Source organism: Aeromonas sp. FDAARGOS 1409 (assembly GCF_019048705.1).
Lineage (GTDB): Bacteria > Pseudomonadota > Gammaproteobacteria > Enterobacterales > Aeromonadaceae > Aeromonas > Aeromonas sanarellii.
Window position 1 is genome coordinate 2,783,668 of the sequence record NZ_CP077395.1, and the last position, 226,120, is coordinate 3,009,787.

Here is a 226,120-nt window from a genome sequence, read left to right on the forward strand (position 1 = left end):
CGCGTCGGCCGTCGTACCAATTGTCGTGGCGCAGGCCGAAATTCTTGCCGGTCGCAGGAACGAACTGCCAAAGACCGACCGCATTGCTGCGGGAGCGGGCATTGGGATCGAACATGCTCTCGATCATGGGGATGGTAATAAGCTCCATTGGCAGCTCACGCCGTTCGATTTCCTCTACCATCAGATACAGGTAGGGCTCAGCCCGGCTGGCAATGGTCGCCATATGCTTATCATTGCGCAACAACCAATCACGCTGTTGCCGGACACGGGCGTTATCGTACGAGTCCAGCTGCATATCATCGCTGATACGCACCCACAGGTTATCAGTGTCATCCAGCTCTTCTATCTGTTCGTCGCCGAACAGCATGCGCGAAGAGTGTTTCTTGTACGTTTTCTTGCTGACTTGGGGGGATTTCATCGGCTCGATTGCCGTTACCGCCCGGTCATCCTGATGGCTCAGGTTTTGACAGCCGCTGAGAAACAGCGCCGCCAATAAGGCCGTTCGTAGCTTCATCTCGCTCAGGTCATCTATGGAAAAACAGCTCGCATCATAAGGGGCAATGCCCCCCTGATCAAGGTTTGTTCAAAAAACGTCCTTCCAGGCCCGCAGGACGGTGAAGGTATCCTCTGGATTTTCCAAGCATTTCAGGGCGTATTTTTCAGCAGAAAATTTCACTGAGTCCTGCTCGCAGCGCAGAAAAACATTGAAATGCCGCTCATCCCCCAGTCGGGAGGGGAGACTCGGCAGGCCCTGCTGGCGCAGCTTGCTGATCACCCCGATCTGCCGCTGGATCGCCGGGTTGTCCGGCTCGACCGCATGGGCGAAACGCAGGTTGGCGAGGGTGTATTCGTGGGCGCAATAAAGGAGGGTGTCGTCGGGCAGGGCCGCGAGCCGTTGCAGGGAGCCGTACATCTGGGCCGGGGTACCCTCGAACAGGCGGCCGCAACCGGCACTGAAGAGGGTATCGCCACAAAACAGCATGCCCTGGCCGTAATAGGCGATGTGGCCATGGGTGTGGCCGGGCAGGTGGAAGACGTCGAGACTCAGGCCATGCCAGTCGATCCTGTCACCGTCATCGAGCCACTGGCCGTGATGCTCCGGCATGGGGTCATGCTTGGGGCCATAGAGGCGGGCGTGCGGGAAATGGTGCAGCAGATCCGAGACGCCGCCGACGTGATCGCGATGGTGGTGGGTCAGCAGGATGGCGTCGAGCACCAACCCCAGGGCCTCCAGTCGCGCCAGCACCGGCGCGGCCTCGCCAGGATCGACGACCAGGCAGTGATTCTCGTGGCGGATCAACCAGATGTAGTTGTCGTTAAAGGCGGGAACTGTGATGACGGTATACATGGCTCGGCTTCTCTTTTGTGTTCTTTGGGGATGGGATCTTATATAACTGGATGGCATTCGCACCCCGGATTGGTTCCATTATGCAGCTGGCACGTACCGAACAACAGATCGCGATCCCGACCAGCTGGTCGGCACTGCCCATGGGGGACTGGGTGGCTGCCGAGCTTCAGGAGAGGCTCGACAACTGGTGCCCCCATCTGTTTGGCTATCACCTGCTGAAAATTGGCGCCCTGAGCGCCGAGCTCTCCTGCGGTTGTTCCACCATTCGTCACCAGATCGGGGTCGCCCCTGGCGGGCGGCTGCTGGACATCCTGGGTGATCCCCTTGCCCTGCCGGTGCGCTCCGGCAGCGTGGATGCCTGTCTGCTCGCCCACTGCCTCGACTTCTCGCCAGATCCCCATCAGGTGCTGCGCGAAGCCGAGCGGGTGCTGACCGACGATGGCTGGCTCATCGTCAGCGGTTACAACCCCCTCAGTCTGGTGGGGATTGGCCACTACCTGCCTTTCATGCGGCGCCATCTGCCCTGGTCCGCCCGCATGTTCACCCCCGCGCGGGTGACCGACTGGCTGCAACTGCTCGGGTGCGAGGTGATGTTTGACGAACGGTTCGGCTTCTCCTTCATGGGCAGGCAGAGCCGGATAGGCTGGTGGCGGGAGAGCCTGGGACGGGACTATTGCCGCTCCCTGGCGTCCGTCTACGTGATTGCCGCCCGCAAGCGGCGCTTCCCCGTCATCCCGGTGCGTCGCCGCTGGCGCCTGCCGGAGCCGATGGCGGCGCCGGGCATGGCGCGGCAGGGGGGTTAGCCTGCCTCAGGGCTGGTAGCCGCTGTCTTCGGCAAGCTGCTTGCCGCTGGCGGCTTCCCGTGCCAGCTCGTCGCAGCGTTCGTTCTCCGGGTGACCCGAGTGACCCTTGACCCAGAGCCATTCGATCTGGTGACGCGCCACTTCCGCATCCAGCGCCTGCCAGAGATCGACGTTCTTGACCGGCTGGCGGTTGGCGGTCATCCAGCCTTTCTTCTTCCAGCCGATGATCCACTGGGTGATGCCCTGGCGCACATACTGGCTGTCTGTGGTGAGCCGCACCCGGCAGGGTTCGTTCAGGGTGCGCAGCCCCATGATGGCAGCCATCAGCTCCATCCGGTTGTTGGTGGTCAATCGGAAACCGGCCGAGATCTCCTTGCGATGCTTGCCGTAGACCATGACGGCGCCGTAGCCGCCGGGCCCCGGGTTGCCGAGGCAGGAACCATCCGTGAATAAATCAATGTGTTTCAACATGAGTGATCAGTCTGTTTTAGCCAAAGGCTTGGGGTAAACTAGCGAGTAAAACCGAAGTTTGACATGGATTTGATCATGAGCACACCCCAACTGAACCGCCAGATCATTCTGGATACCGAAACCACCGGCATGAACACCGCGGGCGGTCCCGTCTACCTCGGGCACCGCATCGTCGAGATCGGCTGCGTGGAGGTGATCAACCGCAAACTGACCGGCAACCACTTCCACGTCTATATCAAGCCGGATCGGCTGGTGGACCCCGAGGCCGTCGCGGTACACGGCATCACGGATGCCTTCCTGGCTGACAAGCCCTCCTTCAGCCAGATAGCGGATGACTTCATCGAGTTCATCCGCGGTGCCGAGCTCATCGCCCACAACGCCCCCTTCGACGTGAGCTTCATGGACTATGAGTTCAGCAAGCTCGGCCTGAACTTCAAGACGGCGGATATCTGCGGCATCACGGATACCCTGGCGATGGCGCGGGATCTCTTCCCGGGCAAGCGCAACAACCTGGATGTGCTGTGCGATCGCTACGGCATCGACAATTCCCACCGCACCCTGCACGGCGCCTTGCTCGATGCGGAGATCCTGGCGGACGTCTACCTGCTGATGACGGGTGGCCAGACCAAGCTCAACCTGGCCAGCGAGAGCAACGAGAGCGACAGCAACCAGGACACCGGCATTCGCCGCCTGGAGGGCAACCGCGCGCCTCTCAGGGTGGTGCGGGCCAGCGAGGAGGTGGTGGCGACCCACGAGGCTAGGCTGGACCTGGTACAGAAGAAGGGAGGTGCCTGCCTGTGGCGGCAATGAGTTCGCTCTGGGGCGGCCTGTTGCTGCTGGCCTCCCTCTCGGCCTCGGCCAACGAGGTATTCGCACCCTCCGACATCCCCCTGCTCGACAACCGCTTTCGCATCGATTATGGCGTGAAGGAGATCACCTTCATCATCACCCGCAAGCCGGGTACCCCCTCGGTGATCCTGGTGCGGCCCGATGGCAGCAAGCTCTATGTGGGCAAGGTCAGGCCGCCTGAGGTGGGCTGGCTGGCCCTCAAGGATCAGGATCTCATCACGGTGCGCAACCCCATGCCGGGCCCCTGGCAGGCCATTGGCGAGGTGGACCCCGACAACCGGGTGCGCCTGCTCTCCGACATCCGGGTCGCAAGCGAGCCGCTGCCGGCCCGCCTCTATCAGGGGGAGCGGGTCAAGCTGCAATCCCGGCTGCTGATCGACGGTGCGTCGCCGGGGGCCGGCTACTACCTCTCGGATCTCGGCATGACGGTGAAGCTGCAGCAATTCAACGATGCGGCCCAGCGCGGGGAGCCCATCTTCGAGGAGACGCTCGGCCATTATCTGGACGATGGCAAGGGGCTTGACGAGGTGCCGGGAGACGGCGTGCTGACCGCCGAGGCCGTGCTGGACGTGCCGGCAGGCAAGTATCGCGCCCTCTACAGCACGGGCAACGAGGTGTTCTCCCGCGCGGAGTCACAGCAGGTGCTGCTCTATCCCTTGCCGGTGAGCTACACCTTGGATCCCCCCTCCGGTGACACCGGGGCCAGACTCTCCTTGCTCATCGATGTCGACGAACTGGATCCGGCCTCAGTGGTGATCCAGGGCAAGGCCATCCACAGCACTGGGGCCAGCATGGCCTTCAATGCGGTGGCAACCGAGCCCCGCCTCGGCGTCGATCTCTCCGCCCTCAAGGGGGCGGGCCAGTATCAGGTGGAGGCCACCCTGTTCGCCACGACCCGGCTCGGCCGTGAAGTGCGGCTGCAGCTGCCGGTCAAGTCGTTCACCATCATGCCGTCACCGGCCCCCATTCCCTCGGCGGCTTCTGCCACCTCGGCGGCCAAGCCGGCCAAGGCCAAGTTTGAGGAGCGTGAGAGTCCTGTCTGGCTGCCCTGGGCCCTGGGGGGCGGGGGCGTGCTGCTGCTCCTGCTGGGGGCGGGCGGCTTCATCCTGCTGCAGAAGCGCCGCACCCTGCGCAAGACGATGGCAGCGCAGAAGGCGCAGCACGCCGAGGTCGCCCCGGCGCCCAAGCTGGATCTCAATCTGCCGGAGCAATAGCCCCAGTGCATTGCGAAGAAGCCGCCCGATGGGCGGCTTCTTCATGATGGCGAGGTGGTGGCGCGGGGAACACAAAGATATCAGTGGGCGCCGACATAGATGTCCTTGTACTGCTCGCGGATGTCGAGGAACTTCTCCAGATTGGCCAGCATCAGATCCACCAGCTGGGGATCGAAGTGCTCACCCTTCTCCTCCTTGATCAGCGCCAGCACCTGTTCCAGCGGCCAGGCCCGTTTGTAGCAGCGATCCGAGCCCAGGGCATCGAACACGTCCGCCAGGGCGACGATGCGCCCCTCCAGGGGGATGGCATCACCCTTGAGCCCGCGGGGGTAGCCGGTGCCGTTCCACTTCTCGTGATGGTTGCCGGCGATGGTGGCACCTATCTGGAACAGCGCCAGATCACTGCCGGAGAGCATGTCCTGCCCCAGCTGGGCATGGGTCTTCATGATCTCCCACTCCTCCGGGGTGAGCTTGCCCGGCTTGTGCAGGATGGCGTCCGGGATCCCCACCTTGCCGATGTCGTGCAGGGGGGAGGCGCGCTTGATGAGTTCACACCTCTCCTCATTCATGCCGAGCAACTGGCAGAACAGCTCGGTGTAGAGGGCCACCCGCTTGACGTGCAGGCCGGACTCCTTGGAGCGGCTCTCCACCAGCTCGCCGATGCGGTAGATGATCTCGCGCTGGTTGTCGCCGATCACCTCGTTGAGCCGGATGTTCTCCAGCGCCACTATGATGTTCTCGGTGAACAGGCTCAGCAGGCCGGTGTCCATCTGGCTGAGAGGACGGGTGGTCTCGATGTGGAACAGCAGGTGGTGACGGGGGTTCTGGCAATAGAGCACCATCTGGTTGCCGTCGTAGACATTGGCCCCCCTGGTCATGGCGTGGCGCAGTATGGCCGGGGCATCGGAGAGCAGCAGGGCCGGGCCGTCGCTGAGCAGGGGCTCCAGTACCTGATCCCGCACCTCGTAGGCAAGGTGCTTCACGTCGTAGATCTGGGACTCTTCCAGGTTGAGCAGGGCGCTGAGCTGGGTCTGCGCCCCCTCGACGAACTGGCGCAGGGCGCGCTGCTCGAAGATCCCCTTGGAGGCTTCGATGACCTTCTCCAGTCCCTGGCGATTGCTCTCCAGGGTGCGGATGTCCCGGTAGGAGCGCAGGCTGGCGCGCAGCAGGGTGCGCAGCTTCTGGGAGGTGAGCTCCGTCTTGTCCTTGTAGTCGTTGATGTCGTAGTTGGTGACGACGTCATCTTCCGGGGCCTGACCGGGCTGGCCGGTTCGCAGCACGATGCGAACCATCTTGTTTTGCAGCTCGTCGCGGACGAACTTGACCACCTCGAGACCGGCGTGGTCGGCTTCCATGACGACGTCGAGCAGCAGCAGGGCGACATCCGGCGTGATGGCGAGCAGCGCCTTGGCCTCGGCGGCGGAATAGGCGTGCAGGAAATCAATGGGTTTGCCGTCGAACTCGAACTTGTTCAGGGTGATCTTGGTGATGCGGTGAACTTCGGGTTCGTCGTCCACTATCATCACCTTCCAGCCGACGGGGCGCTCTGCTGATGTGGGAAGATCGTCATCGTCAATAATCAGGATTTGATCATCCATTACGCAATCCTGTGTGTGATCCTGTGCTTACCTTAACCGCTTCATTCAAGATAAGAAACGGCTAGATATCCAAAATATGATCCCGCCGGTTTATCTCCCTTCTCTGGTCTCAATCGGGCAGAGCGCACCATGAAAAACGCCTCCCGGAGGGAGGCGTGTTGACATGCATCAATATCAGGCTGCCCTGTGATAGGCAGAAGCCTCAAACAGCGCCTTGTTGGCCACCAGATCGACAGGGTCGAAGTCATCGACGTTGATGGTGCGCAGGCGACTCTCTTCGGCGCGGCGCAACAGCTCGGCCTCGGTCGGGTTGATGACCCCGAGCGCCAGACCGGCCTCCGCCACCTTGTCGAGCTGGGTGAAGGGACGCTTGCTGCCTTCGGCCTTGCATACCTTGTCAAACAGCGGCTCGGCGGCCAACACGTCGTCGAGAGCCTGTTCCAGCAGACCGAAGGGGTTGCCCTCCTCGCGGGTGAGGTACTGCCCTTCGGCCAGGCGGCTGCGGGTCGCGCTCGGCGCCTGCAGCAGACGGGCCACCTGGCTGTCGAGCTTGTCGGAGGGGCGCTTCAGGTCGCGACCCAGCGGCAGCACGACGGCGCGCAGGGCCAGCCCAATCCAGCGGTTCGGGAAGTTGCGCAGCAGCTCGTCGATCGCCTCCTGTGCCTTGAACAGGGCATCTTGCAGCGCCCAGTGCAGCAGCGGCAGGTCGGCCTGCTGGCGTCCCTCGTCCTGATAGCGCTTGAGGGCGCTGGAGGCGAGGTAGAGCTGGCTCAGCACGTCCCCGAGGCGGGCGGAGACCCGCTCCTTGCGCTTGAGCTCGCCACCCAGGGTGCCCATCGCCATGTCGGAGAGGAACGCCAGGTTGGCGGAGAGGCGGGAGAGCTGCTGGTAGTAGCCCTTGGTCTGATCCTTGTAAGGGGCGGCGGCGAAGCGGGCGCCGGTCAACCCCAGCCAGAAGCTGCGCACCAGGTTGCTGATGGCGAAGCCCACGTGGCTGAATACCGCCTTGTCGAAGTCCTTGAGGGCCTGCTCCTTGTCCGGGTGGCTGGCGGCCAGCATCTCGGGCAACACATAGGGGTGGCAGCGGATGGCCCCCTGGCCGTAGATGATCATGCTGCGGGTCAGGATGTTGGCCCCCTCGACGGTGACCGCGATGGGCGCCCCCTGATAGCCGCGGGCCAGGTAGTTGTTGGGGCCCATGCAGATGGCCTTGCCGCCGTGGATGTCCATGGCGTCGATGATGCACTTCTGGGCGCGGTCGGTGAGGTGGTACTTGACGATGGCGGAGATGACAGAGGGCTTTTCACCCAGGTCGATGCCGGTCACCGTCAGCTTGGCGGCGGCGCCCATGATGTAGGCGTTGCCCCCCAGGCGGGCCAGCGGCTCTTCTATCCCTTCCATCTTGCCGATGGGCAGCTTGAACTGACGACGGATGCGGCTGTAGGCACCGGTGGCCAGGGCCAGCATCTTGACGCCGCCCGTGCTGTTGGAGGGCAGGGTGATGCCGCGACCGACCGAGAGGCACTCCACCAGCATGCGCCAGCCCTGGCCGGCCATGGCCGGACCGCCGATGATGAAGTCGAGCGGCACGAACACCTCCTTGCCGCGGGTCGGGCCGTTCTGGAACGGCACGTTGAGGGGGAAGTGGCGGCGGCCGATCTCGACGCCCTTGATGTGGGTCGGAATGAGGGCGCAGGTGATGCCGAGCTCTTCTTCCTCACCCAGCAGGTGGTCCGGGTCACGCAGCTTGAAGGCGAGGCCCAGCACGGTGGCGATGGGGGCGAGGGTGATGTAGCGCTTGTTCCAGGTCAGGCGCATGCCGAGCACCTCCTCCCCTTCCCACTCGCCCTTGCAGACGATGCCGAAGTCGGGGATGGAGCCGGCGTCCGAACCCGCTTCCGGGCTGGTCAGGGCGAAGCAGGGTATCTCCTTGCCTATGGCCAGGCGGGGCAGGTAGTGGTCTTTCTGCTCCTCGGTGCCGTAGTGCTGCAGCAGTTCCCCCGGGCCCAGGGAGTTGGGCACGCCGACGGTGGAAGCCAGCACGGCGCTGGCGCCGCACAGCTTCTGCAGCACGCAGGACTGGGCGTAGGCGGAGAACTCCAGGCCGCCGTATTTCTTCTTGATGATCATGGCGAAGAACTTGTTGTCCTTCAGGTACTGCCACACCTCGGGGGAGAGATCGGCCCGCTCGTGGGTCACCTCCCAGTCGTTGACCATGCGGCACACTTCTTCCACCGGGCCGTCCATGAAAGCCTGCTCTTCGGCTGACAGCGTGCTGACCGGAATGGCGTGCAGCTTCTTCCAGTCCGGATTGCCGGCGAACAGATCCGCTTCCCACCAGGTCGTCCCCGCCTCGATGGCTTCCTTCTCGGTACGGGACATCTCCGGCATGATGGACTTGTAGATCTTGAACAGGGGTTTGGTCAGCTGGTTGCGGCGAAACTCCACCAGGTTGAGGGGAATGGCGATTACGGCGAACAGCACCCACACCAGCAGGGGCACATGGCCATAGAGGGCGCCGGCGACCAGGGCGGCGGCCGTGGCAAGCGTGGCGGTGAACAGGGACGCCCGGTGGTAGGCCATGGCGCCAATCACCAGGATCACCCCGAGCAGAGTGAGGGTCGTCGTCATTTTTCGCTCCTTGCATGAATTGCCGAAGTTGGGTAACTGGGGTTAACTGATCCAGAGGTCTGACCTGTTGGATGTGGCCCTGTTGTAATTCATACGCACAAACTTATCAAGCTGTTTACAAGCTTGTTACCTTGGCGTTGTGATCGGCATAACGGGTCGTGCGCCGCATCTTGGCGGGCGGGGGGGCGACGATTGGGCTGGCTTGTGCGACAATGCGGCCACCCTATGTTGGACGACGAGATCTCAAAGACCATGTACCAAGAACTGATCCGCAACGAGTTGACCGAAGCTGCCAGCGTGCTCCAGGCGTTCCTGGCAGACGAGCAAAATCTGAAGAACATCGAAGCGGCGGCCAAGCTGCTCGCCGACTCCTTCAAGGAGGAAGGCAAGGTGCTCTCCTGTGGCAACGGCGGCTCTCACTGCGACGCCATGCACTTCGCCGAGGAGCTGACCGGTCGTTATCGCGAGAACCGCCCCGGTTACGCCGGCATCGCCATCTCCGACCCGAGCCACCTCTCCTGCGTTTCCAACGACTTTGGCTATGACCATGTGTTCTCCCGCTATGTGGAAGCGGTTGGCCGCCGTGGCGACGTGCTGCTCGGCATCTCCACCAGCGGTAACTCCGGCAACATCCTCAAGGCCATCGAGGCGGCCCGTGCCAAGGGCATGAAGGTGATCGCCCTGACCGGCAAGGATGGCGGCAAGATGGCGGGTCTGGCGGACGTCGAGATCCGGGTGCCGCACTTCGGCTACGCCGACCGCATCCAAGAAGTGCACATCAAGGTGATCCACATCCTGATCCAGCTGGTCGAGAAAGAGATGGCGAACTAATCAGACGGGGATGGCGAGACGCCGCGGCGTCTCGCCTAAGAGGATTCCCCGATTGAAGCAGAAAGAATCAAGTATTTCAGGGGGTTGACGGGATATGTGCGAACTGCTCGGCATGAGCGCCAATGTGCCGACCGACATCTGCTTCAGCTTTACCGGGCTGATGCTGAGGGGCGGCAAGACGGGCCCTCACAAGGATGGCTGGGGGATCACCTTCTACGAGGGGCGAGGCTTTCGCACCTTCAAGGATCCCGAGCCCAGCGCCCAGTCCCCCATCGCCAAGCTGGTGCAGGCGTTGCCGATCAAGAGCCGCGCCGTGGTCAGCCACATCCGGCAGGCCAACCGGGGCTGCGTGTCGCTGGAGAACACCCACCCCTTCACCCGCGAGCTGTGGGGACGCTACTGGACCTTTGCCCACAACGGTCAGCTGACCGGTTACAAGAAGCTGCCGACCGGGCGTCATCGTCCGGTCGGCGACACCGACAGCGAGCACGCCTTCTGCTGGCTGCTCGACAGGCTGGAGCACAAATACCCCAAGCGCCCGGCGAATTTCCCCGCCATGTTCCGCTACCTCGCGACCCTGTGCGACGAGCTGCGAGGGCTCGGGGTGTTCAACATGCTGCTGTCGGACGGGGAGTTCGTGATGACCTATTGCAGCAACAACCTCTACTGGCTGACGCGCAGGGCGCCCTTTGGCGAGGCCCGCCTGCTGGATGAGGACGTGGCCATCGACTTTCAGAGCGAAACCACCCCGAACGACGTGGTGACCCTGGTCGCCACCCGGCCGCTCACCGGCAATGAGAGCTGGGTGAAGATGGTGCCAGGGGAGTTCTGCCTGTTCCGGCTGGGGGAGCTGGAGTATGGCAATAACGCCGTACTGCCGAGCCAAACATAAAAAAATACCAGGGTAGAATCCTACCCTGGTTCTTCGCAGCAGCCATACAGGCAAAAAGGGATGAGAGAGGTGTTGCTGAGCCGCATCATTCTCATGGGGTGTATTGTTACGTCATTGTTAATTTTGTGACAACATTTATCTCTGGTCCCGCGAGCGTGTCGTACCGAGAGTTTGATGGCGCTCACATTATGGCCCAACCACTGCGGTCGGCGCGTGGTGGAAGGGTGGATGACAGCGGGTGTCCCAATCGGCTATATTGTGGTCTGTTTGAATACCATCATAGGGAAGAGAAGATGGAATGGCTGGATCAGAAGGTGCTGCGGCAACTGGCAGATGACATAGGTCACGAGATGATGCCCGTGGTCATCTCGGTGTTCGTCGAAGAGGTGGGGGAGCAGCTGGCCCAGCTGAGGCCTCTCTATGAACGGCGAGACTGGTCCGCACTGGCCCGCCTCGCCCACAGCATGAAATCCTCTTGTGGCAGCTATGGTGCCGAGCCCAGCTATCGGCAGGTCATGGCCCTTGAACTCGCCTGCCGGCGGGAAGATGCCCAGGAGGCTGGCCGACTGCTGGCCGAGCTGGAGCACTCCCTGCCCCAGGTCTTCTCCCACCTGTCCCAGTTTCACTGAGCCCCGGCGGCTCAGCCCGCCTTGTCATGCTCGATGTGCCAGTTGAGGATGATGCCATCCAGCGCCTGCCTGAGCTTGATGCGATCGTGGCGATGGGGCAGGGCGGCCTCACCCAGGTTGGCTTGGACGAGGCAAGGCTGCAGCTCGGGGCATCCCTGACTTTCGGGGGCCAGAATGGCATCGATCCGGCCCTTGCCTATCCGCTCTTCCAGCCAGCGATGCTGGTCCAGCAGTGTCAACTGACCCGCTGGTCCCGTCTCGGCCACCAGATTGCTGATGAAGACGACGATGGCACTGCTGCCGCGGATCGCCTCGGCGAGGTCGCGCAGCAGCAGAGGGGGCATGACGGAGGTGAGGAAGCTGCCCGGCCCCAGAATGATCATGTCGGCCTGGCTCAGGGCCAGGGCGGCCTCGCGGGTGGCCGGCACGACCGGATTCAGGCTGAGGGCCCGTGGCGGCGTGGTGAGCTGATCGATGGAGACTTCCCCCAGGATCTGGTCACCGCAGAGGGTGTGGGCGCAGAGATCCGTGGGCTGTTCTGACATGGGCAGCAGCTTTGGCTCGATTTCCAGCATGTCGCTGATGAGTCGGATGGCATCCAGGGGGCGGACACAGAGGTTGTCGAGGGCCAGCAGCATCAGGTTGCCGAGGTTGTGGCCCGCCAGCTCGCCGCGGCCGGTGAAGCGGTGCTCGAACAGCTGGCTGCCGATGCTGGGGGTGGTCACCAGCTGGTTGAGGCAGTTGCGCAGATCGCCCCAGGCGATGCACTCCTGGCTCTTGCGTAGCCGCCCGGTGGAGCCGCCGTCGTCTGTGGTGGTGACTATGCCCGTCAGCCGGGACCCCAAAAATGAAAGGGAGGAGAGCACGCGGCCCAGGCCGTGCCCACCGCCGATGGCGACGACCCGGTCGAAGTCATTGATATTGTTCTGCCACATGCAGTGATCCCGTGGGAGGCCAGTGAGCACCATTCTAGTCTCCGTGGCCAGGTAATTGTTTGATAAGGGTATGATTTTTGCTTAATGCCAGCATCCCATACCTCTAGGAGACGGTGTTGAACTTCCTGACGGCTCACTCTCTTGCCGAGACGACCCCGCTGGCCGCCCAACAGATAGCAGAGCGGTTGCTCGCTCAATCACCCCATTTCCCGTCGCTGTTGCTGGTCTATTTTACCCAAGCACACGATGCCGCGGTACTGCGTCATGCGCTCAAGGCCCGTTTTCCCGACACCCGGCTCATCGGTTGCAGCTCCTGCGGCGGCATCCTGACCCAGACCGGCCACCATGGCCGAAGGGGTTGGAGCCTTGCGGTCGCCGCCCTCTACGATGACAAAGGCGCCTACGGCGTGGCCGGCCAGCTGGGCGATGAGCCGGATGTTCGGGCATTGCTGCGCCGCGCCATCGCCGACGGCGGACGCCCCGGCGAGCTGCCCCAGCTGGTCTTGCTGCATGCCAGCCCGGGGTTGGAGGAGGCCATGCTGGCGGGCATCGACGCCGAGTTTGGCGCGACCGTTCCCGTCGTCGGCGGGTCGGCGGCGGACGACGGTGTCACCGGCGCATGGCAGCTGTGCTGGGACGAGGGGGAGGGGGGCCAGGGCTGCGTGCTGGCGGTGCTCTACCCCGACTGCCAGTTGGCCTTCCAGTTTCACTCAGGCTATGTGCCCACCGAGCGTCAGGGCATCATCACCGGGCTAGAGGGGCGCGAGGTGCTGACCATAGACCATGAACCGGCGGCCCGGGTCTATGGCCGCTGGACCGAGCGTGCGGCTCCCTGGCCGGTGGGCCCCATCCTCAGGGAGACGACGCTCTCCCCGCTGGCTCGCCAGGTCGGCATGCTCGACGAGATCCCCTACTACAAGCTCTCGCACCCCGAGGCGGTGACGGCGCGGGAGGGGCTGCGCCTCTTCACCGAAACCCGGTTGGGGGAGCGCCTGCAACTCATGTACAGCAGTCAGGAGGGGCTGTTGCAGCGCAGTCTGAACGCGGTGCGCATCGAGCCGGAGTACGGCATGGCGGGCAATGTGCAGCCCCTTGGCGCCCTGGTGGTGTTCTGTGCCGGTTGCCGTCTGGCGCTGGGGGAGAGGCTGGGCGACGTGGTGGCGCAATTCGGCCAGAGGTTGGGGGACATCCCCTTCATCACGCCGTTTACCTTCGGCGAGCAGGGGCGATTGCCCCACGGTGAGCTGGCTCATGGCAACCTCATGGTCTCGAGCGTAATCTTCCTCGAGAGCTGACAGCATGCTGGATTCAAGATGATAGGCAATAGCGAACTGGAAACCCTGGGCGACAAGCTGCAAACCACGCTGGTGGAGCTGATGCGCTGCCGGGAGCGGGAGGCCAGATACCGCGAGGAGTCTCAAGCCCTGCTGTGCGGGGTGGCGACCCTGGCCGAGGCCCAGAGCCTCGAGCAGGTACTGGAGAGCCTCATCCTTGCGCTCAAGCCCTTCATCGGATTCGAACAGGCGGACGTGATCGCCTGGGAGGCCGCGTGCGGCACCACCCATCTCAGCACCCAGCCGGAAGAGGTCGGCCGCACCTGGTCGCTGACCCCGCTCTTCTCCCGGGCCATCGATGGCGACACCCTGGTCATCTACGATCCGGCCCAGTTGCCTGAGCTGGCCCCCCTGGCGGGGCTGGCGGGCTGGGCCAGCGTCATGATGACGGGCCTGCAGGGGCCGGGGTTCTCCGGCGTGCTCATCTGCCGGCACGGCGCCGCGGGCACCTTCGATCTCAAGAGCAAGGCGGCGATGCAGCGTTGCCGCCCCCTCATCTCCCAGGCGCTGGTGAACATCGCCTATCGGGCCCGGCTGCAGGAGCAGGTGGATCTCAAGACCCTCGCCCTGCAGGCCAGCGAGCAGCGTTTTCGCAGTTTCGCCGCCATGGCCTCCGACTGGTTCTGGGAGACGGATCCCCTGCACAGGCTCAGCTATGTCTCCGCCCCCGGTTATCAGGGGGAGGTGCTGGCCGGTCAGGCCGGGCGCAGCCTCTACGATTTTGCCCACGACAAGCGGGATCCCGCCTGGTGCAACTACCGGCGTCTGATCGCCCGTCATCTGCCGGTTCGGGGGATCCGTGCCCAGGTGCAACTGGCAGGCGGCCCCTGCTGGATGGAGATCAATGCCGAGCCCTGCCACGATGCCCAAGGCACCTTCATCGGTTATCGGGGCACGGCGCGGGACATAGGCAGCCAGATCCGCCGGGAGCAGGAGCTGGCGCGGGCGCGGGACGATGCCGAGACGGCCAACCGTGCCAAGTCCCAATTCCTGGCCATGATGACCCACGAGATCCGCTCCCCCATGAACGCGGTGCTGGGGATGCTGGATCTGCTGCAGCACGGGCGACTCGATCCCCCTCAGCAGGCCCTGATCGGCCATGCCACCCACTCGGCTCATCTGCTGCAGACCATCATCGACGATGTGCTCGACTTCTCGAAGATAGAGTCGCACACCCTGGCGCTGCACTGCGAACCCTTCCAGCCCGCCGAGCTGTGCCGGGCGCTGGTGGCACCTCTGCAGGCACAGGCCGGTGCCAAGGGCATCAGGCTGCACTGGCACCTGGACGAGGCGGTGCCGGCGCAGCTGCAGGGGGATGCGGTGCGCCTCTCCCAGGTGATCGGCAACCTGCTCGGGAATGCGGTGAAGTTTACCGCCGTCGGCAGCGTGCGGCTTGCGCTGGCGTGGCAGGACGACAGGCTCAGGGTGTCGGTCAGCGACACCGGGATCGGCATCTCCCCCGAGGATCAGGTGCTGCTGTTCGAGCCCTTCTATCAGGTCGACAGCTCGGCCACCCGCCGTTTCTCCGGCTCCGGGCTTGGACTCGCCATCTGCAGGCGGCTGGTGCAGTTGATGGGCGGTGACATTCGCGTGCAGAGTACGCCGGGGCAGGGCAGCTGCTTCTGGTTCGAGTTGCCCGGGATGGCCACCCCCTGTGCCCCAGTGGCGGATCCCGCCGGCGAGGGCGGGATCATGCCGGCACTGGATGTGCTGGTGGTGGAGGACAGCCCGGTCAATCAGCTGGTGGTGTCGCTCATGCTGGAAAAACTGGCGTGCAGGGTGAGGCTGGCGGGCAACGGGCTGGAGGCGCTGGCACGGGTCGGCGAGCGGCGACCGGATCTCATCCTGATGGACATGAGGATGCCGCAGATGGATGGGCTGGAGGCGACGCGCCGCCTGCGCGACATGGGGTGCGAGGTGCCCATAGTCGCCCTGACGGCCAATGCGATGATGGAGGACAGGGCCCGCTGTCTGGCCCAGGGCATGGACGATTTTCTGGCCAAACCAATCAGCCTCGCGCGATTGCGCAGTTGCCTGCTCCGCCATTGCAGGAACCGTTGAGCCGATTCTGGGCAAAAAAAATGGTCAACCTGGTGGTTGACCAATTCTTCAGCAAATACTGAAGAGAGCACGGGATAAATCGGGTTGTACGGTCTTACATGAAAAAGTCGTGCCAACTTTTCATAACCTGTTATTTGCGGCTGGTAGCGGAGTTATGTGTTGTTTATCGCCACCGGCGATTGCAAATTGCGAGTTCACCCTTCTCATTGTAAGAATTTTCGGTCAGGATATTCGCGTTTTGCAAATCGCAATTTGACTCACTCTCTGACTCACTGTGCGATCAGCCGGCGCAGAAACTGGCGCGCCGCTTCACTGTTCTGTTTGGCAATCAACATCTGTTTTTCATAGATCGGCATGGGCAGGATCTCGAGCCAGCGCTGGCAGAGCCAGGCCGCGTCGTCGAACTGCTTGTCCGGGTAAAGTTCATCCAGTTCCGGATACTGTTCAAATACCTCCCTCAATCTGCTCACCAGCTGCTTGTCGCTGAAGTCGGAGTGGGTGCTCGGCCAGTTGGGCAGCATTTCGACCTGGGCGTGGCGCAAGCCAGAGTCATCGGTTTCCATCTCATGGATGCAAAAACGTTCCAGACCGAGCACGGTCACTCCGAGCAGGCCATCGTTGAGGGTATAGAAGTCCGTCACCTTGACCCGAGTACCGACCGGCAGGATCCGCCCGCAGGTGCCCGTGCTGGTTGCCTCCTCCATGACGATGCCAAAGCCTCGATCCTCAATGAAGGACGCCTTGAGCATCTGGAGGTGGCGTGGCTCGAACAACCGCAGGGGCAGTTTTCCGCCTGGCAGTATGTGAGAAGGCAAGGGGAACAGTGCCAGTTGTTGAAGTTTCATGTTCCATCCTCCGATAAGTTGCGTCTGAATATGACAATGCAGTGACCGTGCCAGAGGAGGGGGGCTGGCGGGCAATGCGGAGAGAATGAGGAAGGCGTTAGAAAATATCCATTTAAAATCAATCTATTGAAATATCCTCTGACGAGGATGGCGAGAATGGCATGAGCGGGATTCAGGTGAGGTTGCAGGGGCTCGAACATGGCCCGTCTGCAGAATGAGGCAGTTTTCGCATATTGCAAATAGCGATCACGCAAAATGCCTGTTTAAAGACCCGTCCAGATACCTTGCGCGGTCGATGAACACTGGCCTGGATCAGGCGATGGATTCGGAGTGCTGGCTCAAGCCTTCCTGCATCAGGGCGGCGATCTCGTCATACATCTGTGACCAGGCGTCGGCCAGCTCAGGAGTGAAGTTGCTTCCCAGGCGGCGCGCCAGCACCAGGGTCAGCGCCTGCTTCAGGAGGGCGAACTGGTGTGGTTGCACGTTGAATTTCTGATGCCGTCTGCCGAGATCCCGGATGATGAAGCCCAGGGCATCCAGCTGATCCAGGCTGGTGATGACGGTATTCAGAGTGTCGGAGACCTTGGTGACGGGCAGATCGGGGTGCTGGGGGAAGAGGGCCTGCAATTCCGGCGACAGCCGGAACAACTCCTCATATACCTCCTGAACATAGGTGTTGCTCAGGGCGGTCACCTTGCCCCAGGCCCGCTGTACCTGTTCAATCTGTCCGGAAGTCATGGGGTCTCTCCTCAGTGCGCTGTGCCATGCCCAGAAGATAATAATTCATTTTCTCAATAAGATGTGGCGAAGTTGCGCTGCCGGGGTTGAGAGAAGAGGGCACCAGCAAGGTTCGCACTGGGCTGCCTTGCTGGCTCGGGACGGAGAATTAGTTGCGCTGCTCCAGGTACATGACCGCCGCCTCCACGCGGCTCTGGGCTTCCAGCTTCTTGAGCAGGCTCTTGACGTGTACCTTGACGGTGCCTTCCGAGATGTGGAGCACGGAGGCCACCTGCTTGTTGGAGAGCCCCTTGGCAATTTCGCGCATGATCTGCATCTCGCGACGGGTCAGGCTCTCCAGCTTTTGTTGCAGGTGATCCAGCTCGTAGATGTTCTCGAGGTAGGGGCGCAGCGGCTCACTCAGGATCTGCTTGCCGGTCATGACATCCGCCAGCTGGGCCAGCAGCATGTCGGGCTCGGTGTCCTTGAGCAGATAGCCGTCGGCGCCAGCCTTGAGCAGGGCCACCACGTCCTGGCGGGCATCGGAGACGGTCAGGATCACCACGCGAGAGGTGATCTCCTCGGCCCGCAGGGCCTTCAGGGTATCGAGTCCCGACAGGCCCTTCATGTTGAGATCGAGCAGGATGAGGTCCGGTTCGGACTCCTTGGCCATGGCCACGGCATCGGTGCCGTTGGACGCCTCGCCGACCACGTCGATGTTATCTTCCAATTCCAGCAGTTGCACAATTCCCTTGCGCATCAGGGGGTGATCATCTACGACCAGAACACTGTATTTCATCTCGTCCATCAGGCATCTCTTGTTAGGCTGGTGGGAAAGGTCAGGTGTACGCGGGTGCCCCCGGAAGGCGGCTCACTGATGGTCAGCTGGCCGTGCAATTTGCTGGCGCGTTCATTCATGATGCTGAGACCGTAGTGATTGACCGCCGAGTTTGCGCCCCTTATTCCGACACCGTCGTCTGCAATCTGAACCTGGATGTTACCATCAGCCAGGGTCTCACAGCTAACGTCAATGCGCCGGGCATTGGCATGCTTGATGGCATTGAGCACTGCCTCACGGATCAGCTGCAGGATGTGAATGTGCTGTCCCGCCTCGAGATCGGTATCCGTCAGTCCGTACTGGAGCCCGATCTCGGCCCGGGTCTGGGGCTTGAGCTGTTCCAGCATGACGCCGATGGCTTCACCCAGGTTGGCGTCGCCGATGCTCAGGCGGAAGGTGCCGAGCAGTTCGCGCAACTGGGTGTAGGCGTTGCCGAGCCCCTCGTCGATCTGCTGCATGGCCGCTTCGGCTTTGACGGTATCCCCCTTGGCAAAGGAGCGCTTGAGCAGGGTGGACTGGATCTTCAGGTAGGAGAGCGCCTGGGCAAGGGAGTCGTGCAGCTCCCTGGCGATGACGGCCCGCTCTTCCATCAGCAGCAGGCGCTGGTGTTGCAGCAGGGTCTGATCCTTGTGCAGCACCTGGGCCAGCAGCATGGAGAAGTTCTTCATCAGCCGCTCGTCGACGGGATGGTCGCTTATCATGTCGAGCCGGCCGTACTCCTCCTCGTCCATCTGCAGGTAGAAGCTCACCACGGCCTCGAGATCGCCGGGCCACCCCTTGCGCCCCGTGATGTAGACCGGCATGGCATTGTGCTCGAAGCGGGTCAGCCGGATGTAGTCGATGTGCTGGTGGGCGGCAGCCCGCTCCAGCAGTTTTTGCAGGGTGCGGCGGCTGAGCGGCGCCGCGTGCAGTTTCTGGGCGGTGGAATAGAGGAAGGAGAGGGTGTCGTTGGCCTGTTGCAGCTTGGCGGTCTTCTCCTCCACCTTGCTCTCCAGCTCCCGGTAGAGCTTGCCGAGTTCCGCGGCCATGGTGGCAAACGCCCCCGACAGCTCCCCCAGTTCGTTTTCACAGTGGGGGGGCAGGGTCAGATCGAACTCCTGGCGCTGGATCTGGCGGGCGCAATAGACCAGCTGATTGAGCGGTGCCACCACCTGCTGGCGCGTGAAGCGCACCGTGCACCAGGCGATGGTGATGATGGCGAGCAGGCCGAGTCCCTCGGCCAGGGCCAGCATGCGCACCTTGAACTCCACGTGGTACTGCATCTGGTTGACGAAGTCGTCGATGGCGGCGACGAACTGCTCCGTGTTGTCGGTGTAGCGGCTGGGGGTGGCGTTCTCGATGTGCTCGCGCATCCTCTGCCATTGCAGCAGCACCTCGCCGTAGGTGCGGCGCAGGGAGGCGGGCGTGATCCAGCGCTGGGTCTCCTGCAGCTCGGGGGCATTGAGGGTCTGCTCGAACTGGGCGAGCCGGCCGAGCACGACCTGATCCTTCTCGATTTCATAGGCCATCCGGTAGGCCTGCATGCGCAATGAGCCCGACAGGTTGATGGCTTTGGCGTCCGGCACCGAATAGAAGAGGGTGACCATGGCCACCAGGGCGATCAGGCTGGCCATGAACAGGATCAGCACCATGGCGCGACCGATGGCGCTGCTGACCGACTGCACTCTGAACCATTTTCCCATGCCGACTGGCTCCCCTTACACCGATGAAGACCCCACAAAGTAGCATGGGAGTGTACTCCAAGTTGTGCTAGCATCGAAAAACTAGATGAACTCCGAGCGGTTTTGCCTAAGTCATTGAGATAGGGGGAGATCGCCGTCAGCCGATGTTCGAGCTGAAAGGGTCAGGAAAGAAATGCCCTGGCCTCCCGTATTTGGAAAGGTGTTTATGTTGCCACTTGAAGATGGTTTTTCCCGTCGCTTTTACTATTTGCGCCTGTCGGTCACCGACGTGTGCAATTTTCGTTGTACCTACTGCCTGCCGGACGGCTATCGCCCCTCGGAGGCGCGCAAGTCCTTTCTCTCCCTGGAGGAGATCCGCCGCGTCGTCTCCGGCTTTGCCGCCATGGGGACGCGCAAGGTGCGTCTGACCGGTGGCGAGCCCTCCCTGCGCCGCGACTTCACCGCCATCATAGAGACGGTCGCCAGTACGCCCGGCATCGAGAAGGTGGCCATGACCACCAACGGCTACCGCCTGAAGGAGCGGGCCCGGGAGTGGTTCGATGCGGGGCTGACCGCCCTCAACGTCAGCGTCGACAGCCTGGATCCCCGCCAGTTTCACCAGATCACCGGCGAGAACAAGCTGGCGGAGGTGATGGCGGGCATAGACGCTGCCCTGGCCGTCGGCTTCAAGTCGGTCAAGATCAATGCGGTCTTGCTCAAGGGGCTCAACGACCACCAGCTGGATGCCTTCCTGGCCTGGATCCGGGACAAACCCATCGAGCTGCGATTCATCGAGCTGATGCAGACCGGCGAGATGGACACCCTGTTTCGCGACCGCCACACCAGCGGGGATCTCATCAAGCAGCGCTTGCTGGAGACGGGCTGGGTACAGCAGCTGCGCGGCCCGGACGACGGCCCCGCCCAGGTGTTTATGCATCCTGAGTCAATGGGGGGAGTGGGGCTCATCATGCCCTACAGCAAGGACTTCTGCGCCGGCTGCAACCGGCTGCGGGTCTCCTCCGTGGGCAAGCTGCACCTGTGTCTCTTTGGTGACAACGGGGTGGAGTTGCGGGATCTGCTGACGGCCGACGACCAGCAGGAGGCGCTGCAGTGGCGGATCCGCCAGGCGCTGACCGGCAAGGCCGCCACCCACCGCCTGCACGACGGCAATGCGGGCATGACCCCCCACCTGGCCTCCATCGGCGGCTGACCCCGATCGCCAGGCCCAAATGGCCAGCGATTAATTAGCAATCCTCACATAGGGGTAATTTGCCTTGCCCCTGTCTTGCCTAATTGCGCCAAGGGTTTGATCCAGCGCAAGAATCCCCCCTGTTTATCCCCCAGGTGGTATATCACTGGACTTGTGAGAGTCGCAATATACACCCACGCTTATAATTGGTATTAAAAATGCCAGTCACGGGATCCGCGCAGGGGGTCTCCCCCTGTGAAGAGGAGTCGATATGGCCGATGGGATCAATCTGTCACGCCGCGGCCTGTTTCGAGGACGCCTGAGTACTCCCAAGCCCGGGGTACAACTGCCCTGGTCCGTCTCCTGGGACGAGTTCGTGGCCGACTGCACCCGCTGCGGCGACTGTCTGGCCGCTTGTCCGGAGCAGATCCTGGTGAAGGGGGACGGCGGCTTTCCCACGGTCGACTTTCTGCGTGGCGAATGCACCTTCTGCGCCGAGTGCGTCGACGTCTGCCAGGCGCCGGTGTTCCGACCGACGACCCAGACACCCTGGGAGTATGTGGCTCATATCGAGGCCGGTTGCCTGGCCAGTGCCCAGGTCTTCTGCCAGCGTTGCCAGGACAGCTGCGAGCAGCAGGCCATCCGTTTTTCCCCCCAGCTGGGGCGAGTGCCGACCCCCAGCGTCCATACCGAGTCGTGCAACGGCTGCGGTGCCTGCGTGGCGGATTGCCCGGTCGGCAGTATCAGGATGGGTCTCCCTCACGACGGGGGACCGAGATGACACAAGAGACGAGCCAGTTGGAAAGCAGCGAGATGAAGCGAGAAGAGTTCCACGTATCCAGCCTGGTGGTGCTGGCCCAGCCCTCCCGGCGTCACCAGCTTGCCGAGGAGATCGCGACCCTGGAGGGGGCCGAGATCCACGCCGTCAGCGAGGAGGGCAAGCTGGTGGTCACCCTGGAGGGGCCGAGCCAGCGTCCCATCATGGCGGCCATCGATGCCATCAATGGGATGCAGGGGGTGCTCTCTGCCTCCCTCATCTACCACCAGTTCGATGAAGCCGACGCCGAGGGCAGGGAATAGAGAGCCAGGAGGCCGGGGCTGCAAGGTTCACGAGGCCGATGAAAGCAATAAAAGCGCCATGGAGCTGAGCCAGCGCGGCTCGTCACAATGGCTGTCATTGATGTGATTAAGCAATGCGAGGATATGTCATGAAGCTGAGTCGACGCGACTTTATGAAGGCCAATGCGGTGGCGGCAGCCGCTGCCGTGGCCGGTGTCAGTGCCCCCACCCTGGCGGCGAACCTGATCACCAGTACTGACAAGACAGCCATCACCTGGGACAAGGCACCGTGCCGCTTCTGCGGGACCGGCTGCTCCGTGCTGGTGGGCTCCCAGGGAGGCCGTGTCGTCGCGACCCAGGGCGATCCCGATGCGCCGGTGAACCGCGGCCTCAACTGCATCAAGGGCTACTTTCTGTCCAAGATCATGTATGGCGAGGATCGCCTGACCCAGCCCATGCTGCGCATGACCAACGGCAAGTTTGACAAGAACGGCGACTTCGCCCCCATCAGCTGGGATCAGGCCTTCGACATCATGGCCGAGAAGTTCAAGGCGACCCTGAAAGAGAAGGGCCCGACCGCCGTCGGCATGTTCGGCTCCGGCCAGTGGACCGTCTGGGAAGGCTATGCCGCCGCCAAGCTGATGAAGGCGGGCCTGCGCTCCAACAACCTGGACCCCAACGCCCGTCACTGCATGGCCTCCGCCGTGGTCGGCTTCATGCGCACCTTCGGCATGGACGAACCTATGGGCTGCTACGACGACATCGAGCAGGCCGACGCCTTCGTGCTCTGGGGCTCCAACATGGCCGAGATGCACCCCATCCTCTGGTCACGCATCTCCGATCGCCGTTTGTCCCACCAAGATGTGCAGGTGCACGTGCTCTCCACCTTCGAGCACCGCAGCTTCGAGCTGGCGGACAACGGCATGGTGTTCACCCCGCAGACCGATCTCGCGATCCTCAACTACATCGCCAACTACATTATCCAGAACGACAAGGTGAACTGGGAGTTCGTCAACAAGCATACCCAGTTCCGCAAGGGGACCACGGACATCGGCTACGGCCTGCGTCCCACCAACCCGCTGCAGCAGAAGGCCAAGAACCCGGACAACGGCGACTCCACCCCCATGAGCTTCGACGACTTCGCGAAATTCGTGGCGGATTACGATCTGGAGTCCGTCTCCAAGCTCTCCGGCGTGCCCAAGGACAAGCTCGAGAAGCTGGCCCAGCTCTATGCCGACCCGAGCAAGAAGGTGGTCTCCTACTGGACCATGGGGTTCAACCAGCACACCCGCGGCGTCTGGGCGAACAACCTCTGCTACAACATCCACCTGCTGACCGGCAAGATCTCCCAGCCGGGCTCCGGTCCCTTCTCCCTGACCGGCCAGCCCTCCGCCTGCGGCACCGCCCGTGAGGTGGGCACCTTCGCCCACCGCCTGCCCGCCGACATGGTGGTGACGGATCCCAAACACCGCGCCATCGCCGAGAAGATCTGGAAGCTGCCGGAAGGCACCATCCCCGAGCAGGTGGGCTACCACGCCGTGCTGCAGAACCGCATGCTCAAAGACGGCAAGCTCAACGCCTACTGGGTGATGTGCAACAACAACATGCAGGCCGGCCCGAACATGAACGAGGAGGGGCTGCCCGGCTATCGCAACCCGGCCAACTTCATCGTGGTGTCCGACCCTTACCCGACCGTCACTGCCCAGGCGGCCGACCTCATCCTGCCCACCGCCATGTGGGTGGAAAAAGAGGGGGCTTACGGCAACGCCGAGCGCCGCACCCAGTTCTGGCACCAGCAGGTCAAGGCACCGGAAGGAGCCAAGTCCGACCTGTGGCAGCTGATGGAGTTCTCCAAGCGCTTCACCGTGGAAGAGGTGTGGCCGGCTGAGTTGATTGCCAAGATGCCGGAAGTGAAGGGCAAGACCCTGTTCGAGGTGCTCTACGCCAACGGCCAGGTCGACCAGTTCCCGAAAGCGCAGAGCAAGGGGGCGCTCAACGACGAGGCCGAGCACTTCGGCTTCTACGTCCAGAAGGGGCTGTTCGAGGAGTACGCCACCTTCGGTCGCGGCCACGGCCACGATCTGGCACCCTTCGATCAGTATCACGAGGCCCGCGGCCTGCGCTGGCCCGTGGTGGACGGCAAGGAGACCCTGTGGCGCTATCGCGAAGGGTTCGACCCTTACGTGAAGGCGGGCGAGGGGGTGCGTTTCTACGGCAAGCCCGACGGCAAGGCGGTGATCTTCGCGCTGCCCTACGAGCCTGCCGCCGAGTCGCCGGACAAGGAGTATGATCTCTGGCTCTCCACCGGCCGCGTGCTGGAACATTGGCACACCGGCACCATGACTCGCCGGGTGCCCGAGCTCTATCGCGCCTTCCCGGATGCGGTGCTCTTCATGCACCCGGAAGATGCCAAGGCCCGTGGCGTGCGCCGTGGCGAAGAGGTGATCGTCGCCTCCCGCCGTGGCGAGGTGAAGACCCGGGTCGAGACCCGCGGTCGCAACCGTCCGCCCAAGGGGCTGGTGTTCATGCCCTTCTTCGACGCGAGCCAGCTGGTCAACAAGCTGACCCTGGACGCGACGGATCCGCTCTCCAAGGAGACGGATTACAAGAAGTGCGCCGTCAAGGTCATGAAGGCCTAAGGCGGGGCTGGGGGGATGAGTCGCAGCCGTCGCCAGTTCCTGGCCGACCTCGCCAAGGGGGCCTGCAGCGTGGGCCTCCTCGGAGCGGGTCTGGGCACGGTGGCGCGCCAGCAGGCCCAGGCGGTGCCCGCCCAGGCGCTGCGCCCGCCGGCGGCCCTCGACGAAGCGGATTTCCTCGGCGCCTGCGTGCGCTGCGGGCTCTGCGTGGAGGCCTGCCCCTACGACACCCTCAAGCTTGCCCGGTTGCTGACCCCGGTGACCACGGGTACCCCCTACTTCGAGGCGCGCAGCGTCCCCTGCGAGATGTGTGACGACATCCCCTGCGTAGCAGCCTGCCCGAGCGGAGCCCTGGATCAGGGGATGACGGACATCGATCAGGCGCGGATGGGGGTGGCGGTGCTCATCGACCACGAGACCTGCCTCAACTACCTGGGGCTGCGCTGTGACGTCTGCTACCGGGTCTGCCCGCTCATCGACAAGGCGATCTCGCTCGAACTGGTACGCAACCCGCGCACCGGCAAGCACGCCATGTTCCTGCCCACGGTGCACAGCGAGGCCTGCACCGGCTGCGGCAAGTGCGAGCACGCCTGTGTGCTGGAGGAGGCGGCCATCAAGGTGGTGCCTCGCGGGCTCGCCAAGGGGGAGCTGGGCCATCACTACCGGCTCGGCTGGGAAGAGAAGGCCAAGGCGGGCAAGTCCCTCATCGGTGATCGCCTGACCCTGCCGACCCGCAAACCGGAGGGGCTATGAGTCGTTATCCAGGGGCCGAAGCCCGGGCACGGCTGGGCTGGTGGCGGTCGCATCGCTTCCTGCTGCTGCGCCGGCTCTGCCAGTTCGGCGTGCTCTCGCTCTTTCTGCTGGGACCGCTGGCGGGCATCTGGATCCTCAAGGGCAACCTCTCCAGCTCGCAGTTGCTGGAGACGGTGCCCCTCACGGATCCCCTGACCCTGCTGCAGTCGGTGGCGGCGGGCCATTGGCCCATCCCCACCCTGTGGCTCGGGGCCGAGCTGGTACTCGCGGGTTACTGGCTGGTGGGGGGGCGGGTGTTCTGCTCCTGGGTCTGCCCGGTCAACCTGGTCACGGATGCCGCCGCCTGGGCTCGGGCCCGGCTCGGTCTCAAGGGCAACGGCCAGTTCAACCGCCACACCCGCTACTGGCTGCTGGCCATGGTGCTGGTGGCCCCGGCCATCACAGGCGTGCTGGTGTGGGAGCTGGTCAACCCGGTGTCGCTCAGCCTGCGCGGCCTGCTGTTTGGCATGGGGGCGGGTTGGGGTCTGCTGGCGGCCCTGTTCCTGTTCGACCTCTTCGTGGTGGAGCGGGGCTGGTGTGGTCATCTCTGTCCGGTGGGGGCCTTCTATGCCCTGGTCAACCGGGTGGGGTTCGTCAAGATTGCAGCCAATGGGCGCGAGCGGTGCAGCAACTGCATGGATTGTTATGCGGTCTGCCCGGAGCGTCCCATACTGCGCGGCCCGGTTCACGGGGCCAAACGAGGTCACGGGCCCTTGATTGCGGCTCAGGAGTGCACCAACTGCGGCCGTTGCATCGATGTCTGCGCGGAGCAAGTTTTCGAAATCACTACAGGTTTTGCCGTCAAGGCAGAGAAAACGTCGGAGAACAAATAATGAAGAAGCTGATTGGAGCAATGCTGGCCTGCCTGATGGCGGGTTCCTTGATGGCGGCCGTCCCCGAGATCACCAACAGCACGGGGGGGATCAAGTCGGAGCGGGGGAGCACGGATCTGGTGACCGAGGCCGACGCGGCCCCACTCAAGAACTACCGCAAGGACGGCGACATCTATGATCGCCAGTACATGCATCAGCCCCCGCTGATCCCCCACGATACCCGCAACTACGAGGTGGACAACAAGGTCAACAAGTGCCTGGCCTGCCACAGCTTCAAGAACGCCAGCAAGATGAAGGCGCCCAAGATAAGCCCCACTCACTTCGAGACCCGCGATGGTCAGACCCTGGGTGAAGTCTCTCCCCGCCGCTACTTCTGCCTGCAGTGCCACGTGCCGCAAGCGGACGCCAAGCCGCTGGTGGAGAACACCTTCAAACCGGTCGAAGCACTGAACTAAGGAGTTTACCGATGACATCACTCAGCCTTGTCCCCAGTGTCTGGACCACCTTCAACACACCAGTGAACGAAGCACTGAACTGAGGAGCCATAGATGAAATTACCCGGCTTTGTCCAGCGTCTGTGGACCACCTTCAAGTCACCGTCGAAGGCGGCCCTCTGGGTCATCCTGCTGATGGGCTTCTTCGGCGGCGTCATCTTCTGGGGCGGCTTCAACACTGCCATGGAGGCGTCCAACACCGAGGCCTTCTGCACCGGTTGTCACGAGATGAAGGACAACGTGTTCGTGGAGTACCGCGACACCATCCACTATGCCAACCGCTCCGGCGTGCGGGCCAGCTGCCCGGATTGCCACGTGCCCCACGAGTGGACCTACAAGATCATCCGCAAGGTGCAGGCCTCCAAGGAGCTGTGGGGCATGATCACCGGCAAGGTGGACACTCGCGAGAAGTTTGAATCCCACCGCCGCGAGATGGCGGAGCGGGAGTGGAAGCGGATGAAGGACACGGATTCGCGCGAGTGCCGCAACTGTCACAACTTCGAGTACATGGACTTCTCCCTGCAAGGGCGGCGAGCGGCCCAGATGCACTCCACCAACCTGGCAAGCGGTCAGAGCACCTGCATCGACTGCCACAAGGGGATTGCGCACCAACTGCCTGACATGAAAGGCGTGCCAGGCTTCTGATACCCAGGCCACCGGATCCCGCCGATCCGGTGGCCTGTGATTTTCACCCCCTCTGCCAGACAACTTTTGATAGAATCCCGCCCGGTAGCGTGTCGTCCTGCATCCTCGACCAGGCCAGGCGGCGCCTTCATCCCATCCTCTCGTGGTCAATGATTGACAGGAATTGCCCCATGGCCCCCAAACACAGCGAATTCATCCCTCTCAAGATCGCCGTACTGACGGTCTCCGACAGCCGCAGCGCCGCCGACGACAGCTCGGGGGACTACCTGGTGTCCGCCCTGACCGAGAGCGGCCATGTGCTGGCCGACCGGGCACTCTGCCCCGACAACCTGTTTCGCATCCGGGCCCAGGTGAGCGACTGGATCGCCGATGAAGGGGTACAGGTGGTGCTCATCAACGGTGGCACCGGCTTCAACGAGCAGAACCGGGTGCCCGAGGCGGTCGGCGTGCTGTTCGAGCGCACCGTGCAGGGTTTTGGCGAGATGTTCCGCCAGCTCTCGTTTGCCGAGATCAAGGGCTCGGCCATGCAGAGCCGCGCGCTGGCGGGGCTCGCCAATCGCACCCTGATCTGCTGCCTGCCCGGCTCCACCGGCGCCTGCCGCCTCGGGTGGGAGCAGCTGATCCGGGATCAGCTCGACGCCCGCACCAGGCCGTGCAACTTCGTCGCCCATCTGTGAGGGGCTGCCATGAACCCGACCGATCCCAGGCAGACTCAACCCAACCTGACTCATCTCAACCAGAGCGGTGAGGCCCACATGGTGGATGTCACCGACAAGCAGGTGAGCGAACGGGAGGCCCGCGCCGAGGCCTTCGTGCGCATGGCGCCCGACACCCTGGCGCTCATCCTGAGTGGCCGGCACCACAAGGGCGATGTCTTCGCCACCGCCCGCATCGCCGGCATCATGGCGGCCAAGAAGACCGCCGATCTCATCCCCCTCTGCCACCCCCTGGCCCTGACCCGGGTGGAGGTAGAGATCCAGGCCCAGCCCGAGCACAATAGGATCCACATTCGCACCCTGTGCAAGCTCTCCGGCAAGACGGGGGTGGAGATGGAGGCGCTGACCGCGGCGTCGGTGGCGGCGCTGACCATCTACGACATGTGCAAGGCGGTGCAAAAGGACATGGTGATCGAGCAGGTCCGGCTGGTGGAGAAGAAGGGCGGCAAGTCCGGTCATTTCCAGCTGGATGCAAATGCAGGAGAGAACGCATGATCAAGGTACTGTTTTTTGCGCAAGTCAGGGAGCTGGTCGGCTGCGACGAGCTCAGCCTGTGCTGCGAGTATGCCAGTGCCGATGCCCTTCGCGCCGCCTTGAGCGAGCGGGGTGACAAGTGGGCGCTGGCGCTGGAAGCGGGCAAGCTGCTGGTGGCGGTGAACCAGACCCTGGTGCCCCTCGACACCCCCCTCAAAGACGGGGACGAGGTGGCCTTCTTCCCGCCGGTGACCGGAGGCTGACCATGAGCGAGATAATGACCGTGGATCGCACCACTGAGTTGTGCGGTGGCGACGAAGTGGCCTTCTTCCCGTTCCTTCCAGTGACGACCGGAGGCTGACCATGAGCGAGATAATGACCGTGGATCGCACCACTGAGTTGTGCGGCGGCGACGAAGTGGCCTTCTTCCCGCTCCTTCCAGTGACGACCGGAGGCTAATGATGAGCGAGGCAATCATGACCGATCGCATCCTGGTGCAGCGGGATGACTTCTCGCTGGCCGAGGAGTACGGGCGTCTCGCCACCCGCCCCGACAGCGGCGCCATCGTCACCTTCGTGGGCAAGGTGCGGGACTTCAATCAGGGGGAGCACGTGAAGGGGCTGGCCCTCGAGCACTACCCCGGCATGACCGAGAAGGCGCTGGCCGCCATCGTGCAGGAGGCGCGAGCGCGCTGGCCGCTGCAGGAGTGCACCCTGATCCACCGTATCGGCGAGCTGCTGCTCGGGGATCAGATCGTGCTGGTGGCGGTGAGCAGCGCCCACCGCGAGGCGGCCTTCGAGGCCTGCCACTTCATCATGGATTTTTTGAAGACCCGGGCGCCGTTCTGGAAAAAAGAGCTGACCGCCGACGGGGTACAACGCTGGGTCGAGGCCAAAGCGAGCGACGACGCCGCCGCCGCCCGCTGGCAACAAGGGGTGTGAATCCGCCGGGCCCCCCGCGGCAGGGCTGCAAACCGGCACAGGTTTCAACAGGAGTAAGGGAATGAAGAAGCTGTTATCCGTGGTGTTGCTGAGTGCTTGCGCCACCGCCGTGCAGGCCGACGAGGTCAAGGTGGCCGTGGCGGCCAACTTCAAGGGCACCATGGAGCGCATCGGCAAGGCGTTCACCGCCAAGACCGGCCACGGCGTCGTCATCAGCTCGGCAGCCACCGGCGTGCTCTATACCCAGATCAGCCACGGTGCCCCCTTCGATCTTTTCCTCTCCGCCGACGTGGCGACCCCTCAGAAACTGGAAGCCGAAGGCAAGGGGAGCGAGCGCTTCACCTACGCCATCGGCCAGCTGGGCCTGTGGCAGAAGGGAGGACCGGCCCCCGACGAGGCAAGCCTGCGCCACTGGCAGGGGGAGCTGGCCATCGCGAACCCCAAGACTGCCCCCTATGGCGCCGCCGCCATGGCGACCCTGGAACACCTCAAGATCGATCCCAGGCAGTACCGCCTGCTGACCGGCACCAACATCGGCCAGACCTGGCAGTTCGTCGACACCGGCAATGCGAAGCTCGGCTTCGTCGCCTGGGCCAACCTGGTGGAGGCGGGCAAGACAGGCGAAGCCTGGGTGGTGCCGAGCCAGTTCCATCCAGCCATCGAGCAGCAGGGCCTGGTCCTGAAGAAAGGGGAGGCGGTGGACGCCCTGGTGGCCTGGCTCAAGGGGCCTGGGCAGGCGCAGATCAAGGCCGCGGGTTATGTCCTGCCGCAGTGATGCCCGTGTGCTGAGAGGCCTCCTATGCCTGTCAGTCGGTATCCGGGAGGTGGGCGATGAGTGAGGGGGATCTGCTGGCGATCTGGCTCACCCTGAAGCTGGCCGCCGGCACCACCGGCATCCTGCTGCTGCTGTCGCCGCCGCTCGCCTGGTGGCTGTCTCGCAGCCAGCACCGACTGCGCCCCGTGGTGGAGGCCCTGGTGGCGCTCCCCCTGGTGCTGCCGCCGACCGTGCTCGGCTTCTACCTGCTGATCGCGTTCTCCCCCGAATACGGCATCGGCGCCTGGTGGCGGCAGACCTTCGGGACCCCGCTCGCCTTCAGCTTCCTCGGCCTGCTCATCGCCTCCGTCATCTACTCGCTCCCCTTCGTGGTGCAGCCCCTCACCTCCGCCTTCGTCAACATGGGCAGCAAGGAGATCGAGGCCGCCGCCACCCTGGGGCTGGGGCCCATCGAGCGCTTCTTTCGCATCATCCTGCCGATGACGCTGCCCAGCTTCGTGATGGCGGCGGCCCTGGGTTTTGCCCACACCCTGGGGGAGTTCGGCGTGGTGCTGATGATAGGGGGCAACATCCCTGGCGAGACCCAGGTGCTCTCCATCGCCCTCTTTGATCACGTGGAGACGATGGACTATCGCAGCGCCCACCTGCTGGCGGGCGGCCTGATGGGCTTCTCCCTGGTGATGCTGGTGCTGGTCTACGGCGTGTTGCAGCGCCGGCAACGGAGGCTGTTCGGATGACGCTGGAGATCTCCGTTCGTCGCTCCTTCGGCCCCTTCACCCTGGCGTGCGAGCTGTCGCTGCCCCCCTGCCGCATCCTCGGTCTGTTCGGCCCCTCTGGCTGTGGCAAGAGCACCCTGCTGCGCATCCTCGCCGGGCTGGATCGGGCCTCCTCGGACGCCCTGTACTGGCGCGGGCGCGAGCTCGCGGCCCTGCAACCCGAGGCGCGCCGCATCGGGCTGGTGTTTCAGGATGCCCGCCTCTTCCCCCATCTGAGCGTGCTCGGCAACCTGCAACTGGCGGCCAGCAAGGGCAGGGGGCGCTGGCAACCGGAGGCGCTGGCGATGCGGCTCGGCTTTGCCGAGCTGCTGGAGCAGCCCGCCCACGGCCTCTCCGGCGGTCAGCGTCAGCGGGTGGCCCTGGGTCGCGCCCTGCTGGCGGAGCCCGATCTGCTGCTGCTGGACGAGCCCTTCTCGGCGCTGGACAGGCGCAGCCGCATCCATCAGGCCCACGTGCTCAAGGGGTTGCAGCAGGAGAGCGGCATCCCCATGATCTTCGTCAGCCATGCCATGGAGGAGGTGAGCCTGCTCTGCGATCGGCTGGTGCTGCTGGCGGATGGCCGGGTGGAGGCCCAGGGCTCCCCCGAAGAGATCTTCGCCCGCACCGACCTGTCGCTCGCCAGTCGCGACGACGTCGGGGTCATGCTCTCGGCGACCCTGGCACACTATGACGAGCGCGAACAGATGGCGACCCTGCGGCTCGGGGAGCAGATCCTGATGGTGACCATGGAGCATGCCCCCGACGAGGCGGGCCCCCTGCAGATCAAGGTGGCGGCGCGGGACCTGGTGATCGCCACGGCGCCCATCGAGCACTCCAGCCTCTCCAACTGCCTGGAGACCCGGCTGCTGGGGGAGCGGGAGGTGCGGCCGGGGCAAACCCTGTTGCAGTTGGCCCTGGGGCAGCAGATACTGCTGGCCCGGATCACCAGCCGATCCGCCAGGCGCCTGGATCTGGCGCCCGGGCAGCGGCTCTATGCCTACGTCAAGGCGGTGAGCCTGGTGGGGGAAGGCTGAGGCCGATACGGGCAGGCGGCTATCGAAAGAAAAGGGAGAGGACGGGTGCGTCGCAACCAGGTAATGAAATCCCATGGATTGGCCCTGCGCAGCGCGGGGGAGGGGCCCCTGCTGGTGCTGCTGCACGGGCTGGGCTCCTCCAGTCTCGACTGGCAGGCCCAGATAGAGCACTTCAGCGAGCACTACCGGGTGGTGGCGCTGGACTTGCGTGGTCACGGCCAGAGCCTGCAGGAGGGGCCCTTCGACGTGCCCACCCTGGCGGCGGACGTGGCCCGCTGGCTCGACGAGCAGGCCGAGCCCGCCTGGGTGGTGGGGCTCTCCTTGGGGGCCATGGTGGCGCTGGAGCTGGCGCTGCGACTGCCGCACAAGGTGCAGGGGCTGGTGCTGGTCAACGGCTTCAGCGAATTCCTGCTGGAGACCCCCAAGGAGCAGGAGCGCTACGCCATGCGCCTCAAGTGGCTGCGCTGGTTCGGCATGCGACCGCTCGCCTGGTGGCTGGGGCGGGAACTCTTTCCCGGTCCCGAGCTCGCCCAGGTGCGCCACACCTTCCGGCTGCGCTTCGTGCGTAACAAGAAGAAAACCTACAAGGCGCTGCTGGAGGCGCTGCCCGGCTGGTCGGTGCGGGCCCGTCTCGGCACCATCTGGCAGCCGGTGGCCATCGTCTCCACCAGCCACGACTACCTGCCGCTCGCGAAGCGGGTGGAGCAGTTCGCCTCTCTGCCCAACGCCAGCATCCACACTCCCGAGGGCCATCACGCCTGGCCGGCGGAAGATCCCGCCGGGTTCAATCATTTGCTTCACCGGATTTTAGAAACTCATTAAACTTGTCGCCCCTTAGGCTTATCACCCGTGTATGGATTGGTCCGATCGCCTTGCCACTGGCACAAGGCAAGGCAATCGGACCCATTTTGCTCTATCAACAGGTATTTCCTCATGTCTGAAGTAATGAAAATGGCCATCGACGATGGTTCGACCAACGTCAAGGTGAGCTGGATCGACAACAAGGTGCTCAAGACCATCATCTCCCCCAACTCCTTTCGCAAGGATTGGAAGAGTGCCGCCTTGCGCAAGGACAAGAAGATCTACAACTACGAGATAGGCAATACCAAGTACACCTACGACGCCACCTCCGACAAGTCCCTGGCCACCACCCACGTGGAGTACCAGTACGACGATCTCAACCTGCTCTCCGTGCACCATGCCCTGCTGCAGACCGGGGTCACCCCCTGTGACGTGGCCATCACGGTCACCCTGCCCATCACCGAGTTCTACAACCCGGACGACTGCCAGCGCAACGAGGAGAAGATCGAGAAGAAGCGCCGCAACCTGATGCGGGCCATCAGCCTCAACAAGGGTGAGCTGTTCAACATCGTCAGCGTGGAGGTGATGCCGGAGAGCCTGCCTGCCGCCCTCTCCCGCCTGATCGGCTCCGGCTGCAACGAGTTCACCAAGACGCTAGTGATCGACTGCGGCGGCACCACCCTGGACATGGGGATCATCGTCGGCGAGTTTGACGACGTCTCCGACGTCTATGGCAACAACGAGATCGGCGTCTCCATGGTGACCGACGCGACCCGCAAGGCGCTGGCGGCGGCGGACAGCGACTCCAGCTATCTGGTGGCCAACGAGTTCATCAAGCGTCGCCACGACATGAGCTTCGTGCGGGACGTGGTCAACGACGAGAGCCAGATCCCCAAGATCCTCGAGAAGATGCAGAACAAGATCGACGAGCTGGGCTCCCAGGTGGCCCACGAGGCGAAGAAGTTCGCCAAGAACCCGAACCGGGTCTATCTGGTCGGCGGCGGGGCGTCGCTGATCTTTGATGCCATCAAGGCCGCCTACCCGACCCTGGGTGACAGGGTGGAGCTGCTGGACGACGCCCAGTCCGCCCTGGCGCGGGAGATCTGCCTCTACACCACGGAAGAGGAAGAGGTGTACCGGGAAGCGCCGGTGATGGCCGGGGTCGGCGATGAGTAGTCAACTCAAGCGCATGACCTTCTCCATCTTCATGGATCCGGGTGCGCTGAAGTCTGATCGCTACGCGGCCGGGATCTTGCAAAGCTGGTATCAGCGGGCGCGCAAGATCCAGGACGATGTGGAGGAGTTTGACTTCTCCAAGAGCCGTTTTCACAAGGACATCTACCTCTCCGGCATGTTCCTCTATGTGCTGGCCCCCAGCCTGTGCAAGGGGATGGCCAACGCCTTCGGCCCGGAGCAGGTGAACCTCGCGACCCTGCGCCACGTCTTCGCCGGTTGCGGCTTCGATCTGGGGGAGGGGGCGACCCCCGCCATGACCGACACCCTGATCGACGAGATAGTGGCCAGGCTGGCCCCCCGGCTCGAGCAGGGGGACTCGGCCTCCCTGGTGGAGGAGATAGTCCAGCGCCTGGGGCAGCCCCAGACCGCCGCCTCCCAGGTCCACCTGGTGGACGAGATAGTCCAGCGTCTGGGACAGTCACAAGGTGGCCTATCCCAGACTGACCTGGTGGACGAGATAGTGAGCCGCATCGGCGAGCAGCAGCCTGCCGGGCTCTGGGACGAGCTGAAGCAGGGGCTGCCGGCCCCGCTCGATCACGAGCTGCTGGCGGAAGCCATCGCGGGCAAGCTGCCCTCCGCGGCGGCGGAGCCGGATCTGGCGCCCCTGGCCGGCAGCATCCAGCAGCTCTCCCGCCAGCTGGAGGAGCAATCCAGGCTCATCCGCGAGCAGCATCTGCTGATCCAGCGGCTGGCCAGCCAGCCGGGCCGGCAGGTTGGAGGGAATGAGCCGGGTGCCGAGCCACTGATCGAGGATCTCTCGAGCCAGGTGGCGAGCATGAAGAGGGTCAAGGCGAAGGGGATCTTCTAGGGCCATGTCGACACTGCGATGCAAAAAAGCCGAACCCCGGGGTTCGGCTTTTTTGTGGGCGCCGATCAGGGCTTGGAGCAGACCGGGCAGTCGGGGCGTTTGGGAAGCTTCAGCTCGCGAAAGCTGCCACCCAGACCGTCGATCATCAGCAGGCGGCCGCTGTAGCTCTTGCCCATGCCGGCCAGCAGCTTGATGGCTTCGAGGGCCTGCAGGCTGCCCACCAGCCCCACCACGGGAGCCAGCACCCCGGCCTCGACGCAGGTGAGCGCCTGATCGCCAAAGAGGGCGCTCAGGCAGGCGTAACAGGGCTCGTCCTCCTGCCAGGTGAAGCTGCAGAGCTGCCCCTCCAGCCGGATGGCGGCGCCGGACACCAGGGGCACCCGGTGCGCGCGGGCGCGCCGGTTGAGCAGGTTGCGGATGGCGACGTTGTCGGTGCAGTCGAGCACCAGCTGGTGCTCTGGCAGCAGGGCATCGAGCAGCGCCTCGTCGGCGACGGCGGCGTGGGTATCAACCCTGAGCCAGGGATTGAGGGCCCGCAGCGTCTTGGCGGCGGAGTCCACCTTGTACATGCCGATGCGCTCGTCGGTGTGCAGCACCTGGCGCTGCAGATTGGAGAGCTCCACCCGATCGAAATCCACCAGGGTGAGGTGGCCGACCCCGGCCACGGCGAGGTACTGGGCGGCGGCGCAGCCCAGGCCCCCGGCACCGACGACCAGCACGCGGGCCTGCTTGAGCGCCTCCTGCCCCTCGAAGTCGAAGGATTTCAGGATGATCTGGCGGTTGTAGCGCAGGAGCTCGGCATCGCTCAGGATCTCGCTCACAGCAGCAGCCCCGAGAAGGGTTCGACGGTCACCGTCTCGCCGGCGGCCACCTTGCCCCGTTCCTGCTCGAGGACGATGTAGCAGTTGGCCCGGGACAGGGAGCTGAAGACCCCGGAGTCCTGGGAGCCGGTGCTGCGCACCTCGAGGCCGTTCGGGCCCGCGCTCAGAATGCCTCGCTGGAAGTCCAGGCGCCCCGGGCTCTTCTTGAGCGGCTCGGTGGCGGTGGCCTTGAGAGGGAGCGGGCGCTCGAACTGCTGGCCGGCCAGCCTGGCCAGCGCCGGTTGCACCAGCTGATCGAAGGTGACCATGGCGGAGACCGGGTTGCCCGGCAGGCCAAAGAACCAGGCGCTCGGCAGGCGGCCGAAGGCAAAGGGCTTGCCCGGCTTGATGGCGAGCTTCCAGAAGCCGATTTCGCCGAGCTCCTCAAGTAGCTGCTTGGTGAAGTCCGCCTCGCCCACCGAGACACCGCCCGTGGTGATCAGGGCGTCGGCCTCGCGGTCGGCCTGCAAGAAGGCGGCGCGCAGGGCGGCCGGATCGTCCGGGATGATGCCAAGGTCCAGGCAGTCTATGCCCATGCGGCTCAGCATGGCCTTGACACCGTAACGGTTGGAGTCGTAGATGTCCCCGTGCCGGAGCGGGGTACCCAGGGGCTTGAGCTCGTCCCCCGTGCTGAAGATGGCCACCTTCAGGGGGCGGCGCACCGAGACGCTCGCGATGCCGAGGGACGCCAGCAGCGGCAGCTCCCGGGGGCTCAGGCGCAGGCCGCTGGCGAGCACTCTGGCCCCCTGCGCCAGGTCCTCGCCGCGGCGGCGGATATTCTGGCCAGGCTGGGGATGAGTCAGAAAAGTGATCCCGTTGTCGTTCGCCTGCGTTTCTTCCTGCATGACGACCGCCTCCGTGCCCGCGGGCACCGGGGCCCCGGTCATTATGCGGATGCAGTGGCCGGCAGGCCATTCCCCCTCATAGGGCTGGCCCGCGAAGGCCTTGCCCGCCACGGGAAGCGGCGCCCCGGCGGCGAGATCCGCCAGGCGCACCGCATAGCCGTCCATGGCGGCGTTGTCGAAGGGGGGCACCGACAGGGGGGAACTGATCTCCTCGGCCAGGATCCGATCCAGCGCCTGGGGCAGGGGCAACCGCTCCGTCTCGCAGCAGCAGCTGAGTTGTTCCAGCATCCCTTGCAGGGCCTTGTTCAAGGGGAGGAGTGCACCGGTATCGAATCCCATCATCATGACCTCTCTGGTGTGTAGGGGGCGGATTATCCCAAAAATCCGCCCGAATGGGCAGGCCGAAGGTGCGGGAATGGGGGCAGGCCCCCCGGGGGTGGGGCGGCAGTCCTCTCGCACCACCAGGTGGGGGCGGGTCCGGGTTCAGCCTATGTCCCCGAACGGGGAGGTGGATAGAGAGCAAAACGGGGCGGTTTGACATAAAGTCGGGTGCCGGACTTGAGTTAGCCGGAATTATGACAATAATCGCCCTGTAAGATTGCGCCGCGGCACCATGTCGCAGGCCAGCACAGTCCCTGAGCGTGGGAGAGAAACAAGATGACGAGCTTAAGCCAGGAAGCCCTGTTGGTCAGGGCGGCGCTCGAGGCCCAGGGCCTCGAGACACCTCTGGTGGCCAATGCATTGAACGGCCAGCAGAAGAAGGAAAAAATCGAAGGTCATATGCGCGCCATCATGGAGACGCTGGGGCTGGATCTGGCCGACGACAGTCTGGCCGAGACGCCGCACCGCATCGCCAAGATGTACGTGAATGAGATCTTCTCCGGCCTCGACTATGCCACCTTCCCCAAGGTGACGGTGATCGAGAACAAGATGAAGGTGGATGAGATGATCATGGTGCGGGACATCAGCCTCACCAGCACCTGCGAACACCACTTCGTCACCATAGACGGCTTTGCCCACGTGGCCTACATCCCCCGCGGCAAGGTGATTGGCCTGTCGAAGATCAACCGCATCGTGCAGTTCTTCGCCCGCCGTCCCCAGGTGCAGGAGCGGCTCACCCAGCAGATCCTGCTGGCGCTGCAGACCCTGCTCGGCACCCAGGATGTGGCCATCAGCATCAAGGCGACCCATTTTTGCGTGAAGGCCCGTGGCGTGATGGACTCCACCTCCTACACCACCACCACCTCCCTGGGCGGCGTCTTCAAGACCCAGCCCGATACCCGCGCCGAGTTTCTCGGCGGCCTGAAGGGTTAGCAACAGGGGGCATGCTCCGGTATGCCCCGCCTGCCCGTTTTTTTCTGAAAAAATCCTAAAGCCCGGGCAATGCCGGCCGATATGGCTCTCCGTGTCGCCGGATGGCCGGTCTTTCAGTGCCGTGCGGCGCCCTCATCCCACGGTGCAACAGCGGTGCCAGCGCATGGCGTTGCCCTGGTGTACACCGACACGGATGAGACCCTATGTACTGCTAAGGATGGCGGTGATGGTGCTCGCGCCCTTGGGCCGACGCCGACCAATGCCCCTTGTTTTCCCCATGCAGGACATGCCATGAACACCATGACGATAGGCAAGAAACTTACCGCCGGCTTTGCCGTCCTCGGCCTGATGATGGCCTTTATCGGCGGGGCCTCGCTGTTTGAATTCAGCAAGATGAACCGGGCCGCCATCGGCTTCACCGACAGCATTCTGCCCGCGGTCGTGCGTACCAGCACCCTGGGCGAGACCATCAATGCCCTGCGCCGCTACGAGCTGGATGTCTTCCTGGTGGCGGACGATCCCCAGCAGAAGGCCCGCTATCGCGACGAGAGCGAGAAGAGCCTGCGGGACGCCGCGCAGCAGATAGCGGCCCACGATGCCACCATCTGGGCGGAAGATCTGGAGGAGCGGCGCACCTTCGACATCGTCAAGGCGGACTGGGAGAAGTACGTCGCCCTGCACCAGCGCATCCGTCAGATGCAGGACGCAGGCCAGATGGCCGAGGCCCAGCACCTCTTCATGGCCGAGGGGGTGATCCTCTACACCAACCTGAGCAAGTCGGTGGGGGATCTCATCCGCATCAATCACGGCTACTCCGTCAGCTCCCGTGCCGAGGTGGTCGCCGCCTTCGACAGCGCCAAGCTGAGCGTCACCCTGGCCCTGATCATCGGCCTGGCGCTGGTGATCGCCCTCTCCGTGGTACTGACCCGCCAGATCCGCGACCCGCTCATCATGCTGGCCCGCCAGGCCCAGCGCATCGCGAGCGGCGATCTCGGCAAGGGGGAGCTGCAGGAGTGGATCCGTGGCAACCGCTTCAACCGCGACGAGCTGGGTCAGCTGGGCTCGGCCATCGACCGGATGCAGGAGGCGCTGGCTAGCCTGGTGAGCGAGATCGCGGGTTCGGTGAGCCAGCTCAGCAGCGCGGTGGAGGAGGTGAGCGCCATCTCCGAGCAGTCCGCCAAGGGCATGGCCAGCCAGCAGAGCGAGGTCTCCCAGGTGGCCACCGCCATGAACGAGATGCAGTCCACTGTCAATGAGGTGGCCCGCAACACCACGGACGCCATGGGCGCGGCCAAGCAGGCTTCCCGTACCTCGGCCCAGGGCAACGAGGTGGTGCGTGGCGCCATTGGCAGCATAGAGCAGGTCTCCCGCCAGATAGAGCAGGCGGGGGCCGTGGTGCAGCAACTGGAGACCGACAGCGCCAGCATCAGCATGGTGCTTGACGTCATTCGCGGCATCGCCGAGCAGACCAATCTGCTGGCCCTCAACGCGGCCATCGAGGCGGCCCGGGCTGGCGAGCAGGGGCGAGGCTTTGCGGTCGTCGCGGACGAGGTGCGCAGTCTGGCCCAGCGCACCCAGGCGTCCACCGCCGAGATCAGCAAGATGATCGAGGTGCTGCAGGAGCGCACCGCCGAGGCGGGCAACGCCATGCAGCTGAGCCGCCAGCAGATGCAGGAGAGCGTCGAGCTGGCCCGGGAGGCGGGGGGCAGCATCGACAGCATCAACGGTGCCGTCACCCAGATCACCGACATGAACACCCTGATCGCCACCGCCACCGAACAGCAGAATGCGGTCACCGAGGAGCTCAACCGCAGCATCGTCAATATCCATGCCGCCGCCGACGAGAACGCCCTGGGGGCACAGCAGACCGCCCAGGCCTGCGTCGAGCTGAGCAAGCTGGCCACCTCGCTGCACCATATGACCCAGCGTTTTACCCTGTAAGCCTTGTTCGGCAGATAACAGAAGGCCCCGCCAATTGGCGGGGCCTTGTCGTTTCTGGCTGGTTTGTTGATCGTAGGGTCGATTAGTGCAGCGTAATCGGCCGGCGCCAGACTGTTTATCCGATCATTTAGCTCAATCCGACTATCTCACCGTCGTCGTCGATATCGATATGACGGTAGGCCGGCAGGCTGCCCAGGCCCGGCATGGTCATGACGGGGCCCGCCAGGGCATAGACGAAGCCGGCGCCGGCGCAGAGCCGCACCTCCTCGACGGGCACCTCGAAGTCCGTCGGCACGCCCTTGAGGGCGGGGTCATGGCTGATGGACAGCGGCGTCTTGGCCACGCAGACCGGCAGGTGATCCCAGCCATCGGCCGAGAGACTGGCCAGCTGCCGGCGCGCCTTGTCCGACAGTTGCACGCCGCGCCCGCCGTAACCGCACTCCACCAGGGTGGCGAGCTTGGCGGCGAGGCTCGCCTCGTCGGGGTAGAGCAGCCTGACCTCACTCGGCTGCTCGCAGGCCGTCACCACGGCGCGGGCCAGATCCGCGGCGCCCGCCCCCCCTTGGGTGAAGGCTTGGGAGAGGGCGACGTCGCAGGCCCCGGCGCGGCGCGCCTCCTCTGCCAGCAGGGCCAGCTCGGCGTCGCTGTCGCTCGGGAAGCGGTTGATGGCCACCACCACGGGCACCCCGTAGCGGCGGGCGTTCTGGATATGCCAGGCGAGGTTGGCGCAGCCCGCTTTCAGGGTGGGCAGATCTTCCCCCAGCAGGCTGGCTGGCAGGCACTGGCCCGGGCGGATGTCGAGCAGGCCGCTGTTGGCCTTGAGGCCGCGCACCGTGGCCACCAGCACCACGCAGGCGGGGGCGAGGCCGGACTGGCGATACTTGATGTTGAAGAACTTCTCCAGCCCCATGTCGGAGCCGAACCCCGCCTCGGTCACCACATAGTCGGCCAGGCCCAGGGCCATGCGATCGGCGATGACGGAGGAGTTGCCGTGGGCGATGTTGGCAAAGGGGCCGGCGTGGACCAGCACCGGGGTCTGCTCCGTGGTCTGCATCAGGGTGGGTTGCAGGGCGTCTTTGAGCAGCACCGTCATGGCCCCCGCCACTTCCAGCTGCTCGGCGGTCACGGGTTGGCCGCGAAGGTCGAGGGCGAGCTGGATGCGGCCGATGCGCGCGCGCAAGTCCTTGAGATCGCTCGCCAGGGCCAGAATGGCCATCAGCTCGGAGGCGGCGGTGATGACGAAGCGATCGGGGCGCTCGACACCGTCGGCGACGCCCCCCTGACCGAGGGTGAGGTGGCGCAGGGCCCTGTCATTCATGTCCAGGGCGCGCGGCCAGAGGATGTTGGCCGGGTCGATATCCAGGCGCGCCAGCCCGGTGTTGGGGGTGAACGCCTCCCCGAGTTTCTGCTCGTGGAACAGGCGGGCATCGAGGGCGGCTGCGGCCAGGTTGTGGGCGGCGGTGAGGGCGTGAAAATCCCCGGTGAGGTGGAGGTTCATCTCCTCCATCGGCACCACCTGGGCCATGCCACCCCCGGCGGCGCCTCCCTTGACCCCGAACACGGGGCCGAGGCTCGGCTGGCGTATGGTGGCGATGCCGGACTGGCCGATGTGGTTGAGCCCCATGGAGAGCCCGATCGTGGTGACCGTCTTGCCCTCCCCGAGGGGGGTCGGGGTGATGGCGCTCACCAGCACCAGCTTGCCGGGCTCGCGGGCGGGGGCGTGATCGAGCAGCGCGAGGTCGAGTTTGCCCTTGTAATGGCCGTGGGGGTGGAGATGGGCGGCCGCTATGCCGAGCTGTGCTGCCACCTCGGCGATGGGCAGGCGGGGGGACTGGCGGGAGATCTCGATATCGCTTAGCATCAGCACCTCGTTGGCATGTCGGGTCAAAGATGCGGCGAAGTCTAGAGGAATCAACAGGGTAATCCAATGAGCAATACTATTTTATCCGGCAGTCGTGAGCCCCATCAAAGCCCCATCCTGCTGGATCTCAACGCCCTCTATCACCCGCCCAAACGGCCCCTCACCGCCCTCGGCATCGTCAGCGCCTTCATCCCGCTCTTTGGCTACGGCTGGCAGGCGATGACCCAGGATCCCGAGACCCATTTTCGCCACGAGCTCGGCAAGCGCATCAACAGGCACAAGAGCGACGAGGCGAACCTCGCCCTGATCCTGCAACTGGCAGCCATGCTCGACTGCCACTGCCTGCACATCACCCTGCCCTATGCGCTGGGAGAGGCCGAGCTCGCCGCCTTGCGCCAGCGCCTGCCGCGCTGGCAGCTGACGATGACCGAACTCCTGTTGGTGGCCGAGCTGATGCCCACTCCCTGAGCCCGGGCTCAGGTCTCCCTGTCCCAGTAGTGGGGCGCCAGGTAGCGCTCCTGCACGAACTCGATGAAGCAGCGCACCTTGGCCGAGACGAAGCGGCGGTGCGGATAGAGGGCGTAGAGCCCCACCTGCCCCTTCTCCCACTCCGGCAGCAGGGGCACCAGCGCCCCCGAGCGCAGCGCGTCACCGACGATGAAGGTGGGCTGCAGTATGATGCCCTGGTGGTCGCAGGCGGCCCGGGTCAGGGCCACCCCGTTGTTGGCGCGAAGGGGCCCCTGGGGGCGAATGCTCTGTTGCTCCCCATCCCGTTTGAAGACCCAGTCCGGCTGGGTCAGGGTGTAGATGAGGCAGTCGTGCTGCTTGAGATCCTCCGGGGTCCTGGGGGTGCCCCGGCGGGCCAGGTAGTCGGGGCTGGCGCACACCACCATCTTCATCATGGCGAGCGGCTTGGCCACCAGGGAGGAGTCCGGCAGGTTGCCGATGCGCAGGGCCAGATCGAACCCCTCCTCCACCAGGGCCACCCGCCGGTCGCTGTACTCAATCTCGAGCTTCAAGTCCGGGTAGCGCTCGCGAAACAGCGGCAGGGCGGGGGAGAGGTGCAGGTAGCCGAAATCCATGGGCACCGAGAGCTTGAGGGTGCCCTGGGGCTGCTGGTTGTTGTGGGTGAGCTGGCTGTGGGTCTCCTCGAGCTCCGCCAGCAGGGCCAGGGAACGCTGGTAGTAGAACTGGCCCGCCTCTGTGGGGTTGACCTGGCGGGTGGTGCGCGACAGCAGCCGGGTCGACAGCGACTCCTCGAGCTGCTGCATCAGCTTGGACGTCATGGCGACCGAGATCCCGAGCTGGTGGGCGGCCTTGGTAAAGCTCTGGCACTCCACCACCTTGATGAAGGTGCGCATGGCGGCTATCTGATCCATATTCCACTCTCAGTTGATAATTATTTTAATAAATCGATGATTATCTATTGCTACGAGGAGGTTAGCATTTTGGACACAGATGTGAACCCCCAATGAAGGAACGATCGGAATGAAAATGACCAAGGCCCTGCTGGCCTCCTGCCTGTTTATGGCGGCTCCCCTGATGGCGGCCGATTACGATGTCGACGCGGCCCACACCACAGTCCAGTTCAAGGTGGGCCACCTCGGCTTCTCCGAACTAGTCGGCCGGTTCAACACCTTCAGCGGCACCTTCAGCATGGACGACGCCAACCCGGCGGCGGCCAAGGCGAGCTTCGAGATCGACGCCGCCAGCGTGGACTCCAACCACGAGGCCCGCGACAAGCACCTGCGCAGCCCCGACTTCCTGGACGTGAAGCAGTACCCCAAGATGACCTTCGTCAGCACCGGCTATGAAGGCACCAAGGAGAAGGGCGTGCTCAAGGGCACCCTGACCCTGCACGGCGTCGCCAAGGAAGTGGCCTTCGATCTGGTCCACATCGGCGAAGGCAAGGATCCCTGGGGTGGTTACCGCAGCGGCTTCAACGCCACCACCACCATCAAGCGCAGCGACTTTGGCGTGAACTACATGGTGCCGAACATCCCGGACGAGATGAACATCAGCCTGTTCGTCGAAGGCGTGCGCAAGTAATGGGCGCGGCACTCCTGCTGCAAACCCTGGCGGCCCCCTTGGGGGCCGCCTTGCTGTCGTGGCGCTGGCCACGGCTGGGGTATCCGGGGGGCGCCCTGGCGCTCTGGCTGGTGGGCTGCCTGCTGGGCGGTGCCTATGGCCTGCCGGTCAAGGCGTGGCAGTGGTTGCCGCTGTGCCTGCTGGTGCCCGCCCTGGCACAACAGGTCGGCAAGGGGGTCGCCCTGGTGCTGTTCGCCCTGCTCGGCGCCCTGGTGTGGTGGCAGGGGCTGGCCTCGGTGCTCGCCACAGAGCCGCGCATCTGGCTGGCCCTTCTGCCCGCCGTCGCCTGGTACGGCTGGACGAGCTGGCGCGGTGACAGCGAGGAGGGGCTCGGCTTCGCCCTCGCCTTCATCTGGCTGGCGCTGGTCATCGGCATCGACGGCAGCCTGCTGATCGCCCAGCTGGCGGGCGCCCTGGCCGCCTTCGCCGGGTTCCGTGCCCTGCTCGGCGCCTTTGCGGGGGTCAAGGTGGCCCCGGCCGCCCTGGGGCTGGCGCTCGCCTTCGTGCAGATGCTGGCCTGGCAATACGTGGAAGTGCCGCTCTTGGTGCTGCTGCCGGTCTGGTTGCTGCCACTCCTTGAGTGGATCCTGCGCAAGCGCCCCGAATTGTCCCGTTGGGGTCTGTTGATCCTGGTGGCGGTGATCGGTGCCGGTGTGAGTCTGTGGTGGGTATGGCCCCAGGCGTCACTTTACTGATTTCTGCATGAAAAACAGGCTATTACCTTAGAAATTGATGGGCTTGTCAAAGTCTGCACAGATAAAGATTGAGACCCATGGTGCTTTCGGATAAAAAGGATTTTCAATTATCTGGACACACACAGAACCCGGCTATGCCGGGTTCTGTTTGCCTGCTTTCTCGCGGCACGCTAAGGAGGCCACAGTTGCGCAGTCAGGGATCTGAGCATCTGTTTTTTCGCCATTTCACCGAGCAGGGACGCCTCGGGGATCTCTGCATCCTGCTGGTGACCCATCTGCTGCCCGACCGGCCCCACTTCATCCAGGTGCTCGATGGGGTGGGGCGCGTCGGCGCCATCCTGCCCAAACCCAAGTCCGTCCACGGGCCGACCCTGGCCTGGGCCCAGCAGCACTATCCCGTGCTGCCCCTCAATCGCCACTGGACCTCGGATCCCGAAGGGGTCATAGCCCAGATTGCCCCCCTGGTGCGGGAGCATGAGCGGCTCATCATCCTCGACATCGGCGGCTATTTTGCCAAGAGCCAGGCGGTCCTCGCCGAGCACTTCGGGGCGCGCTTTCTCGGGGTGGTGGAGATGACGGAGAACGGCCATCAGCGCTACGAGCAGGAGCACCTGGCCGCCCCCGTCATCTCGGTGGCCCGCAGCCCCCTCAAGCAGGCGGAGGACATCCAGATCGGCCTGAGCGTGGTCTACTCCGCCGAGTCCCTGGCGCGCACCCTGAGACGTACCTTCAACGTCTGCCAGGCCGCCCTGTTCGGCTATGGCAAGGTGGGGCGCAGCATCGCCCGCGAACTGCGCTGCCGCAACCTGCACCTGGAGCTGGTGGAGACGGACGCCCTGCGCCAGGTGGAGGCGCTCTCCCACGGCTTCAAGCTGGTGAACAAGGCCGAGGCCCTGGGGCGGGCCGAGCTGGTGATCTGCTGCACCGGCAACGGGGCGCTGGACATTGCCGACTTGCAGGCCCTGCGCCCCGGCGCCATGGTGGCGTCGGTCACTTCCGCCGACGACGAGTTCGCGTTCTGCCTCTCCCAGCTGCCCTGGCCGAGCGAGGAGGTGTGCCCTCACGTGCTGGCCCTCAGCCGCCCGGACGGCAGCACCATCTTCCTGCTCAACCGGGGGGAGGCGGTCAACTTCGTCCACGGCGCCGTCATCGGCGAATACGTCTACCTGGTGCTGGCGGAGATCATCGAGGGGGTGCACCAGCTGGCCAGGCAGGCATCGGCCTCCGGCCTGCACGAACTGCCCCAGGCCACCATGCAGCGCATCGCCCGCCACTGGTTAACCGATTTTCACGGAGTCACCCCATGACAGAGACACAAACCCAGATGAACAAGCCGCGGATCGAGATCCGCTACTGCACCCTCTGCCGCTGGATGCTGCGGGCCGCCTGGCTCGCCCAGGAGCTGCTCTCCACCTTCGACGGCGAGCTCGGCGAGGTGGCGCTGGTGCCCGCCAGCAAGGGGGAGTTCCGCATCCTGGTGGACGGGGTGCAGGTGTGGGATCGAGTGGCCGACGAGGGCTTCCCCGAGGCCAAGGAGATCAAGCAGCGGGTGCGGGACCTCATCGCCCCGGAGCGGGATCTCGGCCACGCGGATCGCAAGCCCGCAACCGAATGAGGCGTGAAGATGAAAGAGAAGAGGGAGGCATCAGCCTCCCTCTTCTTTTTGCGGTGATTTAGGCCCCCGCGTCCGTCTGGACGGGGACACCGATATAGCGCGCCCGCTTGTGGGGCTTGATGCGGCTCACGTCCACCCACACCAGGCCGTCGATGCAGTGGTTGAAGTCCGGGTCGATGCCAAAATCCATGAACTGCACGCCCCCCGGCTCGCACAGCTCGGCGTACTGCTTGTAGAGGGTGGGGATGGCGCAGCCCAGGTGGTCGAGCCCCGCCTTGAGCGCCTTGAGATCGGTCCCGTAGTCGCGCCCCTCGAACAGGGGCGGCGTCTCGGGGTAGGGGCGGCGTGACGGGGCGAGCGCCAGCTCGGGGGCAAAGTGCTGGCGGTAGAAGCCCACCAGCAGATCCTTGGCCGCCGGCGGCAGGCTGCCGGAGAGGCTCACGGGCCCGAACAGGTAGCGGTACTGGGGGTAGCGGGCCAGATAGGCGCCGATGCCGAACCAGAGGTAGTCCAGCCCCCGCTTGCCCCAGTAGGCGGGCTGGATGAAGCTGCGACCGAGCTCGATGGCCTGTTCCAGCCTCGGCAGCAGCTTCTCTTCAAAACCGAACAGGGTGTGGCTGTAGAGGCCATCCAGCCCCTGGCTCGCCAGCCGCTCGGCCACCGGGGCGAAGCGGTAGGCACCCACTATCTCGAGGCGGGCCGGATCCCAGAGGATCAGGTGGTGATAGTCGTCGTCGAAGGCGTCGAGATCCCGCCGTCTGCCGGAGCCTTCCCCCACGGCGCGAAAGGCGATCTCCCGCAGCCGTCCCAGCTCGCGCAGGATCACCGAGTGGCTCTGCTCGTGGCGGCGATAGAGCAGGATGCGCTGCCCATCCGGGGTCTGGCCGAGTGGCTCGCACCCGTCGACGGCCTGTTTCAGCAGACGGCGATCCTCCGGCAGGGCGATGGGGGCCTCGGTCTGCAGCCCCCCCTTCTTCCCCTTCCCGAGGCGATAGAGGTGGCTGCGCACCAGGGCGGCGGCGGTCTTGGGGGCGAGATCCCCGAGGCTCTGGGGCGGGATGCGCTCCCCCAGGGTGAGGGTGAGGCGGCGCCCCTGCTGGCGAAACAGCTGCTTGACCAGCAGCAGTCCCGCCCAGTCGTTGTTGAGCCAGGCGGCGAGGTAGAAGGAGAGGCCGTTGCGCCCGTCCAGGTGCACCGGCACCAGGGGTGTGCGGGTGCGCCTGGCCAGCTTGATGAAGCCGCTCTGCCAGGGGCCGTCCTTCACCCCCTTGGGGCCGAGGCGCGACACCTCGCCGGCGGGGAAGATGATGAGGGCCCCCTCCTCGGCCAGGTGCTCCCCCATGGCCAGGATGGCGCGCCTGTCCGTCTTGCCCCCCAGGTTGTCCACCGGCAGCAGCAGGGGCCGCAGGGGGGCGAGCTGAGCCAATATCTGGTTGGCCACTATCTTGACGTCCGGGCGAATGCGCCCGAGCAGGCGCAGCAGGGCCAGCCCGTCCAAAGAGCCGATGGGGTGGTTCGCGACCAGGATGACCCGGCCGCTGGCGGGAATGTTCTCGAGCTGCGCCTCGCTCACCCGGCAGTCGAAGTCGAGTTCGGTGAGCGCCTGCTCGACGAAGTCGAGGCCGCGCAGGTGGGGATGGCGCTTGGCGAAGCGGGTGAAGGCCTCCTCGTGCAGCAGCCAGCGCAGCCCCTGCCGGAGCAGGGGGCGGATGAGGGGTTGGCCGGCGAGGCGGGGCAGGTGCTGCCCCAGCAGGGTATCGACGTCGAACATGGGCAAGGCTCCGCTGAACTTTGCTCAAGCTTCTCCCCCCTGCGTTCCCGCCGTGTGGCAGCGCCGTGACGGTTTGATGACGGGGCGAACCCCGTCCTCAATCCCTTACTCTGCCCGCCAGGCCGAGGTGAGGCGCACCAGCGCCACCAGGGTGGCGACCGCCTTCTCCATGGATTGCAGCGGGATGAACTCGTGCTTGCCGTGGAAGTTGTGGCCCCCGGTGAACAGGTTGGGGCAGGGCAGTCCCATAAAGGAGAGGCGGGCGCCGTCGGTGCCGCCGCGAATGGGCTTGATCTTCACCGCCACGTCGGCGGCCTCCATGGCGGCTTTGGCCAGCTCGACGATGTGGGGATAGGGCGCTATCTGGCTGCGCATGTTGCGGTAGTTGTCCTCTATCTCCAGCGTGATGCGGGCCTTGGGATTGTCCAGCTGCAGGGAGGCGACCCGCTCCTTGAGCTGGGCCTTGCGGGCGGCGAAGCGGTCGTCGTCGAAGTCGCGGATGAGGTAGTGCAGGGTGCTCTCCTCCACGGTGCCCTCCATCCGGGCCAGGTGGAAGAAGCCTTCGTACCCTTCCGTGCACTCCGGGGTTTGCTCGGGGGGCATCTCGGCGTGGAAGCGGGCGGCCAGGGTCTGGCTGTTGATCATGCTGCCCTTGGCGGTGCCGGGGTGGACGTTGTTGCCTGTGATGCGCACCGTGGCGCTGGCGGCGTTGAAGTTCTCGTATTCGAGCTCGCCGAGCTCGCCGCCGTCCACCGTGTAGGCCCAGCGGGCCGGGAAGCGCGCCAGCGGGAAGCGATCCGCGCCTCGCCCTATCTCCTCGTCCGGGGTGAAACCTATCCAGAGATCGCCGCGGGGGATCTCCGGGTGGGCCTGCAGGTATTCGACGGCGGTGAGGATCTCGGCGATGCCCGCCTTGTCGTCGGCCCCGAGCAGGGTGGTGCCGTCCGTGGTGATGAGATCCTGGCCCAGGTAGTTCTTGAGGAAACGGTACTGGCGGATGGCCAGCACCTCGTCCCCCTTGCCAAGGCAGATGTCGCCCCCCTGGTAGTTCTCGACGATCTGGGGCACCACCCGCCCGGCCTCGTAGTCGGCGGTGTCCATGTGGGCAATCAGGCCGATGGCCGGCGCATCCGGCTGGTTGCCAGGCAGGCAGGCGGTGAGATAGCCGTTATCATCCAGTACCACCTGGCTCAGACCGAGTCCTTCGAGTTCTTCTTGCAGGGCGCGGGCGAAGACGAGCTGCCCCTCGCTGCTCGGGCAGGCGGGATTGGTGGCGTCGGAGCGGGTATGGAAGGTCAGGTAGTGGAGAAAGCGCGAAAGCAGGGTGTTCATGGACAAGCCTCGGGTCACGGAAGAGGTACCATTGTGGCCAAGACGGCCCGCGCGCTTATTGCGTCAGCGCAGTTTTTGATGGATTTGTCGGGAGCGGGGTGACGCGGGAGGCTGAGTGGCGGTCGTTCTTGCGGGATAAATGTGAATAAAAATTCCAAATAAAAAACTGATTAAGCATATGCGAAAAGGCTGAAATTCATCCCGGCCCAGCACTGGCAAGGGGTGGGGGAAAAAGGCCGGATCACCCGTTATTTTCAGGGTTGTTCCAGACCGGGCTCATCCCCCGCCACCCCAGAGCCCGCCTCGCTGGCAGCAAGATTTGCCCCCTCGATGAAAACCTGTTTTTTAACGCGATTTTTTATTGTCACTGGCGCCGGTAAGTGTGTACACTCCGCGCCGATCCGAGGGCAACCCTGAGCAGGCAGAGGCCGCCAGACACCCACAGGATCATACGCCTATAGGGCGAGGCACGCAGAAACGACAGACACTGCTGGGGAATGGTTTCTTTAATACCGGTTAGGCTCCGGTATCAGGGAGAACAACGGACTCTCATCTTTCAGCTGACCGAGTGAGCCAGCGGCTCATCATCTTCCCTTGTCATGGGTGGTCACTGGCGTTGAGCTGGCTGTGGCGGTTGTCGTCCATCAACACGCATGCGTGCTGAGGCCTTCCCTTCTCTTCCTTGAAACCCTCTCCTGTCCGTCGGGATCGCGGCCGAATGATGAACAAACGGCGTGGCTGATGCCGGTTGTCATCAAAGTACCGCGGCGCTCCGTTAAGGTGGCACCGCATACCGTTGAGCTTGATGTAAAGCCACCAGCCCCACATCAAGACTCGTTACTTCCCAAGATCCACCAGGCAGCCTTGGCTTGCCGCGATGTGCAACAGACGAACCGGGGTGGCCAGGCCACGGCGAGGCAACAGGCCCGCCAGGCGTGCCGCCACGCACCGGATCAGCAGGCCGCCTTGACGCGCCGCCCGTTGCCGTCGATGGTCTGGATGTGATTGAGGGTAACGAAGGCGGCCCACGGCCGCTCATTTGCGAGGCATAGCCCATGACTAACTGGTCCAGCAAGGACTCCTTGAAGGTCTACAACGTTCCCTACTGGGGTGCGGGTTTTTTCAATATCAATGACGCCGGTCATGTGACCGTTTCCCCCGACAAGTCTCGCCCCGAGGCGCAGATCGTGCTGTCCGAGGCCATCGAGCAACTGCGCCAGTCCGGGCTGACCACGCCGGTGTTGCTGCGTTTCCCCGACATCCTCAAGAGCCGGGTCGATGCGCTGTTCAACGCCTTCGGTCAGGCCATCGAGAAGTCAGGCTATCAAGGGGACTACCTGTGCGTTTACCCCATCAAGGTGAACCAGCAGCGTCGCGTCATCGAGACCATCAGTCAGTCCTACAGCGACAAGCCCCGGCTTGGGCTGGAAGCGGGCTCCAAGCCCGAGCTGCTGGCCGTGCTGTCCCATCACCATGCCCAGGGCTCGGTCATCGTCTGCAACGGTTACAAGGACCGCGAATACATCCGCCACGCCCTCCTCGGCAACCTGATGGGCCACAAGGTCTACATCGTGGTGGAAAAACCCTCCGAGCTGGAGATGGTGCTGGACGAGTCGGCTCGCCTCAACATCAAGCCCAACATCGGGGTGCGTGCCCGCCTCGCCTCCACCGGCTCCGGCATGTGGGAATCGAGCGGCGGCGCCATGTCCAAGTTCGGCCTCTCCGCCTCCCAGATCCTGGCGCTGGTGGAGCGTCTGCGCAGCCTCGGCAAGCTGGACTGCCTGCAACTGCTGCACTTCCACCTGGGCTCCCAGATCGCCAACATCCGCGACATCCAGGGCGGTATCCGCGAGTGCGGCCGCTTCTACGCCGAGCTGTGCCGTCTGGGCGCCAATGTCGAGGTGGTGGACGTGGGCGGCGGCCTCGGCGTGGACTATGAGGGCACCCGCTCCCAGAGCCACTGCTCCGCCAACTACAGCCTCTCCGAGTACGCCAACAACGTGGTGTGGGGCATAGGCGACGTGTGCCGCGAGTTCGACCTGCCGCACCCCACCATCATCAGCGAGTCCGGCCGTGCCCTGACCGCCCACCACGCCGTGCTGGTCACCAACATCATCGGTGCCGAAGGGGTGGAGGTGAATGACATCAGCGCGCCGGACGAAGACGCGCCCACCATCTTGCAGAACATGTGGAAAGGCTGGCTGGACCTGCGCGGAGAAGATCCGTCCCTGCTGGAGATCTTCCACGACTCGATGGCGGATCTGGCGGACGTCAACACCCAGTACACCATGGGGCTGTTGAACCTGGAGCAGCGCGCCTGGGCCGAGATGCTGCACCAGAACACCTGCCTGGCGCTCAAGGAGCTGCTCAACCCGGTCAACCGCAACCACCGCGCCCTGGCCGACGAGCTCTCCGAGAAGCTGGCGGACAAGTGCTTCGCGAACTTCTCCCTGTTCCAGTCCCTGCCGGATGCCTGGGGCATCGGCCAGGTGTTCCCGGTGATGCCGCTCGCCGGCCTCGAGCGTCCGCTCACCCGCCGCGGCATCCTGATGGACATCACCTGCGACTCCGACGGTCAGGTGGAGCACTATGTGGACGGCCTCGGCGTCGAGAAGACCCTGCCGATGCCGGAGTACGGTGCGAACGAAGAGTGCCACGTCGGCTTCTTCCTGGTAGGCGCCTATCAGGAGATCCTCGGCGATCTGCACAACCTGTTCGGTGATACCCACTGCGCGGAAGTGTGGCTGGACGAGGAGGGCAAGATGGACATCCGCAACGTGGTGCGCGGCGACACCGTCGACCAGCTGCTGCGTTACGTCAACATAGACCCGTCCGTCATCCGCGAGAACTACCAGCAGATCGTCTCCCACCCGGCGCTGGACGATGCGACCCGCAAGGCCCTGCTCGAAGAGCTGGAGCTGGGGTTGCAAGGCTACGCCTACCTGGAAGACGAATAAGCCCAGGCTTGTTCGCCCCGTCGCTGACAGCAAAAAGACGGAAATGCAAAACGGCGCCTTCGGGCGCCGTTTTTGTTGGCCGCGGGCTAGCCCCATGGAGGTGGTTTGCGATACGAGCGGCACCCATGATCCCGAAAGAGGGCCAGGCTCGTGCGCCCCCTTGATCCGAATCAAGTTTGGATCCGGCCGGTTACCTTAGGGTCGAACAGGATGTTGGTGGTATGTAACAGAAGGAGAGGTGTATGGAACTCAAAAGGGACCCGAGATGCTATACCGACGTCTGTATCGACGGTAAGTGGTATCACTACGATCATTGCAGTACCCAGGTTTATATGCTGATGGGCGGGGCGGCGCCTAGCCTGCAGCTCGCCTATGAACCGGCCAGCGAAGAGGAGCTGATCGCCATGCTCCGGCAACTTGCCTGCGGCTGAGTTGTGCAAGGCCATCGGCACAGTGCCGATGGCCTTGGTGCAGCCGATTCAGTGATGGCCCTTGCGGCCAAACAGCTTCCTGGCCATCTCCTGCATAAACACCGCCAGCCCGTAGCTGGCGTCCGACTTGCCCACCTCGTCCGCCACATAGAGGAAGTCGGACTTGTATTTTTCCACCGCCTCCCGGGGGCTGGCGGCATCGATGAAGTCCTCCTGCACCTCGAACCCCTGTGCCAGCAGCTCAGCCTTCTCCGTCAGAAAGCTGGGGGAGGCCATGTCGACATAGGTGTACTGCTGCCGGTTGGAGGCCGGAATGCTGAAAAACTGGTATCTGGCCATCTGTGATCCTCGCCTGTGCGGCGTTGTCGATCGGATAGGTGCTGGTCGAACTGTCCCTGCTTGCCCCAATACAGGGGTGGTGGGCGGCATTCGAGTCTTTAGTGGGGCAGCCTATCCCGAGTCAGCGAGAGACGCAATCGGGAATTTTTCCGGGGTATGGCAGGAGCCGGACATGGCAGGGCGCAAGGGATAGCCCCATGTTCGGGAGATACCGCGTCCGTGTCAGGCGGACTCGGCGAGCACGCCGTCCTGGGGCCGTTCACCGCAGTGGGCCAGCAGTTGATCCCCTGCCATGGGGCGCCCGAGCAGATAGCCCTGCAGGGTGTCGCAGCCCAGCTCGGTCAGCAGGGTGCGCTGGGCCTGGGTCTCCACCCCTTCGGCTACGATGCGCATGCCCAGGGCCTGACCCAGGGCGACGATGGCGGCGATGATGGTGGCATCGTCTCCCCCCTGCACCAGGGTAGTGACGAAGCCCCTGTCTATCTTGAGCTCGTTGGCGGGGAAGCGCTTGAGGTAGAGCAGGCTGGAGTAGCCGGTGCCGAAGTCGTCGATGGAGATGCCAAGCCCGAGCTCGGCCAGGCGATTGAGGATGGTCAGGCTCTCCTCGGCGTTCTCCATGGCGGTGGATTCGGTGATCTCCAGGGTCAGGTGACGGGCCTCGAGCCGGTGACGGGAGAGCGCCGCCTGCACCTCCTCCAGCAGGCCGGGGCTGGCCAGCTGTATGGTGGAGAGGTTGACCGCCACGCTCCAGTCGTGGTGCCCCGCCGCCCGCCAGCGGCTCATCTGGCGGCAGGCCTCGTCGAGCACCCAGTTGCCGATGGGGATGATGAGGCGGCTCTTCTCCGCCAGGGGCAGGAAGCGGACCGGGGAGATGGCACCATGCACCGGGTGCTGCCAGCGCAGCAGCGCCTCGGCGCCGACCACCTGACCGCCGCGGGCCGCGTATTTGGGCTGATAGTGCAGGGCCAGCTCCCCCCGCTCCAGGGCGTGTTGCAGCTCCCTTTGTAGCAGGAACTGCTGGTGGGCGTTGGCGTTCATGGCGCTGTCGAAGAAGTAGTAGTCGTTGCGCCCCCGCTCCTTGGCGTAGTACATGGCGGCGTCGGCGTTGAGGGTCAGCTCGTGCAGGCTGGTGCCGTCCTGGGGATAGACGGCGATGCCGATGCTGGCGGTGATGTGCAGGCTGTGATGTTCCCACTCGTAGGGCTGCGCCAGGGCGGCCAGCAGCCGCTCGGCGAAGGCCGTGGTCTGGCCCAGATCCCCCGGCGCCAGGGCCAGCACGAACTCGTCCCCCCCGAAGCGCGAGGCGGTGTCGCTCCCGCCGAGCAGCCCGCTGATCCGCTCGGCGACCTCGACCAGCAGCAGATCCCCGGTATGGTGGCCGTGGGCGTCGTTGATGATCTTGAAGCCGTCGAGATCGAGAAACAGCAGGGAGAAGCTGCGCTGGCTGTGCTGGCACTCCTGGATGCGCTGCTCCAGCCGGTCGGCGAACAGCAGCCGGTTGGGCAGCCGGGTCAGGCTGTCGTGGAGCGCCAGCTTGAGCAGCTCGTCGTGGGCCTGATGCAGGGAGGTGGAGAGCTTGGCGGCGTGGGCGTCCAGCATGGAGAGCACCAGGGCGATGGCGAACACCGCCAGGGTCACTATGATGACCACGGTCGCCAGCCACTGGGTATTGAGCCCGGTATAGAGGGCGCCGCACAGGCTGCCCTCGGGAAACTGGGCCGCCGCCATGCCGGTGTAGTGCATGCCGATGATGGCGCCCCCCATGACGAGGGAGGCGAGAGCCTTGCTGAAGAAGGCGCGCGGCGAGCTGTTGCGCAGGCGAAACGCTATCCAGAGCGCGGCGCCGGAGGCGAGCACGGCGATAAGGATGGAGAGGATGAAGAGCCCGGCCTGATAATGGATGCCGGGCTCTATCTTCATGGCGGCCATGCCGATGTAGTGCATGGTGGCGATGCCGGCCCCCATCAGCAGGGCCCCGAACACGACCTGATGCCAGGGAAGCCGGGGGCGGCTCACCAGCCAGAGCGCAAAGGCCGACGAGCCGATGGCTGCCACCAGAGAGAGGCCGGTGAGGGTCAGATCGTAACCCAGCGCGATGGGCAGGTTGAAGGCGAGCATGCCGATGAAGTGCATGGACCAGATGCCGAATCCCATGGCAAAGGCCCCCCCCGCGAGCCAGAAGGCGGCGGCCCGGCCCCGGTTCTGGCTCACCCGGCTCGTCATGTTCAGCGCCGTGTAGGAGGCGAGCACCGCCACCAGGATGGAGAAGAACACCAGATCCTGGCTGTAATAGCTGTCGAGCATGGGGTGGGTCGCGATCACGTTCATCTACTCTGGGATGGACAACGGCCTGAGCCTTGGCCGGGGCGCGGGGGAAATCGGGGTGGGGATTGTACACCAGGCCCCCCCGGGATGAGCCAGAGATACGTACCGAAATGGCCCCAGGATCAGAGTAAAAATGCTGAAATCATCCCTTTCGAGCTAGCCCTTTCCGCTCCCTGTCAAAAGAGGGGTTTCAAATTTTCCCGCTTTAAATTCAGGGGTATAGAAAATCTGGGGGACAGATCCGTTGAGAGTCTCTGCATATCCAATCCCGGAAAGTGACAATGCCAGAGGGGCTTGGTGGTGCTTGTGCACGAAGGTTTATCTGGGACTCTTGCCACACTGACGCGTTCACTATGACCATGGGGGAGACCAGGGTGCAACCCATGGTGTCAGGCCCCGTTTGCGCCTATGTCGGGCTCTTCTGTTATCATGCCCCTCCCGTTTTCGTTATCTCGTTGAACCTGCTGGAGAACCCATGTCTCGTACCCTCTACCTGCTGCGCCACGGCCAGACCCGTTACAACGCCGAATTGCGGTTGCAGGGGCGCTGCAACTCGGAGCTGACCCCCAGGGGAGAAGCCCAGGCCCTCGCCATGGGGAACCGGTTGAATGAATTGCTGGCAGAGCCCGCCAGCTGGACCCTCTATGCCAGCCCCCTCGGCCGGGCAAGGCAGACGGCGGAACTGGTGTGTCAGCGGCTTGGACTGGGGAGAGAGTGCATCATCTGGGACGAACGGCTGGTGGAGTTAGGGATGGGGGAGTGGGAGAGTCGCCGGGTCCCCGAACTGCTGGCGGCTCACCCCGAACTCGATCTGGAGGAGCCGGACTGGTATCTGCGGGCCCCGCATGGCGAGAGTTTTGAGAGCATTCAGCGCCGGGCCCGGCAATGGCTTGAGGACGAACACATTGCCGAGCAGGCCATCGTGGTTTCCCACGGCCTGTTCGGCGCCATGCTGCGCGGTGCCTATGCGGATCTGGGCTACGCCACCACCTGGCTGCAGGAGCTGCCGCAGGATGCCTTCTTCAAACTCAGCGGTGGCCGCATCGAGCGGATTGCCTGCTGACCACACGAAGGCGGCCCGCCGTGGGGGGCCTTGTTGTGATTGGTGCTCAGCCAACTGCCAGTTTGGCCGCTTCTTTCCACATAAAAGGCGGCATCGGAGTAGTGAGCAAAGCGTCTGCCGTCCCTACGAGCAAGATGTGCGGCGTTTCAGTCAGTGCACGGTCAAGGCGCAGGCACTGTTTGGCAAATTGTGCGATGACCTGACACGGCAAGACGACAGCAGTTGGCAGCTTCCCAAGTACCGCACCATGTACTGCGCGGCGGCTGTCGGTTATCGCCCCATGATTGCGGAAATCACCGACGCCAAGTAAAACCCGGTGAAGCTCGCGGAGCGGGCCTGTAATCAGGCCATTCTGGCTGCCATGGGCAGTGAAGACGAAGCCCTGCTGGCCCAGCGTGACAAGGCGTGCGCCGCCGTGCGCTAAGGTATTTCCCTAGTGAAAATAATTGGTTAGAAACACCCCTGTGCACCATTCCACAGTTTCCATTGTGGCGGGCGGCTATGATGGGGAGGCAATCACCACCACAGGGAGGAAGCATGATCAGCCATATCGACCATCTGGTATTGACGGTGAGCGACATCGAGCGGGCGGTGGCGTTTTACAGCGGCGCCTTCAAGATGGAGCCCATCACCTTCGGCGCGGGGCGCCGGGCGCTGCGCTTTGGCAACCAGAAGATCAATCTGCAGTTGCTGGGGGAGGAGGTGCGCAACCGGGCGCAGGTGGGGTCGGGGGATCTCTGCCTCATCACCCGCTGGCCGCTGGATCAGGTGATGGCCCAGCTGGCGAGCCAGGGGGTCGAGATAGTGGAGGGGCCGGTGACGAAAAGTGGCGCCTGCGGCCCCATCGAGTCAGTCTATTGCCTGGACCCGGATCGGAACCTTATCGAGATCAGCCGTTATCGCTAAGCCTCGCCGCCCAGAGCGCAGGTAAGAAGGGATAGGCCAGGCCAGTGACGGCTGAGTGCCTGACTCAGGATCACAGCAGACAACAACGGCAGCCTCTGGCTGCCGTTGTTGCGTTGATGCCGGGTATGGCGAGAACTAGCAGACCCCTTGCGCCAGCATGGCGTCGGCCACCTTGACGAAGCCGGCGATATTGGCGCCTGACTCGTAGTTCACATGGTCGTCATCATCCTGACCGTAACGGACACAGGTGGCGTGGATGCTGGTCATGATCCCCTTGAGGCGGGCGTCCACCTCCTCCCGGGGCCAGGAGAGGCGCTGGGCATTCTGGCTCATCTCGAGGCCCGAAGTGGCGACGCCCCCGGCGTTGGCCGCCTTGCCCGGGGCGAACAGTACCCGGGCGTCGTGGAAGAGGCGGATGGCGGCGGCGCTGGAGGGCATGTTGGCCCCCTCGGCCACCAGTTGCACGCCGTTGGCGATAAGCGTTGTGGCGTCCGATGCATCCAGCTCGTTCTGGGTGGCGCAGGGGAGGGCGACGTCGGTTGCCAGGTGCCAGGGCGTGCGGCCGCTGAAGAACTCGAGCCCCAGCTCGTGGGCATAATCCGCCACCCGCTTGCGCTGCTCGTTTTTAAGTTCCATCAGACGGGCCAGCTTCTCCGGGGTGAAGCCGTCCGGATCATAGACGGTGCCGCCGGAGTCGGAGGCGGTGATGACCCGGGCGCCGAGGGCCATCGCCTTCTCGATGGCGTACTGGGCCACGTTGCCCGAGCCCGATACCGAGACCCGCATTCCCGCCAGCGACTGGCCGCGATGGGCCAGCATGGCCTCCACGAAGTAGAGCAGGCCGTAGCCGGTGGCCTCAGGGCGAATGAGGCTGCCGCCAAAGGAGAGCCCCTTGCCGGTGAAGACGCACTCGGCGCTGTTGGTGAGCTTCTTCATCATGCCCGCCATGTAGCTCACCTCGCGCCCGCCCACCCCGATGTCGCCGGCCGGCACGTCGGTGTTGGCCCCGAGGTGGCGATAGAGCTCCAGCATCAGGGCCTGACAGAAGCGCATCACCTCCCCCTCGCTCTTGCCCTTGGGATCGAAATCGCTGCCCCCCTTGCCGCCGCCCATGGGCAGGGTGGTGAGGGCGTTCTTGAAGGTCTGCTCGAAGGCGAGGAACTTCAGCACCGAGAGATCCACCGAGGGGTGGAAGCGCATGCCGCCCTTGAAGGGGCCGATGGCGGAGCTGTGCTGCACCCGGTAGCCACGGTTCACCCGCACCTGACCCTGGTCATCCACCCAGCTCACCCGGAACTGCACGAGGCGCTCGGGCTCCACCAGCCGCTCCAGCAGACCGTGCTGCAGGTAGCGGGGATGGCGCTCGATAAAGGGCCAGATGGAGGCGACCACCTCGCTCACCGCCTGGATGAACTCGGGCTGGTGGGGGTTGCGGCTGGCCACCTGGGCCAGGAAGGCCTCCTGGGAGAGGGAATGGTGCATCTTTGACTCCTGTCGTGAACGATGAAAGTGGCGTCCTGCCAGAGAGGGAAGCGGTTCGTCAGCAGAGGCGGTGAGGGGAGGGGAAAAAGTCTCGCCCTGCGCCCCGGCGACCTGTCGTCTCCCGTCATCGGCGGGGCAGAGCAGATAATTCGCGATGACTAAAATCTTTTTATGCATTTTTGCTAGATAAATATCAAGTTTTAGTTCATCCCGCTCTTTGACGAGGACGAGACCGCCCTCTCTGGCGGCGGGGCGGTCAGGGCGCGCCATCCGGACATCGCCAGGGCCTGGTCGCATGCGTCAACCGGGGGTCATGACGGCAAGGGGCCGCACAGTGAGGGGGCAGATGGCCGAACAGGGGATGGGCGCCACAATCCGGCGACGGGGACCGGGCGCGGGAGGGGGCGATGTGCTACTGTAGCGGCGTTTTTTGCCGAACATGCAGGGCACGGGCCCTTTTTTCCATGGAGTTGTATGCAGACGAACCCGACCACACGCCGGCTGAGCCAGCCGACCATCCCGACAGCCCTCGCGACCCGGGAGGTGCCTCATGCTGGCCGATGAATCCATGCGCCTGAACAAATACATCAGCGAGAGCGGCATCTGCTCGCGCCGCGAGGCCGACCGCTTCATCGAGCAGGGCAACGTCTTCATCAACGGCAAGCGGGCCGGGATCGGCGATCAGGTGTTTGCCGGGGATCTGGTCAAGGTCAACGGCCAGGTGATCGAGCCGCGGGAAGCCGACAGCCTGGTCTTCATCGCCCTCAACAAGCCGGTGGGCATCGTCAGCACCACGGAGGCGGGGGAGAAGGACAACATCGTCGACTTCGTCAACCACAGCACCCGCATCTTCCCCATCGGCCGGCTCGACAAGGACTCCCAGGGACTCATCTTCCTCACCAACCACGGGGATCTGGTGAACAAGATCCTGCGGGCGGGCAACGATCACGAGAAAGAGTACCTGGTGACCGTGGACAAGCCGGTGACCGACGAGTTCGTCCGGGGCATGGCGGCCGGGGTGCCCATCCTCGGCGCCGTCACCAGGAAGTGCAAGGTGAAGAGAGAGGCGCCGTTCGTGTTTCGCATCACCCTGGTGCAGGGGCTCAACCGCCAGATCCGCCGCATGTGCGAGCACTTCGGCTTCGAGGTGACCAAGCTTGAGCGTATCCGCATCATGAACGTCAGCCTCAAGGGGCTGCCGGTGGGGGAGTGGCGCGATCTCACCGACGACGAGCTGATCGAGCTGTTCAAGCTGATCGAGGACTCCTCCTCCGAGGCCAAACCGGCCAAGGGGGCTCAGGTTGCCAAGCCCAAGGCGGCTGCGGCCGGCACGCCGGCCCAGGCCAAGAAGCCGCGGCGCAGCGACGATCACGAGATCGGCGGTCGCCCCAATGTGCCGGGCCCCGAGGCCTTCGAGAGGAAGAGCCCCTCAGGCAAAGGCGGCCAGGGCAAGGGTGCGCCCGGCAAGGGGGCCAAACCAGCCCAGGGCAAGCCGCGCACAGGGCAGGGCGGGCGCCAGAAGAAGGGGCGCTGAGCACTCCGACATCCCCCCATCCCCATTGAAGACACCGGCCCCTGGCCGGTGTCTTGTTTTGGGGCACAGTGACGTCAGGGCAAGGGGGTCGGATCAGGCTGGCGTGTTGTCGGGCGCCGGCATAGCCATTGTCTCCGCCTGGCTTCGAGGCAGGCGCATCGCGCCTGGGTAGTGGCGGGGATCGAGGCGCAGCACCAGCAGGCTCATCAGCACCAGGGCGCCGAGCTGCCACTGCCAGGCGGTGGCGAAGTCACCGCTCAAGTTGTGCAGCCGGGCCGCCACCCAGGGGCCGGTGGCCGCCACCATGAAGCCGACCCCCTGCATCAGGGCGCAGAGGGCGCCGGCGCGGCGCGGGTCCGGCAGGTGATCGAGCGCAATGACCATGATGAGGGAGAAGCTCCCCCCAAGCCCGGCGCCACACAGCAGGCACCAGAGAATGGGGGCGCTGGTCGGCGCCAGCCAGAGACCGCCAAAACCCGCCAGCTGCAAGGCGATGGCGAGTGCCATCCAGGGGCGTCTGTCCAGCCGACCGGCCGCCAGCAGGGGCAGGCCGAGGCCGCTCGCGGTCTGGGCCAGGGCGAGCCAGGCCACCAGCTCGCCCCCTTGCTGGGCGCTCCAGCCCGCCGCCATGTAGGCCGGGGCCAGCCAGGCCACGACGATGCCGTAGCCGCTGTTGATGATGCCAAAGCAGGCGATGAGCAGCCAGGTGCGGGGCAGGCTGATGAGGCGCTGCTCGCCGCCGCCGGATACCGCCACCGGCGCCGCAGGCAGCCGCACCCGCCAGGCGAGCCAGCCGAGGGCCAGCAGCACCGGCAGGCTCCAGAGCGCCAGCGCCCTGGACCAGTCCATATGCTCGGCGAGGCGCGGGGTGAGCACGGCCCCCAGCGCCCCGCCCCCCATCATGCAGGCGGAGAAGATCCCCATCACCAGGGGCACCTTGCGGGCGAAGCCCTGCTTGATGAGGCCGGGCAAGACCCCCTGCACCAGGGCCGAACCCAGGCCGCAGAGGGCGGCACTCGCGATGAGCAGGGCGCCGCTCGCCAGCTCGACGCGCAGGGCGCTGCCGAGGGCGAGGAGCAGCAGGGCCGCCCCGAGCAGGGGACGCGGTCCCGTGCGGCCAAGAAGCGCCGGGGTGAGCAGGACGCCGACCCCGATAAGCCAGAGTGGCAGCAGGGTGACCCAGGCCAGGGTGTCCATCCCGAGGGCGAGCCTGGCGTCTAGTTGGGGCGCCAGGGGGCCGATGGCGGTGAGGAAGGGACGCAGGTTGAGGGCGATCAGGATCACCAGCACCAGCAGGGCGCCGCTGCCAGGGGAGATGAAGCGCTTATTCATGGGGCAGGGGGCCGTAGAGGGCCTCGGCCGGAATGGGGCTCGCCAGCTTGACGAGGGGCAGGGGCGGCGGGCAGAGCGGCAGTCTCAGCCTGTCGTAGGCGGCGCCGCTGTCAAAGCCGAAGGGGGCGGCGTCCGCGTTGTCGAAGGCGTAGTAGACCGCCTGGATGCCGTTCATCACCAGGGCGGACAGACACATGGGGCAGGGGTGGCCGCTGGCATAGACGATGGCACCGGCCAGCGGCCCCTGGCGGCTCCCTTCCCGCAGCGCTTCCAGCTCCGCGTGGCGGGTGGGGTCGCCCGCCTCCAGCATGCGGTTGACGGCGCTCGCCACCAGCCGGTTGTCCCGCACCAGCAGGGCGGCGAAGGGACGGCCTCCCTGCTGGCGGTGGGTCAGGGCCAGGTGCAGGGCCTGCTCCAGCCACTCCTGATGGCTGGGGGACGAGAGGGCGGTGAGGGTGCGAAGGAGGCGGTCACCGGACTGGCTGGGGTGTGGCATGGGTCATCCTGGAAAAAGACAAGGGATGGACGCAGCCTAGAGGCTAGCCATGTCATTTGGAAATTAAATGATAAAATGACTTTCAGTGGTTTTATAAATGGAATGACCCATGGAGCGCCCCCTGCTGGATCCCCAACTGCTGCGCAGCTTCGTCGCCATCGTCGAGACCGGCAGCTTTACCCGCGCCGGCGAGCGGGTCCACCTGACCCAGTCCACCCTGAGCCAGCAGATGCGCCGCCTGGAGCAGCAGCTCGGCTGCACCCTGCTCGACCGCTCCGGTCGCCAGGTGGTGACCACGGCCCAGGGGGAGACCCTGCTCGGCCTGGCGCGCCGCATCCTGGGGCTGCTGGCCCGGGCGAGCGAGCGGGTGGGGGAGGCGAGCCTGCCCCTGCGCCTCGGGGTGCCTGAGGATTTCGCCGCGGGGGCCATGACCAGGGTGCTGGCCAGCTTTGCCCGTCAGCATCCCGAGGTGAGGCTGGAGGTGCACAGCGATCTCAGCCACGCCCTGTGGCAGGGGTTCGAGGCGGGGGAGCTGGATCTGGCCCTGATCAAGCAGGGGGGCGGGCAGGGGGAGCCCATCGCCCGCTGGCGCGAGCCGCTCGCCTGGGTCGACAGCCGGGAGTGGCCCGCCGCCGGGCGAGTGCCGCTGCCCCTGGCGGTGTTTCCGAGCGAGGGGCTCTACCGGCGCCAGATCACCGACACCCTGGATGCCGAGGGGATCCCCTGGCGCATCGCCTATGTGAGCGCCAGCCTCGCCAGCCTGCAGGGCGCGGTGAGCGCCGGGATAGGCGTCAGCCTGCTGCCCGCCCGCTTGCGGCAACCGGATCAGGTGGTGCTGACAGGCTGGCCCGAGGTGCGCCCGGTGGAGCTGGCCCTGCATCAGGGGCCTGGCACGAGCGAGCCCCTCGCCCGGCTGGGGGAGGCCCTGATGGCGCTCTGTGACGAGGTGATGGGACCGAGGTAGGCACAACCCCGGGCCCGATGGCTCAAGCCAGGGAGTGCCTCGGCACCACGGCGAGCCAGAGCTCCACCTCGCCGCTGCCGGTGGCGGCGTCAAAGTCGGCGCCGTAGCGTTCGAAGTCCGGCTTGTGGGCCGACTCCCAGCCGGAGCCGGCCAGCCAGTCGAGGGCTCCCTGCCAGGTCTGGGGCATGGTGGAGACATGGCCCAGATGGCGGAAGACCGCATAGGTCTGGGGCGTGATGCGCATCCGGCCGAGCCCGGGGGGCAGCACCTCCAGGGCGGCGACCTCCACCGCGCACATATATTCACAGGTCGTGGGGGTCACGCCGCAGATGACGCCGTAGGCGTGCTCCCCGAGCTGGCCAGGCAGGGGCGTGAAGGCGCCGAAGTCACGCCACTGGCCGCCGAAGTCGGCGTGCTGGAACTCGTGGTGGCGGCGCAGGCCGCCAAGCAGCATGGCGCTGCCGGTCTCAAAGCGGATGGGCTCTGACATGGCGTCTCCGGTGACAGGGTCAGTGATCCCGGCCCTCCCTCAGCTTGCGCTCATAGTCCTGACGGACGATGGCGAGCGCCGCCAGGGCGAGCTCGGGGGCTATCTGGTTGGTCTCAAGCAGCTCGATCAGATCGACGGCGAGCTGCACCTCGGCGGGGGCGGTTTCCAGTGACATTGTGTTCTCTCGTGGATGGGGGGCGCCATTATAGCGCCGGCGGCCCGTGAAACACGCCCCGGTTGCGGGCTTGCCCTCACAGATGCTGGCGCATCTCCTTGTCTATCTCCGCGCGCAGGGCCATCAGCTTCCTGGCGTACTGCTGCAACTGCAGATCGCCCTCGCTCACCGGTTGCCACTGGGGGACCCGGGTCGGGTTGCCCTGCTCGTCCATGGCCACGAAGATGATGATGCAGTGGGTGGTCTTGTGGCGCTCGGGGTCGGTGGGGTGGCGGCTGTAGACATCCACCGCCAGGTGCATGCTGGTGGTGCCCGTGTGGATCACCTTGGCGTGCACCTCCACCAGCTGGCCTATCTGGATGGGGCGCAGGAAGCGGATGCCCCCCACGTAGACGGTGACGGCATAGCCGCTGCACCAGCCGGCGGCGCAGGCATAGCCGGCCTGATCGATCCACTTCATCACCATGCCGCCGTGCACCTTGCCGCCGAAATTCACGTCGGCGGGCTCGGCCAGAAACTGCAGGGTCAGCTCGCGGGGTGGGGTCATGTGTTCTCCTCTGTGGGTTGTCCAGGCATCACTGCCGGTAACTCTTGCGGTAGGCCTCGGCCTGCTGGCAGGGGGGCAGATTCGAAAAGTCGGGGCGCTTGTTGCCCTCCCGCTGGCCAAAGCTGGCGAATTCCTGCTGGCAGCGGGTCACCTTGCCCCCCTCCTTGATGCAGGCGTCGATGCGCTGCTGCCTGCCCTGCACGATCAGCTGCTGCTGGGCGTTGAGGCAGGCGCGATCCAGTCCGGCCTGGTGGGTTTCCCTGTCCTGTTCGGCGGCGAGCAGGCCGCCCGACAGGCCGCAGGCGAAAAGCAGTATGACAATCTTCATGATGGTTTGTCTCCCGTTGGGGGGCGTCCCGCAATGACCAGAGCTATCCCCCCCAGGATGCCCAGCGATGACAGTGACAGCCGCCAGGACCAGGACTCATCCAGCAAGAGGAGGCCGGCCATGGCGGCGAGCAGTGGCACCAGCAGTTGCACGCTGGCGGCCAGGGTACGCCCCAGCTGGGGCAAGACCAGATACCAGAGCGCATAGCCAAGGCCTGAGGCCAGCGCCCCCGAGGCCAGGGCGTAGCCGATGGCGGTCGGGCTGGCCTCGAGTCGGCCCAGCAGCAAGTAGATCAGGGCCGCGGGCAGGCTGGCCCGCAGGAAGTGACCGGCGTTGGCGGCGAGGGCGTCGGCAAAGCGCGGCGCGCGCAGGGTATAGCAGGCCCAGGCGATGCCGGCGGCGATCATCAGGACGGCCCCCAGGGGGTCGGGGGCCGTGATGCCGGGCAGCAGCAGCAGGATCAGCCCGGCGGCGGCGATGAGCAGGCCTGTCCACTGGAGGGGAGGCAGTCGCTCCCCGCGCAGCAGGGGCGGGGCCAGCATGCTGAGCTGGACGGCGGCGAACAGCAGGAGGGCCCCGGTGCCTGCGGTCAGGGTCAGGTAGGCAAAGGAGAAGGCGGCGCCATAGGTGACGAGGGCCAGGGCGCCGCCCCAGTCCCCCTGGCGGGGCGGCTGGGGGCGGCGGGCCGAGCAGAGCAGGATCAGCACCAGGGCGCCGCTGGTCAGGCGCAGCAGGGTGAACAGCGCCGGATCCATGCGCTCTTCGAACAGCGCCAGACGGCAGAGAACCGAGTTGGCGGCGAACGCCACCAGGGTCAGCAGGGTCAGCAGCAACAGACGGGACGGCGGCATTTATTCACCTTGAGTTCAGTGGCGGCGAACCAGCATGAAACACTATGCAACGAGGAGGGGCTATGAAACAAATACTCGATCAACTGCTGAGCAGCGGCAAGGGCTGGCTCGACGACGGTGGTGACACGCGCAAGGCCCAGATGAAGGGCATGGCCCAGGGCGGGCTGGCCGCCGGGGCCATGGCGCTGCTGCTTGGCAACAAGAAGATGCGCAAGTACGGCACCAAGGTGGCGGCGGTGGGCGGCGCGGCGGCCCTGGGTGGCCTGGCCTACAAGCTCTATCAGGACTGGCAGGCCCAGCAGTCCGCCCCGGCTCAGCCCACCCATCCCCTCGACACCCTGCAGGGCAATGCGCTGGATGCCCGCGCCACCCTCCTGGTGCGCGCCATGGTGGCGGCGGCCCGGGCCGACGGCCACATCGACGCCGCCGAGCGCCAGAAGATCCAGGCGTACCTGACCGAGCAGGGGGAGCGGGATGCGGCTCGCTGGATCGACGCCGAGCTGGCCCGCCCCCTCGATCCCCACGTCCTGGCGCGGGAGGTGACCGACATGGAGCTGGCGACCGAGGTCTACCTCGCCTCCCTGCTCGCCATCGAGGTGGATCACTTCATGGAGCGCGGTTATCTGGACGAGCTGGCTAGGGCATTGAAGCTCGATGACAACCTCAAGGGCAGCATAGAGCGGCAGGTGGCCCAGCTGAACGGGCCGGGTTGAGCCGCGCCATCGTGTTGACGACCAGGCCCCATCGCGGGGCCTGGTCGTTTTCTTCGGGCGGCTTGCTGGTTGCCGGTGCAAGCCAGTAAGATGCGGGCTCAGGCCAAAGGGTGACGGATGAGACTCTATCATCCCCGCCGGCCCACCATGCAAGGAGCATCAGGTGAACATTCGCAAGGCCAATGAACAGGATATCGACGCCATCCTCGAGCTGAACCGGCAGATAGGAGAGATCCACTTCGAGCAGGCCCCACAGGTGTTTCGCCCCCCATCCCCCGAGGAGCGCACCTTCTTGCTCGATGCCATCGCCGCCGAAGGTCGGCTGTTTTGCGTGGCGGTGGTGGCGGGCAAGGTGGCGGGCTTTCTGACCGCGCGCATCGACATCAACGAGACCATCCCTTTTCTCAGCAAGCAGCCCATTTGCCGCATCAGTACAGTGGTGGTCGATGAGGGGCATCGCTCCCAAGGCATCGGCCGTGCGCTGATCGCCCATTGTGACGGCTGGGGCAAGGCCCGGGGCGCGAGTCAGCTGCGCCTGGAGGTGATGTCGTTCAACACGCGGGCCAAGGCACTTTACGAATCCTTGGGTTTTACCCGCCAGTCGGAGATTTACGCCCGATAAGCCGGTGAGCCGCGCGATGAACAAGGCCCCGTTATGGGGCCTTGTTGCTGTCGCAGGGACTGCGCTCGTGCTCAGCTCTCCGCCGGCCAGGGGCCGAGCTCGATGCAGTGGCCGCGATAGAGCGGGCGCTCGCTCCCCTTCGCCATCACCAGCAGCTCGCTGCTCGCCTTGAGCTGCTTCCATTCGGTCGGGCTCATCAATCGGCCCGCCATGACCTCCCCGAGGGGGGCCAAGGGCACCAGCTTGGCGGACTCTTTGTCGCGCATCCAGAGCATGGCGTCGGTGGGCAGGCTGAGCGGGCTCGCCTGGTTCTGTTGCAGGCGGATGCTGGACTGGCCCGGCCGCTTGCCCTGATAGGCCACCAGCACGAAGGGAGCCTCCTCGCCCGCGGAGGACATCATGGCCAGGTAGCGCACCGGCTGGATGGGGGCGGAGGGCCAGGGGAGCAGCGGCTGCAGCCACAACCCGAGCAGCAGGGAGGCGGCCATGGCGAGCGGCCACCACAGGCGATGGGGCCTGGGTTTGGGAGAGATCCCCTGCTCTATGTTGCGCCAGACGCTGCGGGGCAGGGGCGGGGCGGGCTGGGGTTGATGCAGCAGGGGTTGATGCAGCAGGGGATCCAGATGTTGTTGCCACTGCTCGATCCACTGCCACCAGTCGGGGTCGCGGGCCATCAGCCGGCTCATCCTGCCCTGCACCCGCGGGCTCAGGGTGCCCAGCACATATTCGCCGGCGAGCCGCTCGCGCAGGGCGGGATCCCGGTAGCGTTGGGGGGTCACTGGGTCAGACATAGCTTGAGCTCCTCCAGTCCGCGCCGGATCCAGGACTTGACTGTGCCAAGCGGGGTCTGGGTGTGGGTGACGATCTCCTGGTGGCTCAGGCCGTGGCGATAGGCGAGTACGATGGCGTTGCGCTTGTCGGCACAGAGCCGCCCGAGGCAGTGCTCGAGGGAGAAAGAGGGGGCAAGCCCCTCTGTGTCTCCTGGCCGGGTCTCCTGGCTGGTTCTCTCCTCCCAGGACTCCTCCAGCGGGGTCTCCCCGTGGCGCTTCTTCGCCCGCAGGGCGTCGATGGCCAGATTGCGCATGCACTGGCAGAGCCAGGCCCAGGGGTAGTCGACGGGATGGGCGCCCTGACCGTGCCAGATCTTCAAAAAGCCCTCCTGCAATATGTCCGCGGCCCATTGCCTGTCTTTCAGCAGGCCATAGAGCATGGCGTACAGGGGCTGGCCCGTCAGCTGGTAGAGGGCTTCAAACGCCTGCTTGTCCCTCTGCTTGCTGCGGGCGAGCAGGTGGGCGAGCTGCTGGTTGTCGATGTTCACTCAGACCTCATAGTTGGACGCGGTGCCAGACATGCTTCACGCCATCCCCGCGGCTCTGGCCGGGCTGCTCATCCTTGATCCAGCGATAGAGCGGCTGGCCACGGTAGCTCCACTGATAGCGGCCGTCGTCGCGCAGGACCAGGCCGATCCCGGCGTCTGCGGCCTTGCCGACCCCCGCCTTGACCTGCTCCGCGCTGGCCAATGCGGGCGGCCACTTCTCGGCGCACTCAGCATAACAGGTTGATTTTCCTTGGGCATCCTTGTCGAAGCGGTAGAGGCTGAAGCCCTTGGCATCGACCAGATAGGCCTTGCCGTTCTCCGTCATCCGGGCGATGGGCAGCTGCTCGGCGCCGCTCAGGGGCTGGGTGTCCAGGGCACAGGCCGAGGCGAGGGGCAGGCAGGCGAGGCTGATGAGGAACTTGTTCATGGCGTTCTCCTTGGGTTTGTTGGCGATGGTCTTTGGGTTATGGGAGGTCAGGGTTAACGGGTCCAACCATCCTGGGCGAAGAAGGGCTCGCCCTTGGGGCTGTCGATGAAGTCGAGGAAGCGCTGGGCGCCGGCATCCGCGCCCTGCGCCTTGCTGATCAGCAGGCCGCGATAGACGCGGCGCTCCGGCTCGATCTCGACGAAGTCGGCCTTGTCCTGGTGGTTCAGGGGCCAGTGCACCCAGGTGATCCAGGCATCGGCCTGCTGATTGGTGAAGGCCCGGAAACTGGCGCCGCTGCCCTGCTCGAAGGCGACGATGTTGCGCCGCAGCTTCTGCACATCGGCCAGCTTGCCCTTGCGGCCGGCCACGTCTTCCCAGAGGCCGGTGCCCGAGGTGTTGTAGTTGCCGAGCCCCTCGGTCACCACCACCTTGAGGGGGCGGTTGATCAGATCCTCCACCCCCGTGATCTGCGCCGGGTTGCCCTTCTGCACCGCGATGACGCTGCGGCGCAGGTAGTAGGCGTGGGCGCTCTGGGGGTCGAGGAAGGGGTAGCTTCGCAGGTAGGCGGACATGGATTGCTCGGCCCCGGCGAAGATGAGATCCGCATCCTTGACGGCCCTGTCGCGCCAGCCATGTTCGGGGCCGGCGGTGACCTCGACCGGGATCCCGGTCTCCTGCTGGAAGGCCGCGGCCGCCCGTTTCAGGGCGGTGTCCGGGCCACCGGGGCCATAGAGGCGGATCACGCCGTCGCCGGCCTGATGGACGGGGTCGGTCTGGGCAGACTGGGGGAGGGTAGCGGCCTGCAGCGGCTGGATAAGGGCCGAGCAGAGCAGGGCGAGCCAGAGGGGTTGGGATTTCATCGTCTCTCCTTGATTGAGGTTCAAGCAAGAGACGCGGGAGGAAGGCGATTGGATGCAGCCGAGCAGAAAAAAATCGGCGTCGTCGAGTCGGGGCCGCCTAAGTCGACGGCGAGCCCGCCTCGCAGGCGGGCTCAGAGGCAAAGTGGCTAGCCCTGGTCGGTGCCGAGCTGCTGGTGGATCAGCGCCGCCAGCCGGGCAAGGGCCGCCTCCAGCGCCGGGCTCCAGGGATGGGAGCTGTTCAGGCGCAGGCAGTGGTTGTGCTGGCCCTGGCTCGAGAACAGCGCCCCCGGCGCGAGTGAGAAGCCACAGGCCAACGCCTGTGTGTGCAGGGCCCGACCGTCGAGGCGGGGGTCGAACTCCAGCCAGAGGAAGTAGCCGCCATCCGGGGCGCTGATCCGCACCTCCTCCGGGAAGAGGCGCAGCAGGGCTGCCCGCATCTGCTGCTGGCGCTGGGCCAGGTTGTGGCGCAGGCGGCGAAAGTGGGCGTCCACCCCGCCCTGGCGCAGCATGTCGGCGAGCGCGAGCTGGCTCGGCACATTGGTGGAGAGGGTCGATATGAGCTGCAGCCGCTGGATGCGCTCGGCATGGGGCCCCGCCACCACCCAGCCGACCCGAAAGCCCGGCGCCAGGCATTTGGAAAACGAGCCGCACAGCAGGCTCTCTCCCCGCGCATCCCAGCACTTGATGGGGCGGGGGCGCTCGCGGCCAAAGTAGAGCTCGGCGTAGACGTCGTCCTCCACCAGGGGCACCCGGTGTGCGTTGAGCAACTGCATCAGCGCCTCCTTGTGGCCATCCGGCATGGTGTGGCCCAGGGGGTGCTGGACGTTGCCCATCAGCCAGCACGCCTTGATGGGGCGCTCGGCGAGCGCCTGGGCCAGCAGCGCGAGATCGATGCCGACCCCGGGGCGCACCGGGATCTCCACCACGTTGAGCTTGAGCCGCTCGATGGCCTGCAGGGCGCCGTAGAAGGTGGGTGACTCCACCACCACCCAGTCTCCCGGCTCGGTCAGCACCTGCAGGCTGAGGGAGAGCGCCTCCATGGCGCCGGTGGTGATGATGATCTCTTGGGGGTCGACCGCCAGGCCGTCGTCCGCGTAGCGGCGGGCGATGGCCCGGCGCAGGATCTCGTTGCCGGGGGGGAGGTCCGCCACCGTGCTGAAGGGATCGAGCCGGCGCATGCAGCTCCCCAGGGCCCGGCCGAGCTGGGGGTGGGGGAAGAGGGCGGGATCCGCCACCGCCATGCCCAGCGGCACCAGATCCCGGGACTTGCTCGCCTGCAGCACCTCGAACACCAGATCGTTGATGTCCACAGATCCGCTGTAGCGGGCCTGCCGGGGGGCGCTGATGCGCTGGGGGGAGGCGGCGGCCTTGACGTAGTAGCCGGACTGGGGCCGGGCCAGCACCAGGCCGCGGCTCTCCAGCAGCTGATAGGCCTGCAGCACCGTCATGGGGCTCAGGTTGTGGGTCTTGCAGCTCTGGCGGATGGAGGGGATGCGCTCCCCCGCTCGCCAGACGCCGCTCTCTATCTGTTGCTGCAGCTGATCTGCCAGTTGGCCGTAGCGGGACATGGTGGGCTCAAACTGTTATAGGTGGATTTCACTATAACTGCATCTGTTATAGGTGTCATGGCGCGTGTTGTACTGAACGGGCGAAAACCTGCCTGTTAAATGCAACATAGAGAGTCATGCATGATAAGCCTGGATGATGTGGTCAGCCTCTCCCGAATACAGTTCGGCGCGACGGCGATGTTCCACTTTCTGTTTGTGCCCCTCACCCTGGGGCTGTCCTGGATCCTGGTGATCGCCGAGTCGGCCTACGTGATGACCGGCAAGGTGATCTACAAGGACATCACCCGCTTCTGGGGCAAGCTGTTCGGCATCAACTTCGTGATGGGGGTGACCACGGGGATCACCCTGGAGTTCCAGTTCGGCACCAACTGGGCCTACTACTCCCACTACGTCGGCGACATCTTCGGCACCCCGCTGGCGGTGGAGGGGCTGATGGCCTTCTTCCTCGAATCCACCCTGGTGGGCCTCTTCTTCTTCGGCTGGGACAAGCTCTCCCGGGGTCAGCACCTGCTGGTGACCGCGCTGGTGGCGCTCGGTTCCAACCTCTCCGCGCTCTGGATCCTCATCGCCAACGGCTGGATGCAGAACCCGGTCGGCGCCGAGTTCAACCCCATGACGATGCGCATGGAGCTGACCGACGTGGCGGCGGTGATCTTCAACCCGGTGGCCCAGGTCAAGTTCGTGCACACGGTGGCGGCGGGCTACGTGGCCGCCTCCCTGTTCGTGATGGGGGTGAGCAGCTGGTATCTGCTGCGCCGCATGGAGGTGCGCTTCGCCCTGCGATCCTTCGCCATCGCCTCGGGCTTCGGCCTCGCCGCCATCCTCTCGGTCATCGTGCTCGGGGACGAGTCGGGCTATCGCACCGGCGAGGTGCAGAAGGTGAAGCTCGCCGCCATCGAGGCGGAGTGGCACACCGAGCCTGCCCCTGCCTCCTTCACCCTGTTCGGCCTGCCGGATCAGAGCGCCGAGACCACCCACGCCGCGGTCAAGATCCCCTATCTGATGGGCATCATCGCCACCCGCTCCCTGGATGAGCAGGTGACCGGCCTCAAGGATCTGAAAGCGCAGCACGAGAAACGCATCCGCAGCGGCATGCTGGCGTACGACGCCCTGGAGGCGCTGCGCTCAGACGGGAGCAATGCCGAGGCCAGGGCCACCTTCGAGCGCCACCGCGCCGATCTCGGCTACGGCCTGCTGCTGACCCCCCATACCAAGGAGATTGGCAAGGCGGACGAGGCGGCCATCGCCAAGGCTGTCGATGACTCCATTCCCCAGGTGGCGCCGCTGTTCTGGAGCTTCCGGCTGATGGTGGGCATAGGGGTGGTGTTGCTGGCGCTCTTTGCCGCCGCCTTCCTGCAACTGTGCCGGGGCCGGCTGGTGCAATCGACCCGACTGCTCAAGGCCTTGTTCTGGAGCATACCGCTGCCCTGGATTGCCATCGAGGCGGGCTGGTTCGTGGCCGAGTTCGGTCGCCAGCCCTGGACCATCAGCGAGGTGCTGCCGGTCTCGGCCTCCGTCTCCCTGCTGCGCCCGGGCCAGCTCTGGTTCAGCCTGATCGCCATCTTCCTCATCTACAGCACGCTGCTGGTGGTGGAGCTGTTCTTGTTGCGTCACGTGATCCGCAAAGGGCCCGCCAGCCTGCAGACGGGTCGTTATCAAGGTGAAGTGTTGAAAAACGGGAGTCCCGTCTGATGGATTACGAAATCCTGAAACTCGTCTGGTGGGGGCTGGTACTCTTCCTGCTCATCGGCTTCGTGGTGATGGATGGCTTCGATCTCGGGGTCGGCATGCTGTTGCCCGTGGTGGCCAAGGACGATGAGGAGCGGCGGGTGCTGCTCAACAGCGTGGGCCCGGTGTGGGAGGGCAACCAGGTGTGGCTCATCGCCGGTGCCGGCACCCTGTTCGCCGCCTGGCCCCTGGTCTATGCCGCCTCCTTCTCGGCGCTCTACGTGCCCTTCATGTTCCTGCTGTTCGGCCTCTTCCTGCGCCCGGTCGGTTTTGACTATCGCAGCAAGCTGCCGGATCCCCAGTGGCGCCGCTGGTGGGACCGTGCCCTGGTGGTTGGCGCCCTGCTGCCGACCCTGGTGTTTGGCGCGACCCTCGGCTTCTTGCTGCAGGGGCTGCCGTTTCGCTTCGACTCGGCTCTGCGCATCCACTACGGCGCCTTCGAGTTCCACTGGCCGCTGCTCCTGACCTGCATGGGCACGGCGCTGGCCCTGCTGATGCTGCACGGCTCCAGCTTCCTGCAGTGCAAGACTCAAGGGGTGATAGCGGCGCGCTGCGCCCGCCACAGCCGCTGGCTCGGCCCGCTGGCGAGCGGCCTGTTTGCCCTGGGCGGCTTCTGGCTCAGCCAGATGCGGGGCTACCGGATAGCCGAGATGGGGGATCCCAACGGCGCCCTGACGCCCCTGATGAAGCAGGTAACGACGGCACCGGATGGCTGGTTTGGCAACTTCGTGGCGCACCCCGGACTCTGGGCCGTGCCTGCCCTGGGCCTCTTGCTGCCGCTCTTGAGCACGCTGGCAAGCGCCCTTGGCTGGGCGCGGCTGGCCATCGTCGCCAGCGGCGGTGCCTGCGCCGCCATGATGTTGACCATCGCCATCGCCCTGTTCCCCTTCGTGCTGCCCTCGTCCCTGGATCCGTCGAGCAGCCTGACCCTGTGGGACGGCACCTCCAGCGAGCGTACCCTGCTTATCATGCTGGGCATCGTCGGCGTGCTGATGCCCATCAACATCGGTTACACCCTCTGGGTCTACTGGGTGGCGCGGGGCAAGATGAGCACCGAGCAGGTGCGCGAACACGGCCATAGCCTCTACTGACACGGGAATTGAGGAGTCTTCGATATGTGGTATTTCACCTGGATACTGGGGCTGGGGTTTGCGCTGCTGTGCGGCCTGGTCAATCTGCTCTGGCTGGAGGCGCGCTGGGCCGCGGATGAGGATCTCAAGGAGTCTTGAGCCGCGCCATCTTGCCAATGAAAAAGGCCGACACCCAGTGTCGGCCTTCTCGTTCTTTTGCGTGGCGGATCAGATTGCCGGCGCCAGTCTGGCTTCGCGCTTCTCGCTGGCATGGGTCAGACCATAGGCCAGCAGCACGATGAGGGCGCCGATCCAGGGGGTGTGCATCAACCCCAGGTGCTCCACCACGAAACCGCCCACCACGGAGCCGAGCGCTATGCCGACGTTGAAGGCGGCGATGTTGAGGCCGGAGGCCACGTCCACGGCGTTCGGGGTGTGCTGCTCGGCCTGTTTCACCACCAGCACCTGCAGGCCGGGCACGTTGCCGAACGCGAAGGCGCCCCACACCAGCACGGTGAGCACCGCCAGCACCGGATGGGGCGCGGTGAAGGTGAGCATCAGCAGCACCAGGGCGAGACCGGCAAACAGCAGCTTGAGGGCGGGCAGCGGGCCCATCTTGTCCGCGAGCTTGCCGCCCCAGATGTTGCCGACCGCCACGGAGACGCCGTAGACCAGCAGGATCAGGCTCACCGCGTTGGCATCGAAGCCGCTCACCTGCTGCAGGATGGGGGCGAGGAAGGTAAAGGCCGTGAAGGCACCGCCGTAACCCAGCGCCGTCTTGGCATAGACCAGCAGCAAGGGCTTCCTGGTCAGCACGGCGAGCTGCTCACCCAGGCTGGCGGAAGCCCCCTTGGGCAGGTTGCCCGGGATCAGCAGCAGGCTGCCGGCCATGGCGATGACCCCGAGTGCGCTCACCACCAGGAAGGTCTCGCGCCAGCCGAACTGCTGGCCAATCCAGGTGCCGAGCGGCACGCCGGTCACCAGGGCCACGGTCAGGCCGCTGAACATGATGGCGATGGCGCTCGCCGCCTTCTCCTTGGGCACCAGGCCGGTGGCTATGGTGCTGCCCACCGAGAAGAAGACCCCGTGGGCCAGACCGGTCAGCACCCGGGCGACGATCAGGCTCTCATAGCCGGGGGCCTGCCAGGCCAGCAGGTTGCCGGCGGTGAAGAGCGCCATCAGCCCCACCAGCAGCCACTTGCGCGGCAGCTTGCCGGTGAGCGCCGTGAGCACGGGGGCGCCGATGGCGACGCCCAAGGCATAGAGGCTGACCAGGAGGCCCGCCGAGGGCAGCGAGACGTGCAGTTGGTCGGCGATGGTGGGAATGAGCCCCACGATCACGAATTCGGTGGTGCCGATCGCAAAGGCACTGAGGGTGAGGGCAAACAACGCCAGTGGCATAACAACTCCTTGGATAGTGGCTCCCGACGGGAGAATGGCGCCAGTATGCCGATGGCGTTTGTTGGTAAAAATGACGGCGATATCAAATGACTTTTGCCAAATCAGCATCAATCAGAGGCGGCAGGCCATGGGGGATAAAGGGAGCGTGCCGGGGGACGGACGAAAAAAAGCGGGAGGCATTGTGCCTCCCGCTGGTGCCGAAGAATGTCATTGAGCCTTATTTGCTCCCTTCTCCCCTTGCGGGAGAAGGGTTGGGGATGAGGGGGATCAATCCCAATTCGGTGCAAAGTCCGGGTTGGCGCAGCGCTCGCCTCTGTCCAGTGTGGCGATGGCCGCCATCTCCTCGCTACTGAGTTGTACCTTGAGGGCGGCCAGGTTGGCAGCGAGGTTCTCCCGCTTGGTAGAGCTCGGGATCACCGTCATGCCCTGGGCCAGCAGCCAGGCCAGTGACACCTGAGCCGCCGAGACGCCGTGGCGCTTGCCGATCTCCATCAGGAGCGGTTCGCTCAGTACCTTGCCATAGGCGAGCGGCATATAGGCGGTGATGGCGATGCCCTGCTCCTGGCAGAATTTCACCACCTTGCGGTTTTGCAGCAGGGGGTGGATCTCCACCTGCTGGTGGGCGATGGCGCCCGGCCCCAGGATCTCGACAGCCTGCTTGAGCTGGGCCACGGTGAAGTTGGAGACCCCGATCTCCCGGGTCAGGCCTTGTGCCTTGGCCTCGGCGAGCTGCTCCAGATAGACCGCCATCGGCACCTCATCCTGGGGGGAGGGCCAGTGAATGAGCGCCAGGTCCAGATAGTCGGTGCGCAGTTTTTCCAGGCTCAGCTCCAGGCTCGGGATCACCTTGCCCGGACCGAACTCGCTGGTCCACACCTTGGTGGTCAGGTAGATATCCTGGCGGGGGACGCCGCTTTCGCTCATCAGCTGGCCCACTTCGGCCTCGTTGTCATAGATCTGGGCGGTATCGATATGGCGATAGCCGAGCGCCAGCCCCTGGAGCAGGGAGTCACGCAGGGGCTGATCTTTCAGGCGGAAGGTTCCAAGACCCAGGTTGGGCATCTTCATCATTATTCAATTCCTCAGGTTATTGTTTTTTACGCTCAATCTTGTGCCAACCCGGCCCGCTCCTATGGCGGACAGGGGAGGGGCCGCAGGGACATCAGACGCGCCGGTAGCGGCTCACGACCCGGCTGGCAAACCAGGGGGAGGCCAGGCTGGCAAAGGCGATAAAGTGGGGCTGCTGCTGGTGGGCGAGCAGGGCGGCCTCGCTCTCCCACTCCTCGTGCAGCATCCAGCCGTGGGGGCTCTCCAGGCTCTGGTGCAACTGGTAGCGCAGACATCCCGGCTCTTGCAGGGTAGCCGCAATCAAGGGGTCCAAGGCGGCGCGAAACCGGTCAGAAAATTCGGGTTTGGCGTCAAGCTGGGCAATCACGATCACGGGGAACGGCATCTGAACCTCCTTGCAATTTCGGGGGCCAGTATGCCCGCCGCAGACTGGGGGATACAGGGCAGCAGTTGCAAAACACTATTGAGGTGAGTGCAGCAATGGGAGAGAGAAGAGACCGGCGGGCAGCCGGCGCCGGGGAAAGGTTCATATGTAAAGCAGAGAGCAGGGTGGGCTGGGGTGCCCACCCCTCGCTATCAGGCCGCCGGTTCGGACCAGACCGCAAACTCATTGCCGCTGGGCTCGACAAAGTGGAAGCGGCGGCCGCCGGGGAAGTCGAACAGCGGGCGGTTGATGATGCCGCCATGGTGCTGCACCTTGGCCTGGGTTGCCTCTATGTCGGCGCTGTAGAACACCAGCAGGGCGCCCCCCTGATGGCTGTGACTGCACAGATCGGCGCGGTAGAAGCCACCGTCCAGCCCTTCTCCCTCGAAGGCGCAGTAGTCGGGGCCGTAGTCGGCGAACTGCCAGCCAAAGGCGGCGGTGAAGAAGGCCTGGGTGGCGGCGAGATCCCTGGCCGCAAACTCCACATAATTCAGTTTTTCATGGGCTTTCATAAGGTACCGCTCCCTGCTGATAAGTGAGGCCGGGTGTCATCTATCTGGGCTGCCAGCGTTTTTGCGTGCGGATCGTGGAGTGGGGCAAGGCGTCCCAGGGCGTCAGCTTGAGCTGCTTGCGCCGAAACCAGAGCCAGGTCGCCATCAGCAGACCGAACCCTATGCCGAACAGGGCGCTCTGGCGCAGGGCGAAGGTCGGGCTCACCTCATCCTGCCAGCCGAGGTACCACATCAACACCCCCCAGATGGCACCTGTCGGCAGACCAAAGGCAAGCAGGTTGACCATAAAACGTTCATAGTGGGGCGGTCTTAGCCGCAGGCCCAGCCTGCGCAGCAGTCTGAGCAAGGGGGGATTGTAGTTGGCGTGCCACACGCCTTTGCTTTCAAGCTCCTGGTGGGCTGCCCCCAACCGCTCTGCGAAGTTCATGATGTTCATCCTTGCGATGGTTTGGCGCCATACGATGCCAATTTTCGGCATTGTAACCACAAGGCCGGGAGCAAAACAGGCGGTTGCTCACGTTATGTGGACGGCAAGATCCGTCTCTGGTGACACCTGCCTTGCCAACTCCAGGCCATTTCGCCTATAAAGGCCCATTACTCTTGCCAGGATGACAACAATGAAGACCCATTCCGATGAACTGACCCTGTTTGTGGCCGTGGTGGAGGCGGGCAGCTTTCGCCAGGCGGCGGAGAACCTCGGCATGGACAATTCGGTGGTGAGCCGCGGCATCAAGCGCCTCGAAGAGAAGCTCGCCACCGTGCTGCTCAATCGCACTACCCGCCGGGTCAGCCTGACCGAGGAGGGGAGCTGGTTCTATCAGCGGGCGGTGAAGATCCTGGCCAAGATGAGCGAGGCGGAGGGGCTGCTGCTGATGCGCCGGGAGCAGCCGGAGGGGATCTTGCGGGTCGATGCCGCCACCCCCTTCATCCTGCATCGGCTGGTGCCCATCATCGGCGAGTTTCGCCGCCGTTACCCCGGTATCGAGCTGCAACTGCACAGCTCGGAGGGCTTTATCAACCTGATGGAGCGGCGGGTGGACATGGCCATTCGCATCGGCGAGCTGACCGACTCCTCCCTGCGGGCCCTGCCGCTCGGGCGTTCCAAGCTGCGGCTGCTGGCCTCGCCGGACTATCTGGCGGCGCGCGGCACCCCGCGCCAGCCGGCGGATCTGCTGGCGGGTCACGAGCTGCTCGGCTTTTTGCATCCCGATCACCTCAACCACTGGCCCCTGCTGAGTGCGGAGCAGGGGGACAGGTTCGCCATCACCCCGACCCTGCGGGCCAGCAGCGGCGAGACATTGCGTCAGCTGGCGCTGGCGGGGCAGGGGATCGTCTGCCTGTCGGACTTCATGACGGGGGATGATCGGGCGAGCGGCGCTCTGGTGGAGGTGCTTGCCCGCAGCAACAGCGGTGCCTCGCGCCCCATCAATGCGGTCTTCTATTCCGATGCCCAGCGGGACATCCGGCTGCGGGTCTGGCTCGATTTTCTGAAGGAGCAGCTCGGCGCCGAGGCGTTGTAGAGGGCATGCCGACAGTTCCAACCCCCTCCCGGCCTCCCCCTCCACGAGGGGGAGGGGTCATTTTCTCCCCCCCTTGGCAAGGGGAGGGAACCGAGGGGGCTTGCGAGCGCCAATAAAAAGAGGCCGACATCGCTGTCGGCCTCTTCAGTTTTTTCATCTCAAGGATGCACCGGTTGCCCGATCAATCCTCCTCGGCCCAGCGGCGTGAGCGTTCCACCGCCTTCTTCCAGCCGTTGTAACGCTTGGCGCGATCGTCCCTGTCCATCTGCGGGATGAACTCGCGGTCCACGCTGAACTTGTCTTCCAGCTCTTCCGAGCTCTTCCAGAAGCCGACGGCCAGGCCGGCCAGGAAGGCGGCGCCCATGGCGGTGGTCTCGATACGGGTCGGACGCACCACGGGGGTGTGCATCATGTCGGCCTGGAACTGCATCAGGAAGTCGTTGGCCACGGCGCCGCCGTCCACCTTGAGGGCCGCCAGCTTGATGCCGGAGTCCTGCTGCATGGCATCCAGCACGTCGCGGCTCTGGTAGGCGATGGATTCCAGCGCCGCACGGATGATGTGGTTGCGGTTCGCGCCCCGGGTCAGGCCGACCATGGTGCCGCGAGCATACGGATCCCAGTAGGGGGCACCCAGACCGACGAAGGCCGGTACCAGGTAGACGCCGTTGGTGTCGCCCACCTTGGAGGCGAAGTAGTCGGTGTCGCGGGCATCGTGGATGATCTTGAGCTCGTCACGCAGCCACTGGATGGTGGCGCCGCCCATAAACACGGCACCCTCGAGGGCATAATTCACTTCCCCTTTCGGACCGATGGCGACCGTGGTCAGCAGGCCGTTGCTGGAGCGCACCGGCTCGGTGCCGGTGTTCATCAGCATGAAGCAGCCGGTGCCGTAGGTGTTCTTGGCCATGCCCTTCTCGAAGCAGAGCTGACCGAACAGGGCAGACTGCTGGTCACCGGCGATGCCGGCGATGGGGATGCGGGCGCCGCCGCCACGGGTGGTGTAGCCATACACCTCGGAGGAGGGTTTGACTTCCGGCAGCATGGACATGGGGATGCCCAGCTCGTCCAGCATGCGCTGATCCCACTTCAGATCGCGGATGTTGTAGAGCATGGTGCGCGACGCGTTGGTCGGATCGGTGACGTGCACCTCGCCGTTGGTCATCTTCCACACCAGCCAAGTGTCGATGGTGCCGAACAAGAGCTCGCCGTTCATCGCCTTCTCGCGGGCCCCTTCCACGTTGTCCAGGATCCACTTCACCTTGGTGCCGGAGAAGTAGGCGTCCAGCACCAGACCGGTGTTCTCGCGCACATACTCTTCCAGGCCGCGGGCCTTGAGCTCCTCGCAGATGGCGGCGGTGCGGCGGCACTGCCATACGATGGCATTGTAGATGGGCTTGCCGGTGGCCTTTTCCCAGACGACTGTGGTCTCACGCTGGTTGGTGATGCCGATGGCGGCGATCTGCTCGCTGTGCAGGCCGCTCTTGGCCAGCACCTCGGTGAAGACGGAGGACTGGGTCGCCCAGATCTCCATGGGGTCGTGCTCAACCCAGCCCGCCTTGGGGTAGTGCTGGGTGAATTCGCGCTGGGAGGTCGCGACGATGTTGGCATCCTGATCGAAGACGATGGCACGGGAGGAGGTGGTTCCTTGATCCAGCGCGACGACATATTTCTTTTCAGCAGACATGATGTTCTCCACGTTCTTATTTTCCACGTTGGGGGGACCGCTCTCAGGCGGCGGCCTCTTCTTTATTGGACAGCTTGGCGGCTTCTTCGGTGGCGACGCGGTTGCCCGGGACGCAGGGAGCCAGCACTTTCACATACAGGGCGGTACCAAGCTGGGCGCCGACGATGGGGCCGAGGATGGGAACCCAGAAGTAGGGGTTGTCACGACCGCCGGTCAGGGCCACGTCACCCCAGCCTGCGACGAAGGCGAACAGCTTGGGACCAAAATCACGGGCCGGGTTCATGGCAAAGCCGGTCAAGGGGCCGAGGGAGGCGCCGATCACCGCGATCAGGATACCGATCAGCAGGGCGGCGGCGAAGCCCTTGGGGGCGCCGTTGTTGTTGTCACCCAGCGCCATGATGCCCAGCATCAGCACGGCGGTGATCACCAGCTCGACCGCGAACGCCTGCATGTTGGAGAGCAGGGCATTGGGGTAGGTGGAGAAGATGCCGGCGGTGCCGAGGCTCTCGACGCTGCCGCGCACCACGTTGTGGGTCAGCTCCCACTGGGTGAACAGGTTGCTGTAGAGGGCGTAGACCAGGGCGGCGGAGGCGAAGGCCCCGGCTATCTGGGCGATGATGAAGGGCACCACCTTGCGCTTGTCGAAGCCGCAGAAGGTCATCAGGGCCAGGGTCACGGCAGGGTTGAGGTGGGCACCGGAGATGCCACCGGTCACATAGATGGCGATGGCGACACCCAGGCCCCAGGTAATGGAGATTTCCCATTGCCCGAAGTTGGCGCCAGCCAGCACCAGGGCGGCCACGCAGCCGACGCCGAAGAAGATCAGCAGGCCGGTGCCGATAAACTCGGCGAGGCACTCGCCAAGCAGGGTATTGGGTCTTTGTATGCTCATAGTTGTTATTCCTTATATCCACCCACAGTAGGTTTGATGTTCCGTTTCGTTATCTTGCATTCCCATTTATTGCGTCCGAAAACGTTTCTTCTTGTTGTTTGAGTCTGCGCAAACGTTATGCTCGTTTGCGCTCGTTCTTGGACGAGTGAGAAAATAAACCTTCTGTGCCAATTCACCAGACCCCCGCCACCGGAAATGTGGGCAAGATCCCATTCATTGCTAAGAAAATGTGACGAAAAGCAACTCTCAGGGTCTTAAATACTCCTTAGTGGGTATCCTAAACCCTTGTTCCACGCGGTCTGGCCGTCGATGCGCGATCACTCACGGGGTGATTTATTTTGTAATAAAACTGCAATAATTCCGTCTGCATCACAGATTAAATGTTCACAAATGAGCACAATCAGCTCGCTTGCGAATCAGGACTCATCTGGTCGCCAGCTTGACCGGGGCACCCTCAACCGCCCATGACAACAATAAAAGGAAGCAGAACATGCTTAGTCTCTTCAGGCCTGCACCCCATATCGACAGGCTACCGGCCGACAAGATAGATCCCTTCTACAAGCGCCTGCGCTGGCAGGTGTTCTTCGGGATCTTCTTCGGCTATGCCGGCTACTACCTGGTACGGAAAAACTTCAGCCTAGCGATGCCCTACCTCATCGAGCAGGGTTTCTCCCGCGGCGATCTGGGTCTGGCCCTCTCCGGGGTCTCCATCGCCTACGGCCTCTCCAAGTTCCTGATGGGGAACGTGTCGGACAGATCCAACGCCCGTTACTTCCTCTCCGCCGGCCTGCTGCTGTCGGCCGGCATCATGTTTATGATGGGCACCATGCACTGGGCCACCTCCAGCATCGCCATCATGTTCGTGCTGCTGTTCCTGAACGGCTGGGCACAGGGCATGGGCTGGCCGCCCTGCGGCCGCACCATGGTGCACTGGTGGTCACAGAAGGAGCGGGGGGAGATCGTCTCGGTCTGGAACGTGGCCCACAACGTGGGCGGCGGCATGATAGGCCCGCTGTTCATCCTCGGCATGGGCTGGTTCAACGACTGGCGCAGCGCCTTCTACGTGCCGGCGGCGGCGGCGGCGGCCATCGCGGTGATCGCCTTCTTCGTGATGCGCGACACCCCGCAATCGGTCGGTCTACCCCCCATCGAGGAGTACAAGAACGACTATCCGAAGGATTACAACGAGAGCCACGAGCAGGAGTTCTCCGCCAAGGAGATCTTCATGAAGTACGTGCTGCACAACAAGCTGCTCTGGTACATCGCCATCGCCAATGCCTTCGTCTATCTCATCCGTTACGGCGTGCTGGACTGGGCGCCCACCTACCTGAAAGAGGCGAAGGATTTCAGCGTGGATCACTCCTCCTGGGCCTACTTCCTCTATGAGTGGGCGGGGATCCCGGGCACCCTGCTGTGCGGCTGGATCTCGGACAAGATGTTCAAGGGCCGCCGCGCCCCGGCCGGCATCCTGTTCATGGTGCTGGTGACCCTGGCGGTGCTGGTCTACTGGTTCAACCCGGCGGGCAACCCGACCATCGACATGATGGCCCTGGTCGCCATCGGCTTCCTCATCTACGGCCCCGTCATGCTGATCGGCCTCTACGCCCTGGAGCTTGCGCCGAAGAAGGCGGCCGGCACAGCGGCGGGTTTCACCGGGCTGTTCGGTTATCTGGGCGGCGCGGTCGCGGCCAACGCCATGCTGGGCTATACCGTCGACCACTTCGGCTGGGACGGTGGCTTCATGGTGCTGACCATCTCCTGCGTGCTCTCCATCGTGCTGCTGGCCATGACCCTCAAGCACGAGAACATCTCGATCGCGCACAAGGCCGCTGCCGATAAGGCATAAAACGTGATCCTGCCCTTATCGATTGGAAAAGGGATAGGGTACACTGCCAAAGGCCCCGCACCTGCCGGGGCCTTTTTTCGTCTCATCTGCGGAGTGCAAGCGTGAAGCAAACCCAACGACATCTGGAGATCCTGGACGTCCTGACCCGGCAGGGTTTCGTCTCGACCGACGATCTGGTGACCCATTTTGACGTCAGCCCCCAGACCATTCGCCGGGATCTGAACGATCTCGCCGAACAGAACAAGATCCGGCGCCATCACGGCGGGGCCTCATTGCATTCGAGCACCGTCAACACCGCCTACAGCGCCCGCAAGGTGATGCAGCTCAAGGAGAAGGAGCGCATCGCCCGGGAGGTGGCCGCCAACATCCCCGACGGTTCGTCCCTCTTCATCGACATCGGCACCACCACAGAGGCCATCGCCCGTGCCCTGCTGGATCACCGGGAGCTGCGCATCGTCACCAACAACCTGAACGTGGCCAGCATCCTCACCGCCAAGGATGACTTCACCGTCATCATCGCCGGGGGCGAGATCCGCAACCGGGATGGCGGCATCGTGGGGGAGGCGACCCGCGACTTCATCGGCCAGTTCCGCATGGACTACGGCGTCATCGGTATCTCGGGCATCGACAGCGACGGCTCATTGCTCGATTTCGACTACCACGAGGTGAAGATCGCCCAGGCCATCATCGCCCATTCCCGCCAGGTGTTCCTGGCCGCCGACCACACTAAGTTCGGCCGCAACGCCATGGTCAACCTCGGCAACCTCAGCCAGATCCACGCCCTGTTCACGGATCAGGAGCCGCCGGAGAAGCTGATGCGACTGATGTCTCAGCATCAGATCGCCTGCCATATCTGCTGATATTTCCACTGCTCTAGCATCAGGCCGCCCTGTGGCGGCCGCTTTTCTTTCTGCACACCCCCGGTCTGCGGCGTCTCCCTTGCGGCGCCAAAAAGGCCAGTTCCAGGCGCTGAATTCCATACCTTGAGCCCCTGGCTCTGCACCAGTACATCAGGAGCCAGTTCCCCCGCACCAGGCGCTTGCCCCAGACGCCCGGCGGCATGCCCCATGAGGGCTTTCACGCCATCGCGTCCATCGCCTCGTCTCGTGCACGTTCCCTCCCATCCGGGGCCCTTTGCCCGCCTCTCTGCCCGGGACTGGTGTTTCCGGCAGGCCGTAGCCTTGCCTGGCCGTCACCGACTGGCAGCATTTTTAGCATTGTGAAAACAATCGCGATCACATTTCTCTCACGAAATGTTCGTTTATTGTTTTTTCATGTTCTAATATGAGCGAAATCAAACATTGCTGTCATGGCAAACACAAAATAAGAAAGTAGGTGAACATGAGCGAACATTATGATCTGGTCGTCGTCGGCGGCGGCATCAACGGGGTCGGCATCGCGGCAGATGCGGCGGGGCGGGGGCTGAAGGTGGCGCTGTTCGAGGCGAGTGATCTCGCCTCTGCCACCTCGTCCAACTCCAGCAAGCTGATCCACGGCGGCCTGCGTTATCTCGAACATTACGAATTCCGGCTGGTGAAAGAGGCGCTGGCGGAGCGGGAGGTGCTGCTCGGCATGGCTCCCCACATCGCCCGTCCCATGCGTTTTCGCCTGCCGCACCGACCGCACCTGCGCCCGGCCTGGATGATCCGTGCCGGCCTCTTTCTCTATGACAACCTGGCCAAGCGCGACAAGCTCAAGGGGAGCTGCGGTCTGCGCTTCCTGCCGCAGGACGGTCTCAAGAGCGGTATCCACAAGGGCTTTGAATACTCGGACGCCTGGGTCGACGACGCCCGCCTGGTGGTGCTCAATGCCATGCTGGCGCGGGACAAGGGCGCCGACGTGCAGACCCGCACCCGCTGCATCAAGGCGGTGCGCGGCTCCAAGCACTGGACCCTGACGCTCGAGCGGGAAGGGGGCGAGCAGTTCACCGTCAGCTGCCGCGGTCTGGTCAATGCGGCGGGCCCCTGGGTCAAGACCTTCTATGACGAGAGCCTGCACGAGAAGTCCCCCCGCGGCATTCGCCTCATCAAGGGGAGCCACATGATAGTGCCGCGCATCCACGAGCGCGAAGAGGCCTACATACTGCAAAACGAGGACAACCGCATCGTCTTCGTCATCCCCTATCAGCAGGATTACTCCCTCATCGGCACCACGGACGTGGAGCACAAGGGGAGCCCGCGGGAGGCGAAGATCAGCAGCGCCGAGATCGACTACCTGTGCAAGGTGGTCAACGCCCACTTCACCAGGCAGATAAGCCCGGCGGACGTGGTCTGGACCTACGCCGGGGTGCGCCCCCTGTGTGACGACGAATCCGATTCGCCCCAGGCGGTGACCCGGGACTACACCCTCGAGCTCAGTGGCGAGTCCGACGGGGCGCCGCTCCTGTCGGTGTTTGGCGGCAAGCTCACCACCTACCGCAAGCTGGCCCAGGCCGCCTGCAACAAGCTCAAGCCCTGGTTCAGCCAGATGGGAGAGGACTGGACCGCCTCCTGCCGGTTGCCCGGTGGCGAGTTCGACTGCTCGGTGCGCGAACTGGCGCGCGCCTTTGCGCTGGAGTTCGACTGGCTCGATGATCGCAGCGCCCTGCGCATCGCCGAGGCCTATGGCGCTCATGCCCGCCTCTGGCTGAAGGAGGAGCGCGGTCAGCACTTTGGCGCCGGGCTGTATGAATCCGAAGTGCGCTATCTCATCGCGCGGGAGTGGGCCTGCAGCCTGGAAGACATCCTGTGGCGCCGCAGCAAGCTGGGGCTGCGCCTGTCCGAATCCGAACAGCAGCAGCTCGGCGCCTGGCTGCTCGAACACCACCACGCCCTGCCCAAGGCCAGCTGATGACCCACGGCGGGCGGCCTTTGCCGTCCGCCGTCAAACTGCAATAAACCTCTGCTATAACAATCACCTACACCAAATAAACAATAACAAAGAGAACCCTTGATGAAACAACCTCACCGTACCCTGGTGGCCCTTGGCCTCGGGGCCGCCCTGGCGCTGCCCGCGCTGGCCTCTGACGAAGGCAAAATCGTGATCGCCCACCGTGGCGCCTCCGGCTACCTGCCGGAACACACCCTGGAATCCAAGGCCCTGGCCTATGGCATGGGCGCCGACTATCTGGAGCAGGATCTGGTGATGACCAAGGATGACCAACTGGTGGTGATGCACGATCACTTCCTCGATGGCATCACGGATGTGGCCGAGCGCTTCCCCGGCCGGGCCCGCCCGGATGGTCGTTACTATGTGGTGGATTTCACCCTGGACGAGGTGCGCTCCCTGCGCATGACCGAGCCGTTCCAGCTGGTGGACGGCAAGCAGGTGCCGGTCTATCCGGCGCGCTTCCCGCTCTGGAAGTCCAGCTTCAGGATCCATACCTTCCAGGAAGAGATCGAGATGATCCAGGGGCTCAACAAGAGCACCGGCAAGAACATCGGTATCTACCCGGAGATAAAAGCCCCCTGGTTGTTCCGCCACGAGGGCAAGGACATCTCCAGGGCGGTGCTGAAGGTACTGAAGGAGTACGGCTACACCGGCAAGAACGACAAGGTCTATCTGCAGTGTTTCGATGCCAACGAGCTCAAGCGCATCAACGGCGAGCTGATGCCCGCCATGGGCATGGATCTCAAGCTGGTGCAGCTGATGGCCGAGACCGACTGGAACGAAACCATGGTCTACGACGCCAAGGGCAAGGCGACTCCCTACGACTACGACTGGATGTTCAAGCCGGGGGCCATGAAGACCATCGCTACCTATGCCGAGGGGATAGGTCCCTGGAAACCCATGGTGGTGACCGAGCCGGGTACTCCTGGCAAGCCTGTCTTCACCGGCATGGTGAAAGAGGCCCACGCGGCCGGCCTCAAGGTGCATCCTTATACATTCCGTCAGGATGAGGGGCAGATCCCTGCCTATGCGAAAGACTTCACCGATCTGCTCAACATCTTCCTCTACCAGGCCGATGTGGATGGCGTGTTCAGCGACTTCCCCGACAAGGCAGTCGAGGCTATCAAGGCCCACGGCAAATAATAAAAGAAGAGCAACACGGGAACGCAAGCGGGGCCAGGTGCCCCGCTTTTTTTGTGCCCGGTGTCATCGCCGGGATGAGGGACGGTGAGAGGGGGCAGAGAGGGAGAATGTTGAAAATGGATGGGTGTAATTAAATATTTACATTTTGGCGCTGCTCAGGCCCCGCTAGTCGCTACTTTCGAGTTGTCTCATCCTGCATTCTTGGTCATTTATCCATCTATTAGCGAATAAACCCACTTGTTTCACTTGATTGTTTGTTTTTAATTGGTAAGGTGAGGGCGGTTGCGTAACAAGGTGCTGACTCGTGTAAATGAAAATGAACGGTTGGCCCCCTTGGCTTGAAACAGTAGAGAGAATGAGAAGATGCAAAGAGATCCCCTGAACAACATCCATATCCAGTCCGAACAAGTGATGATCACGCCTGCCCAGCTCAAGGAGAAACTGCCCATCTCCGATCGCGCGCTGGCATTCGTGCAAGGGGCCCGCAACACCATCGCCGACATCATCCACCGTCGCGATCACCGCCTGCTGGTGATCTGTGGTCCTTGCTCCATCCACGACATGGACGCCGCCAAAGAGTACGCAACCAGACTCAAAGCGCTGCATGACGCCTATCAGGACTCTCTCTACATTGTCATGCGGGTCTACTTTGAGAAGCCGCGCACCACGGTCGGCTGGAAAGGCTTTATCAACGATCCGAACCTGGATGGCACCTTCGACGTGGAGCTGGGTCTGCACCGCGCCCGCGAGCTGCTCTGCTGGCTGGCCGAGCTGGAGCTGCCGCTGGCCACCGAGGCGCTCGACCCCATCAGCCCCCAATACCTGGCTGAGCTCTTCTCCTGGTCGGCCATAGGTGCCCGCACCACCGAATCCCAGACCCACAGGGAGATGGCCTCCGGCCTCTCCATGCCGGTCGGTTTCAAGAACGGCACCGACGGCAACCTGGGCACCGCCATCAATGCGCTGCAGGCGGCCTCCAGCCCCCACGCCTTCATGGGGATCAACCAGCAGGGCCAGGTCGCGCTGCTGCAGACCCAGGGCAATCCGGATGGTCATGTGATCCTGCGCGGCGGCAAGCACCCGAACTACGACTCGGTCAATGTGTCGCTGGCGGAAGAGGCGCTGGAGAAGGCGGGCCTGCTGCCCGGTCTGGTGGTGGATTGCAGCCACGGCAACTCCAGCAAGGATCACCGTCTGCAGCCCAAGGTGGCGGACAACGTGATCCACCAGATCCAGGAGGGCAACCGCTCCATCATAGGGGTGATGCTCGAATCCAACCTGTTCGAAGGCAACCAGTCCAGCGAGCAGCCCAAGTGCGAGATGCGCTACGGCGTCTCCATCACCGATGCCTGCATAGACTGGGAGACCACGGATGCGCTGCTGGCCCGCTGCCACAGCCAGCTGGCGGCACCACTTTTGGCCAGAACCAAGGCATAAGCCGTGGTATCTTGTCAGCACTGATTGAACAATCGAGGTGCCACCGGCCGAGGCGGTGACACCTCGTTGCCTCTTGAATCACAGGGCGTCGCTGCGGGCGGCGCCGCAGGGACCGGACATGGCTGAAGAGTTGAATGCCCTCAGGGACAAGATAGATGCGGTGGACAAGCAGCTGATTGATCTGCTGGCCGCCCGTCTCGCCCTGGTGGGGGAAGTGGGGGAAGTGAAGAGCCGACACGGCCTGCCCATCTACGCGCCGGATCGGGAGGCGAGCATGCTGGCCCGCCGCCGAGAGGAGGCGCAAGCCCTGGGGGTGCCCGGCGATCTCATCGAAGACGTGCTGCGCCGGGTGATGCGCGAGTCCTATATTCTGGAATCCGCCAGCGACAAGGAGCACCACTTCAAGTGCATGAAGCCGGAGCTTGGCAAGGTGGTGATCATCGGGGGTCAGGGCCAGCTCGGCCGCCTGTTCGGCAACCTGTTCAGCCTCTCGGGCTACCGGGTCGAGACCCTGGGTCAGGCGGACTGGCCGCGCGCAGACGAGATCCTGCACGGCGCCGGGCTGGTGATGGTGGCCGTGCCCATCGACGTCACCTGCGAGGTGATCGACCGGCTCGGCAACCTGCCGGCGGACTGCCTGCTGGTGGACGTGACCAGCGTGAAGGCGGCTCCGCTCGAGCACATGCTGGCGGTACACCAGGGGCCGGTCCTCGGGCTGCACCCCATGTTCGGGCCGGACGTGGCGAGCCTCGCCAAGCAGGTGATCGTCTGCTGTCAGGGGCGCGAGCCCGCCGCCAGCCAGTGGCTGCTGGATCAGATGACCATCTGGGGGGCACGGCTGCAGCAGGTGGAGGCCAGGGCCCACGACGAGGCGATGACCTTTATCCAGGCGCTGCGCCACTTTGCCACCTTCGCCTACGGCTGGCACCTCTCCCGCGAGCAGGCTAACATCGACCGCCTGCTGGCGTTGAGCTCCCCCATCTACCGGCTGGAGCTGGCCATGGTGGGACGGCTGTTCGCCCAGGATCCCCACCTCTACGCCGACATCATACTGTCGTCGCCGCAGAATCTGGCGATGATCCGCCGCTACTACCAGAACTTCGGCGAGGCGCTGGGGCTGCTGGAGCGGGGGGATCGGGAGGGCTTTATCGAGGCGTTCAGCCAGGTCTCCGGCTTCTTCGGCGAGCGGGCGGACGAGTTTTTGCGCGAGAGCCGCACCCTGTTGGCGCAGGCCAACGATCGTCGCCATCACGGCTGAGTGCGCTGCATATTATGCAAAAGGGGCCCTTGGGCCCCTTTTCTCATGCTGCTGGTAGCATATCCGGCATCCCATCAGACGGTGATGGCCGGCTCGGCGGCGGGCAGGCGCAGATCGGCGTCATCCCAGCCAAGCGGCAGGGTGAGCAGCTGATCGATGAGCTCCCGGCGATCGGATTTCTCCAGATAGGCGAGGTAGAGCGGGCGGCTCAGGGCCTGTCCTCCCTCCACCAGATGCAGCTTCCCCTGCTCCAGGAAGGGGCTCACCATGCGCCTTGGCAGGTAGGCGGCCCCGCCGTTGGCCAGCACGAACTGCAGCGCCATGCTGGCGGAGCTCGAGTGCAGCACCGGGGTCTTCTGCAGGCTCTGCAGCCGGCTCGACGGTGGCTCGAAGCTGGTGCCCCAGTCGAGGTGGATATGGGGCATCTGCATCAGGCTGTCGGCGCTGGCGGCCGGCTCCCGGCTCACCAGCTCGAACACCAGTTCACCGATGGGGTGCAGGGCGATCTCGTCGATCTTGGTCGGCTCGGAGAGCAGGGCGAGATCGAGGGAACGCTCCAGCAACTGGCGGCACAAATGCTCGCGGGAGGCGGTCTCGAGGCGCACCGCGAGGCCGGGGGCCAGGGCATAGACATGGTTGAGCCAGTCGTTGAAATCGAGCTCCCAGAAGATGGCGGGGGCACCGATGGCGAGCTGCTGGCTGAAACCGGGGGAGAGGGCCACGTCCTGCTTGGCGCGGCCCAGGGTATGCAAGATGGCGTCTGCATAGGGCAGCAGACGCTCACCGGAGGCGGTCAGGCGAATGTTGTTGCGGTGACGGGCAAACAGACTGACCCCGAGTTGCTGCTCTAGCTGGCGGATCCGAAAGCTCACTGCAGACTGGGTCAGGTAGAGATTCTCAGCCGCCCGGCCGAAGTGGCGGGTCTTGCTGACCTCGATGAAGGTCCGAAGCAGCTCGGTATCCATTAATCGAGGGACTCGTCGCTGCCGCCACCACCGCCCTCAAAGCTGCCGCCCGCATCTTCATTGGCGCCACCCGCGACTGTGCACAGACGGTGCACGCGCTTGGGACCAATGACCTTCAGGTACTTGAACCACACCTTGGCGTGGGGGTTGCTGCCGGCCGCGCCGGACTTGACCTGTTCGATGAAGGCACTTTCTACGTCATCACGCGGGGCCTGGTTGCCCTGATAGAGCGCCAGCATCACGGTGCCATATTTTTCCAGACTGTCCGCTTCGGCCACGGTGAATTCGCCACTGCGACGCAGGCCACGGGGAAAATGTTTGAAGTCGTTGAAACGCTTGTCTGATTCGAAGCTCATAGTGCTCTTGTTCTGGTTAGTTTGACCTTTGCGGGCAAGTATCATCAGGCCGTCGCAGAGTGCAAAATCAATTTTCTTACTATGTTAATAAATATCTTTTATCGAAAAGGGTTTGTCGCATCCCGAGTGGGCATTTTGCGGTGCGCTGCACAAAAAATCCTGAAAAATAGTGGAGTTATGTCAGTTTTTATACAGGAAAAAGCGGTTCTGACAGGGTGAAAACAGAAAAAATAAGGCGCCATACGGCGCCTTTTGTCTCTTCATGACGGAGCTGAACCTGAGTGCCCTGAACTCACTCAATCATGGCTGGCTGGGCCAGGTTGTCGGCACGCCACAGACGATAGCGCACCTCATACTCCTGGGGCACATAGATGACGAAGGGCAGTTTGGAGTTGTAGTTCACGAAGAAGCCCTGACCGTAGATCTGGACGAAGCTCTCCTTCTTCTGACCATCCGGGCAGGCCATCAGGGTGCTGACGGGGCCGGAGACCTGACCCAGGGTCAGGTAGTTGTAGCCCCAGCCCTTGACGCTGTGCTGTTCCAGGTTGCCGGCGAAGCGCGGCAGGTTGCAGTCGACCAGCATCTTCTTGCCGACTTGCAGTTCGACCATCATGTCGGCTTCGTTCTCGACTTCCGGCAGACGGATCACGACACGTTCCTGGTTCACTTCGGCGGCGGGGAACATGCTGATATCAAATTTTTTCGGTTCGGCGGCGAAGGCGTGGCCACCCAACAACAAGGCGCCCAGCAGGCTAAAACGCAACACGGTTTTCATCTGTACCTCATGGGATTGGTTCAACGCCGCTAGACTAACCGCTCTGCGGGTTTCATGCCAGCGCTCCGGGGTGCAAAACCTGTCTGAACCGGCATGCAGTGACGCAATTTGATGCTTTTTTGACGGCCAGGGTCATACCGTCGCCATCCGCCACCTATCCAGCTGGGATCTGAAAGAGCCCCAATCATGGATGTTTACCTCACCAGCAGGACTTGTTTGGCCCAAGCGCCGAGGGTGCGCAGGCCGACGGAGGCGCTAGTGATGTCGAGATAGGTCACCGTCTTGCCGGCGGGGAAGGGGGTGGACGACCCGAGATAGACGCAGCCGTCGTTCACCGCCTTGCCGTCCCCGGCCATGGCCGCGAGGGAAGATGATCTCGTTCAATGCGGGTTGTTAGCAGGTTGCCTTCGTCGCCACCGCGTGCTGGCAATAAAAAGCCCGCCAAAGGGGCGGGCTCGCTCAGGTGGCTTGCACCGGTCAGGGGGCGCGATAGAAGCGGTTCAGCTCGTTCATCACCTGGATCAGGGTGCCCATGTCCGGGGTACCGTGCTTGATGGGACGATAGGTGTCGCGGTCCAGCAGCTCGAAATCCCCCTGCTTGTTGAACTGGGTGATGGTGTTGCCCTGATAGATGGCGAAATCGTTCTGATCCCCCGCCAGCAGCCAGTTGCGCGGGCTGGCATCGAACAGGCTGCGCCCCGTGCTGTAGTCGCGGGGCGGATTGCGTACCCCCAGCATGCCCTTCATCAGGGTTGGCACCAGATCCAGGTGGCTGCTCGCCTGCTCCTGGATCTTGCTCTCGGTGCCCGGCCAGGCCAGCACCATGGGCACCTGCACCTGATAGGGGGAGTAGTTGCTGCCATAGCCCCAGCTGTTGCTCTGGGTCTCGTTGAACTCCTGACCGTGATTGGAGGTGACCACGACTATGGTCTGCTCGCCGAGCCCCTGCTGCTGCAGTTGCGAGAGCATCTGTTCGAGCAGCTGGTCGGTGTAGAACACCGCGTTCTTGTAGCGATTCTCCAGCTTCTGCAGATTCTCTGGCCTGTAGGCGGTGGCCGGGTTGAACCGGGTCAGCTCGGGCTGGAAGGGGCCCTTGATGCTGGCGGGCACCTGATAGTCCCCCGGGCTCGACAGATAGACCAGGGAGAACCAGGGTCTGTCCGCCGTGCGGTTGTGGAGCCACTGCTGCCAGTCGTCGATCAGCAGGCGGTCGTCGGTCTGGCGCGAGACGAAGACCTGCTTGCGCAGGCCGGCGAGCAGGCTCTGCTGATACTGCTTGGCATCTTCCAGCGCGCCGAACAGGCCGAACTGGTAGTCTTGGCGCAGCATCTCGTCGAACAGCACGGGCGGACGCTTGTCGGTGCGAATGTCGCCGTAATAGTGGCCGGGCAGGCCATAGAAGAGGCTGAACATCCCCATGGCCTCATCGTTGCCGCCGCTCATGTGGTTGCGGAAGCTGATGTGCTGATCCGCATAGCGCTGCAGATTGGGCATGTTGATGTTGTTGAGCATGTCCGCCCGCAGGGAATCGACCACCACCACCAGCAGGTTCTTGTGATCGCCCGGGGCGTTCACGCTGAGGGGGCGCAGCGGATAGAGCAGCCGGTGCTCCGCGCTCCCCTGATCCTCGGCCTTTTTCTCATACTGCTCGAGATCCAGCCAGCCATGCTTGGCCAGGAAGCTCCTGGCGGTCATGGGGTAGGAGAGGGGGAAGTTGGCCCGCTGCATGGTGATGGGCTGATACAGGGTGGCATCCGCCCAGCTGTTGACCAGGTGGGTCAGGATGAAGCAGACCAGCAGGGCCAGCCCCACCTGATTGCCGTACTGACGGCGCTTGCGCTTGTTGATCTTGCGCCATACATAGGCCGACAGCAGCAGTTGCAGCAGGAAGATGGTGGGCACGGAGACGAAGATGATGCTCCAGATAGAGCCCTCTTCGGTCTGCGCCTGATCCAGCAGCAGTTGCCACACCTGGCCGTTCAGGTGGAACTTGAACAGCTGGAACACCTGGGTGTCGATAAGCAGCAGCACCAGCGCCAGGGTGGCGATGATGGCCGAGATGAAGCGCAGCGGCTTCTCTCTTGGTAGGATGAAGCTCAAGGGGAAGATGGTCAGCAGATAGGTGACGAAGCTCAGGAACGAGAAATGGCCTATCCAGCTGATGATGAGATAGGTCACGCCGAGCGTGGTCGACGGCCAGCTGATGGAGCCCAGGTAGCGGGTCGCGATCAGCATGGCCAGGATGATGTTGAAGAAGGAGAACCAATGCCCCCAGGTGATCAGGCGAGAGACATTATCACGATAGGGGTTGCCGGTTTCGACCATAATGATCCATCTGCTTGAAAAACATCAAAGAATGCGAAGAAACTCAATGCGCATCGCGGCGATGGTCCACCGAGGCGGTGAGCGCCTGAACGAACTTCTCGGTGATCGCCTGGCGCTGGGCCGGAGCCATGCCGTTGATGATGTTGGTGGTCAGGTTGCCAAGCACCATCAGACTGAGATCCACCGGCGCCTTGTGTTTCTCCAGGGCGGTGATCAGGTCGTTCATCAGGGCGTCAAACTGCTCGTTATTGTACTTTGATACGATGGGCATAATCTTGGGTTCATCTCGGTTCAAAGCGCCTTATAATACTTCACCCTTTCGGCTAACACTATGGCTTTGTGACATGAGTCTCGATATCGACAAGATCATTCTTCACTCCCTGCGGCCCGGCAACGATGGCCAGCCCCACGCCGATACCCGCAGCCAGACCCTGCCTGCCGACGAGGCGGTGCAGGGGCTGATGGCTGAACTGCATCGCATCTACAACGGCAAGGGGGGCAAGGGCTTTGGCTTCTTCGTCGACCCCGAGGCCGCCGTCGCCGAGCTGGCCGAGGGCATCGATGCCCCCAAGCAGCCCTCTCCCGCCTTTCGCATCGCCCTGGAGCAGCTGCTGGCCGAGCAGACCGAGTTCGTTCCCTTCTCCGTCAACCTGACCCAGATGCTGGTCAAACAGCTGGTGGAGCACGCCCTGGACGAGCAGGGGGTGTTGCTCATCGCCAAATACAACTATGTGGGGGTCGACTATCTGATGGTGGCCCTGCTGGAGGGCAAGGAGAGCGTCACCGTCAGCGAGGCGCTGGAGCTGCGCCACATCCAGTATCTGGACATCGGCAAGCTCAACCTGGTGGCTCGCATCGACTTGACCGAATGGAAGACCCAGCCGGAGTCGCGTCGCTACATCACCTTCAGCAAGGGGCGGGTTGGCCGCAAACTGGGGGATTTCTTCATGGATCTGCTGGGTGCCCGAGAGGGCATGGATGCCAAGGTGCAGAATAAGGGCCTGCTGCAGGCGGTAGACGACTATTGCGACAGCCGCCAGCTCGAGCCGGCCGAGCGCAACGACTACAAGAAGCAGGTCTTCAAATATTGCACCGAGCAGGCCAGCGCCGGCGAAGAGATCGAGATCAGGGAGTTGTCGGCGGAGCTCTCCTCAAAAGAGGCGGGAGAGGGCGACCTCGATTTCTACAGCTTCATCGGCCAGGAATACGAGTTGGAGGAGCGCTTCCCGGCGGACAGGTCCACCCTGCGCGGGTTGACCAAGTTTGTCGGCTCCGGTGGCGGCCTGACCCTGAGCTTCGAGCAGAAATTGCTGAACAGCCGGATCTTCTACGATCCCCAGACAGATACCCTGACCATCAGGGGGGTGCCGCCCAACCTCAAGGATCAGCTGCTGCGCCAGTCGTAATGTGATCCACCCATCATTTTTTGCAAAAAGGCACCGGAGTCCGCTCCGGTGCCTTTTTATTTAAGGGGGTGATGAAGCTGGAAACCGTTGCAGTACTTTTGTTAACACATTAAACAAAATAATCGGGGTGAAAGGGTTTTCAGTGGGATGAAATCCCTTTCATTGGTGTAAATTTATTTCTTTTCGGTAATTTTATTTCCGTATCTTGGCAAAAATATGGGGGGAACTCTCGTTAAGTCGCTGAAATAAGAAAATGTTTTCATAACTTTCTGGAAGAAAATACGTAATTGCATTTCAAAAATGCGAGGCGTGTCATGTGAGGCATTGAACGCTTGGGATAATATTCATCTCGCACACAATGCTCTTACAGCGCGGAACTAATACAAGGAAAGGCTCATGAAAAAGAAATTGCTGTCATCCCTGATCGGTCTGGCTACCCTGGGCGTGGCTTGCTCTGCCACTGCTGCGATTGATGAAGGTCAGCTGACCATCTGGATCAACGGTGACAAGGGCTACAACGGCCTGGCCGAAGTCGGCAAGAAGTTCGAAGCCGAGACCGGCATCAAGGTGACCGTGGCTCACCCGGATCAGGTTGAAGTGAAATTCCAGCAAGCCGCCGCTACCGGCAACGGCCCGGACATCTTCTTCTGGGCTCACGACCGTTACGGTGAGTGGGTCAAGTCCGGTCTGCTGGTGCCCGTGACCCCGAACGCCGCCACCAAGGCCAAGTTCGAGCAGTTCGCCTGGGATGCCATGACCGTCGATGGCAAGACCTACGGCTATCCGGTCGCGGTCGAAGCCGTCAGCCTGATTTACAACAAGGATCTGTTGCCCAACCCGCCGAAGACCTTCGAAGAGATCGCCAAGATCGACGAAGAGCTGAAGAAAAATGGCAAGCGCGCCATCATGTGGGCCTATGACACCCCCTACTTCAGCTACCCCCTGGTGGCTGCCAACGGTGGTTATGCCTTCAAGAAGACCGCTACCGGTTATGACGTGAAAGACACCGGCGTGGCCAACGCGGGTGCCAAGGCCGGTGTCGGCTACATCTCCGAGATGATCAAGTCCGGTCACCTGGAGAAGGGCATCGACTACGGTGTCATGGATGCCAAGTTCAACAAGGGCGAAGTGGCCATGATGATCAACGGTCCCTGGGCCTGGAGCAACCTGGACAAGAGCGGCATCAAGTACGGCGTAGCGCCGCTGCCGACCCTGAAGGGTAACCCGGCCAAGGCCTTCGTCGGCGTACTGGGTGCCACCATCAACGCCGCCAGCCCGAACAAGGATCTGGCCATCGAGTTCCTGGAAAACTACCTGCTGACCGATGCCGGTCTGGCGCCGGTGAACGCCGACAAGCCGCTGGGTGCCGTGGCCCTGAAGTCCTTCCAGAAGACCCTGGAAGCGGACCCCAACATCAAGGCCACCATGCAGAACGCCCAGAACGGCGAGCCGATGCCGTCCGTGCCCGAGATGAGCCGTTTCTGGTCCTCCTTCGAAACAGCCCTCAAGAACGTCACCTCTGGTCGTCAGAGCGTTGACGAAGCCCTGGATACCGCTGCCAAGCGTATCGTCCAGTAAGCACGTATCAGGGAGGCCTTCGGGCCTCCCACTCTCTCCAATCTCTCTTGGCGCAATAAAGGTTAATTGGCATGGAAGTAGTACCTTCTATCGAATCCTATGCCGGTCCGAAGAAAGACAAGTACGTCTGGCTGAAGTGGACCATGGCGGCACTGATCGCAGTGCTTAATGGTTATGCGGCCGTGATGATGTATGCCAGCGGCGAGTGGGTCTTTGCCCTGCTCGATCTGGTGGTCGTTTCCGTCGGTCTCTATGTCTTCATGAACAAGAAGACCTATGCCCACCGCTATATTTTCCCCGGTGTGGCAGGCATGGTTGTTTTTATCATCTTCCCTCTTGCCTACACGATCGGCATCGCCTTCACCAACTATTCGGGATCCAACCTGCTCTCCCTCGAACAGGCTCGGGATTACCATCTGAAAAAGACCTATAAGGTGGCGGGCGGTGAATTCGATTTCACCCTCTTGGGTGGTGAGAACAATCAGTTTCAGCTGCTGCTGCAACAGGACGACCAATCCTTTATCAGTCAACCCCTTACTCTGTCGAACAACAAGGCACGTGAACTGGCTGTCCGCGAGGGCCGGGTTCATGACGAGCCACAGGTTGTTCAGTTGCAGCCCCTCAACGGGGAGGCCATCGACCAGGTGGCGCCCATCCGGGCCATCGTCGATCACCGCACTCACCTGAGTGCCCTGGATCTGGTGCTGCCCGATGGCAACATCCACCTGACCCTGAGCAGCCTGCGCAAGTTTGCCGCCCAGAAGCAGCTCTATACCCAGCTGGTGGACGGCGTCGTGCTCAAGTCCGGCGTCATGATCAAGGACAGCAACCTGCTGCGTGACAACCAGAGCGGCGAGCTGATGCTGCCCAACGGCGACACCGGCTTCTACCAGTACATAGACGCGGAAGGCCACTTCGTCGGCAAGGGCATAGCCCCGGGGTTCGTGGTGAGCGTGGGGTGGAAGAACTTCATGCGCATCATGACGGATCCGGGCATCCAGGGTCCCTTCATGCAGATCTTCGTCTGGACCGTGATCTTCTCCGCCTGCTCGGTCGCCTTCACCCTGGCCATCGGCATGGTGCTGGCGTGTCTGGTGCAGTGGGAGCAGCTCAAGGGCCGTGGCTTCTACCGGGTCATGTTGATCCTGCCCTATGCGATACCGGCGTTCATCTCCATCCTGGTGTTCAAGGGCCTGTTCAACCAGAACTTCGGCGAGATCAACCTGTTCCTGGAAGCGGCGTTCGGCATCAAGCCCGACTGGTACACCAACCCCTTCCTGGCCAAGGTGATGATCCTCATCGTCAACACCTGGCTCGGCTACCCCTACATGATGATCCTCTGCATGGGCCTGCTCAAGGCCATCCCGGAAGATCTCTATGAGGCGTCCGCCATGGACGGTGCAGGTCCGGTACAGAACTTCTTCAAGATCACGGTACCGCTGTTGATGAAGCCGCTGACACCCCTGCTGATCGCATCCTTTGCCTTCAACTTCAACAACTTCGTGCTTATCCAGTTGTTGACGAACGGGGCACCGGACATCATCGGGGCCACCACGCCGGCCGGGACCACCGACCTGCTGGTGAGCTACACCTACCGGATCGCGTTCCAGGGCTCGGGTGGTCAGGACTACGGTCTGGCCAGTGCCATCGCCACCGCCATCTTCCTCATCGTGGGTGCGCTGGCCTTGCTCAACCTGAAATTGTCCAAAGCCGACAAGCAACTGTAAGGAGGCTTCAACATGGCAATCGTACAACCCAAATCAGTGAAATACCGGGTGTGGGCAACCCACCTGGTGATGTGGGGCTTCCTGGCACTGATCATCTTCCCGCTGATCATGGTCATCGCCATCTCGTTCCGTAACGGCAACTTCTCGGTGGGGGAGATCATCCCCACCAATCCGACCCTGGATCACTGGAAGCTGGCGCTCGGCATGTCCATCACCAACGCCGACGGCAGCATCACGCCGCCGCCGTTCCCGGTGCTGACCTGGCTGTGGAACTCCATCAAGGTCGCAGGCATCACCGCCCTGATGATAGTGGTGCTCTCCACCACCTGTGCCTACGCCTTCGCCCGCCTGCGGTTCCGTGGCAAGTCCACCATCCTGCAGGGCATGCTGATCTTCCAGATGTTCCCGGCCGTGCTGGCCCTGGTGGCCATCTATGCCCTGTTCAACAAGATTGGTGACTACATTCCCTGGCTCGGGCTCAACACCCATGGTGGCCTGATCCTAGCCTACATGGGCGGCATAGCCCTCCACGTCTGGACCATCAAGGGCTACTTCGAGACCATCGACTCCTCCCTGGAGGAAGCGGCGGCCATCGACGGTGCCACCCCGTGGCAGGCGTTCAGGCTGATCCTGCTGCCCCTGTCGGTGCCCATCCTGGCGGTGGTGTTCATCCTGGCCTTCATCGGTTCCATTACCGAGGTGCCCATGGCCTCCATCCTGCTGCAGGATGTGAACAACCTGACCCTGGCGGTCGGTGCCCAGCAGTACCTCTATCCGCAGAACTACCTGTGGGGTGACTTCGCGGCGGCCGCCGTGCTGTCAGGCTTCCCCATCACAGTCGTGTTCCTGCTGGCGCAGCGCTGGTTAGTCGGTGGCCTCACCGCCGGTGGTGTGAAAGGTTAAGTGGCGCCACGCTGCCTGCACCAAGGTGTTCCTGCTGGTCTACCTCAGGGCTGGCTGGTGGGCGGTCTGACCGCAGGCGGTGTGAAAGGTTAACGGTTAATGGCCGGGGGAGCCGACTCCCCCCGCCGTCACGATTTGCAAAGATTCAAGAGCGGAGCTCGACATGGCTGAAGTAGTACTCAACAACGTTCGCAAAAATTACGACCCGGCTGTCCACAAGGACACCCTGCGCAGCATCAACCTCGACATCAAGGAAGGGGAGTTCATCGTCTTCGTCGGCCCGTCCGGCTGCGGCAAGTCCACCCTGCTGCGGATGATCGCGGGTCTGGAAGACATCACCAGCGGCGAGCTGACCATAGGCGGTCGCTACATGAACGACGTGCCGCCGGTGGAGCGCAACGTGGGCATGGTGTTCCAGTCTTACGCCCTCTACCCGCACATGAACATCTACGAGAACATGGCCTTCGGCCTCAAGCTCAAGAAGATGGACAAGGAGAGCATCCACAAGCGGGTGATGCGCGCCGCCGAGATCCTGGGGCTGGAGCCGCTCTTGGAGCGCAAGCCCAAGGCCCTCTCCGGCGGTCAGCGCCAGCGGGTCGCCATCGGCCGCAGCATAGTGCAGCAGCCCCAGGTGTTCCTGTTTGACGAACCGCTCTCCAACCTGGATGCGGCCCTGCGGGTCAAGATGCGCATCGAGATCGCCAAGCTGCACAAGGAGCTCAACTCCACCATCATCTACGTGACCCACGATCAGGTGGAGGCCATGACCCTGGCCAACCGCATCGTGGTGCTGAGCCCGCTCAAGGGCGAGGCGGCCACCAACCTGGAGCAGTTCGGCACCCCCCTTGAGCTCTACCACAACCCGGACAACAAGTTCGTGGCGGGCTTCATCGGCTCCCCCAAGATGAACTTCCTGGCGGGCGAGCTGGTGGAGATCGGCGAGCGGGAAGCCATGGTCAAGCTGACCACGGGTGACAGCGTGCGGGTGCGGGTGGATGCCCGCCGCGGCGCCGTGGGCGACAAGGTGGAGCTGGGCATTCGTCCCGAGCACCTGGTGCCGCTGGGCCATGCCCATGCCGACAGCCGGGTGAGCGGCGTGGTGCAGGTGGCCGAGCACCTGGGAGCGGAGTCCTTCGTCTACATGGACGTGGGTGGCCACGACTTCACCGTCAAGGCGAGTTCCGACGTGGACGTAGCCACCGGCCAGGAGTACAGCGTCGGCATTCCGGCCGAGGCCTGTTACCTGTTCGATGCCAGGGAACAGGCGTTCCCGCGCACCGCCAAATATATCCGCACCTGATCGCGGTCAGGATGCCGAGGTTTTCCTTTCTTCATGTTCAATGCCTTTTGCCGGTCGCAAGACCGGCTTTTTATTGCCTGCCGTTCGGGACTGGTGGGGGCAGGTCAGCGGGTTTGGCTGGCCTGGGCTGGAGAGAGGAGGGCGTTGATGCCCCTGATCTTGATGGGAAATGCCCAGGGGCTCGCCCGGCGGGTCGGGCGGCACCTGGTCACGCCTCCTTTCTCGCCTCTTTCCCGGCGTCGAACCCGGCGGTGACGTCAGGTACGAAGTGCTGGCTGGAGAGAGGGGGGCGTTCATAACCCTCGGTCTTGATGGGGGGCAGCTTGATGGGCTCGTAGTGGATCGCCTCGTAGGGCACCTTGCCGAGCAGGTGGGAGATGCAGTTGAGGCGGGCACGGCGCTTGTCGTCCGCCTCCACCACGAACTAGGGACTGTCTTGCGTGTCCGTGTAGGTGAACATGTCGTCCTTGGCGCGGGAGTACTCCACCCAGCGGGAGCGGGACTGCAGGTCCATGGGGCTGAACTTCCAGCGCTTGATGGGGGTGTTGATCCGCTCCTTGAAGCGCTTCTCCTGCTCCTCGTCGCTGACCGAGAACCAGTACTTGATGAGGGTGATGCCGGCTCGGATCAGCATCCGCTCGAATTCGGGGCAGGCGCGCAGGAATTCGCGGTACTCGTCGTCGCTGCAAAAGCCCATCACCCGCTCGACCCCGGCCCGGTTGTACCAGGAGCGGTCGAACAGCACCATCTCGCCGGCGGCGGGCAGGTGGGCCACGTAGCGCTGGAAATACCACTGGGTGCGCTCCCGATCCGATGGCGCGGGCAGGGCGGTGACCCGGCAGACCCGGGGGTTGAGGGGCTCGGTGATCGCCTTGATGACGCCCCCCTTGCCGGCGGCATCCCGCCCCTCGAACAGCACCACGACTTTCAGCCCCTCCTGCTTGACCCATTCCTGCAGCTTGACCAGCTCCTCCTGCAGGTGGGCGAGGTGGTGCTCGTAGCTCTTCTTGTCCAGACGGGGGCGCTTCTTGCTCTTCTCCTTGGCCATCGGCCTCTCCTTGGTGAGTCCTCTTGTGAGTCACTCCAGCTTGCACCAGGCCGGCCCCTCTGCCAAGGGAGGCGTGATACACTGCCGCCCCGTCAGCCGCTGGCAATAGAAAAACATGACGCCATTGATGGCGATTTGCACAGCCGTCTCATCATCTCAGTTGGCAACAGGAGAAAACATGAAGCAGTTTATGGAGGTAGCGGGTCGCCGGATGGCCTATCTGGACGAGGGGCAGGGCCCGGTGCTGCTGCTGGGCCACAGCTACCTGTGGGACAGCGCCATGTGGGCGCCGCAAGTGGAGGCCCTCAAGGGGCAGTATCGCTGCATCGTGCCCGAGCTCTGGGGCCATGGGGATTCCGATGCCACGCCGGACGGCCCCTGCACCCTGGCGACCCTGGCCAGGGATCATCTGGCCTTGCTCGACGCCCTCGGTGTCGACGACGTCGTGCTGGTAGGGCTCTCCATCGGCGGCATGTGGGGGGTGGAGCTGGCACGCATGGCGCCCGGGCGCATCAAGGGGCTGGTGCTGATGGACAGCTTCGTCGGTCTCGAGCCCCAGATCACCTGCGAGCGCTACCTCGCCATGCTGGCCGCCATCGAGCAGTTGGGGAGCATACCCGCCCCCATCGTCGAGCAGGTGGCGCCGCTCTTCTTTGCCCATCAACCCGATACCGCCCTGATGGGCGGCTTCAAGGGGCGGCTCACCGCCTGGCCGGTCGACAAGGTGGCGAGCCTGGTGGCGGTGGGGCGCGCCTTCGTGACCCGGGAGGATCGCATCGACTGGCTGGAGGAGATGGCGCTGCCCGCGCTGGTGATGACAGGCTGCGAGGACAAGGCCCGCCCTGTGCTGGAGGGTTACCTGATGGCCGAGGTGCTGGGCTGTTCCTTCAGGGAGATCCCGGCCGCCGGCCATATCTCGACCCTGGAGAACCCGGCGTTCGTCAACCGGGCGCTGGCCGAGTTTCTGGCCGCGACCGGAACGTGGTGACGGCCCGTCAATGACAAAGAAGGGAGCCTTGGGCTCCCTTCTTGTTGGTTGGCTTCGCCAGCCGAGCCGGGTTACCAGATATAGCCGATGCCGACGCCCGCGTAGAGCTCGCCATCGTGCTGGACTATGGGGCTGTTGGCGATGTCCTTGTCGTAGCGCTCGTAGTTGGCGGCAAACATGCCGATCCAGTGGGGGCTGAAACGGTAGCTGGTGATGATGGCGGCCATGGGGGAGAGGGTGGTGCCCGTGTCCCACTCGGCGCGCTGAGCCCTGGCCTCGCTGCCCGAGACGCCGCCGAAGTAGTAGTTCGCCATCTTGTCGCTGCGGATCATCACCCCCATGCCGGGCATGATGAGCAGCTTGTCGCGAATGATGGGAAAGTCGGCCCACAGCAGCCACTCCTGGCCGTTGCTGGTCCCGGTCACGTCCGTGCTGATGCGGGTGCTGAGCAGGGCGTAGGGGGTGATGAGGCTGGCGCCGACGCCCCCCTCCAGCTCCCACTCGCGCTCCTCCATGCCCGCGAGCTCGGGGGCATCGTCGGGATCCAGGTTGCCGAATCGCACCCGGCCATAGCCGTAGGCGGCGAAGTTCTCCTCCTTGTGGAAGTAGTAGCGGGCCCTGTCCCCGAGGAACATGAACCGATCGCCGAAGTAGACGGCGCCCGGCACCGCGAGGGCGGTGTCGTCCTGCCCCTGGTAGCGGGCATCCCCGCCGATGACGGCGCCGCCCAGCACCAGCCCCTTGGGCACCGGGCTGGTGGGGCTGTCCTGCACGAAGATGTCGAGGGAGCCGAGATCGATCTCGGCCCGGACGGGGACGGTGAACAGCAGGGCCAGCAGACAGCCGAGGGGCGCGTGGCGCAGGGCGCGAACAGGGGGCATGGAGAGATCCTTTGAATCTGGGCTGGAACGGGGCAGAGAATACTGCCGCGGATGCCGTCAGTGAAGCCTGTTTCCATTGTCAATTCAAGTTGATAGCAAAAAAATGACGCGGAGGTCCTGGGATGGCGCGAGGAGGCGCCCATTGACCCCGAGAGTCGTCCTGCGTGGCGGCAACCAAGGTGGCGAAGGGGAATAGAGAGGGGCCTGGATAAGAAAGAGAGGCTTGCGCCTCCCTCTGCATCAGGGGGTGGGACGGGGCTGATCGTCCCGCTTGGGCCAAGCGTTGAGCACGGCTTTCACCAGGGTGGCCAGGGGGATGGCGAAGAAGACTCCCCAGAAGCCCCACAGGCCGCCAAACACCAGCACGGCAACGATGATGGCCACCGGGTGCAGATTGACCGCCTCGGAGAAGAGCAGGGGCACCAGCAGGTTGCCGTCCAGGGCCTGAATGACCAGATAGGCCACCATCAGCCAGGCGAAGTCGGGGGTCAGGCCCCACTGGAACAGGGCCACCATGGCGACGGGCACGGTCACCGCCACCGCCCCTATGTAGGGGATGAGCACGGAGAAGCCGACCGCCACCGCCAGCAGCACCGAGTAGCGCAGCCCCATCAGGGCGAAGGGGATGTAAGTGGCCACCCCGACGATGAGGATCTCGATCACCTTGCCGCGAATGTAGTTGATGATCTGGTCATTCATCTCCACCCAGACCCGGTTGACCAGGGTGCGGTTGCGGGGCAGGAAGCGGCGCAGGCCGCCCATCAGCACCTGCTTGTCCTTGAGCATGAAGAACACCATCAGAGGCACCAGGATGGCGTAGATGAGGATGGCCACCACGTTGATGAGGGAGCTGAGGGAGGCGCTCACCAACTGCTCGCCCCCGGTCAGGATGCGCTGGCGGATGTTGTCGATGATGGTCTCGACCAGGCTGACGTCGATGATCTCGGGGTATTTTTCCGGCAGGGTGCGCACATAGTCCTGGGCATGGGCCAGCATGGACGGCGCCTCCTTGGCCAGGTTGACGCCCTGGCTCACCAGCGTGGGGATGAGGCCCAGCACCATCAGGGTGGTCACCGTGATGAACAGCAGCAGCACCAGACTGGTGGCCAGGGGGCGGGAGAGCCCGGTGCGCTGCAGGCGGCTGACCGGCCACTCCAGCAGGTAGGCCATCACCAGCGCCACCAGGAGCGGTGCCAGCAGATCGCCGAACAGCCAGAGCACCGCGAAGCAGAACACCAGCAGCAGGAAGAGGGTGACGGCATCCGGGTCGGAAAAACGGGTCTGATACCAGCGCTTCAATACATCTAACATCGAGGCTTCCTTGAATGACGGGTCATGGCAGGGAGGCGTCGCCCGATGCCGGTGGCGGCATCCCGGCGACCACGAGCAGCAGGGAGAGGCGGGTGGCGGACTCCTCCAGTGGCCGGACGTCGTGACCCTGGCGGCGCAGATAGGCAGGAATGTCTTGCCTTGAGCCGGGATCTCCCAGAAGAATGAGCAGGGATTGACCGGGCCGAGCCTGGCGCAGCCAGAGCTTGAGCCGAATGAGGGGCTCGGGACAACGCCAGGGGGTCAGGTCGAGCTGTTCCATGGGAATTCCATCGCGTGTGTGGCCGTCATTATGGCCGTGATGGCAGGATGAAACAACGCTTGTGGGCCTTGAATGGCAAGGGTATTCTGCCGATGCCCGGTAGGGTCTGATTGGAGATAGAGATAACGTGGCACGTTTTTCCCCCCTGATAGCATCACTTCCCCTGCTGGTCTCCCTGATGGGCGCCACCTTCCACGCCCAGGGGAGCAACCAGTTGCCCGACATCGGGACCGCCGGGGTCGCCGCCCTGCCCATCGAGCAGGAGGTGCGCTATGGCAACGCCTTCATGCGCTTCGCCCGGGCGGGCCTGCCCATCATCGACGATCCCGTGCTGAACGAATACATCGACGATCTGGGTCAGCGACTGCTCACCAACGCCGACGGGGTGCGTTTCCCCTTTACCTTCTTCCTCGTCAACGATCCCAGCATCAACGCGGCCGCCTTCCTCGGTGGCCGGGTCAAGGTGCACACCGGCCTCTTCCTCTACGCGGAGAGCGAGAGCGAGCTGGCCTCTGTCCTGGCCCACGAAATCACCCACGTCACCCAGCGCCACATCGCCCGCTACATGGAGGCCCAGGCGAGCAGCTCCGCCATGACCCTGGCCGGTCTGGTGGGCTCCATCGCGCTCGCGGTGATCAACCCCACCGCCGGCATCGCCGCCTTGCAGACCACCTTGGGCCTGTCGATGCAGTCGGCCATCAACTACACCCGGGACAACGAATACGAGGCGGATCGCATCGGCATGAAGACGCTGTATGACGCCGGGTTCGATCCCATGGGCATGGCGAACTTCTTCCAGAAGCTGGCGGCGGAGTACCGCTTCGCCAGCAAGCCGCCCGAGATGCTGCTGACCCACCCCCTGCCCGAGACCCGGATCAGCGAGGCCCGTGCCCGTGCCGGCAGCTATGGCCGCCGCGCCCTCGCCCCCAGCCTCGACTTCTGGCTGGCCAAGGTGCGCATCCAGGTGCGCTATGGCACCGAGACCCCCCAGGGGTTGCTCACCTACTTCGACAGCCGCCTGCAGAAGGGGGATTACCCCGTCAAAGACGCCGCCCTCTATGGCAAGGCGCTGGCCCTGCTGCAGCTCAAACGCACCGACGAGGCCGACGCCCTGATGCAGGAGCTGGCCACCCGCCATCCGGAGGATCTCTTCGTGGTGGACGCCCTGACCGACATCGATCTCGCCAAGGGGCGCAGCGCCCAGGCCATCGCCAGGCTGGAGCGCTTCCGCACCCGGATGCCGGACAACGAGGTGGTGGTGGTCAACCTCGGCAACGCCTATCTGGAGGGGGGGAACTATCAGAAGTCCATCGCCATCCTGGACCCCTATGCCCGGGAGCACGACGAGAACAGCCTGGCCTGGAGCCTGCTGTCGGATGCCTACCGCAAGGCGGGCAGGATGACGGACCTGCACATGGCGCGGGCGGAGACCCTCTCCCTGCGCGGGGACTACCAGGCGGCCATCGACGAGCTGATCGTGGCCCGCGGCACCACCAGCGACAAGTTGACCCTGGCCCGCATCGAGGCGCGCATCACCCAGCTGGAGCGGGCCAAGAAGGATCTGGACAGCCTCAAGGGGTAAATGCTCGTCCGCCATCCGTGAAACGGGGTGCCCCAGAGATGGGGCACCCCGTTTCGTTGCCGGGCTCGGCGCGCCGCTCAGGGAAGCGCCGCGACCCGCGCGGTGAGGGCGACCAGCCTGGCCTCGTCGAGTTCTCCCACCAGGGTCTCCAGCAGGCGCCCCTCGCCATCGAGCAGGTAGCTGGTGGGCAGCGCCCCCGGCCTTGGGAAGGGGAGGCGGGACTCGTCCTCGGGGATCAGCAGGGGCACGGCTATCCCGTGGCGCCGGGCCAGCGCGGTCAGCTCGGCGGGGGAGGCGGGATCATAGTTGATGGCGATCACCCCAATTTGCCCCTCCCGGTGCAAGGCCGCGAGCAGGGGCATCTCCCGCAGGCAGGGGGCGCACCAGGGGGCGAAGTAGTTGACCAGCAGCGGCTTGCCGGCAAAGTCGGACAGGCTCACGGCCTGCCCGGTGGCATCGGTGAAGCGCGGCGCCGGCGAGCAGGCCCCCAGCAAGGCCGCCACAATCAGCCAACAGATCCGTTTCATTTCCATATCCTTCCCGCTTACCCTGCCCATCGGTTTCCCCTACAATAGCGCCACTTGTCGTCCCATCTTGCAATATCAGGGAGTTACCATGAGCGAGACCCAAATCTATCACAATCCGCGCTGCTCCAAGAGCCGTGAAACCCTGGCGCTGCTGGAACAGCACGGGGTTGCCCCCGAGGTGGTGCTCTACCTGGAGCAGGCGCCGAGCGAGGATGAAATCCGCACCCTGCTGGGCCAGCTGGGCTTCACCGATCCCCGCCAGCTGATGCGCACCAAGGAAGATCTCTACAAGGAGCTGGGACTGGCCGAGCAAGCGGGTGATGCCCTGATCGCCGCCATGCACCAGCATCCCAAGCTCATCGAGCGCCCCATCGTCATCAGGAACGGCCAGGCCCGCATCGGCCGCCCGCCCGAGCAGGTGCTGGAGATCCTCAAGTGAGCACCCGCTTCGCCCGCCTGCTGACTCTGGTCGGTTACTTTGGCCTGCTGGCCTGGGTCCTGCTCTGGCACCTGTGGCTCTCGCCTCACCCTGGGCTCGCCCCCTGGCTGCTGCCGGTGATCTGGACCGTGCCGCTGCTCTTCCCCTTGAAGGGCATAGTGCAGGGCAACCCCTACACCCATGCCTGGGGCAACTTCGTGCTGATGCCCTACTTCCTCCACGCCCTGACGCTCATCACCACGGACGAGGGGGAGCGCTGGCTCGCGGTGGTGGAGCTGATCTTCACCACCCTGGCCTTCGTGGGCACCATCTATTATGCCCGGCTGCGGGGCCGGGAGCTGGGCCTCAGCATTCGCAAGAAGAAGGAGGAGCGCTGAGCCGCTCTACCGCTGGCCGTTCGGCAGCAAAAAAGGCCCCTGATGGGGCCTTTTCTGTCAAGAGGGGTCAGAGCGTATTCTTGTAGATCTTGCCGTCCTTCATGATCACCTTGAAGCGGTTGGCCGGATCGGCCACCAGGGCGAGATCCTTGAGCGGGTCACCGTCGATCAGCAGCAGATCGGCGAGCGCCCCGGTCTCCACTACCCCCAGCCTGCCCGGGTAGGGATTGCGCGGGCCCGAGAGGGCCAGCAGCTCGGCGTTGTCATGGGTGGCCATCTTCAACACCTCGGCCGGGGTATACCAGGTGCCCATCTTGGCCAGCATGGTGCCCTGATCGGCCGCGGCCTGGGCGCTGAACAGGGCGTCGGTACCGAATGCGGTCTTGATGCCGAACTTCTTGGCCATGGCATAGGCGTGGTCGGTGCCCTTGTACATCTCAAGCTGCTTCAGACGGTTGGCCGAGCCCTCCGGGAAGGGGGACTTGCGATCGTCGGTGAAGGGCTGCAGGCTCCACCAGACCCCCTTCTCGGCCATCAGCCTGGCGGTATCCTCGTCGAGCATCTGACCGTGGTCGATGCACTTGACGCCAGCCTCGATGGCCTGGCGCACCGCCTTCGGGGTATAGGCGTGCACGGTCACATAGGTGCCCCAGTTGTCGGCGGCCTCCACGGCGGCACGGATCTCCGGCACCGTGTACTGGGTCACGTCGATGGGATCATAGTTGGAGGCCACACCACCACCTGCCATCACCTTGATCTGGGAGGCGCCGAGGGCCAGCTGCTCGCGGGTGCGCTGGCGCACCGCATCAGGGCTGTCGGCGACCATGGCCGCGTTGGCCCGCTCGCCGAAGGAGTATTGTCCCGCCAGCGCCGGCAGCTCGTTGGGCAGACGGAAGTCGCCGTGGCCCCCCGACTGGGAGATCATGGCGCCGGCGGGCCAGATACGGGGGCCGTCGATGAACCCCATGTCTATCCCCTTCTTGAGGCCGAACACGGGGCCGCCGAGATCGCGGGCACTGGTGAAGCCGCGCATCAGCATGTCATGGGCGGCCCTGGTCGCCGCCACCGTGGTGAAGGTGACGTCGTTGGTCAGCACGGCGATCTGCGGCAGGGTGGCGAACATCAGGTGGGTATGGGCATCGATGAGGCCCGGCATCAGGGTCTTGCCCTGGCCATCGATGCGCTGCACCTCTCCCCCCACCTTGATGCCGCCCCGGCTGATCTGGGTGATCAGGTTGCCTTCCACCAGGACGGAGGAGGGGGCGCTCAGGGCGCCTCCCTTGCCATCGAATATGCGTACGTTGTCGAACAAAATGGCGGGGCGAGCCGCTTCGGCGGCGTGAACGGCGCCGCCGATCAGGAGGGCGCCGCACAGGGCGCTACGGAATAATCGCGATGACATGAAGAGGTCTCCTTGGGTCTTGAGGGCGCTGAGCCTGGCCCAGCCGTGCCCGCTCGGTCTGAGTCCGGGCGAAGCGGTATCGCCAGTCTCCTCCCTTTTGGGGTGTCATAAAAGACCCAATCTGATCCATCACCCGTTTCACTCCTCGTCCCGCCCGCGTCTTCGGCCACGGGGGCCGGGCTGCAACCTAGGGAACCTGGTGGTCCCCGGTGGTGCGGTGCGCGGCGATCTGCTCCTCGCAAAAGCGCATCAATTCGGGATAGAAGCGCAGGAAGGCGTGCTCCGCCTCGGCCCAGCGCGCCTGGTCCAGGGTCAGCAGCGCGTCCCCGAGCGGCATGGGGCGCCGTAGGCGGCGGCCTATGCCGTCGAGAGCCTGACCCAGCCCCGCCCTGTGCTGGTAGGAGGCGATCCAGTCCTGCTCGGCCATGCGCCTGAGGGTCGGCGGCAGTCCCTGTGGCAGGCGGTGATGGTCCGCCAGAAGTTGACCATAGCTCTGGTGCAGGAAGCGGGGCAGGGGCTGCGGGCTGAATTGCCGCCAGTGCAGGCTGAGCCAGTGGTCGTAGAGCATGTCCACCAGGATGCCGCCGAAACGGCGCCAGGGGGCCTCGAAGCCGGTGACGGCCGCCCGGTGGGCGGGGTGGGTGTCGGTGAAGGCATCTATCTTGCGGTGCAGCCAGATCCCCTCGTCGAAGGGGGCCGGCAGGCCCGATGGCAGCGGCCCCTTGACGAAGTCCCCCAGCAGGTTGCCGGTGAGGGAGCTCTGGGTATGGGCCGCCAGATGAAGATGGGCCAGAAAGTTCATGGGCTGCGGCTCGCGTGCCAGGGTGGAGTGGGTGATCCGAGCCTAACGGATGCCGGCCGGATTGACCATGGGCAGGATTTTTCATCGCGCCGTCAGCGCCCCCTTGCGGGGCAAATTTGGGGCGTGGTAAGGTGCATGTCATCTTTGTCACAGGACGCGACAAATCACCATGATGCGCAAAGCCAGAGGCTTTTTTCTGGCCTTCTACTTCAAGCCTTTCTATCTCTCCGAGTGGTTCGACGAATAAGTCGAGGCCCCGGAGCAGTTCATTGACGCCAGCCAATCGAATGATGCCCATGGCGGCGTAATCCTGCTCATCTGCAATTTGCCGTTTTTTGGCCGTCGCTTGCCCGCGCTTGCGATGCCTTGACCGCGCCTGTGCGCTTTCTATGTAATGGAGTACTCATGATGAAGACCACACTGACCCTGTCAGCCCTGTTTGCTGCCTGCCTGCTGGCCACCCCCGTCACCGCCAAGGAGTGGAAGACGGTGCGCTTCGGCGTGGAGGGGGCCTATCCTCCCTTCTCCTGGACCGACGCGTCGGGGGAGATAAAAGGCTTCGACATCGATCTGGCCAACGCCCTGTGCCAGCAGATGGCCGTCAAGTGCGAGCTGGTGGCCCAGGACTGGGACGGCATGATCCCGGCGCTGCTGTCGCGCAAATACGACGGGATCATCGCCGCCATGTCGATCACCGACGAGCGGCGCAAGAAGGTCGACTTCACCGAGAAATACGCCCGCATCCCGAACCGCTTCGTGGCGGCCAAGGGCACCGAGCTGACGCTGACGCCGGAGGGCATGGCGGGCAAGCGCATCGGGGTGCAGCGTGCCACCACCCACGACAAGTACCTGACCGACAACTTTGGCTCCAACGTCACCATAGTGCGCTATGGCAGTGCCGATGAGGCCTATCTCGATCTGAAGGCGGGTCGGGTGCTGGCCCTGCTGGCCGATGCATCGGCCATCGATCAGGGGCTGCTCAGCAAGGAGGGGGGCGACAAGTTCGAGTATGTGGGGCCGGCCCTGACCGATCGCCAGTGGTTTGGCGACGGCATGGGGATCGCGGTGCGCAAGGGGGATCAGGATCTCAGGGCCAAGCTGAACGAGGCGATCAAGGCCCTGCGAGCCAACGGCAAGTATCAGGAGATCAACCAGAAGTACTTCAAGTACGACATCTATGGCGGTTGATGGGTAACAGGCAGAGGGAGCTTGCTCCCTCTTTTTTCATGCAGCAAGGAGATACCCCATGTTGACACTGATCGAGGGGGCCGAGGTCTTCACTCCGGCCCCCCTCGGCCAGCAGGATCTGCTGGTGGCCGATGGTCGCATCGCCTGGATGGGCAAGGGGCTGACGGCCCCGGCCGACTGGCCGCTGGTGCGGGTCGACGGCCGTGGCCGCTATCTGGTGCCGGGGCTGGTGGACCCGCTCGCCCACATCACGGGGGGCGGCGGGGAGGGGGGCTTTGCATTTCGCACCCGGGAGCTTGCCGCCGACGAGGCCCTGGCAGCCGGGGTCACGACGCTGGTGGCGGCGCTCGGTACCGACAGTCTGACCCGCACCCCGGCCCAGGTGCTCGGCAAGGTGCGCGAGTTTCGCGCCGCCGGGGTGAGCGCCTACATGTATACCGGCTCCTACCACCTGCCGGTCAAGACCCTCACCGGATCGGTGGAGTCGGACATCATGCTGATCCCCGAGGTGCTGGGGGTGGGGGAGGTGGCCATCAGCGACCACAGATCCAGCGCCCCCACCCATGACGAGCTGGCGCGGCTGGCGAGCGAGGCGCGGGTGGCCGGGTTGCTCTCGGGCAAGAGCGGAGTGAGCTTCTTCCATCTGGGGGACGGTCGGGGTGCACTGGCGCCGCTGCGGGCCCTGCGGGACGCCACCGACATCCCGCTGCGCCAGCTCTACCCCACCCACTGCAACCGCAACCCCTGGCTCTTTGCCGAGGCCATCGACTGGGGTCGGGCCGGGGGCTGGGTGGATCTCACTGCCTCCAGCTTCCCCGACCTGCTGGACGATGGCGAGCAGCTGGCGGCGGATGCCCTGGTGGGGCTCCTGGCGGCCGGCGTGCCCTGGGATCGCATCAGTTTCAGCTCGGATGCCAACGCCAGCCTGCCGCGTTTCGACGGCGAGGGGCGCCTCATCGAGCTGCGCAGCGGCCAGATAGGGAGCCTGTGGCAGCAATGCATCCGGGCCTGTGCCCTCGGCGTGCCCCTTGCCAGCGCGCTGGCGGTGGTGACGGCCAACCCGGCCAGGGCGCTGGGGCTGGTCGGCAAGGGCTCCCTGGGGGTGGGGCAGGACGCGGATCTGCTGCTCATCGACCCCGAGACCCTCGCCATAGAAAGGGTCATGAGCGGCGGCCAGTGGCGAGCCTGAGTGGCGCATCAGCCGGATCTCTTCATCCCCGTTCACATACGAAAAACCCGGCATGGGTGCCGGGCTTCGTTTTTTGCGGTGTGTGTCCCGGTCAGATGGCCAGGAACCCCAGGATCAGGATGGGGCCGAGCAGGCTCAGAAGGAAGCCGGAGACGATGGCCACCGGCACCACCTGGATGCCGCCGGACTTCTGGATGACCGGCAGGGTGAAGTCCAGCGCCGTGGCGCCACCGTAGCCGATGGCGGCGGAGGGGTGGCGGCGCATCAGGATGGGAATGATCAGGATGGCGATCAGCTCGCGCCCCAGATCGTTGATGAAGGCGGCCGAACCCAGCACGGGGCCCAGCTTGTCCGCCACCAGGATGCCGGAGAGCGAGTACCAGCCGAAACTGGAGCTCATGGCCAGCCCGTGGGCAAAGGGCATGCCCAGCAGTTGGGCGGCCAGCAGGCTGCCGAGCCAGCTGCTGACGATGACGGTGGCGGCGATCTTCATGCCCCAGGGGTTGAGCAGGATCTGGCGCAGGTGCATGCCGGAGTTGCGCATCTGGATGCCGATGAGCAGCAGCAGCAGCATCAGGGCCCATTCGCTCAAGCGGTCGATGGGCAGGGCGCGCAGGTCCACCAGCAGCCCCAGCAGGACGCCCCCCAGCACCACGAAACAGAGCTGGAGGGATTCCCACAGGAGGTGAAGCTTGCTCGGCATCTTGCCATCGCTCGCCTCGTGGGTGGGCGGGCTGCGCCTGTCCAGCCACCAGAGGGCCAGCAGGTTGCACAGGGTAATGGCGGTCAGCATGATGCTGGCCACCTTGAAGATCACCGCCAGGTTGCTGCCCAGGTTCTCCACGTAGGCGAGCCCCAGCCCCATCAGGAACAGGATGAGATAGACCATCTTGCCCAGCGATTGGTTGACCAGCTTGACCAGCCGGGTGGAGGAGAGGGGGATCAGATAGCCGATCACGAGCGGCAGCAGGATCAGCAACACATTGAGCAACATCGGGGCCTCGGTCACAAAACTGGGAGAAACGGCACCTTATCACGACTTGTTGCGTCTGTGTCACATATCCCGGTGTTTGAGTGCCCCATACGGGCCTTTTTTATAACATTGTTATGTTTTTTTGAGGAGGGAGGGGAGGGGCAAGGTCCGGGGATGGGGGGCACATCGCCAGTAAAATCAATTCCATCCCCGTAAAATTGTGCGACGGCTGTGGCTATGCAGGATGAATAAAGTCATTTTGGGTGACATCCGGCGTGGATGGTGGAATATTCTTGCCACCAGTGCGTTGCGAGTATAAAAGGTCGGTATGGCACCGGTGACAAAAATTGCATTTTATGCAGACAAAGTGCTGAAAAATACCGGTCAGGCCAATAAAAATACAGATAAACCACCAAATACCTCGGTTCTGTATTGTTTTTTAACTACCTGAATGATATTTTCGCTGAAGGTTGCCATCGGTTAACGTTTTGTTAAATGTTCCGGTGGTGGTGTCACGCCGAAGCGGCGTCTAGGGACAGACAAGGTTGTAATGGATGAGCGACGTTGCCGCACTGGAAGTTCGTGATCTGCACAAGTATTTTGGCACCCACGAAGTGCTCAAGGGCATCGATATGACGGCCCACAAGGGGGATGTGATCTCCCTCATCGGCTCCTCGGGTTCGGGGAAGTCGACCTTTCTACGCTGTATCAATCTGCTTGAAACCCCTTCGTCGGGCAGCGTCTCCCTGCATGGGGAGCTGATCCGGATGAAGACCAGTCGTTCCGGCGAGCGGCTGCCGGAGGACATGCGCCAGGTGGAGCGTATCCGCAGCCGGCTGGCCATGGTGTTTCAGAGCTTCAATCTCTGGTCGCACATGACCATCATGCAGAACATCATCGAAGTGCCCATCCAGGTGCTCAAGGTGCCCCGTGCCGAGGCCATCGCCAAGGCGGAGCATCTGCTGAACCGGGTCGGGCTCTGGGAGCGACGCGACTACTACCCCGGCCATCTCTCAGGTGGCCAGCAGCAGCGGGCGGCCATCGCCCGTGCGCTGGCGGTGGAGCCGGAAGTGATGCTGTTCGACGAGCCGACCTCGGCCCTCGACCCCGAGCTGGTGGGCGAGGTGCTCGGCCTGATGCGCGAGCTGGCGGAAGAGGGGCGCACCATGATGGTGGTGACCCACGAGATGTCCTTTGCCCGCGACGTGTCGAACAAGGTCATGTTCCTGCATCAGGGGCGGGTGGAGGAGGAGGGCAATCCCAAGGAGATCTTCGCTCATCCCAAGTCGGAGCGATTCAAGCAATTCATCTCCTCCATCTATTGATGGACGGGATGCTACTTCCGTACTTTCAACGATCGACGTGTTTATCAAGGAGAGATACATGAACAAGCTGATGCTGGCGACTGCCGTGATGACGGCCCTGTGTTCCGGTAGCCTGATGGCCAAGGAGTGGAAAGAGGTGCGGATCGGGGTGGAAGGGGCCTATCCTCCCTTCTCCTGGACCGAGCCGAGCGGCGAGGTGAAAGGCTTCGACATCGACATCGCCAACGCCCTGTGCGAGGAGATGAAGGTGAAGTGCACCCTGATCAAGCAGGACTGGGACGGCATCATCCCGGCGCTGCTGTCGCGCAAGTATGACGCCATCATCGCCACCATGGACATCACCGAAGAGCGCAAGAAGAAGGTGGACTTCACCCAGAAGTACCAGCACATTCCGGCCCGCTTCGCCGCCAAGAAGGGCACCGAGATCCAGCTGGACAAGGCCTTCATGGATGGCAAGACCATCGCCGTGCAGCGTGCCACCTCCATGGACACCTACATCACCGACAACTTCCCCAATGCCACCATCAAGCGCTACGGCACCGCGGATGAGGCCTATCTCGACCTGAAGTCCGGCCGCGTCGATTACGTGATGGCCGACTCCGCCGCCATCAGCGACGGCCTGCTGAAGAAAGAGGGCGGTGATGCCTTCGAGTTCATCGGCCCGAAACTGACCGATCCCAAGTGGTTTGGCGAGGGTGCCGGCATCGCGGTGCGCAAGGCGGACAAGGATCTGAAAGAGAAATTCAATGCCGCCATCCTGGCCCTGCGCGCCAACGGCAAGTACAAGGAAATCAACGACAAGTACTTCGACTTCGACGTGTACGGCGAATAAGTCAACGTCAGGCGAACAACGACAGGTTGATCCCGTCAGTAGTCATCGGGCCCGTTGCCTTCCGCTGGGAGTGACGGGCCCGATTGCGATGGAGCTGCATTGCATATGTTTGATTTGAAAGGATACGAAACCTCCCTGCTGGAGGGGGCCTGGATCACCCTGGAGGTGGCGATCGCCTCCCTGCTGCTGGCCCTGGTGCTCGGCATGCTGGGGGCCCTGGCCAAGCTTTCCCCTTACAAGTGGGCGCGCGGCATCGCGGCGGCCTACACCACCGTCATTCGCGGCATCCCGGATCTGGTGCTGATGATGCTGCTGTTCTTCGGCGGTCAGGTCCTCATCAACGGGATCTGCACCTGGGTCAACGAGGCGTACAACAACTACCTGCTCGAGAGCAATCCGAACCAGGAGTGGGTCTCGTTGCTGCCGGATTACATCGACATCAGCCCGTTTGCGGCCGGGGTGGCCACCATCGGCTTCATCTTCGGCGCCTACATGACCGAGACCTTCCGCGGCGCCATCCTGGCGGTGGACAAGGGAGAGCTCGAGGCCGCGCGCGCCTTTGGCATGCGGGCGAGCCAGGTGTTTGTGCGGATCCTCTTCCCCCAGATGATGCGCCACGCCCTGCCGGGGTTTGGCAACAACTGGCTGGTACTGCTCAAGACCACGGCCCTGGTCTCCATCATCGGGCTCGATGACATGGTGCGCAAGGCGTCGCTCGCGGCGGGCTCGACCCAGCAGCCGTTCACCTTCTACATGGCGGTGGCGCTGATCTTCCTGATCTTCACCGCAGTTTCTACCTCGGCGCTCAAGTGGGCCGAGCGTCACTACGCGATCAAGACGAGGTAAGCCATGGATTTCTCGATCATTCTCACGGAGTGGCCCACCTACTGGGAGGGCTTCTACACCACCATCTGGCTGGTGGCGGCCTCCCTCATGCTGGGGCTCCTGCTGGCGGTGCCCATGGGCATATTGCGCAACAGCCGCAACTGGCTGATCAAGGGACCGATCTGGGCCTATATCTACTTCTTCCGCGGCACCCCGCTGCTGGTGCAGCTCTTCATCATCTACTACGGCGCCGCCCAGTGGGAGTGGCTGAAGAACAGCGCGGCCTGGTCCCTCTTCTCCGAGGCCTGGTTCTGCGCCCTGCTGGCGTTCACCCTCAACACCGGTGCCTACACCGCCGAGATAGTGCGGGGCGCCGTGATGAACATGCCCAAGGGGCAGATAGAGGCGGCGAGCGCCTTCGGCATGACCCGCTGGCAGACCCTCACCCGCATCATACTGCCCAACTCGTTTCGCCGTGCGCTGCCCGCCTACAGCAACGAGGTGATCTTCATGCTGCAGGGCTCGGCGGTGGCGGGCATCATCACCATAGTCGACCTGACGGGGGCGGCGCGGATCATCAACTCCCGCTACTACAGCCCGTTCGAGGCGTTCCTGACCGCCGGCCTGCTCTACATGCTGCTCACCTTCGCCATCGTCTGGCTGTTCAAGAAGTGGGAGGCCCGCTGGCACGCCCACCTGCGCCCCCGCAGCGTGTGACCGCCACCTGCAAAAAAGCCCGCATCCGCGGGCTTTTTCCTGCTCGGTATGAGTCAGAGCATGGTCATCGGTGTCAGCATCTCCTCGGTCAAAAGGCAAAATGCGCTCAAGATGGTCATGCTCAAGGCCCCGACAACGCCGGAAGAGAGGGTTTGGCGTTTGCTCTTCTGGACAGAAGCCGATTGCTCATTGTGTTGGTCTATCTTGTTCACCACGGCCATGGCACCCATGTCCAGATGACGGTAGAAGCTGGCATTGAGCTGGGTCAGATGCAGCAATGACTGACGCATCCGTTCGAAGGTCTCGCTGCAAACCGGGCTCTGCTTGTGCCAGAACTTCGCCAGCGTGCCCCGGGTGGTGAGCCCTGGCAGGTCGTAGAGGGCCCTCCCCATGCAGTAGGTGGGTACCTGGTGCAGCAGCGCGGAGAGGCCAACCGTGCTGTTGATGGTGATGACCCCCTTGAGCAGCGGATAGAGGGTGGGCAGTGGCAGTTCATAACCATAGAACACCCGTCCTTCCAGCCCGAGCAGCGTGATAAGCCGGTTGATCTGGGGTTGATAGCTGACATAGCCCCGATCCATGGGGTGGTGTTTGAACAGCAGTACATCCTCGCGGCGGGCGTGCTCGGCGAAGGAGTTCATCACCTGGGCGATCATCTCTTCCACCCCGCTCAAATCCGAATGTTCACGGATCTGAAAGTCTTCGGTGACCTGCAGGGGCACGAAGAAGATGTGCCCCTGATGCCGGGGCAGGGCCTTGAGCAGGGAGTGGTCGCTCCATCTGTGCTTCCACTTCACCAGGCCCCCCGCCACCCAGCCCCTGGCCTCCTGATAGAGGCTCCAGGGTCTGTGATTGACGAAATGGGGATAGCGCCAGCGTAAAAGACTCTTGTTGATGTGGTAGCGGCTGGCATACCAGGCCCGGCGGGCGAAGGTTTTGCCCACCTTCAGCCGCGCCTCGTAAGGGGTTGGCCAGGTCATCTCGGCCAGGGAGTCACGTTTGGCATAGAGAGGGCTGAAGGCGTTGACGCCTCCTTGCTCCAGCGTCACAAAGTCGGGACGCAGATAGCCCTCCTCCATGGCCCAGACGCGGATTTTTTTCAGCTTGCAAATACGGATGGCCTGCTGGTGGTAATAACGGCAATCACCGTAACAGATGAGGCTGTCGATGCCATGGCGCTTGATAAAGCGGCGAAAGAAGGTGTTCCAGGTCTCCGGCTTGCCGGTGAAGCGTTCGTTATGGCCTACGCAGCGCCAGCACTCATCCCCCCCGTTGAAATGGATCTTGTAGACCTCGTGACCGGCGTCGGAAAGCGCCTGGCTGAGGCTCTGAAAGAAGGGGCCCAGCGGTCCTTGCAGCAGCAAAATCTTCATGTACGACTCATCTCATCAACTGGGGAAAGGAAGGGCGTTGCAGCAGGGCTTGCGCCAGATAGCTCAGCTTGACTTGCCAGCGTTGCCAGCGGCTCGACTTGTGGCCGGAGGATTGACCTTGCGCGGCCAGTTGGCGGATCAACTGCTCCGGGCTTATCCAGAGTCCGCTCTGCCAATCGATATAGAGCGGATAGGCCACCAGCGTCAGATAGACCAGTGCCGCCAGGGGGAGCTTGCGCTGGCGCCGGGCCGGGGGATGGGCATCCGTGGTCAACCCCCAGCCACTGTAGAAGGGCTGACCCCAGGTCGTCACCTTGACCCCTTGTACCAGCGCCTCGAAGCCGCTCAGGGAGGTCATGGTGTGCAGTTCATCCACGTGGGGGTAGAGGCTGGTGAGGCCGATATCCAGCACCTGGCTGTCCACGCACTCCGCCAGACAGGCTGCAGAAATGGCGCCGGCCCGATTGCCCGCCACCACATCCGGGTGGGGTTTGTAGAGGATGTGGGCCTCTGGCTTGGCGGCGCGCACCGCCCAGAGCAACTGCTCGTTGCTGCGAATGGTCGGGCTGCCGGTCAGGATGGAGGCATCCCCATCCACCTGACCCACCACCAGCACCAGGGGACGGCCATCGGCGGGGGGCGTGAAGTGCGTCGGCGCGCCGACATTATACTTGCTCACCTTGTTTTGGCGCAGCAGAGTGAGCAGTTGCTCACCCCGGTCGAGCTGTGACTGGGTCAGCTCCTGGTAATTGAGCAACTGTTCAAGCCCGCTGGGGCTGCGGCTGTCGAAATAGATCCCGACCGGATCCAGCGACAGGGAAGAGGGGCGACACAGGTTGGAGCCCAGCCCCTTGGAACGGATAAAGCCATCCTCCACCCGGATGGCCGAGGTGAGCTCTGGGTAACGACTGCCCCATACCAGCACCTGCTCGTCACCGGTCAGCCGTTTTGGCGGCTTGCGCACAAAGCAGAGCTCTTCGGCCAAGGGCTGGCAGAAGGCCTGCATAAAGGCGCGCTTCCACAAAGAGAACCCCACCAGATAGAGCCTGCGCCAACGGGGGGCTGTCTTCTGCTGGCGGGCGATGATGGCGATCACCTCTTCCACCTCGCAGCGTTGGCCAATCACGGGATCCAGATAGCGGGGATAGCAGATCAGCGCCGCCGCCACTAGCTGGGGCAGTGACACCTGAACGGTGCGGCGTTCACACTGTTTGCTGTCCTGGGTCAGACCCCACCCCGCATAAAACGGCATGCCGAAGCAATACACGGGTTTGCCCAGCAGGAGCGCCTCGAAGCCGAGCTGGGATGACACTGTGTATACGGCGTCCACCAGATTGAGCAGGGCATGGGGATGACAATGGTCGGCAACGATCTCTACATCGCTCGGTCTCAGTCTGGCCAGCACGCCACTCTTCTTGCCAAAGCGGGTGTCCGGGTGGGTGCGCAGCAAGAGGCGAGCATCGGGATGATTGCGCCGTGCCGTTTCCACCATGGCGATAAAGTCCGCCTCGCTGGCCAGGGCGCCGGGAATGGAGAGGTCCCCGGCCACCTGATCCACCAGCAAGACTCTGGGCCTGCCGTCTTGCCGCAGGCGCTGGGCCAGCGCCGCGGGCAGCCCGGCGACATCCTTCACCATCAGGCTGGGTGACGAATAACTTGAGAGAGAGGTGGGTCGCTCGGCATAGCAGTTGTATTTGGTGACCCCAAGGCGCACCAGCTCGTGGACAAGCCGTTCGGCTCGCGCCAGCATGGCGGCGTCATTGGGGGTGGCGATCAGCTGTTCGAGCCGGCTGGGCTGGCGGGCATCGTAATAGATGCCGACCGGATCGGCGATAAGGGATACCGCCTTGCCGCCATTGGCAGGATGGCCGATATAGCCGATAAAGCCATCTTCCAGGTGCCAATAGGGCAGGCCCAGATCTTGCGCCTGCTGCTTGATCTGGCGGGCATTGGCCTTCTGGCCCCAGCCAATCAGCGCATCCCCCGGCTGGGGGGAATCAGGGGAAACAAGGCGCGCCAACGGCTGGTCAAGGCAGGCGCTGATCTGGGCGCTGCGGGCCATAATGCCGCCAGATTGAGTCCATAGAGTCATGCAAAATACTCAGATAAAAAGAGTTCAGCGAGACGCGGGCTTGAACATGTCTTTGAAAAAAGCCCGTGGGTTGAGGTACAGCTTGCGAACTTTGCGCCACAGCGGGCGCTTGAGCGTGATCCCATCCTGCCAACGTAACAGTCCCGGGTAATCACTGACGGGATACCCCGCCTCTTCCTGCAGGTGGATCATCCACTCCCGAAAGTCCGGCAGCTCGCCATTGAGGTCATTGCAGGGCACCACGGGCCCCTTAAGAGGGCCTCGCTCAGCCTCGCTGCGTGACAACATCTGTTCCAGCATGGCGTCGTTGCCTGCACGGCGACGATGATAGGGATGGGTCAATGGACGCGGGTGCCACTGATGCACCAGGAAGCGACCGGCAAACAGGTGGGGGAGGGCATAGTAGCTGAAATAGCGACGAAAGCCCTGATAGTCCCCTGGATGCTGCGCCTTGATATTGAGGGCATAGTCATCCGGCCGCGGCCCAATGGGATAGTGACGGGTAAGCCGGTCGATAAGCTCCAGATCCTCGCCCCCATGGCCCACAAAGCGCTCGTCAAAGCCGCCCAGTTGCAAGAACCACTCGCGGTTCATCAGCAGGCAGCTGCTGGCCAGGGCGATCCCCTCCACCCTGTGATTCTCCCCGCGCAAGAAGGACTCCAGACAGCCCTGAAAATCGCCGTCAAAGCGCTCGGTCTCTTCCTTGGTCAGATAGAGGCAGGGGTACATCTCAAAGGCGGGTTGCCCTTCGTAAGCACACAATCGGCTGCGAGCGGGAAGCTGCTCGGCCAATTGCTGTGAGCAGAGAAGGTCCGCATCCAGGATGAAGAGCGAACGTGTGGTACTGCGCTCAATGCCATGACAGCGAGCCAGCCCCGGCGAGTAGATAGGAAGGGGCTGTGAGTCTTCCAATATCCGGGCATCAAGCCGCCCTGTTAGCAGATGGTGTTGGTTGGTCGGAATCAAAATATCCAGATCACCTGCGATAAAAAGAGACTGGAGGCATGCCTCCAGTCTCTTTACCGCGGAATCCAGACTACCCCGCCCATTCTGCTGAAAGTGGAACGGTGTAATAACGCTGAGATCTCGCGACATGGTGCCCTACGTTCAGTGTGCCAGCAGTTCTTCGAGATAGGCTCGCAGCGTGTCCGACAACTCGGGATGGCGCAGGCCATATTCAATGTTGGCTTTCATATGGCCCAGTTTGCTGCCGCAGTCGTAGCGGATACCGTCAAACTCGTAAGCCATGACCTCTTGCTCCTTGAGCAAATCGGCTATGGCATCGGTCAACTGGATCTCACCACCGGCCCCGCGCTGGGTCTGCTCAAGCAGCTCAAAAATGCGTGGCTGCAGTACATAACGTCCGACGATGGAGAGGTTGGATGGCGCCTCCTCACGGGGCGGTTTCTCCACGACGCCATTGAGTTTATACAGGCGTTCGCTCACCGCTTGCGGCGCAATGACACCATACTGGCTGACTTTTTCCATCGGTACGGCTTCTACAGCCACGGCCGAGCAATGGCTCTCGCCAGCAAGGCCAATCATGGTGTCGAGGCAGGGAGTCTTGTCACAGTGGATCATGTCGTCAGCCAGCAACACGGCAAACGGCTCGTTACCGACGATCTGCTTGGCACACAGTACGGCGTGGCCCAGCCCCAGGGCTTCAGTTTGACGAACATAGAAGCAGTTGACGCCGGCGGGAATGATGTTCTTGACGGTATCGAGCAACGCCTTTTTACCGGCTTGCTCGAGCTTGTACTCAAGCTCGAAGTTGCTATCGAAGTGATCCTCGATGGCACGCTTGGTCCAGGATGTAACAAAGATCAGGTCGGTTATACCGGCGGCAATAGCCTCCTCAACTGCATACTGGATCAGTGGTTTATCCACGACGGGTAGCATTTCTTTCGGACATGCCTTGGTCGCGGGCAGGAAGCGGGTACCCATACCCGCGACAGGAAATACCGCTTTTTTTATTTTCATACCACGCCCTGAAATAGGTGTTAAGTTAACAGTAGGTAATAGCTATCAATTAAATGCTTAGTGATCTAAATATATGTTGGCTAATTGTCGGCTTGACATGCCGCGCTCAATAAATAATCACCCGCATGGAAAGGTAATAATTTTTGATATATATTAATGTAACTCGTGTTTTTACTAAGGTACTAAGTTATTTTAAATTAACGTTTAAAATAGATATTATTCGTCGATTTTTAAATCTTTTTTTAAACTTAGACATATTATCTCACTTATTTTAAGAAGTTGTTCTTTCGATAATCCAGAGAGGCTTTTTTCAATAAAGTTGGAATGCGTACCATTTCTAAGGGCTGGCTCGAATCTTGACTGAAACTTTGCCAGATAGTCCTCCCATGGTAGAAATGGATGGTAGATATGATTGGCTTTTTTAATGGCTGTGTTGATCAACGGGATGGTGGTACTGAAGCAAGAAAAGTTCAATCCTGAGATTGCAGATAAATCAAAGCATTTTAATTTGCTTTTAATAGCAATGGTGGAGACAAATGTTTCATCGTTTGGACATTGTGTTTGTGATTTGGAACTAAAAGACTTAATTCGATAATCTTCACAAATTAAAATTGCTGCTTTGCTCATCCTAGTAATGGGGAACGAACATGAGTATACATCATCTGATATAGATAAACCTGTCTTAGTCCAATACCCGCTTGGATTGGCAGGGCCAAATCTTGGTGCTAAAAAGTCCATATCATTATTATTTAGGTCTAAAAAAAAGTTTTTACAATTGTTCCCGAAATCGATATCTGGCTCCAATAGCCAATACATCGCTCTATCCACGTGCTCCTTGAATGCATAGTAAAATAAATCACCACATAACCAGCCGAATCTATTAGGTAAGATTAGGTTTTTTTTATTGGTGTAGTCACTTAATGACACAATGTTTTCGTAATTTTCATAGCACTTGTCTGAGGTGGAGTCGTCAACTATAAAAAAGATGTCATCTTCATTTATGCCGAAGTCATTCTGTAAGCAATTATATACTCTCAATTCTTCACTTGAAATCTTATGGCACCTGATCCCAATTGCAAATTTTTTATTTAACATCGCTTCCCATCTCAATAAGTAATTTATATGCAGCGTGTGAATCACCAATTATAGACTTCATGCTAACTTCTTTAAGTTTACTTAATTCACTATTTTCTTCACATAAGGCCCAAACCTTTGCACCAGAGCCAATGTAATCGCTGATTTTTGATGGCAGATAGGGATTTATCCCTTTTTCTTTAGAGACTTCAGCATCATTGACTATCAAGCAATCAAACTCCTTGATTACTTTAAGGAAGTCAAGATAGTCAAGATAGCCATTGATCTTAATCATGTCAGAAAGGCCATTAGCATTTACGAAATGAGATGCATCATCTTTTTGTTCTGTGAAAACATGTAGAAGAATATTATCATGACCATGTTCTTTGTATTTTTTTAAAGCATGGACAATATCATCAAGATTTCGCTTTGAATAAAATGCGCCAAAGTAGCCAATATTTTTTATCTTTTTATTTAGTGGGTACGTTGAATTCCCTAGGTTATAGTAAAAATTTTCTAGTGTAGGATGTTGAGAGATTCTTGATTTATTGAGTGCAAGGTTCTTGATTTCCAAGTCTTTTATCATTGAAAGCATGTAATCACGTTGATTAGCGCAAGTAAAAATTATTTCGTCAGCAAAAAGGTAGGGGAGAAGTTCACACCACAAGTAGAGATTATCATTATCTTTATATTTAAATAGAAGGGTGTCAATTATTATTGACTTACCAAGCACATTCTCCTTGATGAAGTTGAGGTCGAGCTTGGAATATCTTTCTTGCGATTTTATATCCCACAAAATTGGGTCGGAAAACTCGGCTATCCATTTAATCGCAGGATCTTCTTTTTTTACAAGGAATGCAGCAAAATGGGATGCGGGCCACATAGCTCGACTGTAAACATCTTCATAGCTAGATTGTTTTCTTGTTGCCCACTTCAGTGTTTCAATCGCAAAACCGTAAATGCCTGACCAGTTAGCAAAAGTGGATGGGGTGTTAACTACCTTACGCTGCTCTATCAAATCGTTAACAAGGAGGTTGAGATCGTTAGAAGTATTTCTCACCTTGCTCATATTGTTATGCACAACATCGACAATTTTCCCATCAGCTCTAAGTCGCTTGGCCATAACGCAAGCACTTGTATCGACATAGGGTGGAAAACAATAAGAGATGATGAGAGACTTAGCCTTCCCTCTATTGATTACTTCATATGAGAAGTCTTCGAGCGATAAAGATTTGAGCTCAAGGATTAACTCTTCCTTATACTCTGGCGACTCATTTATAAAATCCCTTATGAAAGTAGACTGTGCATTTATTTTAGATTGAATAAATCCAAACTGCTCTTTATCGTCAGATTTGTCCTGTAATGACTTCAGCTCCTTTATTACCTGTAGTCGTTGGCGGATACAAAAATCAAAAGTCGATTTCTGTCTTGAAACAGAGTTTTGCGTAATCCTTCTAATATAGAATGCATTATCTGATTCTGGTACTGCAGTGATTTTTGGTTTGAATTTAGATATGTAGTCACAGAAGAATACAACGTCTTCACCACTGCGTAGATGTGGTACAAAACTAATTTTCTTAAGGTTATGAGTCGGAAGAAGTTTGCATGCAATCATAGTCGTGATTGCCGTCACGTCATTATATGAAATCGATGTTTTTATTGACGCTAGTAAATACTGGTTATTGGCACTGTTATCTTTGATTATATCGCCACGTTCATTGATGTCATGAATTCCACTGATAGTAATACTATTTGGTGATCTTTTATTATACAGAGACTGGATATAGTTCTCTGTGATCATGTCATCATTATCTAAGAACAATGTGTATTTGCGATTTGCATAGCCAATAGCAACATTTCTCGCATTAGATGCGCTAGGCATTACATCATGATATATAACTACATCTATATCATTATTTTTTATTTTGAAATCTTCATATAAAGGAATCGAACTTGTGTCATCGCCATTAACAATAATCACAAGTTGTATCAGTGACTTCGGAAATGTTTGCTGGAGAATTGAATGAAGCATATCCGGAATTGTGTTATTGCCTTTGTAACTTGGAATGATAATGCTTACACCATCCAGCAAAGACATGAAATCTGTATCATCATGAAGTAAGTCGATTTCTTTTTCGACACCGCGATGATTAAAGCTGTTTGTAATCCTAATACTGTCTTTGGAATTCCATATTTGGAGTCCAACTAGAATCGATACAGCTGAAGATGGAGGAGTGAATTTTAGCTCAACAAAATCTTCATTCTTGAATATATCAAGGTAAATATATCTACCGACGGTAGACGAAATATATGTTCCAGGAATAGAGCCATTAATTTCATTGCCGTCATCATTTAGGTAAATGATTCTAGCAAGAAGATCTTTATAATTTATTTTTTCAGGTGAGTGTGGGTAAAAACGAAAAATTAATTCGGTGGTTCCTATTGGTGTGAAGCTAAACCAAGTAGGTGTCTTATCAAGGGGTATGTATTCATTCTCACCGAGATTTGTAAATAATTTCAGCTTTGATTGGTAGTATTCCTGAGTGAAATTTTTCTGCGCTTTAAAGGGCCGAGAGGATTGAGTTATGACTTTGTTAGTATTGCGCCGTTCTTTTGCTATTTTATTGATTTTAGTTAATTTTATGAACAATGAAAGCAAACTCTCGTTATTCTTGCGATACATTATCAATGTATTTCCTAGCAAGAAGGAAAGAGAGTTTTTTGCTTTGAAAGTACGTTCCTTTTCTTTCTCAATCTCTACCTGTAATTCATGATTTTTTATTTCTAATGTATACACATGCTCTTTTAGAGCATTAAAGATAGTTTTGTTTATTCCATCCCTTTCAGCCGAAATAGCAAGTTGTTGATTTTCGGCAATAAGAGGTTTCAAATAATCATGTTGCTTTTTTTGCAATATTTTAGAAATTAGGAGAAAATGCTCTTTCTGACTCATTATCTCATTATGTAGCTGCGCTAGTTCTTCTTTGAATAGTATTAAGTTTTTTTCGTCTGATACCTTAGGCTGTTGAACTAATAAATCACTTTCGCTAGAAAGTTGCTGGTTATTTACAGGTGCTACAATGTTCTTTTTTATAAATTTCTTTTTTTGCCGTGCTTTCATAGTAAAATAGTGGACATTAATGCCCACTTTTCCTTATAAAGTTGTTTTTATGCGTTAACAAAATTCAGTTGCTTTGCATTTTTTATATCGGATGCATTGATGCCAATGAATTGTTTGTGCTTGACAAGAATAAGGACTAAATCTGCATTGTTTAACGCATCAGAAATCGATACCAACGTGACATTATTACGATTTTCCAGCACCGGCGGCAGGGTCTCGATATTGGGTTCAACGGCCAGGATCTGGTAGGCCGGGTTGCTCGCCAGGGTCTTGGTGATATCCAACGCCGGGCTCTCACGCAGATCGTCGATGTCCGGCTTGAAGGCCAGGCCGAGGCAGGCGATCTTCGGGTTGGCCAGACCGGCGATGGCTTGCTCGACCTTTTCGACCACATAGTGGGGCTTGTAGTCGTTGATCAGGCGCGCCTGGTGGATGATCTTGGCGGTATCCGGGTTCTGGTTGACGATAAACCAGGGGTCGACCGCGATGCAGTGACCGCCTACGCCGCAGCCCGGCTGCAGAATGTTGACACGCGGGTGGCGGTTGGCCAGCGAGATCAGCTCCCACACATCGATGCCCTGCTTATCACAGATCAGCGACAGTTCGTTGGCAAAGGCGATGTTGACGTCGCGGAAGGCGTTCTCGGTCAGCTTGCTCATCTCGGCGGTGCGCGCTTCGGTAGCGATGCACTCACCCTTCTTCACAAACATCTTGTACACCTGGGTGGCCGCCTGGGTACTGGCTGCATCCATGCCACCGATGATGCGATCGTTCTCGACCAGCTCACGGATCACCTGACCAGGCAGCACGCGCTCGGGGCAGTGCGCCACAAAGATGTCAGGGGTCTGGCCTTTCGCGACGGTGTGCGGGAAGGTCAGATCGCTGCGTTCTTCCGCCAGCCACTTGGCCATCTGTTCGGTGGCGCCAACCGGCGAGGTGGATTCCAGCACCACCAGGTTTCCCTTCTCGAGGATTGGGGCCAGGGCACGCGAGGCGCTCTCGATGTATTTAAGATCCGGCTCGTGTTGGTCGCCTTTAAACGGGGTGGGCACGGCGATCAGGAATGCATCGGCCTTCTGCGGGGCGGAGTGTGCGCTCAGGTGACCATCGGCGACCGCTTGCTTGACCAACTCTTCCAGACCTGGCTCAACGATATGGATCTTGCCCTGGTTGATGGTATCTACCGCATGCTGGTTGACATCGACCCCGATGACGCGAATGCCGTTGCTGGCGATGACGGCGGCGGTCGGCAGACCGATATAACCCAGACCGATGACGGAGATAGTCTCAAATTTCATGATGTATGTGCTCTCAACATATTGGAGGGGCTACCCACCCCTCGTGTGGTTTTTAATATTGTTTATCAGGCAACTTGCAGGCTGCTGTCGATCTGCTGACCCAGGGCGCCACCCAGGCCAAGTACGGCATCCACAATACGTTGGCTGGTCTTGCCATCCCCGTAAGGGTTATTGGCATGACTCATGACTTGATAGGCCAGTTCGTCATCGAGCAGGCGAGTGGTCTCTGCCACTATGGTCGCATCGCAGGTGCCCACCAGACGCACCGTACCGGCCTTGACGGCCGCCGGTCGCTCTGTGGTGTCGCGCATGCACAGCACCGGCTTGCCCAGGGTTGGCGCCTCTTCCTGAATACCGCCCGAGTCGGTCAGGATGAGGTAGCTGCGCTTCATCAGGTAGACGAATGGCAGGTAGTCCTGAGGTTCAATCAGGTGCACGTTGTCAAACCCGGTCAGGTTGCGCTTGACCGGCTCCTGCACGTTGGGGTTGAGGTGCACCGGATAGACGATCTGCACATCATCGCGCTTGGCCAGTTCAGCCAGCGCCTTGCAGATGCGCTCGAAGCCTTCGCCGTGGTTCTCACGGCGGTGACCGGTGACCAGTACCATCTTCTTGCTGGCGTCGAGGAAGGGGAAGCGGGCGGCCAAGTCGCCGTTGAGGGCGGCGTCGCCATCGATCTTCGCCGAGACATCCAGCAGGGCATCGATCACCGAGTTGCCGGTGATAAAGATGGTCTCGGGGGCGATGTTCTCCATGATGAGGTTCTTCAGGGAGCTGACGGTCGGGGTGTAGTGCTGGTCGGCGATGCCGCCGGTGAGACGGCGCATTCCCTCTTCGGGCCAGGGGGAGTAGATATTGCCGGTGCGAAGACCAGCCTCGACGTGGCCAACGGCAACCCTGTGATAGTAGGCAGACTGGGTGGCGGCGAAGGAGGTGGCGGTGTCGCCGTGAACCAGGATGCGATCCGGCTTGAACTCGGCAAATACCGGTTTCAATCCCTGCAAGATGGCCGTAGTGACATCGGTCAGATCCTGGCCTGGCTTCATGATGTTGAGGTCATAGTCAGGCTTGATTTCAAACAGATTGAGTACCTGATCCAGCATCTCTCTGTGTTGTCCGGTGACACAGACCCGCACGTCAATCTTGCGATTGGCCTGGAAGGCCTTGACTATCGGGGCCATCTTGATGGCTTCGGGTCTGGTCCCGAACACCATCAATACCCGCAGCATTTTCGTTGGCATAATATTCACTCCCGTGTGAAATAATTAAGTTTCGTTTTGTTCCAAACTACTTAATAAAGGCTGAGCTCATGATTGAGCTGTGTCAGCCGGTGCTGCCAGGTGTGCTGTGCCAGCACTATATCCCTGGCTTGCTTGCCGAGTTCGCTTCTCTGTCGAACATCGTTCTGCAATCGTACACTCCACTCTCGCGCCGCTTCTCCATCCGGCACCGCGATAATGCTCTTGCCAAAAATATTATCCATGGCCAGCGAAGGGGTGCTGATCACAGAGCAACCCGCCGCCGCCAACTCGAATACCCGACGTGACAACATCGTCGGTGACTGGCTGATGGTATTGATATTCAAATAAAGCTGGTATTGCCGATAAGCCTTGGCTACCAAGGCTGGTGAAATAGCCTGTTTGCAGTAGGGCTGCAATGTATTCGGATAACTGCAACCATTATTTTTCTGCCAGAAGCGATCGAAAATAATCAGCCCCTGGTCTCGCAGCGCATACAGTAATTCTTCCTGAGCCCGACTGCGCTCGGCCAGCTCATTGCCATAATAGCCACCCAAAAAGGCGATACCCGGCCCTCGCTCTCCTGCATCGGCTGGTTGATACCAGTGCGGTTGGGCGGCAAACATCAGCACGCCGATATGTTGAAAGCTCTGATGAGGCAAAGCCCGGTAACGATCCAGTGAGTCGGCATCCGTGGTGTAGACCACATCAAACAGAGCTGCGGCATCAGCAAAACGTTCGAAATGGAAGGGATCTTCCTTGTTCCAGAATATGGTGATGATCTTTCGCTTGCGACAAAACTCTACCAACCTGCTCAGCTCCGGTTTATTGGGGGAACTGTGAGCATAACTGGCTATTTTCCCTTTCCAGCTGTCTTTGTAGCCTCGCCAGGCAGATTCAACAAATAAAAAATCGGGCTTATAGAACCTTAATTTCCATTGCCAATCCAATGGCGTGATATGAATCAGGTCTGCATCGGGTGTCAGGCTGAATGTCGTGAATTGGTCCGCCACTAGCGCAATGCGCGGACGTTTATTTTTATACAAAAGAGTTGACTCACAGCTTAAATAACGTTGGGCTCACGACATTCACACGCAGATATGACAGGGGCATGAATTCTTTCGCCAATATGGCGCCTTGATCAGGCGCCTCGGTAATATTTTTGCTAGTTTCCGGCCATCAGAGATGAAGGCGATGCTCGAAAACCGGTGGCGATTCAGTCGCTCTATCAGTCTTGGTGCTCACGCAGGGTGGCGAGGCCCATTACGATCAACCCATAGAAGAGGAACAACAGTACACCGACGGTGGCCAGGTTGTAGAGACGGCGAGGGTATTCCGCATCTTGGGCCAGGCTCGGGTGACTGATGACCAGCAGGTGTTTGAGCTTGCGATATGCCTCGACCCTGGCCTGCTCCAGGCTGATAAGACCCGTCTTGTAGAGGTCTGCCGCCAGAGTTGCCTGGGTCTGTACATCCAGATAGCCGGCGGTGACTTCATTCATGGCGTTCTTGTCCTGGCCGGTCAGCTTGGCCCGCTCCTGCTCAAGTTGTCTGGTTAGGGCATCGACCCGGCTCTGCACAGAGATGACTGCAGGGGCGCTCTCTTTCATATAGCTGCGCAGTTGTTTGAGCTGTGCCTGCTGGTTTACCAGCTCGGCCTCGATCTGGCTGACTACTCCGAGACGTGCGCTGCTGGTGGATTCGGGGCTGATAAGCTGGTGGCTGTTTTGAAACGCCAGTACCTTGGCCTTTTCATCCTGTAGCCGTTGATAGGCGCGATTGACCTCTTTCTCGACGAAGGCCAACTGATCCAGTGCCACCTGGTGCCCCAGCTTGTTGATAAAACGCTCGGACTCCTTGAGCATCATACCCACCACCTGCTGGCCATATTCGGGATCAAACGCCTGCAACTCGATGGTGAGCACACCCGATAGTTCGTCCAGGCGCAGCGTCAGGTGATCGCGGTAATATTCGATAAAATCTTCCCGGCTGACATCCTGGGGGAGACGGGAGAAATAGTCGGCTTGGCCGCTCTGGTAATGGGCCTTGAGATCAAGTTCTTTGTCCAGTTTGGCCAGCAGATCCCATGAGTTCAGGTAATCCTGGATCAGCAGCACATCCTGATGATTGCTGCCACCTATACCCAGCATCGACAGGGCATCGGGCAGCATCTTGATCTGGTCCGCCTGCTTGATGATGATCTCCGCCCGGCTCACATAACGGTCAGAGGCGATCACCCCGAGATAGAGTGCCGCGATGGTAAAACAGGCCAGCACCCAGAGAAAACTGCCGAGCTTGAGGCTCTGCTGCCAGGAGCGGTGGGCAATTTGGAAGCCGCTGGAGTCGATAAAGAACTGCTTAGGCTCATTGCCGAGCTTGCGCAGTTTGCGCATCAGGCGTGAGGGTCTTTCCGGTCTGATTGGTTGAGTCATGTTAGTTGTTGCTTGTTATAGATTCTGGTAGATGCGGATGGCGTCATCGATATTGTCGAAGATTTCCAATGTGCTGTTGCGCAGCAAGATGCCCATGTCACACTGTTGACGCAGGTTTTTCATATCGTGGGACACCATGATCAGGCTCGCCGTCTCGCGCTTTTGATTGAAGGTATCGATGCATTTTTGCTTGAAGCGAGCATCCCCCACCGAGGTGATTTCATCGGTCAGATAAATATCAAAATCGAAGGCCATGCTGACGGCAAAGGAAAACTTGGACTTCATGCCGCTGGAGTAGGTTTTGATCGGCAGTTCGAAGTGCTGGCCTATTTCGGAGAACTCCTTGACCCACTCCTCCACTGACTGGGTGTCGCGCACGCCGTGGATACGGCAGACGAAACGGGTGTTCTCCCGTCCCGTCATGCTGCCTTGAAAGCCACCGCTGAGTGCCAGGGGCCAGGAGACACGACACAAGCGGGTGACTTTGCCCTGATTGGGCGTATCCATCCCTCCCAGCAGACGCAAGAGGGTGGATTTTCCTGCCCCGTTAACCCCCAGAATGCCGATATTGCGATCTCGCGGCAGCTCGATGCTCACATCCCGCAACACATAGTTGCGACCAAATTTGGTGGGGTAGTACTTGGATACATTGTCAAGAATGATCATGTAATTTCACTTTAGCTGGCGATCAGCCGGCGATGGCTCAGGCGATAGCAGCTCATGGCAAAGGTCAGCAGCAGCAAGGTCATGCCGGACAAATATGCCCAACTAACGTTGGGGCTGGCGTAGCCTGCAATCCAGCCACTGCGTATGAGCTCGAGGGCATGCACCAGCGGGTTCCACAAAAACCAGTGTTGGTACTGAGCGGGTATGGCCGCCAGCGGATACATCACGCAGGAGATAAACATCAGTGGCATCATCAACAGATCGAGGAATTTATTCGCCTCTTGAAACAGATTACAGAGCACGCAAAAGACGATACCGAGGGAAAACGAGAAGATCATCAGCAGGAAATAACCGAGAATAATCTGCAAGGGATCGGCCGGTATGGCATCGAACCCGAACCAGAGCAGCCCCAGGATCAGGATGATGCCCACTATCATGCCTACCATCATCTCGAGCATAAAACGGGCAACAAAGGTGGCAAAGGGGGTGACTTGGCGGTAGCAGAACAACCCCATGTTGGCACTGACTGCCGATTGCAGTTTGCTCACGACATTCTTGAAAAAAATAAAAGGCAGATAGCCGGCGGTGATAAACAAGGGGGCCGGCGCCCCACCAAATCCACTGTGACCGCGCAGCCCGAAGATCAGGCTAAATGCACCGATGATCAGCAAGGGATCGAGCAAGGCCCAGGCATAACCGAGTCGATAGCTGCCGAAGCGGGTCTTCAGCTCGCGGATAAGCAGACCAAAGGTCACATCGCGCAGCACCTGCAAGGGTGTGCGAGGTGTTTGATTGAGAATGGGTTTATGCATTGGGTCATTTACCCTATGACAGACTCGCCATCGGACGAGTCTGTTGTTTATCCGGGAGGTTAGTTACCCAGTACGACGTCCGCCGCCACGGCGATCTGATAGATGATCTGGGTGATGTCTTTGACGGATTGCATGGTTTTGCTATCAACCTTGGGCAAGACCAGGATCTGGTCTCCAGGCTGGACACTACCCTGGCCCTTGAACTCCACCAATCCGTTGGCATGGACCACGGCGATGCGCTTGTCGTTGGCACGCTCGGTAAATCCACCTGCCCACGCGACATAGTCGTCGAGGTCCGCATTGGCGTTATAGACCACGGCTTGCGGCATCAGCACCTCTCCACCCACCTGGATAAGGTCTGTCTTGTTCGGGATGACGATTTGGTCGCCCTGCTCCAGCTGGATATTGGCGATGATGCCTTTATCCGATACCACGACCTTACCGAGTGGCTGGATCTTGCGGGCCTTGTCCACAAACTGCATGACCAGTTCGGCCTCTTTGGCGCGGATGGCAGCCTCCCCGTCCGAACTGGCGGGAGCGGTGAACACGCTGCGTTCCAGTCGGTTGAGCGACTCATCCAGCATCTCTTTTTGTCTGGCTGCCACGCTCTTTCGCATCAGGTAGATGGATTGGTAGTCCGCCAGTTTGGGGTCGATGGGAATGTGGTTGAGCAGGTCGTGCAGCTTGGTCTCTTTGCGGACGGTGAAATAAGAGGGGCCCATATAACTGCCAGTGACCTGCACATCGTACACCTGCGCATGCATGTCATCGTTGAACAGGACTTTGTCCCCATCTTTAAGCTGCACCTGTGCAAAATCTTTGTAAGGAAGATAAATGGAGAAAGGGCCGTTTGGACGATCACCTATGATCCCGACGTGACTCACCTTGGCGAGGGGGAGGGCATAATTGACCAGCTCGGAGCCCAAGGTGTTGCGCTCTTTCAACTCGAAGCGGAACGGATTGCGCACCTTGCCAGCCACATTGATCATCGGTCCCTGGGGTTCCACCAGGATCACATCCTGATCCTTCAGCGAAAACTTGGGCATTCTGCCTTGCTGCATGAATTCATACAGATCGATCTGCTGGATGACTTGATTTTGGCGTAACACCTTGATCTGACGATAGCTGCCCCGTTCAGAGTCGATGCCACCCGCACGCTTGAGGAAGTAGAGCACGCTGTCGGAAGATTGCCCGGCATATTGGCCTGGGCGGATCACCGGACCGGTGACGAAGACGCTGACGGGAGTGGTGGTCAATAAGTTGACATAGATATTGACGTTGTTGGTAAACACATCCCCAATCTTGCTGGTGACCAGGTTATTCACTTGGTTGGCGGGCACGTTCTTGACGTTGATAGGCCCTACATCGGGAATAAAGATATTGCCCTGATTATCGACAGTCACGACGTTGGAGAAGTTGACGGCACCCCAGATCCAGATATTCAGTTTGTCACCCGGCGCTATCAGGTAATTGTCGTTCAGGCCGTCACTGCGCTCTGTTTCATATCCGCCCGCAAAGAGATTGGCGCCGTAGGGGGGAGGGAGTCCAGCCTCGGCCTGTGGCAGCAGTTTGCGCACATCAGATTCGCCCGGCAATAACATTCCTTGTCGGTTTTGCTGGGTGAAGCTGCCTGTCGTCGAGTTAGTGTTGGCCTGGGCGCTAAAGGCCGATTGGCCACCGAGTTGGGGGCCTGTGCTCCCCGAGAGGCTATAGCCAAATGACTGTCCGCTGAGTTGTGCCTGGTCAGGTGCTGCGGCAGACATGGTAGGGCAAGAAGTGCTGATGAGAAACAGGAGGGTACTCAGTTGACGAATGTTCATTGTCTTCAAAACGTTTACCTTCAAGTTTATTAGTCAGCCAACAGGTTGCCGATAGATGCCTGTTCCAATTGGGGCACTAAGTACCATAGACCTTCTTCACTCTTGCATACGGCACTTCTCTGTGAGTGACCTTGAATGTTGTTGAGAAATAGCTCAGCACACTCACGTCCTAGAGCAGATACATAGCGTTGACCAAGGGTGAATGTAGTGCTGTTTGTGTTGAGCGTCGCCCCTTGAGGCAAGGTGTTGAGGGCCTGCTGCATCTCTGCTGCCATAGGCTGATGCTCGTTGGAAGCCGATGAATTAACAAGGGGTCGAGACGCTTGGACTTGCTTTGGCTCATATGCGCAGCCAGCTATTTGCAGTGCCAGCGTTAACGCTAGGAAATGGGTCGTATAACTCATATGTCAATATTTTCCACGAAGTAGAAATCTGAAGCCTGAGGGATAAACTGGGGCGCCGTTATGTTGTAAGAGTGCTTTGTCATTATCTTGGTGAGGATGGCGCCGTTGAGCTGAAAAATGGTAAAGCTACCGCACGGAAATGTCATAGCTCCGGACGAAAAGCAGAAAAATACAGACGTAACGATGCGGCAGGTAATTAATGATTACCCGCGCTATCGATATATATTATTTCGCACCTATGATGTGACATGGTGGCCAAATATGCGTCGCGCATACTACCATTGAGGTTTCGTATGGGTCAACACAAACATGTATCTCTTTGAGACCCCATGACCATAACACATTGTATTGCCATGGCAGAGAGTCCTAGTTGTCTAATACAATGTATTTGATTTTTATTAAGTTTTGGTTCAGCTTCTCCTCAGGGATTGGGGGGCATGATAGCCATCTGCCTGTACATTAACTGTACTGTTTCGTTCTGGAAGTTATCCTGACTACCACTCTTGTCATCATCTTCCATCGATGAAGATGGTAATGGTTGAGCCACCTTATTCAGGGGGCTGTCCCCGAGACGTTTTGGTCGGCCCTATTATGCTTATTTCAGGTATTGAGGGTGGGGGGCACCATGGACAACGGCACCTTCTTCGCACTGCTTCGCTCTTTTGCACAGCTCAGCCCATGCAACTGGTGCGGGCTCAAGAGCAACTTCATGACCACCTAAAACGTAACCTGCTGCACTAGGCCCTCGCTGACCACTACAATGCGTTCTTTATCAGATTATCTTGGTTGCGCTTGATGGATAAATGAAACTGAAACAGTGAATTAATCTGTATTTTTCTTTCAGGTACTACATATGTAGACCAGTCTACTTAAACGGTGTGATTTTTTAGTTTTAATATCCATTGGACAACCCCCCTTCTGACTGACTATGCCTGAAGTGTGCTTGGGCGCTTAAGCATAAAAACAGGATAGGAGGGGAACATGGACGTGAAGGCTCTCTTAGTTGTTGGATGGATTGGTTTGTGGGCGAACTATTCGAGTGTTCATGCCGATGACAACATCATGGCTTTGCAGCTGGGAACACCAGCCGAAAGCGAGAAACTCGACATATTTACTGTCGATGTGAAATATCATCATATGTTCTGGCAATGGGATGAAACGGATTGCCAGCTTGGTTTGGGGGGGCGTGGCGGCCTGTTGGATGTGGGTCATGAAGAAGGGGCAAGACTGGGGGTTGGGGCTCGCGCCGAATGTCTATTGGGCAATTGGGTCGTATGGATGCCGTTTGAAGTGCTGTGGCTAAGCAAATATGAGTTTGGGCACAGGGGAAATGGCTTCAAGGACTATGGGGGGCCTGTCCAGCTATCGACAGGGTTGGGACTGGGTTATGCCTTTCATAAGAACTGGATGGTAGGCTACCAATATGAGCACATGTCCAACGGCAAAATGTATGATTCTAACCCCTCGCTTGATAGTCATACTCTTCATATAGAATATAGATTCTAGGTTGACAGGCTTGGTACGGTATGGCGGTGGTTATTACTCCCTATGCCGCTTATGTGAAGCAATTTATCAGCGCCCCAGATACTCCCGATCGAAGAAGGTGTTGACCCAGTGGGGGCGATAGACGGCGAGCAGTGTCATGGTCATGCCGTTGAGCAGGGCCTCGGGGAAGAGCAGCAGGGGCCAGATGGAGAGGTAGTCGGCGCCGATGGTGTGCCAGGGGTAGGTGCCGCTCATCCCCATCAGCAGGGCGCTGGCGATCACCTTGACCGAGATGCTGAGCGCGCCGCCGAGAAAGGCGGCCACGAACAGGTAGACGAAGAGGTGGCGGGGCAGCCAGGCCCAGCTCGCCAGAAACAGCAGCCAGCTGGTGGCCACCGGCAGGGTGACGCCGATCAGGGCCTGCCAGCCGATGTCCGCGAGTTCGGTGACATCGAAGGCCGCGAGGATCAGCAGGGTGAGGCAGGGTGCGAGCAGGGCGAGGCGCCAGCCCAGCAGCAGGGTCAGGCTGGTGAGGCCGAGAAAGTGGATCTCCAGCCCCTCGTGCAGCCCGGCCCGCAAGGTCCAGAGCGGCACCAGGACGATGGCGCTCCCCAGGCAGAGGTGCTGGTAGAGCGGGTTGGCGTGGAGGGTGCGCAGCAGGGAGGCGTTCAGGCTGAAGGCGAGCAGCACCAGCCAGAGCAGGAGGGCGGCGACTTGTCCTTCACTCATGACCTGTTCCCTCGGATGTCACTGTCGGGTGATAACGCCCTGATGGGCGCTGGCGGCGCAATGAAAAGAGGCCGCCCTCTGCCGGGCGGCCTCCTGTCTCAATACTTCACGTTGGGGTGATACTTGCCGAGGATGCCCTGGATCCTGTCCATGGTCTCCTTGCTGGGGGGCTTGATCCCGACCAGATCGTAAGTGTCTCCCAGCACGTCCCACTTGTGCTTGCCGAGTTCGTGGTAGGGCAGCAGCTCCACCTTCTCGACGCACTCCCCCAGTTCGGCGATGAACTGGCCGAGCCCTTCGGCACTCTCGTCATCGTCGGACCAGGTGGGCACCACCACGTAGCGGATCCACATGGTCTGGCCGCGGGACGCCAGATAGCGCGCGAACTCCAGGGTGTACTTGTTGCTGACGTGGGTAAGCGGGATGTGCTTCTCGTCGTTGATCTGCTTGATGTCGAGCAGCACCAGATCGGTGTTGTCGAGCACCCGATCGAGCAGCTCGTCGTAGTGACGCACGAAACCGTTGGTATCCAGGCAGGTGTGGATCCCCTGCGCCTTGCAGGCGGCGAACAGCTCGGCGATGAACTCCTGCTGCAGCATGGCTTCGCCACCGGAGGCGGTGACGCCGCCGCCCGAGGCATTCATGAAGTGGCGATAGCTGGTGAGATCCTTCATCAGCTCGGGCACGGTGACCTCGCGGCCGCCCTGGGTGTCCCAGGTATCCCGGTTGTGGCAGTACTTGCAGCGCATCAGGCAGCCCTGCATGAACACGATGAAGCGAATGCCGGGGCCGTCGACGGTGCCGCAGGTCTCGACGGAGTGGATCCTGCCAATCACTTCGGTACTGCTGGCGTCGCCGGCTTCAACGGCGGGGATCCGCTGTGCGCCGTGGTCGGCAGGCCCCTTGGTTTCAACGACAGGGTTCCGGTTAATGACTGACATAGACGACTCCAATGGTTCGGACAGGGTACTAGCGGTCGTTATTTTATGACAGAAAGCCCTATAAATCCTACATGTTTAGCCTGGCCGGGCACCGCCAAGCAGATGCTCCAGCGCCTTGACGGGGAGCGGCCTGCTGGTGAGGAAGCCCTGATAATGCTGGCATCCCAGGGCCTTGAGCACGGCGAGCTGCTCCTCTTCCTCCACCCCTTCGGCGGTCACGGTGAAGCGAAAGACCTTGGCCAAGTCCAGGATGGCCTTGACGATGGCCTTGTCCTGCTCGCTGTGCACCAGCGTCTGGATGAAGCTTCTATCCAGTTTGACCTCATCGGCGGGCAGATCGCGCAGATAGGCCAGTGAGGAGTAGCCGGTGCCGAAATCGTCGATGGAGATGAGCAGGCCCAGGGCCTTGAGCTGGCGGATCCTGGCGATGCTTTCCAGCCGGTTTTCCAGCACCACGGATTCGGTGACCTCCAGCAGCAGGCGCGACGGGGGCACGCCGGTGTCCCGCAGTATGTACTCCACCTGCTGTACGAAGCCGGCGGTGTGGAACTGGCGGGCGCTGACGTTGACCGACAGGTGGGGGATGACCAGGCCGTTGTTGAGCCAGAAGCTGTACTGGGCGCAGGCGGTCTTCATCACCCAGTAACCTATCTCCTGGATGAGGGTGGTCTCTTCGGCGATGGGGATGAACTCGCCGGGGGGCACCATGGTGCCATCGGCCTTCTGCCAGCGCAGCAGCGCCTCCACGCCGGAGAGGCTGCCGTTGTCGACCCTGTACTGGGGCTGGTAGTGCAACACCAGCTCGTTGTTGCGCAGGGCATCGCGCAACTGGTTATTGAGGGAGAGCTTGCTCTTCTCCCTCTCCGCCATGGCCTCGCTGAAGAAGATGTGGTTGCCCTGACCGGCGCGCTTGGCCATGTGGACGGCGGTATCGGCCTGCTGCATCAGGATCAGGTGATCCTTGTCGTCATCGCTGAACAGGCTGATCCCCACCGAGGCGCTGCAGTGCAGCTTGTGATCGCCGATGTCGAAGGGGTGGCGGAAGATCGCCATCAGCTCCCGGGCGAAGTGCTCCGCCAGGATCTTGGCGGTGACATAGCCCTGGCCCAGGGCGGTAAACAGCAGGGCGAACTCGTCCCCCGAGGTGCGGGCCAGCACCAGGTTCTCCTGGGGCAGGGACTTGAGGCGCACCACCACGGCCTGGAGCAGCAGGTCGCCGCAGGCGTGGCCGAGGGAGTCGTTGATCGACTTGAAGTTGTCCAGATCCAGCAGCAGCAGGGCCCCCCACTGACCGCTCGGGGTCTGCAGGGTGCGTTGCATGATGTCGTTCAGGCTGCGCCTGTTGTAGAGATCGCACAGGTCGTCGTAATAGGCGAGGCGCTCGATGTGGCGGGCCGTCTCCTTCTCCTGGGTGATGTCGTGGAAGCTGCTGACGAAGTGGCTGAGCTCCCCCAGATCATCCCTGACGCCGCTCACCATGAGCCGCACCGGGAAGAGATGCCCCGCCTTGTGCAGGCACTGCTCCTCCCCGCTCCAGTACCCCTGCCTGTTGACGGCGGCGACCACCTCCTCTTTCAGGCTGTCGCCGTAGTAGGTGGGCCTCAGGGTGTCGATGTGCTGGCCTATCATCTCCTCGCCAGCAAAGCCGGTGATGCGGCTGAAGGAGGCGTTGACCTTGAGGATGATGCCGCCGTGATCCATCACCAGCAGGCCGTCGTGGGTGTTGAAGGCCACCTCGGCCAGGCGCAGGGCATCGTCATTGGCGATGCGCTGCAGCTCGACGGCGGCCCGCTCACGCTGCTCGTAGAGGGCGTCGAGCAGGGGCATGGGGTCGGCAAGCGGCCCGGCGAGCAGCAGGGTGAGCTGACCCAGGGGGAGGCCGTTTGCGCCCTGGAAGGGGATGCCGATGTAGCTCCTGGCATTGAGGGCCAGCAGCTGGCTGGCCTGGGGGTAGCGCAGGGGCAGGTCTTCCACGTAGAGGCTCTGGCCGTGCTGGTAGATCTCCCGGCCCGGGCCCACCTCCATGCGCATGGGCTTGACGGCGGAGAAGGTATCCCCTTCCAGCACGCAGCGCGGAATGAGCCAGAGATCCTGGCCGCGAGGCTGAAACTCGCCGATCCAGCCGATGGTGGCGCCGCTGGCGTCCATGGCCCATCGCACCAGGGCGCGGCAGTAATCGCTGCCGGTCTTGTTGGCCAGTCCGTCGGGAGAGGGGATGAGCGGAGACTCCGTCGCCACGGGCTCCGGTTGCCAGTGGCCCAGCAACTGGGCGCAGTGACGCACCAGTTGCAGCGTCTCGTCGCCGATCAGGGTGGTTTCGGCATACTCGAGGCTGAGCACGCCGACGAGCTTCTCCTGCTCCAGCAGGGCGCCGTCCAGGCGGGAGCTGACGCTGGCATCGGCCAGGTAATAGTGCTGGCTCAGCATGGGCTGGTGCGCCGCCTCCGAGAAGCTCAGGGCGCCCCGGGTGCGCAGGGCGCGGATATAGCGGCTGTCGCCGCGAATGGCGCCAACAGATTCCACCCCCAGGGTGAAGACCGGGGTCAGCTGTTCGCTGCCGAGGGGGCCATTGGCCTGGTAGTGCCAGAGGATCAGGCGATCGGCGCCCAGGCACTCCTTGAGGCTCTCCAGCATGGGGGCGTACTGCCGCTGGCTGGCCATCTGGCTCAGGCGCGGCAGTTGCAGCGACAGGTTGGCCGCACTCTCCTGAGGCTGGGTCTGCAGGCAGATGAGCCAGAAGGCGTCCTGCTCGCGAGAGAGGGAGACATGCCACAGCAGGGAGTCAAAGCGCAGCAGGAGCTTGCCCCCCTTGCCGCTGGCGAGGCGCTGCTCGATGGGCTGGCGCAGGGCTTCCGGCAACTGGGCCGGCCAGGCGCTGCGGGGTTCGTCGAGCCAGTGGAGCGGGGTCTGCATCACATCGGTCAGGGCGACCAGCCGTTGACTACGGGTATCCAGGCGAAAGAACAGCGGGGCCTGGCTGGCGGTCGGGAGATGGCTGAGCGCGGTAGACGACATGAACTGACACTATCCTGTTGAGCAATTGTCGGAGGCCAAGAATACTGCAAAACCGTAGCAAACAAAATTTCATTGATATCTAAATTAGAAATACCTAATCTACTGGTCATCTCATGTTGAGCGGAGTCTTGCAGATGAAACGGATCCTGATTGTGGGTGGTGTAGCCGGGGGGGCGTCGGCGGCGGCCCGCGCCCGTCGTTTGAACGAAGAGGCCGAGATAGTGGTGTTCGAGCGGGGCGAGTTCGTCAGCTTCGCCAACTGTGGGCTGCCCTATCACATCGGGGGGGACATTCCCGACCGGGATGCCTTGCTGCTGCAGACGCCGCAAAGCTTCAAGCGCCGCTTCAACGTGGATGTGCGGGTCTTTCACGACGTCATCGAGATAGACAAGGCCGGCAAGACCCTGCTGGTGCGCAACCTGCAGACCGGTGAGGAGCGGCGCGAGCCCTATGACAGACTGCTGCTGAGCCCGGGCGCCGCCCCCATACGGCCGCCTTTCCCCGGCATCGACAGCCCGGGAGTGCATACCCTGCGGAGCATTCCCGACATGGACCGCATCCTGGCGGCGCTGGCGCACGACAAGCCGCGCCATGTCACCGTGGTAGGGGGCGGCTTCATCGGGCTGGAGATGATGGAGGCGCTGCACCTGCGCAAGCTCGAAGTCACCCTGCTGGAGCTCTCCGATCAGGTGATGGCGCCCGTGGACAGGGAGATGGCCAACCTGCTGCACGCCCGCATCCGGGAGGAGGGGATCGATCTTCGCCTGCGCACCGGCCTCAGTGCCATCGAGAGCCTGGCGGTGCCGGCAGAGAAGACTTCGGCGGTGGCGAGCGCCCAAGGGGGCGGCCTGCGGCTGACCCTGAGCGATGGCAGCCGGCTCGACACCGGCCTGCTGATCCTCGCCATCGGCGTCAAGCCGGAGACCCTGCTGGCGTCCAAGGCCGGGCTGGAGCTGGGACCCCGTGGCGGCATCAAGGTGGATGCCGGGATGCGCACCTCGGATCCCTTCATCTATGCGGTGGGGGACGCGGTGGAGGAGACCGACTTCGTCACCGGCGAGCCGGTGCTGATCCCGCTGGCGGGGCCCGCCAACCGCCAGGGACGCATCGCCGCCGACAACATGCTGGGTCGAAGCGAGACCTACAAGAAGACGCAAGGCACCGCCATCTGCAAGCTGTTCGATCTGGCGGTGGCGAGCACTGGGCTGAACGAGAAGCGGCTGGTGCAGCTGGGCTTGCCGTTCGAGAAGGCCTATGTGCACCCGGGCAGCCACGCCGGCTACTACCCCGGCGCCCACCCGATCAGCCTCAAGCTGCTGTTTGCGCCGGACGGCAAGATCTATGGTGCCCAGGCCATCGGCAAGGACGGGGTCGACAAGCGCATCGACGTGCTGGCGGTGGCCCAGCGCGCCGGTCTCACCGTGTTCGATCTGCAGGATCTGGAGCTCACCTATGCGCCCCCCTTCGGCTCGGCCAAGGACGCGATCAACATGGCGGGCTTCGTGGCGAGCAACCATCTGAAGGGGGATACCCTGCTCTGTCACGCCGCCGAGGTGCAGGCCCGCCACCCTCATCAACAGGTGCTGGATGTGCGCAGCGGCCCCGAGCTCGACAAGCTGGGCCGCATTCCGGGGGCGCTGCACATCCCTCTGGATGAGCTGCGCAGTCGCCTCCATGAACTGCCCAAGGATAAAGAGCTGCTCATCAGCTGTCAGGTGGGGCTGCGCGGCCACGTGGCCTGCCGCCTGCTGAGCCAGCACGGCTTTCGGGTGAAGAACCTCTCCGGCGGCTTCAAGACCTGGCAGATGGCGTGCGCCGAGTAGGGATGGACTGGCGCTAAGGGGCCGGTGAGCCGACTCCTGAGAGAGAAGGGCCACTCCATGGAGTGGCCCTTCTCTCTCGCATCAAGGTCGCTCACCGTTCCGGTGAGGGGGCGTCGTCGAGCTGCTTGCGGATATGGTGCTGAAGTACCGCCAGCATGCAGGCGCCGGAGAGGCCTATCATCAGGGCGCCGTTGACCGCCTCCAGCGGGCCCAGCAACTTCCACTGCGCGCTCATGACGATGTCGCCATAGCCCAGGGTGGCGAAGTTGACCCCGGAGTGGTAGACGGCCTCCTGCAGGGTGTCGAACTCCCCGAGCCACAGGAAGAGCGCTCCCCAGACGCCAATCTGGGCCAGGTTGCCGAGCATCACCAGGGTGATGATGCCAAACAGGGCCAGCATGCCGGCCAGGGCCCCCTCGCGGCGATGGAACCGCTTGACATAGAAGCGGATGCACCAGACGGAGACCAGGGATTGCAACAGCATGTTGACCAGGATCACCGGGATGCCGACCAGAAAAATCGTAAACATATCACTCTCCTAGCTTGGCTTCTGCCAGTGGGCGGCCGACCGGCCACCACTGTTCGAGCAGCAAGATACAGAGCCAGCCATAGCCGGCTACCACCAGATAGAGGCCGCAGCGCATGGCGGCCGCCAGCCACACATCCTTGCCGGTGGCGCTGTCCTCGATGGCGGGCCCGAGCAGGATGAGGGCCGTGATCCAGGCGTTGCTCCAGAACGAGGGCGGGAAGCGGCTGGCTACCAGTGGCACCAGCCGCCGCGCCAGCCAGAGGGTCATCAGGGTCAGCATCAGCACCAGCATCAGCAGGGAGGGCCAGAGGCTGAGCCCCATCCAGAGCGCGAACGCCAGCAGGGCGCCCGCCAGGGTCGAGAGCACCAGCTCCTGGCCCGCCTGCCTGGCATTGAGGGAGGTGCTCTGCTGGGCCAGGGCCACCGTCTTCATGACGGCGGGGATGTAGAACGCCGGATTGCCGAGGGCCAGCAGCCACACCGGCAATACGATGGCCACGGCCCGCAGCGCCAGCCGCTCGGGATGCTCGGGGGGCGGTGGGGCCGGTCTGGCGACCGTGCCCGTCGCTGGCGGGGGAGGGAAGAGGGCGTGCGCCAGCCGGTTGACCAGGGTGCCCACCAGGATCCCCACGGCCATCATCTGGGCGATGGCGATGGCAAGGGACTGCTCGATGAGCCCGGCCACCGGGATCACCGTGATGGCCATGATGAGCAGCATGGCGGCCCCCCCCTTGCCGGCCATCCCCAGCTGCATCAACAGATGGAGCGACAGGGCGATCAGCAGCACGCCGGCCAGGGCATAGTGGGTCAGCAGTGGCACCAGCAGCACGCCGGAGACCATGATCCCCAGCAACAGGAGCCCGCCGACCAGCCCCTTCTTCAGCGCCAGGGGCTCGCCGGGTCGGCACAGCACCACCCAGGCCATGATGACGCCGAGGTGGGGCATGGGCAGGGCCAGGCCGTAACAGATCCCCGTTGCGAGCCCGATGCCCGTGCCAATGCGCAGTACCGTCTGGTCAGCCTGTTCCATGAGGCGCCTCAATAGAGGAAGGAGAAGAGGCTCATCAGCCGGATGTAGAGCCCCCCCAGCCAGTGCATCGGCCCGCGCTCGCCGGTGTAGACCAGCACGTCGGCCTGACCGCCGACCCGCAGCGCCTCGACCGGGGGGAAGTCGTCGGCCTTGAAGGCGATCTTGACCGGGAAGCGCTGGGCCTGGCGCAGCCAGTCGCGGTTGTTGTCCACGGTCGGCAGCGTGCCGGCCGGCTGGCTCTTGCCGTCGCCCACCCCGTAGCCGATGCTGCGCACCTCGCCTTCGTACAGGCGGCCCGGCAGGCTGTCCAGCAGGATGGAAACCCTGTCTCCCGACCGGATGTTGCCGAGGTTGTTCTCCGTCAGATCGGCCGATACCCAGACGTCGTGGATGGCGATCAGGGTCATGACCGGGGCGCCAGCCCCGATAAACTGGCCCGCATCCGTGCTCAAGTCGGTGACAAGGCCGCGGCCCGGCGCCACCACGCGGGTGTTCTGGCGATCCAGCTCGGCCTTGTGCACCGCCGAGCGGGCGCTGAGCAGCTGGGAGTTGTCCTCGCCGCTCGCCCCGGCCGCCTCGATGGCGCGCCGGACGTCGGCCTCGGCCGCCGCCACCTGGCTTTTGGCCGTCTCGCGGCTGGCCTGGGCCACCTCGAGGCGGCGCACCGAGATGGCCCCCGGATCCTCGCGATAGAGCCGCTCCTGGCGTTCGGCATCCTTGGCCGCGTTGTCATAGGCGGCGCGCATGGCCATCAGGGCCGCCTCGGCCGCCTTGACCCCTTCGTTGTTCGCCTTGACGCCGCTCAGTACCGTCTGGTAGTCGGATCTGGCCTTGGCCAGGGCGATGTCATAGGGCTCGGGATCGATCTCGAACAGGGGGGCGCCGGCCTCCACATCCTGATTGTCGCGCACATGGACCTTCTGGATCTGGCCGGACACCTCGGCGGCGATAGGGACCACGAAGGCCTGCACGCGGGCCTGGGAGCTGTAGGGGGTCAGCCGGTCGGCCAGCAGATACCAGCCGAGCAGCAGGAGAATGAGTCCCAGCAGTCCTAGGGTGGCCCGGCGGCTGGCCTGGCCGGGAGAGGCGGTGTTGTCAGTCATGGGCACTTGCCTTCTGTGTCATGGGGCGGGCGGCGTCGAGCAGGGGAGCCCAGTCGGCGCGTTGACGCAGCTGGGCCTCCACCTCCGGGGTGACCAGGGGGCGGGAGCGCCCCTGTTCCCAGCCGCCGCCGAGAGCCTTGTAGAGCGTGATGAGGTCGCGCATCCGGGCGCCGCGGCTGTTGACCAGTCGCTCCTGCTGGCTGAACAGGGCGCGCTGGGAGTCGAGGACCCGCTGAAAATCCGCCATCCCCTCGCGATACTGGGTGTTGGCGATCGCCAGGGCGCGGCGGGCGGCCTCGCCGGTCTGGGTCAGCAGGGCGATCTCCTCCTGGCCGTTGGCATAGGCCACGGCCGCGTCATCCACCTCGCGGGCGGCCTTGAACACGCTGTCGCGGTAGCGTTCGTGAAGCTGCTGGAAGCGGGCGTCCTGTACCAGGATCTGGTTGCCGAGCCGTCCCTGATCCAGCAGGTTCCAGCTGAGCGACGGCCCGACGGCCCAGGAGAAGGTGCCACTCTCCCCGCCGCTGGCATTGACTCCCAGGGTGCCGAGCAGGGTGATGGAGGGATAGAGCTCGCTCTCGGCCACCCCGATGAGGGCCGACTGGGCGGCCAGCTGACGCTCCGCCACCCGCACGTCGGGACGACGGCGCAGCAGATCCGCGGGCATCTCGGTGACCAGGGCCAGCTCCCCTTCGGGAATGGCCCCCGTGCCCTGCGCCATCTCGGGCAGGGGACCCGGGGATCGGGCGAGCAGGGTGGAGAGGGCGTTCTGGCTCTGGCGCAGGCTGGTCTCGAGCTGGGGAATGCCGGAGAGGGTGCCCAGGTACTGAGTCCTGGCCTGCTGCACGTCCAGCTCGGCGCTGTTGCCGCTCTTGAACAGTCGCTCGGTGATCTCCAGGCTGCGCCGCTGGATGCGGGCATTCTCCCGGGCGATGTGCAGCCTGGCCTCCAGGGTACGGATGCTCACATAGAGCTGGGCCACCTGGGCCGCCATCAACACCTGGATGTCGTCATACTGGGCCAGTGTCGCGAAATAGCTGGCATCCGCCGCCTCGACTCCGCGCTGGAACTTGCCCCAGAAGTCGAGCTCCCAGCCGAGGTTGAAGCCGGCGCCGTAGCTGCTGCCCGCGCTGCTGTGGCCGTTGCGGGTCTGACCTGCCTGGAGGAATTCCGCCGTCCCCACCGTCGCCTGGGGGCCGAGCAGGCTCTCGGCAATGCCGAGCTGGGCCTGGGCCTCGAGGATCCGCAGGCCGGCGATCCGCACGTCCGGGTTCTTGAGGAAGGCCTCCTCCACCAGGGCGCTCAGCACGGGATCGTGCAAGCTGTCCCACCATCGGCGGTAGTCGGTCGCCGTCACTGCCTGCTGACCCTCGGTGGCGCTGTGCCAGTTGGCCATCTCCTCGACGCCGGGGGCCTGATAGTCGGGCCCGAGCAGGGTACAGGCGCCGAGCAGCAGGCAGGCGCCCCCTGCAAGCAGGGGGCGAAGGAGAGGAAGTGCGTCGGCCATGGGGTTATTTTTCCGCGTTGGCCAGACCGTCGTTGACCCAGGCCATGAAGATGCGATAGCCGATGGAGAGCAGGGTGGCACCGATGAACATACCGAGGATGCCATTGGTGGCCATGCCGCCCAGGGCCCCCAGCAGCACTACCGGCATGGGCGCATCGACGCCACGTCCCAGCAGCAGCGGCTTGAGCACGTTGTCGGCCATGCCGGCCACGACCAGCAGCACTGAGTAGATGACGTTGAGCAGGGTGCCGTGATCCCCCGACATCCACATGTAGGCGATGGCCGGACCCGTGACCAGGATGACGGGGACCTGGGCAATCCCCAGGATCAGCGCCAGGACGAAGAAGATGCCGACCGCCGGGATCCCGGCGAGGGACATGATGACGCCGGCCAGCAGGGCCTGGATGAAGGCCACCCCGATGACCCCCTGGGCCACGGCCCGGATGGTGCTGGTGCACAGCTTGGTCAGGGCGAGGCCCTTGCGCTCATCGGTGATGCGCATGGCGATGCGCTCGGCGCTGATGGCACCCGGCGCCCCCCAGGCCATGATGATGCCGGCCACGATGAAGGAGGCGACGAAGCCCAGCAGGCCGCCGCCCATGCTGGCGAGCATGCCGACGACCTGTTTGGCTATATCCCCGAGCTGCGGCTTGTAGCTGATGATGAGGCTCGGCAGATCCACCGAGGCCTTGGTCCAGAAGGCGTGCAGCTTGGCACCGATCAGCGGGATGCTGGCGACCTCGGCGGAAGGCGCCGGGATCACCAGGGTGTTGTTGTTCACCTTGTCGACCAGGGCGCTGACGCTGTCACCCAGGGAGCCGAGCATGGCGACGGTGGGGGCCACGATCAGCAGGATGCCCAGCAGGACCAGCAGGGTGGACGCCTTGCCCTGTTTCCCCCCCAGTCGGGCGGCGAAGCGCTGGTGGAGGGGATAGAGGGTGACCGCCAGGATCAGGGCCCACAGCATCATGTTCATGAAGGGGGAGAACACGGTGAAGCAGAACGAGCCCAGCGCCAGGATCAGGCCGAACTTGATGAACATATCCAGGAATCTGGCAACCAATCTCTTTTCGACAATGGACAGATCGTTATTTTCCATTCTGGTATGACTCCAACGGGGGATGGATGCACGACCATGCTGACCCGACATGAACCCAGGGTCAGCAAGCATGGAGTGCGCAGTAATAAATAAAACCATTGCCAACGTGTGGGGGACACATTGAACTCACCTGCACGATATTTACGGCACAGATGTTGAATGTTTAAAAAATATTTAACTACTTGATATTTGGTTGATTGGCGCGCCGAGAGTGGCTAGGCCAGAGAATAATTTATGTCCCCGAGACGCACAAGCTAACAATGGTTACCAGTTTAGCCTGCGTTCAGAAAACCAGGACGAGTTCGCATATATAAAATATCAATCAGAATCCTAACCCCGAATGAATCTTATGGCTACCCTGCCGGCGAACAATATATGTGACGGGAGGGAAGACATCCGCCAGCAGGTTCGGCGTGACAAGGCATTTGGTGTTCCCGGGAGTGACGCTTTATCCTATTGGCTCCTGCGCCGCACTGGCGGCGATTCAACCCGGGATGGAACCTATGCGCCCCTTCAAGCCCTGCCCTGTCACTCGTTTCGCCTGGTTGTTGGCCGGGTTGGTCGCTCTGCTGCTGGCCGGTTGCGGTCCCGACAAGCCTGCCAGCCAGGTGCCGACGACAGAACCGATGGCCCGGCAGGAGGCGGGGGCGCCCGCCTCCGTGGTGCAGGCCAATGCTCGCCAATACCGCGATGCCCCGGCGCTGGCGCTGGTCTTCTCCGGCCCCCTGGCGCCCAAGGCAAACTGGCAGAGCTGGCTTTCGGTCAGCGAGGGGGGCAAGCAGGTGCAGGGGGAGTGGATCCTCGCCGAAGATGGTCGCACCCTCTATTTCCCGAACGTGCAACCCGATAAAAGCTACGAGGTGAGCCTCAAGGCGGGGCTGGGCCCATCCCCCCAGCGCTGGACCCTCAAGACCCGGCCACTGGAGGCGGGAGCCTCCTTTACCGCCAGTGGCATGGTATTGCCGCTGCGCGACGAGCTGCGCCTGCCCATCAGCGCGGTCAATGTGGATGAGGTCAATATCGACTTCTTCCGGGTCGATGCCGAATATCTACCCCGCTTCCTGGCGGAATATCGCCCCGGTGCCGGCATGGGCAACTGGGAGCTTGAACAGATCACCCAGCGGGCCAAGCGGGTGTTTAGCGGCCGCTATGCGCTGGAGCTCGATGCCAACCGACGCGAGACCCGCCTCATCAATGTGAAGGAGCCGCAGCTGGCCGAGGCTGGCGTCTACTTTGCGGTGATGTCGCCCCTTGGCAACTACGACTGGCGCAAGGAGACCACCTACTTCGCGGTGAGCGACATGGGGCTCAGTGCCCGCCGTTACCGCGATCAGCTGGAGGTGTTCGTGAGCTCCCTGGCAAGCGCCGACCCGCTCAAGGATGTGCAGCTCTCTCTGCTCGACGAGAAGGGCAACCGGCTGCAGGTGCAAACCACCGATCCGCAAGGCCATCGTCACTTCGATCAGGTGCAGGGGACCCGCCTGCTGCTGGCCGAGCAGGGCAAGCATCTGGCGGTGCTGCGCCTCGATGGGGCGGCGCTCGATCTCTCCACCTTCGATCTCGGCACCCAGCCCTGGCAGGCCCAGCAGCTCTATCTGTTCAGCGGGCGCGACCTCTATCGCCCCGGCGAGCGACTCGACAGCGAGATCCTGCTCAAGGGGCAGGATGGCCAGCTGCTGCCGGGCATGGCGGTGGAGCTGGAGGTGAAGCAGCCGGACGGCCAACTGCTCGAACAAAAGCGGCTGCTGCCGGACAATTTGGGCGCGGCCCACTACGGTCTGCGCCTGCCGGACGATGCGCCGCTTGGGCGCTGGACCATCAATCTCAAGACCGCTGCTGGCAGCCGCTTCGAGTGGCCTTTTCTGGTGGAGGAGTTTCTGCCGGAGCGGCTGAAACTGCAGCTTGGCAAGGGGCCGGATGGCGAAGTGACGAGTCTGGACGCCGCCCTGACTCTGCCGCTGCAAGGGGACTATCTCTACGGTGCGCCAGCTAGTGCCACCAAGGCCAAGGCGGAGGTGAAGTTAAGCCGCGCCACCATGCCCTTTACCCAGTGGCAGGAGTTCACCCTGGGTGACGTGCTGCTCGCCGAGCAGGCCAGGGATCTTGAGCCACTCAATCTCACCCTCGATGCGCAGGGGCAGGGGACCTTTTCGCTGGCTGATGAACTCGATGGGGTGCGCGCGCTCGGGCCGCTGGAGGTGGCCTATCGGGTCTCCCTTTCCGAGCCTGGTGGCCGCGCCGTCAATCGCAGCCGCACCCAGTATGGCTGGCCCGCGGGCAGCCAGTGGCCGGCGCTCAAGGCCGACTTCGTGGCGGATCGGGTCGAAGGGGGCAAGCCGCTCCCCTTCCAGATCCTCAATCTGGATGACAAGGGGCAGCCGGTGGCGGGGGCGGTGAAGGTGCGCCTCATCAACGAGTACCGCGACTACTACTGGCACTACGCCGATGGCGAGGGGTGGAAGTACGAGTTCAACAGCCAGCCCTATCTGGAGCAGGAGCAGACCCTGCAGCTGGATGACAAGGGGCCGACCCCGCTCACTTTGCAGCTGGCGGCGGGCTGGTATCGGCTGGAGGTGGAGAACAGTCAGGGCCATCAATCGAGCCTGCGGGTGGAGATCGGCAGTTACGCCTGGGGCGGTGGTGGCGAGCAGGCGCGGCCTGACAAGATTGCCATCACCCTCGACAAGCGCGCCTATCAGGCGGGCGACAAGGCCAAGGTGACGCTGGTGGCGCCGCGCCCCGGCAAGGGGTTGCTGATGGTGGAGGATGGTGACGGCCTGCGCTGGTGGCAGCGTATCGAGCTCAAGGGCGCCGGTGGCGATGCCAAGGATGCCCGCGGCGAGTTCGAGATCCCGGTCAGCCCCGAGTGGCAGCGTCATGATCTGCATATCTCGGCCCAGATCGCCGCGCCAGACAGCGCGTCCAAACCGGCTGGCAAGCAGCAGGGGCAGAGCCTGCGCTCGGTCGGGCTGGTGCCGCTCACCCTGGATCGGGAAGCGCGCCGTCTGCCGCTCACCCTGAGCGCGCCGGATAAAGCGGTGCCACTCACCCGGCTGGAGGTGACCGCCACCTCCACCCCCAACAGTCAGGGGCGGGTGGTGCTGGCGGCGGTGGATCGGGGCGTGCTCAATATCAGCGATTATCAACCCCTCGACCCGTTCGAGATCTTCTTTGGCCGCAAGCGCTTCGCCCAAGATTTGTTCGACAACTACGGTCAGGTGATCCCGCCGCAGGATGGCAAGCTGGCCCGCCTCAACTATGGGGGTGACCGGGCTCCGCTGAAAAAGGGGGGCGCGCTGGAGAGCCGGGTCGAGATCGCCGCGCTCTGGAGCGGCGAGGTGAGCTTTGATGAGAGCGGCAAGGCGGTGATCCCGCTCGAACTGCCCAACTTCAACGGTGAGCTGGCACTGATGGCGCTGACCTGGAACGAACAGCAAGTCGGGGAGGCCGAGCGCGCCGTCAAGGTAGTGGCGCCCTTGGTGGCCGAGATCGGCTGGCCGCGCTTTGGCGCCAGAGGGGATGAGACCCGGGCGCTGGTGCAGCTGCGCAACATGAGTGGCGAGGATCAGACCCTCTCCCTTGCCTGGACCCTGACCGGTGGGCTCAAGGCAAACGGCGAGCTGCCCAGCACCTTGTCCCTTAAAAACGGCGAGGAGCAGTGGCTGACCCTGCCGCTCACCGTGACCGGAGCGAGCGGTGTGGCAAGCTTGCAATTGGCGGCCAGCGGCAAGGATTTTGCCATCAGTCGCGACTGGACTTTGCCGCTGCGCTCCCCCTGGCCGGCCGAGACTCGCCAACGTTACCAGATGCTGGCTCCCGGCCAGCAGATGAGCTTTGCGCCAGCTGAGCTGGCCGGGCTGGATCGCGCCAACCTGCAGGGGCTGCTCAGCCTTTCCGGCACCCCGCCCTGGGATCCGGCAGCCCAGTGGCAGGCGCTGGCCGACTACCCCTACGCCTGTCTGGAGCAGACCCTGTCCCGTGCCTGGCCTTACTTGCTGACCACGGCCGATGAGCGCACCGCCTGGAGCAAACCCGCAGAAGGCAAGAAAGCGGCGAACGAGGCGGATGTGCAACGCGCCCTGCTGCAACGGCTGCAGCGGTTGCAACTGCCAAGCGGCGGCTTTGGCCTCTGGGATGGCCGCTCCGACGAGGAGCAGTGGCTCACCGCCTATGCCGCCGATTACCTGCTGGCGCGCAAGGAGGCGGGCGACGCCGTGCCGGAGGCCATGCTCAATCAGGCGCTGAACCGGCTGCAAAGCTATCTCACCGACAGCCAGTACGGCGAGCGCTGGAGCAGTGCCCCCGAGCACAGCCGGCTGGCCTATCAGGCCTACAGCGCCTATGTGCTGGCCCGGGTGGGCAAGGCACCGCTCGCTACCTTGCGCCTTATCTGGGAGCAGCAGGCCGATCACGCCCGTTCCGGTTTGCCGCTGCTCCACCTCTCGCTGGCCCTCTCGGCCATGGGGGATGAGCAGAACGCCGCCAAGGCCCTTGCCCGGGCGCAGGCGACCGAGCGCGGTGACGACTACTTGGGGGATTACGGCTCACCGCTGCGCGATCAGGCCCTTGAGCTCTCCTTGCTGCGCCAGCACAAGCTGGCTGCGGATCGCTGGCCGGCTCTCAGTGCCAAGGTGGCCGATACCCTGGCTCACCGTCAGTGGCTCAGCACTCAGGAGCGGCTCGCCCTGCTGCGACTCGCCCGCTTCGATCCGGCCGTCGACTGGCAGGCCAAGGTGACCTCCTCTCTTGGCAGTGGATCCCTGAGCGGTTCGGCCCCGTTGCAGTTGGGGATCCCCGAGGCGCTGGCGGCGAGCGCCGTCACCAACGAGGGCAAGGGATCCCTCTATGTGCAGCGCACTCTGGTAGGTTATCCCGAACAAGCCCCTACCCGGTTGAGTCAGGGGATAAGCGTGACCCGCAGCTGGTTCAACAGCGATGGTCAGCGGTTCGATCCCGCCAAGGTAAAGGTGGGGGATCTGGTGGTGGTGCGACTCAACGTCAGCAGCGAATCGGCGGTGCCCGATGCCCTGCTGGTGGAGATGGTGCCCGCTGGCTTCGAGCTGGAGAACCCCGCCCTTGGCAACAGCATCAAGCTCGAAGAGCTCTCCATCGAGGGGAAACCAGCGTGGCAGAGCGAATGGAACGATTATCTCAAGCATCAGGAGTTTCGCGATGACCGCTACACGGCGGCGCTGGATCTGAGCGAGGGGAGCAACCAGCAGCTGGTTTACCTGATGAGGGCGGTGACGCCGGGTCGCTATCAGGTGCCGCCGACCCAGGTGGAAGATATGTACCGGCCCGAGCTCAGGGCTGTGGGTGAGGATATCCATGAGGTGATCATCTCTGAGTAACGTTCCCTCCCTTGAGCGGGTTCGCACGCTCACTTTCTGGCGGCGCGGCTGGCTGCGACTGTGTCACGGTGGCCGCATTTGCCGCCACCGACTGAGCCGTCTGCCACGCTGGCTGCGCTTCTCGGTGCTGGGGGCTGCCGCCCTGTTTCTGTCGCTGCTGGTGCTGGATCGGATTTTCCCGCCGCCACCGCTCGACCCCGCCTATGCGCGGGTGGTGCTCGACATGAAGGGGCGGCCGCTGCGCGCCTTTGCCGATACCAGCGGCGTGTGGCGCTACCCCGTGACCCTGGAGCAGGTCTCCCCCCGCTATACCGAGGCGCTGCTGGGCTACGAGGATCGCCATTTCTGGCGTCATCCCGGGGTCAATCCGGTGGCCATGGTGCGCGGGGTCTGGCAGTGGCTGCGCTATGGGCGTGCCGTGTCGGGCGGCTCGACCCTCACCATGCAGGTGGCGCGCCTTATCGAGCCCTACCACAGGAGCGTGCCCGGCAAGCTGCGCCAGATGGCGCGCGCGCTGCAGCTGGAGTGGCACTATGACAAGCGCACCCTGCTCACCGTCTACCTCAACCGGGCTCCCTTTGGCGGCAACCTGGAGGGGGTGCAGGCAGCAAGTTTTGCCTATCTCGGCAAGAGCGCGGCCAAGCTCACCTATGCCGAGGCGGCGCTGTTGGCGGTGCTGCCGCAGGCCCCCAGCCGCAACCGGCCGGATCGCCACCCCGAGCGGGCCCGCGCAGCCCGCGACAAGGTGATGCAGCGGCTGGTAGCGCAGGGTGTCTGGCCCGAGCCGGTGTGGTTGGAGGGACGCATCGAGCCGGTGCTGGCTCGCGGTCACTTCACGCCGATGGAGGCGCCGCTCTTTGCCCGTCTCGCCGCCGACAATCAGGCGGGAGCGCTGGTGCATACCACCATAAACGGGGATCTGCAGCGCTGGCTGGAGGGGCGGGTGGCGAGCTATATCCGCCGCTTCCCGGAGCAGACCTCAGCGGCGTTGCTCTTGGTCGACAACCAAACCATGGCGGTGCGCGCCTATGTGGGCAGCGCCGAATATGGCAACCTGCGCCGCCACGGTTACCTCGACATGGTGCAGGCGATCCGCTCTCCCGGCTCCACCCTCAAGCCCTTTATCTACGGTCTGGCGATGGACGAGGGGCTGGTGCATTCGGCCTCCCTGCTTTCCGACGCGCCAAGGCTGGGCTCGGATTATCGCCCCGCCAACTTTTCCGGTGCCTTTCAGGGGCCGGTGACGCTCGCTCAGGCGCTGCAGCAATCCCTCAACGTACCGGCGGTGCAGGTGCTGGAGGCGCTCGGGCCCGACAAGCTGGTCAGCCGCCTCGACAACGCCGGGGTGCGGCTGGCGCTCTCCGACAAACCCAATCCGGCCATAGCGCTGGGGGCGGCGGGTATTCGGCTCGAGCAGCTTGTGGCGCTCTACAGCTCGCTGACCCGGCAGGGGCAGGTGGCCATGCCGGTCTGGCTGGCGGGGCAGCGAGCGGTGTCGCGCCCCTTGCTGAGTCCGGGGGCGGCCTGGATCATCTGGCAGATATTGAGCGCGCAGGGGCGGGCTGATCAGCCCTTTGCCAGTGAAGCGACCGGCAGGGTCAACCGACTGGCCTGGAAGACCGGCACCAGCTACGGCTATCGCGACAGCTGGGCGATGGGGGTCTCCGGTCGCTGGACCATAGGCGTCTGGCTTGGGCGCCCCGACGGCACCCCCATGCCCGGTTTTTACGGCCAGAGCGCGGCGGTGCCGCTGCTGCTCTCGGTTTACTCGCGATTGGCTGACAACAGCCCTCTGCCGATGCAGCCCAACACGGTCAGCGAAGCGGAGATCTGCTGGCCGCTGGGGCGCAGGGTGAGCGCGACCCTGCCTGAGACCTGTTTGCAGCGCCAGAGCGCCTGGTTGCTGGAAGGGCGCGATCCCCCCACCTTGCCAGATCCCATGGACTGGCCCTCGCCGCTGCGCCAGGTCGCACTGACCGTTGCGGGCAAGCCGACGCTGACACGTTGCCAGGATGCGGCGCAATCCGGTTTTCGGGCCCTGTGGCCGCTGTCGCTGGAGCCGTGGCGCACGCCCGGCGAGCGGCGTCAGGCGCTGCTTGCCAGCGGCTGCGCGGGGGAGGGGCAGAGCGCCGAGCTGCAGGCCCCCATCCGCATCCTGGCGCTGGGGGAGGGCAATCTTATCCGCAGCCAGCGCTACCGGCTGCAGCCCAGGGTGCTGGGGGGCGTCGGCAAGCCGGCCTGGTTTCTCAACGGCCAGCGGCTGCGCTGGGACGGGGATCAGGTGTTGAGTGAGGCGGGTCGCTACCAGCTGGTGGTGGTGGACGAGGCGGGCAACAGCGATCGCATCGAGTTTCGGCTGGAAAATCCCTCCTGAGGGGGCTCCATGGCAGGCGCCAGAATATTGACGACATCGGGGATGGCTCCGATGCCAGGGGTTATCCACCTTCGGCTGGGCGCCGACCGGCTCAGGGCTTGACCTGGCCCAGTCGGGTGAAGAAGTGCTGACTCTTGCGCTGGTGGAAGTGGCTCTTCTTGATGGGGTGAAACACCAGGGGGCTGTCCGGGTGGCTCGCCTTGAGGCGGTGGATCATCGCCATGGCGGGCAGGCTGGTGCTGATCAGGGTGGTGAGCGGCAGGCTGACCGTCTCGGGCCCCAGCAGCGGGTTGAGCCCCTGCTGTGCCTGCTCGAAACGGGTCAGCACGGCGGGCTCGGCGTAGCCGCTGCCCAGCATGGCGAGCAGGGCGTCGAGGGCCTGATGGAACTCGGCCAGCTGTTGGCGAAAACCGCTGCGCCCGCGCAGGGCAATAAGCTCTGCAATGGGGATCTCGCTTAAGTTGGCGGGCACTCGCAGCGGGATCTCGAGGTGGAAGCAATCCTGACCGCCGCGGTTGTGATAGCGCGATTCGAGCAGGTGCAGCAGCCGGTCCAGATAGTCGTGATCCGTAATCAAGGCCCCCTCATTGGCGAGTGCCCACTCGCGGGCGAGGCGCATTGAGAGCAGGTTGGCAAAGCGGCGCGCCATCCTGAACCCGCCCTCTTCCAGACTGGCAAAACCGTGAGCCAGACAAAAGCCGTGCAGCCGCTCCAGCCCCGCCTGGGCCGGACAGAAGCAGTCGTGGTTGGCCGGCGTGCGCCAGCGACCGATCAACTCCTTGTTGCCAAACACCTTGTGGCGGACGAAGTCGGGGGCAACCAGGCCGGCAATCTGGTTCTCGATCTGGGGCGTGATGGCGGCGAAGAAGGCGGGTGCTGGCGGTTCGGCCAGCAGATCGGTCTGCCGGCGCAGGGTCTCGAGCAGGGCGGTGAGGCCGCTCTTTTCACTGACGGTGAAGACGAAGGCGAGCCGCTCCAGATAGAGCAGGGCAAACTTGAGCCAGAGTTCATCCCGCACTTCCATGCCGGGGTAGTAGATATGGGTTTTCATGGGTGCCGTGTTGCCGGGGCGCAGGCTGGGGAATATACGCAAGATGGCCAGGGTGCGGCAAACATTGCGTGGGGGAATGTGAGCGGCCGCTCATCCAGTAGGCGCTGGCCACAAAGTTCTGATATAATTCGCGCCCTTAAATCGAGGCCACCCGAGTCAATACCATGAAGTTCATTATCAAGCTGTTCCCGGAAATCACCATCAAGAGCAAGTCGGTTCGCCAGCGCTTCATCAAGATACTGCAGGGCAACATCCGCAATGTCCTGCGCCGCTTCGACGACGATGCCCGGGTGCGGATGGACTGGGACAAGCTGATCGTGAGCTCCCGTAACGACCAGTTCCGCGAGCAGGCCATCGAAGCGCTCGCCTGCATCCCCGGCATCCAGGCCTTCCTCGAGGTGCAGGCCAGCAAGTTTACCGACCTGCACGACATCTTCGAGCAGGTGAAAGCCGTCTGGGGTGACCAGCTCGAAGGCAAGACCTTCTGCGTGCGCGCCAAGCGCCACGGGAAGCACGAGTTCTCTTCGCTGGAGATCGAGCGCTACGTGGGTGGCGGCCTGAACCAGCACTGCGTGAGCAACGGCGTGCGCCTCAAGAACCCGGACGTGAAGATCAACCTCGAGATCGACGGTGAGGAGCTCTTCATCGTCAGCGCCATCCACCAGGGCCTGAGCGGCATGCCCATCGCCACCCAGGAAGATGTGCTGAGCCTGCTCTCCGGCGGCTTTGACTCCGGTGTTGCGTCGTTCCAGTTCATCAAGCGCGGTTGTCGCGTGCACTACTGCTTCTTCAATCTGGGCGGTGCCGCCCACGAGATCGGCGTCAAGCAGGTGGCCTATCACCTGTGGAACCGTTTCGGCTCCTCCCACCGGGTACGTTTCACCGCGGTGGACTTCGAGCCGGTAGTCGCCGAGATCCTCGAGAAGATCGACAACGGTCAGATGGGCGTGGTGCTCAAGCGGATGATGATGCGTGCCGCCGCCAAGGTGGCCGACGAGTTCCAGATCCCGGCCCTGGTGACCGGCGAGTGCGTGGGCCAGGTCTCCAGCCAGACCCTGACCAACCTGAACGTCATCGACCGGGTGACCGACAAGGTGATCCTGCGCCCCCTCATCACCTGGGACAAGCCGGACATCATCAGCGAAGCCCGTCGCATCGGCACACTGGAGTTCGCCGAGACCATGCCGGAGTATTGCGGTGTCATCTCCAAGAAACCGACCGTGAAGGCCGAGCTCTCCCGCATCGAGGCGGAAGAGGCCAACTTCGACTTCGCCATTCTGGACAAGGTGGTGGCCGAGGCCCGTTACCTCGATATCCGCCGCATCGGTGAGGAGACCGCCGCCGAGGTGCAGGAGGTGGAGACCACGGCCGCGACCGGTGATGACGAGGTGATCCTGGATATCCGCTCCGTGGAGGAGCACGACGAGAAGCCGCTGGTGGTGGAAGGGCGCGAGGTGCTGCACATCCCCTTCTTCAAGCTGGCCACCGCCTTTGGCGATCTGCCGCAAGAGAAGACCTACCTGCTCTACTGCGATCGCGGCGTGATGAGCAAGTTGCAGGCGCTTTACCTCAAGGAGAAGGGCTTTGCCAACGTCAAGGTCTATCGTCCCTGAGCGGTTGACCCTCGCCCATAAAAAATCCGGCCAAGGCGCCGGATTTTTTATTTCACTTCCATGGATGCAGAGGGTCAGGGACAGGGAACCGGGGTAAAGGTCTCCTGGCCCTGGCAGCGCCAGCCCATCTCCGCCTGACGCATCTGCCACAGGTTGTTGCTGCGAAACAGGGTCAGGATATAGAGCATGTCGTTCCGCTGGCCATCGAGAGCCACCGACAGCACGAGATCGTTGTCCAGCTGCTGGGCATGGATGCGGGTGGGGACGTCTTCATGGCCCACGAAGCGGCGAGCCACCTCGCGATAGTCGTTGACCCAGCCTTGCTGATTGCTGCTCGCCTGACGGATCTGCTGGTTGAACTGCTGCACCGGGGTGGATGCCAGACGCCCGAACAGGGTCTGTGCCCCCGCATGAGCCGCCACCATCATCAGCGTCAGCGTGGTAATGAGCCCAAGTTTTTGCATGAGGTATTCCGGCTTGAAACGACCCCTGTATGACAACAGAAAAGCCGACTTGGTTCAATCTTGTCCCTGTCGGGATGGGATCTCGCCCACTCCGGCGTCCCTCAGTTGCGCTGCAGCGAGAAGGTGGGCAGGGAGAGATGCCAGTAGATGGCCGCCACCCGAAGGCCGAATACCCCCAGCATGCTGATGAGCATGGCGCTCACCCTGTCCACTCCGACTTCCAGCGACAGGGTATAGAGGATGCCCCCCAGGATGCAGGCGGTGGCGTAGATCTCCTTTTGCAGCACCATGGGCACCTCCCGGGCCAGCACGTCCCGGATCATGCCGCCCGCGACGCCGGTCATGGTCCCCATGATCACCGCAATGAGCCCGGGTGTGCCGAAATTGAGCGCCTTCTGGGCGCCGATCACGGTAAAGAGTGCGAGACCGAAGGCGTCCGCCACCGGCAGCACATACCAGGGCATGCGGCGAGGCAACTTGACCATCCACATGCCGACGAGGGCCGTGGCGATCACTACCCAGATGTAGAGGGGGTCGCGAACCCAGAACACCGGGGTCGCCCCCAGGATCATGTCGCGGATGGTGCCACCACCGATGGCAGTCACCGCGGCCAGCACCATGACGCCAAAGCCGTCCATTCGAAGGCGCCCTGCCACCAATACTCCCGAAAACGCGAATACCGCAGTACCAAACATGTCGCTGATGTAAACGATCTGCTCAACCAGAGTCTGCATGGAGAACAACTCACGTCCAATAGATGATGGGGCGGCGATTTTAGGGGCAAGCCGTGGGGATGAGCAATGCGGGAGTGCAAAAGTGGGAGCCAGCGCCGGTTTCTGAATAAGGGGTTGAGGTAGGCAAGTGGGCAGCATCAGGCCGCAATACGGCCATGGTGGGATTCAGTACAGATTTATCCTCTTGGAGGCAAAAAATGTTCTAAAGCATCGGGCTGTGGTGCCGTTACTAAGGGGGAAGCAAATGGAAGGGTGTCAGGAAGTCCAACTTTTTGCAGTGCTGCGGATCTGGTCATCACCACGTTGAATCAGGTCTGCCTCAGTCACCGGCAGCGGATTGGCCCTGCGGACTGACGATGGATCTCAATCGCAACGCGCCCTGGGATCCGCAGTTTTAGACTCATCAGGAGAATTCAATATGTCCATGTACATCAACACCAACGTCTCGTCCCTCAACGCCCAGCGCAACTTGATGAACTCTAGCAAGTCGCTGGACACTTCCTATACCCGCCTCGCTTCCGGCCTGCGTATCAACAGCGCCAAGGACGATGCGGCCGGCCTGCAGATCTCCAACCGTCTGACCTCCCAGATCAACGGCCTGGATCAGGGCAACCGCAACGCCAACGACGGTATCTCCCTGGCGCAGACTGCGGAAGGGGCCATGGACGAAGTGACCGGTATGCTGCAGCGTATCCGTACCCTGGCCCAACAGTCAGCCAACGGCTCCAACTCCGATGACGATCGTGCCGCCCTGCAAAAAGAGGTCAATCAACTGGGTAGCGAGATAGATCGTATCTCCAAGGACACCACCTTTGCGGGCACCAAGCTGCTCGATGGCAATTATACTGGCACTTTCCAAGTGGGGGCTGATGCTCACCAGACCATTGGTTTTGACATGACCAAAGCAGGTGCGGCTGGTGTCGATATTTCGGCAGAAGGATTCAGTATTAAAGGAATCGCTTTGGCAGCAGGAACAGTTAACGACGATGGTGATGATGGTACTACTGCCGAAGTAGACGTAAGTACTATTTTCAAGGGCGGTGCTGCGGGGGAAATTAATATATCCACAGCAGCAGAGGCACAAAAAGTACTTGCAGCGGCCGATGCAATGATAGGTGTGGTGGACGATAAGCGCGCCGAACTGGGTGCGGTGCAAAACCGGCTGGACTCTACCATTCGCAACCAGTCCAATATCTCCGAGAACGTCAGCGCCGCCCGTTCCCGCATCCGCGACGCGGACTTCGCCACCGAAACCGCCAATATGACCAAGCAGAACATTCTGCAGCAGGCGGCCTCCAGCATCCTGGCCCAGGCCAACCAGCGTCCGCAGTCGGCTCTGTCGCTGCTGGGTCGCTAAGACGGTCCTGATCAACCTTTGAATTAAGGAGCGGCAGATGGCCAATGAACCCATCGTCATGGCTTCTACCTCGACGCTCACTTCCCATGGCGGCCTTCGGGCCGCCATGCCTGTTTCTGCGCCATCGGCCTCTGCTGAGGAGCAAACCGTCGAGCAGGGAAGCGCCGACTTGGCAAACAAGACTGCGAAGGAAGAGCCTTCGAAGGCCACAGCGTCATCATCCAAGAATAATGATGAAACTGAAAAGCAGGCCCAAGAATTGCAGGAGAAATTGGCCAGCTTGGGCAAACTGAAGGGGTGGGCCATCCATTTCAGCCTAGTGCCCGAGTTTGATCGACCGGTGATCAAGGTGATCGATGCCGAGACCAAGCAGGTGATCCGGCAAATCCCGAGTGAGGAGATCCTCCAGATGAACAAGCGGCTACAGGAGATGGGGCAGCATCAGGGCGATGGCTCCGGCCTCTCCGGCCTCTCCGGCCTCTCCGGGCTGCTATTCGACGGTCAGGTATAGGTTTTTAACGAGATAAGAGGAGCATATTATGGCGATTACCTCCGCCGGGGCGGGGTCTGGCATCGATCTCGAGAGCGTGATCTCGGCGAGCGTGGCCGCCAGGAAGGCACAGTTGCAGCAGCCCATCACCATCAAGCAGAACAGCACCAATATCACCTTGTCTGGCATAGGCCAGCTCAAGTCCTCCCTCTCTGCCTTCACCGATATCCTGGATACGCTGAGCAAGCCCGGCGCCTTCAACAAGCGAGCCATCAATATCACCCAGAACAAGGATGATCCTGTACTGGCAGTGGAGAGCAAGAGTGGCACCTCCAACGGTCAGTACAATATCACCGTCAACAAGTTGGCAACCACCAGCCGCCAGGAGGGCATCTTTGATAGTTCGACGACCGCGGTTGTCACCCAGGACGGTCAGCTGACCTTCAAGGCGGGGGAGAAGGAGTTCACGGTCGATGTCAAGGCGGGGGATACCCTGCAAACTATCCGCAAGCGCATCAACAATGATGGCGACAACTTCGGGCTTAGTGCCAACATCGTCAATACCGCCGATGGCAAGGCGAAGCTTGTCATCGATTCTGGGGTCTCGGGAGATGGCAAGGATCTGGTCATCTCGGGCAGCACGACCGAGTTGCAGAATGAGTTCACGAATAAGATGGCAGAGACGCAACAGGCGTCCAGCGCCAAGATCCTGGTGGATGGCAATGAGCTCAAGAGCGATACCAATGTCTTCGATGACGTCATCCAGGATCTGAAGATCACCGTGCTGCGGGTCTCCGATACCGACAGCAATGGCGATCTCAAGTCCAACAAGGTGGATATCACTACCGACAAGACCTCTGTCCAGGAGACGGTACAGAAGTTTATCGATGGCTATAACGCCCTGCAGAGCAAGTTAACAAGCCTTGGCAAACGCAACAGCATCGTCGGCGGGGTGAGTCAGGACGATGGCGGTGCGCTGGCGGGGGACTCCACCACGCGGGCCATCAGCAACTTCATGTCCAATTTAATTACCACCCCCTCTGATACCAGTACCATCTACTCCACCATCTTCGAGATGGGCATCAAGATGGATAACAAGGGTCAGCTCTCCCTGGACAAAGAGAAATTTGGCGAGGTGGTCGACAAGAACTTCGACCAGGTGGCGGGCCTGTTTGGTGGTGAGGATGGTCTGGCTGCCAAGTTGACGAATGGTTTGAAGGAATATACCAAGACCGGTGGCCTGCTGGCACAACGGACCGATACCCTTAATGCGGATCTGCGCAGTCTGAGCCAGAAGCAGGCCACCACCAATGAACAGCTGGTTAAATATGAGGCGGCCCTGCGCGCCCAATACGGCAGTCTGGATGCTCTGCTTGTGAAAATGAATAATTCAGCGGCAGCACTCTCTGCATTGCAAATAAGCAGTGATTGAGCGTGACGTTTTTTCGGGAATTGATGATATGTACCACAGAAATCTGAAAGCCTATAAGGCAACCAGTATTGAAGCAGACCTCGCGGTTGCGGATCCCCATCGCGTCATTCAACTGATGATGCAAGGGCTACTGGAGAGCCTTGCACAGGCGAAGGGAGCCATAGAGCGCAAGGACATGGAGGAAAAGGCCAGGACCATCTCCAAGGCACAGGGGTTGGTGCATGGCCTTCAGGATGGGCTGGACATGACGCAGGGGCAGATCGCAGAGGATCTGTTTGCGCTCTATGCCTACATGGATGAGCGTATCTGGGAGGCCAGCGTGCGACGTGACATCCAGCCTCTCGACGAGGTCATGACACTGATGGTGACGATCAAATCGGCTTGGGATCAAATCACCGACGCGGATAAGCAGCAGGGGTTCCAGCTAAGACAAGCCTCAGGGAGTGTGTAGTGGATGAGCTAAATGCTTATGGTGATGCCCTGACCAATAATATCGCGACACTGCAGCGATTGTTGGCGGGCCATCAATATGAAAAGGCCTTAACTTGTATGGATGAGCGCCTGGCGATCATCGCGGCACTGACAGCATTGTCCCAGCAGAAGAAGATGGCGTCAGCGGACATGGCTACCTTGGTCAGAGACCAACTAGCAAAAGAAGAGAGGCTGAGAAGTCTGGCTGAGACGTTCAAGAATGAGATCGCCATGCAGATAGTGTCCCTCGGCAGGGCCAGCAAGGCAAAGTCTACCTATCATGGGAATAGGTGAGATCTAGATAGCCAAGGTTGCTTGTCGCTTGGTGTGATAGGAGTCACGAGCGGCAGTGATGGATTATATCTCTTGTTACATTGTCGAGCGTTCAGTTTGCTTTCCTGACATAAAGTGAACATGAGTCGTATGCAATCGCTTAGGTCGTTATATGCCTTCATTTATCGTTGAGTTCTGGTCGAATATCTTTGGCGTACTGGCAAAAGTTTCAGTATTTACCCTGGTAAGGAAGCTGTTTCCCTCAGCCATCACTGCTCGATTTGTCGATTGCTGGGTGCTGAGTCACCTCCTTCTATCCATGGTGGCAGTCGTGGTCGCTGTTTACTCACCCTATCCTGTGATGGGATATATCTTCATGGGGTATGGTTTTCTTCGAACCTTTGAGATCGTCGTATACCAGACGAATGTCTTGTTGTTCGATGAGTATCGGGTCGTAAAAGCAGGGGGGGAATACAGATTAGAGGGTTACCGTCGTATCGTATTGTTGCTACTGCACAATTACTTCGAAATCATACTTTGGTTGGCGTGCACCTATACGGTGATGGCCGCTGACTTTGATCACAAATGGCAGCCGGGAACGGGAACTGTCTTTGGTGGTATTTATAGCAGTTTTATCACGATGACATCATTTGGTGATTTCGACTTATTGCCAAAAAGCACTATGGCTGCCTCTGTACTGCTTTTTCACGCGACCGTCGGTCTTTTCATGACACTGCTAAGTCTGGCCAGATTTATTAGCCTGATACCTGCACCGAAGACACGTGATCTCGTAGAAATGAAACAAATGGAAAGTTCCAACGATAACCAGTAACTAAGGGGGGAGTCAATAATAATGTTAGCTCTGCCCTAATAACCATTAGGTGATGATGACCTGCTATGTAGGCATGCTCTTTGCCTTTTAATAAAACCTACGTTCTTGAAAGGGGTAGGTGAATCCGGATTATTTTCTTGAGGACACCGTCATGGCCCATACCCTATTAACCCCCAGGTACTACACGGATTTTCACTGTATTGGCGATCAATGTGAGGACAATTGCTGCCATGGATGGACGATATCCATCGACAAGAAGACCTATCGTCATTATGTCAGTCACCCGGATCAGCTGATTCAAAGCACGGCCAGGCAACATATTGAGAAGGTGAAAAACTCAGACGCTCACTGGGGGACTATCCGTATGGACGAGTCTGGCGCCTGTCCTTTTCTGGACGGTGTCGGATTATGCAATGTACATAAGAAGATGGGGGCCGAGGCACTGAGTCACACCTGTAAGAGCTACCCCAGGCAGTTGCGGCAATTTGGTACCCAGCACAGGCGAAGCCTGGTGCTCTCCTGCCCGGAAGTGAACCGACAGGTGCTCTTGAATCCAGATGCCATGATGGTTGAAGTCACCCCCTTCAAGGGACAGGCCAAGACCTCCCCTGTCTCCAGTTCCCTCGACACGCTGCATTCATTGAGCATCGACGTGCTGCTTGCCGATGGTATGACGATAGAAGACAAGCTGTGGCTGATCGGTATGCTGGTACACAGGGATGAAGGCAAGGGGTCCCATCAGGCATTTATTGAACAATTGGCTCCCATGATCAATGATGGTCAGTTGAGCGCGGCTTTCTCTCAAATTCCTTTCATTGGTAAAGTTCAGTGGTGGGCATTGCGTACTCTGACTCATCTGTTAATACAAAATCAGCAGCGTCGAGGGAGAGCAATCATGGTCCGCTGTCTGAATAAGATCAATCAGGTGTTAGAGGGAGAGTTTAATGAGGACAAGCTGCTGCTGATACACCAAAGCTGGCACCAGAAAGTAGTGCCATTTTTAACGGAACGCCCCCATATTCAACAGAACTATCTGCTTTATCATGTCTACCATAATCAGTTTCCATCAGAATCTGGTACTCCTCAAATAGCGTATCAGCTTCTTATTGCAGATTATTTCCTGCTACGCAGTTATTTGTCCTTGATTGCGATGGATGAGGCGCCACTCACCGAGCGGGATATCACGGATCTGTTTTATAGCTACCATACACTCCGCCAGCATAACGCGAAATTTGCGACTGTATTGGAGCAAGGGTTGCAGCAGTCGGGTCTGGCGAGTGATATCACCCTGTATGCCCTCTTGAAAACGGGCCGTGAGCAAGGTTGACACCGCTGGATATATGGCCTGATGCGGGTTTTTCTGAGTAATCCGGTTGCGATTGTGTGCAAGGGGGATGTTACCCTCCGCTGCGGCTCTTGATCGCGCTAGCCAGGATCGCCTCGCATACCTGCTCCACCGCGTTGAGGGCGCGGGGGGTGAAGCGGTGCAGCTCATCGGCGTTGATGAGGGCGAGCCGCCGCTGCTTGACGGCGTCCAGCATGGGCCACTGTTGCCAGTGCGCCAGCACCTCAGGGTCCTGGCTGCCGGCCAGGATGAGATCCGGGTCGGCCTTGATCACCTGCTCCAGCCCGACCTGGGGATAGGGGGTCGCCGCCTTGGCCATGATGTTGCGGCCGCCGCACAGGGCGATGGCCTGGCCGGGCCAGGTCGAATCATTGACGCTGGTCAGCGGCGGATACCAGAGCTGGTAGAAGACGGAGACAGACTTGGGCTTGCCATAGCGCGCCGCCAAGGCATTGAGTCTGGCCAGATAGGCGTCGGCTCTGGCGTCGGCTTGTTGTTCGACGCCGAGCAGGCGCCCCAGGCTGCGCATCTCGGTGGCCAGCGAGGCAAAGTCGGTGGGCTCCGAGTAGAAGACGGGGATACCGAGCTTCTCGACGGGGGCCAGCATGCGGGCCTGGGCCGAGCGCCAGGCCACCACCAGATCCGGCTTCTGGGCCAGCAGGGCTTCGAGGTTGATGCTGCGATAGTTGGCGACCCGCGGCAGGGGCGCCACCTCGGGGGGATAATCGGAGGCGTCGTCGGTGGCGACGATGCGATCCCCGGCTCCGATGTCATACAACAGCTCGGTCAGATGGGGAGTGAGGGTGATGATGCGCTGTGGCGCCGGAGGCGTTGCGGCCAGCAGGGGGGCGCTCAGCAGGCAGAGCAGCAGGCAGAGGGCCCGCCAGTGCAAGGGATTAGCCATGGTGCAGTACCAGCAGGGTCAGGAGCAATGCCACGGTCAGCCAGCCCCAGCCGATCAGCAGCAGGCGGTGCAGCAGGCGCCGGGGCAGGAGGGCATCGGGCTCTTCCCCCTCGCCCAGCACAGGGAAGCGCACCAGCTGGCCCCGATAGTAGCGCGGGCCGCCGAGCCGGCTGCCCGTGGTCAGGGCCAGCAGGGCGAGCAGGCAGCCCATGGCCGGATAGGGCCAGTGCAGGGCGGGGCGCAGCCTGCCGCCGAGGCGGCGCAGCCGGGTCAGGCACAGGGGGAGCGCCAGCAGCAGGATGGCGGGGGCGCAGAGTCCCTGGTACAGCGCCGCGGCGGGGCGGCCGAAGTGGACGAACTCGGCCTGCTTCGGGCTCCAGGCCTGGTTCATCAGCTGGGCGAGGCGCCAGAGCAGGGCACCCTGCACCCCGGCGAGGGCAAAGCCCAGCAGGGGGCCGGCCCACTGGCCCACGAGGCGCAGCACGCAGGTCTCGCTCACCGCCTTGTTCAGCCCCATCACCGACAGCTTCCCCGTCTCGCGCCTGAGCCAGGGCGCCGCCTGCAGCCTCGCCACCACCAGGGTTTCCTGGGTGGCCAGGGCGCGGCTCCCCTGGGCGAGTTCGCGCAGTGGCCGGGATTCCAGCATCAGCAACAGAAACAGCAGGTCGAACAGGGGCTCCGACAGGGCGAGATTGCGCACCGCCCAGAGGCCGGCGGCGCAGGGCACCCAGACCACCAGCAGGGCCAGGAGCCCGGCCTGGCCCTGCTGGCGGGGCGTACCGTCGGGGCGATAGACTTTCTGGCCGAGGCGGGTCAGCAGCGGCACGACGGCGCCGGGTCGAAAGCGGGCCGGCCAGGGCAGCATGGCCTCCAGCAGGGCCGCGCCCACCATGATGGCCGCCGTCGTCGAGGCGAGGACGGTCACCAGGGCGTCCCAGGAGAGGGTATCGATCACAATTTACCGAGCAGCGCGATGATCACCTCGGCGGAGTGTTGACCCGCCACCTCGATGAAGGCATCGAAGGATTCCACCTGCTCCTTGCCGGCGATGTCGGACATGGCGCGCACCACCAGGTAGGGCACCTTGAACATGTGGCACACCTGGCCGATGGCGGCCCCTTCCATCTCCACCGCCAGCATCTGCGGGAAGTCGGCACGCGCCTTGGTTATGGCGTCCGGCTTGCACATAAACTGGTCACCGGTACAGATGAGGCCGACCTTGGTCTGGTGCTTGCCTTGCTCGGCGATGCAGGTCTGGGCCAGGGCGATGAGCTTGTCATCGCAGGGGAAGGCGGCGGGCTGCTGGGCCATCTGGCCCATCTCGTAACCGAAGGCGGTCACGTCCACGTCGTGGAAGCGCATCTCGCTCGCGATGACCACGTCACCGATGTGCAGATCCTGGGCGAAACCGCCGGCGGAGCCGGTGTTGATGACGCAGTCGGGGGCGAATTTTTCCAGCAGCAGGCTGGTGGCGACGCTGGCGGCGACCTTGCCGATGCCGGAGCGGGTCAGGATCACCTCTTTACCGGCCAGGCGGCCCTGATAAAACTCGCAGCCGCCCAGTTGCAGGGTGGTGGGTTCGCTCAGCTGGCTGCGCAGCAGGGCCACTTCCTGCTCCATGGCGCCGATAATACCTACTTTCATCATCTACCTCGTCTCGATGGCCGCTGGGCCGAAAAAGTTGGCGGGGATGATAACAAAACTTGGCGATGGCGCCGAGCATTCCTATGGGGCTGGCGGGGCATCTCCTGCGTCAGTGGGAGAGCTGGACAAGGGCGGCCGGCTCGCCGCGCTCTGCAAGCCGTTACAGTGTGCTGGCGAACAGGGCCAGCCGCTCGGGAAGCGCTTTGTGGAAGACTACGGAGTGTACGGGGTGCCGACGCGTTATCCCAGCGCGGTATCCAGGGTCATCATCAGGGCAAAGCCGACCATGAGGCCCAGGGTGGCGTGGGTCTGGTGGCCGTTGCGGTGGGTCTCGGGGATCACCTCGTGGGAGACCACGAACAGCATGGCGCCGGCGGCGAGCCCCAGGCCAATGGGGTAGGCGATGGCCATGCCGCTGGCGAGCCCCACCCCGAGCAGGGCCCCGAGCGGTTCCAGCAGACCGCTGGCGATGGCCACCAGCACGGCCAGCGGGGGACGAAAACCGGCGGCGCACATGGCGAGCGCCACCGCCAGCCCCTCGGGAATGTCCTGCAGGGCGATGGCGGTGGTGAGCGGCAGACCGACGGCCATGTCACCCTGGGAGAAGCTGACCCCGATGGCCATGCCCTCCGGCAGGTTGTGCAGGGCGATGGCGAACACGAACAGCCAGACCCGGGAGCAGCTCTCGTGGCCGGGACCGCAGGGCCCCGTCTTGTCGTGCTCGTGGGGTGTGAACTGATCCAGCCCCAGCATCAGCAGGACGCCGAGAGCCATGCCCGTCACCACCACGGCGGCGGCGAGGAAGCCGTCGCCTGTGATCCCCTCCGCGGCCTCAAGGCCCGGCAGCAACAGGGAGAAGGCGCTGGCGGCCAGCATCATGCCGGCGGCAAAACCCAGCATGGCGTCTTCCACCCGTTGAGGAACGGCCTGCAGGAACAGGGCCGGCAGGGCGCCGAGCGCCGTGGCGGCAAAGCCGGCGGCACCGCCGATGAGGCCATAGCGCATGCCGGCGGTGATGTCACCGGCCGCCAGCACGACCAGACTCTGCAACAGGAGCAGCAGGACGGCGGCCAGGGCGAGCAGCAGCCCCAGGGCGACGAGGGGGCGAGCCTGGATCTGCTCGCGCAGTTGGACGGACCAGGAGGGGGAGAGTGTCGACGCGTTTTCCATGGAGCCTCGGGCGCTGTGATCAAGAGACGAGGGTGCCATTACATAACCTGGCCCCCCGTTTGTCCATGGCGCCGGGGCGATTGCGACAATCGGTTCAAGTTTGGCGCCCGGGTGGTCGCTCTGTAGCGGGCTCCCGGGCCGAGCGACATAGGCCCGGGGTGGCGAGGGGAGGGGAAAGGCCCCGTCCTTGCTCGCGCGTCGTCATTTCCCGTCAGGAGTCTCGGGTCACCGCTTACATGGATGTGATCATTGTGTCACTGCGTCTTCGCAGTCGAGGATCACCAGCCAACATGTCTTACAAGCATCTCTCCATCGGCAAGAAGATTGCCGCCGTTTTCTCGGTCATCGCCGTCATCAACATACTGTTCGGGCTGTTTCTCGCCAGCGAACTGCGCGGCGTGCGGGACCGGGTGCTGAATTTCACCGACTCCACCCTGCCGAGCGTCATCTCGGTGGAAAACCTGCTCTACGACGTCTCCTATGTGCGGCGCGCCCAGTTTGCCCTGCTGATGGTGGAGGATGTCGTCGACAGGCAGGTCCGCCGCGGTCGTATCCAGGAGAGCCTGGGCAAGGTGGAGCAGGCGCTCGGCGCCTATGAGGCCACAGTGGGGGCCGAGCACGAACGCCGGGCGTTCAACCGGGTCAGGCAGCACTGGCTGCAGTATCTGGGGGCGGTCAACCGGGTCGATCAGCTGTTCTCTCTGGGGGACAGGGAGCAGGCCAGGGACGTGCTGTTCGGCTCCAATGCCGCCTATAGCGAACTGGAGCAGTCGGTGAACGCCCTGGTGGAGGTGAACCTGGGCTTCGTGCGGGAGAACCGCGGCAGCCTGCTTGGCAGTGTCAACAGGGTGACGCTCTTCGCCTCGGCGAGCATAGGCGCCCTGCTGCTGTTCATGGGGGTCATGACCTGGTTCCTGACCCGCCAGATCTGCCTGCCGCTGCAGGCCGTGGTCGCCCAGGCCAACGCCATCGCCCAGGGGGATCTGACCCACGATCTGGATCGCCGGCACATCGGACAGGATGAGCTCGGGATGCTGGCCAGGGCCTCCCTCAAGATGCAGGACAACCTGAGGGGCCTCATCGAGGAGGTCATCGCCGCCGTGACCCAGCTGGGCGCCGCCATCGAGGAGGTGAGCACCGTCTCCGAGCAGTCGGCCCAGGGGATCCAGAGCCAGCAACAGGAGATCGCCCAGGTGGCGACCGCCATGGCCCAGATGAAGGCGACGGTGGCGGATGTGGCGGGCAACACCGAGGTCGCCTCCGAGTCCGCGAGCTCCGCCAATGCCCTGGCTCGTCGTGGCAGTCAGGATGTGCAGGGGGCCCTGGATGCCATCACCCGGGTGGCCGGTGAGATGGAGCAGGCGGGCAACCTGGTGAGTGAACTGGAGAAAGAGTCCGCCCAGATCAACCTGGTGGTGGATGTCATTCGCGGCATTGCCGACCAGACCAACCTGCTGGCACTCAATGCCGCCATCGAGGCGGCCCGTGCCGGTGAGCAGGGCCGCGGCTTTGCGGTGGTGGCCGACGAGGTGCGCACCCTGGCGGGGCGTACCCAGGCCTCCACCGGCGAAATCGTCGCCATCATCGAGACCCTGCAGGCCCGTGCCAATCGGGCGAAGTCGGTGACCGGCCAGAGTTGCGAGATGATCCGCCAGTGCGTGAGCCAGAGTGAACGCACCAGTGCGGGCATTCTTCAGATTGAAGAGGCGGTGGCCCAGATAGCCGACATGGCGATCCAGATTGCCAGTGCCTGTGGCGAGCAGGATGCGGTCTCCGATGAACTGGGCCGCAACGTGGCGCGCATCAACGATTCCGCCAACGAGGTCGCGACCGGCGCGGATCACACCGCCAAAGCCTGTCTGGAGCTGAGCCAGCTGGCGGCGGGTCTGCGCCAGAGCATGGGGCGCTTCCGCCTGGCCTGACGGTGGTTGCAGCCAATAAAAATGGGGCCCTGGGCCCCGTTGTTTTTCTCACCGCCAGGCGGCGTGGGTTCAGGCGCCCAGGCCGTTACCGGCGTCTTTCTTGGCAATCAGCTCAATCTTGTAACCGTCCGGGTCTTCCACGAAGGCGATGACGGTGGTGCCGCCCTTCACCGGGCCCGGCTCGCGGGTGATCTTGGCGCCGGCGGCGCGCAGCGCCTCGCAGGTGGCATAGATGTCGTCCGCTTCCAGGGCGATATGACCATAGGCGGAACCAAGCTCGTACTCGCTCACCCCCCAGTTGTACGTGAGCTCGATGACGGCTTCATCCTTCTCGTCGCCGTAGCCGACGAAGGCCAGGGTGTACTTGTATTCGCTGTTCTCGCTCTTGCGCAGCAGTGTCATGCCCAGCACTCGGGTGTAGAAGTCGATGGAACGTTGCAGATCGCCGACGCGCAACATGGTATGCAGAATTCTCATTGCTCAATTCTCCGGGTTGGTGGATTGGTACTGCCTTGAATCCATGGCCCGAGACCGGATCCGCAGAGGCCTGCAGATCAACTCTCGGGATAGACCTTCTCTTTGTATTCGCACAAATCTTCGATGATGCAGGAGCCGCAGCGGGGCTTGCGGGCGAGACAGGTGTAGCGCCCGTGCAGGATGAGCCAGTGGTGCACGTCCAGCTTGAACTCGGCGGGGACCACCTTGAGCAGCTTCTCCTCCACCTGATCCACGTTCTTGCCCACGGCAAAGCCGGTGCGGTTGGAGACCCGGAAGATATGGGTGTCGACGGCGATGGTGGGCCAGCCGAAGGCGGTGTTGAGCACCACGTTGGCCGTCTTGCGGCCGACGCCGGGCAGGGCCTCGAGGGCCTCGCGATTCTCCGGCACCTCGCCGCCGTGGCGCTCCAGCAGAATGGCGCAGGTCTTGATGACGTTCTCGGCCTTGGTGTTGAACAGGCCAATGGTCTTGATGTACTCCTTGACCCCGTCCACCCCCAGTTCCAGTATGGCCTGGGGGGTGTTGGCCACCGGATAGAGCTTGTCGGTGGCCTTGTTGACGCTGACATCCGTGGCCTGGGCCGAGAGCAGCACGGCGATGAGCAGCTCGAAGGGCGTGGTGAAGTTGAGCTCTGTGGTGGGGTGGGGGTTGTCATCGCGCAACCGCTCCAGGATCAGCCTGCGTTTCTGGTTGTTCATGGCTCTCTCTTGTCTCAGAGCTGGGTAGTGCGGGCGCCCGCCGCCGGCACGGTGCAGTGGGCCTTCTCGGCACTCTGCTTGCGGCCCATCCAGTCGTTGATGGCGTTTTTGCCGGCGATCATCAAACCGAGGCCGATGAAGCCGCCTGGGGGCAGGATCGCCAGCAGCAGGCTGGCGTCGGCGTGGAACAGCTCGACGCGCAATGACTTGGCCCAGTCACCCAGCAGCAGCTCGGCACCGTCGAACAGGGTGCCCATGCCGATGATCTCGCGAAGGCCCCCCAGTACCAGCAGCACCAGGGTAAAGCCCAGCCCCATCATGAAGCCGTCGAGGGCGGCAAGCAGGGGCGGGTTCTTGGAGGCATAGGCTTCGGCGCGGCCGATGATGACGCAGTTGGTGACGATGAGGGCGATGAAGATGCCGAGCGCCTGATAGAGGCCGTAGGTGTAGGCGTTCATCAACAGCTGCACGCTGGTCACCAGGGCCGCGATGATCATCACGTAGACCGGGATGCGGATATCCTTGGGCACCCAGTTGCGCACCAGGGAGACGGCGAGGTTGGAGCAGACCAGTACCACCATGGTGGCAAGGCCGAGCCCCAGCGCATTGGTAAAGGTGGAGGAGACCGCCAGGGTGGGGCAGAGCCCCAGCACCTGCACCAGGGAGGGGTTGTTCTTCCACAGTCCCTGCAGCATCAGCTCCTTGAGCTCTTCGCGGCGGCCACTTTCCCCGGCGGGTTGGCTGGCCGTGTCAATCACGTCGACTTGTTCCATTGCGTGTGCTCCGGCGTTAGGGGTTGGTATGGCAGGAGGGGGCATCGTGCAGCAGTTCGGGGTGCTCCTGTTGCAGCCTCAGCAAATTTTTCACCGCCTTGACCACGGCCCGCGGGGTGATGGTGGCGCCGGTGAAGGCGTCGAATTCGCCGCCATCCTTCTTCACCGCCCAGGTGGCGTCGTTGTCGGCCGTGAGGGACTTGCCGGTGAAGCTGTCGATCCAGCTGGATTTCTTCAGCTCTATCTTGTCACCAAGCCCCGGGGTTTCCTTGTGGGCCAGCACCCTGACCGCGCTGACGGCCCCCTTTGCATCGGTGCCGACCACCATGCGAATGGCCCCACTGTAACCATCGGGGGCCACGGTTTCCAGCGCGTAGCCGGTGTGCTCTCCCTTGAGGGTGGCGGTATAGAGCGGCATCGGCTGATCGCTGCCCAGGTATTCCCGGCTCCTGACCAGCTTGCAACTGGCCACCAGATCGTTGTCATAGCTTCCCTCCGGCAGCAGGGCTCCGAGGGTGCGCAACTGCTCCAGCTGCTGCTGGTGGGCGATGCGATCCCGGGTCAGCTCGTTGGTCAGCACCACCATGGCGGTGCAACCCAGGGCGAACAGGGCCAGGGTCAGGCCGTTCTTGCGCATGCTCTTCAACATGGGAGGCTCTCCGTCTCGCGTGTCCGGCAATTCAGATATGGGTTCATTTGCGACGGGCTCCATAGACCTTGGGGCGGGTCAGGCTGTCAATCAGCGGCACGCACAGGTTGGCCAGCAGCACCGCGAAGGCGAAGGCGTCCGGGTAGCCGCCAAAGCGGCGAATGAGATAGACCAGCACCCCGATGAGGGCACCGTAGACCAGGCGCCCCTTCGCCGTGGTGCTCGCGCTCACCGGATCGGTGGCGATGAAGAAGGCGCCCAGCATGGTGGCGCCGCTGAACAGGTGCAGCATGGGGGTGGCGGTGGCATCCGGCGTCGCCAGATAGCCCAAGGTGGATGCCAGCAGCAGTGAGCCCAGCACGGCGGCCGGAATGCGCCAGTTGATCACCTTCTGCTGCAACAGGAAGAGGCCCCCCAGCAGGTAGCCGAGGTTGACCCAGCTCCAGCCGATGCCGCCCCAGCCCTCGAACACCTTGTGGGTCATCACCTCGCTAGCGGTGAGTCCCTGGGTCAGCCCGGTCTTGAGGGTATCGAGCGGCGTGGCCATGGTCAGGCCATCCACCCCCTGCTTGAGCTGCAGCATGCTGTAGCCGTCCAGGCTGAAGCCGGTGAAGATCACCGAGGCCGCATCGCCGAAGCCGATGTCATAGGCGGCGATGCTGGAGGGGGGAAGCCAGCTGGTCATCTGGACCGGGAAGGAGACCAGCAGCAGCACATAGGCCACCATGGCGGGGTTGAACAGGTTCTGACCGAGCCCCCCGTAGAGGTGCTTGGCGATAATGATGGCAAAGGCGGTGCCGATCACCAGCATCCACCAGGGCAGCAGGGGGGGCAAGGCGAGGCCGATCAGCACGGCGGTGAGGGCCGCGCTGCCATCCAGCAGCGCCGGTTTGACGGGGCGCCCGCGCAGGCGAAGGACGAAGGCCTCACAGCCCAGTGCCGTGACCAGCGCCAGCAGGATCTGGATCAGGGTCCCCCAGCCGAAGAACCAGGTCTGGGCCAGAAAACCCGGCAGGCAGGCCAGGATCACCAGCACCATCATGGTCTGGGTCTGCCTGCGGTTGTGGGCAAAGGGCGCACTCGCGATATTGAACATGGGTCAGTGGCTCTTGTCGGTCGAAGAGGAAGGGGAAGAGGCTGCAGCCTCGGCGGCCAGCTTCCTGGCCTTGGCGCGGGCGATGGCGGCGGCCACGGCGGCCTTCTTGGGATCGGCGTCGGCGGGCTCGGCCAGGACCGATGCGGGGGGGGCCTCGTCCCGGTGCTCCCGCGGGGGTTCGCTCACGGCGTCGCCACCGGCAGCCTGGGCTGCCTTCCTGGCCTTGGCGCGGGCGATGGCGGCGGCCACGGCGGCCTTCTTGGGATCGGCGTCGGCAGGCTCGGCCAGGGTCGATGCGGGTGATGCCTCGTCCCGGTGCTCTTGCGCGGTCTCGCTCACGGCGTCGTCACCCGCAGCCTGGGCGGCTTTCCTGGCCTTGGCGCGGGCGATGGCGGCGGCCACGGCGGCCTTCTTGGGATCGGCGTCGGCGGACTCGGCCAGGGTCGATGCGGGTGATGCCTCGTCCCGGTGCTCTTGCTCGGTCTCGCTCACGGCGTCGTCACCCGCAGCCTGGGCGGCTTTCCTGGCCTTGGCGCGGGCGATGGCGGCGGCCACGGCGGCCTTCTTGGGATCGGCGTCGGCGGACTCGGTCAGGATCGATGCGGGGGGGGCCTCGTCCCGGTGCCCCTGCGTAGTCTCGCTCACGGCGTCGCCACCGACAGCCTGGGCGGCTTTTTTGGCCTTGGCGCGGGCGAGGGCGGCAGCCACGGCCGCCTTCTTGGGATCGACCTCTACGGCGCCGCTCTCTACGCCATCAGCGGCCTCAGCCGCCTTGGCGGCGCGACGTGCCAGCGCCTCCTGCTTGCGCGCCTCTCTGGCGGCAATCATGGCGCCGTTGTCCGGTGCTGGCTCGCTGGTGCCTGCCTGGGTGGTCTCCTGCTTGGCCTTGAGGCGGGCCAGGGCAGCGGCGACGGGATCTTCTCCCCCCGCGGCCGTCATGGCCTGACGGCGCTGGGCCGCCGCCTCGGCATGGCGTGCCTCCCGCGCGGCCTTGTCCCGCTCGAAACGGGCCTGCTTGGCCTCGAAGCGCTGCTTGGCCCGCTCGGCCTTCTCGTGCTCGGCACGGGCCTCGCGGATGTCGTCCTTGGCGATCTTGTAGTACTGCACCAGGGGGATCTCGCTCGGGCAGACCCAGGCGCAGGCCCCGCACTCGATGCAGTCGAACAGGTTGAGCTTCTCGGCCTTGTCGTACTCCTTGACCCGGCTATACCAGTAGAGCTCCTGGGGCAGCAGGGTGGCCGGGCAGGCGTCGGCGCAGGCGCTGCAGCGGATGCAGGCCTGTTCGGGGCCGGGCGGCGGCAGCTCTGCCCGGGTGGGAGAGAGCAGGCAGTTGGTGGCCTTGACCACGGGCACCATGGCGTGGGGCAGGGTGAAGCCCATCATGGGTCCCCCCATGATGACCCGCTGATCCGCCTCCGGTTGCAGCTCGAAGCGTTGCAACAGCCAGCGAACCGGGGTGCCGAGGCGCACCCAGGCATTGCCGGGCTTCTTGAAGGCGTCGCCGGTGAGGGTGACGATGCGCTCGATGAGCGGCTCGCCGTCGATGATGGCGCGCTTGATGGCGAACACGGTGGCGACGTTGAGCACCATGATGCCCATGTCCACCGCACGGCCGCCCTTGGCGACCTGGCGTCCGGTGAGCAGCTCTATGGTCTGCTTGGCACCGCCCGAGGGGTACTTGGTCGGCACCGACTTGACCAGCACATCCGGGTCTGTGGCATGGCGGTTGAGGGATTCGATGGCCGCGGGCTTGTTGTCCTCCACACCGATCAGGGTGAGCTTGGGTTTGAGCAGGTGCTTGAGGACCCGGATGCCGTCCATGATCTCGTCGGCATACTCCTGCATCAGCCTGTCGTCGGTGGTGATGTAGGGCTCGCACTCCAGGCCGTTGACGATCAGGATCTCGGTGAGCTGGCCGCGGCCGTCGAGCTTGCTGTGGGTCGGGAAGACGGCGCCGCCGAGGCCGGCGATCCCCGCCTGCTGAATGCGCGCGAGCAGCTCGCCCCGCTCCAGGTTCCAGTAGTCCGGTTGGGGTTTGCGCTCGCCCCAGGCATCCTCTCCGTCCGGGGTGAGGATGACGCAGAGATCGTCGAGGCCGGAGGGGTGCGCCACCGTGTGCTGTTCGATGGCGGTGACGGTGCCCGAGGTGGAGGCGTGCACCGGCACGATGCGCCCCTTGTCAAAGCCGGTCAGCGGCTGGCCCTTCTTGACCCTGTCCCCCACCCGCACCAGCAGTTCGCCGGCGGGGCCGGCATGCTGGCGCACCGGGATGATGAGCTGGGGGGGGAGGCCCGCGTCAACGACGGGGATCAGGCTGGACTGGTGCTTGTTCTCGGGGGGATGAATGCCGCCGTGAAAATCCCACAGAGTGCCGGCTTTGATGCGTTCGAGCAGATGCTGCATGGTTACTCCGCTGTTTATTCCACTATCTTGACCGGAATGGCGACCTTGGCCAGATCCCATTTCCAGTTGTCGACCGTGGTCGGCACCGGGATCATTTCGATACAGTCGGTCGGGCAGGGGTCGACGCAGAGGTCGCACCCCGTGCACTCGGCCGCGATGACGGTGTGCATCGCCTTGGTGGCGCCGAGGATGGCATCGACCGGGCAGGCCTGGATGCATTTGGTGCAACCTATGCACATGTCCTCGTGAATGAAGGCCACCTTCTTGACCGGGGTTGCCGCCTCCTCGCCCCCGTCCAGCGGCTGGGGATCGACCCCCATCAGGTCCGCTATCTTGCGCATGGTGGCGTCGCCACCTGGCACGCACTTGTTGATCTTGTCGCCATTGGCCAGGGCTTCGGCGTAGGGCTTGCAGCCCGGGTAGCCACACTGGCCGCACTGGGTCTGGGGCAGCAGGGCGTCGAGCTGATCGACGATGGGATCGGCCTCTACGTGAAACTTGACGGCGGCAAAGCCCAGAATGATGCCGAAGGCCAGGGCAAGCAGGGCCAGCACCAGAATGGCAAAGAGTATGTGAGTCATAGCGCTATATCTTGATGAGGCCGGTAAAGCCCATGAAGGCCAGCGACATCAGGCCGGCGGTGACCATGGCGATGGAAACGCCACGGAAGGGGGCCGGCACGTCGGCGGCCACCAGGCGCTCCCGCATGGCGGCAAACAGGATCAGCACCAGGGAGAAGCCGGCGGCGGCACCGAAGCCGTAGATGATGCTCTGGATGAAGTTGTGGCGCTCGTTGATGCTGAGCAGCGCCACGCCGAGCACGGCGCAGTTGGTGGTGATGAGCGGCAGGAAGATGCCGAGCAGGCGATACAGGGTCGGGCTGCTCTTGCGGATCACCATCTCGGTGAACTGTACCACCACGGCGATCACCAGGATGAAGCCCAGGGTGCGCAGGTAGGCGATGTCCAGCGGGATCAGGATGTAGTGCTCCATCAGGTAAGAGCAGGCGCTGGCGAGCGTCATCACGAAGGTGGTGGCCAGTCCCATGCCGATGGCGGTTTCCAGCTTGCCCGAGACGCCCATGAAGGGGCAGAGGCCGAGAAACTTCACCAGCACGAAGTTGTTGATCAGCACGGTGCCGACCAGTAAAAGCAGGTACTCAGTCATTGACGATGGGTTATCCGGTATGAAGGCGGCGGTATTATCTGATGTTAGGTGCCTTTAGACAACCGCAAGGCCGCATGGTTATTATTCGACTGGCCAATTCATGGAGGCATAGTGCGCCCTTTACCCATCCTGACCCTGACCCTGGCCATGCTGCTCTGGTCCAGCTCCTTCATCGCCCTCAAACATGTGCTGGAGGTCTGGTCTTTCGGCCAGGTGCTCTTCATGCGGATGGGGGTGGCCTCGGGCTGCTGGCTGCTGTGCTACCGCCGGCTCGGCAATTTTCACTATCGACAGGGGGACTGGCGCTGGCTGGCCCTGATGGGGGCGCTCGAGCCCTGCCTCTACTTCCTGCTGGAGGTGAACGCCCTGCGTTACACCAGCGCCGGTCAGGCGGGCATGGTCTGCGCCCTGCTGCCCCTGATGGTAGCCCTGGTGGCCTTCGTGCTGCTCAGGGAGCGGGTGAGCCGCCGCCAGCTGCTCGGCTTTGCCATCGCCATCGCCGGCATCGCCCTGCTGGGACTGGGAGAGGGGGCCGACGAGTTTGCCCCCAACGCCCTGCTCGGCAACAGTCTGGAGATGGGGGCCATGCTCTGCGCCGCCACCTATTCCGTGGTGTTCAAGAGGCTCTCCAGCCGCTACGGCGTGATGACCCTGACGGCCCTGCAGGCCTTTGTCGGCACCCTCTTCTTCGCGCCTTTTGCCTTTTCTTCCCCCTGGCCTGCCGCCTGGGCCTGGCAGGACATGGCGGTCATCGTCTTCCTCGGCGCCTTCGTGACGCTCGGCGCCTACCTGCTCTACAACTGGTCGGTGACCCAGGTCAAGGTGACCCTGGCGGCGGCCTATGTGAACCTCATCCCGGTGTTTACCCTGCTGCTCGCCTATCTGCTGCTGGGGGAGACCCTCAGTCCCTTGCAATGGCTTGCCTGCGCCGCCGTGCTGGCCGGCATCGGGGTGGGCCAGCTGCCCTCGGGCAAGCCGCGGCCACAGGCCATCACCACGGGGGGATGAGTCGCCGCCGTTGGGCTACAGTCTGGACAGGGGAGCATCCCGGCCATGAAGGAGCCACACCATGAGCGACATGATCTTGCTGGCCGAGGCCAAGGCACTGCTGAGCCACCACCCTTTTACCCTGGCCGATGCCAGGGCGCTGGAGGCGCTGGAGGAGGAGGCCGTGGGGGAGGAGGGGCTCTGCATCGCCGAGCTGTGGGAGGCGGCCCTCGGTCAGGCCGACGAGGAGGCCAGGCACTATCTGCTTGGGGAGGAGTGATCCGTACCCGAGGGGCTTTATGACCCATAAAAGCGCGGGGCTCTTGGCCCCGCGCTTTTATGGGGGGCATCACACTAGATGGAGAGGCTCTTGACGGTGTCCGAGACGGAGTTGGCGTCCTCGATGATCTCCTTGATGACGTCGGCGATGATGTTGGCCTGATCCTGCCCGGCCACCGCCTTGTCGGAGACGACGGAGACGGTCTGGGTGATCTGGGAGGTGATCTCCGAGTTGTGCTTGATGACGGAGACGATCTCGCTGGTGGAGGTCGACGTCCTGGCGGCAAGCTGTCTCACCTCGTCCGCCACCACCGCGAATCCCCGTCCCTGCTCGCCGGCCCTGGCCGCCTCTATGGCGGCGTTGAGGGCCAGCAGGTTGGTCTGATCCGCGATGCCGCTGATGGTGGAGATGATGGACTCTATGCTCCTGGATTGCTGATTGAGCTGCTCTATCTGCCTGCTGACCGCGTTGACCGAGTGGTTGATGTGGGAGGAGGTCTCCAGCACCCGATCGATCACCTCCCGCCCCTTGGCGGCACTGGCGACGGTTTCGCTCGCGATGGCGCACGCCTTCTGGGCCGCTTCCCGGGTGGAGATGGATTTTTCTACCCGCTCGGTGATGTCGCTCGCCAGCTTGATGATTTTGACCACCTTGCCCTCGTGGTTGAAGATGGGGTTGTAGGTGGCTTCCAGCCAGATCTTCTCGCCACGGTGGCCCAGGCGCATGAAGAGGCCGGACTTGATGTCCCCCGAACCGAGATCGTGCCAGAAGTTGGGATTTTTCTGGTAGAACTCGGGGTCGCAGAAGAGGCGATGATGTTTGCCGACCACCTCTTCCAGCCGATAGCCGAAGCAGTGAAGGAAGTTCTGGTTGGCGTTGAGCACTGTGCCATCGGGCTGGAAGTCGATGACCGCCAGGGACTTGTCCAGCGCAGCCAGCAGGGCCTGGGTGCGCTCCAGGGTGGATTGCTGCTGGGTCACGTCCGAGGCGACCTTGGCGATCCGCACCACCTTGCCGTCGATGACGATGGGGAAATAGGTGGCTTCCAGCCACACGGCCTTGCCCGATTTCGACTGGCGGATGAAGCGGCCGCTGCGGGAGACGCCGCCGCGCAGATCCTGCCACAACCCCTCGTAATCGTGTGTCTTGACGTCTTCCGGGAAGCAAAGGGCGCTGTGATGCTTGCCGATCACCTCTTCACGTTCAAATCCCACGATCTTGAGAAACAGCTCGTTGGCGAAGGTGACCACTCCCGCCGGGGTAAACTGGACGAAGGGCACCTGGGACTGGATGGCCCGCTCGAACGCGTCCAGCTCCACCATCCTTTCCGCTTGCTCACTGGCTTCCTTGCTTGTTTTTTGATTCCAGAACATGACAGAGCTCCTCCATGAGACCCTTGAATGACAGACCGTGCTTAATCTGAGTGAATTAACAATAGCATTGCTCTTTGATGAATCATCATCGGACCTGAGTTAACTTTTTAATTTTCAATGCTGATTTTATGATTGCTGGATAATAAGGTCTCGAATAAGGCTCTTTTATATTGTTACCCTTCTCTGGCTGCATCTGATATTGGCATGACGGTGTCTCTTTTGACACTTGATATTGTCGTCTCTACATTGGAGGTTTTATTTCATCGCTTCGGCTGTCGATGAATATCGACCGACGTCGGTGAGGGCTGCATGGCATTGAGGCGCCGGGATATCGGTTGGTGGATTAGCGGCCGGCAGGGTGGCTGAAACAGACGATGAATCGGTATTGATTGTATGGGAAATAACCCCATGCACATGCCAGTGATCCCCCGATAACCCTTTTACACAGGCGAAGCGCAATATTCCCGGCTCGGCAGCATCTTTATGAATCCGGATGAAACGGGGAGAGCGCTTATTTTGCCTTGAGGGTGGAGAGCCGCTTGTTCAGCGCCTCCATCTCGTCCTGATATGGACGTGTCACGGCCTGCACATCCAAGCGCCGGGTGTCGCCGGTCTCGGTGGTGATGGTGTCTGACTGGCCCTCGTTGAACCTGGTCATCTCGCGGTTCATCTTCTGATCCTTGGCATCCAGTTCAGTGCGCATGGCCTCAAGCTGGCGCTGCTTCCGACCGCTGGCCAGGTTCTCTTCGATATCCCGGGTTCGCTTGTTCGCCCGCTCGACCTCCTCGGCCGAGGGGGTGAAGATGTTCATCCTCACCGGCTCGCTGTCACCGGTACAGGGGATGTCGCTGAAGGTGATGCTGCCGTTGACGGTGCATTTGTAGACCTCGGCAGAGAGCGGGGTGGCCGCCGCCAGCAGGGCGAGGCAGATGACCAGGGTGCGTGACATAGACTCCTCCTTGAATCCTCCCCTTGCACACTAGTACATGGTGCCGGGTCAGACAATTACTCCCGTCATCCGCGATGAAAGCGAGGGATTGCCCGTGTCGCCGCGTCCTCTTTACCTGCGAACGGGGTGGCATATCCTGCACACAGGGTGCCCAGTTGCCGTGCGAAACGGCGGATCTCTACCGGTTTTCCCCGCCGTTCAACACATCAGAGCACCATAACGGGCCACAATGAGGTATCTTATGCCCCGATTTCATCCATTAAACGGATCCGAGACCCCATATGATCATCAAACCCAAGGTTCGCGGTTTTATCTGCACCACCACCCACCCGGTCGGTTGTGAAGCCAATGTTCGTCGTCAGATCGCTTATACGAAGGCCAAGGGCGCCATCGAGAATGGCCCCAAGAAGGTGCTGGTGATCGGCGCTTCCACCGGTTATGGCCTGGCCTCCCGCATTGCCGCCGCCTTTGGTAGCGGCGCCGCCACCCTCGGCGTCTTCTTCGAAAAAGCGGGCAGCGAGACCAAGACCGCCACTGCCGGCTGGTACAACTCCGCCGCCTTCGACAAGGCCGCCAAAGAGGCCGGCCTCTACGCCAAGAGTGTCAACGGCGATGCCTTCTCCCACGAGTGCCGCGCCAAGGTGATCGAGCTCATCAAGCAGGATCTGGGGCAGATCGATCTGGTGGTCTACTCCCTGGCCTCCCCGGTGCGCAGGCTGCCGGACACCGGCGAAGTGGTGCGCTCCGCCCTCAAGCCCATCGGTGAGGTCTACACCTCCACCGCCATCGATACCAACAAGGATCAGATCATCACCGCCACCGTCGAGCCGGCGAACGAGGAAGAGATCCAGAGCACCATCACCGTCATGGGCGGCCAGGACTGGGAGCTGTGGATGGCGGCCCTGCGCGATGCGGGCGTGCTGGCTGACGGCGCCAAGTCCGTGGCCTACTCCTACATCGGTACCGACCTGACCTGGCCCATCTACTGGCATGGCACCCTGGGCCGCGCCAAGGAAGATCTGGATCGCGCCGCCGCCGCCATCCGTGGCGATCTGGCCGCCAAGGGCGGCACCGCCCACGTGGCCGTGCTCAAATCCGTGGTGACCCAGGCCTCCAGCGCCATTCCCGTGATGCCGCTCTACATCTCCATGGCCTTCAAGATCATGAAGGAGAAGGGCATTCACGAGGGCTGCATGGAGCAGGTGGATCGCATGATGCGCACCCGCCTGTACGGCGCCGATCTGGCGCTGGACGAGCAGGCCCGTATCCGCATGGATGACTGGGAACTGCGTGAAGACGTGCAGCAGACCTGCCGGGATCTCTGGCCCTCCATCACCACAGAGAACCTCTGTGAGCTCACCGATTATGCCGGCTACAAGCAGGAGTTCCTGCGTCTGTTCGGTTTCGGCCTGGACGAGGTGGACTACGAGGCGGACGTGAATCCGGACGTGACTTTCGACGTGGTCGAGCTCTGAGTCTGACTCAAGTGAAAACAGGGCCCTGCGGGGCCCTGTTTTTTTGGCAAGAATTCCGTCAGACTGCGGAATTTTATTATCCACGATCACCTTTTCCCCATATCAAACCCGCTAGGCTTGCGCTGTCTGGATCACATGACGGCATTGCCGAGGTACGGAAGCTATGACCACTCCACATGAAGCGCCCAAAAAGCGCCAACTCCCCACTGTCTATACCCTGCTTTTCATCATCATCGCCCTGATGGCGGCCCTGACCTGGGTGCTGCCGGCGGGCAAATACAACTACGTGACGGCCAAGACCCAGCAGCCGATTGCGGCGGCGGCCGTGGCCGACTACGGCGGCGACGAGCGGCTGTTGCCGGTGCCCGGCAGCTACACCGAGCTCCCCTCCCAACCGCAGGGGGTATTCGATGTGCTCAAGGCGCCGATCCAGGGCTTTCACAAGGCAGCCGACGTGGCGCTGTTCGTGCTCATCATCGGTGGTTTTCTGGCGGTGACCATGCAGAGCGGCGCGCTGGATGCCGGGGTGGGGGCCATAGTGCGCGGCTTTGCCGGCCGAGAGCAGTTGCTGATCCCCGTGCTGATCGCCCTGTTTGCCCTCGGCGGCTCCACCTTCGGCATGGCGGAGGAGACGGTGGCCTTCTGGGCACTGATCGTGCCGGTAATGATGGCGGCGGGCTTCGATCGCATGGTGGCGGCAGGGATCATCCTGCTCGGCTCCGGGGTCGGGGTGCTCGCCTCCACCGTCAACCCGTTTGCCACCGGCATCGCCTCCGGTTTTGCCGGTATCCCCATCGGTGAGGGGATTGGCCTTAGGGTTGTGCAGTGGCTGCTGCTGGTAATCTTCGCCTCCTGGTTCGTGATGCGCTACGCCAAACGGGTGCAGCAGGACAGGTCCCGCTCCGTGCTGGCCGACATCGCCTATGACGACGAGTTCTCCCAGATGAAGAGCGGCAACCTCGCCTTCAGCGGCAAGCAGAAGCTCACCATGCTGGTCTTCTTCGGCACCTTCCTGCTGATGATCTATGCGGTGGTGCCCTGGTCGGATCTGGGCATCGATCTGCTGCCCACCTTGGGCTGGTGGTTCGACGAGCTATCCACCCTGTTCTTCAGCGCCTCCATCCTGATCGCGCTGATCAACCGGATGCCCGAGTCCAACTACGTGGCGACCTTCCTCAACGGGGCGCGGGATCTCATCGGGGTGGCCCTGGTGGTGGCGGTGGCGCGGGGCATCTATGTGGTGATGGAGCACGGCGTCATCATCGACACCATATTGCACTGGGCCGAGGGGCTGGTGAGCGGGCTGTCGTCATCGGTGTTTATCCTGATGGCCTATCTGGTGCACATCATCCTGAGCTTCTTCATCCCCTCCACCTCGGGGCTGGCGACCGTTTCCATGCCGCTGATGGGGCCGTTGGCAGACTTCTCCGGCATCTCCCGGGATCTGGTGATCACCGCCTATCAGTCCGCCTCCGGCTGGATCAACCTGTTCGCCCCCACCGCCGCTCATCTGGTAGCGGGGCTGGCGCTGGCCAGGATCCCCTACGATCGCTTCGTGCGCTGGGTGCTGCCCTTCATCATCGGGGTGGCTCTCATCACCATGGGGGTGCTGGTGGCCGGGGCCCTGCTGCACGGCTGATGGGACGTCACACGACAGACAATAAAAAGGCTCCCGAAGGAGCCTTTTTCATGAGCCTTGCTTACTGCTTGTAGCCCTTGAGGAAGCGGGCGAGGCGGCCGATGGCCTCCTCCAGCTCCTCTTCCCGGGGCAGGAACACCAGGCGGAAGTGATCCGGTGCGGGCCAGTTGAAGCCGGTTCCCTGCACCAGCAGGAGCTTCTCTTGCTGCAGCAGGTCGAACACCATCTTCTGGTCGTCGCGGATGTCGTACACCTTGGGGTCGAGGCGCGGGAACATGTAGAGCGCCCCCTTGGGCTTGACGCAGGAGACCCCGGGGATCTCGTTCAAAAGCTCCCAGGCCTTGTCGCGCTGGCGGCGCAGGCGACCGCCCGGCAGGATCAGCTCGTTGATGCTCTGGTAACCCCCGAGAGCTGTCTGGATGGCGTGCTGCATGGGCACGTTGGCACAGAGGCGCATGGAGGCCAGCATCTCCAGCCCTTCGATGTAGCCCTTGGCACGGCCCTTGGGCCCGGTGATGACCATCCAGCCCTGGCGGAAGCCACAGGCGCGGTAGGCCTTGGAGAGGCCGTTGAAGGTCACCACCATGACGTCGTCACACAGGGTGCAGACGCTGGTGTGGGAGATGTCGTCGTAGAGGATCTTGTCGTAGATCTCGTCGGCGAAGATGATGAGGTTGTGCTGGCGGGCGATCTCGATCACCTCCAGCAGGAACTCGCTGCCGTAGACGGCGCCGGTCGGGTTGTTCGGGTTGATCAGCACCAGGCCGCGGGTGCGCGGGGTAATGCGGGCGCGGATGTCGTCGAGATCCGGATACCAGTCGGCCCCTTCATCGCAGCGATAGTGCACCGCATGACCACCGGAGAGGGTCACGGCCGCAGTCCAGAGCGGATAGTCGGGGGAGGGGACCAGCATCTCGTCGCCGTTGTTGAGCAGCGCCTGCATCGCCATCACGATGAGCTCGCTGGCGCCGTTGCCGATGTAGATGTCGTCGATGTCGACCTTGCGCATCCCCTTCTGCTGGTAATACTGCATCACCGCCTTGCGGGCGGAGAAGAGCCCCTTGGAGTCGCAGTAGCCCTGGCTCTGGGGCATGTTGAGGATCACATCCTTGATGATCTCCTCCGGCGCTTCGAAGCCAAACGGGGCCGGGTTGCCGATGTTGAGCTTGATGATGCGGTGACCTTCGTCTTCGAGACGGCGAGCTTCCTTATGCACCGGGCCGCGGATGTCATAGCAGACATCGTCGAGCTTGTGCGACTTGTCGATAGTGAACATGGTGAGCGTGATTCCTTCCCCGTGGGGCGCGTTGGCAGAAAAGCGGTTTTTAGTATCAAATTTCTCTGCCCCTATTCTTCACAGAATTGAATGCTAGAACAATCTAATTTATGGAATAAATCCCTGATATTTACCCCTAAAACAGGGTTGCTGAGGTGTTAAATTCAGCAGGATCTTTTGCCTGTTTCGCGAGAAACCAGTGAAAGATGAGGGGTGATCCCATAATGCCACCGGAGTGTATTGAAATCTCCACACCATCTGGCACGATTGGCTGGGCCGAAAAACGTCGCCAGACCCTTTCGGCCAAGCCCGTTTCCCGTCGGACTGGCTCTCATCAACCCATGGAGGCACTGCCATGCAAGCACCCCAACCCGGTCGCTATCGTCACTTCAAGGGGGGCCACTACCGGGTGCTCACCCTGGCCCTGCATACCGAGACCGGGGAATCCCTGGTCGTCTATCAATCGGAGCAGGACGGTCAGGTCTATGCCCGTCCCGTCGCCATGTTCATGGAGTGGATTGAACATCAGGGACAGGTGGTGAGCCGCTTCACGCCGGTGGCCTGAGGCAGGCTTGGCGACATGAAAAAAGGCGCCAGAGGCGCCTTTTTTCATGGTGTCGGGGCTTAAAGACCCAGATTGGCTCTGGCATAGGCCTCAAAATCGGTGCAGCCGCCGATGTGCTGCTCATCCAGGAAGATCTGCGGCACAGTGGTGACCGGCTTGCCCGCCTTGGCGGCGAGATCGTCCTTGGTCAGCCCGGCCACGTTGATATCCACGTAGCGGAACTCGAAGTCATCGCGCTCCTCGGTCAGCTGCTCGGCAATCTGCTTGGCGCGCACGCAATAGGGGCAACCGGGACGACCAAAAATCTCTACAAACATCTTTTCTCTCCATTAAACAGGCCGTTGAAGAAGGCCATTGAGACGAGGCTGGGCACAGCATAGCCCCGCCGCCGTGCCAGTCAAAGCCGAAAATAGCGATGCGTCCGTTCGCCAACCCCGATTGCGCCCATTGCTGATGAAGGCTCCAGAGCCCCTGTCTCGCGCCAAGGTCGGGGAATGGGGCAGCCTTGCTGGCAAGGCCACCCATATCGTTCATCACTGCTCGGCGATCTGAATGGGCTGCTGCTGGTAGATGCTCTCCAGCACGCCTTTTTCGAAGACGGTCCAGGGCCAGGGGGCCTTGCTGGCGCGATAGCGCTCGTGGGTGGCGGGGTCTTGCGACAGGCCGCGCTGGAACATCACGAAGGCCTTGCGCTGACCACTTGCGGTGTCGATGAAGCCGGCTAGGTTCGACGTGCCTGTGATGGTGCCCGTCTTGGCGTGCACCTTGTTCTTCATCATGGGGGCGGTGACGCTGCGCCGCCAAGCCAGGGTGCCGTCTACCTGGGAGCTCGGCAGCAGCTTGATGAAGTCGAGCTCGGCGTCGTTTTGCTGGATGAAGCTCAGCACCGACAGCATCTGGCGCGCGCTGATGAGATTGTGGGCGGAGAGGCCGGAGCCGTCGGCCAGGGTGGCGTTGCCCAGATCGATGCCGTGCTTGGTCAGGATGGCGCGCACCGCCATGGTGCCGCTGCGATAGCTGCCCGGCTTGTTGTAGTAGTGGCGGCCCACCGTCTTCAAGAAGGTGTCGGCGTAGAGGTTGTCCGACTTCTTCAGCATCTTGGCGAGCATCACCGGCAGGGAGACGGAGTAGTGGGTGGCCAGGGTTTCGGCGCCCACCGGCGCCTGGTGGGTGACCCGCAGCAGGCCGTCGTGGCGGATACCGGCGCGGTTCATGGCCCAGCGGATGTTGTCCCAGCCCCAGGCTTCCACATCGTGAATGGCGAAGCGCAGCCCCTGTGGCTCCTTGTTCGGGGTGATGCAGCCCTTGAGCTCGTAGAAGTTGCCCTTGGCCATGTCCACTTCCAGGGCGCAGAACTGGCGCGCCATGTCGCCATAGCTCATCACCTCCACGTTGTCGGCGCCGATGCCGATGGGCACGCCGGTGGCCACGTTGCCCACCGCCGGTCTGCCGATCTGGGTGGCGGTGACGGTGCCATAGGCACAGTTCTTGTCGATGATGACGGAGGAGACGGGGGCGGCGAAGCAGAGGGTCTGATCCCCCCAGGACCAGCCATTGCCGCGCTCATAGCCGTTGTAGGCGCCGGTGTTGACGTAGACGTTGCCCTGGATGCGGGAGACCCCGAGCTGCTTGAACAGGGCCACCAGATCCATGCGCGACAGGGTGGGGTCGCCCACGAAGTTGATCCAGATGTCGCCGTTGATGGTATCCCCCTGCTTGGCGCCGGACTGGGCCTGGATATCGGTGGCGAAGCGAAAATCGGCGCCGAGCTCGAGGCGGGCCGCCAGGGCGGTCAGCACCTTCATGGTGGAGGCGGGCGCTATCATGTCGTCCGCGTTGCGGGAAAACTCGATGCCGTTGTTGCCCTGGACGATGACGGCATACTGGCCCCCCTTGGGCGGGGTCAGCGGGGTGGCCTGGGCCACCAGGGAAAAGAGAGCACAAAAACCAATCAACAGCCGCTGCATAACATCCTCTAACGTGACGAAGGGGCGCGGCAGTGGTGCCGGCCCTGACCATTCAACCTTGTGTCACCAGCCGATGCGGGCTCGGCCGTGACGAAGCCATTCATGATGCCGGTCACCCCTTGCCGCTACGTCGAGGCGTTGGCGGTGCGGTAGCGGCCGTCATAATCAAAAATCTTCTCCTTTATCTGCCAGAAGCGGCCCGATTTGCGGGCGATGACGAAATCGGGGTGGCGAAACTGGCGCTCCAACGCCAGTACGCTCGCCAGGGTGGCAAATTCGGGCTCCAGGCCCGGGGCGGGCCAATGATGACGCACAAAGCGCTGTTGAAACAAGCGTCGCGCGCCCTCGGAGTGAAAACCGAAGTACTCGCTCAGGGTGAGACCGTCCTCGTCGTGGTAGGTCACCTCCAGCCGCTCCCCCTGTTTGCCACGCCCGGCACTCAGCGTCAGGCCGGCGCAGCGGATCACCATGCAGTCCTTGAGATTGAGCGCCTCCTTGAGTTTGTCGTCAGGGTCCACCAGCAGCTGATCGCAGTGCTGGCAGCGGCGGGCGGCGATATCGTTCTCCGCCCCGCAAGCCGGGCAGATCTTGGCGCGAAAGCGGTAGTCACACTCCTCGCGATGGCCCTCGTCATCTTCAAACAGTCCCTGACAGCGACGGCCGTAGTGCTCGATCACCTTGCCATCCTCGTCGGTCTTGCCCCAGAAGGTGTTGGCAAAGCCGCAGGCGGGGCAGGGCACCAGCACCGGCTCGGTGCCGGCGTGGGGCCTGGGCTCCCCCACCTCGGGGGTAAACAGGTTGAAGTTGTTGCCGGCATAGTCGAGCACCAGACAGTCGATCTTGCCCGGCGACAGGCGCAGGCCGCGCCCCACGATCTGCTGATAGAGAGACACCGACTCGGTGGGCCTCAGCATCACGATGAGATCCACGTGGGGGGCGTCAAACCCCGTGGTCAGCACCGCCACGTTGACCAGAAACTTGAGCTCGCGGACCTTGAAGGCATGGATCAGGGCATCGCGCTCCGGACCCGGGGTCTCTCCGGTGATCAGGGCGGCCTGTTCCCCGCGCGCGCCCAGCAGGCCGTGGATTTCCCGGGCATGCTCGACGGTGGCGGCGAAGATCATCACCCCCTGGCGCTCGCGGGCATACTCCAGCACCTGGCTCAGGATATGGGGGGTGACCCGCTCCTGGCGTTTGAGCTCGCCGTTGAGCTCCGACTCACTGAACAGGCCGTTCTCGCGCGGCACCAGCCGGCTGAAGTCGTAGTGGACTATGGGGGCATCCACCAGGCGCGGCGGCGTCAGGTAGCCGTTTTTGACCATGAAGCGCAGGGGCAGCTCGAACACGCAGTCGCCGAACAGCCGCTCCCCGTGGCTCTTGACCATGCCGTGGTAATGGCGCCGATAAATCCAGCCGAGGCCGAGACGATAGGGGGTGGCGGTGAGACCCAGGATCTTGAGGGCCGGATTGGCGGTCTTGAGATGGGCGATCACCTGATGGTACTGGCTGTCGTCATCGAGCGAAACCCGATGACACTCGTCGATGATGAGCAGGGAAAAGGCCCCGTCAAACGCGGCCAGATTGCGTGCCACCGACTGCACCGAGCCGAACACCACCTGGGCGCTCGCCTCCTTGCGCGCGAGGCCGGCGGCGAAGATGTCGGCCTTGAGCCCCCAGGCCTCGTACTTGGCGTGGTTCTGCTCCACCAGCTCCTTGACGTGGGCCAGCACCAGCACCCGGCCACGGGCCTTGCGCGCCAGCTCGGCGATCACCAGGCTCTTGCCGGCGCCGGTGGGCAGCACCACCACGGCGGGATCCGGGTGCTTGCGAAAGTGGCGGATCACGGCGTTGACGGCGTCGGTTTGATAGGGTCTGAGAACGAACATGGGGAACGGTTGTGGCGCAAGGTGGCGCCATTATAGGGATCTTGCGGCGAAAATGCAGCGAGGGGAGGGGGCGGTGCCCCAGACGAAAACGGGCCGGCATGATGCCGGCCCGCAGACACTGGCGAGTGCTTAGTGGAAGGGGAACAGGTAGTTGAGCCAGCTGCCCATGCGCATCAGGATCTTGCGCATGATGGCCACGTGGTGGAAGTGCTCTGTGTAGATGGCGGCCTGGCCGCTGGAGCCGGCAATCACCTGGTACTTCGCCCACTCGGGATCGGTGATCTCGAGGATGATGGGCAGGCGGCCCGGTACCTGGGCGGAGGTTTGATCGATGAGCCCTGCCTGGGCCTGGATGTTGCCCGGCGCCATGGCGGGGATCACGGACTGCACCCTGGCCTTGAAGATCCGGCCGGGGATACCGTCCAGCACCACCTCGGCCTCATCGCCATCCTTCAGCCGCTGCATGCTGTTTTGCCAGAACCAGCCGACGTAGGCGTTTTCATCTTCATGGATGAAGGTCATCACGGGACGGTACATGAAGGGGGCGGCGATCATGCCGGGACGCAGCGCCAGCTGCACCACATGGCCGTCGCTCGGGGCATAGACCACGGTCTGATCCAGCTCGTACTTGGCGATGTTGAGCTGGGCGCTCAGGTCATCCAGCGACGCCTTCTGTTGGTCAATCTGGGCGACGATGTCGTCCACGTTGGCCTGGGTCACGTCGAGATCACGCTGCTTGCCGATGCCGCGACGCATCAGCTCCTGGGCGCGATCCCGGTCCAGACTGGCGGAGCGCAGTCTGGCATCGAGGGCTTTGAGGAAATCCTTGTTGGAGGCGAGCCGCGCCGTCAGGCTGGCGACTTTCTCCTGGAAGGGCACAGCATCCAGGCGAAACAGCACATCACCCTGCTTGACCGGCTGGTTGGCCTTGACCGGTACCTCGGTGACCCGCCCCTTGACCAAGGGAACGACGGGGGTGGAGACGTAGTAATTGCGGGCCAGCTCCGAATAGGGGTGGTTGTAGTTCATCAGCGTGATGAGCGCCCCGATAATGAAGACACCCCCGAGCACGGCCGTGGGCACACTCCACTTGTTGAGCGGGATCTTGAAGATCTTGAAAATACCTACGCAGAGGGCCGTATAGGTGAGAATAAGTAGCAGGTCCATGTAGGGTCACCTATTTATCTGTTATCTGTCTGTTCGAGCGTGGTCATGCGGGCTTGCAGTGTGGCCAGCTCTTGCTTGAGCGCGCTGATCTCGTCTTCGTCTTTTTGCAGCCGTTGATTGAAACCCCAACCGCGATCGGGGCGATAAATCGTGGCCCAGATCCAGAGGAAGGGCCAGAGCACATGCAGGGTGAACAGGCTGACCCAGCCTGCCACGTGAATGGCGTCCTGGTGAGGGTGCTGACGATGCTTGGCAATCTCGTACGGAATATCGTGAATGACGATAACGCCATAGAACATGACCAAGACGACAAACACCAGTATTCCCAGGGCAATGTAGTCAAGTACCATCGATTTCTCCCATCTTAGTCGCGAGGTAATGCCTTGTTTCGTCTAGACAAGGCATCCGGCCATGATGACAGCATATTAGCTGAGTGCAAGAGTGCAACCGGGGAGTTGATATTCCGGTACAGGCCCGGTTAACCGGTTGGCTATTTATCGCCCATCCTTCATTTCCTTCTGTAAAATCAAACGGGAACGAGATTCGTCTGTCTCATGGCTAAAGGACGGGAGACGCGATGGAAAGGGGATGCAGGATGGGCCGCCGGTGGGTGGCACTGTTATTGTTCGTTGCCGTGCAAAGCGGCAGCACCAGGGCCGCAGAACCCAGGATGGAACCGACCGAGCAGGAGAGGGCCCAGACCCTGATCCTGCTCCATGAGCCCATCGTCATGTTGCAGGCGACCTTCGGCAGCCTGGACGGGGCGGCCCGGGTGAGGTTGACCCATGAGCGGATCCAGCGCCTGGACCCAGCGGATCTGAACCATCCCATCACTGTGGTCAAGGGTCGCCGGCAAGGGCAGGAGAGCCGGGAGTTTCTGGTCAATGGCAAGCGGATCCTAGTGCTGATGGAAGGAGATCTGGAGACCCTAGACGAACTCAGCCTGGAGCAGGCGAGCGAGCGCGTGCGGGGGCGGCTCGACAAGGTGCGCCTCAAGTACCTCGAACTGCACTCGCGCCCCTATCTGATCAAGGCAGGCGGCAAGGCGGTGGCGGCCAGCCTGCTCTTCTTCGCCGTCATCTGGCAGCTGCAGCGGGGCCACAAACGAATTAGAAGGTGGCTCGCCAATCGCCTGCTGCAGCAGAAGGGGTTGATCCCGCACCAGTGGCGCCAGGTGGCGGGCAACGTGGAGGTGCGCCTGCTTGGCCTGGTGACCCTGTTGCTGCTCTTCATGCTCACCTATGGCTGGCTCACCTATGTGCTTGGCCTCTTCCCCCAGACCCGGGCCTGGAGCGAACGGCTGGGGGATTCCCTGTTCGCCCTGTGCGGCGACATGCTGGAGGGCATGATAGCCGCCATGCCGGGGCTGGTGACCGTGCTGCTGATCGTGTTCATCACCCGCTTCTTCATCCGGGTGCTGGCCATCCTCTTCGATCGCATCGAGCGCGGTCAGTTGCGGGTGCAGGGGGTGCATGCGGAGACCATAGGGGCGACCCGGCGCTTGCTCTCCGTGGTGATCTGGCTGTTTGCCCTGACCGTGGCCTACCCCTACCTGCCCGGTGCCGACTCCGACGCCTTCAAGGGGATCAGCGTCTTCTTCGGTCTGATGGTGACCTTGGGGTCGGCCGGCATCATGAACCACGCCATGAGCGGCCTGGTGCTCATCTATTCCCGCGCGCTGAGGCCCGGGGATCTGGTGCAGATTGGCGAGGTGGAGGGGATGGTGAGCGAGCTCAATGCCCTCTCCACCAAGCTGGTGACGCGCCAGGATCACGAGGTCACCCTGCCCAATGCGGTGGTGGTGGGAGGCAAGGTGGTCAACCTGACGCGGCTGGCGGGGGAGAAGGGGGTGGCGCTCCTGACCAGGGTGACCATAGGCTACGATGCCCCCTGGCGTCAGGTGCACGCCATGCTGGAGCTGGCGGCCAGACGTTGTACCCTGCTCAACCAGGACGAACCGCCCCTGGTGCGGCAGTTGAACCTGCAGGACTGGTATGTGGAATATGAGCTGCAGGTGCGGATGAAGGGGGATCTGCTGCCCGCCGTGGTCAAGACGGAGCTGCACGGTCATATCCAGGATGTCTTCAACGAGTTCGGGGTGCAGATCATGTCCCCCAACTTCATCGCCCAGCCGGAGCAGGCGGTGCTGGTGGCCAGGGATCACTGGTATCAGTCGCCCGCGCAGCCTCCAGAGGTTCCCGCCGGCAGTGAGCCCCCACCCAAGACATGACCCCAAAAAGAGGAGGCCCGGCAGCAATGCCGGGCCTCTTGTCATGGGGCAGCGTCAGTCTCGCGACTCAGCTCTCCTTGGCTTCCCGCAACTGGGAGGGTCTGAACTTCACCAGGAAGGCCAGGGTGATGAGGGCGGTGCTCACCAGACCGATGAGGGTGGAGACGTTCATCGCGAGACCAAAGCCGATGGGGGCGTTGGCCAGGTAGGTGATCACCACGGCGGTCATGAAGATGGCGGGAATGGTGCAGACCCAGTGCAGCTTGCCCTCCTTGATGAGGTAGGCGGCGGCGGCCCACAGCATGATGACGGCCGTGGTCTGGTTGGCCCAGCCGAAGTAGCGCCAGATCACCCCGAACTCGGCCTTGGAGATAATGAAACCAAGGATGAACATCGGTATGGCGATCAGCAGTCGCTTGGCCATGGGCTTCTGGGTCAGCTTCAGGAAGTCCGCGATGATGAGGCGGGCGCTGCGAAACGCGGTGTCACCCGAGGTGATGGGCAGGATCACCACGCCGAGGATGGCCAGGATGCCGCCGACGGTGCCGAGCAGGCTGGTGGAGACCTCGTGTACCACGGCGGAGGGGCCACCGCTCGCCAGGGTGGCGTTGAGCGCCTCGGTGCTGTCGTAGAAGGAGAGACCCAGGGTGCACCAGATGAGGGCGATGATGCCTTCCCCTATCATAGCGCCGTAGAAGATGAAGCGGCCGGAGCTTTCGTTCTGCATGCAGCGCGCCATCAGCGGCGACTGGGTGGCGTGGAAGCCCGACACGGCGCCGCAGGCGATGGTGATGAACAAGAGCGGCCAGAGCGGCAGTTCGGTCGGGTGCAGGTTGGAGAAGTCCATCCCTGTGTTGTAGAAGCCCTTGCCCGAGACCATGAGGCCGATGATGAGGCCGACCGACATGAACACCAGCAGAGCGCCGAAGATGGGGTAGAAGCGACCGATGATCTTGTCGATGGGGACTATGGTGGCCAGGATGTAGTAGGCGAAGATGGCCGCAATCCAGTAGACCAGATCGGTGGAGGTGAGGTTGGCGAGCAGGCCCGCCGGGCTCAGCACGAACACTACGCCCACCAGCATCAGCAGCACCACGGCGAACAGGTTCATGAAGTGCTTGGCGGCGTTGCCGAGGTGCTCGCCGACCACGGTCGGCACCGAGGCGCCCCTGGCGCGCACCGACAGCATGCCGGAGAAGTAGTCGTGCACCGCGCCGGCGAAGATGCAGCCGAAGACGATCCAGAGCATGGCGACCGGGCCGTAGAGGGCACCGAGTATGGGACCGAAGATGGGGCCGACGCCGGCGATGTTGAGCAGCTGCACCAGATAGACCTTCTTGTCCGACATGGGGACATAGTCCACCCCGTCCGCCATGGTGATGGCGGGGGTTTTCAGCTCGGGTTTGGGGCCGAATATCCGTTCGATGAATTTGCCGTAGAGGAAGTAGCCGGCTACGAGCAAGCCGACACAGAGGAAGAACCAGATCATTGTTACGCTCCTGCCTTGTTATTGTTGGGTGTGCGCGACCAGTCTAGATGTGCGCCCCTGTTAACGGCAGGTAAAGAAGATGAGCGGTCATATGGCGACCCGAGCGGTCGGTGCTCGTGATCCGGCTCACATCGTGGGGCTTATTCCAGCCCCAGTTCGTCCTTCAGTTCCTTCAGGTAGCGGCGGCTGACCGGTACCCGGGCACCGCTCGGTGTCACTATCTCCGCCAGTTGGTTCTCCAGCAGCCGGATCTCGAAGATGGCTTCGGGGGCGATGAGATACTGGCGGTGGCAGCGCAGCAGCGGGGTCTTCTCCTCCAGGGACTTGAGGGTGAGCTGGGTGTGAAACAGCTCGCCCCGGCTGGCGACGTGCACCCCGCCGAGATCGGAGAAGGCGTACTCCACCTGTTCGATGGGCAGCAGCCGCACCCGGTTGTGCAGGTAGCCGGGGATATGGCGGATGGTCGGGGCCAGGTTTCCGACCGGTTGCGGGGTGATGTCCTGCCTGAGTCGCCCAAGCGTCTTGGCGAGGCGCGCCGGCTCCACCGGCTTGAGCAGGTAGTCGAAGGCGTTCTTCTCGAATGCCTGGATGGCGTAGTCGTCGAAGGCGGTGACGAAGACGATGCGGGGCAGGGGATCCAGCATGGCCACCAGCTCCATGCCGCTCAGCTTGGGCATCTGGATGTCGAGAAATACCACGTCGGGCTTGAGCCGCTGAATAAGCGGCAGCGCCTCGATGGCGTTGGCGGCCGCCCCCAGCAGTTCGATATCGGGCTCGGCGGCCAGGTGCTGCATCAGCTCCTCGCGGGCATAAAGCTCGTCATCGACGATCAGGGTGCGGATCATGGGGTCTCCTAGGTGACTGGGGGCAAAGATGGTGTGTTGCGGGGGCCGGGTCATGACGCCTCCCTGGGCAGGGTGACGGAGACCCGGGTCCAGCAGTCGGGCACGCAGCTGACGCTCAGGCCATAGCGGTTGCCGAAGGCGCTCTTGAGGCGCCTGTCCACCAGGGTCATGCCGAGGCCGTCGCCGACCGGTTTCTCCTGCCAGGTGCCAGCGTTGTCCTCCACGTGGAGGGTGACCTGTTCCGCCGTTTCCTCGGCGTAGAGGCGAATGCGCCCCTGCTCCAGCAGGGTGGAGATGCCGTGCTTGATGGCATTCTCGATGAGAGGCTGCAGGGTGAAGCTCGGCAGCTTGAGGCCGGCGAGGGCGGGCGGGATCTCGTTTTGCACCGTCAGCCTGTCGCCAAAGCGGGCCAGCTCGATCTCCAGATAGGACTGGCAGTGCTCCTGCTCCTCCTGCAGGGTGGCTAGGCCGCTCTGGCGCTTGAGGTTCTTGCGAAAGAACAGGGAGAGGTGCAGCAGCAGCTGGCGCGCCCGCTCGGGCTCGCGCCGGGTGATGGCGCTGATGGTGTTGAGGGTGTTGAACAGGAAGTGGGGATTGATCTGGGCCTGCACCAGCTTGAGCTCGGACTGCACCAGCAGCCGCTGCTGCTGCTCCAACCGGCCGGTCAGCAGCTGCTGGGAGAGCAGGTTGGCGATCCCTTCCCCCAGGGTGTGGTTGATCTTGAGAAACAGCCGCTTCTTGGGTTCGTAGAGCTTGATGGTGCCGATCACCCCCTGATCCCCCTGCAACGGGATCACCAGCACAGAGCCGAGCTGACACTGGGGGGAGATGCTGCAGCGGTAAGGCTGGCTGTTGCCGTCGGCAAACAGCACCTTGTTGCGGGCGATGGCCTGCAGGGTGATGGCCGAGGTGATGGGGGTACCAGGCTGGTGGTGCTCCTCGCCGATGCCGATGAAGGCGAGGATCTTGTCGGTATCCGTGATGGCGACGGCCCCGACGCCAGTTTCCTCCTGGATGATGCTGGCGATCTTGTGGCTGGCCTCGGGGGTGAAGCCCTGGCTCATGATGCCGACGGTGCGGTTGGCGATATTGAGCGCCTTGGCGGAGAAGACCCGGGAGAACTTCTCGTACATCTGCTGCTGATCGCGGATCATGCTGATGAAGAGCGCGGCGCCGCAGGAGTTGGCCAGGATCATGGGGGTGGCGATGGTGCGCACCAGCAGCAGGGATTTATCGAATGGCGTGGCCACCAGCAGGATGATCACCATCTGCATGATCTCGGCGTAGAGGGTGGTGAAGAAGGCGATGCGCGGCTCGAACAGCGCATCCATCTTGCCCGCCCGCATCAGCCGCCAGTGCACCAGCCCGCCCAGCAGCCCCTCGCAGGTGGTGGAGATGGCGCAGGCGAGATCGGTGAACCCCCCCAGGGTATAGCGGTGCAGGCCGCCGGTCAGCCCCACCAGGAAGCCCACCAGCGGGCCCCCCAGCAGCCCGCCCAGCACGGCGCCGACGGCGCGGGTATTGGCGATGGCGTCGTCGATGTCCAGCCCCACATAGGTACCCAGGATGCAGAAGCTGGAGAAGATGAGGTAGATGAGCACCTTGTGGGGAAGTCTGACCGAGTAGTTGGCCAGGGGGCGCAGCAGCGGACTCTTGGAAAAGAGGTAGGCGATGACCAGGCTGACGCTCATCTGCTGGAGCAGGGAGAGAACTAACTGCATAAAAAACCTTCTTCAAGAATCATGCCGAGCCCGTGAGTCACCCTGGCGTATTGTGAGCCAGATCTCGTCCTGGTGCATGCCGCGCCCCTGTTGCGGAGGCAGTTTGCCAGAATGGAAAAATAAAACCATATAAAATCAGAGTGTTAAATTGATATTTGTGTAATCTGCCAGCGCTTGGTATTGCTGGAGAGAGCATGAATGTATCCGCCGGATACACCACACGGAGGTGGCATGCTCCGCCCGGCCTTCGGCTGGGCGTTTTTTATCCGGTGCCAATGGCGGACGATTTCGAGGGGGCTTGAGCAATTATTCAGGTTTGTCCAATGAGTTATCCCCAGCTTCTGGGGATAACTCAGAAGGCGAAATAGTAGCAGACCCGCCGACCCAGGCCGAAGAAGGCCCGCTGCCCCTCATCCAGCTCCTCCAGCCTGAGGGTGGCCACAATGCTTCGCGCATCTTCCCGCAGATCGATCATGGCCACCCCCTCCGGGCGCTGCCCCTTGATGTAGGGCTGTACCTTGGGTTTGAGGGGCAGAGTGGGCTCGGTCGACAGCACCAGGGCCACCGAGTCGTCGTCGAGGCGCACCAGGGAACCGGGCGGATAGACCCCGAGCACCTTTATCAGCAACCTGACCAGATCCTGATCGAACTTCTTCTGTGACAGCTTGAAGAGCTGGCCTATGACCTGGCTCGGCCCCGCGGGCTGTAGGCCGCTGCGGGGGTGAAGGGACTCGTCGTAGTGATCCACCAGGCCGATGAGGCGGGCGAGGGGAGGGATCCTGTCGCCCTGAAGGCAGAGGGGAAAGCCGCTGCCATCGAGGCGCTCGTGATGCAGATGGGCCACCTCGCGGATCCTGGGCTCGAAGGCCTGCAACTGGTTGAGCATCTCCAGCCCGTACTGGGGATGCATGTTGAGGAAGTTCTGCTCTGCCTTGTTGAGCTCGCCCCGTTTCTGGGTGATCTGGCTCGGGATCCTGAGCTCACCGATGTCGTGCAGCAGGCCGGCCAGCCCCGCCTCCTCGATCTCGACCGGGTTCATGCCGAGTTCTCGCGCCATCAGCATGGCGATGAAGGCCACGCTCAGGCTGTGCTGCAGCAGGGTATCCGTGTGCTGGCTGCGGATGAGGTGCAGACCGAGCGGCCCCTGATGCTCTGCCAGACGGGCGGCGGTGTTGCGCACTAGCTGGGCGGTATTGGCCAGGCCTTCGTCGGGCTTGAGGTTGAGGGCGCCGAGTGCATCGCGCAGATCCGACAGGGATTGGCCAAAGGCCTTGTCGGCGGCGCGCAGGGAGCGTCTGAATGCCTTCTCGTCGAAGGTGGGGGTCATGGGGGTCAAGGGGGCGTGTTGCACCATGTCCGGCCCGGGTGCGGTGGCCGGTTCGGCACTCAGCAGGGGGGTGACGGGCAGATCGCTCTTGTCGGGATCCACCATCAGCAGGGTGAGTTCGAGGTGGCGGAGGATCTCCAGCTGCTGCTGGTCGCGGATCTTGAAGGCGTTGAACAGGAAAGGGTGACTGGTCCATCCCGTGGGAAGATGGATGTAGTGGCCGACTCTCAACTGCTCGATGGAGGCCTGGATCAGCGCCATATGCTAGCTCTTGTGTCGTGTTTGCCTACCAACAAGCTAGCAAAATTAAGCAGATAGACAAATAAAAAGCCCGCGCAACTGCGCGGGCTTTGTCATCCTGGCCGATTATCAGGCCTTGGATTTCTTCTTGCTGTCTACCTTGGCCTCGACCTTGGCTTCAACCTTGGTCGCTACCTGAGCTTCCTCGACGAAGGGACGACCGTAGTAGGTGTCCATCAGGATGGCTTTGAGCTCGGTGATCAGCGGGTAGCGTGGGTTGGCGCCGGTGCACTGGTCATCGAAGGCTTCCAGGGCCAGCTGGTCAACCTTGGCCAGGAAGTCCGCCTCGTTCACACCGGCTTCACGGATGGAGGCCGGGATGCCCAGGGTGGCTTTCAGCTCGTCCAGCCAGGCCAGCAGCTTCTCGATCTTGGCCGCGGTGCGGTCACCGGCTGAGGTCAGACCCAGGTGGTCAGCGACTTCGGCGTAGCGACGGCGAGCCTGCGGACGGTCGTACTGGGAGAACGCGGTCTGCTTGGTCGGGTTGTCGTTCGCGTTGTAGCGGATGACGTTGCTGATCAGCAGGGCGTTGGCCAGACCGTGGGGAATGTGGAACTCTGCACCCAGCTTGTGGGCCATGGAGTGACACACGCCCAGGAAGGCGTTGGCAAACGCGATACCGGCGATGGTGGCGGCGTTGTGCACTTTCTCGCGGGCAACCGGGTCGTTGGCGCCGTTCAGGTAGCTGGAGGGCAGGTATTCCTTCAGCAGTTTCAGGGCTTGCAGCGCCTGACCGTCGGAGTACTCGTTGGCCAGCACGGAGACATAGGCTTCCATGGCGTGGGTCACGGCGTCGATACCGCCGAAGGCACACAGGGATCTGGGCATGCCCATGACCAGGTTGGCATCCACGATGGCCATGTTCGGGGTCAGCTCGTAGTCGGCCAGCGGGTACTTCATGCCGGTGGCGTCGTCGGTCACGACCGCAAACGGGGTCACTTCAGAACCTGTACCGGAAGTGGTGGTGATGCAGACCAGTTCGGCCTTCACGCCCATTTTCGGGAACTTGTAGATACGCTTGCGGATGTCCATGAAGCGCATGGCCAGGTCTTCGAACGCGGTGTCCGGGTGCTCGTACATGACCCACATGATCTTGGCGGCATCCATGGGGGAACCACCACCCAGGGCGACGATCACGTCCGGCTTGAAGGAGTTCGCCATCTCGGCGCCCTTGCGTACCACGGACAGGGTGGGGTCGGCTTCCACTTCGTAGAAGATCTCCACTTCCATGTTCATTTTCTTGAGCAGGCGGACCACTTCATCGGCATAGCCGTTGTTGAACAGGAAGCGGTCGGTCACCACCATTGCACGCTTCTTGCCTTCCAGGTCGCCCAGGGCGATCGGCAGGGAGCCACGACGGAAGTAGATGGATTTCGGAAGTTTGTGCCACAGCATATTTTCTGCCCGTTTTGCGACTGTCTTCTTGTTGATCAGGTGCTTGGGACCGACGTTCTCGGAGATGGAGTTACCACTCCAGGAGCCGCAACCCAGGGTCAGGGACGGGGCCAGCGCGAAGTTGTACAGGTCACCGATACCACCCTGGGTGGAGGGGGTGTTGATGAGGATACGGGCGGTCTTCATCTTGTCGCCGAAGTACTTGATGCGGTCGGCGTTGCGATCCTGGTCGGTGTACAGACCGGAGGTGTGGCCGATACCACCGATGTTGACCATGTCACAGGCCATCTCGACGGCTTCTTCGAAGTTCTTGGCGCGGAACATACCCAGGGTCGGGGAGAGCTTCTCGTGAGCGAACTCGTCCTCGGCACACAGCTCCAGACCTTCACCGATGAGGATCTTGGTGGTGGGGGGGACGGTCACGCCGGCCATGGCGGCGATCTTGGTGGCAGGCTGGCCCACGATGTCGGCGTTCAGCGCGCCGTTGATCAGCAGTACTTTACGCACCTTGTCGGCTTCATCCTTGGACAGGATGTAACCGGCGTGAGTCGCGAAGCGCTCCTTGACCTGGTTGTAGATGGAGTCGACCACGATGACCGCCTGCTCGGAGGCACAGACCACACCGTTGTCGAAGGTCTTGGACATCAGGATGGAGGCGACGGCACGCTTGATATCGGCGGTCTCGTCGATGACGATGGGCACGTTGCCCGCACCCACGCCGATGGCGGGCTTGCCGGAGGAGTAGGCGGCCTTCACCATGCCAGGACCACCGGTGGCCAGGATCAGGTTGATGTCGTTGTGGCGCATCAGGGCGTTGGAGAGCTCGACGGAGGGTTGGTCGATCCAGCCGATGATGTCTTTCGGCGCACCGGCGGCCACGGCTGCATCCAGTACCAGCTTGGCTGCGGTATTGGTGGAGTTCTTGGCGCGGGGGTGCGGGGAGAAGATGATGGCGTTGCGGGTCTTCAGGGAGATGAGAGCCTTGAAGATCGCGGTGGAAGTCGGGTTGGTGGTCGGTACTATACCGCAGATGATGCCTACCGGCTCGGCGATGGTGATGGTGCCCATCTCGTCATCTTCACTGAGGATGCCGCAGGTCTTCTCATCTTTGTAGGCGTTGTAGATGTATTCGGAGGCGAAGTGGTTCTTGATGACCTTGTCTTCGATGATACCCATGCCGGATTCGGCAACGGCCATCTGGGCCAGGGGGATACGGGCGTTGCTGGCGGCCAGTGCGGCGGCGCGGAAGACCTTGTCTACCTGCTCTTGCGAGAAGCTGGCGAATTCACGCTGGGCTTCCTTGACGCGGGCAACCAGTGCATCCAGTTCAGCCAAATTGGTTACTGCCATGTTTATCTCCTGATGATTTGAAAACTGTTTAGTAAGACCTTGGCAATGCCCGGCAATTATAGTCGCCCTGTCAAGGAGAGAATCACCACAACGGGGTATTTACATGCCTTAGTAAACTGCTTTCTGACTCGATTATAGGGCCGGGATGTGTCAGAAAAGATTGATCTGGATCATATGTAACAAAAGAACAAAAGAAATTTTGTTTCACCCGCCAGACTGACCGAATGTTGCTAACCTGTTGCGTGCGCCTAGAGTGCTAACTGCAAGAGAGGCAAGGATTTTTGCGTCCGGGTTCGGGTCCTTGCCCCTGTCCTCCCTCCTTTTCGGGTGGCGCGGGAACAGACAAGGGGGAGTGTCATGGTGACACGGCCACGCTGGAAGTGGGGCATGCGTTTCAAGTTTGTTGAAAAAGCGGCTTGTTACTTTCATCCAGTTGCCGCACCCGGCGCACAAGATGCTGAAGGTGAGGCGACGGCACAGGCAATGATGGGCCTATGATGGCAGAAGAGGGCGGTCGCTGGCCGTGGCGCGGGCGGATAGCCACTGTGCAGGAGGCGCCGGGGTATGCCGATATCCGGCCAGCGGTATGGCCGTTTGTGGAGTATCAATATCGTGATGAGAGAGATGAGCAGAATAAAATGCCGACGGGTTGTATCATGCCGTTAAATATTGACCATATTGCTTAACAACTCGATATGTTGAATTTCGTCGATACATTAGAGGAACTAACTAAAAAGCCCCGGTAAGGGTGAGATTATTTGATTGGAGAAGGGAAAAGTCCTGGTGTAAATTTACGCGCAGTTTGATGGGGATGGCCCTCAGTGGCCCGGCTTGGTTCTGGATGGCGCCTATGGCAGCAATTGACTTCTCTTTATACCTGAAATTCTTCGTCGGCCTCTTTGCGATCATCAACCCGCTGGGTCTGTTGCCGGTCTTTGTCAGTCTGACGGGTCACATGCAGCCGGAGGAGCGCAGGAAGACCAATACGACGGCCCACATCGCCGTGATGATCATCCTGATGGTCTCCATGTGCATGGGGCAGTTGATCCTCGACGGCTTCGGCATCTCGCTGGCCTCCTTTCGTATAGCGGGGGGCTCGCTCATCACCCTGATCGCCTGGTCCATGCTGCAGGGCAAGCTCGGCGAGGTGAAGCACAACAAGCAGGAGAAGGGGGAGCTGGCCGCGCGCGAATCCATCGCCGTGGTGCCCCTGGCGCTGCCCCTGATGGCCGGGCCAGGTGCCATCTCGTCCTCCATCGTCTATGCCAGCCAGAAGACCCTGCCCCAGCTGGCCGGCATGTTCCTGGTGGTGGTGGCGTTCGCCTGCTGCTCCTGGCTCATCTTCCGCGCCGCCCCCCTGCTGTTCAAGCTGATGGGCAACACCGGCATCAACGTGGTCACCCGTATCATGGGTCTCATCATGATGTCCCTCGGCATCGAGATCATAGTAGCCGGCATCAAGGGAGTCTTCCCCGGCCTGATGTGAGCCAGGTCTGTTTTGTCGGAGCCGGTCCCTGTGACCGGCTTTTTATTGTTTCTTTTTTGTTGGTCATTTCCTAGAATCGAGCGGCTCTGTATGAAAAATAACCGCCGCGCGATATTTAAATGCTGAATAAATGGTTTAAGGCTGTTTTTTTGACCATTAAAGTGGTCCCGCACTGATGATATCTATTGCATTATCAGAATTGTCAGGGAATTATGCGGGCAGCGAGGTGTTTGTCTCGTGGATAACAAATGCATGGAATGTTCTTGTTGGAGTATGGAAATGACTCATAGAAAAACAATTATTAATACCCTTTTATTGACCGCACTCTTTGGTGGCGCCACCCTGGCCCAGGCCGCCGATGTCCCCGCCGGTACCAAGCTGGCTCCCGAGCAAACCCTGGTGAAGGGCAATGGCTCCGAACCTGCCACCCTGGATCCGCACAAGACCGAGGGAACGGTAGAATCCAATATCCTGCGCGACCTGTTCGAGGGTCTCGTCACCTCCGGCCCCAAGGGTGAGACCCTGCCCGGCGTCGCCGAGTCCTGGGAAACCAAGGACAACAAACACTACGTGTTCCACCTGCGCAAGGATGCCAAGTGGTCCAACGGCGATCCCGTCACCGCCCACGATTTCGAATTTGCCTTCAAGCGCGCGGTGGATCCCAAGACGGCCTCTCCCTACTCCTGGTACATGGAGATCCCGACCATCGTCAACGCCACCGACATCATCGCTGGCAAGAAGCCGTCCGACACCCTGGGTGTGAAGGCGGTGGACGATCACACCTTCGAGGTGCAGCTGGAGAAGGCGGTGCCTTACTTCGTCAGCATGCTTTCCCACACCACCACCTATCCGGTCCCGAAGAAGGTCATCGAGAAGTTTGGTGACAAGTGGACCCAGCCCGGCAACATGGTGTCCAACGGCGCCTACGTGCTGAAGGACTGGGTGGTCAACGAGCGCGTCGACGTGGTGCGCAACCCCAGCTACTGGAACAACGGCAAGACCGTCATCGAGAAGGTGACCTATCTGCCGATCCAGTCCACCAACGCCGAGCTGAACCGCTATCTGGCCGGCGAAGTGGATCTCACCTACAACATGCCCATCGAGCGCTTCAAGCAGATGAAGAAGGATCTGCCGGACGAGGTGAAGGTGAGCGGCTATGTGGGCACCTACTACTACCAGTACAACTTCAAGCACAAGCCGTTTGACGACGTGCGGGTGCGTACCGCGCTCTCCTACGCCATCGATCGCAACGTGATCGCCGACAAGGTGATGGGCAAGGGCGAAACCCCGGGCTACACCCTGGTGCCCGACTTCGTGGACGGCTTCAAGCCGGTGGCGCCGGCCTGGTCCAAGCTGACCCAGGCGGAGCGCGACGCCAAGGCGAAGGAGCTGCTGACCGAAGCCGGTTACGGCCCGGGCAAGCCGCTCAAGTTCGAGCTGCTCTACAACACCGACGACAACCACAAGAAGGTGGCCGTGGCCGTCGCCTCCATGTGGAAGAAGCTCGGCGTGCAGGTGAGCCTGGTGAACCAGGAGTGGAAGACCTACCTGGAGACCAAGAAGCAGGGTAACTTCGACGTGGGCCGCGCCGGCTGGATTGCGGACTACAACGAAGCCTCCTCCATGCTGGATCTGATGCAGACCACCCACGGCAACAACGACGGCAAGTACTCCAACCCCGCCTTCGATAAGCTGATGAGCGAGTCCCGCAACCAGGTGGATGCCGATGCGCGCAACAAGCTCTATGTCCAGGCCGAAGAGATCCTGGCCAAGGACATGCCGATCGCCCCCATCTATCAGTACGTGACCTCCCGCATGGTCAAGCCCTACGTGGGCGGCTACCCGGCCAACCCGCTGGACAACATCTACAGCAAAGACATGTACATCGTTGCTCACTGAGTAAAGAAACAAGTCGCATAACAAGCAGGGCCCGCCAGACGGCGGGCCTTTATTACAACCGCGACCCTTTGGAAGCAGTACAGGACAGGAAATGTCTATGTTGAAATTCATCCTTAAACGTCTATTGGAAGCGATCCCGACTCTGCTGGTCTTGATCACCGTCTCCTTCTTCATGATGCGATTCGCCCCGGGCAACCCCTTCACCAGCGAACGCGCCCTGCCGCCGGAAGTCCTGGCCAACATCGAGGCCAAATATGGCCTGGACAAGCCCATCGGCATGCAATACCTCACCTATCTGGGCAACCTGGTCCAGGGAGATCTGGGGCCCTCCTTCAAGTACAAGGACTTCACCGTCAACGATCTGGTGAGCCAGGCGCTGCCCGTTTCCGCCAAGATTGGCTCGGTCGCCTTCCTGCTGGCGGTGACCCTGGGGGTCACCTTCGGCACCATAGCGGCGCTCAAGCAGAACACCCTCATCGACTATCTGCTGATGTCGTCGGCCATGGCCGGGGTGGTGATCCCGGGCTTCGTATTGGCACCGCTGCTGGTGCTCTTCTTCAGCATCTATCTCGGCTGGTTCCCGGCGGGGGGCTGGCAGGGGGGGGGCGCCCAGTTCATGGTGCTGCCGGTGTTCGGCATGATGATGTACTACATCTCGGCCATCTCCCGCATCATGCGCGGCAGCATGATCGAGACCATGAACTCCAACTTCATCCGTACCGCCCGCGCCAAGGGGCTGCCCCTGCGCCACATCATCCTCAAGCACGCGCTGCGCCCGGCCATGCTGCCTGTGGTCTCTTACCTGGGTCCGGCCTTCGTGGGCATCATCACCGGCTCCGTGGTGATCGAGACCATCTTCGGCCTGCCGGGGATTGGCCAGCTGTTCGTCAACGGAGCGCTGAACCGTGATTACTCCATGGTACTCGGCCTGACCATTCTGGTCGGCGCCCTCACCATCACCTTTAACGCCGTGGTCGATATCCTCTATGCCGTCATCGATCCCAAGATCCGTTACTAAGCCGGGAGTTCATCATGGTAGTCACAACTGAAAAGCGCGAAGCCGTCGAGGCGTTCGCCCAGAAAGTGGAAGTGGTGGAAGGACGCTCCCTGTGGAAGGATGCCCGTCGCCGTTTCCTGCGCAACAAGGCGGCCCTGACCAGCCTCATCATCCTGACCATCATAGGTCTGGCGGTGATCGTCGGGCCCCACCTGTCCCAGTACACCTTCGACGATCCGGACTGGGGCGCCATGCAGACCGCTCCTGACATGGAGACGGGTCACTGGTTCGGTACCGACAGCCTGGGTCGGGATCTTTTCGTGCGTACCCTGCTCGGCGGGCGCATCTCCCTGATGGTCGGTATCATGGGGGCCCTGGTGGCCGTCATCATCGGCACCCTGTATGGCGCCGCCTCCGGCTTCATCGGCGGCCGGGTCGACAGCCTGATGATGCGGGTGCTGGAGATCCTCAACGCCTTCCCCTTCATGTTCTTCGTGATCATGCTGGTGACCTTCTTCGGTCGCAATCTGGCCCTCATCTTCCTCGCCATCGGCGCGGTGAGCTGGCTCGACATGGCGCGGATCGTGCGCGGCCAGACCCTGAGCCTCAAGAGCAAGGAGTTCATCGAGGCGGCCCACGTCTGCGGCGTCTCCAAGTGGAAGATCATCACCCGCCATATCGTGCCGAACGTGCTCGGCATAGTGGCGGTCTACGCCACCCTGCTGGTGCCGGGGATGATCATGTTCGAATCCTTCCTGAGCTTCCTGGGGCTGGGGGTGCAAGAGCCCATGACCAGCTGGGGCGCCCTGCTGGATGAAGGCTCCAAGTCGATGGAAGTGGCCATCTGGCAACTCCTGTTCCCCGCCGGTTTCATGGTGGTGACCCTGTTCTGCTTCAACTTCCTCGGGGATGGTCTGCGTGATGCCCTGGATCCAAAGGATCGCTGACAGCAAGGAACAGGCAAGACGCCAAGGGGCCGTAAGACCCGTTCAGGGACGCGCTGCGTTCGGGATGGGCAGGCCGGCATCACGACAGCGCGATAAGGAGTGCTGATATGAAATTACTGGATGTGAAAGATCTGCGGGTCGAATTCAAGACCCCGGACGGCAATGTGGTGGCCGTCAACGACCTCAACTTCTCCCTCTCTGCCGGCGAAACCCTGGGGATCGTCGGGGAGTCCGGTTCGGGCAAGTCCCAGACCGCGTTCGCCATCATGGGGCTGCTCGCCAAGAACGGCGTCATCACCGGCTCGGCCAGGTTCCAGGGGGAGGAGATCCTCAACCTGCCGGAATCCAAGCTCAACCGCATCCGCTCCGAGAAGATCGCCATGATCTTCCAGGACCCCATGACCTCTCTCAACCCCTACATGAAGGTGAAGGATCAGCTGATGGAAGTGCTGATGCTGCACAAGGGGATGACCAAGGCCGCCGCCTTCGAGGAGTCGGTGCGCATGCTGGACGCGGTGAAGATCCCCGAGTCGCGCAAGCGGATGAACATGTACCCCCACGAGTTCTCCGGCGGCATGCGCCAGCGGGTGATGATCGCCATGGCATTGCTGTGCCGGCCGCAGCTGCTCATCGCCGACGAGCCGACCACGGCCCTGGACGTGACGGTGCAGGCCCAGATCATGACCCTGATGAACGAGCTCAAGCGCGAGTTCAACACCGCCATCATCATGATCACCCACGACCTCGGTGTCGTGGCCGGCATCTGTGACAAGGTGCTGGTGATGTATGCGGGCCGCACCATGGAATACGGCAGGGTGAACGACATCTTCTATCGCCCGAGCCACCCCTATACCGAAGGGCTGCTGCGCGCCATTCCCCGCCTCGATACGGAAGGGGAAGTGCTGCCCACCATCCCGGGCAATCCGCCCAACCTGCTGCGTCTGCCCACCGGCTGCCCCTTCCAGGAGCGCTGCCACCGGGCCCACGAGATTTGCGGCCAGCAGTCTCCCGTCCTGACCCCCTTCGGCGACGGTCGGGAGCGGGCCTGCCACTGGGTATCGGATGCCATGATCAAGGGAGTGAACTAAATGGGTACTGACAAGAAACTGCTGCTGGAAGTGTCCGACCTCAAGGTTCACTTCAGCATCAAGAGTGACAAGGCCTGGCCCTGGGCCAAGCCCTCCGCCCTGAAGGCGGTGGATGGCGTCACCCTGCGCCTGTACGAGGGGGAAACTCTGGGGGTGGTGGGGGAGTCCGGCTGTGGCAAGTCCACCTTCGCCCGCGCCCTCATCGGCCTGGTGCCGGCCACCGACGGCAAGGTGGTGTGGCTGGGGCAGGATCTGACCAAGCTGGAGCAGAACGCCCTGCGGGAGAAGCGCAAGGAGATCCAGATGATCTTCCAGGACCCGCTGGCCTCCCTGAACCCGCGCATGACCATAGGCGACATCATCGCCGAGCCCCTCATCACCTTCTATCCCAAGCTCCCCAGGGAGGAGGTGAAGGAGAAGGTGCGCGCCATGATGACCAAGGTGGGCCTGCTGCCCAACCTGGTGAACCGCTACCCCCACGAGTTCTCCGGCGGCCAGTGCCAGCGCATCGGCATCGCCCGGGCGCTGATCCTGGAACCCAAGATGATCATCTGCGACGAGCCGGTCTCGGCGCTGGATGTCTCCATCCAGGCTCAGGTGGTGAACCTGCTGAAATCCCTGCAAAAGGAGATGGGGCTCTCCCTCATCTTCATCGCCCACGACCTCTCCGTGGTCAAACACATCTCGGATCGGGTGCTGGTCATGTACCTGGGCAACGCTGTGGAGCTCGGCACCGGCAAGGAGATCTTTGCGAACCCCCTGCACCCCTACACCAAGGCCCTGATGTCGGCGGTGCCCATCCCGGATCCGGACGTGGAGCGCAGCAAGACCATCCAGATCCTAGAAGGGGACTTGCCGTCCCCCATGAACCCGCCCTCCGGCTGCGTGTTCCGCACCCGCTGCCCGGTGGCGGGCCCGGAGTGTGCCAAGACCCGGCCCATGCTCGAGGGGAACTTCGACCACGCGGTTTCCTGTCTCAAGGTGGATCCGCTCTGAGACAGATGGGATGACGAGGGGCGCCCGGGTGGCGCCCCGTTTTTTTGTCCGGGGCAGAAGATGCCTCTTGGCGCCATCTTCCCGGGCTGTTACTATCCGCCGCACAAGGGGAGTAACTTCTCGCCGGTTTGTCGTCATTACGGTGCACCCATATCCTGCAGTGCACCCGGCAGCCGGGCAGCAAATTGAACTTGCTGTAAGTGAGACCTTGCCGAGAGGCAAGGTGTATCTGCTCCAAACGCAAACCCACGCCTCTCGGTCGTGGGTTTTGTCGTTTTGGGAGAAGTGAAAAATGGGTGAATGGTGGATGTGGACCGGTTTCTTCAGCATAGTGCTGGTCCTGTTATGGATTGACATACGCTTCGTCGGCGGCGGCAAGGCGCACAAGGTGTCGCTCAAGGAGGCAGGGATCTGGTCCCTCATCTGGGTGAGCGTGGCGCTCTTGTTCAACCTGGCCATCTGGCTCTGGCTGGATCACAGCGTGGGCCGCGAGGTGGCCAACGAGAAGGGGCTGGAGTTCCTCACCGGCTACCTCATCGAGAAGGCGCTGGCGGTGGACAACGTCTTCGTCTGGCTGATGCTGTTCGGCTACTTTGCCATTCCGGCCGAGCTGCAGCGCCGGGTGCTGCTCTACGGTGTGCTGGGCGCCATCGTCATGCGGGCCGGCATGGTGTTTGCGGGCAGCTGGCTCATCGAGCAGTTCCACTGGATCCTCTACCTGTTCGGCGCCTTCCTGCTGCTGACCGGGGTCAAGATGCTGTGGGCCGCCGACAAGGAGCCGGATCTCGCCAACAACCCGCTGCTGCTCTGGATGCGCCGCCGCTTCAAGGTGACCGAGACCCTGGAGGGGGAGAGCTTCTTCGTCTGGCGCGACGGCGTGCGCTACGCCACCCCGCTGCTGCTCATCCTGGTGCTGGTGGAGGTGAGCGATCTCATCTTTGCGGTGGACAGCATCCCGGCCATCTTCGCGGTGACCACGGATCCCTTCATCGTGCTGACCTCCAACATCTTCGCCATCATGGGCCTGCGTGCCATGTACTTCCTGCTGGCCGGGGTGGCGGAGCGCTTCGCCCTGCTCAAATACGGCCTGGCGCTGATCCTGATGTTCATCGGGGTCAAGATGCTGCTGCTCGACATCTTCAAGATACCCACCGGCATCGCGCTGGGTGTGGTGGCGCTGATCCTGCTGGCGTCCATGGGGCTCAGCCTCTGGGTGACTCGAAAGAAAGAGGGCGTGAAAGCGGCTTGATGGCCAAACCACTGAAAAGGGCTCCCGCGGGAGCCCTTTCTTGTTTCCGATCCGCGGTCAGCGCGTGATCTTCTTGGGGTTGGTGTAGCCCCAGACGGTGTACATGTCCGCCAGCAGGGCGCCGTTGTACTCTTCCAGGTCAGACTGCTTCACCTCGGCGTCACCCTGGCGGCCGAACAGCACCACCTCGTCACCGGGCTTGACCCCCTTGAGATCGGTCACGTCCACCATGATGGTGTTCATGGAGGTCTTGCCCACCACAGGCACCTTCTGGCCCTGGATCAGCACATAGGCCTTGTTGCTGAGCGCCCGGCGATAGCCGTCGGAGTAGCCGAGCGGCAAGTTGGCGAGCAGGGAGTCGCGCTTGAGGGTGAAGGTGCGGTCATAGCCGACGGTGTTGCCCGCCGGGTAGTGATTCACCGAGGCGACCTGGGTCTTGAACGCCATCACCTTCTTGTACTCGGTGTAGGAGGGGATGGTGTCGCCATAGATGATGCCGCCCGGGCGCACCATGTCGAAGTAGGCTTCCGGCACTTCCAGGGTGGCGAAGGAGTTGGCGGCATGGATGGTGAGCTTGCTGCGATCCAGCTTGCCCGCGTCGATGAGCCACTGGTAGTCCAGCTTGAACTGGGCCAGCCCCAGCTTGACGTCCTCTTTCTCCTCCACCGGGAAGTGGGTCATGATGCCGACCGGGGTGATCCCCTTGAGCTTGAGCATGGCCAGGGCATCTTCCTTGGAGTCCGCCAGGCGCAGATCGATGCCGTTGCGGCTCATGCCGGCGGAGTTCAGACCGATGTGCACCGGGATGGTGGTGTGGTGGCGCTGGGCGATGTCGGCGATCCCCTGGGCGCTGGCCAGGCTGCCTACCAGCTCTTCCAGCTTGTAGGGCAGGGCCTGCTCCACCTCGGCCGGGGTGGCGGCACGGACCCGCATCAGCCGGCCTTCGAAGCCCTTCTCGCGGGCCACCCGGGCCTCTTCATTGCTGGCGATGCCGATGCAGGGGATGCCCGCCTTGACCACGGAGGGGACCAGCAGGTCAATGCCGTGGCCGTAGGCGTCCGCCTTCATGATGGCGCAGATCTGCGGCCCCTTGTCACCCAGGCGATCCTTGAGGGTCTGGATGTTGTGTTCGAAGGCGGTCAGGTCCACTTCCAGCCAGGCGTTGGTGGCGGTCTGCTCCTGGCCGTTGCGGGTGTCGCTGGCGAGCGGCAGATAGGGGGCGGCGACCGCCTGACCGGCGAGCAGCCCGAAGATCAGGGTCGCGAGCAGCGTTTTCTTGTGCATGGGATGTTACCTTCTTATTGTCTCTGTTGAGGCGCGTCCTGGTGTGGACGCGGGCGTAGGTATCTTGGTAATTTATTCGTATGTGGATGATATTTATCCATTTTTCCCAAGGTGCCAGCGGCGAGAGTGTATCTTAATGGCGTCATTCGTGGCACATGCTGCAGGAATAAAATATGCGTTTAGTGGTGCGGATCCCACCTTTGCTGCTGTTTGTGGTCATCGCCCTTGTCATGTGGCTGGGGCGGGGAGAGGCGAGGGGGGCAGAGCCCCTGCTCCTGCCGGCCGCAGCCCTGCTGCTGGCGGGAGCCTTGCTGGGAGGCGGGGCACTCCTGCACTTCTGGCGCCAGGGGACCAGCGTCCACCCCATCCGCCTGGATCAGAGCCGGGTGCTGGTGACCCGGGGCGTCTATCGCATCAGCCGCAACCCCATGTACCTGGGGCTGCTCTGCTGGACCATGGCGCTGGCCTGCTATCTGGGGGGCATGATGGTGTGGCTCGGGCCGCTGCTGCTGTGGGGCTGGCTCACCCGCTTTCAAATCCTGGCGGAAGAGCGGGCGCTGCACAGGCGCTTCGGCGATGCCTATGCCGATTACTGCCGGCGGGTGCGGCGCTGGTGTTGAGGGGGCTCCTGGCCGATTGCACATAAAGAAACGGCCCGCAGAGGCGGGCCGTATCGAGAGCGCGGGTCGGGATCAGGCCTTGGCTGTGTCGACCTGGCCGAGGGGTTCGCTGTCCCCCAGGCTGTCCTCGCTCTTGGCCACCACGCTGGCGGCGATGGCGTTGCCCAGCACGTTGGTGGCGGAGCGGCCCATGTCCAGGAAGTGATCGATGCCGAGCAGCAGCAGGATGCCGGCCTCCGGGATCTGGAACTGGTTGAGGGTGGCGGCGATGACCACCAGGGAGGCGCGCGGTACGCCAGCCATCCCCTTGGAGGTGACCATCAGCAGCAGCAGCATGGTGATCTGCTGGGCGGTGCTGAGCTCGATGCCATAGGCCTGGGCGATGAACATGACCGCGAAGGTGCAGTACATCATGGAGCCGTCCAGGTTGAAGGAGTAGCCCATGGGCAGCACGAAGCTGGCGATGCGCTTGTCACAACCGAACTTCTCCAGCCTGTCCAGGGTCTTGGGGTAGGCGGCCTCGGAGCTGGCGGTGGAGAAGGCGAGCAGGATGGGCTCGCGGATCATGGCCAGCAGGGTCAGGATGCGGCGACGGATGAAGAGGCTGCCCATGACGATGAGCAGCAGCCAGAGGCAGGCCAGGGCCAGGTAGAACTGGGCCATGAAGCTGCCGTAGGTGGCGAGGATGCCGAGCCCCTCCTTGGCCACCATGGCGGCAATGGCGCCGAACACGGCGAAGGGGGCGAAGTTCATCACATAGCCGGTCACCTTCAGCATGATCTCGGCGCCGCTGGCCATCAGCATGACCACGGGCTTGGCGGCATCCCCCAGGGCGGCGGCGGCCAGGCCGAAGAAGAGGGAGAACACCACGATCTGCAGGATCTCGTTGGTGGCCATGGCCTCGACCACGCTCTTGGGAATGGCGTGGGTCACGAAGTCCTTGAGGGAAATGGCGGCTGCGGTCACGCCGGAGCTGGCGCCGTCATCGGGCAGGGAGAGGGAGAGCCCCACCCCGGGTTGCATCAGGTGGACCATCACCAGACCCAGGGTCAGGGACATCAGGGAGGCGAGCATGAACCAGCCCAGGGTCTTGACGCCGATGCGGCCCACGGTGCGGGTGTCGCCCATCTTGGCGATGCCGACCACCAGGGTGGTGAACACCAGGGGGGCGATGATCATCTTGATCAGGCGCAGGAAGATGTCGGTCAGCAGGGTGATGTCGCTGGCAAAGCCGGCGGCCTCTGCAGGGGCAAACAGGCGATAGCCTTGCCCGGTAACAATGCCAAGCATCATCGCGATGAGGATGGCAACGGTCAATTTATTCATTTTCATGGGGGAGTCCCAGTCTCGATATGTGCAGTGCTGTACAGGTAGGCAGGGTGCCACCTCAGTCCTTTTTTGTGATCCGGGCCGTGGAATCCAGACAGCCGGTGTGCTGGAGCATGCCTAATCGCGAAGGGGAAATCCAGCAACTTATGGCAGAACCTTATGTGGTTATTAGTGGTATGTGATGTAAATCTTGTTAATTAATTATATTAATCGCTGTTTATTTTAATCTTTGCAATATAAACAGCTTCCAGGCTCTGGTCGCCCGATGGGCGGTTTTCCAGGGTGAAGGTCAGCAGTGCCGAGGTGCGATGCTCCACGTGCATCTCGTCCATGAAGGTATCGGGCTCGTATTCGTCGAAGCCGAATCGGGGGCGCGCTGGCGTGACCCTGACCGCATCCCGCGACAGGGTCAGCGTCTGCACCAGCACCCAGGCGTACCCCTGTGCCAGCGCCATCTCCCCGGCCCGCTTGAGCACGTATTTGCGCGCCGTCTCCCTGTCCACCAGCTCGTTGCCGACAAACTCCAGTTGCCACTGGGTAGGCCCGAGCCGGGTCTGGGAGAAACCGGTCTGGCCGTTCCAGAAGGATTTTTCGCTGTCGTAGGGGGTGGCGCAGCCCGCGAGCTGGCCGAGCAGCAGGCCGCACAGGAGAAGACCAGGGAGGGGAGAGCGGGGGAGCGGCATCTGAGGGATCCGGGCAGAAGACAGAGCACCACTACAGCACAATGGACATGGGGAGACAATGAGGGGCGCAGCGGCGCAAAAAGAAAAGGCCTTGTCGTCTGACAAGGCCTTTCTCGGGGAATTTGGTCGGTGTGAGAGGATTCGAACCTCCGACCCTCTACACCCCATGCAGATGCGCTACCTGGCTGCGCTACACACCGACGGAGTCAGCTCGGCTGACGGGGAGGGAGTTTATGGAGATGCCCCGACCCTGTCAACAGGGGAAATTCAGGTTCGAGATCGTTTGCCTGCTTTGCGAGCAACTTCGGATCAAAGTGCGACCAATCACCCGGGGTTGCGCTGTTTTCCCGGCTTGTCGGCCAAAAATGACGGCCACCCGATGGGTGGCCGTTTGGCATCAGCGAAGACTGGTCAGCGGTTAAAGGTCAGTCGCTTGCCAAGCACCTTGTCGGTGACCTGGCCGTTCTGCCAGGCGACTTGACCGTACACCAGGGTCATCTCAATCAGGGCGCGCTGGAAGCGCTCATCACACATATCAGCGATTGAAGGTCAACCGCTTGCCCAACACCTTGTCGGTGACCTGGCCGTTCTGCCAGGCGATCTGGCCGTTCACCAGGGTCATCTCTATGGTGCTCTGGAAGCGGTAGCCGTTGAACGGGGACCAGCCGCACAGGTAGAGCAGGTTGCTGTCGGTGACCACGTAGGGCTTGCCGAGATCCAGCAGCACCAGATCCGCGAAGTAGCCCTCCCGGATGTAGCCGCGATCCTGCACCTGGAAGCGCTCGGCCACCGCGTGGGAGGTCTTCTTGACGATGGTCTCCAGCGAGAAGACGCCGTTGTGGTAGAGCTCCAGCAGCGCCTGCAGGGAGTGCTGCACCAGGGGCACGCCGGAGGGCGCCTTGAAGTAGCTGTTCTGCTTCTCTTCCCAGGTGTGGGGGGCGTGGTCGGTGGCGATGATGTCGAGCACGTCGTTGCGTACCGCATCCAGCAGGGCGTGCTGGTCGGCCGCACTCTTCACCGCCGGGTTGCACTTGATCTGGCTGCCCAGGGTGTCGTAGTCCGCCTCGTTGAAGAAGAGGTGGTGTACGCAGACTTCGGCGGTGATGTTCTTGTCCTTGAGATCCTTCAGGTCCGGGGTGGCGGTAAAGAGCGAGAGCTCTTTCGCCGTGGTCAGGTGCAGCACGTGCAGCTTGGCGCCGTACTGCTTGGCCAGGGAGACCGCGAGGCTGGAGGACTTGTAGCAGGCGTCGGCGCTGCGGATGCGGCCGTGCTCGCGCATGGGCACGTCCTCGCCCCACTTGGCGCGAGCTTCGTCTTCCAGCACCTTGATAGTGGGGGTGTCCTCGCAGTGGGTGACGATCATCACCGGGCTCTCGCGGAAGATGGCCGCCAGGGTCTCCTGGTTGTCCACCAGCATGTTGCCGGTGGAGGCCCCCATGAAGATCTTGATGCCGCAGGACTGCTTGGGATCGAGCTTCTTGATCTCTTCCAGGTTGTCGTTGGTGGCACCCAGATAGAAGCTGTAGTTGGCGGCGGCGGAGTTGGCGGCGATCTGGTATTTGGCTTCGAGGGCGTCGAGGGTGGTGGTCTGGGGATTGACGTTGGGCATTTCCATGAAGCTGGTGGTGCCACCGGCCACGGCGGCCCGGGATTCGCTGGCGATGGTCCCCTTGTGGGTCAGGCCCGGCTCCCGGAAATGGACCTGATCGTCGATCATCCCGGGGATGAGGTGACGACCGGTCGCATCGATCACCACCGCATCGGGGGCGCTGATGTCCGGGGCGACGCGGGCGATCCGCTCCCCCTCGATCAGGACGTCGGAAGCATAGATGCGGCCTTCGTTGACCAGGGTGGCATTCTTGATAAGCAATTTGTTCATGGGGGGTTCCAGTTCCTTTGCCGATAATCCGGGGTCATAATATCGCAAACTGCACTTTCTCTGTAGCAAGGCCTGAGTAATGAAGTTATTTGTTAGAGATTTGACTGTGATCGATTCCAGCTATTTGTGCGAGCGCCGCGGCATGGTGGGCGAGAGCTGGCTGGTGGACATCGAGATGAGCGGCGAGCTCAACGAGATGAGCATGCTGCTGGATTTCGGGCGGGTGAAGAAGCTCATCAAGTCGATCATCGATGACGAGGTGGATCACAAGCTGCTGGTGCCGACCGGGAGCCCCCTGGTGCATGTTCAGCCCCTGGACAACGACGAGTGCACCGTGGATCTGCTGCGCCCGGGTCGCTCCATCCATCTGCGTTGCCCGACCCAGGGCTTTGCCTTCATTCCCGCGCCCCAGGTGGATAAAGAGTCGGTGACCCGTTATCTGCTGGCGGTGCTGGCCAAGCGGCTGCCGGGCAATATCAAGGATCTGACCCTGACCCTGCGCCAGGAGGCCATCGAGGGCGCCTTCTACCACTACAGCCACGGCCTCAAGAAGCACGACGGCAACTGCCAGCGCATCGCCCACGGTCACCGCTCCCCCATCGAGATTTCTGTGGACGGGGAGCGCGACCAGGAGCTGGAGCTGAACTGGGCCGAGCGCTGGGCCGACATCTACCTCGGCACCGAAGAGGACAGGGTGGCCCTGTCCGAGCTGGCGCTGAGCGAACAGGCCAGGGCCATCCTGCAAGAGGCTGGCGAACACTACGTCGGCTTCAAGTATGTGGCGCCCCAGGGGCTGTTCCAGCTCGCCATGCCGGCGGCGGAGGTGGAGATGATCGACACCGACACCACCATAGAACTGCTGGCCCACTACATTGCCCGGGAGGTGAAGAAGCAGGTGGGGGACAAGTTCGTGAAGATCGTGGCCTATGAAGGGGTCGGCAAGGGCGCCATCGCCTACGCCTGATCCCCGCTGCGTTGTCCAGATGAACAAAAGGCCCCGCTGTTGCGGGGCCTTGTCATTGTGGGTGTTGCGCCCCTCAGGCGCTGAGCCGGAAGCGCTGCACCAGGGTCTCCTGCTGCTCGGCCAGGGAGTCGAGCTGCTGGCTGGTCTCGGCCACCCGCTCTATCCCCTGGTAGTTGAGATCCGAGATGTCGGAGATGCGGTTGAGGTTGGTGGCGATGTCCGCGCTGGTGGCCTGCTGCTGCTCGGCGGCGGAGGCGATCTGGCTCGACATGTCGCTGATGAGTACCACGATGCCCTGCACCTCCTCCATGGCGTTGTTGGCCTGGGAGCTCTGATCCACGCAGCTGTCCATCTCGCGGGAGCACTCCTGCATCACGTTGACCGCCCGGGCGACCCCCTGCTGCAGGTTCTCGATCATGGTCTGGATCTCGCTGGTGGACTGGGCGGTGCGCCCGGCGAGGTTGCGCACCTCGTCCGCCACCACGGCGAAGCCGCGACCCTGCTCCCCGGCACGGGCGGCCTCGATGGCGGCGTTGAGGGCCAGCAGGTTGGTCTGCTCGGCGATGCCGCGGATGACGTCGAGGATGTTGCCGATCTGGCCGCTCATGGCGCTCACGTCGCCGATCACCTTGCCGGTCTGCTGCAGCTTGCCCGCGAGCTGATGGGTGGTGGTGATGTTGCCTGCCATCACCTTGCGACCCATCTCGGAGGCCTTCTCCACGTCCATCACCCGCTCCAGGGTCTGGTTGGCGGCCTGGGCCACCTCCCGCACCGAGGCCTCCATCTGGGTCATGGCGGCGGCGACCGAGGCGGTCTCCTGGCGCTGTTTCTCCAGATCCGCCCGCACCGATTCGGTGGTGTGGCGGTTGTCGTGGGCGGCGCTGTTGAGCTGGTTCGAGGCCTGGGAGAGCTGCCTGAGCACGTCACCCATCTGGTGGATCAGCAGGTTGATCTGGCTGGCGAGCTGGCCGAACTCGTTCTGGCTCTTGAAGCCGACGCGCTGGGTCATGTCCCCCTGGGTCACCTCGGTCAGCACCCGCAGCAGCTCCTTGAGGGGCTGGCGAATGGCCTTGCCCAGGGTGAAGGCCACCAGGATGGCGACGAAGATGGCGATGGCGATGCTGATCCCCTGGGTGAGGGTGCTCTGGGTCTGCACCCGATCGGAGGCCTTGATGCTGGCGTTCATCAGTTGCTGGCTCTGGGCCGTGATCCCCTCCAGCTTGTTCTGGATGCCAAGGATGAGCTGGCTCGCCTGCCGGCTCTGCTCGCGCATGGCCTGCTGCTGTTTCATCAGGGCCAGGTACTGGGCCAGCACCCCTTCGTTGCCCGTGGTATCGCGCACGAACCCGTGGACGTAGTGACCCATGTTGTTGTCGAAATCCTTGAGCTCCCCCTGGAGATCCTTGATGGTGCTGTTGAAGCCCTCGATCTGCATCTTGTTGCGCTTGAGCGCAGCCTCGATGGGGGCGGGGATGCTCTGGTTCAGGGCATCCATGGTGGAGAGCTCGATGGCGGAGAGCTTGGTGGTCAGGGTCTCGGAGAGCATCTTGATGAAGCTGTCGTCGACGGTGACCATCATGTCGCCGAGGTTCTTCTTGAACTGGGGCAGGCTGACCTGGAACTGGCCCTTGGCCAGATTGACCTTGTGCAGCCGGGTGAGCAGGGCCTCGTGTTCGCCGGGCAGGGTCTGGGTCAGCTGCAGGTAGTCGTCGACCAGCTTGCCGAGGGCCTGCATGTCACCCTGCAGCTGGGGGTGGGCCGCCACCTGCTGCTTGAGGCTGGTGAGCATCTTGTCCACCTGGCCCTTGGCCTGCTGCAGTTCGGCCACTTCCTCGGGCAGGCGCTTGAGATCCTGCTCGGTCAGCACGTCGGTGAGCCACTTGTTGGCGCTCAGCAGGCTGATCTGGGTCTGGCTGCTGGCGAGCACCAGCGGCATGGACTCCTGGGTCACCTGATCAAGGGCGCCGCTGAGTTCGCTCTGGCTGCGAAAGGTCAGTACCGCGCTGGCCACCATGACGGCGACCAGGATGGCAAAGCCCAGATAGACTCTCTGTAAGATCGAGAGGTCTGACATTGTTTGTTTCATTATTGTCCCGCTGTCTGTGCAAAAGTCCCTTGCCTGAGTACCCCGTCCCTTTGATACCCTGCATGCCCCGAAGGGTGCGCTGCCGTGGCAGTAGGGACGATATCCTCACTATCGGTATTCTTCACAATAACTGAAGGGATTGGGACAACGGCTGTGTCAAATGTCGGCTTGTGTCACACTTGGCGGGCCGTGGCGGCATTTTTGGGAGTCGCTTGAGGTTTGTGTTAAATTTTCTTTTTCATATAAAGGAGTTACCCATGGCGCAAGAAACCATTTTCAGCAAAATCATCCGCAAGGAGATCCCCGCCGACATCCTTTATCAAGACGAGCTGGTGACCGCCTTTCGCGACATTCAGCCCAAGGCCAAGACCCACATCCTGATCGTGCCGAACGTGCTGATCCCCACGGTCAACGACGTGGAGCCGGATCACGAGCTGGCGCTGGGGCGGATGTTCACCGTGGCACGCAAGCTGGCGGCCGAGGCCGGCATCGCCGAGAACGGCTACCGCCTCATCATGAACTGCAACCGCCACGGCGGGCAGGAGGTCTACCACATCCACCTGCACCTGGTCGGTGGCCAGCCCCTGGGACCCCTGCTCAGCCTGTGATGCGTCCCGCCTCGCTGACCGGCCTGCTGTTGGCCGGTCTGCTGCTGGGGGGCTGTGCCTCCCAGTGGAAAGACATCTTCGTCTCCTATTCGGATCAGATGGTGCCCCTGCGCAACGCGCTGCTGCTGGGTCAGGCCGCCGAGGCCCTGCCCGAGGTACGCGAGTCGACCCCGGGGGACGACACCTATGTGCTGGACCAGCTGGAGAAGGGGCGCATCGCCTGGCTGGCGGGCCAGGATGGAGTCAGCAAGCAGGCCTTCGCCGCCGCCGATGGTCGCCTCGCCTGGGAAGACAATCAGGCCCAGTACCGCCTGAGCCATGGGCTGGCCCAGGCGGGCAGCCTGCTGACCAACGATCAGACCATGGCCTACCGGGCCCCGGACTACGAGCGCACCATGCTGCACCACTACCTGGCCCTGGGGTACCTGCAGCGGGGGGATGCCGAGGGGGCCCTGGTGGAGGTGCGCCGCGCCAACCAGGTGCAGGAGCAGGCGCTCAAGCGCCGGGCCGACGAGGTGCAAAAGGCCGGAGAGGAGGACGAGGCCAGCGGAGAGATGCGCCAGCAGATGTCGCGCGCCGCCCCCGAGCTGGATCGCCTGATCGGCAAGGTCAAGAACGGCTTCCAGAACGCCTACACCTTCTATTTTTCCGGCGTGCTCTACGAGGCGGCGGGGGATCTCAACGACGCCTGGGTGGACTATAGGCGCGGCTACCAGATAGCGCCGGACAACCGGAGCCTGCAGGATGCCTTGCTACGCCTGGCTGTGCTTAGGGGCTCGCCCGATGAACTCAAGGAGATCGAGCAGCAGGTGGGCCGCAAGGCGCCGCCCCTTGCCAAGGGCGAGGGGCAGGTGGTGGTGCTGTTTGAAGATGGCCTCATCCCGGCGCGGCGCGAATTCTTCCTGCCGCTGCCCCTCTCCACCTCGGGCGGCGATTTTCGTACCTTTACGGTGGCTGTGCCCTATTACGACAACAGGGCGAGCGACACCGGGCCCCTGACCGTCACCCTCGGCCAGCGGGTCGAGCAGACCAGCGAACTGGTGCGGCTCGAAGCCCTGGCCGCCAAGGATCTGCAGGAGCGGCTGCCGGGCATGCTGACCCGCCAGGCCCTGCGGCTGGTGGCCAAGGAGCAGATGCGGCGCGGCGCGGCCAAGGAGGGGGGGGATGTGGGCAACATCCTGGTCGGGATCTTCAACACCCTCTCGGAGCGGGCGGATACCCGCAGCTGGCTGACCCTGCCCGCCCAGGCATCGAGCTGGCAGGGGAGGGTGACGGCGGGAGAGATCACCCTGACCCTGGGGGCGGGCAGTGCCATGCGCCAGCTGCCGCTCACCGTGCACGCCGGGCGCACTACCCTGGTGTGGGTGCAGCGCCTGGGCGCCGGCTTGAGCACCCGGGTGCTGCCCCTGTGAGGGCCTCCCGGCAATGGCAATCCACCTGAGTGACCGGTCTGGCCAAAGGCCGCCGGCGAGGAGAACAAGATGAAAGCACAAGGGTTGGCCCTGGGCCTGGTTCTGCTGCTGACGGGCTGCGCTACCAATACCTCCGGCATGGCGCTCTATGGCGCGCCCGGGGCGGCGGCGGTGGCGGAGCAGCACCAGAACGTCGACGTCACCCTGACCGAGCTGAGCCGACGCCAGCAGAACGGCCTGTTGCAGGTCAACGTGGCGGTGGCCAGCACCCAGCGCGGTGACAACAAGCTGCAATATCTCTTCTACTGGTATGACGAGGCGGGGCAGGAGCTGGCCAGCGACGGCCGCGGCTGGACACCCCTCAAGCTGCACGGCTACCAGACCCGCACCCTGTCCGCCCTGGCGCCGAGCCCGGCCGCCCGGGGCTACCGGATTTACGTACGCGAAGTGATTGAGGAATCCTACTGATGAAAATGAACCATGCCCTGCTGATCTTGAGCTCTGCCCTGCTGCTCGGCGGCTGCTCCAGCACCACCGTCAGCTATGGCGATCCCACCGAGACCGAGACGGTCACCGTGGATTACGGCTCAAGCGACCTGCAGGCCATCGCCGACAAGATGGCGGACTCCATGCTCGCCTCGCCGGCGACCGCCGAGATCACCGCGGGGGGCCGTCCCGTGATGTTCATGGACAGCATCCGCAACAAGACCTCGGAGCACATCGACACCGAGGCCATCACCGACACCCTGCGCACCAAGCTGCTGCGCGCCGGCAAGTTCCGCTTCGTGGACATGAGCAAGGTGAGCGCGGTCAAGCAGCAGCTCGAGTACCAGCAGGGCAGCGGCATGGTGGATCCCGCCACCATGGTGCGCCTGGGCAAGCAGACCGGCGCCCGCTACATGGTCTATGGCAACCTCGCCAGCATCGTGAAGGACAACGGCAAGGTGAAGGACGTCTACTACCAGATGACCATGAACCTGATGGATCTGGAGAACGGCGAGCTCTTGTGGGCCGATCAGAAAGAGATCCGCAAGCAGGCGAAGACCTCCACCTTTGGCTGGTGAGGACCCGCGCGGGCAGGGGGATCTGGCGGAGCTGGCGCTGCTCGCCAGCCTGCCGGCCCCCTGGAACCAGGGGCGCCTTGAGCCGCTGGCGAGCGGCCTGACCAACGGCAACTACCGGCTCAGCCTCCCCTCGGGAGAGTGCGCCTTCCTGCGCCGCGGCCACCCGGATCCGGTGCGCCTCGGCATCGATCGCGCCACCGAGTGGCGGCTCTATCAGGGGGCCGTGGGGCTGGGGCTGGCACTGCCCTGCCATCACGGCGATCCCGCCAGCGGCCTGATGCTGCTGGCGTGGTGCGACGAGCCGAGCTGGGCCGAGCAGCCGCCCGCGCCCGAGGCACAGCCCGCCCTGCTGGCCGGGGTGCTGGGGCGCCTGCACCGCCTGCCGGTGCCCAAGGTGGTGATGGCGGTGCGGGCCCACAGCGCCGGCTATCGCGCCCGTCTGGCCCGGGTGCCGGCCTGGCTGCCGGCGCTGGAGCGGGCCCTGCTCGCGAGCCGGGAGCCTGATGATTGCTGGCTCCCTTGCCATCACGATCTCAATCCGGCTAACTTGTTGGGACCTCGGCCCTGGGTCATCGACTGGGAGTACGGCGCCGCCGGTCATCCGGGCTTCGAGGTCGCCAGCATTCAGCGTACCCATGGCTGGAGCGAAGAGCAGCGGCGTCAGTTGGAGAGCTGCTATCTTGAAGGCATGGGAACGCATAAGCTGCTCAATGCCAAGGGATTTCAGGCCGATGCCTTCCTGCCATGGGTCGACTACATCGGCCTGCTGTGGGCGCTGCTGATGGCCGAGCGGCAACCCGGGCCCGAGTATCAGGCCCTCATCGACACGAACCGCCAGCGCCTGGAATGAATCCGGCAACGGCATGACTGACGCTTGTTTTCAATGAATGGGAGGCATGCATGGTGACCACATTCTCATGGCGTCAACCTCGTAGCTGGAGCCTGCTGCTGCTCTGCCTGCTGCTGACGGGTTGCGCCACCCGGGTGATCTACTACTGGCTCGACTCGGCCATCGTCTGGCAACTGGACGATTACTTCTCCCTGAATCGCAGCCAGAAGACCCTGCTGGATCAGGAGGTGAAGGGGCTGATGGCCTGGCACCGGCAGCACGAGCTGCCCCTCTACGCCCGGGATCTCGATGCCCTGGCCAGGGCGGTGGCCAGCCCCATGACCCCGGCCCAGGTCACCCTGCACCTGGACAGAACCCAGGCGAGCCTGACCCGCACCCTGGAGAACGCCATTCCTCGCACGGTGCGCCTC

The 226,120-nt window shown here is 62.5% G+C and carries 208 protein-coding genes, 1 tRNA gene, 3 pseudogenes and 1 riboswitch (2 of these 213 running past the window's edge); of the genes and pseudogenes, 103 read left to right on the forward strand and 109 right to left on the reverse strand.

Annotated elements, in window-relative coordinates; translation table 11 throughout:
• Window positions 1-223: the beginning of a LysM peptidoglycan-binding domain-containing protein gene (locus I6L39_RS13275; RefSeq protein ID WP_244462930.1), read on the reverse strand. It extends 1,034 nt beyond the left edge of the window; 223 of the gene's 1,257 nt are visible here — the first part of the coding sequence; the start codon lies at window positions 221-223; the stop codon falls past the left edge of the window.
• Between I6L39_RS13275 and I6L39_RS20280 the strand changes: the two genes are divergently transcribed.
• Window positions 224-496 (forward strand): hypothetical protein, encoded by a 273-nt coding sequence (locus I6L39_RS20280; protein WP_244462931.1) that lies wholly within the window; start codon window positions 224-226, stop codon window positions 494-496.
• Between the two features lie 87 nt (window positions 497-583).
• On the opposite strand, the gene gloB is transcribed toward I6L39_RS20280, so the two are convergent.
• Window positions 584-1,348, reverse strand: a complete 765-nt coding sequence (gene gloB, locus I6L39_RS13280) for a hydroxyacylglutathione hydrolase (RefSeq protein WP_042077376.1) — start codon at window positions 1,346-1,348, stop codon at window positions 584-586.
• Window positions 1,349-1,428: 80 nt separating this feature from the next.
• Here gloB and I6L39_RS13285 point away from each other — a divergent pair, with 80 nt between their 5' ends.
• Window positions 1,429-2,151 carry a methyltransferase domain-containing protein gene (locus tag I6L39_RS13285; protein WP_216989898.1) on the forward strand — a complete coding sequence of 241 codons (723 nt, stop codon included), beginning with the start codon at window positions 1,429-1,431 and terminating at the stop codon, window positions 2,149-2,151.
• Window positions 2,152-2,157: 6 nt separating this feature from the next.
• On the opposite strand, the gene rnhA is transcribed toward I6L39_RS13285, so the two are convergent.
• Window positions 2,158-2,622, reverse strand: a complete 465-nt coding sequence (gene rnhA, locus I6L39_RS13290) for a ribonuclease HI (protein WP_216989899.1) — start codon at window positions 2,620-2,622, stop codon at window positions 2,158-2,160.
• A 75-nt stretch (window positions 2,623-2,697) separates the two neighbouring features.
• Here rnhA and dnaQ point away from each other — a divergent pair, with 75 nt between their 5' ends.
• Together dnaQ and I6L39_RS13300 are read left to right on the forward strand one after the other, a co-directional pair.
• The gene (gene dnaQ, locus I6L39_RS13295) at window positions 2,698-3,432 is read left to right on the forward strand and encodes a DNA polymerase III subunit epsilon (RefSeq protein WP_216989900.1); all 735 of its coding nucleotides are present in this window, start codon (window positions 2,698-2,700) and stop codon (window positions 3,430-3,432) included.
• Window positions 3,429-4,685 (forward strand): TIGR03503 family protein, encoded by a 1,257-nt coding sequence (locus I6L39_RS13300; RefSeq protein ID WP_216989901.1) that lies wholly within the window; start codon window positions 3,429-3,431, stop codon window positions 4,683-4,685. Before dnaQ ends, I6L39_RS13300 begins: the two co-directional genes overlap by 4 nt.
• An 80-nt stretch (window positions 4,686-4,765) precedes the next feature.
• Here the strand turns inward: I6L39_RS13300 and I6L39_RS13305 are convergent, their stop codons facing one another.
• Together I6L39_RS13305 and fadE are read right to left on the reverse strand one after the other, a co-directional pair.
• Window positions 4,766-6,283 carry an HD domain-containing phosphohydrolase gene (locus I6L39_RS13305; RefSeq protein ID WP_216989902.1) on the reverse strand — a complete coding sequence of 506 codons (1,518 nt, stop codon included), beginning with the start codon at window positions 6,281-6,283 and terminating at the stop codon, window positions 4,766-4,768.
• A 174-nt stretch (window positions 6,284-6,457) separates the two neighbouring features.
• Window positions 6,458-8,914, reverse strand: a complete 2,457-nt coding sequence (gene fadE, locus I6L39_RS13310) for an acyl-CoA dehydrogenase FadE (RefSeq protein ID WP_216989903.1) — start codon at window positions 8,912-8,914, stop codon at window positions 6,458-6,460.
• Window positions 8,915-9,166: 252 nt separating this feature from the next.
• Between fadE and lpcA the strand changes: the two genes are divergently transcribed.
• The 3 genes from lpcA (at window position 9,167) to I6L39_RS13325 (ending at window position 11,266) form a co-directional block, all read left to right on the forward strand.
• Window positions 9,167-9,745 (forward strand): D-sedoheptulose 7-phosphate isomerase, encoded by a 579-nt coding sequence (gene lpcA, locus I6L39_RS13315; RefSeq protein ID WP_216989904.1) that lies wholly within the window; start codon window positions 9,167-9,169, stop codon window positions 9,743-9,745.
• Window positions 9,746-9,839: 94 nt separating this feature from the next.
• Window positions 9,840-10,637 (forward strand): class II glutamine amidotransferase, encoded by a 798-nt coding sequence (locus tag I6L39_RS13320; RefSeq protein WP_042077386.1) that lies wholly within the window; start codon window positions 9,840-9,842, stop codon window positions 10,635-10,637.
• A gap of 293 nt (window positions 10,638-10,930) precedes the next feature.
• On the forward strand, window positions 10,931-11,266 hold the full coding sequence (locus I6L39_RS13325; RefSeq protein ID WP_042077387.1) for an Hpt domain-containing protein: 336 nt from the start codon (window positions 10,931-10,933) through the stop codon (window positions 11,264-11,266).
• Between the two features lie 11 nt (window positions 11,267-11,277).
• Here I6L39_RS13325 and yvcK read toward each other — a convergent pair whose 3' ends face one another.
• On the reverse strand, window positions 11,278-12,201 hold the full coding sequence (gene yvcK / locus I6L39_RS13330) for a uridine diphosphate-N-acetylglucosamine-binding protein YvcK (RefSeq protein WP_216989905.1): 924 nt from the start codon (window positions 12,199-12,201) through the stop codon (window positions 11,278-11,280).
• A gap of 116 nt (window positions 12,202-12,317) precedes the next feature.
• On the opposite strand from yvcK, the gene I6L39_RS13335 reads away from it, so the two are divergent.
• Together I6L39_RS13335 and I6L39_RS13340 are read left to right on the forward strand one after the other, a co-directional pair.
• On the forward strand, window positions 12,318-13,496 hold the full coding sequence (locus I6L39_RS13335; protein WP_042077389.1) for an FIST signal transduction protein: 1,179 nt from the start codon (window positions 12,318-12,320) through the stop codon (window positions 13,494-13,496).
• Window positions 13,497-13,514: 18 nt separating this feature from the next.
• Window positions 13,515-15,596, forward strand: coding sequence for a PAS domain-containing hybrid sensor histidine kinase/response regulator (locus I6L39_RS13340; RefSeq protein WP_209793559.1), 2,082 nt, complete (start codon window positions 13,515-13,517; stop codon window positions 15,594-15,596).
• 269 nt (window positions 15,597-15,865) lie between these two features.
• On the opposite strand, the gene I6L39_RS13345 is transcribed toward I6L39_RS13340, so the two are convergent.
• From I6L39_RS13345 to narQ, 4 genes are all read right to left on the reverse strand, one after another.
• Window positions 15,866-16,441 carry an LON peptidase substrate-binding domain-containing protein gene (locus tag I6L39_RS13345; protein WP_042077392.1) on the reverse strand — a complete coding sequence of 192 codons (576 nt, stop codon included), beginning with the start codon at window positions 16,439-16,441 and terminating at the stop codon, window positions 15,866-15,868.
• 312 nt (window positions 16,442-16,753) lie between these two features.
• Window positions 16,754-17,179: a globin domain-containing protein gene (locus tag I6L39_RS13350; RefSeq protein WP_216989906.1), complete on the reverse strand. Its 426-nt coding sequence runs from the start codon at window positions 17,177-17,179 to the stop codon at window positions 16,754-16,756.
• Window positions 17,180-17,327: 148 nt separating this feature from the next.
• Window positions 17,328-17,966 carry a two-component system response regulator NarL gene (narL, locus tag I6L39_RS13355; protein ID WP_041212731.1) on the reverse strand — a complete coding sequence of 213 codons (639 nt, stop codon included), beginning with the start codon at window positions 17,964-17,966 and terminating at the stop codon, window positions 17,328-17,330.
• A complete protein-coding gene (narQ, locus tag I6L39_RS13360; protein ID WP_042077396.1) occupies window positions 17,966-19,678 on the reverse strand; it encodes a nitrate/nitrite two-component system sensor histidine kinase NarQ in 1,713 nt (570 codons plus the stop codon). Before narQ ends, narL begins: the two co-directional genes overlap by 1 nt.
• A 78-nt stretch (window positions 19,679-19,756) precedes the next feature.
• Window positions 19,757-19,896, forward strand: a riboswitch (molybdenum cofactor riboswitch).
• On the opposite strand from narQ, the gene moaA reads away from it, so the two are divergent.
• The 18 genes from moaA (at window position 19,884) to I6L39_RS13450 (ending at window position 34,845) form a co-directional block, all read left to right on the forward strand.
• On the forward strand, window positions 19,884-20,867 hold the full coding sequence (gene moaA, locus I6L39_RS13365) for a GTP 3',8-cyclase MoaA (protein WP_042077398.1): 984 nt from the start codon (window positions 19,884-19,886) through the stop codon (window positions 20,865-20,867). (Overlaps the previous riboswitch by 13 nt.)
• A gap of 250 nt (window positions 20,868-21,117) precedes the next feature.
• Complete coding sequence (napF, locus tag I6L39_RS13370) at window positions 21,118-21,627, forward strand: ferredoxin-type protein NapF (RefSeq protein ID WP_042077400.1); 510 nt, start codon at window positions 21,118-21,120, stop codon at window positions 21,625-21,627.
• Window positions 21,624-21,926, forward strand: a complete 303-nt coding sequence (locus I6L39_RS13375) for a chaperone NapD (RefSeq protein WP_042077401.1) — start codon at window positions 21,624-21,626, stop codon at window positions 21,924-21,926. Before napF ends, I6L39_RS13375 begins: the two co-directional genes overlap by 4 nt.
• A gap of 128 nt (window positions 21,927-22,054) precedes the next feature.
• Window positions 22,055-24,544: a nitrate reductase catalytic subunit NapA gene (gene napA / locus I6L39_RS13380; protein WP_042077403.1), complete on the forward strand. Its 2,490-nt coding sequence runs from the start codon at window positions 22,055-22,057 to the stop codon at window positions 24,542-24,544.
• A gap of 15 nt (window positions 24,545-24,559) precedes the next feature.
• Complete coding sequence (gene napG / locus I6L39_RS13385; protein WP_216989907.1) at window positions 24,560-25,294, forward strand: ferredoxin-type protein NapG; 735 nt, start codon at window positions 24,560-24,562, stop codon at window positions 25,292-25,294.
• Complete coding sequence (napH, locus tag I6L39_RS13390) at window positions 25,291-26,166, forward strand: quinol dehydrogenase ferredoxin subunit NapH (protein WP_216989908.1); 876 nt, start codon at window positions 25,291-25,293, stop codon at window positions 26,164-26,166. Before napG ends, napH begins: the two co-directional genes overlap by 4 nt.
• On the forward strand, window positions 26,166-26,621 hold the full coding sequence (locus I6L39_RS13395) for a nitrate reductase cytochrome c-type subunit (RefSeq protein ID WP_042077409.1): 456 nt from the start codon (window positions 26,166-26,168) through the stop codon (window positions 26,619-26,621). Before napH ends, I6L39_RS13395 begins: the two co-directional genes overlap by 1 nt.
• 93 nt (window positions 26,622-26,714) lie before the next feature.
• Window positions 26,715-27,305 carry a cytochrome c3 family protein gene (locus tag I6L39_RS13400; RefSeq protein ID WP_042077411.1) on the forward strand — a complete coding sequence of 197 codons (591 nt, stop codon included), beginning with the start codon at window positions 26,715-26,717 and terminating at the stop codon, window positions 27,303-27,305.
• Window positions 27,306-27,475: 170 nt separating this feature from the next.
• Window positions 27,476-27,982 (forward strand): molybdenum cofactor biosynthesis protein B, encoded by a 507-nt coding sequence (gene moaB / locus I6L39_RS13405; RefSeq protein ID WP_209793565.1) that lies wholly within the window; start codon window positions 27,476-27,478, stop codon window positions 27,980-27,982.
• 9 nt (window positions 27,983-27,991) lie between these two features.
• Entirely contained in the window at window positions 27,992-28,516 is a 525-nt protein-coding gene (gene moaC / locus I6L39_RS13410; RefSeq protein WP_042077415.1) for a cyclic pyranopterin monophosphate synthase MoaC, read from the forward strand.
• Window positions 28,513-28,758, forward strand: coding sequence for a molybdopterin synthase sulfur carrier subunit (moaD, locus tag I6L39_RS13415; RefSeq protein WP_216989909.1), 246 nt, complete (start codon window positions 28,513-28,515; stop codon window positions 28,756-28,758). The genes moaC and moaD overlap by 4 nt, the downstream gene beginning before the upstream one ends.
• 198 nt (window positions 28,759-28,956) lie before the next feature.
• Entirely contained in the window at window positions 28,957-29,436 is a 480-nt protein-coding gene (gene moaE, locus I6L39_RS13420; protein WP_216989910.1) for a molybdopterin synthase catalytic subunit MoaE, read from the forward strand.
• A 61-nt stretch (window positions 29,437-29,497) separates the two neighbouring features.
• Window positions 29,498-30,211 carry a molybdate ABC transporter substrate-binding protein gene (gene modA, locus I6L39_RS13425; RefSeq protein WP_216989911.1) on the forward strand — a complete coding sequence of 238 codons (714 nt, stop codon included), beginning with the start codon at window positions 29,498-29,500 and terminating at the stop codon, window positions 30,209-30,211.
• A 56-nt stretch (window positions 30,212-30,267) separates the two neighbouring features.
• The gene (gene modB / locus I6L39_RS13430; protein WP_209793569.1) at window positions 30,268-30,948 is read left to right on the forward strand and encodes a molybdate ABC transporter permease subunit; all 681 of its coding nucleotides are present in this window, start codon (window positions 30,268-30,270) and stop codon (window positions 30,946-30,948) included.
• Window positions 30,945-32,000, forward strand: coding sequence for a molybdenum ABC transporter ATP-binding protein (gene modC / locus I6L39_RS13435; RefSeq protein ID WP_216989912.1), 1,056 nt, complete (start codon window positions 30,945-30,947; stop codon window positions 31,998-32,000). The genes modB and modC overlap by 4 nt, the downstream gene beginning before the upstream one ends.
• 45 nt (window positions 32,001-32,045) lie before the next feature.
• Entirely contained in the window at window positions 32,046-32,822 is a 777-nt protein-coding gene (locus I6L39_RS13440) for an alpha/beta fold hydrolase (protein WP_216989913.1), read from the forward strand.
• Between the two features lie 111 nt (window positions 32,823-32,933).
• The gene (gene parM, locus I6L39_RS13445; protein ID WP_245195958.1) at window positions 32,934-33,977 is read left to right on the forward strand and encodes a plasmid segregation protein ParM domain-containing protein; all 1,044 of its coding nucleotides are present in this window, start codon (window positions 32,934-32,936) and stop codon (window positions 33,975-33,977) included.
• Window positions 33,970-34,845 carry a hypothetical protein gene (locus tag I6L39_RS13450; protein ID WP_254203641.1) on the forward strand — a complete coding sequence of 292 codons (876 nt, stop codon included), beginning with the start codon at window positions 33,970-33,972 and terminating at the stop codon, window positions 34,843-34,845. Before parM ends, I6L39_RS13450 begins: the two co-directional genes overlap by 8 nt.
• A 65-nt stretch (window positions 34,846-34,910) precedes the next feature.
• Here the strand turns inward: I6L39_RS13450 and moeB are convergent, their stop codons facing one another.
• Entirely contained in the window at window positions 34,911-35,666 is a 756-nt protein-coding gene (gene moeB, locus I6L39_RS13455; RefSeq protein ID WP_216989914.1) for a molybdopterin-synthase adenylyltransferase MoeB, read from the reverse strand.
• The gene (gene moeA, locus I6L39_RS13460; protein WP_302055621.1) at window positions 35,663-36,889 is read right to left on the reverse strand and encodes a molybdopterin molybdotransferase MoeA; all 1,227 of its coding nucleotides are present in this window, start codon (window positions 36,887-36,889) and stop codon (window positions 35,663-35,665) included. Before moeA ends, moeB begins: the two co-directional genes overlap by 4 nt.
• Window positions 36,890-37,207: 318 nt before the next feature.
• Between moeA and folE the strand changes: the two genes are divergently transcribed.
• Both folE and I6L39_RS13470 read left to right on the forward strand, forming a co-directional pair.
• Window positions 37,208-37,864, forward strand: a complete 657-nt coding sequence (folE, locus tag I6L39_RS13465) for a GTP cyclohydrolase I FolE (protein WP_042077431.1) — start codon at window positions 37,208-37,210, stop codon at window positions 37,862-37,864.
• 291 nt (window positions 37,865-38,155) lie between these two features.
• Window positions 38,156-39,805 (forward strand): methyl-accepting chemotaxis protein, encoded by a 1,650-nt coding sequence (locus I6L39_RS13470; RefSeq protein ID WP_216989916.1) that lies wholly within the window; start codon window positions 38,156-38,158, stop codon window positions 39,803-39,805.
• A 127-nt stretch (window positions 39,806-39,932) separates the two neighbouring features.
• On the opposite strand, the gene I6L39_RS13475 is transcribed toward I6L39_RS13470, so the two are convergent.
• On the reverse strand, window positions 39,933-41,666 hold the full coding sequence (locus I6L39_RS13475; RefSeq protein WP_216989917.1) for a formate--tetrahydrofolate ligase: 1,734 nt from the start codon (window positions 41,664-41,666) through the stop codon (window positions 39,933-39,935).
• Window positions 41,667-41,732: 66 nt separating this feature from the next.
• Here I6L39_RS13475 and I6L39_RS13480 point away from each other — a divergent pair, with 66 nt between their 5' ends.
• The gene (locus I6L39_RS13480) at window positions 41,733-42,134 is read left to right on the forward strand and encodes a hypothetical protein (protein WP_216989918.1); all 402 of its coding nucleotides are present in this window, start codon (window positions 41,733-41,735) and stop codon (window positions 42,132-42,134) included.
• A gap of 8 nt (window positions 42,135-42,142) precedes the next feature.
• Here the strand turns inward: I6L39_RS13480 and I6L39_RS13485 are convergent, their stop codons facing one another.
• Complete coding sequence (locus I6L39_RS13485; protein WP_216989919.1) at window positions 42,143-43,045, reverse strand: LysR family transcriptional regulator; 903 nt, start codon at window positions 43,043-43,045, stop codon at window positions 42,143-42,145.
• A gap of 109 nt (window positions 43,046-43,154) precedes the next feature.
• Between I6L39_RS13485 and I6L39_RS13490 the strand changes: the two genes are divergently transcribed.
• The 4 genes from I6L39_RS13490 to I6L39_RS13505 all read left to right on the forward strand — a co-directional run bounded on the left by I6L39_RS13490 (window position 43,155) and on the right by I6L39_RS13505 (window position 46,064).
• A complete protein-coding gene (locus tag I6L39_RS13490) occupies window positions 43,155-43,715 on the forward strand; it encodes a YceI family protein (RefSeq protein ID WP_042077439.1) in 561 nt (186 codons plus the stop codon).
• Window positions 43,715-44,449 carry a hypothetical protein gene (locus I6L39_RS13495; protein ID WP_216989920.1) on the forward strand — a complete coding sequence of 245 codons (735 nt, stop codon included), beginning with the start codon at window positions 43,715-43,717 and terminating at the stop codon, window positions 44,447-44,449. Before I6L39_RS13490 ends, I6L39_RS13495 begins: the two co-directional genes overlap by 1 nt.
• Before the next feature lie 185 nt (window positions 44,450-44,634).
• Window positions 44,635-45,756, forward strand: coding sequence for an adenosylhomocysteinase (locus I6L39_RS13500; RefSeq protein WP_216989921.1), 1,122 nt, complete (start codon window positions 44,635-44,637; stop codon window positions 45,754-45,756).
• On the forward strand, window positions 45,753-46,064 hold the full coding sequence (locus I6L39_RS13505; RefSeq protein ID WP_042077444.1) for a SelT/SelW/SelH family protein: 312 nt from the start codon (window positions 45,753-45,755) through the stop codon (window positions 46,062-46,064). Before I6L39_RS13500 ends, I6L39_RS13505 begins: the two co-directional genes overlap by 4 nt.
• 58 nt (window positions 46,065-46,122) lie before the next feature.
• On the opposite strand, the gene I6L39_RS13510 is transcribed toward I6L39_RS13505, so the two are convergent.
• Together I6L39_RS13510 and pepT are read right to left on the reverse strand one after the other, a co-directional pair.
• Window positions 46,123-47,835, reverse strand: a complete 1,713-nt coding sequence (locus I6L39_RS13510) for a lysophospholipid acyltransferase family protein (RefSeq protein WP_216989922.1) — start codon at window positions 47,833-47,835, stop codon at window positions 46,123-46,125.
• A 105-nt stretch (window positions 47,836-47,940) separates the two neighbouring features.
• Window positions 47,941-49,167 carry a peptidase T gene (gene pepT, locus I6L39_RS13515; protein WP_216989923.1) on the reverse strand — a complete coding sequence of 409 codons (1,227 nt, stop codon included), beginning with the start codon at window positions 49,165-49,167 and terminating at the stop codon, window positions 47,941-47,943.
• Between the two features lie 1,055 nt (window positions 49,168-50,222).
• Between pepT and speA the strand changes: the two genes are divergently transcribed.
• Together speA and I6L39_RS13525 are read left to right on the forward strand one after the other, a co-directional pair.
• Window positions 50,223-52,124, forward strand: a complete 1,902-nt coding sequence (gene speA / locus I6L39_RS13520; protein WP_042077451.1) for a biosynthetic arginine decarboxylase — start codon at window positions 50,223-50,225, stop codon at window positions 52,122-52,124.
• A gap of 242 nt (window positions 52,125-52,366) precedes the next feature.
• Window positions 52,367-52,555 carry a hypothetical protein gene (locus tag I6L39_RS13525; protein ID WP_042077453.1) on the forward strand — a complete coding sequence of 63 codons (189 nt, stop codon included), beginning with the start codon at window positions 52,367-52,369 and terminating at the stop codon, window positions 52,553-52,555.
• A gap of 48 nt (window positions 52,556-52,603) precedes the next feature.
• On the opposite strand, the gene I6L39_RS13530 is transcribed toward I6L39_RS13525, so the two are convergent.
• Window positions 52,604-52,894, reverse strand: a complete 291-nt coding sequence (locus tag I6L39_RS13530) for a hypothetical protein (protein ID WP_216989924.1) — start codon at window positions 52,892-52,894, stop codon at window positions 52,604-52,606.
• Window positions 52,895-53,116: 222 nt separating this feature from the next.
• Window positions 53,117-55,222 carry a bifunctional diguanylate cyclase/phosphodiesterase gene (locus I6L39_RS13535; RefSeq protein ID WP_254203642.1) on the reverse strand — a complete coding sequence of 702 codons (2,106 nt, stop codon included), beginning with the start codon at window positions 55,220-55,222 and terminating at the stop codon, window positions 53,117-53,119.
• A 472-nt stretch (window positions 55,223-55,694) separates the two neighbouring features.
• Here I6L39_RS13535 and I6L39_RS13540 point away from each other — a divergent pair, with 472 nt between their 5' ends.
• The 3 genes and pseudogenes from I6L39_RS13540 (at window position 55,695) to I6L39_RS13550 (ending at window position 57,188) form a co-directional block, all read left to right on the forward strand.
• A complete protein-coding gene (locus I6L39_RS13540) occupies window positions 55,695-56,282 on the forward strand; it encodes a histidine phosphatase family protein (protein ID WP_216989925.1) in 588 nt (195 codons plus the stop codon).
• A 109-nt stretch (window positions 56,283-56,391) separates the two neighbouring features.
• A pseudogene (locus tag I6L39_RS20385) lies at window positions 56,392-56,706 on the forward strand (hypothetical protein); the annotation flags it as partial.
• Between the two features lie 113 nt (window positions 56,707-56,819).
• Window positions 56,820-57,188 (forward strand): VOC family protein, encoded by a 369-nt coding sequence (locus tag I6L39_RS13550; RefSeq protein WP_216989926.1) that lies wholly within the window; start codon window positions 56,820-56,822, stop codon window positions 57,186-57,188.
• 135 nt (window positions 57,189-57,323) lie between these two features.
• Here I6L39_RS13550 and gdhA read toward each other — a convergent pair whose 3' ends face one another.
• Window positions 57,324-58,670 (reverse strand): NADP-specific glutamate dehydrogenase, encoded by a 1,347-nt coding sequence (gdhA, locus tag I6L39_RS13555; protein ID WP_216989927.1) that lies wholly within the window; start codon window positions 58,668-58,670, stop codon window positions 57,324-57,326.
• A gap of 550 nt (window positions 58,671-59,220) precedes the next feature.
• On the opposite strand from gdhA, the gene rluF reads away from it, so the two are divergent.
• Complete coding sequence (gene rluF / locus I6L39_RS13560; RefSeq protein ID WP_216989928.1) at window positions 59,221-60,204, forward strand: 23S rRNA pseudouridine(2604) synthase RluF; 984 nt, start codon at window positions 59,221-59,223, stop codon at window positions 60,202-60,204.
• A gap of 93 nt (window positions 60,205-60,297) precedes the next feature.
• Here rluF and I6L39_RS13565 read toward each other — a convergent pair whose 3' ends face one another.
• On the reverse strand, window positions 60,298-61,536 hold the full coding sequence (locus tag I6L39_RS13565) for an MFS transporter (protein ID WP_216989929.1): 1,239 nt from the start codon (window positions 61,534-61,536) through the stop codon (window positions 60,298-60,300).
• Window positions 61,529-62,032, reverse strand: coding sequence for a nucleoside deaminase (locus I6L39_RS13570; protein WP_216989930.1), 504 nt, complete (start codon window positions 62,030-62,032; stop codon window positions 61,529-61,531). The genes I6L39_RS13565 and I6L39_RS13570 overlap by 8 nt, the downstream gene beginning before the upstream one ends.
• Before the next feature lie 121 nt (window positions 62,033-62,153).
• Between I6L39_RS13570 and I6L39_RS13575 the strand changes: the two genes are divergently transcribed.
• Complete coding sequence (locus tag I6L39_RS13575; RefSeq protein WP_042077082.1) at window positions 62,154-62,996, forward strand: LysR family transcriptional regulator; 843 nt, start codon at window positions 62,154-62,156, stop codon at window positions 62,994-62,996.
• 22 nt (window positions 62,997-63,018) lie between these two features.
• On the opposite strand, the gene I6L39_RS13580 is transcribed toward I6L39_RS13575, so the two are convergent.
• The 5 genes from I6L39_RS13580 to I6L39_RS13600 all read right to left on the reverse strand — a co-directional run bounded on the left by I6L39_RS13580 (window position 63,019) and on the right by I6L39_RS13600 (window position 65,387).
• Complete coding sequence (locus tag I6L39_RS13580; protein ID WP_042077069.1) at window positions 63,019-63,486, reverse strand: GyrI-like domain-containing protein; 468 nt, start codon at window positions 63,484-63,486, stop codon at window positions 63,019-63,021.
• A gap of 19 nt (window positions 63,487-63,505) precedes the next feature.
• Complete coding sequence (gene rsmS, locus I6L39_RS13585; protein ID WP_209791532.1) at window positions 63,506-63,661, reverse strand: pleiotropic regulatory protein RsmS; 156 nt, start codon at window positions 63,659-63,661, stop codon at window positions 63,506-63,508.
• Window positions 63,662-63,737: 76 nt separating this feature from the next.
• Window positions 63,738-64,208, reverse strand: coding sequence for an acyl-CoA thioesterase (locus I6L39_RS13590; RefSeq protein ID WP_216989931.1), 471 nt, complete (start codon window positions 64,206-64,208; stop codon window positions 63,738-63,740).
• A gap of 28 nt (window positions 64,209-64,236) precedes the next feature.
• On the reverse strand, window positions 64,237-64,536 hold the full coding sequence (locus I6L39_RS13595) for a hypothetical protein (protein WP_216989932.1): 300 nt from the start codon (window positions 64,534-64,536) through the stop codon (window positions 64,237-64,239).
• Entirely contained in the window at window positions 64,533-65,387 is an 855-nt protein-coding gene (locus tag I6L39_RS13600) for a DMT family transporter (protein WP_216989933.1), read from the reverse strand. Before I6L39_RS13600 ends, I6L39_RS13595 begins: the two co-directional genes overlap by 4 nt.
• A gap of 62 nt (window positions 65,388-65,449) precedes the next feature.
• On the opposite strand from I6L39_RS13600, the gene I6L39_RS13605 reads away from it, so the two are divergent.
• On the forward strand, window positions 65,450-66,100 hold the full coding sequence (locus I6L39_RS13605) for a tellurite resistance TerB family protein (RefSeq protein WP_216989934.1): 651 nt from the start codon (window positions 65,450-65,452) through the stop codon (window positions 66,098-66,100).
• A 163-nt stretch (window positions 66,101-66,263) separates the two neighbouring features.
• Window positions 66,264-66,722, forward strand: coding sequence for a GNAT family N-acetyltransferase (locus tag I6L39_RS13610; RefSeq protein ID WP_216989935.1), 459 nt, complete (start codon window positions 66,264-66,266; stop codon window positions 66,720-66,722).
• A gap of 71 nt (window positions 66,723-66,793) precedes the next feature.
• Here I6L39_RS13610 and I6L39_RS13615 read toward each other — a convergent pair whose 3' ends face one another.
• From I6L39_RS13615 to I6L39_RS13635, 5 genes are all read right to left on the reverse strand, one after another.
• On the reverse strand, window positions 66,794-67,513 hold the full coding sequence (locus tag I6L39_RS13615; protein ID WP_216989936.1) for a hypothetical protein: 720 nt from the start codon (window positions 67,511-67,513) through the stop codon (window positions 66,794-66,796).
• Window positions 67,498-68,040, reverse strand: coding sequence for an RNA polymerase sigma factor (locus I6L39_RS13620; protein WP_216989937.1), 543 nt, complete (start codon window positions 68,038-68,040; stop codon window positions 67,498-67,500). Before I6L39_RS13620 ends, I6L39_RS13615 begins: the two co-directional genes overlap by 16 nt.
• A 7-nt stretch (window positions 68,041-68,047) precedes the next feature.
• The gene (locus tag I6L39_RS13625; protein WP_052447014.1) at window positions 68,048-68,467 is read right to left on the reverse strand and encodes a hypothetical protein; all 420 of its coding nucleotides are present in this window, start codon (window positions 68,465-68,467) and stop codon (window positions 68,048-68,050) included.
• Window positions 68,468-68,520: 53 nt separating this feature from the next.
• Window positions 68,521-69,327: a substrate-binding domain-containing protein gene (locus I6L39_RS13630; RefSeq protein ID WP_216989938.1), complete on the reverse strand. Its 807-nt coding sequence runs from the start codon at window positions 69,325-69,327 to the stop codon at window positions 68,521-68,523.
• A gap of 146 nt (window positions 69,328-69,473) precedes the next feature.
• On the reverse strand, window positions 69,474-70,895 hold the full coding sequence (locus I6L39_RS13635) for a PLP-dependent aminotransferase family protein (RefSeq protein ID WP_216989939.1): 1,422 nt from the start codon (window positions 70,893-70,895) through the stop codon (window positions 69,474-69,476).
• Window positions 70,896-71,015: 120 nt separating this feature from the next.
• Between I6L39_RS13635 and I6L39_RS13640 the strand changes: the two genes are divergently transcribed.
• Genes I6L39_RS13640 through cydX form a run of 3 tightly spaced genes read left to right on the forward strand, consistent with a single transcriptional unit; the run spans window position 71,016 to window position 73,852 of the window.
• Entirely contained in the window at window positions 71,016-72,587 is a 1,572-nt protein-coding gene (locus tag I6L39_RS13640; RefSeq protein WP_216989940.1) for a cytochrome ubiquinol oxidase subunit I, read from the forward strand.
• A complete protein-coding gene (gene cydB / locus I6L39_RS13645; RefSeq protein WP_216989941.1) occupies window positions 72,587-73,714 on the forward strand; it encodes a cytochrome d ubiquinol oxidase subunit II in 1,128 nt (375 codons plus the stop codon). The genes I6L39_RS13640 and cydB overlap by 1 nt, the downstream gene beginning before the upstream one ends.
• Before the next feature lie 24 nt (window positions 73,715-73,738).
• Entirely contained in the window at window positions 73,739-73,852 is a 114-nt protein-coding gene (gene cydX, locus I6L39_RS13650) for a cytochrome bd-I oxidase subunit CydX (protein ID WP_005310033.1), read from the forward strand.
• A gap of 69 nt (window positions 73,853-73,921) precedes the next feature.
• Here the strand turns inward: cydX and I6L39_RS13655 are convergent, their stop codons facing one another.
• From I6L39_RS13655 to I6L39_RS13675, 5 genes are all read right to left on the reverse strand, one after another.
• Entirely contained in the window at window positions 73,922-75,094 is a 1,173-nt protein-coding gene (locus I6L39_RS13655; RefSeq protein WP_216989942.1) for an MFS transporter, read from the reverse strand.
• A gap of 267 nt (window positions 75,095-75,361) precedes the next feature.
• Entirely contained in the window at window positions 75,362-76,165 is an 804-nt protein-coding gene (gene dkgB / locus I6L39_RS13660) for a 2,5-didehydrogluconate reductase DkgB (protein ID WP_216989943.1), read from the reverse strand.
• Window positions 76,166-76,256: 91 nt separating this feature from the next.
• Entirely contained in the window at window positions 76,257-76,547 is a 291-nt protein-coding gene (locus I6L39_RS13665; RefSeq protein ID WP_216989944.1) for a putative quinol monooxygenase, read from the reverse strand.
• Window positions 76,548-76,738: 191 nt separating this feature from the next.
• Window positions 76,739-77,098, reverse strand: coding sequence for a VOC family protein (locus tag I6L39_RS13670; RefSeq protein WP_216989945.1), 360 nt, complete (start codon window positions 77,096-77,098; stop codon window positions 76,739-76,741).
• Between the two features lie 40 nt (window positions 77,099-77,138).
• Window positions 77,139-77,525, reverse strand: coding sequence for a DUF6404 family protein (locus tag I6L39_RS13675; protein ID WP_042077045.1), 387 nt, complete (start codon window positions 77,523-77,525; stop codon window positions 77,139-77,141).
• Between the two features lie 190 nt (window positions 77,526-77,715).
• On the opposite strand from I6L39_RS13675, the gene I6L39_RS13680 reads away from it, so the two are divergent.
• Window positions 77,716-78,618, forward strand: a complete 903-nt coding sequence (locus I6L39_RS13680; protein ID WP_216989946.1) for a LysR family transcriptional regulator — start codon at window positions 77,716-77,718, stop codon at window positions 78,616-78,618.
• A 181-nt stretch (window positions 78,619-78,799) separates the two neighbouring features.
• On the opposite strand, the gene glpK is transcribed toward I6L39_RS13680, so the two are convergent.
• On the reverse strand, window positions 78,800-80,302 hold the full coding sequence (glpK, locus tag I6L39_RS13685) for a glycerol kinase GlpK (RefSeq protein ID WP_042077080.1): 1,503 nt from the start codon (window positions 80,300-80,302) through the stop codon (window positions 78,800-78,802).
• A gap of 43 nt (window positions 80,303-80,345) precedes the next feature.
• Window positions 80,346-81,194 carry an MIP/aquaporin family protein gene (locus I6L39_RS13690; RefSeq protein WP_216989947.1) on the reverse strand — a complete coding sequence of 283 codons (849 nt, stop codon included), beginning with the start codon at window positions 81,192-81,194 and terminating at the stop codon, window positions 80,346-80,348.
• Between the two features lie 490 nt (window positions 81,195-81,684).
• Here I6L39_RS13690 and glpT point away from each other — a divergent pair, with 490 nt between their 5' ends.
• From glpT to tyrA, 6 genes are all read left to right on the forward strand, one after another.
• Window positions 81,685-83,040: a glycerol-3-phosphate transporter gene (glpT, locus tag I6L39_RS13695; protein ID WP_042077040.1), complete on the forward strand. Its 1,356-nt coding sequence runs from the start codon at window positions 81,685-81,687 to the stop codon at window positions 83,038-83,040.
• A 101-nt stretch (window positions 83,041-83,141) separates the two neighbouring features.
• Window positions 83,142-83,900, forward strand: coding sequence for a DeoR/GlpR family transcriptional regulator (locus I6L39_RS13700; RefSeq protein ID WP_042077039.1), 759 nt, complete (start codon window positions 83,142-83,144; stop codon window positions 83,898-83,900).
• 481 nt (window positions 83,901-84,381) lie between these two features.
• On the forward strand, window positions 84,382-85,869 hold the full coding sequence (gene glpD / locus I6L39_RS13705) for a glycerol-3-phosphate dehydrogenase (protein WP_216989948.1): 1,488 nt from the start codon (window positions 84,382-84,384) through the stop codon (window positions 85,867-85,869).
• Between the two features lie 102 nt (window positions 85,870-85,971).
• Window positions 85,972-87,051, forward strand: coding sequence for a glycerophosphodiester phosphodiesterase (glpQ, locus tag I6L39_RS13710; RefSeq protein ID WP_216989949.1), 1,080 nt, complete (start codon window positions 85,972-85,974; stop codon window positions 87,049-87,051).
• Between the two features lie 363 nt (window positions 87,052-87,414).
• The gene (locus I6L39_RS13715) at window positions 87,415-88,488 is read left to right on the forward strand and encodes a 3-deoxy-7-phosphoheptulonate synthase (RefSeq protein WP_011705545.1); all 1,074 of its coding nucleotides are present in this window, start codon (window positions 87,415-87,417) and stop codon (window positions 88,486-88,488) included.
• 118 nt (window positions 88,489-88,606) lie between these two features.
• Window positions 88,607-89,746, forward strand: a complete 1,140-nt coding sequence (gene tyrA, locus I6L39_RS13720) for a bifunctional chorismate mutase/prephenate dehydrogenase (RefSeq protein ID WP_216989950.1) — start codon at window positions 88,607-88,609, stop codon at window positions 89,744-89,746.
• 74 nt (window positions 89,747-89,820) lie between these two features.
• Here the strand turns inward: tyrA and hdfR are convergent, their stop codons facing one another.
• From hdfR to I6L39_RS13750, 6 genes and pseudogenes are all read right to left on the reverse strand, one after another.
• On the reverse strand, window positions 89,821-90,711 hold the full coding sequence (gene hdfR, locus I6L39_RS13725; protein ID WP_042077031.1) for an HTH-type transcriptional regulator HdfR: 891 nt from the start codon (window positions 90,709-90,711) through the stop codon (window positions 89,821-89,823).
• A complete protein-coding gene (locus tag I6L39_RS13730) occupies window positions 90,711-91,067 on the reverse strand; it encodes a DUF413 domain-containing protein (RefSeq protein ID WP_042077029.1) in 357 nt (118 codons plus the stop codon). Before I6L39_RS13730 ends, hdfR begins: the two co-directional genes overlap by 1 nt.
• Window positions 91,068-91,359: 292 nt before the next feature.
• On the reverse strand, window positions 91,360-91,842 hold the full coding sequence (gene eco, locus I6L39_RS13735; protein WP_005328180.1) for a serine protease inhibitor ecotin: 483 nt from the start codon (window positions 91,840-91,842) through the stop codon (window positions 91,360-91,362).
• 194 nt (window positions 91,843-92,036) lie between these two features.
• A pseudogene (locus I6L39_RS13740) lies at window positions 92,037-92,250 on the reverse strand (hypothetical protein); the annotation flags it as partial.
• 69 nt (window positions 92,251-92,319) lie between these two features.
• Window positions 92,320-94,167: a DUF3413 domain-containing protein gene (locus tag I6L39_RS13745; RefSeq protein ID WP_216989951.1), complete on the reverse strand. Its 1,848-nt coding sequence runs from the start codon at window positions 94,165-94,167 to the stop codon at window positions 92,320-92,322.
• A gap of 43 nt (window positions 94,168-94,210) precedes the next feature.
• Window positions 94,211-94,438, reverse strand: coding sequence for a YejL family protein (locus I6L39_RS13750; RefSeq protein WP_042077023.1), 228 nt, complete (start codon window positions 94,436-94,438; stop codon window positions 94,211-94,213).
• Between the two features lie 73 nt (window positions 94,439-94,511).
• Between I6L39_RS13750 and yejK the strand changes: the two genes are divergently transcribed.
• The 5 genes from yejK (at window position 94,512) to I6L39_RS13775 (ending at window position 101,081) form a co-directional block, all read left to right on the forward strand.
• Window positions 94,512-95,573, forward strand: coding sequence for a nucleoid-associated protein YejK (gene yejK, locus I6L39_RS13755; RefSeq protein ID WP_042077022.1), 1,062 nt, complete (start codon window positions 94,512-94,514; stop codon window positions 95,571-95,573).
• 396 nt (window positions 95,574-95,969) lie between these two features.
• Window positions 95,970-97,151, forward strand: coding sequence for a maltose/maltodextrin ABC transporter substrate-binding protein MalE (gene malE / locus I6L39_RS13760; RefSeq protein ID WP_042077020.1), 1,182 nt, complete (start codon window positions 95,970-95,972; stop codon window positions 97,149-97,151).
• 71 nt (window positions 97,152-97,222) lie between these two features.
• Entirely contained in the window at window positions 97,223-98,878 is a 1,656-nt protein-coding gene (gene malF, locus I6L39_RS13765) for a maltose ABC transporter permease MalF (RefSeq protein ID WP_042077019.1), read from the forward strand.
• Between the two features lie 12 nt (window positions 98,879-98,890).
• A complete protein-coding gene (gene malG, locus I6L39_RS13770; protein WP_010674251.1) occupies window positions 98,891-99,781 on the forward strand; it encodes a maltose ABC transporter permease MalG in 891 nt (296 codons plus the stop codon).
• Window positions 99,782-99,944: 163 nt separating this feature from the next.
• Entirely contained in the window at window positions 99,945-101,081 is a 1,137-nt protein-coding gene (locus I6L39_RS13775) for an ABC transporter ATP-binding protein (protein ID WP_216989952.1), read from the forward strand.
• 208 nt (window positions 101,082-101,289) lie between these two features.
• Here the strand turns inward: I6L39_RS13775 and ppk2 are convergent.
• Window positions 101,290-102,129 (reverse strand): annotated as a pseudogene (ppk2, locus tag I6L39_RS13780) (polyphosphate kinase 2).
• Between the two features lie 178 nt (window positions 102,130-102,307).
• Here ppk2 and I6L39_RS13785 point away from each other — a divergent pair.
• Window positions 102,308-103,117: an alpha/beta fold hydrolase gene (locus tag I6L39_RS13785; protein ID WP_216989953.1), complete on the forward strand. Its 810-nt coding sequence runs from the start codon at window positions 102,308-102,310 to the stop codon at window positions 103,115-103,117.
• A gap of 71 nt (window positions 103,118-103,188) precedes the next feature.
• Here the strand turns inward: I6L39_RS13785 and I6L39_RS13790 are convergent, their stop codons facing one another.
• From I6L39_RS13790 to I6L39_RS13800, 3 genes are all read right to left on the reverse strand, one after another.
• Window positions 103,189-103,998: a MipA/OmpV family protein gene (locus I6L39_RS13790; RefSeq protein ID WP_216989954.1), complete on the reverse strand. Its 810-nt coding sequence runs from the start codon at window positions 103,996-103,998 to the stop codon at window positions 103,189-103,191.
• 240 nt (window positions 103,999-104,238) lie between these two features.
• On the reverse strand, window positions 104,239-105,309 hold the full coding sequence (locus I6L39_RS13795) for an AI-2E family transporter (RefSeq protein ID WP_216989955.1): 1,071 nt from the start codon (window positions 105,307-105,309) through the stop codon (window positions 104,239-104,241).
• Window positions 105,310-105,331: 22 nt separating this feature from the next.
• On the reverse strand, window positions 105,332-105,589 hold the full coding sequence (locus I6L39_RS13800) for a sulfurtransferase TusA family protein (protein WP_216989956.1): 258 nt from the start codon (window positions 105,587-105,589) through the stop codon (window positions 105,332-105,334).
• 127 nt (window positions 105,590-105,716) lie between these two features.
• Between I6L39_RS13800 and I6L39_RS13805 the strand changes: the two genes are divergently transcribed.
• Window positions 105,717-107,171 carry a M48 family metalloprotease gene (locus I6L39_RS13805; protein ID WP_244462926.1) on the forward strand — a complete coding sequence of 485 codons (1,455 nt, stop codon included), beginning with the start codon at window positions 105,717-105,719 and terminating at the stop codon, window positions 107,169-107,171.
• A gap of 77 nt (window positions 107,172-107,248) precedes the next feature.
• Here the strand turns inward: I6L39_RS13805 and I6L39_RS13810 are convergent, their stop codons facing one another.
• The gene (locus I6L39_RS13810) at window positions 107,249-107,728 is read right to left on the reverse strand and encodes a TlpA disulfide reductase family protein (RefSeq protein WP_209791581.1); all 480 of its coding nucleotides are present in this window, start codon (window positions 107,726-107,728) and stop codon (window positions 107,249-107,251) included.
• Between the two features lie 58 nt (window positions 107,729-107,786).
• On the opposite strand from I6L39_RS13810, the gene arsC reads away from it, so the two are divergent.
• Together arsC and I6L39_RS13820 are read left to right on the forward strand one after the other, a co-directional pair.
• Window positions 107,787-108,137, forward strand: a complete 351-nt coding sequence (gene arsC / locus I6L39_RS13815) for an arsenate reductase (glutaredoxin) (protein WP_216989957.1) — start codon at window positions 107,787-107,789, stop codon at window positions 108,135-108,137.
• Window positions 108,134-108,514, forward strand: coding sequence for a DUF2069 domain-containing protein (locus I6L39_RS13820; protein ID WP_209791583.1), 381 nt, complete (start codon window positions 108,134-108,136; stop codon window positions 108,512-108,514). The genes arsC and I6L39_RS13820 overlap by 4 nt, the downstream gene beginning before the upstream one ends.
• Before the next feature lie 67 nt (window positions 108,515-108,581).
• Here I6L39_RS13820 and I6L39_RS13825 read toward each other — a convergent pair whose 3' ends face one another.
• The gene (locus I6L39_RS13825) at window positions 108,582-109,916 is read right to left on the reverse strand and encodes an amidohydrolase family protein (RefSeq protein WP_216989958.1); all 1,335 of its coding nucleotides are present in this window, start codon (window positions 109,914-109,916) and stop codon (window positions 108,582-108,584) included.
• A gap of 187 nt (window positions 109,917-110,103) precedes the next feature.
• Complete coding sequence (locus I6L39_RS13830; RefSeq protein ID WP_216989959.1) at window positions 110,104-110,718, reverse strand: ACP phosphodiesterase; 615 nt, start codon at window positions 110,716-110,718, stop codon at window positions 110,104-110,106.
• Window positions 110,719-111,123: 405 nt separating this feature from the next.
• Between I6L39_RS13830 and I6L39_RS13835 the strand changes: the two genes are divergently transcribed.
• Together I6L39_RS13835 and iadA are read left to right on the forward strand one after the other, a co-directional pair.
• Complete coding sequence (locus I6L39_RS13835; RefSeq protein ID WP_209791595.1) at window positions 111,124-111,906, forward strand: ABC transporter substrate-binding protein; 783 nt, start codon at window positions 111,124-111,126, stop codon at window positions 111,904-111,906.
• A 58-nt stretch (window positions 111,907-111,964) separates the two neighbouring features.
• Window positions 111,965-113,095 (forward strand): beta-aspartyl-peptidase, encoded by a 1,131-nt coding sequence (gene iadA, locus I6L39_RS13840; protein ID WP_216989960.1) that lies wholly within the window; start codon window positions 111,965-111,967, stop codon window positions 113,093-113,095.
• Between the two features lie 91 nt (window positions 113,096-113,186).
• Here iadA and I6L39_RS13845 read toward each other — a convergent pair whose 3' ends face one another.
• Window positions 113,187-114,089 (reverse strand): lysine exporter LysO family protein, encoded by a 903-nt coding sequence (locus I6L39_RS13845; RefSeq protein WP_216989961.1) that lies wholly within the window; start codon window positions 114,087-114,089, stop codon window positions 113,187-113,189.
• 533 nt (window positions 114,090-114,622) lie between these two features.
• Between I6L39_RS13845 and I6L39_RS13850 the strand changes: the two genes are divergently transcribed.
• The 4 genes from I6L39_RS13850 (at window position 114,623) to I6L39_RS13865 (ending at window position 117,767) form a co-directional block, all read left to right on the forward strand.
• A complete protein-coding gene (locus I6L39_RS13850) occupies window positions 114,623-115,393 on the forward strand; it encodes an ABC transporter ATP-binding protein (protein WP_010674267.1) in 771 nt (256 codons plus the stop codon).
• 58 nt (window positions 115,394-115,451) lie between these two features.
• Complete coding sequence (locus tag I6L39_RS13855) at window positions 115,452-116,225, forward strand: ABC transporter substrate-binding protein (RefSeq protein ID WP_010674268.1); 774 nt, start codon at window positions 115,452-115,454, stop codon at window positions 116,223-116,225.
• Between the two features lie 105 nt (window positions 116,226-116,330).
• A complete protein-coding gene (locus I6L39_RS13860; RefSeq protein WP_042079228.1) occupies window positions 116,331-117,071 on the forward strand; it encodes an ABC transporter permease in 741 nt (246 codons plus the stop codon).
• A 3-nt stretch (window positions 117,072-117,074) separates the two neighbouring features.
• Window positions 117,075-117,767, forward strand: a complete 693-nt coding sequence (locus I6L39_RS13865; RefSeq protein WP_042079229.1) for an ABC transporter permease — start codon at window positions 117,075-117,077, stop codon at window positions 117,765-117,767.
• Window positions 117,768-117,820: 53 nt separating this feature from the next.
• On the opposite strand, the gene I6L39_RS13870 is transcribed toward I6L39_RS13865, so the two are convergent.
• The 14 genes from I6L39_RS13870 to I6L39_RS13935 form a co-directional block, all read right to left on the reverse strand.
• Complete coding sequence (locus I6L39_RS13870) at window positions 117,821-119,140, reverse strand: capsule biosynthesis protein (protein WP_216989962.1); 1,320 nt, start codon at window positions 119,138-119,140, stop codon at window positions 117,821-117,823.
• 7 nt (window positions 119,141-119,147) lie between these two features.
• Entirely contained in the window at window positions 119,148-121,202 is a 2,055-nt protein-coding gene (locus tag I6L39_RS13875; RefSeq protein ID WP_216991797.1) for a capsular polysaccharide biosynthesis protein, read from the reverse strand.
• Window positions 121,203-121,256: 54 nt separating this feature from the next.
• Window positions 121,257-122,327 (reverse strand): galactosyltransferase-related protein, encoded by a 1,071-nt coding sequence (locus I6L39_RS13880; RefSeq protein WP_254203645.1) that lies wholly within the window; start codon window positions 122,325-122,327, stop codon window positions 121,257-121,259.
• Between the two features lie 12 nt (window positions 122,328-122,339).
• A complete protein-coding gene (gene galU / locus I6L39_RS13885; protein ID WP_216989963.1) occupies window positions 122,340-123,212 on the reverse strand; it encodes a UTP--glucose-1-phosphate uridylyltransferase GalU in 873 nt (290 codons plus the stop codon).
• Between the two features lie 216 nt (window positions 123,213-123,428).
• The gene (locus tag I6L39_RS13890) at window positions 123,429-124,040 is read right to left on the reverse strand and encodes a hypothetical protein (RefSeq protein ID WP_216989964.1); all 612 of its coding nucleotides are present in this window, start codon (window positions 124,038-124,040) and stop codon (window positions 123,429-123,431) included.
• Between the two features lie 256 nt (window positions 124,041-124,296).
• Window positions 124,297-127,407, reverse strand: a complete 3,111-nt coding sequence (locus tag I6L39_RS13895) for a glycosyltransferase (protein ID WP_216989965.1) — start codon at window positions 127,405-127,407, stop codon at window positions 124,297-124,299.
• A 47-nt stretch (window positions 127,408-127,454) separates the two neighbouring features.
• Window positions 127,455-128,705: a UDP-N-acetyl-D-mannosamine dehydrogenase gene (gene wecC / locus I6L39_RS13900; protein WP_216989966.1), complete on the reverse strand. Its 1,251-nt coding sequence runs from the start codon at window positions 128,703-128,705 to the stop codon at window positions 127,455-127,457.
• A 65-nt stretch (window positions 128,706-128,770) separates the two neighbouring features.
• A complete protein-coding gene (wecB, locus tag I6L39_RS13905) occupies window positions 128,771-129,946 on the reverse strand; it encodes a non-hydrolyzing UDP-N-acetylglucosamine 2-epimerase (RefSeq protein ID WP_367948254.1) in 1,176 nt (391 codons plus the stop codon).
• 50 nt (window positions 129,947-129,996) lie between these two features.
• The gene (locus I6L39_RS13910; RefSeq protein ID WP_254203647.1) at window positions 129,997-130,989 is read right to left on the reverse strand and encodes a glycosyltransferase; all 993 of its coding nucleotides are present in this window, start codon (window positions 130,987-130,989) and stop codon (window positions 129,997-129,999) included.
• A gap of 182 nt (window positions 130,990-131,171) precedes the next feature.
• Window positions 131,172-132,374: a sugar transporter gene (locus tag I6L39_RS13915; RefSeq protein ID WP_216989967.1), complete on the reverse strand. Its 1,203-nt coding sequence runs from the start codon at window positions 132,372-132,374 to the stop codon at window positions 131,172-131,174.
• A gap of 15 nt (window positions 132,375-132,389) precedes the next feature.
• On the reverse strand, window positions 132,390-133,040 hold the full coding sequence (locus I6L39_RS13920) for an ABC transporter ATP-binding protein (RefSeq protein WP_216989968.1): 651 nt from the start codon (window positions 133,038-133,040) through the stop codon (window positions 132,390-132,392).
• 11 nt (window positions 133,041-133,051) lie between these two features.
• Window positions 133,052-133,852, reverse strand: a complete 801-nt coding sequence (locus tag I6L39_RS13925) for an ABC transporter permease (RefSeq protein WP_216989969.1) — start codon at window positions 133,850-133,852, stop codon at window positions 133,052-133,054.
• A gap of 59 nt (window positions 133,853-133,911) precedes the next feature.
• On the reverse strand, window positions 133,912-135,672 hold the full coding sequence (locus I6L39_RS13930; RefSeq protein ID WP_216991801.1) for a polysaccharide biosynthesis/export family protein: 1,761 nt from the start codon (window positions 135,670-135,672) through the stop codon (window positions 133,912-133,914).
• A 29-nt stretch (window positions 135,673-135,701) separates the two neighbouring features.
• Complete coding sequence (locus tag I6L39_RS13935; RefSeq protein WP_254203650.1) at window positions 135,702-135,947, reverse strand: hypothetical protein; 246 nt, start codon at window positions 135,945-135,947, stop codon at window positions 135,702-135,704.
• A 1,110-nt stretch (window positions 135,948-137,057) separates the two neighbouring features.
• Between I6L39_RS13935 and I6L39_RS13940 the strand changes: the two genes are divergently transcribed.
• A complete protein-coding gene (locus tag I6L39_RS13940; protein ID WP_216989971.1) occupies window positions 137,058-137,582 on the forward strand; it encodes an acyloxyacyl hydrolase in 525 nt (174 codons plus the stop codon).
• A gap of 66 nt (window positions 137,583-137,648) precedes the next feature.
• Here the strand turns inward: I6L39_RS13940 and I6L39_RS13945 are convergent, their stop codons facing one another.
• The 3 genes from I6L39_RS13945 to I6L39_RS13955 form a co-directional block, all read right to left on the reverse strand.
• The gene (locus I6L39_RS13945; RefSeq protein WP_216989972.1) at window positions 137,649-138,290 is read right to left on the reverse strand and encodes an energy-coupling factor ABC transporter permease; all 642 of its coding nucleotides are present in this window, start codon (window positions 138,288-138,290) and stop codon (window positions 137,649-137,651) included.
• 98 nt (window positions 138,291-138,388) lie between these two features.
• On the reverse strand, window positions 138,389-139,231 hold the full coding sequence (gene pflA, locus I6L39_RS13950) for a pyruvate formate lyase 1-activating protein (protein WP_084203104.1): 843 nt from the start codon (window positions 139,229-139,231) through the stop codon (window positions 138,389-138,391).
• Window positions 139,232-139,306: 75 nt separating this feature from the next.
• On the reverse strand, window positions 139,307-142,246 hold the full coding sequence (locus I6L39_RS13955) for a bifunctional diguanylate cyclase/phosphodiesterase (RefSeq protein ID WP_216989973.1): 2,940 nt from the start codon (window positions 142,244-142,246) through the stop codon (window positions 139,307-139,309).
• A 134-nt stretch (window positions 142,247-142,380) separates the two neighbouring features.
• Between I6L39_RS13955 and I6L39_RS13960 the strand changes: the two genes are divergently transcribed.
• Window positions 142,381-144,069: an FAD-dependent oxidoreductase gene (locus I6L39_RS13960; protein ID WP_216989974.1), complete on the forward strand. Its 1,689-nt coding sequence runs from the start codon at window positions 142,381-142,383 to the stop codon at window positions 144,067-144,069.
• A gap of 91 nt (window positions 144,070-144,160) precedes the next feature.
• On the opposite strand, the gene I6L39_RS13965 is transcribed toward I6L39_RS13960, so the two are convergent.
• From I6L39_RS13965 to I6L39_RS13985, 5 genes are read right to left on the reverse strand one after another with little or no spacing between them, the layout of a single operon-like run.
• Window positions 144,161-144,598 (reverse strand): ion channel, encoded by a 438-nt coding sequence (locus I6L39_RS13965; RefSeq protein WP_216989975.1) that lies wholly within the window; start codon window positions 144,596-144,598, stop codon window positions 144,161-144,163.
• Between the two features lies 1 nt (window position 144,599).
• Entirely contained in the window at window positions 144,600-145,628 is a 1,029-nt protein-coding gene (locus I6L39_RS13970) for a DUF2955 domain-containing protein (RefSeq protein ID WP_216989976.1), read from the reverse strand.
• A gap of 8 nt (window positions 145,629-145,636) precedes the next feature.
• Window positions 145,637-146,731 (reverse strand): HlyD family secretion protein, encoded by a 1,095-nt coding sequence (locus tag I6L39_RS13975; protein WP_216989977.1) that lies wholly within the window; start codon window positions 146,729-146,731, stop codon window positions 145,637-145,639.
• Window positions 146,724-148,238, reverse strand: coding sequence for an efflux transporter outer membrane subunit (locus I6L39_RS13980; protein ID WP_216989978.1), 1,515 nt, complete (start codon window positions 148,236-148,238; stop codon window positions 146,724-146,726). Before I6L39_RS13980 ends, I6L39_RS13975 begins: the two co-directional genes overlap by 8 nt.
• 4 nt (window positions 148,239-148,242) lie before the next feature.
• Window positions 148,243-149,280 (reverse strand): AI-2E family transporter, encoded by a 1,038-nt coding sequence (locus tag I6L39_RS13985; RefSeq protein WP_254203652.1) that lies wholly within the window; start codon window positions 149,278-149,280, stop codon window positions 148,243-148,245.
• 560 nt (window positions 149,281-149,840) lie between these two features.
• Between I6L39_RS13985 and I6L39_RS13990 the strand changes: the two genes are divergently transcribed.
• Both I6L39_RS13990 and pbpC read left to right on the forward strand, forming a co-directional pair.
• Window positions 149,841-154,688 (forward strand): alpha-2-macroglobulin, encoded by a 4,848-nt coding sequence (locus tag I6L39_RS13990; RefSeq protein ID WP_254203653.1) that lies wholly within the window; start codon window positions 149,841-149,843, stop codon window positions 154,686-154,688.
• Between the two features lie 52 nt (window positions 154,689-154,740).
• Window positions 154,741-157,062 carry a penicillin-binding protein 1C gene (pbpC, locus tag I6L39_RS13995; RefSeq protein ID WP_254203779.1) on the forward strand — a complete coding sequence of 774 codons (2,322 nt, stop codon included), beginning with the start codon at window positions 154,741-154,743 and terminating at the stop codon, window positions 157,060-157,062.
• 91 nt (window positions 157,063-157,153) lie between these two features.
• On the opposite strand, the gene I6L39_RS14000 is transcribed toward pbpC, so the two are convergent.
• A complete protein-coding gene (locus tag I6L39_RS14000; protein ID WP_216989980.1) occupies window positions 157,154-158,113 on the reverse strand; it encodes a hypothetical protein in 960 nt (319 codons plus the stop codon).
• A gap of 164 nt (window positions 158,114-158,277) precedes the next feature.
• Here I6L39_RS14000 and thiI point away from each other — a divergent pair, with 164 nt between their 5' ends.
• The gene (thiI, locus tag I6L39_RS14005; RefSeq protein ID WP_209791624.1) at window positions 158,278-159,726 is read left to right on the forward strand and encodes a tRNA uracil 4-sulfurtransferase ThiI; all 1,449 of its coding nucleotides are present in this window, start codon (window positions 158,278-158,280) and stop codon (window positions 159,724-159,726) included.
• A gap of 74 nt (window positions 159,727-159,800) precedes the next feature.
• On the opposite strand, the gene I6L39_RS14010 is transcribed toward thiI, so the two are convergent.
• Both I6L39_RS14010 and I6L39_RS14015 read right to left on the reverse strand, forming a co-directional pair.
• On the reverse strand, window positions 159,801-160,190 hold the full coding sequence (locus tag I6L39_RS14010) for a hypothetical protein (RefSeq protein WP_069784665.1): 390 nt from the start codon (window positions 160,188-160,190) through the stop codon (window positions 159,801-159,803).
• Between the two features lie 101 nt (window positions 160,191-160,291).
• Entirely contained in the window at window positions 160,292-160,924 is a 633-nt protein-coding gene (locus I6L39_RS14015; RefSeq protein WP_042075824.1) for a trimeric intracellular cation channel family protein, read from the reverse strand.
• A 418-nt stretch (window positions 160,925-161,342) separates the two neighbouring features.
• Here I6L39_RS14015 and I6L39_RS14020 point away from each other — a divergent pair, with 418 nt between their 5' ends.
• The 7 genes from I6L39_RS14020 (at window position 161,343) to fliB (ending at window position 167,106) form a co-directional block, all read left to right on the forward strand.
• A complete protein-coding gene (locus tag I6L39_RS14020; RefSeq protein WP_216989981.1) occupies window positions 161,343-162,281 on the forward strand; it encodes a flagellin in 939 nt (312 codons plus the stop codon).
• Between the two features lie 37 nt (window positions 162,282-162,318).
• Entirely contained in the window at window positions 162,319-162,792 is a 474-nt protein-coding gene (locus I6L39_RS14025; RefSeq protein WP_254203654.1) for a flagellar protein FlaG, read from the forward strand.
• Window positions 162,793-162,817: 25 nt separating this feature from the next.
• Window positions 162,818-164,203, forward strand: coding sequence for a flagellar filament capping protein FliD (gene fliD / locus I6L39_RS14030; protein ID WP_216991805.1), 1,386 nt, complete (start codon window positions 162,818-162,820; stop codon window positions 164,201-164,203).
• Between the two features lie 28 nt (window positions 164,204-164,231).
• Window positions 164,232-164,654 carry a flagellar export chaperone FliS gene (gene fliS / locus I6L39_RS14035; RefSeq protein WP_216989982.1) on the forward strand — a complete coding sequence of 141 codons (423 nt, stop codon included), beginning with the start codon at window positions 164,232-164,234 and terminating at the stop codon, window positions 164,652-164,654.
• Window positions 164,654-164,968: a hypothetical protein gene (locus I6L39_RS14040; RefSeq protein ID WP_216989983.1), complete on the forward strand. Its 315-nt coding sequence runs from the start codon at window positions 164,654-164,656 to the stop codon at window positions 164,966-164,968. Before fliS ends, I6L39_RS14040 begins: the two co-directional genes overlap by 1 nt.
• Window positions 164,969-165,119: 151 nt before the next feature.
• Entirely contained in the window at window positions 165,120-165,779 is a 660-nt protein-coding gene (locus I6L39_RS14045; RefSeq protein ID WP_216989984.1) for a hypothetical protein, read from the forward strand.
• 151 nt (window positions 165,780-165,930) lie between these two features.
• Entirely contained in the window at window positions 165,931-167,106 is a 1,176-nt protein-coding gene (gene fliB / locus I6L39_RS14050) for a flagellin lysine-N-methylase (protein ID WP_216989985.1), read from the forward strand.
• 70 nt (window positions 167,107-167,176) lie between these two features.
• Here the strand turns inward: fliB and I6L39_RS14055 are convergent, their stop codons facing one another.
• The 4 genes from I6L39_RS14055 to I6L39_RS14070 form a co-directional block, all read right to left on the reverse strand.
• Window positions 167,177-168,028: a cobalamin-binding protein gene (locus I6L39_RS14055; protein ID WP_216989986.1), complete on the reverse strand. Its 852-nt coding sequence runs from the start codon at window positions 168,026-168,028 to the stop codon at window positions 167,177-167,179.
• Complete coding sequence (locus I6L39_RS14060; RefSeq protein WP_216991806.1) at window positions 168,021-168,920, reverse strand: cobalamin biosynthesis protein; 900 nt, start codon at window positions 168,918-168,920, stop codon at window positions 168,021-168,023. Before I6L39_RS14060 ends, I6L39_RS14055 begins: the two co-directional genes overlap by 8 nt.
• Before the next feature lie 59 nt (window positions 168,921-168,979).
• Window positions 168,980-169,672: a 5'-methylthioadenosine/S-adenosylhomocysteine nucleosidase gene (mtnN, locus tag I6L39_RS14065; protein WP_216989987.1), complete on the reverse strand. Its 693-nt coding sequence runs from the start codon at window positions 169,670-169,672 to the stop codon at window positions 168,980-168,982.
• A 240-nt stretch (window positions 169,673-169,912) separates the two neighbouring features.
• Complete coding sequence (locus I6L39_RS14070) at window positions 169,913-170,842, reverse strand: ZIP family metal transporter (protein WP_216989988.1); 930 nt, start codon at window positions 170,840-170,842, stop codon at window positions 169,913-169,915.
• 290 nt (window positions 170,843-171,132) lie between these two features.
• On the opposite strand from I6L39_RS14070, the gene I6L39_RS14075 reads away from it, so the two are divergent.
• The gene (locus I6L39_RS14075; RefSeq protein ID WP_216989989.1) at window positions 171,133-172,764 is read left to right on the forward strand and encodes a methyl-accepting chemotaxis protein; all 1,632 of its coding nucleotides are present in this window, start codon (window positions 171,133-171,135) and stop codon (window positions 172,762-172,764) included.
• 69 nt (window positions 172,765-172,833) lie between these two features.
• Here I6L39_RS14075 and gloA read toward each other — a convergent pair whose 3' ends face one another.
• The 8 genes from gloA to rsxA form a co-directional block, all read right to left on the reverse strand.
• Complete coding sequence (gene gloA / locus I6L39_RS14080; RefSeq protein ID WP_039038673.1) at window positions 172,834-173,241, reverse strand: lactoylglutathione lyase; 408 nt, start codon at window positions 173,239-173,241, stop codon at window positions 172,834-172,836.
• A 77-nt stretch (window positions 173,242-173,318) separates the two neighbouring features.
• Entirely contained in the window at window positions 173,319-173,960 is a 642-nt protein-coding gene (gene nth / locus I6L39_RS14085) for an endonuclease III (protein ID WP_216989990.1), read from the reverse strand.
• A gap of 14 nt (window positions 173,961-173,974) precedes the next feature.
• Window positions 173,975-174,733, reverse strand: coding sequence for an electron transport complex subunit E (locus I6L39_RS14090; RefSeq protein ID WP_010674312.1), 759 nt, complete (start codon window positions 174,731-174,733; stop codon window positions 173,975-173,977).
• Between the two features lie 16 nt (window positions 174,734-174,749).
• The gene (gene rsxG / locus I6L39_RS14095; RefSeq protein WP_216989991.1) at window positions 174,750-175,382 is read right to left on the reverse strand and encodes an electron transport complex subunit RsxG; all 633 of its coding nucleotides are present in this window, start codon (window positions 175,380-175,382) and stop codon (window positions 174,750-174,752) included.
• A gap of 43 nt (window positions 175,383-175,425) precedes the next feature.
• Complete coding sequence (gene rsxD / locus I6L39_RS14100; protein ID WP_042079245.1) at window positions 175,426-176,478, reverse strand: electron transport complex subunit RsxD; 1,053 nt, start codon at window positions 176,476-176,478, stop codon at window positions 175,426-175,428.
• A 3-nt stretch (window positions 176,479-176,481) separates the two neighbouring features.
• A complete protein-coding gene (gene rsxC, locus I6L39_RS14105; RefSeq protein ID WP_216989992.1) occupies window positions 176,482-178,881 on the reverse strand; it encodes an electron transport complex subunit RsxC in 2,400 nt (799 codons plus the stop codon).
• Window positions 178,882-178,895: 14 nt separating this feature from the next.
• On the reverse strand, window positions 178,896-179,462 hold the full coding sequence (gene rsxB / locus I6L39_RS14110) for an electron transport complex subunit RsxB (RefSeq protein WP_010673980.1): 567 nt from the start codon (window positions 179,460-179,462) through the stop codon (window positions 178,896-178,898).
• Between the two features lie 4 nt (window positions 179,463-179,466).
• Window positions 179,467-180,048, reverse strand: a complete 582-nt coding sequence (rsxA, locus tag I6L39_RS14115) for an electron transport complex subunit RsxA (protein ID WP_010673981.1) — start codon at window positions 180,046-180,048, stop codon at window positions 179,467-179,469.
• 111 nt (window positions 180,049-180,159) lie between these two features.
• On the opposite strand from rsxA, the gene I6L39_RS14120 reads away from it, so the two are divergent.
• Together I6L39_RS14120 and I6L39_RS14125 are read left to right on the forward strand one after the other, a co-directional pair.
• Entirely contained in the window at window positions 180,160-181,056 is an 897-nt protein-coding gene (locus I6L39_RS14120) for a DMT family transporter (RefSeq protein ID WP_216989993.1), read from the forward strand.
• Window positions 181,057-181,117: 61 nt separating this feature from the next.
• The gene (locus I6L39_RS14125) at window positions 181,118-181,315 is read left to right on the forward strand and encodes a hypothetical protein (protein ID WP_010673983.1); all 198 of its coding nucleotides are present in this window, start codon (window positions 181,118-181,120) and stop codon (window positions 181,313-181,315) included.
• Window positions 181,316-181,389: 74 nt separating this feature from the next.
• Here I6L39_RS14125 and I6L39_RS20335 read toward each other — a convergent pair whose 3' ends face one another.
• Entirely contained in the window at window positions 181,390-182,688 is a 1,299-nt protein-coding gene (locus I6L39_RS20335) for a methyl-accepting chemotaxis protein (protein WP_216989994.1), read from the reverse strand.
• A 511-nt stretch (window positions 182,689-183,199) separates the two neighbouring features.
• Window positions 183,200-183,637 (reverse strand): DUF4124 domain-containing protein, encoded by a 438-nt coding sequence (locus I6L39_RS14135; RefSeq protein ID WP_010673985.1) that lies wholly within the window; start codon window positions 183,635-183,637, stop codon window positions 183,200-183,202.
• Between the two features lie 281 nt (window positions 183,638-183,918).
• Between I6L39_RS14135 and fabV the strand changes: the two genes are divergently transcribed.
• Both fabV and I6L39_RS14145 read left to right on the forward strand, forming a co-directional pair.
• Complete coding sequence (gene fabV / locus I6L39_RS14140) at window positions 183,919-185,112, forward strand: enoyl-ACP reductase FabV (protein ID WP_216989995.1); 1,194 nt, start codon at window positions 183,919-183,921, stop codon at window positions 185,110-185,112.
• 163 nt (window positions 185,113-185,275) lie between these two features.
• Window positions 185,276-186,751, forward strand: coding sequence for a YfcC family protein (locus I6L39_RS14145; protein ID WP_216989996.1), 1,476 nt, complete (start codon window positions 185,276-185,278; stop codon window positions 186,749-186,751).
• 61 nt (window positions 186,752-186,812) lie between these two features.
• On the opposite strand, the gene I6L39_RS14150 is transcribed toward I6L39_RS14145, so the two are convergent.
• Window positions 186,813-188,027, reverse strand: coding sequence for a pyridoxal phosphate-dependent aminotransferase (locus I6L39_RS14150; RefSeq protein ID WP_005302243.1), 1,215 nt, complete (start codon window positions 188,025-188,027; stop codon window positions 186,813-186,815).
• Window positions 188,028-188,382: 355 nt separating this feature from the next.
• Between I6L39_RS14150 and I6L39_RS14155 the strand changes: the two genes are divergently transcribed.
• Complete coding sequence (locus tag I6L39_RS14155; protein WP_209791671.1) at window positions 188,383-188,592, forward strand: DUF1653 domain-containing protein; 210 nt, start codon at window positions 188,383-188,385, stop codon at window positions 188,590-188,592.
• Between the two features lie 59 nt (window positions 188,593-188,651).
• Here I6L39_RS14155 and I6L39_RS14160 read toward each other — a convergent pair whose 3' ends face one another.
• The 5 genes from I6L39_RS14160 to I6L39_RS14180 form a co-directional block, all read right to left on the reverse strand.
• Window positions 188,652-188,909, reverse strand: coding sequence for a GrxA family glutaredoxin (locus tag I6L39_RS14160; RefSeq protein WP_010674029.1), 258 nt, complete (start codon window positions 188,907-188,909; stop codon window positions 188,652-188,654).
• Between the two features lie 216 nt (window positions 188,910-189,125).
• Window positions 189,126-190,559 (reverse strand): D-alanyl-D-alanine carboxypeptidase/D-alanyl-D-alanine-endopeptidase, encoded by a 1,434-nt coding sequence (gene dacB, locus I6L39_RS14165; protein WP_216989997.1) that lies wholly within the window; start codon window positions 190,557-190,559, stop codon window positions 189,126-189,128.
• Between the two features lie 125 nt (window positions 190,560-190,684).
• Window positions 190,685-192,445 (reverse strand): DEAD/DEAH box helicase, encoded by a 1,761-nt coding sequence (locus I6L39_RS14170; protein WP_216989998.1) that lies wholly within the window; start codon window positions 192,443-192,445, stop codon window positions 190,685-190,687.
• 129 nt (window positions 192,446-192,574) lie between these two features.
• Window positions 192,575-193,612 (reverse strand): HlyD family secretion protein, encoded by a 1,038-nt coding sequence (locus I6L39_RS14175; protein WP_216989999.1) that lies wholly within the window; start codon window positions 193,610-193,612, stop codon window positions 192,575-192,577.
• A gap of 14 nt (window positions 193,613-193,626) precedes the next feature.
• Window positions 193,627-193,962 carry a DUF3302 domain-containing protein gene (locus I6L39_RS14180; RefSeq protein ID WP_216990000.1) on the reverse strand — a complete coding sequence of 112 codons (336 nt, stop codon included), beginning with the start codon at window positions 193,960-193,962 and terminating at the stop codon, window positions 193,627-193,629.
• A 245-nt stretch (window positions 193,963-194,207) separates the two neighbouring features.
• On the opposite strand from I6L39_RS14180, the gene I6L39_RS14185 reads away from it, so the two are divergent.
• Window positions 194,208-195,842 carry a mechanosensitive ion channel family protein gene (locus tag I6L39_RS14185; RefSeq protein WP_216990001.1) on the forward strand — a complete coding sequence of 545 codons (1,635 nt, stop codon included), beginning with the start codon at window positions 194,208-194,210 and terminating at the stop codon, window positions 195,840-195,842.
• 67 nt (window positions 195,843-195,909) lie between these two features.
• Here I6L39_RS14185 and I6L39_RS14190 read toward each other — a convergent pair whose 3' ends face one another.
• From I6L39_RS14190 to adhE, 5 genes are all read right to left on the reverse strand, one after another.
• On the reverse strand, window positions 195,910-197,331 hold the full coding sequence (locus tag I6L39_RS14190; protein WP_042075160.1) for a carbon starvation protein A: 1,422 nt from the start codon (window positions 197,329-197,331) through the stop codon (window positions 195,910-195,912).
• A 140-nt stretch (window positions 197,332-197,471) separates the two neighbouring features.
• Window positions 197,472-198,176 (reverse strand): two-component system response regulator BtsR, encoded by a 705-nt coding sequence (btsR, locus tag I6L39_RS14195; RefSeq protein ID WP_216990002.1) that lies wholly within the window; start codon window positions 198,174-198,176, stop codon window positions 197,472-197,474.
• Between the two features lie 50 nt (window positions 198,177-198,226).
• Window positions 198,227-199,897: a sensor histidine kinase gene (locus I6L39_RS14200; protein WP_216990003.1), complete on the reverse strand. Its 1,671-nt coding sequence runs from the start codon at window positions 199,895-199,897 to the stop codon at window positions 198,227-198,229.
• A gap of 352 nt (window positions 199,898-200,249) precedes the next feature.
• Window positions 200,250-201,485 (reverse strand): HD-GYP domain-containing protein, encoded by a 1,236-nt coding sequence (locus I6L39_RS14205; RefSeq protein WP_216990004.1) that lies wholly within the window; start codon window positions 201,483-201,485, stop codon window positions 200,250-200,252.
• 108 nt (window positions 201,486-201,593) lie between these two features.
• The gene (gene adhE / locus I6L39_RS14210; RefSeq protein ID WP_216990005.1) at window positions 201,594-204,269 is read right to left on the reverse strand and encodes a bifunctional acetaldehyde-CoA/alcohol dehydrogenase; all 2,676 of its coding nucleotides are present in this window, start codon (window positions 204,267-204,269) and stop codon (window positions 201,594-201,596) included.
• Window positions 204,270-204,763: 494 nt separating this feature from the next.
• Between adhE and I6L39_RS14215 the strand changes: the two genes are divergently transcribed.
• The 8 genes from I6L39_RS14215 (at window position 204,764) to I6L39_RS14250 (ending at window position 212,931) form a co-directional block, all read left to right on the forward strand.
• Entirely contained in the window at window positions 204,764-204,955 is a 192-nt protein-coding gene (locus tag I6L39_RS14215) for a hypothetical protein (RefSeq protein WP_216990006.1), read from the forward strand.
• 164 nt (window positions 204,956-205,119) lie between these two features.
• Window positions 205,120-205,755 carry a YchE family NAAT transporter gene (locus I6L39_RS14220; RefSeq protein ID WP_042075167.1) on the forward strand — a complete coding sequence of 212 codons (636 nt, stop codon included), beginning with the start codon at window positions 205,120-205,122 and terminating at the stop codon, window positions 205,753-205,755.
• Between the two features lie 279 nt (window positions 205,756-206,034).
• Window positions 206,035-207,654: an ABC transporter substrate-binding protein gene (locus tag I6L39_RS14225; protein ID WP_042075168.1), complete on the forward strand. Its 1,620-nt coding sequence runs from the start codon at window positions 206,035-206,037 to the stop codon at window positions 207,652-207,654.
• A 97-nt stretch (window positions 207,655-207,751) separates the two neighbouring features.
• A complete protein-coding gene (gene oppB, locus I6L39_RS14230) occupies window positions 207,752-208,672 on the forward strand; it encodes an oligopeptide ABC transporter permease OppB (protein WP_010674330.1) in 921 nt (306 codons plus the stop codon).
• A gap of 14 nt (window positions 208,673-208,686) precedes the next feature.
• A complete protein-coding gene (oppC, locus tag I6L39_RS14235; protein ID WP_042075170.1) occupies window positions 208,687-209,598 on the forward strand; it encodes an oligopeptide ABC transporter permease OppC in 912 nt (303 codons plus the stop codon).
• A gap of 107 nt (window positions 209,599-209,705) precedes the next feature.
• Window positions 209,706-210,686: an ABC transporter ATP-binding protein gene (locus I6L39_RS14240; RefSeq protein WP_042075173.1), complete on the forward strand. Its 981-nt coding sequence runs from the start codon at window positions 209,706-209,708 to the stop codon at window positions 210,684-210,686.
• Window positions 210,687-211,682 (forward strand): murein tripeptide/oligopeptide ABC transporter ATP binding protein OppF, encoded by a 996-nt coding sequence (gene oppF, locus I6L39_RS14245; protein ID WP_042075175.1) that lies wholly within the window; start codon window positions 210,687-210,689, stop codon window positions 211,680-211,682. It abuts the gene before it with no gap.
• 292 nt (window positions 211,683-211,974) lie between these two features.
• Entirely contained in the window at window positions 211,975-212,931 is a 957-nt protein-coding gene (locus I6L39_RS14250) for a TerC family protein (protein ID WP_216990007.1), read from the forward strand.
• Window positions 212,932-212,988: 57 nt separating this feature from the next.
• On the opposite strand, the gene alr is transcribed toward I6L39_RS14250, so the two are convergent.
• Window positions 212,989-214,215, reverse strand: coding sequence for an alanine racemase (gene alr / locus I6L39_RS14255; protein ID WP_042075178.1), 1,227 nt, complete (start codon window positions 214,213-214,215; stop codon window positions 212,989-212,991).
• 173 nt (window positions 214,216-214,388) lie between these two features.
• On the opposite strand from alr, the gene I6L39_RS14260 reads away from it, so the two are divergent.
• Window positions 214,389-214,835 (forward strand): isoprenylcysteine carboxylmethyltransferase family protein, encoded by a 447-nt coding sequence (locus I6L39_RS14260; protein WP_042075180.1) that lies wholly within the window; start codon window positions 214,389-214,391, stop codon window positions 214,833-214,835.
• A 72-nt stretch (window positions 214,836-214,907) separates the two neighbouring features.
• On the opposite strand, the gene I6L39_RS14265 is transcribed toward I6L39_RS14260, so the two are convergent.
• The 5 genes from I6L39_RS14265 to I6L39_RS14280 all read right to left on the reverse strand — a co-directional run bounded on the left by I6L39_RS14265 (window position 214,908) and on the right by I6L39_RS14280 (window position 218,726).
• Window positions 214,908-216,167 carry a dicarboxylate/amino acid:cation symporter gene (locus I6L39_RS14265; RefSeq protein WP_042075181.1) on the reverse strand — a complete coding sequence of 420 codons (1,260 nt, stop codon included), beginning with the start codon at window positions 216,165-216,167 and terminating at the stop codon, window positions 214,908-214,910.
• A 203-nt stretch (window positions 216,168-216,370) separates the two neighbouring features.
• Entirely contained in the window at window positions 216,371-216,847 is a 477-nt protein-coding gene (locus tag I6L39_RS14270) for a hypothetical protein (protein WP_216990008.1), read from the reverse strand.
• Window positions 216,848-216,970: 123 nt separating this feature from the next.
• Window positions 216,971-217,047 (reverse strand) — tRNA-Pro (locus I6L39_RS14275).
• 211 nt (window positions 217,048-217,258) lie between these two features.
• Window positions 217,259-217,381, reverse strand: a complete 123-nt coding sequence (locus I6L39_RS20340) for a hypothetical protein (RefSeq protein ID WP_280841991.1) — start codon at window positions 217,379-217,381, stop codon at window positions 217,259-217,261.
• 1 nt (window position 217,382) lies between these two features.
• Window positions 217,383-218,726, reverse strand: a complete 1,344-nt coding sequence (locus tag I6L39_RS14280) for a dihydroorotase (protein WP_010674339.1) — start codon at window positions 218,724-218,726, stop codon at window positions 217,383-217,385.
• A gap of 79 nt (window positions 218,727-218,805) precedes the next feature.
• Here I6L39_RS14280 and I6L39_RS14285 point away from each other — a divergent pair, with 79 nt between their 5' ends.
• Complete coding sequence (locus I6L39_RS14285) at window positions 218,806-219,690, forward strand: 6-carboxytetrahydropterin synthase (protein ID WP_216990009.1); 885 nt, start codon at window positions 218,806-218,808, stop codon at window positions 219,688-219,690.
• Between the two features lie 73 nt (window positions 219,691-219,763).
• Here the strand turns inward: I6L39_RS14285 and I6L39_RS14290 are convergent, their stop codons facing one another.
• Window positions 219,764-221,776, reverse strand: coding sequence for a methyl-accepting chemotaxis protein (locus I6L39_RS14290; protein WP_216990010.1), 2,013 nt, complete (start codon window positions 221,774-221,776; stop codon window positions 219,764-219,766).
• Window positions 221,777-222,033: 257 nt separating this feature from the next.
• Between I6L39_RS14290 and hinT the strand changes: the two genes are divergently transcribed.
• The 6 genes from hinT to I6L39_RS14320 all read left to right on the forward strand — a co-directional run.
• Window positions 222,034-222,384 (forward strand): purine nucleoside phosphoramidase, encoded by a 351-nt coding sequence (hinT, locus tag I6L39_RS14295; protein WP_209791711.1) that lies wholly within the window; start codon window positions 222,034-222,036, stop codon window positions 222,382-222,384.
• Window positions 222,384-223,796 carry a COG3014 family protein gene (locus I6L39_RS14300; protein WP_216990011.1) on the forward strand — a complete coding sequence of 471 codons (1,413 nt, stop codon included), beginning with the start codon at window positions 222,384-222,386 and terminating at the stop codon, window positions 223,794-223,796. The genes hinT and I6L39_RS14300 overlap by 1 nt, the downstream gene beginning before the upstream one ends.
• A 69-nt stretch (window positions 223,797-223,865) precedes the next feature.
• Window positions 223,866-224,264 (forward strand): YcfL family protein, encoded by a 399-nt coding sequence (locus tag I6L39_RS14305; RefSeq protein ID WP_042075193.1) that lies wholly within the window; start codon window positions 223,866-223,868, stop codon window positions 224,262-224,264.
• Window positions 224,264-224,860: a penicillin-binding protein activator LpoB gene (gene lpoB / locus I6L39_RS14310; protein ID WP_216990012.1), complete on the forward strand. Its 597-nt coding sequence runs from the start codon at window positions 224,264-224,266 to the stop codon at window positions 224,858-224,860. Before I6L39_RS14305 ends, lpoB begins: the two co-directional genes overlap by 1 nt.
• Entirely contained in the window at window positions 224,850-225,710 is an 861-nt protein-coding gene (locus I6L39_RS14315; RefSeq protein WP_216990013.1) for a phosphotransferase, read from the forward strand. The genes lpoB and I6L39_RS14315 overlap by 11 nt, the downstream gene beginning before the upstream one ends.
• 50 nt (window positions 225,711-225,760) lie before the next feature.
• Window positions 225,761-226,120, forward strand: the 5' portion of a protein-coding gene (locus I6L39_RS14320; protein ID WP_042075201.1) for a DUF6279 family lipoprotein. 501 nt of this gene lie beyond the right edge of the window; only the first 360 of its 861 coding nucleotides appear in the window; it begins with the start codon at window positions 225,761-225,763; its stop codon lies off the right edge, out of view.

Excerpts from the sequence above, each read along its gene's own strand:
- fabV (WP_216989995.1), top strand. The coding sequence starts at position 183,919 with ATGATCATCAAACCCAAGGTTCGCGGTTTTATCTGCACCACCACCCAC.
- I6L39_RS14215 (WP_216990006.1), top strand. The coding sequence starts at position 204,764 with ATGATGGCAGAAGAGGGCGGTCGCTGGCCGTGGCGCGGGCGGATAGCC.
- wecB (WP_367948254.1), bottom strand. The coding sequence starts at position 129,946 with ATGCCAACGAAAATGCTGCGGGTATTGATGGTGTTCGGGACCAGACCC.
- thiI (WP_209791624.1), top strand. The coding sequence starts at position 158,278 with ATGAAGTTCATTATCAAGCTGTTCCCGGAAATCACCATCAAGAGCAAG.
- I6L39_RS13540 (WP_216989925.1), top strand. The coding sequence starts at position 55,695 with ATGTCTCGTACCCTCTACCTGCTGCGCCACGGCCAGACCCGTTACAAC.
- dnaQ (WP_216989900.1), top strand. The coding sequence starts at position 2,698 with ATGAGCACACCCCAACTGAACCGCCAGATCATTCTGGATACCGAAACC.
- I6L39_RS13395 (WP_042077409.1), top strand. The coding sequence starts at position 26,166 with ATGAAGAAGCTGATTGGAGCAATGCTGGCCTGCCTGATGGCGGGTTCC.
- I6L39_RS13570 (WP_216989930.1), bottom strand. The coding sequence starts at position 62,032 with ATGCCACACCCCAGCCAGTCCGGTGACCGCCTCCTTCGCACCCTCACC.
- I6L39_RS13505 (WP_042077444.1), top strand. The coding sequence starts at position 45,753 with ATGACAGAGACACAAACCCAGATGAACAAGCCGCGGATCGAGATCCGC.
- gloB (WP_042077376.1), bottom strand. The coding sequence starts at position 1,348 with ATGTATACCGTCATCACAGTTCCCGCCTTTAACGACAACTACATCTGG.
- I6L39_RS13870 (WP_216989962.1), bottom strand. The coding sequence starts at position 119,140 with ATGAAGATTTTGCTGCTGCAAGGACCGCTGGGCCCCTTCTTTCAGAGC.
- napA (WP_042077403.1), top strand. The coding sequence starts at position 22,055 with ATGAAGCTGAGTCGACGCGACTTTATGAAGGCCAATGCGGTGGCGGCA.
- I6L39_RS13320 (WP_042077386.1), top strand. The coding sequence starts at position 9,840 with ATGTGCGAACTGCTCGGCATGAGCGCCAATGTGCCGACCGACATCTGC.
- I6L39_RS13940 (WP_216989971.1), top strand. The coding sequence starts at position 137,058 with ATGGACGTGAAGGCTCTCTTAGTTGTTGGATGGATTGGTTTGTGGGCG.
- I6L39_RS13595 (WP_216989932.1), bottom strand. The coding sequence starts at position 64,536 with ATGAAGATTGTCATACTGCTTTTCGCCTGCGGCCTGTCGGGCGGCCTG.
- I6L39_RS14170 (WP_216989998.1), bottom strand. The coding sequence starts at position 192,445 with ATGTTCGTTCTCAGACCCTATCAAACCGACGCCGTCAACGCCGTGATC.
- I6L39_RS13810 (WP_209791581.1), bottom strand. The coding sequence starts at position 107,728 with ATGGGCAGGGTAAGCGGGAAGGATATGGAAATGAAACGGATCTGTTGG.
- I6L39_RS13975 (WP_216989977.1), bottom strand. The coding sequence starts at position 146,731 with ATGACTGACAACACCGCCTCTCCCGGCCAGGCCAGCCGCCGGGCCACC.
- glpQ (WP_216989949.1), top strand. The coding sequence starts at position 85,972 with ATGAAACAACCTCACCGTACCCTGGTGGCCCTTGGCCTCGGGGCCGCC.
- moeA (WP_302055621.1), bottom strand. The coding sequence starts at position 36,889 with ATGGGATTCGATACCGGTGCACTCCTCCCCTTGAACAAGGCCCTGCAA.
- I6L39_RS13960 (WP_216989974.1), top strand. The coding sequence starts at position 142,381 with ATGAAACGGATCCTGATTGTGGGTGGTGTAGCCGGGGGGGCGTCGGCG.
- fliB (WP_216989985.1), top strand. The coding sequence starts at position 165,931 with ATGGCCCATACCCTATTAACCCCCAGGTACTACACGGATTTTCACTGT.
- I6L39_RS14090 (WP_010674312.1), bottom strand. The coding sequence starts at position 174,733 with ATGGAACAAGTCGACGTGATTGACACGGCCAGCCAACCCGCCGGGGAA.
- I6L39_RS13305 (WP_216989902.1), bottom strand. The coding sequence starts at position 6,283 with ATGGATGATCAAATCCTGATTATTGACGATGACGATCTTCCCACATCA.
- rsxC (WP_216989992.1), bottom strand. The coding sequence starts at position 178,881 with ATGCAGCATCTGCTCGAACGCATCAAAGCCGGCACTCTGTGGGATTTT.
- napG (WP_216989907.1), top strand. The coding sequence starts at position 24,560 with ATGAGTCGCAGCCGTCGCCAGTTCCTGGCCGACCTCGCCAAGGGGGCC.
- I6L39_RS14190 (WP_042075160.1), bottom strand. The coding sequence starts at position 197,331 with ATGATCTGGTTCTTCCTCTGTGTCGGCTTGCTCGTAGCCGGCTACTTC.
- I6L39_RS14070 (WP_216989988.1), bottom strand. The coding sequence starts at position 170,842 with ATGGAAAACGCGTCGACACTCTCCCCCTCCTGGTCCGTCCAACTGCGC.
- I6L39_RS13965 (WP_216989975.1), bottom strand. The coding sequence starts at position 144,598 with ATGTTTACGATTTTTCTGGTCGGCATCCCGGTGATCCTGGTCAACATG.
- I6L39_RS13935 (WP_254203650.1), bottom strand. The coding sequence starts at position 135,947 with ATGGCAGCAGAGATGCAGCAGGCCCTCAACACCTTGCCTCAAGGGGCG.
- I6L39_RS20335 (WP_216989994.1), bottom strand. The coding sequence starts at position 182,688 with ATGTTCTGGAATCAAAAAACAAGCAAGGAAGCCAGTGAGCAAGCGGAA.
- pepT (WP_216989923.1), bottom strand. The coding sequence starts at position 49,167 with ATGAACACCCTGCTTTCGCGCTTTCTCCACTACCTGACCTTCCATACC.
- I6L39_RS14150 (WP_005302243.1), bottom strand. The coding sequence starts at position 188,027 with ATGTTCACTATCGACAAGTCGCACAAGCTCGACGATGTCTGCTATGAC.
- I6L39_RS13930 (WP_216991801.1), bottom strand. The coding sequence starts at position 135,672 with ATGAACATTCGTCAACTGAGTACCCTCCTGTTTCTCATCAGCACTTCT.
- malF (WP_042077019.1), top strand. The coding sequence starts at position 97,223 with ATGGAAGTAGTACCTTCTATCGAATCCTATGCCGGTCCGAAGAAAGAC.
- I6L39_RS13525 (WP_042077453.1), top strand. The coding sequence starts at position 52,367 with ATGGAACTCAAAAGGGACCCGAGATGCTATACCGACGTCTGTATCGAC.
- I6L39_RS13325 (WP_042077387.1), top strand. The coding sequence starts at position 10,931 with ATGGAATGGCTGGATCAGAAGGTGCTGCGGCAACTGGCAGATGACATA.
- I6L39_RS14305 (WP_042075193.1), top strand. The coding sequence starts at position 223,866 with ATGAAAGCACAAGGGTTGGCCCTGGGCCTGGTTCTGCTGCTGACGGGC.
- I6L39_RS13495 (WP_216989920.1), top strand. The coding sequence starts at position 43,715 with ATGGGCGCGGCACTCCTGCTGCAAACCCTGGCGGCCCCCTTGGGGGCC.
- I6L39_RS13750 (WP_042077023.1), bottom strand. The coding sequence starts at position 94,438 with ATGCCCATCGTATCAAAGTACAATAACGAGCAGTTTGACGCCCTGATG.
- modC (WP_216989912.1), top strand. The coding sequence starts at position 30,945 with ATGACGCTGGAGATCTCCGTTCGTCGCTCCTTCGGCCCCTTCACCCTG.
- wecC (WP_216989966.1), bottom strand. The coding sequence starts at position 128,705 with ATGAAATTTGAGACTATCTCCGTCATCGGTCTGGGTTATATCGGTCTG.
- I6L39_RS13680 (WP_216989946.1), top strand. The coding sequence starts at position 77,716 with ATGAAGACCCATTCCGATGAACTGACCCTGTTTGTGGCCGTGGTGGAG.
- I6L39_RS13715 (WP_011705545.1), top strand. The coding sequence starts at position 87,415 with ATGCAAAGAGATCCCCTGAACAACATCCATATCCAGTCCGAACAAGTG.
- I6L39_RS13635 (WP_216989939.1), bottom strand. The coding sequence starts at position 70,895 with ATGTCCCGCTACGGCCAACTGGCAGATCAGCTGCAGCAACAGATAGAG.
- I6L39_RS14180 (WP_216990000.1), bottom strand. The coding sequence starts at position 193,962 with ATGGTACTTGACTACATTGCCCTGGGAATACTGGTGTTTGTCGTCTTG.
- fadE (WP_216989903.1), bottom strand. The coding sequence starts at position 8,914 with ATGACGACGACCCTCACTCTGCTCGGGGTGATCCTGGTGATTGGCGCC.
- I6L39_RS13795 (WP_216989955.1), bottom strand. The coding sequence starts at position 105,309 with ATGTTAGATGTATTGAAGCGCTGGTATCAGACCCGTTTTTCCGACCCG.
- I6L39_RS13790 (WP_216989954.1), bottom strand. The coding sequence starts at position 103,998 with ATGCCCCCTGTTCGCGCCCTGCGCCACGCGCCCCTCGGCTGTCTGCTG.
- I6L39_RS13920 (WP_216989968.1), bottom strand. The coding sequence starts at position 133,040 with ATGATCATTCTTGACAATGTATCCAAGTACTACCCCACCAAATTTGGT.
- gdhA (WP_216989927.1), bottom strand. The coding sequence starts at position 58,670 with ATGCACCATTCCCTCTCCCAGGAGGCCTTCCTGGCCCAGGTGGCCAGC.
- I6L39_RS14000 (WP_216989980.1), bottom strand. The coding sequence starts at position 158,113 with ATGAAAACCCATATCTACTACCCCGGCATGGAAGTGCGGGATGAACTC.
- tyrA (WP_216989950.1), top strand. The coding sequence starts at position 88,607 with ATGGCTGAAGAGTTGAATGCCCTCAGGGACAAGATAGATGCGGTGGAC.
- I6L39_RS14200 (WP_216990003.1), bottom strand. The coding sequence starts at position 199,897 with ATGCAGTTAGTTCTCTCCCTGCTCCAGCAGATGAGCGTCAGCCTGGTC.
- nth (WP_216989990.1), bottom strand. The coding sequence starts at position 173,960 with ATGAACAACCAGAAACGCAGGCTGATCCTGGAGCGGTTGCGCGATGAC.
- I6L39_RS13640 (WP_216989940.1), top strand. The coding sequence starts at position 71,016 with ATGATAAGCCTGGATGATGTGGTCAGCCTCTCCCGAATACAGTTCGGC.
- I6L39_RS14250 (WP_216990007.1), top strand. The coding sequence starts at position 211,975 with ATGGGTGAATGGTGGATGTGGACCGGTTTCTTCAGCATAGTGCTGGTC.
- I6L39_RS13450 (WP_254203641.1), top strand. The coding sequence starts at position 33,970 with ATGAGTAGTCAACTCAAGCGCATGACCTTCTCCATCTTCATGGATCCG.
- glpT (WP_042077040.1), top strand. The coding sequence starts at position 81,685 with ATGCTTAGTCTCTTCAGGCCTGCACCCCATATCGACAGGCTACCGGCC.
- modB (WP_209793569.1), top strand. The coding sequence starts at position 30,268 with ATGAGTGAGGGGGATCTGCTGGCGATCTGGCTCACCCTGAAGCTGGCC.
- I6L39_RS13470 (WP_216989916.1), top strand. The coding sequence starts at position 38,156 with ATGAACACCATGACGATAGGCAAGAAACTTACCGCCGGCTTTGCCGTC.
- rsxA (WP_010673981.1), bottom strand. The coding sequence starts at position 180,048 with ATGACTGAGTACCTGCTTTTACTGGTCGGCACCGTGCTGATCAACAAC.
- I6L39_RS13745 (WP_216989951.1), bottom strand. The coding sequence starts at position 94,167 with ATGGTCGAAACCGGCAACCCCTATCGTGATAATGTCTCTCGCCTGATC.
- I6L39_RS13985 (WP_254203652.1), bottom strand. The coding sequence starts at position 149,280 with ATGTTCATCAAGTTCGGCCTGATCCTGGCGCTGGGCTCGTTCTGCTTC.
- dkgB (WP_216989943.1), bottom strand. The coding sequence starts at position 76,165 with ATGATGAAGATGCCCAACCTGGGTCTTGGAACCTTCCGCCTGAAAGAT.
- I6L39_RS14060 (WP_216991806.1), bottom strand. The coding sequence starts at position 168,920 with ATGGTGGGCGCGGCCCTGCTGGAGGCCATGCTGCCCTGGCCGGCCCGC.
- I6L39_RS13565 (WP_216989929.1), bottom strand. The coding sequence starts at position 61,536 with ATGAATAAGCGCTTCATCTCCCCTGGCAGCGGCGCCCTGCTGGTGCTG.
- parM (WP_245195958.1), top strand. The coding sequence starts at position 32,934 with ATGTCTGAAGTAATGAAAATGGCCATCGACGATGGTTCGACCAACGTC.
- I6L39_RS14055 (WP_216989986.1), bottom strand. The coding sequence starts at position 168,028 with ATGGCTAATCCCTTGCACTGGCGGGCCCTCTGCCTGCTGCTCTGCCTG.
- eco (WP_005328180.1), bottom strand. The coding sequence starts at position 91,842 with ATGAAAACCGTGTTGCGTTTTAGCCTGCTGGGCGCCTTGTTGTTGGGT.
- alr (WP_042075178.1), bottom strand. The coding sequence starts at position 214,215 with ATGCACAAGAAAACGCTGCTCGCGACCCTGATCTTCGGGCTGCTCGCC.
- I6L39_RS14185 (WP_216990001.1), top strand. The coding sequence starts at position 194,208 with ATGGGCCGCCGGTGGGTGGCACTGTTATTGTTCGTTGCCGTGCAAAGC.
- I6L39_RS14240 (WP_042075173.1), top strand. The coding sequence starts at position 209,706 with ATGAAATTACTGGATGTGAAAGATCTGCGGGTCGAATTCAAGACCCCG.
- adhE (WP_216990005.1), bottom strand. The coding sequence starts at position 204,269 with ATGGCAGTAACCAATTTGGCTGAACTGGATGCACTGGTTGCCCGCGTC.
- I6L39_RS13955 (WP_216989973.1), bottom strand. The coding sequence starts at position 142,246 with ATGTCGTCTACCGCGCTCAGCCATCTCCCGACCGCCAGCCAGGCCCCG.
- I6L39_RS13880 (WP_254203645.1), bottom strand. The coding sequence starts at position 122,327 with ATGTCGCGAGATCTCAGCGTTATTACACCGTTCCACTTTCAGCAGAAT.
- I6L39_RS13860 (WP_042079228.1), top strand. The coding sequence starts at position 116,331 with ATGTTTGATTTGAAAGGATACGAAACCTCCCTGCTGGAGGGGGCCTGG.
- I6L39_RS13625 (WP_052447014.1), bottom strand. The coding sequence starts at position 68,467 with ATGAACAAGTTCCTCATCAGCCTCGCCTGCCTGCCCCTCGCCTCGGCC.
- rluF (WP_216989928.1), top strand. The coding sequence starts at position 59,221 with ATGCTGGCCGATGAATCCATGCGCCTGAACAAATACATCAGCGAGAGC.
- I6L39_RS13845 (WP_216989961.1), bottom strand. The coding sequence starts at position 114,089 with ATGTTGCTCAATGTGTTGCTGATCCTGCTGCCGCTCGTGATCGGCTAT.
- pflA (WP_084203104.1), bottom strand. The coding sequence starts at position 139,231 with ATGTCAGTCATTAACCGGAACCCTGTCGTTGAAACCAAGGGGCCTGCC.
- I6L39_RS20280 (WP_244462931.1), top strand. The coding sequence starts at position 224 with ATGCTTATCATTGCGCAACAACCAATCACGCTGTTGCCGGACACGGGC.
- I6L39_RS13855 (WP_010674268.1), top strand. The coding sequence starts at position 115,452 with ATGAACAAGCTGATGCTGGCGACTGCCGTGATGACGGCCCTGTGTTCC.
- I6L39_RS13375 (WP_042077401.1), top strand. The coding sequence starts at position 21,624 with ATGACACAAGAGACGAGCCAGTTGGAAAGCAGCGAGATGAAGCGAGAA.
- oppF (WP_042075175.1), top strand. The coding sequence starts at position 210,687 with ATGGGTACTGACAAGAAACTGCTGCTGGAAGTGTCCGACCTCAAGGTT.
- fliS (WP_216989982.1), top strand. The coding sequence starts at position 164,232 with ATGTACCACAGAAATCTGAAAGCCTATAAGGCAACCAGTATTGAAGCA.
- I6L39_RS13675 (WP_042077045.1), bottom strand. The coding sequence starts at position 77,525 with ATGAACTTCGCAGAGCGGTTGGGGGCAGCCCACCAGGAGCTTGAAAGC.
- I6L39_RS13485 (WP_216989919.1), bottom strand. The coding sequence starts at position 43,045 with ATGGATCAGATAGCCGCCATGCGCACCTTCATCAAGGTGGTGGAGTGC.
- I6L39_RS13980 (WP_216989978.1), bottom strand. The coding sequence starts at position 148,238 with ATGGCCGACGCACTTCCTCTCCTTCGCCCCCTGCTTGCAGGGGGCGCC.
- rnhA (WP_216989899.1), bottom strand. The coding sequence starts at position 2,622 with ATGTTGAAACACATTGATTTATTCACGGATGGTTCCTGCCTCGGCAAC.
- I6L39_RS13510 (WP_216989922.1), bottom strand. The coding sequence starts at position 47,835 with ATGTTCGACGTCGATACCCTGCTGGGGCAGCACCTGCCCCGCCTCGCC.
- I6L39_RS14270 (WP_216990008.1), bottom strand. The coding sequence starts at position 216,847 with ATGCCGCTCCCCCGCTCTCCCCTCCCTGGTCTTCTCCTGTGCGGCCTG.
- I6L39_RS13670 (WP_216989945.1), bottom strand. The coding sequence starts at position 77,098 with ATGAAAGCCCATGAAAAACTGAATTATGTGGAGTTTGCGGCCAGGGAT.
- lpcA (WP_216989904.1), top strand. The coding sequence starts at position 9,167 with ATGTACCAAGAACTGATCCGCAACGAGTTGACCGAAGCTGCCAGCGTG.
- I6L39_RS13655 (WP_216989942.1), bottom strand. The coding sequence starts at position 75,094 with ATGCCACTGGCGTTGTTTGCCCTCACCCTCAGTGCCTTTGCGATCGGC.
- cydX (WP_005310033.1), top strand. The coding sequence starts at position 73,739 with ATGTGGTATTTCACCTGGATACTGGGGCTGGGGTTTGCGCTGCTGTGC.
- I6L39_RS14175 (WP_216989999.1), bottom strand. The coding sequence starts at position 193,612 with ATGGACCTGCTACTTATTCTCACCTATACGGCCCTCTGCGTAGGTATT.
- I6L39_RS13590 (WP_216989931.1), bottom strand. The coding sequence starts at position 64,208 with ATGACCCCACCCCGCGAGCTGACCCTGCAGTTTCTGGCCGAGCCCGCC.
- napF (WP_042077400.1), top strand. The coding sequence starts at position 21,118 with ATGGCCGATGGGATCAATCTGTCACGCCGCGGCCTGTTTCGAGGACGC.
- yejK (WP_042077022.1), top strand. The coding sequence starts at position 94,512 with ATGAGTCTCGATATCGACAAGATCATTCTTCACTCCCTGCGGCCCGGC.
- speA (WP_042077451.1), top strand. The coding sequence starts at position 50,223 with ATGACTAACTGGTCCAGCAAGGACTCCTTGAAGGTCTACAACGTTCCC.
- moaE (WP_216989910.1), top strand. The coding sequence starts at position 28,957 with ATGAGCGAGGCAATCATGACCGATCGCATCCTGGTGCAGCGGGATGAC.
- I6L39_RS13630 (WP_216989938.1), bottom strand. The coding sequence starts at position 69,327 with ATGAAATCCCAACCCCTCTGGCTCGCCCTGCTCTGCTCGGCCCTTATC.
- iadA (WP_216989960.1), top strand. The coding sequence starts at position 111,965 with ATGTTGACACTGATCGAGGGGGCCGAGGTCTTCACTCCGGCCCCCCTC.
- I6L39_RS13730 (WP_042077029.1), bottom strand. The coding sequence starts at position 91,067 with ATGAGCTTCGAATCAGACAAGCGTTTCAACGACTTCAAACATTTTCCC.
- I6L39_RS13895 (WP_216989965.1), bottom strand. The coding sequence starts at position 127,407 with ATGAAAGCACGGCAAAAAAAGAAATTTATAAAAAAGAACATTGTAGCA.
- I6L39_RS13785 (WP_216989953.1), top strand. The coding sequence starts at position 102,308 with ATGAAGCAGTTTATGGAGGTAGCGGGTCGCCGGATGGCCTATCTGGAC.
- malE (WP_042077020.1), top strand. The coding sequence starts at position 95,970 with ATGAAAAAGAAATTGCTGTCATCCCTGATCGGTCTGGCTACCCTGGGC.
- I6L39_RS13990 (WP_254203653.1), top strand. The coding sequence starts at position 149,841 with ATGCGCCCCTTCAAGCCCTGCCCTGTCACTCGTTTCGCCTGGTTGTTG.
- I6L39_RS13970 (WP_216989976.1), bottom strand. The coding sequence starts at position 145,628 with ATGGAACAGGCTGACCAGACGGTACTGCGCATTGGCACGGGCATCGGG.
- I6L39_RS13830 (WP_216989959.1), bottom strand. The coding sequence starts at position 110,718 with ATGAACTTTCTGGCCCATCTTCATCTGGCGGCCCATACCCAGAGCTCC.
- I6L39_RS14125 (WP_010673983.1), top strand. The coding sequence starts at position 181,118 with ATGAGCGACATGATCTTGCTGGCCGAGGCCAAGGCACTGCTGAGCCAC.
- oppC (WP_042075170.1), top strand. The coding sequence starts at position 208,687 with ATGGTAGTCACAACTGAAAAGCGCGAAGCCGTCGAGGCGTTCGCCCAG.
- moaC (WP_042077415.1), top strand. The coding sequence starts at position 27,992 with ATGAACCCGACCGATCCCAGGCAGACTCAACCCAACCTGACTCATCTC.
- I6L39_RS13490 (WP_042077439.1), top strand. The coding sequence starts at position 43,155 with ATGAAAATGACCAAGGCCCTGCTGGCCTCCTGCCTGTTTATGGCGGCT.
- yvcK (WP_216989905.1), bottom strand. The coding sequence starts at position 12,201 with ATGTGGCAGAACAATATCAATGACTTCGACCGGGTCGTCGCCATCGGC.
- arsC (WP_216989957.1), top strand. The coding sequence starts at position 107,787 with ATGAGCGAGACCCAAATCTATCACAATCCGCGCTGCTCCAAGAGCCGT.
- moaB (WP_209793565.1), top strand. The coding sequence starts at position 27,476 with ATGGCCCCCAAACACAGCGAATTCATCCCTCTCAAGATCGCCGTACTG.
- rsxB (WP_010673980.1), bottom strand. The coding sequence starts at position 179,462 with ATGACTCACATACTCTTTGCCATTCTGGTGCTGGCCCTGCTTGCCCTG.
- I6L39_RS14010 (WP_069784665.1), bottom strand. The coding sequence starts at position 160,190 with ATGCAAAAACTTGGGCTCATTACCACGCTGACGCTGATGATGGTGGCG.
- I6L39_RS14135 (WP_010673985.1), bottom strand. The coding sequence starts at position 183,637 with ATGTCACGCACCCTGGTCATCTGCCTCGCCCTGCTGGCGGCGGCCACC.
- narQ (WP_042077396.1), bottom strand. The coding sequence starts at position 19,678 with ATGGGAAAATGGTTCAGAGTGCAGTCGGTCAGCAGCGCCATCGGTCGC.
- lpoB (WP_216990012.1), top strand. The coding sequence starts at position 224,264 with ATGAAAATGAACCATGCCCTGCTGATCTTGAGCTCTGCCCTGCTGCTC.
- dacB (WP_216989997.1), bottom strand. The coding sequence starts at position 190,559 with ATGCAGCGGCTGTTGATTGGTTTTTGTGCTCTCTTTTCCCTGGTGGCC.
- I6L39_RS13775 (WP_216989952.1), top strand. The coding sequence starts at position 99,945 with ATGGCTGAAGTAGTACTCAACAACGTTCGCAAAAATTACGACCCGGCT.
- I6L39_RS14020 (WP_216989981.1), top strand. The coding sequence starts at position 161,343 with ATGTCCATGTACATCAACACCAACGTCTCGTCCCTCAACGCCCAGCGC.
- I6L39_RS13475 (WP_216989917.1), bottom strand. The coding sequence starts at position 41,666 with ATGCTAAGCGATATCGAGATCTCCCGCCAGTCCCCCCGCCTGCCCATC.
- moaD (WP_216989909.1), top strand. The coding sequence starts at position 28,513 with ATGATCAAGGTACTGTTTTTTGCGCAAGTCAGGGAGCTGGTCGGCTGC.
- rsmS (WP_209791532.1), bottom strand. The coding sequence starts at position 63,661 with ATGTCACTGGAAACCGCCCCCGCCGAGGTGCAGCTCGCCGTCGATCTG.
- I6L39_RS14045 (WP_216989984.1), top strand. The coding sequence starts at position 165,120 with ATGCCTTCATTTATCGTTGAGTTCTGGTCGAATATCTTTGGCGTACTG.
- napH (WP_216989908.1), top strand. The coding sequence starts at position 25,291 with ATGAGTCGTTATCCAGGGGCCGAAGCCCGGGCACGGCTGGGCTGGTGG.
- I6L39_RS14225 (WP_042075168.1), top strand. The coding sequence starts at position 206,035 with ATGACTCATAGAAAAACAATTATTAATACCCTTTTATTGACCGCACTC.
- folE (WP_042077431.1), top strand. The coding sequence starts at position 37,208 with ATGACGAGCTTAAGCCAGGAAGCCCTGTTGGTCAGGGCGGCGCTCGAG.
- I6L39_RS14265 (WP_042075181.1), bottom strand. The coding sequence starts at position 216,167 with ATGAAAATGAATAAATTGACCGTTGCCATCCTCATCGCGATGATGCTT.
- I6L39_RS13340 (WP_209793559.1), top strand. The coding sequence starts at position 13,515 with ATGATAGGCAATAGCGAACTGGAAACCCTGGGCGACAAGCTGCAAACC.
- I6L39_RS13300 (WP_216989901.1), top strand. The coding sequence starts at position 3,429 with ATGAGTTCGCTCTGGGGCGGCCTGTTGCTGCTGGCCTCCCTCTCGGCC.
- rsxD (WP_042079245.1), bottom strand. The coding sequence starts at position 176,478 with ATGTTCAATATCGCGAGTGCGCCCTTTGCCCACAACCGCAGGCAGACC.
- I6L39_RS13605 (WP_216989934.1), top strand. The coding sequence starts at position 65,450 with ATGAAACAAATACTCGATCAACTGCTGAGCAGCGGCAAGGGCTGGCTC.
- I6L39_RS13690 (WP_216989947.1), bottom strand. The coding sequence starts at position 81,194 with ATGAGCATACAAAGACCCAATACCCTGCTTGGCGAGTGCCTCGCCGAG.
- narL (WP_041212731.1), bottom strand. The coding sequence starts at position 17,966 with ATGGACGAGATGAAATACAGTGTTCTGGTCGTAGATGATCACCCCCTG.
- oppB (WP_010674330.1), top strand. The coding sequence starts at position 207,752 with ATGTTGAAATTCATCCTTAAACGTCTATTGGAAGCGATCCCGACTCTG.
- malG (WP_010674251.1), top strand. The coding sequence starts at position 98,891 with ATGGCAATCGTACAACCCAAATCAGTGAAATACCGGGTGTGGGCAACC.
- cydB (WP_216989941.1), top strand. The coding sequence starts at position 72,587 with ATGGATTACGAAATCCTGAAACTCGTCTGGTGGGGGCTGGTACTCTTC.
- I6L39_RS14015 (WP_042075824.1), bottom strand. The coding sequence starts at position 160,924 with ATGCAGACTCTGGTTGAGCAGATCGTTTACATCAGCGACATGTTTGGT.
- I6L39_RS14280 (WP_010674339.1), bottom strand. The coding sequence starts at position 218,726 with ATGAACAAATTGCTTATCAAGAATGCCACCCTGGTCAACGAAGGCCGC.
- rsxG (WP_216989991.1), bottom strand. The coding sequence starts at position 175,382 with ATGTTGAAGAGCATGCGCAAGAACGGCCTGACCCTGGCCCTGTTCGCC.
- galU (WP_216989963.1), bottom strand. The coding sequence starts at position 123,212 with ATGAAAATAAAAAAAGCGGTATTTCCTGTCGCGGGTATGGGTACCCGC.
- I6L39_RS13550 (WP_216989926.1), top strand. The coding sequence starts at position 56,820 with ATGATCAGCCATATCGACCATCTGGTATTGACGGTGAGCGACATCGAG.
- I6L39_RS14075 (WP_216989989.1), top strand. The coding sequence starts at position 171,133 with ATGTCTTACAAGCATCTCTCCATCGGCAAGAAGATTGCCGCCGTTTTC.
- I6L39_RS14205 (WP_216990004.1), bottom strand. The coding sequence starts at position 201,485 with ATGGCGCTGATCCAGGCCTCCATCGAGCAGTTGAGAGTCGGCCACTAC.
- I6L39_RS13615 (WP_216989936.1), bottom strand. The coding sequence starts at position 67,513 with ATGTCTGACCCAGTGACCCCCCAACGCTACCGGGATCCCGCCCTGCGC.
- hinT (WP_209791711.1), top strand. The coding sequence starts at position 222,034 with ATGGCGCAAGAAACCATTTTCAGCAAAATCATCCGCAAGGAGATCCCC.
- I6L39_RS13285 (WP_216989898.1), top strand. The coding sequence starts at position 1,429 with ATGCAGCTGGCACGTACCGAACAACAGATCGCGATCCCGACCAGCTGG.
- I6L39_RS13825 (WP_216989958.1), bottom strand. The coding sequence starts at position 109,916 with ATGTCATCGCGATTATTCCGTAGCGCCCTGTGCGGCGCCCTCCTGATC.
- I6L39_RS14290 (WP_216990010.1), bottom strand. The coding sequence starts at position 221,776 with ATGAAACAAACAATGTCAGACCTCTCGATCTTACAGAGAGTCTATCTG.
- I6L39_RS13865 (WP_042079229.1), top strand. The coding sequence starts at position 117,075 with ATGGATTTCTCGATCATTCTCACGGAGTGGCCCACCTACTGGGAGGGC.
- I6L39_RS13580 (WP_042077069.1), bottom strand. The coding sequence starts at position 63,486 with ATGTCAGAGCCCATCCGCTTTGAGACCGGCAGCGCCATGCTGCTTGGC.
- moaA (WP_042077398.1), top strand. The coding sequence starts at position 19,884 with ATGTTGCCACTTGAAGATGGTTTTTCCCGTCGCTTTTACTATTTGCGC.
- I6L39_RS13350 (WP_216989906.1), bottom strand. The coding sequence starts at position 17,179 with ATGACTTCCGGACAGATTGAACAGGTACAGCGGGCCTGGGGCAAGGTG.
- I6L39_RS14155 (WP_209791671.1), top strand. The coding sequence starts at position 188,383 with ATGCAAGCACCCCAACCCGGTCGCTATCGTCACTTCAAGGGGGGCCAC.
- glpD (WP_216989948.1), top strand. The coding sequence starts at position 84,382 with ATGAGCGAACATTATGATCTGGTCGTCGTCGGCGGCGGCATCAACGGG.
- I6L39_RS14260 (WP_042075180.1), top strand. The coding sequence starts at position 214,389 with ATGCGTTTAGTGGTGCGGATCCCACCTTTGCTGCTGTTTGTGGTCATC.
- I6L39_RS14300 (WP_216990011.1), top strand. The coding sequence starts at position 222,384 with ATGCGTCCCGCCTCGCTGACCGGCCTGCTGTTGGCCGGTCTGCTGCTG.
- mtnN (WP_216989987.1), bottom strand. The coding sequence starts at position 169,672 with ATGAAAGTAGGTATTATCGGCGCCATGGAGCAGGAAGTGGCCCTGCTG.
- I6L39_RS14145 (WP_216989996.1), top strand. The coding sequence starts at position 185,276 with ATGACCACTCCACATGAAGCGCCCAAAAAGCGCCAACTCCCCACTGTC.
- I6L39_RS13875 (WP_216991797.1), bottom strand. The coding sequence starts at position 121,202 with ATGGCCCGCAGCGCCCAGATCAGCGCCTGCCTTGACCAGCCGTTGGCG.
- I6L39_RS13600 (WP_216989933.1), bottom strand. The coding sequence starts at position 65,387 with ATGCCGCCGTCCCGTCTGTTGCTGCTGACCCTGCTGACCCTGGTGGCG.
- I6L39_RS13915 (WP_216989967.1), bottom strand. The coding sequence starts at position 132,374 with ATGACTCAACCAATCAGACCGGAAAGACCCTCACGCCTGATGCGCAAA.
- I6L39_RS13925 (WP_216989969.1), bottom strand. The coding sequence starts at position 133,852 with ATGCATAAACCCATTCTCAATCAAACACCTCGCACACCCTTGCAGGTG.
- I6L39_RS13345 (WP_042077392.1), bottom strand. The coding sequence starts at position 16,441 with ATGAAACTTCAACAACTGGCACTGTTCCCCTTGCCTTCTCACATACTG.
- glpK (WP_042077080.1), bottom strand. The coding sequence starts at position 80,302 with ATGTCTGCTGAAAAGAAATATGTCGTCGCGCTGGATCAAGGAACCACC.
- I6L39_RS13665 (WP_216989944.1), bottom strand. The coding sequence starts at position 76,547 with ATGCCGTTCCCCGTGATCGTGATTGCCCAGCTTGACGCCAAACCCGAA.
- hdfR (WP_042077031.1), bottom strand. The coding sequence starts at position 90,711 with ATGGATACCGAGCTGCTTCGGACCTTCATCGAGGTCAGCAAGACCCGC.
- I6L39_RS13480 (WP_216989918.1), top strand. The coding sequence starts at position 41,733 with ATGAGCAATACTATTTTATCCGGCAGTCGTGAGCCCCATCAAAGCCCC.
- I6L39_RS13535 (WP_254203642.1), bottom strand. The coding sequence starts at position 55,222 with ATGAACGTGATCGCGACCCACCCCATGCTCGACAGCTATTACAGCCAG.
- I6L39_RS13945 (WP_216989972.1), bottom strand. The coding sequence starts at position 138,290 with ATGAGTGAAGGACAAGTCGCCGCCCTCCTGCTCTGGCTGGTGCTGCTC.
- btsR (WP_216990002.1), bottom strand. The coding sequence starts at position 198,176 with ATGATCCGCACCCTGATCGTCGATGACGAGCTTTATGCCCGCGAGGAG.
- I6L39_RS13835 (WP_209791595.1), top strand. The coding sequence starts at position 111,124 with ATGATGAAGACCACACTGACCCTGTCAGCCCTGTTTGCTGCCTGCCTG.
- gloA (WP_039038673.1), bottom strand. The coding sequence starts at position 173,241 with ATGAGAATTCTGCATACCATGTTGCGCGTCGGCGATCTGCAACGTTCC.
- I6L39_RS14160 (WP_010674029.1), bottom strand. The coding sequence starts at position 188,909 with ATGTTTGTAGAGATTTTTGGTCGTCCCGGTTGCCCCTATTGCGTGCGC.
- I6L39_RS14285 (WP_216990009.1), top strand. The coding sequence starts at position 218,806 with ATGAAGTTATTTGTTAGAGATTTGACTGTGATCGATTCCAGCTATTTG.
- I6L39_RS14025 (WP_254203654.1), top strand. The coding sequence starts at position 162,319 with ATGGCCAATGAACCCATCGTCATGGCTTCTACCTCGACGCTCACTTCC.
- I6L39_RS13530 (WP_216989924.1), bottom strand. The coding sequence starts at position 52,894 with ATGGCCAGATACCAGTTTTTCAGCATTCCGGCCTCCAACCGGCAGCAG.
- I6L39_RS20340 (WP_280841991.1), bottom strand. The coding sequence starts at position 217,381 with ATGTGTGATGAGCGCTTCCAGCGCGCCCTGATTGAGATGACCCTGGTG.
- modA (WP_216989911.1), top strand. The coding sequence starts at position 29,498 with ATGAAGAAGCTGTTATCCGTGGTGTTGCTGAGTGCTTGCGCCACCGCC.
- I6L39_RS14220 (WP_042075167.1), top strand. The coding sequence starts at position 205,120 with ATGGCAGCAATTGACTTCTCTTTATACCTGAAATTCTTCGTCGGCCTC.
- I6L39_RS13800 (WP_216989956.1), bottom strand. The coding sequence starts at position 105,589 with ATGGAACAGCTCGACCTGACCCCCTGGCGTTGTCCCGAGCCCCTCATT.
- I6L39_RS13400 (WP_042077411.1), top strand. The coding sequence starts at position 26,715 with ATGAAATTACCCGGCTTTGTCCAGCGTCTGTGGACCACCTTCAAGTCA.
- I6L39_RS13850 (WP_010674267.1), top strand. The coding sequence starts at position 114,623 with ATGAGCGACGTTGCCGCACTGGAAGTTCGTGATCTGCACAAGTATTTT.